Annotated in this window: 207 protein-coding genes and 4 tRNA genes (2 of these 211 cut by a window edge); 80 read left to right on the forward strand and 131 right to left on the reverse strand. The window is 71.8% G+C overall.

The window, feature by feature from the left end:
• From fusA to OG403_RS15740, 4 genes are all read right to left on the reverse strand, one after another.
• Positions 1–959, reverse strand: partial view of an elongation factor G gene (gene fusA, locus OG403_RS15725; protein WP_329564866.1) — the beginning only. Its footprint begins 1,147 nt before the window's first position; the window shows 959 of its 2,106 coding nt (coding positions 1–959); its start codon is at positions 957–959; the stop codon falls past the left edge of the window.
• A gap of 39 nt (positions 960–998) precedes the next feature.
• Positions 999–1,469, reverse strand: a complete 471-nt coding sequence (gene rpsG, locus OG403_RS15730) for a 30S ribosomal protein S7 (protein ID WP_035848142.1) — start codon at positions 1,467–1,469, stop codon at positions 999–1,001.
• 2 nt (positions 1,470–1,471) lie between these two features.
• Positions 1,472–1,843 carry a 30S ribosomal protein S12 gene (rpsL, locus tag OG403_RS15735; RefSeq protein ID WP_014144289.1) on the reverse strand — a complete coding sequence of 124 codons (372 nt, stop codon included), beginning with the start codon at positions 1,841–1,843 and terminating at the stop codon, positions 1,472–1,474.
• Positions 1,844–2,224: 381 nt separating this feature from the next.
• The gene (locus OG403_RS15740; RefSeq protein WP_329564867.1) at positions 2,225–2,818 is read right to left on the reverse strand and encodes a DUF1707 and DUF4190 domain-containing protein; all 594 of its coding nucleotides are present in this window, start codon (positions 2,816–2,818) and stop codon (positions 2,225–2,227) included.
• A gap of 103 nt (positions 2,819–2,921) precedes the next feature.
• Between OG403_RS15740 and OG403_RS15745 the strand changes: the two genes are divergently transcribed.
• Positions 2,922–4,211: a DUF2786 domain-containing protein gene (locus OG403_RS15745; RefSeq protein ID WP_329564868.1), complete on the forward strand. Its 1,290-nt coding sequence runs from the start codon at positions 2,922–2,924 to the stop codon at positions 4,209–4,211.
• A gap of 13 nt (positions 4,212–4,224) precedes the next feature.
• On the opposite strand, the gene OG403_RS15750 is transcribed toward OG403_RS15745, so the two are convergent.
• The 18 genes from OG403_RS15750 to OG403_RS15835 all read right to left on the reverse strand — a co-directional run bounded on the left by OG403_RS15750 (position 4,225) and on the right by OG403_RS15835 (position 26,556).
• The gene (locus OG403_RS15750; protein ID WP_329564869.1) at positions 4,225–5,214 is read right to left on the reverse strand and encodes an ADP-ribosylglycohydrolase family protein; all 990 of its coding nucleotides are present in this window, start codon (positions 5,212–5,214) and stop codon (positions 4,225–4,227) included.
• Positions 5,211–6,416, reverse strand: coding sequence for a cytochrome P450 (locus tag OG403_RS15755; RefSeq protein ID WP_329564870.1), 1,206 nt, complete (start codon positions 6,414–6,416; stop codon positions 5,211–5,213). The genes OG403_RS15750 and OG403_RS15755 overlap by 4 nt, the downstream gene beginning before the upstream one ends.
• Before the next feature lie 95 nt (positions 6,417–6,511).
• Positions 6,512–7,531: a UDP-glucose 4-epimerase GalE gene (gene galE, locus OG403_RS15760; protein WP_329564871.1), complete on the reverse strand. Its 1,020-nt coding sequence runs from the start codon at positions 7,529–7,531 to the stop codon at positions 6,512–6,514.
• A 340-nt stretch (positions 7,532–7,871) separates the two neighbouring features.
• The gene (locus OG403_RS15765) at positions 7,872–8,552 is read right to left on the reverse strand and encodes a response regulator transcription factor (protein ID WP_329564872.1); all 681 of its coding nucleotides are present in this window, start codon (positions 8,550–8,552) and stop codon (positions 7,872–7,874) included.
• Positions 8,553–8,569: 17 nt separating this feature from the next.
• Positions 8,570–9,769, reverse strand: coding sequence for a sensor histidine kinase (locus OG403_RS15770; RefSeq protein WP_329564873.1), 1,200 nt, complete (start codon positions 9,767–9,769; stop codon positions 8,570–8,572).
• A 76-nt stretch (positions 9,770–9,845) separates the two neighbouring features.
• Entirely contained in the window at positions 9,846–10,529 is a 684-nt protein-coding gene (locus OG403_RS15775) for a DUF4097 family beta strand repeat-containing protein (RefSeq protein WP_329564874.1), read from the reverse strand.
• A 188-nt stretch (positions 10,530–10,717) separates the two neighbouring features.
• Positions 10,718–14,623 carry a DNA-directed RNA polymerase subunit beta' gene (locus OG403_RS15780; RefSeq protein WP_329564875.1) on the reverse strand — a complete coding sequence of 1,302 codons (3,906 nt, stop codon included), beginning with the start codon at positions 14,621–14,623 and terminating at the stop codon, positions 10,718–10,720.
• Positions 14,624–14,724: 101 nt separating this feature from the next.
• Complete coding sequence (rpoB, locus tag OG403_RS15785) at positions 14,725–18,198, reverse strand: DNA-directed RNA polymerase subunit beta (protein ID WP_329564876.1); 3,474 nt, start codon at positions 18,196–18,198, stop codon at positions 14,725–14,727.
• A gap of 654 nt (positions 18,199–18,852) precedes the next feature.
• On the reverse strand, positions 18,853–19,236 hold the full coding sequence (gene rplL / locus OG403_RS15790) for a 50S ribosomal protein L7/L12 (RefSeq protein ID WP_329564877.1): 384 nt from the start codon (positions 19,234–19,236) through the stop codon (positions 18,853–18,855).
• A gap of 91 nt (positions 19,237–19,327) precedes the next feature.
• A complete protein-coding gene (rplJ, locus tag OG403_RS15795) occupies positions 19,328–19,891 on the reverse strand; it encodes a 50S ribosomal protein L10 (RefSeq protein WP_329564878.1) in 564 nt (187 codons plus the stop codon).
• A gap of 403 nt (positions 19,892–20,294) precedes the next feature.
• Entirely contained in the window at positions 20,295–21,155 is an 861-nt protein-coding gene (locus OG403_RS15800) for a hypothetical protein (protein ID WP_329564879.1), read from the reverse strand.
• Between the two features lie 66 nt (positions 21,156–21,221).
• Complete coding sequence (locus OG403_RS15805) at positions 21,222–22,160, reverse strand: hypothetical protein (RefSeq protein ID WP_329564880.1); 939 nt, start codon at positions 22,158–22,160, stop codon at positions 21,222–21,224.
• Between the two features lie 20 nt (positions 22,161–22,180).
• Positions 22,181–23,056 (reverse strand): hypothetical protein, encoded by an 876-nt coding sequence (locus tag OG403_RS15810; protein WP_329564881.1) that lies wholly within the window; start codon positions 23,054–23,056, stop codon positions 22,181–22,183.
• A 276-nt stretch (positions 23,057–23,332) separates the two neighbouring features.
• Positions 23,333–24,055, reverse strand: a complete 723-nt coding sequence (gene rplA / locus OG403_RS15815; protein ID WP_329564882.1) for a 50S ribosomal protein L1 — start codon at positions 24,053–24,055, stop codon at positions 23,333–23,335.
• A gap of 73 nt (positions 24,056–24,128) precedes the next feature.
• Positions 24,129–24,563, reverse strand: a complete 435-nt coding sequence (rplK, locus tag OG403_RS15820) for a 50S ribosomal protein L11 (protein WP_266296769.1) — start codon at positions 24,561–24,563, stop codon at positions 24,129–24,131.
• A gap of 157 nt (positions 24,564–24,720) precedes the next feature.
• Positions 24,721–25,695 (reverse strand): transcription termination/antitermination protein NusG, encoded by a 975-nt coding sequence (gene nusG, locus OG403_RS15825; RefSeq protein ID WP_329564883.1) that lies wholly within the window; start codon positions 25,693–25,695, stop codon positions 24,721–24,723.
• A gap of 224 nt (positions 25,696–25,919) precedes the next feature.
• On the reverse strand, positions 25,920–26,207 hold the full coding sequence (gene secE / locus OG403_RS15830) for a preprotein translocase subunit SecE (RefSeq protein ID WP_442911069.1): 288 nt from the start codon (positions 26,205–26,207) through the stop codon (positions 25,920–25,922).
• 276 nt (positions 26,208–26,483) lie between these two features.
• Positions 26,484–26,556, reverse strand: a tRNA-Trp gene (locus OG403_RS15835).
• Between the two features lie 216 nt (positions 26,557–26,772).
• On the opposite strand from OG403_RS15835, the gene OG403_RS15840 reads away from it, so the two are divergent.
• The 3 genes from OG403_RS15840 (at position 26,773) to OG403_RS15850 (ending at position 29,376) form a co-directional block, all read left to right on the forward strand.
• On the forward strand, positions 26,773–28,011 hold the full coding sequence (locus tag OG403_RS15840; protein ID WP_329564884.1) for a pyridoxal phosphate-dependent aminotransferase: 1,239 nt from the start codon (positions 26,773–26,775) through the stop codon (positions 28,009–28,011).
• Positions 28,012–28,095: 84 nt separating this feature from the next.
• Positions 28,096–29,166: an adenosine deaminase gene (locus tag OG403_RS15845; RefSeq protein WP_329564885.1), complete on the forward strand. Its 1,071-nt coding sequence runs from the start codon at positions 28,096–28,098 to the stop codon at positions 29,164–29,166.
• A 6-nt stretch (positions 29,167–29,172) separates the two neighbouring features.
• A complete protein-coding gene (locus tag OG403_RS15850; protein WP_329564886.1) occupies positions 29,173–29,376 on the forward strand; it encodes a hypothetical protein in 204 nt (67 codons plus the stop codon).
• Between the two features lie 18 nt (positions 29,377–29,394).
• Here the strand turns inward: OG403_RS15850 and OG403_RS15855 are convergent, their stop codons facing one another.
• From OG403_RS15855 to OG403_RS15880, 6 genes are all read right to left on the reverse strand, one after another.
• A complete protein-coding gene (locus OG403_RS15855; protein ID WP_442910919.1) occupies positions 29,395–30,441 on the reverse strand; it encodes a UDP-N-acetylmuramate dehydrogenase in 1,047 nt (348 codons plus the stop codon).
• A gap of 69 nt (positions 30,442–30,510) precedes the next feature.
• On the reverse strand, positions 30,511–30,933 hold the full coding sequence (locus OG403_RS15860; protein ID WP_329564888.1) for a MaoC family dehydratase: 423 nt from the start codon (positions 30,931–30,933) through the stop codon (positions 30,511–30,513).
• Between the two features lie 4 nt (positions 30,934–30,937).
• Complete coding sequence (locus tag OG403_RS15865) at positions 30,938–31,399, reverse strand: MaoC family dehydratase N-terminal domain-containing protein (protein WP_329564889.1); 462 nt, start codon at positions 31,397–31,399, stop codon at positions 30,938–30,940.
• 114 nt (positions 31,400–31,513) lie between these two features.
• Positions 31,514–31,678 carry a 50S ribosomal protein L33 gene (gene rpmG, locus OG403_RS15870; RefSeq protein ID WP_006604855.1) on the reverse strand — a complete coding sequence of 55 codons (165 nt, stop codon included), beginning with the start codon at positions 31,676–31,678 and terminating at the stop codon, positions 31,514–31,516.
• An 87-nt stretch (positions 31,679–31,765) separates the two neighbouring features.
• A tRNA-Met gene (locus OG403_RS15875) sits at positions 31,766–31,838 on the reverse strand.
• Positions 31,839–31,878: 40 nt separating this feature from the next.
• Positions 31,879–31,951, reverse strand: a tRNA-Thr gene (locus OG403_RS15880).
• Between the two features lie 231 nt (positions 31,952–32,182).
• Here OG403_RS15880 and OG403_RS15885 point away from each other — a divergent pair.
• A complete protein-coding gene (locus tag OG403_RS15885; RefSeq protein WP_329564890.1) occupies positions 32,183–33,457 on the forward strand; it encodes a hydrolase in 1,275 nt (424 codons plus the stop codon).
• 37 nt (positions 33,458–33,494) lie between these two features.
• Here the strand turns inward: OG403_RS15885 and OG403_RS15890 are convergent, their stop codons facing one another.
• From OG403_RS15890 to OG403_RS15945, 12 genes are all read right to left on the reverse strand, one after another.
• Positions 33,495–34,988 (reverse strand): hypothetical protein, encoded by a 1,494-nt coding sequence (locus OG403_RS15890; protein ID WP_329564891.1) that lies wholly within the window; start codon positions 34,986–34,988, stop codon positions 33,495–33,497.
• 291 nt (positions 34,989–35,279) lie between these two features.
• Positions 35,280–35,990: a response regulator gene (locus OG403_RS15895; RefSeq protein WP_329564892.1), complete on the reverse strand. Its 711-nt coding sequence runs from the start codon at positions 35,988–35,990 to the stop codon at positions 35,280–35,282.
• A gap of 73 nt (positions 35,991–36,063) precedes the next feature.
• Positions 36,064–38,619: a sensor histidine kinase KdpD gene (locus OG403_RS15900; RefSeq protein ID WP_329564893.1), complete on the reverse strand. Its 2,556-nt coding sequence runs from the start codon at positions 38,617–38,619 to the stop codon at positions 36,064–36,066.
• 108 nt (positions 38,620–38,727) lie between these two features.
• Positions 38,728–39,366 (reverse strand): K(+)-transporting ATPase subunit C, encoded by a 639-nt coding sequence (kdpC, locus tag OG403_RS15905; RefSeq protein WP_329564894.1) that lies wholly within the window; start codon positions 39,364–39,366, stop codon positions 38,728–38,730.
• A 20-nt stretch (positions 39,367–39,386) separates the two neighbouring features.
• On the reverse strand, positions 39,387–41,501 hold the full coding sequence (gene kdpB, locus OG403_RS15910) for a potassium-transporting ATPase subunit KdpB (RefSeq protein ID WP_329564895.1): 2,115 nt from the start codon (positions 41,499–41,501) through the stop codon (positions 39,387–39,389).
• The gene (kdpA, locus tag OG403_RS15915; protein ID WP_329564896.1) at positions 41,501–43,162 is read right to left on the reverse strand and encodes a potassium-transporting ATPase subunit KdpA; all 1,662 of its coding nucleotides are present in this window, start codon (positions 43,160–43,162) and stop codon (positions 41,501–41,503) included. The genes kdpB and kdpA overlap by 1 nt, the downstream gene beginning before the upstream one ends.
• A gap of 1 nt (position 43,163) precedes the next feature.
• Positions 43,164–43,253 (reverse strand): K(+)-transporting ATPase subunit F, encoded by a 90-nt coding sequence (gene kdpF, locus OG403_RS15920; protein WP_184937114.1) that lies wholly within the window; start codon positions 43,251–43,253, stop codon positions 43,164–43,166.
• Positions 43,250–43,462 (reverse strand): hypothetical protein, encoded by a 213-nt coding sequence (locus OG403_RS15925; protein WP_329564897.1) that lies wholly within the window; start codon positions 43,460–43,462, stop codon positions 43,250–43,252. Before OG403_RS15925 ends, kdpF begins: the two co-directional genes overlap by 4 nt.
• A gap of 190 nt (positions 43,463–43,652) precedes the next feature.
• Entirely contained in the window at positions 43,653–45,653 is a 2,001-nt protein-coding gene (locus OG403_RS15930; protein WP_442911070.1) for an APC family permease, read from the reverse strand.
• Between the two features lie 331 nt (positions 45,654–45,984).
• Complete coding sequence (locus tag OG403_RS15935) at positions 45,985–47,892, reverse strand: APC family permease (protein ID WP_329564899.1); 1,908 nt, start codon at positions 47,890–47,892, stop codon at positions 45,985–45,987.
• Between the two features lie 151 nt (positions 47,893–48,043).
• The gene (locus OG403_RS15940; protein WP_329564900.1) at positions 48,044–48,571 is read right to left on the reverse strand and encodes a universal stress protein; all 528 of its coding nucleotides are present in this window, start codon (positions 48,569–48,571) and stop codon (positions 48,044–48,046) included.
• Between the two features lie 248 nt (positions 48,572–48,819).
• A tRNA-Tyr gene (locus OG403_RS15945) sits at positions 48,820–48,900 on the reverse strand.
• A gap of 193 nt (positions 48,901–49,093) precedes the next feature.
• Here OG403_RS15945 and OG403_RS15950 point away from each other — a divergent pair.
• Positions 49,094–49,582: a YajQ family cyclic di-GMP-binding protein gene (locus OG403_RS15950; protein ID WP_329564901.1), complete on the forward strand. Its 489-nt coding sequence runs from the start codon at positions 49,094–49,096 to the stop codon at positions 49,580–49,582.
• Positions 49,583–49,792: 210 nt separating this feature from the next.
• On the opposite strand, the gene OG403_RS15955 is transcribed toward OG403_RS15950, so the two are convergent.
• Positions 49,793–51,040, reverse strand: a complete 1,248-nt coding sequence (locus OG403_RS15955; protein ID WP_329564902.1) for a Mu transposase domain-containing protein — start codon at positions 51,038–51,040, stop codon at positions 49,793–49,795.
• Between the two features lie 944 nt (positions 51,041–51,984).
• Between OG403_RS15955 and OG403_RS15960 the strand changes: the two genes are divergently transcribed.
• The 6 genes from OG403_RS15960 to OG403_RS15985 all read left to right on the forward strand — a co-directional run bounded on the left by OG403_RS15960 (position 51,985) and on the right by OG403_RS15985 (position 57,622).
• Positions 51,985–52,224: a hypothetical protein gene (locus OG403_RS15960; protein WP_329564903.1), complete on the forward strand. Its 240-nt coding sequence runs from the start codon at positions 51,985–51,987 to the stop codon at positions 52,222–52,224.
• Between the two features lie 67 nt (positions 52,225–52,291).
• The gene (locus OG403_RS15965; RefSeq protein WP_329564904.1) at positions 52,292–52,960 is read left to right on the forward strand and encodes a DUF2637 domain-containing protein; all 669 of its coding nucleotides are present in this window, start codon (positions 52,292–52,294) and stop codon (positions 52,958–52,960) included.
• Positions 52,961–53,344: 384 nt separating this feature from the next.
• Complete coding sequence (locus OG403_RS15970) at positions 53,345–54,598, forward strand: phosphatase PAP2 family protein (protein ID WP_329564905.1); 1,254 nt, start codon at positions 53,345–53,347, stop codon at positions 54,596–54,598.
• Positions 54,599–54,643: 45 nt separating this feature from the next.
• A complete protein-coding gene (gene mug, locus OG403_RS15975; protein ID WP_329564906.1) occupies positions 54,644–55,222 on the forward strand; it encodes a G/U mismatch-specific DNA glycosylase in 579 nt (192 codons plus the stop codon).
• Positions 55,223–55,364: 142 nt separating this feature from the next.
• A complete protein-coding gene (locus OG403_RS15980; protein WP_329564907.1) occupies positions 55,365–56,486 on the forward strand; it encodes an aminopeptidase P family protein in 1,122 nt (373 codons plus the stop codon).
• 134 nt (positions 56,487–56,620) lie between these two features.
• Positions 56,621–57,622, forward strand: a complete 1,002-nt coding sequence (locus OG403_RS15985) for an NADP-dependent oxidoreductase (protein ID WP_329564908.1) — start codon at positions 56,621–56,623, stop codon at positions 57,620–57,622.
• A gap of 22 nt (positions 57,623–57,644) precedes the next feature.
• On the opposite strand, the gene OG403_RS15990 is transcribed toward OG403_RS15985, so the two are convergent.
• Entirely contained in the window at positions 57,645–58,883 is a 1,239-nt protein-coding gene (locus OG403_RS15990; protein ID WP_329564909.1) for a citrate synthase, read from the reverse strand.
• A gap of 124 nt (positions 58,884–59,007) precedes the next feature.
• Here OG403_RS15990 and OG403_RS15995 point away from each other — a divergent pair, with 124 nt between their 5' ends.
• Entirely contained in the window at positions 59,008–60,219 is a 1,212-nt protein-coding gene (locus tag OG403_RS15995) for a citrate synthase/methylcitrate synthase (protein WP_329564910.1), read from the forward strand.
• Positions 60,220–60,261: 42 nt separating this feature from the next.
• Here OG403_RS15995 and OG403_RS16000 read toward each other — a convergent pair whose 3' ends face one another.
• Positions 60,262–60,663, reverse strand: coding sequence for a YccF domain-containing protein (locus OG403_RS16000; protein ID WP_329564911.1), 402 nt, complete (start codon positions 60,661–60,663; stop codon positions 60,262–60,264).
• Positions 60,664–60,926: 263 nt separating this feature from the next.
• Here OG403_RS16000 and OG403_RS16005 point away from each other — a divergent pair, with 263 nt between their 5' ends.
• The 6 genes from OG403_RS16005 (at position 60,927) to OG403_RS16030 (ending at position 68,119) form a co-directional block, all read left to right on the forward strand.
• Positions 60,927–62,603, forward strand: coding sequence for an ABC transporter permease (locus OG403_RS16005; RefSeq protein ID WP_329564912.1), 1,677 nt, complete (start codon positions 60,927–60,929; stop codon positions 62,601–62,603).
• An 11-nt stretch (positions 62,604–62,614) separates the two neighbouring features.
• A complete protein-coding gene (locus OG403_RS16010; RefSeq protein ID WP_329564913.1) occupies positions 62,615–63,937 on the forward strand; it encodes an ABC transporter ATP-binding protein in 1,323 nt (440 codons plus the stop codon).
• A 108-nt stretch (positions 63,938–64,045) separates the two neighbouring features.
• Positions 64,046–64,510: a DUF6542 domain-containing protein gene (locus OG403_RS16015; RefSeq protein ID WP_329564914.1), complete on the forward strand. Its 465-nt coding sequence runs from the start codon at positions 64,046–64,048 to the stop codon at positions 64,508–64,510.
• Positions 64,503–66,137 (forward strand): LCP family protein, encoded by a 1,635-nt coding sequence (locus OG403_RS16020; RefSeq protein WP_329564915.1) that lies wholly within the window; start codon positions 64,503–64,505, stop codon positions 66,135–66,137. The genes OG403_RS16015 and OG403_RS16020 overlap by 8 nt, the downstream gene beginning before the upstream one ends.
• An 86-nt stretch (positions 66,138–66,223) precedes the next feature.
• Positions 66,224–67,057, forward strand: coding sequence for a PP2C family protein-serine/threonine phosphatase (locus OG403_RS16025; RefSeq protein WP_329564916.1), 834 nt, complete (start codon positions 66,224–66,226; stop codon positions 67,055–67,057).
• Between the two features lie 48 nt (positions 67,058–67,105).
• Positions 67,106–68,119 (forward strand): MASE1 domain-containing protein, encoded by a 1,014-nt coding sequence (locus OG403_RS16030; RefSeq protein WP_329564917.1) that lies wholly within the window; start codon positions 67,106–67,108, stop codon positions 68,117–68,119.
• 20 nt (positions 68,120–68,139) lie between these two features.
• Here the strand turns inward: OG403_RS16030 and OG403_RS16035 are convergent, their stop codons facing one another.
• From OG403_RS16035 to OG403_RS16095, 13 genes are all read right to left on the reverse strand, one after another.
• Positions 68,140–69,720, reverse strand: a complete 1,581-nt coding sequence (locus OG403_RS16035) for a CehA/McbA family metallohydrolase (RefSeq protein ID WP_442910920.1) — start codon at positions 69,718–69,720, stop codon at positions 68,140–68,142.
• Positions 69,721–69,847: 127 nt separating this feature from the next.
• Positions 69,848–70,144, reverse strand: a complete 297-nt coding sequence (locus tag OG403_RS16040; protein WP_329564918.1) for a YciI family protein — start codon at positions 70,142–70,144, stop codon at positions 69,848–69,850.
• Between the two features lie 50 nt (positions 70,145–70,194).
• The gene (gene htpX, locus OG403_RS16045) at positions 70,195–71,052 is read right to left on the reverse strand and encodes a zinc metalloprotease HtpX (protein WP_329564919.1); all 858 of its coding nucleotides are present in this window, start codon (positions 71,050–71,052) and stop codon (positions 70,195–70,197) included.
• 139 nt (positions 71,053–71,191) lie between these two features.
• On the reverse strand, positions 71,192–72,751 hold the full coding sequence (locus OG403_RS16050; RefSeq protein WP_329564920.1) for an NADH-quinone oxidoreductase subunit N: 1,560 nt from the start codon (positions 72,749–72,751) through the stop codon (positions 71,192–71,194).
• A 3-nt stretch (positions 72,752–72,754) separates the two neighbouring features.
• Positions 72,755–74,314, reverse strand: a complete 1,560-nt coding sequence (locus OG403_RS16055) for a complex I subunit 4 family protein (RefSeq protein WP_329564921.1) — start codon at positions 74,312–74,314, stop codon at positions 72,755–72,757.
• 58 nt (positions 74,315–74,372) lie between these two features.
• Positions 74,373–76,367, reverse strand: a complete 1,995-nt coding sequence (locus OG403_RS16060) for an NADH-quinone oxidoreductase subunit 5 family protein (RefSeq protein ID WP_329564922.1) — start codon at positions 76,365–76,367, stop codon at positions 74,373–74,375.
• Positions 76,364–76,741, reverse strand: coding sequence for an NADH-quinone oxidoreductase subunit NuoK (gene nuoK, locus OG403_RS16065; RefSeq protein WP_329564923.1), 378 nt, complete (start codon positions 76,739–76,741; stop codon positions 76,364–76,366). Before nuoK ends, OG403_RS16060 begins: the two co-directional genes overlap by 4 nt.
• A 6-nt stretch (positions 76,742–76,747) precedes the next feature.
• Positions 76,748–77,392: an NADH-quinone oxidoreductase subunit J family protein gene (locus tag OG403_RS16070; protein WP_329564924.1), complete on the reverse strand. Its 645-nt coding sequence runs from the start codon at positions 77,390–77,392 to the stop codon at positions 76,748–76,750.
• Positions 77,389–77,874 (reverse strand): 4Fe-4S binding protein, encoded by a 486-nt coding sequence (locus tag OG403_RS16075; protein WP_329572327.1) that lies wholly within the window; start codon positions 77,872–77,874, stop codon positions 77,389–77,391. The genes OG403_RS16070 and OG403_RS16075 overlap by 4 nt, the downstream gene beginning before the upstream one ends.
• 50 nt (positions 77,875–77,924) lie before the next feature.
• On the reverse strand, positions 77,925–78,881 hold the full coding sequence (locus tag OG403_RS16080) for a complex I subunit 1/NuoH family protein (protein WP_329572329.1): 957 nt from the start codon (positions 78,879–78,881) through the stop codon (positions 77,925–77,927).
• 2 nt (positions 78,882–78,883) lie between these two features.
• Positions 78,884–79,858, reverse strand: coding sequence for an NADH-quinone oxidoreductase subunit C (locus tag OG403_RS16085; protein ID WP_329564925.1), 975 nt, complete (start codon positions 79,856–79,858; stop codon positions 78,884–78,886).
• Complete coding sequence (locus OG403_RS16090; protein WP_329564926.1) at positions 79,855–80,481, reverse strand: NADH-quinone oxidoreductase subunit B; 627 nt, start codon at positions 80,479–80,481, stop codon at positions 79,855–79,857. The genes OG403_RS16085 and OG403_RS16090 overlap by 4 nt, the downstream gene beginning before the upstream one ends.
• The gene (locus OG403_RS16095) at positions 80,472–80,888 is read right to left on the reverse strand and encodes an NADH-quinone oxidoreductase subunit A (protein WP_329564927.1); all 417 of its coding nucleotides are present in this window, start codon (positions 80,886–80,888) and stop codon (positions 80,472–80,474) included. The genes OG403_RS16090 and OG403_RS16095 overlap by 10 nt, the downstream gene beginning before the upstream one ends.
• Positions 80,889–81,117: 229 nt before the next feature.
• On the opposite strand from OG403_RS16095, the gene OG403_RS16100 reads away from it, so the two are divergent.
• Entirely contained in the window at positions 81,118–82,329 is a 1,212-nt protein-coding gene (locus OG403_RS16100; RefSeq protein WP_329564928.1) for a sensor histidine kinase, read from the forward strand.
• A gap of 30 nt (positions 82,330–82,359) precedes the next feature.
• Here OG403_RS16100 and OG403_RS16105 read toward each other — a convergent pair whose 3' ends face one another.
• Together OG403_RS16105 and OG403_RS16110 are read right to left on the reverse strand one after the other, a co-directional pair.
• Complete coding sequence (locus tag OG403_RS16105) at positions 82,360–83,484, reverse strand: S1C family serine protease (RefSeq protein WP_329564929.1); 1,125 nt, start codon at positions 83,482–83,484, stop codon at positions 82,360–82,362.
• A 161-nt stretch (positions 83,485–83,645) separates the two neighbouring features.
• Complete coding sequence (locus OG403_RS16110; RefSeq protein ID WP_329564930.1) at positions 83,646–86,192, reverse strand: serine/threonine-protein kinase; 2,547 nt, start codon at positions 86,190–86,192, stop codon at positions 83,646–83,648.
• Positions 86,193–86,592: 400 nt separating this feature from the next.
• On the opposite strand from OG403_RS16110, the gene OG403_RS16115 reads away from it, so the two are divergent.
• Positions 86,593–87,240 carry a TetR family transcriptional regulator gene (locus tag OG403_RS16115; protein ID WP_184937043.1) on the forward strand — a complete coding sequence of 216 codons (648 nt, stop codon included), beginning with the start codon at positions 86,593–86,595 and terminating at the stop codon, positions 87,238–87,240.
• A 186-nt stretch (positions 87,241–87,426) separates the two neighbouring features.
• Here the strand turns inward: OG403_RS16115 and OG403_RS16120 are convergent, their stop codons facing one another.
• The 6 genes from OG403_RS16120 to OG403_RS16145 form a co-directional block, all read right to left on the reverse strand.
• Positions 87,427–88,371, reverse strand: coding sequence for a beta-ketoacyl-ACP synthase III (locus tag OG403_RS16120; RefSeq protein ID WP_329564931.1), 945 nt, complete (start codon positions 88,369–88,371; stop codon positions 87,427–87,429).
• Positions 88,372–88,579: 208 nt separating this feature from the next.
• Positions 88,580–89,539: a L,D-transpeptidase family protein gene (locus tag OG403_RS16125; RefSeq protein ID WP_329564932.1), complete on the reverse strand. Its 960-nt coding sequence runs from the start codon at positions 89,537–89,539 to the stop codon at positions 88,580–88,582.
• A gap of 107 nt (positions 89,540–89,646) precedes the next feature.
• A complete protein-coding gene (gene mqnE, locus OG403_RS16130; protein ID WP_329564933.1) occupies positions 89,647–90,810 on the reverse strand; it encodes an aminofutalosine synthase MqnE in 1,164 nt (387 codons plus the stop codon).
• A 211-nt stretch (positions 90,811–91,021) separates the two neighbouring features.
• A complete protein-coding gene (locus OG403_RS16135) occupies positions 91,022–91,981 on the reverse strand; it encodes a threonine ammonia-lyase (protein WP_329564934.1) in 960 nt (319 codons plus the stop codon).
• 62 nt (positions 91,982–92,043) lie between these two features.
• Positions 92,044–92,502, reverse strand: a complete 459-nt coding sequence (locus tag OG403_RS16140; RefSeq protein ID WP_329564935.1) for an Lrp/AsnC family transcriptional regulator — start codon at positions 92,500–92,502, stop codon at positions 92,044–92,046.
• A 150-nt stretch (positions 92,503–92,652) separates the two neighbouring features.
• Positions 92,653–93,312, reverse strand: a complete 660-nt coding sequence (locus OG403_RS16145) for a UbiX family flavin prenyltransferase (RefSeq protein ID WP_329564936.1) — start codon at positions 93,310–93,312, stop codon at positions 92,653–92,655.
• Between the two features lie 41 nt (positions 93,313–93,353).
• Here OG403_RS16145 and OG403_RS16150 point away from each other — a divergent pair, with 41 nt between their 5' ends.
• From OG403_RS16150 to OG403_RS16160, 3 genes are all read left to right on the forward strand, one after another.
• The gene (locus OG403_RS16150) at positions 93,354–94,100 is read left to right on the forward strand and encodes a cyclase family protein (RefSeq protein WP_329564937.1); all 747 of its coding nucleotides are present in this window, start codon (positions 93,354–93,356) and stop codon (positions 94,098–94,100) included.
• Positions 94,101–94,120: 20 nt separating this feature from the next.
• A complete protein-coding gene (locus OG403_RS16155; protein WP_329564938.1) occupies positions 94,121–94,564 on the forward strand; it encodes a PH domain-containing protein in 444 nt (147 codons plus the stop codon).
• Between the two features lie 132 nt (positions 94,565–94,696).
• Positions 94,697–95,407 carry an MOSC domain-containing protein gene (locus tag OG403_RS16160; RefSeq protein ID WP_329564939.1) on the forward strand — a complete coding sequence of 237 codons (711 nt, stop codon included), beginning with the start codon at positions 94,697–94,699 and terminating at the stop codon, positions 95,405–95,407.
• A gap of 40 nt (positions 95,408–95,447) precedes the next feature.
• On the opposite strand, the gene OG403_RS16165 is transcribed toward OG403_RS16160, so the two are convergent.
• From OG403_RS16165 to OG403_RS16175, 3 genes are all read right to left on the reverse strand, one after another.
• Positions 95,448–95,816, reverse strand: coding sequence for a VOC family protein (locus tag OG403_RS16165; RefSeq protein WP_329564940.1), 369 nt, complete (start codon positions 95,814–95,816; stop codon positions 95,448–95,450).
• Positions 95,817–95,916: 100 nt separating this feature from the next.
• Positions 95,917–96,828, reverse strand: coding sequence for a menaquinone biosynthesis prenyltransferase MqnP (gene mqnP / locus OG403_RS16170; RefSeq protein WP_329564941.1), 912 nt, complete (start codon positions 96,826–96,828; stop codon positions 95,917–95,919).
• Positions 96,825–98,282, reverse strand: coding sequence for a menaquinone biosynthesis decarboxylase (locus OG403_RS16175; protein WP_329564942.1), 1,458 nt, complete (start codon positions 98,280–98,282; stop codon positions 96,825–96,827). Before OG403_RS16175 ends, mqnP begins: the two co-directional genes overlap by 4 nt.
• Here OG403_RS16175 and OG403_RS16180 point away from each other — a divergent pair.
• From OG403_RS16180 to OG403_RS16190, 3 genes are all read left to right on the forward strand, one after another.
• Positions 98,281–98,724: a PLD nuclease N-terminal domain-containing protein gene (locus OG403_RS16180; protein WP_329564943.1), complete on the forward strand. Its 444-nt coding sequence runs from the start codon at positions 98,281–98,283 to the stop codon at positions 98,722–98,724. The two genes, OG403_RS16175 and OG403_RS16180, sit on opposite strands and share 2 nt — an antisense overlap.
• A gap of 429 nt (positions 98,725–99,153) precedes the next feature.
• A complete protein-coding gene (locus OG403_RS16185; RefSeq protein ID WP_329564944.1) occupies positions 99,154–100,740 on the forward strand; it encodes an acyl-CoA carboxylase subunit beta in 1,587 nt (528 codons plus the stop codon).
• Between the two features lie 67 nt (positions 100,741–100,807).
• Positions 100,808–101,017, forward strand: a complete 210-nt coding sequence (locus OG403_RS16190) for an acyl-CoA carboxylase epsilon subunit (protein WP_329564945.1) — start codon at positions 100,808–100,810, stop codon at positions 101,015–101,017.
• Here the strand turns inward: OG403_RS16190 and OG403_RS16195 are convergent.
• From OG403_RS16195 to hemL, 8 genes are all read right to left on the reverse strand, one after another.
• Positions 100,995–101,510, reverse strand: a complete 516-nt coding sequence (locus tag OG403_RS16195) for a GNAT family N-acetyltransferase (protein ID WP_329564946.1) — start codon at positions 101,508–101,510, stop codon at positions 100,995–100,997. The genes OG403_RS16190 and OG403_RS16195 overlap by 23 nt on opposite strands.
• 41 nt (positions 101,511–101,551) lie before the next feature.
• The gene (locus tag OG403_RS16200) at positions 101,552–101,956 is read right to left on the reverse strand and encodes a hypothetical protein (RefSeq protein ID WP_329564947.1); all 405 of its coding nucleotides are present in this window, start codon (positions 101,954–101,956) and stop codon (positions 101,552–101,554) included.
• Positions 101,957–102,162: 206 nt separating this feature from the next.
• The gene (ccsB, locus tag OG403_RS16205; RefSeq protein ID WP_329564948.1) at positions 102,163–103,326 is read right to left on the reverse strand and encodes a c-type cytochrome biogenesis protein CcsB; all 1,164 of its coding nucleotides are present in this window, start codon (positions 103,324–103,326) and stop codon (positions 102,163–102,165) included.
• 3 nt (positions 103,327–103,329) lie between these two features.
• Positions 103,330–105,150 (reverse strand): cytochrome c biogenesis protein ResB, encoded by a 1,821-nt coding sequence (gene resB / locus OG403_RS16210; RefSeq protein WP_329564949.1) that lies wholly within the window; start codon positions 105,148–105,150, stop codon positions 103,330–103,332.
• Between the two features lie 2 nt (positions 105,151–105,152).
• Positions 105,153–105,929 (reverse strand): cytochrome c biogenesis CcdA family protein, encoded by a 777-nt coding sequence (locus OG403_RS16215; protein WP_329564950.1) that lies wholly within the window; start codon positions 105,927–105,929, stop codon positions 105,153–105,155.
• Entirely contained in the window at positions 105,926–106,528 is a 603-nt protein-coding gene (locus OG403_RS16220) for a TlpA family protein disulfide reductase (RefSeq protein ID WP_329564951.1), read from the reverse strand. Before OG403_RS16220 ends, OG403_RS16215 begins: the two co-directional genes overlap by 4 nt.
• 116 nt (positions 106,529–106,644) lie before the next feature.
• Positions 106,645–107,346, reverse strand: coding sequence for a histidine phosphatase family protein (locus tag OG403_RS16225; protein ID WP_329564953.1), 702 nt, complete (start codon positions 107,344–107,346; stop codon positions 106,645–106,647).
• On the reverse strand, positions 107,343–108,677 hold the full coding sequence (hemL, locus tag OG403_RS16230; RefSeq protein WP_329564955.1) for a glutamate-1-semialdehyde 2,1-aminomutase: 1,335 nt from the start codon (positions 108,675–108,677) through the stop codon (positions 107,343–107,345). Before hemL ends, OG403_RS16225 begins: the two co-directional genes overlap by 4 nt.
• Positions 108,678–108,981: 304 nt before the next feature.
• Between hemL and OG403_RS16235 the strand changes: the two genes are divergently transcribed.
• Positions 108,982–109,569 carry a hypothetical protein gene (locus OG403_RS16235; protein ID WP_442910921.1) on the forward strand — a complete coding sequence of 196 codons (588 nt, stop codon included), beginning with the start codon at positions 108,982–108,984 and terminating at the stop codon, positions 109,567–109,569.
• A gap of 30 nt (positions 109,570–109,599) precedes the next feature.
• On the opposite strand, the gene OG403_RS16240 is transcribed toward OG403_RS16235, so the two are convergent.
• From OG403_RS16240 to OG403_RS16255, 4 genes are all read right to left on the reverse strand, one after another.
• The gene (locus tag OG403_RS16240; protein WP_329564959.1) at positions 109,600–110,046 is read right to left on the reverse strand and encodes a luciferase domain-containing protein; all 447 of its coding nucleotides are present in this window, start codon (positions 110,044–110,046) and stop codon (positions 109,600–109,602) included.
• Between the two features lie 120 nt (positions 110,047–110,166).
• Positions 110,167–114,009, reverse strand: a complete 3,843-nt coding sequence (locus OG403_RS16245; protein WP_329564961.1) for an amino acid adenylation domain-containing protein — start codon at positions 114,007–114,009, stop codon at positions 110,167–110,169.
• A gap of 431 nt (positions 114,010–114,440) precedes the next feature.
• The gene (locus OG403_RS16250) at positions 114,441–116,084 is read right to left on the reverse strand and encodes an RICIN domain-containing protein (protein WP_329564963.1); all 1,644 of its coding nucleotides are present in this window, start codon (positions 116,082–116,084) and stop codon (positions 114,441–114,443) included.
• Positions 116,085–116,268: 184 nt separating this feature from the next.
• Positions 116,269–116,508: a chaplin gene (locus tag OG403_RS16255; RefSeq protein ID WP_329564965.1), complete on the reverse strand. Its 240-nt coding sequence runs from the start codon at positions 116,506–116,508 to the stop codon at positions 116,269–116,271.
• A gap of 252 nt (positions 116,509–116,760) precedes the next feature.
• Between OG403_RS16255 and OG403_RS16260 the strand changes: the two genes are divergently transcribed.
• The 4 genes from OG403_RS16260 (at position 116,761) to OG403_RS16275 (ending at position 118,184) form a co-directional block, all read left to right on the forward strand.
• On the forward strand, positions 116,761–117,000 hold the full coding sequence (locus tag OG403_RS16260; protein ID WP_329564967.1) for a chaplin: 240 nt from the start codon (positions 116,761–116,763) through the stop codon (positions 116,998–117,000).
• 166 nt (positions 117,001–117,166) lie between these two features.
• Positions 117,167–117,409, forward strand: coding sequence for a chaplin (locus OG403_RS16265; protein WP_329564969.1), 243 nt, complete (start codon positions 117,167–117,169; stop codon positions 117,407–117,409).
• 32 nt (positions 117,410–117,441) lie between these two features.
• The gene (locus OG403_RS16270; RefSeq protein ID WP_329564971.1) at positions 117,442–117,708 is read left to right on the forward strand and encodes a chaplin; all 267 of its coding nucleotides are present in this window, start codon (positions 117,442–117,444) and stop codon (positions 117,706–117,708) included.
• A 98-nt stretch (positions 117,709–117,806) separates the two neighbouring features.
• Entirely contained in the window at positions 117,807–118,184 is a 378-nt protein-coding gene (locus tag OG403_RS16275; protein ID WP_329564973.1) for a hypothetical protein, read from the forward strand.
• 84 nt (positions 118,185–118,268) lie between these two features.
• On the opposite strand, the gene OG403_RS16280 is transcribed toward OG403_RS16275, so the two are convergent.
• Positions 118,269–118,949 carry a hypothetical protein gene (locus OG403_RS16280; protein ID WP_329564975.1) on the reverse strand — a complete coding sequence of 227 codons (681 nt, stop codon included), beginning with the start codon at positions 118,947–118,949 and terminating at the stop codon, positions 118,269–118,271.
• A 423-nt stretch (positions 118,950–119,372) separates the two neighbouring features.
• Between OG403_RS16280 and OG403_RS16285 the strand changes: the two genes are divergently transcribed.
• From OG403_RS16285 to OG403_RS16295, 3 genes are all read left to right on the forward strand, one after another.
• On the forward strand, positions 119,373–119,711 hold the full coding sequence (locus tag OG403_RS16285) for a rodlet layer protein (RefSeq protein WP_329564977.1): 339 nt from the start codon (positions 119,373–119,375) through the stop codon (positions 119,709–119,711).
• Positions 119,712–119,806: 95 nt separating this feature from the next.
• Positions 119,807–120,145, forward strand: a complete 339-nt coding sequence (locus OG403_RS16290) for a rodlet layer protein (RefSeq protein ID WP_329564979.1) — start codon at positions 119,807–119,809, stop codon at positions 120,143–120,145.
• A 210-nt stretch (positions 120,146–120,355) separates the two neighbouring features.
• On the forward strand, positions 120,356–120,628 hold the full coding sequence (locus OG403_RS16295) for a hypothetical protein (protein ID WP_329564982.1): 273 nt from the start codon (positions 120,356–120,358) through the stop codon (positions 120,626–120,628).
• Positions 120,629–120,689: 61 nt separating this feature from the next.
• Here OG403_RS16295 and hemB read toward each other — a convergent pair whose 3' ends face one another.
• The 6 genes from hemB to OG403_RS16325 form a co-directional block, all read right to left on the reverse strand.
• Complete coding sequence (hemB, locus tag OG403_RS16300; RefSeq protein WP_442910922.1) at positions 120,690–121,661, reverse strand: porphobilinogen synthase; 972 nt, start codon at positions 121,659–121,661, stop codon at positions 120,690–120,692.
• Positions 121,662–121,676: 15 nt separating this feature from the next.
• A complete protein-coding gene (locus tag OG403_RS16305) occupies positions 121,677–123,320 on the reverse strand; it encodes a bifunctional uroporphyrinogen-III C-methyltransferase/uroporphyrinogen-III synthase (protein WP_329564985.1) in 1,644 nt (547 codons plus the stop codon).
• Positions 123,320–124,327: a hydroxymethylbilane synthase gene (gene hemC / locus OG403_RS16310; RefSeq protein WP_329564987.1), complete on the reverse strand. Its 1,008-nt coding sequence runs from the start codon at positions 124,325–124,327 to the stop codon at positions 123,320–123,322. The genes OG403_RS16305 and hemC overlap by 1 nt, the downstream gene beginning before the upstream one ends.
• Positions 124,328–124,368: 41 nt before the next feature.
• Positions 124,369–125,715 carry a glutamyl-tRNA reductase gene (locus tag OG403_RS16315; RefSeq protein WP_329564989.1) on the reverse strand — a complete coding sequence of 449 codons (1,347 nt, stop codon included), beginning with the start codon at positions 125,713–125,715 and terminating at the stop codon, positions 124,369–124,371.
• Between the two features lie 70 nt (positions 125,716–125,785).
• Positions 125,786–126,625, reverse strand: coding sequence for a redox-sensing transcriptional repressor Rex (locus OG403_RS16320; RefSeq protein WP_329564991.1), 840 nt, complete (start codon positions 126,623–126,625; stop codon positions 125,786–125,788).
• 251 nt (positions 126,626–126,876) lie between these two features.
• Positions 126,877–127,149 (reverse strand): glutaredoxin family protein, encoded by a 273-nt coding sequence (locus tag OG403_RS16325; RefSeq protein ID WP_329564993.1) that lies wholly within the window; start codon positions 127,147–127,149, stop codon positions 126,877–126,879.
• 74 nt (positions 127,150–127,223) lie between these two features.
• Here OG403_RS16325 and OG403_RS16330 point away from each other — a divergent pair, with 74 nt between their 5' ends.
• The 3 genes from OG403_RS16330 to OG403_RS16340 all read left to right on the forward strand — a co-directional run bounded on the left by OG403_RS16330 (position 127,224) and on the right by OG403_RS16340 (position 131,014).
• Positions 127,224–128,153 (forward strand): HAD family hydrolase, encoded by a 930-nt coding sequence (locus OG403_RS16330; protein ID WP_329564995.1) that lies wholly within the window; start codon positions 127,224–127,226, stop codon positions 128,151–128,153.
• A gap of 521 nt (positions 128,154–128,674) precedes the next feature.
• Positions 128,675–129,481 (forward strand): ECF subfamily RNA polymerase sigma factor, BldN family, encoded by an 807-nt coding sequence (locus OG403_RS16335; protein ID WP_329564997.1) that lies wholly within the window; start codon positions 128,675–128,677, stop codon positions 129,479–129,481.
• 261 nt (positions 129,482–129,742) lie between these two features.
• Positions 129,743–131,014 (forward strand): DUF5667 domain-containing protein, encoded by a 1,272-nt coding sequence (locus OG403_RS16340; RefSeq protein ID WP_329564998.1) that lies wholly within the window; start codon positions 129,743–129,745, stop codon positions 131,012–131,014.
• Positions 131,015–131,085: 71 nt separating this feature from the next.
• On the opposite strand, the gene OG403_RS16345 is transcribed toward OG403_RS16340, so the two are convergent.
• The 8 genes from OG403_RS16345 to proC form a co-directional block, all read right to left on the reverse strand.
• On the reverse strand, positions 131,086–132,108 hold the full coding sequence (locus OG403_RS16345; protein ID WP_329565000.1) for a lysophospholipid acyltransferase family protein: 1,023 nt from the start codon (positions 132,106–132,108) through the stop codon (positions 131,086–131,088).
• Positions 132,109–132,114: 6 nt separating this feature from the next.
• Positions 132,115–133,227, reverse strand: coding sequence for an NAD-dependent epimerase/dehydratase family protein (locus OG403_RS16350; RefSeq protein WP_329565002.1), 1,113 nt, complete (start codon positions 133,225–133,227; stop codon positions 132,115–132,117).
• A gap of 139 nt (positions 133,228–133,366) precedes the next feature.
• Positions 133,367–133,483 carry a 30S ribosomal protein bS22 gene (locus tag OG403_RS16355; protein WP_425311139.1) on the reverse strand — a complete coding sequence of 39 codons (117 nt, stop codon included), beginning with the start codon at positions 133,481–133,483 and terminating at the stop codon, positions 133,367–133,369.
• Between the two features lie 103 nt (positions 133,484–133,586).
• Complete coding sequence (locus OG403_RS16360) at positions 133,587–133,796, reverse strand: helix-turn-helix domain-containing protein (protein WP_035847941.1); 210 nt, start codon at positions 133,794–133,796, stop codon at positions 133,587–133,589.
• Positions 133,797–134,021: 225 nt separating this feature from the next.
• The gene (locus tag OG403_RS16365; protein ID WP_329565008.1) at positions 134,022–135,224 is read right to left on the reverse strand and encodes an acetoin utilization protein AcuC; all 1,203 of its coding nucleotides are present in this window, start codon (positions 135,222–135,224) and stop codon (positions 134,022–134,024) included.
• Entirely contained in the window at positions 135,205–136,419 is a 1,215-nt protein-coding gene (locus OG403_RS16370; protein ID WP_329565010.1) for an MFS transporter, read from the reverse strand. The genes OG403_RS16365 and OG403_RS16370 overlap by 20 nt, the downstream gene beginning before the upstream one ends.
• 122 nt (positions 136,420–136,541) lie before the next feature.
• Positions 136,542–137,195 carry an HAD family hydrolase gene (locus OG403_RS16375; RefSeq protein WP_329565012.1) on the reverse strand — a complete coding sequence of 218 codons (654 nt, stop codon included), beginning with the start codon at positions 137,193–137,195 and terminating at the stop codon, positions 136,542–136,544.
• A 5-nt stretch (positions 137,196–137,200) separates the two neighbouring features.
• Positions 137,201–138,028, reverse strand: a complete 828-nt coding sequence (proC, locus tag OG403_RS16380) for a pyrroline-5-carboxylate reductase (protein WP_329565014.1) — start codon at positions 138,026–138,028, stop codon at positions 137,201–137,203.
• 492 nt (positions 138,029–138,520) lie between these two features.
• Between proC and OG403_RS16385 the strand changes: the two genes are divergently transcribed.
• Positions 138,521–139,909: a cation:proton antiporter gene (locus tag OG403_RS16385; protein WP_329565016.1), complete on the forward strand. Its 1,389-nt coding sequence runs from the start codon at positions 138,521–138,523 to the stop codon at positions 139,907–139,909.
• A 17-nt stretch (positions 139,910–139,926) separates the two neighbouring features.
• On the opposite strand, the gene glgA is transcribed toward OG403_RS16385, so the two are convergent.
• Complete coding sequence (gene glgA, locus OG403_RS16390) at positions 139,927–141,111, reverse strand: glycogen synthase (protein WP_329565018.1); 1,185 nt, start codon at positions 141,109–141,111, stop codon at positions 139,927–139,929.
• A 39-nt stretch (positions 141,112–141,150) separates the two neighbouring features.
• Entirely contained in the window at positions 141,151–141,312 is a 162-nt protein-coding gene (locus tag OG403_RS16395) for a hypothetical protein (RefSeq protein WP_329565020.1), read from the reverse strand.
• A gap of 277 nt (positions 141,313–141,589) precedes the next feature.
• Between OG403_RS16395 and OG403_RS16400 the strand changes: the two genes are divergently transcribed.
• Entirely contained in the window at positions 141,590–142,936 is a 1,347-nt protein-coding gene (locus tag OG403_RS16400) for a helix-turn-helix domain-containing protein (protein WP_329565022.1), read from the forward strand.
• A gap of 75 nt (positions 142,937–143,011) precedes the next feature.
• Here the strand turns inward: OG403_RS16400 and glgB are convergent, their stop codons facing one another.
• From glgB to OG403_RS16440, 8 genes are all read right to left on the reverse strand, one after another.
• Entirely contained in the window at positions 143,012–145,324 is a 2,313-nt protein-coding gene (glgB, locus tag OG403_RS16405) for a 1,4-alpha-glucan branching protein GlgB (protein ID WP_329565025.1), read from the reverse strand.
• An 87-nt stretch (positions 145,325–145,411) separates the two neighbouring features.
• Positions 145,412–146,941 carry a maltokinase N-terminal cap-like domain-containing protein gene (locus OG403_RS16410; protein ID WP_329565027.1) on the reverse strand — a complete coding sequence of 510 codons (1,530 nt, stop codon included), beginning with the start codon at positions 146,939–146,941 and terminating at the stop codon, positions 145,412–145,414.
• 1 nt (position 146,942) lies between these two features.
• On the reverse strand, positions 146,943–148,967 hold the full coding sequence (locus OG403_RS16415) for an alpha-1,4-glucan--maltose-1-phosphate maltosyltransferase (RefSeq protein ID WP_329565030.1): 2,025 nt from the start codon (positions 148,965–148,967) through the stop codon (positions 146,943–146,945).
• Between the two features lie 24 nt (positions 148,968–148,991).
• Positions 148,992–149,588, reverse strand: a complete 597-nt coding sequence (locus OG403_RS16420) for a DJ-1/PfpI family protein (protein WP_329565032.1) — start codon at positions 149,586–149,588, stop codon at positions 148,992–148,994.
• A gap of 32 nt (positions 149,589–149,620) precedes the next feature.
• Entirely contained in the window at positions 149,621–151,297 is a 1,677-nt protein-coding gene (locus OG403_RS16425) for a thiamine pyrophosphate-binding protein (protein WP_329565034.1), read from the reverse strand.
• 105 nt (positions 151,298–151,402) lie between these two features.
• On the reverse strand, positions 151,403–152,245 hold the full coding sequence (locus OG403_RS16430) for a type 1 glutamine amidotransferase domain-containing protein (protein ID WP_329565036.1): 843 nt from the start codon (positions 152,243–152,245) through the stop codon (positions 151,403–151,405).
• 162 nt (positions 152,246–152,407) lie between these two features.
• Positions 152,408–152,878, reverse strand: coding sequence for a nuclear transport factor 2 family protein (locus OG403_RS16435; RefSeq protein ID WP_329565038.1), 471 nt, complete (start codon positions 152,876–152,878; stop codon positions 152,408–152,410).
• A 127-nt stretch (positions 152,879–153,005) separates the two neighbouring features.
• Positions 153,006–154,499 carry an MFS transporter gene (locus OG403_RS16440; protein ID WP_329565040.1) on the reverse strand — a complete coding sequence of 498 codons (1,494 nt, stop codon included), beginning with the start codon at positions 154,497–154,499 and terminating at the stop codon, positions 153,006–153,008.
• A gap of 343 nt (positions 154,500–154,842) precedes the next feature.
• Between OG403_RS16440 and OG403_RS16445 the strand changes: the two genes are divergently transcribed.
• The 6 genes from OG403_RS16445 (at position 154,843) to OG403_RS16470 (ending at position 159,590) form a co-directional block, all read left to right on the forward strand.
• A complete protein-coding gene (locus OG403_RS16445; RefSeq protein WP_329565042.1) occupies positions 154,843–155,535 on the forward strand; it encodes an SDR family oxidoreductase in 693 nt (230 codons plus the stop codon).
• Positions 155,532–155,963, forward strand: coding sequence for a VOC family protein (locus OG403_RS16450; protein ID WP_329565044.1), 432 nt, complete (start codon positions 155,532–155,534; stop codon positions 155,961–155,963). Before OG403_RS16445 ends, OG403_RS16450 begins: the two co-directional genes overlap by 4 nt.
• A gap of 20 nt (positions 155,964–155,983) precedes the next feature.
• Complete coding sequence (locus OG403_RS16455; protein WP_329565046.1) at positions 155,984–157,459, forward strand: ankyrin repeat domain-containing protein; 1,476 nt, start codon at positions 155,984–155,986, stop codon at positions 157,457–157,459.
• 74 nt (positions 157,460–157,533) lie between these two features.
• Positions 157,534–157,842 (forward strand): muconolactone Delta-isomerase, encoded by a 309-nt coding sequence (locus OG403_RS16460; protein WP_329565048.1) that lies wholly within the window; start codon positions 157,534–157,536, stop codon positions 157,840–157,842.
• 32 nt (positions 157,843–157,874) lie between these two features.
• Positions 157,875–158,561, forward strand: a complete 687-nt coding sequence (locus tag OG403_RS16465) for an EthD domain-containing protein (RefSeq protein ID WP_329565050.1) — start codon at positions 157,875–157,877, stop codon at positions 158,559–158,561.
• A 96-nt stretch (positions 158,562–158,657) separates the two neighbouring features.
• Positions 158,658–159,590, forward strand: a complete 933-nt coding sequence (locus OG403_RS16470) for a TMEM175 family protein (RefSeq protein ID WP_329565053.1) — start codon at positions 158,658–158,660, stop codon at positions 159,588–159,590.
• A gap of 71 nt (positions 159,591–159,661) precedes the next feature.
• Here OG403_RS16470 and OG403_RS16475 read toward each other — a convergent pair whose 3' ends face one another.
• The 5 genes from OG403_RS16475 to OG403_RS16495 all read right to left on the reverse strand — a co-directional run bounded on the left by OG403_RS16475 (position 159,662) and on the right by OG403_RS16495 (position 167,642).
• Complete coding sequence (locus OG403_RS16475) at positions 159,662–160,999, reverse strand: IS701 family transposase (RefSeq protein ID WP_329565055.1); 1,338 nt, start codon at positions 160,997–160,999, stop codon at positions 159,662–159,664.
• A 77-nt stretch (positions 161,000–161,076) separates the two neighbouring features.
• Positions 161,077–163,239 carry an AGE family epimerase/isomerase gene (locus OG403_RS16480; protein WP_329565056.1) on the reverse strand — a complete coding sequence of 721 codons (2,163 nt, stop codon included), beginning with the start codon at positions 163,237–163,239 and terminating at the stop codon, positions 161,077–161,079.
• The gene (gene glgX / locus OG403_RS16485) at positions 163,236–165,323 is read right to left on the reverse strand and encodes a glycogen debranching protein GlgX (RefSeq protein WP_329565058.1); all 2,088 of its coding nucleotides are present in this window, start codon (positions 165,321–165,323) and stop codon (positions 163,236–163,238) included. The genes OG403_RS16480 and glgX overlap by 4 nt, the downstream gene beginning before the upstream one ends.
• A 226-nt stretch (positions 165,324–165,549) precedes the next feature.
• Positions 165,550–166,242 carry an NAD(P)H-binding protein gene (locus OG403_RS16490; RefSeq protein WP_329565060.1) on the reverse strand — a complete coding sequence of 231 codons (693 nt, stop codon included), beginning with the start codon at positions 166,240–166,242 and terminating at the stop codon, positions 165,550–165,552.
• Positions 166,243–166,313: 71 nt separating this feature from the next.
• Entirely contained in the window at positions 166,314–167,642 is a 1,329-nt protein-coding gene (locus OG403_RS16495; protein WP_329565062.1) for an NDP-sugar synthase, read from the reverse strand.
• Between the two features lie 455 nt (positions 167,643–168,097).
• On the opposite strand from OG403_RS16495, the gene OG403_RS16500 reads away from it, so the two are divergent.
• The 3 genes from OG403_RS16500 (at position 168,098) to OG403_RS16510 (ending at position 170,475) form a co-directional block, all read left to right on the forward strand.
• Positions 168,098–168,571, forward strand: a complete 474-nt coding sequence (locus OG403_RS16500) for a hypothetical protein (RefSeq protein WP_329565064.1) — start codon at positions 168,098–168,100, stop codon at positions 168,569–168,571.
• Between the two features lie 59 nt (positions 168,572–168,630).
• Positions 168,631–169,080 carry a hypothetical protein gene (locus tag OG403_RS16505; RefSeq protein WP_329565066.1) on the forward strand — a complete coding sequence of 150 codons (450 nt, stop codon included), beginning with the start codon at positions 168,631–168,633 and terminating at the stop codon, positions 169,078–169,080.
• 111 nt (positions 169,081–169,191) lie between these two features.
• Positions 169,192–170,475, forward strand: coding sequence for an SCO2583/SCO2584 N-terminal domain-containing protein (locus tag OG403_RS16510; protein ID WP_329565068.1), 1,284 nt, complete (start codon positions 169,192–169,194; stop codon positions 170,473–170,475).
• Between the two features lie 3 nt (positions 170,476–170,478).
• On the opposite strand, the gene OG403_RS16515 is transcribed toward OG403_RS16510, so the two are convergent.
• The 5 genes from OG403_RS16515 to OG403_RS16535 form a co-directional block, all read right to left on the reverse strand.
• Complete coding sequence (locus tag OG403_RS16515; protein ID WP_329565070.1) at positions 170,479–170,967, reverse strand: hypothetical protein; 489 nt, start codon at positions 170,965–170,967, stop codon at positions 170,479–170,481.
• A gap of 50 nt (positions 170,968–171,017) precedes the next feature.
• Positions 171,018–172,862 (reverse strand): dihydroxy-acid dehydratase, encoded by a 1,845-nt coding sequence (gene ilvD / locus OG403_RS16520; RefSeq protein ID WP_329565071.1) that lies wholly within the window; start codon positions 172,860–172,862, stop codon positions 171,018–171,020.
• A gap of 82 nt (positions 172,863–172,944) precedes the next feature.
• On the reverse strand, positions 172,945–173,709 hold the full coding sequence (locus OG403_RS16525) for a class I SAM-dependent methyltransferase (RefSeq protein WP_329565072.1): 765 nt from the start codon (positions 173,707–173,709) through the stop codon (positions 172,945–172,947).
• 31 nt (positions 173,710–173,740) lie between these two features.
• Positions 173,741–174,544: a sugar phosphate isomerase/epimerase family protein gene (locus OG403_RS16530; protein WP_329572333.1), complete on the reverse strand. Its 804-nt coding sequence runs from the start codon at positions 174,542–174,544 to the stop codon at positions 173,741–173,743.
• A 220-nt stretch (positions 174,545–174,764) separates the two neighbouring features.
• On the reverse strand, positions 174,765–175,727 hold the full coding sequence (locus OG403_RS16535; RefSeq protein ID WP_329565074.1) for a Ppx/GppA phosphatase family protein: 963 nt from the start codon (positions 175,725–175,727) through the stop codon (positions 174,765–174,767).
• A 131-nt stretch (positions 175,728–175,858) separates the two neighbouring features.
• Here OG403_RS16535 and OG403_RS16540 point away from each other — a divergent pair, with 131 nt between their 5' ends.
• Both OG403_RS16540 and OG403_RS16545 read left to right on the forward strand, forming a co-directional pair.
• A complete protein-coding gene (locus OG403_RS16540) occupies positions 175,859–176,614 on the forward strand; it encodes an alpha/beta fold hydrolase (protein WP_329565076.1) in 756 nt (251 codons plus the stop codon).
• Between the two features lie 5 nt (positions 176,615–176,619).
• Positions 176,620–177,471, forward strand: coding sequence for a hypothetical protein (locus OG403_RS16545; RefSeq protein WP_442910923.1), 852 nt, complete (start codon positions 176,620–176,622; stop codon positions 177,469–177,471).
• A 10-nt stretch (positions 177,472–177,481) separates the two neighbouring features.
• On the opposite strand, the gene OG403_RS16550 is transcribed toward OG403_RS16545, so the two are convergent.
• Together OG403_RS16550 and OG403_RS16555 are read right to left on the reverse strand one after the other, a co-directional pair.
• On the reverse strand, positions 177,482–178,630 hold the full coding sequence (locus tag OG403_RS16550; protein ID WP_329572335.1) for an NADH-quinone oxidoreductase subunit D: 1,149 nt from the start codon (positions 178,628–178,630) through the stop codon (positions 177,482–177,484).
• A gap of 5 nt (positions 178,631–178,635) precedes the next feature.
• A complete protein-coding gene (locus tag OG403_RS16555; RefSeq protein ID WP_329565080.1) occupies positions 178,636–179,643 on the reverse strand; it encodes an SAM-dependent methyltransferase in 1,008 nt (335 codons plus the stop codon).
• Between the two features lie 94 nt (positions 179,644–179,737).
• On the opposite strand from OG403_RS16555, the gene OG403_RS16560 reads away from it, so the two are divergent.
• The 16 genes from OG403_RS16560 to OG403_RS16635 all read left to right on the forward strand — a co-directional run bounded on the left by OG403_RS16560 (position 179,738) and on the right by OG403_RS16635 (position 196,790).
• Positions 179,738–180,940: a sensor histidine kinase gene (locus OG403_RS16560; protein ID WP_329565082.1), complete on the forward strand. Its 1,203-nt coding sequence runs from the start codon at positions 179,738–179,740 to the stop codon at positions 180,938–180,940.
• Between the two features lie 42 nt (positions 180,941–180,982).
• Positions 180,983–181,672 carry a response regulator transcription factor gene (locus OG403_RS16565; protein ID WP_329565084.1) on the forward strand — a complete coding sequence of 230 codons (690 nt, stop codon included), beginning with the start codon at positions 180,983–180,985 and terminating at the stop codon, positions 181,670–181,672.
• Between the two features lie 119 nt (positions 181,673–181,791).
• A complete protein-coding gene (locus tag OG403_RS16570; RefSeq protein WP_442910924.1) occupies positions 181,792–182,715 on the forward strand; it encodes a Rossmann-like and DUF2520 domain-containing protein in 924 nt (307 codons plus the stop codon).
• Positions 182,715–183,611 carry a pantoate--beta-alanine ligase gene (gene panC / locus OG403_RS16575; RefSeq protein WP_329565086.1) on the forward strand — a complete coding sequence of 299 codons (897 nt, stop codon included), beginning with the start codon at positions 182,715–182,717 and terminating at the stop codon, positions 183,609–183,611. The genes OG403_RS16570 and panC overlap by 1 nt, the downstream gene beginning before the upstream one ends.
• 76 nt (positions 183,612–183,687) lie before the next feature.
• On the forward strand, positions 183,688–184,104 hold the full coding sequence (panD, locus tag OG403_RS16580; protein ID WP_329565088.1) for an aspartate 1-decarboxylase: 417 nt from the start codon (positions 183,688–183,690) through the stop codon (positions 184,102–184,104).
• A 23-nt stretch (positions 184,105–184,127) separates the two neighbouring features.
• Positions 184,128–185,795: an L-aspartate oxidase gene (locus OG403_RS16585; RefSeq protein ID WP_329565090.1), complete on the forward strand. Its 1,668-nt coding sequence runs from the start codon at positions 184,128–184,130 to the stop codon at positions 185,793–185,795.
• A 2-nt stretch (positions 185,796–185,797) separates the two neighbouring features.
• Positions 185,798–186,781, forward strand: a complete 984-nt coding sequence (gene nadC / locus OG403_RS16590) for a carboxylating nicotinate-nucleotide diphosphorylase (protein ID WP_329565092.1) — start codon at positions 185,798–185,800, stop codon at positions 186,779–186,781.
• A gap of 26 nt (positions 186,782–186,807) precedes the next feature.
• Positions 186,808–187,599: a type III pantothenate kinase gene (locus OG403_RS16595; protein WP_329565094.1), complete on the forward strand. Its 792-nt coding sequence runs from the start codon at positions 186,808–186,810 to the stop codon at positions 187,597–187,599.
• A gap of 79 nt (positions 187,600–187,678) precedes the next feature.
• A complete protein-coding gene (locus tag OG403_RS16600) occupies positions 187,679–188,392 on the forward strand; it encodes a hypothetical protein (protein ID WP_329565097.1) in 714 nt (237 codons plus the stop codon).
• 205 nt (positions 188,393–188,597) lie between these two features.
• Positions 188,598–190,241, forward strand: coding sequence for a hypothetical protein (locus tag OG403_RS16605; RefSeq protein WP_329565099.1), 1,644 nt, complete (start codon positions 188,598–188,600; stop codon positions 190,239–190,241).
• 77 nt (positions 190,242–190,318) lie between these two features.
• Entirely contained in the window at positions 190,319–191,890 is a 1,572-nt protein-coding gene (lysX, locus tag OG403_RS16610; RefSeq protein ID WP_442910925.1) for a bifunctional lysylphosphatidylglycerol synthetase/lysine--tRNA ligase LysX, read from the forward strand.
• A gap of 4 nt (positions 191,891–191,894) precedes the next feature.
• Positions 191,895–192,059 carry a hypothetical protein gene (locus OG403_RS16615; RefSeq protein ID WP_329565101.1) on the forward strand — a complete coding sequence of 55 codons (165 nt, stop codon included), beginning with the start codon at positions 191,895–191,897 and terminating at the stop codon, positions 192,057–192,059.
• Between the two features lie 80 nt (positions 192,060–192,139).
• Positions 192,140–192,544, forward strand: coding sequence for a BlaI/MecI/CopY family transcriptional regulator (locus OG403_RS16620; protein WP_329565103.1), 405 nt, complete (start codon positions 192,140–192,142; stop codon positions 192,542–192,544).
• Between the two features lie 10 nt (positions 192,545–192,554).
• Positions 192,555–193,082 (forward strand): amino-acid N-acetyltransferase, encoded by a 528-nt coding sequence (locus OG403_RS16625; protein ID WP_329565105.1) that lies wholly within the window; start codon positions 192,555–192,557, stop codon positions 193,080–193,082.
• A 163-nt stretch (positions 193,083–193,245) separates the two neighbouring features.
• Positions 193,246–193,596, forward strand: a complete 351-nt coding sequence (locus OG403_RS16630) for a histone-like nucleoid-structuring protein Lsr2 (RefSeq protein WP_329565107.1) — start codon at positions 193,246–193,248, stop codon at positions 193,594–193,596.
• A 677-nt stretch (positions 193,597–194,273) separates the two neighbouring features.
• Positions 194,274–196,790, forward strand: coding sequence for an ATP-dependent Clp protease ATP-binding subunit (locus OG403_RS16635; RefSeq protein ID WP_329565109.1), 2,517 nt, complete (start codon positions 194,274–194,276; stop codon positions 196,788–196,790).
• A gap of 237 nt (positions 196,791–197,027) precedes the next feature.
• Here the strand turns inward: OG403_RS16635 and OG403_RS16640 are convergent, their stop codons facing one another.
• Positions 197,028–197,465: an ATP-binding protein gene (locus OG403_RS16640; RefSeq protein ID WP_329565111.1), complete on the reverse strand. Its 438-nt coding sequence runs from the start codon at positions 197,463–197,465 to the stop codon at positions 197,028–197,030.
• A 121-nt stretch (positions 197,466–197,586) separates the two neighbouring features.
• Here OG403_RS16640 and OG403_RS16645 point away from each other — a divergent pair, with 121 nt between their 5' ends.
• Together OG403_RS16645 and OG403_RS16650 are read left to right on the forward strand one after the other, a co-directional pair.
• Positions 197,587–198,417: a helix-turn-helix domain-containing protein gene (locus tag OG403_RS16645; protein ID WP_329565113.1), complete on the forward strand. Its 831-nt coding sequence runs from the start codon at positions 197,587–197,589 to the stop codon at positions 198,415–198,417.
• Positions 198,407–198,607: a DUF397 domain-containing protein gene (locus tag OG403_RS16650; protein ID WP_329565115.1), complete on the forward strand. Its 201-nt coding sequence runs from the start codon at positions 198,407–198,409 to the stop codon at positions 198,605–198,607. The genes OG403_RS16645 and OG403_RS16650 overlap by 11 nt, the downstream gene beginning before the upstream one ends.
• Here the strand turns inward: OG403_RS16650 and OG403_RS36710 are convergent.
• From OG403_RS36710 to OG403_RS16665, 3 genes are all read right to left on the reverse strand, one after another.
• Complete coding sequence (locus tag OG403_RS36710; RefSeq protein ID WP_442910926.1) at positions 198,604–199,059, reverse strand: transposase; 456 nt, start codon at positions 199,057–199,059, stop codon at positions 198,604–198,606. The genes OG403_RS16650 and OG403_RS36710 overlap by 4 nt on opposite strands.
• 137 nt (positions 199,060–199,196) lie before the next feature.
• Entirely contained in the window at positions 199,197–199,538 is a 342-nt protein-coding gene (locus OG403_RS16660; RefSeq protein ID WP_329565117.1) for a YrdB family protein, read from the reverse strand.
• On the reverse strand, positions 199,523–199,870 hold the full coding sequence (locus OG403_RS16665) for a hypothetical protein (protein ID WP_329565119.1): 348 nt from the start codon (positions 199,868–199,870) through the stop codon (positions 199,523–199,525). Before OG403_RS16665 ends, OG403_RS16660 begins: the two co-directional genes overlap by 16 nt.
• A 59-nt stretch (positions 199,871–199,929) precedes the next feature.
• Between OG403_RS16665 and OG403_RS16670 the strand changes: the two genes are divergently transcribed.
• The 4 genes from OG403_RS16670 to OG403_RS16685 all read left to right on the forward strand — a co-directional run bounded on the left by OG403_RS16670 (position 199,930) and on the right by OG403_RS16685 (position 206,643).
• Complete coding sequence (locus OG403_RS16670) at positions 199,930–200,106, forward strand: hypothetical protein (protein WP_329565121.1); 177 nt, start codon at positions 199,930–199,932, stop codon at positions 200,104–200,106.
• A gap of 360 nt (positions 200,107–200,466) precedes the next feature.
• On the forward strand, positions 200,467–203,907 hold the full coding sequence (locus OG403_RS16675; protein ID WP_329565123.1) for an AfsR/SARP family transcriptional regulator: 3,441 nt from the start codon (positions 200,467–200,469) through the stop codon (positions 203,905–203,907).
• A gap of 51 nt (positions 203,908–203,958) precedes the next feature.
• Complete coding sequence (locus tag OG403_RS16680; RefSeq protein WP_329565125.1) at positions 203,959–204,777, forward strand: alpha/beta fold hydrolase; 819 nt, start codon at positions 203,959–203,961, stop codon at positions 204,775–204,777.
• 303 nt (positions 204,778–205,080) lie between these two features.
• Positions 205,081–206,643, forward strand: a complete 1,563-nt coding sequence (locus OG403_RS16685) for an APC family permease (protein ID WP_329565127.1) — start codon at positions 205,081–205,083, stop codon at positions 206,641–206,643.
• A 43-nt stretch (positions 206,644–206,686) separates the two neighbouring features.
• Here the strand turns inward: OG403_RS16685 and OG403_RS16690 are convergent, their stop codons facing one another.
• Complete coding sequence (locus OG403_RS16690) at positions 206,687–207,316, reverse strand: helix-turn-helix domain-containing protein (RefSeq protein ID WP_329565129.1); 630 nt, start codon at positions 207,314–207,316, stop codon at positions 206,687–206,689.
• Positions 207,317–207,411: 95 nt separating this feature from the next.
• On the opposite strand from OG403_RS16690, the gene OG403_RS16695 reads away from it, so the two are divergent.
• Positions 207,412–208,866 (forward strand): aminopeptidase P family protein, encoded by a 1,455-nt coding sequence (locus OG403_RS16695; protein ID WP_329565131.1) that lies wholly within the window; start codon positions 207,412–207,414, stop codon positions 208,864–208,866.
• Between the two features lies 1 nt (position 208,867).
• Here OG403_RS16695 and OG403_RS16700 read toward each other — a convergent pair whose 3' ends face one another.
• Both OG403_RS16700 and OG403_RS16705 read right to left on the reverse strand, forming a co-directional pair.
• Positions 208,868–209,554, reverse strand: a complete 687-nt coding sequence (locus tag OG403_RS16700; RefSeq protein WP_329565133.1) for a Clp protease N-terminal domain-containing protein — start codon at positions 209,552–209,554, stop codon at positions 208,868–208,870.
• 48 nt (positions 209,555–209,602) lie between these two features.
• Positions 209,603–209,830: a hypothetical protein gene (locus OG403_RS16705; protein ID WP_329565135.1), complete on the reverse strand. Its 228-nt coding sequence runs from the start codon at positions 209,828–209,830 to the stop codon at positions 209,603–209,605.
• Between the two features lie 171 nt (positions 209,831–210,001).
• On the opposite strand from OG403_RS16705, the gene OG403_RS16710 reads away from it, so the two are divergent.
• Entirely contained in the window at positions 210,002–211,054 is a 1,053-nt protein-coding gene (locus OG403_RS16710; protein ID WP_329565137.1) for a hypothetical protein, read from the forward strand.
• 5 nt (positions 211,055–211,059) lie between these two features.
• On the opposite strand, the gene OG403_RS16715 is transcribed toward OG403_RS16710, so the two are convergent.
• The 3 genes from OG403_RS16715 to OG403_RS16725 all read right to left on the reverse strand — a co-directional run bounded on the left by OG403_RS16715 (position 211,060) and on the right by OG403_RS16725 (position 216,320).
• The gene (locus tag OG403_RS16715; protein WP_329565139.1) at positions 211,060–214,716 is read right to left on the reverse strand and encodes a tetratricopeptide repeat protein; all 3,657 of its coding nucleotides are present in this window, start codon (positions 214,714–214,716) and stop codon (positions 211,060–211,062) included.
• Complete coding sequence (locus OG403_RS16720) at positions 214,713–215,039, reverse strand: trypco2 family protein (RefSeq protein WP_329565141.1); 327 nt, start codon at positions 215,037–215,039, stop codon at positions 214,713–214,715. Before OG403_RS16720 ends, OG403_RS16715 begins: the two co-directional genes overlap by 4 nt.
• A 120-nt stretch (positions 215,040–215,159) precedes the next feature.
• Positions 215,160–216,320: a threonine aldolase family protein gene (locus OG403_RS16725; protein ID WP_329565143.1), complete on the reverse strand. Its 1,161-nt coding sequence runs from the start codon at positions 216,318–216,320 to the stop codon at positions 215,160–215,162.
• Between the two features lie 425 nt (positions 216,321–216,745).
• Between OG403_RS16725 and OG403_RS16730 the strand changes: the two genes are divergently transcribed.
• Complete coding sequence (locus OG403_RS16730; protein WP_329565145.1) at positions 216,746–217,666, forward strand: M23 family metallopeptidase; 921 nt, start codon at positions 216,746–216,748, stop codon at positions 217,664–217,666.
• A 37-nt stretch (positions 217,667–217,703) separates the two neighbouring features.
• On the opposite strand, the gene OG403_RS16735 is transcribed toward OG403_RS16730, so the two are convergent.
• Positions 217,704–218,333, reverse strand: coding sequence for a TetR/AcrR family transcriptional regulator (locus OG403_RS16735; protein WP_329565147.1), 630 nt, complete (start codon positions 218,331–218,333; stop codon positions 217,704–217,706).
• 284 nt (positions 218,334–218,617) lie between these two features.
• Here OG403_RS16735 and OG403_RS16740 point away from each other — a divergent pair, with 284 nt between their 5' ends.
• On the forward strand, positions 218,618–220,219 hold the full coding sequence (locus OG403_RS16740) for an MDR family MFS transporter (protein WP_329565149.1): 1,602 nt from the start codon (positions 218,618–218,620) through the stop codon (positions 220,217–220,219).
• A 171-nt stretch (positions 220,220–220,390) separates the two neighbouring features.
• On the opposite strand, the gene OG403_RS16745 is transcribed toward OG403_RS16740, so the two are convergent.
• The gene (locus OG403_RS16745) at positions 220,391–221,284 is read right to left on the reverse strand and encodes an A/G-specific adenine glycosylase (RefSeq protein WP_329565151.1); all 894 of its coding nucleotides are present in this window, start codon (positions 221,282–221,284) and stop codon (positions 220,391–220,393) included.
• Between the two features lie 243 nt (positions 221,285–221,527).
• On the opposite strand from OG403_RS16745, the gene OG403_RS16750 reads away from it, so the two are divergent.
• Positions 221,528–222,400 carry a hypothetical protein gene (locus OG403_RS16750; RefSeq protein WP_329565153.1) on the forward strand — a complete coding sequence of 291 codons (873 nt, stop codon included), beginning with the start codon at positions 221,528–221,530 and terminating at the stop codon, positions 222,398–222,400.
• Positions 222,401–222,464: 64 nt separating this feature from the next.
• On the opposite strand, the gene disA is transcribed toward OG403_RS16750, so the two are convergent.
• Together disA and radA are read right to left on the reverse strand one after the other, a co-directional pair.
• Positions 222,465–223,571, reverse strand: coding sequence for a DNA integrity scanning diadenylate cyclase DisA (gene disA / locus OG403_RS16755; protein WP_329565155.1), 1,107 nt, complete (start codon positions 223,569–223,571; stop codon positions 222,465–222,467).
• Between the two features lie 121 nt (positions 223,572–223,692).
• The gene (gene radA, locus OG403_RS16760; RefSeq protein WP_329565157.1) at positions 223,693–225,198 is read right to left on the reverse strand and encodes a DNA repair protein RadA; all 1,506 of its coding nucleotides are present in this window, start codon (positions 225,196–225,198) and stop codon (positions 223,693–223,695) included.
• 126 nt (positions 225,199–225,324) lie between these two features.
• Here radA and OG403_RS16765 point away from each other — a divergent pair, with 126 nt between their 5' ends.
• A complete protein-coding gene (locus OG403_RS16765; RefSeq protein ID WP_329565159.1) occupies positions 225,325–227,196 on the forward strand; it encodes a BACON domain-containing protein in 1,872 nt (623 codons plus the stop codon).
• 229 nt (positions 227,197–227,425) lie between these two features.
• Entirely contained in the window at positions 227,426–228,454 is a 1,029-nt protein-coding gene (locus tag OG403_RS16770; RefSeq protein ID WP_329565161.1) for an NAD-dependent epimerase/dehydratase family protein, read from the forward strand.
• Positions 228,455–228,516: 62 nt separating this feature from the next.
• Here OG403_RS16770 and OG403_RS16775 read toward each other — a convergent pair whose 3' ends face one another.
• A protein-coding gene (locus tag OG403_RS16775; protein WP_329565163.1) for a bestrophin-like domain crosses the window boundary here: on the reverse strand, positions 228,517–229,028 show its 3' portion. The gene runs 247 nt beyond the window's last position; the window shows 512 of its 759 coding nt (coding positions 248–759); the start codon falls outside the window, past its right edge; it ends in the stop codon at positions 228,517–228,519.

Consider the following 229,028-nt stretch of genomic DNA (forward strand, 5'->3'; position numbering starts at 1 on the left):
GCGAGCGCGGCGAGCGGCTCGTCGTCCGAGGCCTTGCGGATGATCTTCGTCTCGGGGTCGTTCGGCTTCGTGCCCTCGATGCCCGTGATGTCGAGCGGCGACGGCAGGTACTTGACGACCGCGTCGAGCAGGGGCTGGACGCCCTTGTTCTTGAACGCGGAGCCGCAGAAGATCGGCGTGAAGTCCGAGTTCAGCGTGCCCTTGCGGATCGCGGCGACCAGCAGCTCCTCGGGGATGTCCTCGCCCTCGAGGGCGAGCTCCATCACCTCGTCGCTGGTGTTCGACACGGTGTCGAGCAGGGCCTCGCGGTACTCGGCAGCCTTCTCGACCAGGTCGGCCGGGATGTCGACGGTGTCGTACATCTCGCCCTTGGGCGCGTCCGCGGACCAGACCAGGGCCTTCATCTTCACCAGGTCGACGACACCGGCGAAGTCGCCCTCGGCGCCGATCGGCAGCTGCATGACCAGCGGGGTGGCGCCGAGGCGGTCCACGATGGTCTGCACGCAGAAGTAGAAGTCGGCGCCCGTGCGGTCCAGCTTGTTGATGAAGCAGATGCGCGGGACGCCGTAGCGGTCAGCCTGCCGCCACACGGTCTCGGACTGGGGCTCGACACCGGCGACGCCGTCGAACACCGTCACGCCACCGTCGAGCACGCGCAGCGAACGCTCCACCTCGACGGTGAAGTCGACGTGGCCCGGGGTGTCGATGATGTTGATGGTGTGGTCGGAGTCGTCAAGCGTCCAGTGACAGGTCGTCGCGGCGGACGTGATCGTGATGCCGCGCTCCTGCTCCTGCTCCATCCAGTCCATGGTGGCAGCGCCATCGTGGACCTCACCGATCTTGTACGAGACACCGGTGTAGAACAGGATCCGCTCGGTGGTGGTGGTCTTGCCCGCGTCGATGTGCGCCATGATCCCGATGTTGCGGACCTTGGCGAGGTCAAGGGAGGTTGCAGCCATGGTGGCTCGTTCTCTCTCTGTCTAGTGACGGGGTTCGGACTACCAGCGGTAGTGCGCGAAGGCCTTGTTGGACTCGGCCATCTTGTGGGTGTCCTCGCGACGCTTCACGGAAGCGCCCAGGCCGTTGGAGGCGTCGAGGATCTCGTTCATCAGACGCTCGGTCATGGTCTTCTCGCGACGGGCGCGGGAGTAGCCGACCATCCAGCGCAGCGCCAGGGTGCTGGCACGGCCCGGACGGACCTCGACCGGCACCTGGTAGGTGGCGCCACCGACGCGGCGGGACTTGACCTCGAGGGCCGGCTTGACGTTCTCCAGCGCGCGCTTCAGCGTCACGACGGGGTCCGAGCCGGTCTTCTCACGGACGCCCTCGAGGGCGCCGTACACGATCCGCTCGGCGGTGGAGCGCTTGCCGTGCAGCAGGATCTTGTTGACCAGCGAGGTCACCAGCGGGGAGCCGTAAACCGGGTCGATGATGACCGGGCGCTTCGGGGCGGGGCCCTTACGAGGCATTCTTACTTCTCCTTCTTGGCGCCGTAGCGGCTGCGGGCCTGCTTGCGGTTCTTGACACCCTGGGTGTCGAGCGAGCCGCGGATGATCTTGTAGCGGACACCAGGAAGGTCCTTCACACGACCGCCGCGCACGAGCACGATGGAGTGCTCCTGCAGGTTGTGGCCCTCGCCGGGGATGTAAGCGGTGACCTCGATCCCGCTGGTGAGGCGCACACGGGCGACCTTACGAAGCGCCGAGTTCGGCTTCTTCGGGGTGGTCGTGTACACACGCGTGCAGACACCGCGACGCTGGGGGGAGCCCTTCAGCGCGGGCGTCTTGTTCTTCTCGACCTTGTCCTGCCGGCCCTTTCGGACCAGCTGCTGGATCGTAGGCACCGTTTCTCCGTTTTCTGTGTGCCAAGGCTGGGTGAAACTAACCTGCGGTGTTCCCAGCTCACTCCGACCCACGAGGTCGGGTGTGTTGGGCTACTTCCGGCTCGCTCGGCGAGTTGAGGAAGATCGCGGAATCCATGGTGCTCTGTGCAGCGGCGGCGCCGGTACGCGAGTGGCGCGGCGGCCGGTGTGCTTGCACGCACAAGGACCCGGGGACACCCCAGGCACAAGGTCAGAGCGTACCTAGCGCATCGGGCGCGGTCAAAACAAATGGGACTTGGCTGGTCGTGGCGCGAACGGCGGCGTCCGCCGGACCCCTCAGGACCGCCTCCCACCGCTATAGCACAGCCCCGGGCCGCCCGCGACCGGGGCCCGGCGGGCCGGTCAGTAGTGCGTGACGAGGCTCAGCAGCACGAGGAAGAACGCCAGGCTCCAGCCGGCCAGCGAGAGGTACCCCATCACCAGGCCGAAGGTCGCCATCCCGTCGCCGCCCTCCTGGGTGCGGCGGATCTGCCGGCGGGCCAGGTGGCCGGTCACCAGGGCCGGGACGGCCAGGGTGCCGAGCGAGGGCACGCAGAGCAGGCCGAGCACCAGGGAGGCGATGGCCGCGCCGTTGTTGTTCGCCGGGCGGGCCGGCGCCAGGAAGGTCGACGGCACCGGCGGGCCGGGCGGAACCGGGGACAGGCCGGGCATCGGCCCCGGCATCGGCCCGGACGGCAGGTCGGCGACCAGCTGGGCCAGCTGGCCGTACGTCTGGGCCTGGTTCGCCAGGTCGAAGCGCGCGGAGTACTCGGCGGCGCTCAGCCGGCCCTCGGCGTAGGCGGCCTTCAGCACATCGACGGTGCGGTCCCGGTCGGTGTGGGCGGCCCGCATCGTCGCGTACCCGGGGTTCTGCTGCGCGGGCTGCCAGCCGCCCTGCGGCCGGCCGGGCCGGTCCTGCGCCGACGGCCATGGCTGCATGTCGCCCACGTCACCCATCCGGCTCTCCTCCCGCGATGCTCTCCCCACCCTGTGGACGATCCGGGCCGCCCGAGGGTTCCACTCATCATCGCGCCTTGCGGCTCTGCGGCATCATGGCTCGGTGGACGAAGAGCGAAAGAGCATCGACGAGTTGCTGGACCAGGCGCTCGCGACGGTGCTGGGCGCGCCCGACCGGCGGCTGGACGAGGCGGTGGACGGCGCGGCCTCGCTGCTGGCCGCCTCGGTGGAACGCTGGCCGGCGGTGAGCCGGAGCCTGCTGGTGCTCTGCGACCGCTCGCTCGGCGGACTCTGGGCGCGCGGCTGGCGGCCGGCCGACCTGGCCCGGCTGGTCCGCCGGGAGCTGGCCCCGGTCCACCAGGCGCTGCTGATCGACCTGATCGCCGCCGAGGCGCGCCGCTACTCCCCCGCCGCGCTGGACCGGCGCTGGCAGGAGCAGTTGCGCGAGCTGGCAGCCGCCGTCTGGTGGGCGGGCGACGAGCGCTTCCTGCCCGAGTTCGCCGAGCGGCACCGGCTGGACCGGTTCGCGCTGGCCACCGCCGCGCTCGAACTGCTGCGCCTGCTCGGCCGGCTGCCGGTGCTCGCGCCGGTCGGTCCGGTGCCCGGCTCCCGGCCGGTGGAGCACCGGGCGTCCGTCCCGGTGCCGGGTGAGCCGCGGATGCTGGGGCGGATCCGGGCGCTGCTGGCCAAGGCGGAGTCCACCGAGTACCCGCAGGAGGCCGAGGCGCTGACCGAGAAGGCGCAGCAGCTGATGGCCCAGCACAGCATCGACGAGGCGCTGCTCGCCGCCGGCCAGGCCCACGGCGACCACCCCGGCGCGGTGCGGATCGGGGTGGAGAACCCGTACGAGGGGCCGAAGGCGATGCTGCTGGACGCGGTGGCGGCGGCCAACCGCTGCCGGGTGGTCTGGGCGAAGGAGTTCGGCTTCTGCACGGTGATCGGCTTCGACGCCGACCTGGACGCCGTCGAGCTGCTCTACACCTCGCTGCTGGTCCAGGCGACCGCCGCGATGAACCAATCGGGCAGCAAGCAGCACCTGGGCGGGGCCTCGCGCACCCGGGCGTTCCGGCAGTCCTTCCTGGTCTCCTACGCGGCGCGGATCCGCGAGCGGCTGACCGAGGCCACCGCGCGGACCACCCGGGAGGCCGCCGCCGGGCGGCACCTGCGCGAGGACGGCACCGCCGAGCAGCTGGTACCCGACGAGCGGCTGCTGCCCGCGCTGGCCGCGCGTGAGGAGGCCGTGGACTCCGCCACCGACCGGATGTTCCCCAAGCTCACCTCGCAGCGGGTGCGGGTGAGCGACGGCGAGGGCTGGGCCGCCGGCCGCGCCGCGGCGGACCGGGCCGCGCTGCACGGGCGGGGCCGGGTGGAGCGCGGGCGCGGCAAGCGGTAGGGCGGGGCGGGCGTCAGTCCCAGAAGGCGCCGAGGGCCAGCAGTTCGTCGCGGTGCTCGATCCGGTGCACCCAGTCGGCCGGCCAGGCGTCCGCGCCGGCGTGGGCGCCCGCGAAGGCGCCGGCCAGGCAGGCGAGCGAGTCGGAGTCGCCGGAGGAGTAGGCGGCCCGGCGCACCGCAGTGACCGGGTCGTCGGGGAAGAGCAGGAAGCAGAGCAGGCCGGTGGCCAGCGCCTCCTCGGCGATCCAGCCCGCGCCGGTGGCCAGGCACGGGTCGGCCTCCCGGTCGGGAGCCGCCAGCGCGGCGTCCAGCCGGTCGAGCACACCGAGGCACTCGTCCCAGCCGCGTGCCAGGTACAGCTCCGGCTCGCTGATGCCCGCGTGCGCCGCGAGGTCGTCCAGCCAGTACGCGTCATAGTGGGTGCGCTGGGCCTGGGCGTGCGCGCGCAGCAGGGCGGGGAGCTCGGCCGGTGCGACACCGTCGAGCAGCAGCCGGACGGTGCGCGCGGTGAGGTCGCTGGCAGCGAGCGCGGTCGGGTGGCCATGGGTCAGCGCCGACTGGAGTTGCGCCGCACCGGAGAGCTGGCGTTCGGTCAGCCCGGGGACCAGGCCCAGTGGGGCCACCCGCATGTTCGCGCCGCAGCCCTTGGAACCCAGCTGGCTGGCCTCCTGCCACGGGCGTTCGGGCCGGCCGAGCAGCGCGCAGGCGGTCAGGCAGGTCCTGCCCGGCGCGCGGTTGTTCTCCGGGGAGCGCGCCCAGACGACGAACTCGTCGCGCAGCGGCGGAACCAGGCTCTGCGGGGTCAGCTCGCCGGCCCGCCGGACCGCGCGGGCGAGGGCCAGCGTCATCTGGGTGTCGTCGGTGATCAGCGCCGGCACGGGGAGCGGCAGTTGCCGCCAGTCGGGGTGGCGCCGGGCGATCTGCCCGATCTCCTCGAACTCGGTCGGGTAGCCCATGGCATCCCCGATCGCCAGGCCGAGCAGGGCTCCAGTGGCTCGCTTCACGTGGTCACCAGCAATTCGTTCAGGCCGCGGATCACGTATCCGGGCTGCCAGGTGGGTTCGCGCACCAGCGCCAGACCGGGCGCGCGGCGCAGCAACGCGCCGTAGGACTCGGTGAGTTCCAGCCGGGCCAGCGGGGCGCCGAGGCAGAAGTGGATGCCGGCGCCGAAGGTGATGTGCGGGTTGTCGGTCCGGGTCACGTCGAGGCGCTCGGGCTCGGCGAAGCGCTCGGGGTCGCGGTTGGCCGAACCGAACAGCAGGGCCAGTTCGGCGCCGCGCGGGATCCGGACGCCGTGCAGCTCGATGTCCTCCAGGACCCATCGCCCGAACATCTGCAGCGGGGTGTCGAAGCGCATCAACTCCTCGATGGCGGTGGGGAGGTGACGATCGACATCAGAGCGCAGCAGGGCCAGCTGCGCGGGGTCGCGCAGCAGTGCCCACCAGCCGTTGCCGGTGGTGTTGACGGTCGCCTCGTGGCCGGCGTTCAGCAGCAGCACGCAGGTGGAGACCATCTCCTGCTCGCTCAGCCGGTCGCCCTCCTCCTGCGCCGCGATCAGGGCGGAGATCAGGTCGTCGCCGGGAGCGCTGCGCCGCTCGCGGATCAGCGCGCGCAGGTAGTCGGAGAACTCGACGCTGGCGGCCACCGCGCGGCGGGCCGTCTCAGGCGTCGGGTCGAGCTCGAACATCCCGGTGATCGCGGCCGACCAGGGCCGCAGCAGCCCCCGGTCGGCCACCGGCACACCGAGCATCTCGGCGATCACCGCGACCGGCAGCGGCTCGGCGACGGCGGAGATCAGGTCACCGCCGCCCTCCCGCAGCAGGCCCGACACCAGCTCGTCGGCGAGCGCGGCCACCGTGGGCCGCAGCGCCTCGACCATCCGCGGCGTGAACGCCTTGGCGACCAGCCGCCGGATCCGGGTGTGGTCGGGCGCCTCCAGGTCGAGCAGCCCGTTGTCGTTGAGCGTGTGGAACGGCTCGTGCGCCGGGTCGGGCGGCCGCTGCCCGAACTCCTGGTGGCTGAACCGGTGGGTGTACGTGCGGCCCAGCCGGCGGTCCCGGAGCAGCGCGCTGACGTCCTGGTGACGGGAGACCAGCCACTGCCCGGTCGGCTCGTGGAACACCACCGGCGAGGTCCGGCGCAGCCGCGCGTACACGTCGTACGGGTGCGCGATGAACTCCGGCGACCGGGGATCGAAATGTGTCACTCGGTCAGCCTACTGATCGGGGTCCGCCGTGACGCGGGCCGTCGAGGCGGCCGGGGAGCGTGAACACCCGGCCCGCCACGGACGTTGACCGGATATCAGGCCTCCGGGAAGCCCTCCGGGTTCTGCGACTGCCAGCGCCAGGTGTCCGCGCACATGTCGTCGATGGTGCGGGTGGCCACCCAGCCCAGCTCGGCCTGGGCCTTGGCCGGGTCCGCGTAGGAGTCCGCGATGTCGCCGGGGCGGCGGGGCGCGTCGACGGTCGGGATCTCCCGGCCACTGGCCTTGGCGAACGCCGCCACCATCTCGAGGACCGAGGTCGGGGTCCCGGTGCCCAGGTTCCAGGTCGAGACCGGCTCCCGCGTCTCGCCCAGCTTGTCCAGGGCGGCGACGTGGCCGGCGGCCAGGTCCTCGACGTGCAGGTAGTCGCGTCGTGCGGTGCCGTCGGGCGTGGGGTAGTCGTTGCCGTAGACCTGGAGGCTGTCGCGCCGCCCGACGGCGACCTGGGCGATCAGCGGCATCAGGTTGTTCGGCACGCCGTGCGGGTCCTCGCCGATCGTCCCGGACTTGTGGGCGCCGACCGGGTTGAAGTAGCGGAGCAGCGCGATCCGCATCTCCGGGTCGGCCACGCCGAGGTCGCGCAGCATCTGCTCCTGCATCACCTTGGTCCAGCCGTAGGGGTTGGTCGCCGAGGTCGGGAAGGGCTCCTGCATCGGCGCCGGCGCGTCCTCGCCGTAGACGGTGGCCGAGGAGGAGAACACCAGCTTCTTGACGCCGTGCGCGCGCATCGCGTCCAGCAGCGAGAGGGTCGAGCCGAGGTTGTTCGCGTAGTACTCGAGCGGCATCGCGACGGACTCCCCGACCGCCTTCAGCCCGGCGAAGTGGATGACCGCGTCGAACGCCTCCTGGGCGAACAGCCGGCTGGTCGCCTCCCGGTCGGTGAGGTCGATGACGTGGTGCTTGATCGCCGTGCCGGACAGCGCCTCGAGGCGACCGAGGACGGACGGCTTGCTCCTGCTGAAGTTGTCGGCGATCACGACCTCGTGGCCCGCTGCGATGAGCTGGAGCGTGGTGTGAGAGCCGATGTAGCCGCTGCCGCCGGTGACCAAGATTCGCATGGCGGCACCCTACCAAGAGGGGCGTGCGCGGCGGCCCGCCCCTCGTCGGCGGCTCGGCCGGCTCCGCGGCCCGCGGTTCGGGCAACGGCTGCTTGAAGAGCCTGGCCGGCCGGCCCGGGGCCGACCTGGGCTCGTGGACCAGCGCTGACCGAGGCGCTGCGCACCGCGGACCCGCTGCCGGTGCTCAGTCGCCGGCTCCGCACGATGGCCGAACTCCGCTGGCACAAACACCGGTTGGTCCGGCTGTCGCCGGCCTCGGCGGCGCTCGGCGGCCTGCTGGTGACGCTGGCCGCACTGCTCTGGGCGGCGCCCACCGCCCGGGTCCACGCACCGGCCGGTGTCAGCCCTCGCCGGCCACCACCGCACCCGCCTCGTAGGCGAAGACCACCGCGTGCACCCGGTCGCGCAGCTGCAACTTGCTCAGCACGTTGCTGACATGGGTCTTCACGGTATGCTCGCTGACCACCAGTTCGGCGGCGATCTCGGCGTTGGACAGCCCCCGGGCGATCAGCCGCAGGGTCTCCTGCTCGCGGATGGTCAGCTGCTCCAGCAGTCTGGCCGGCGCGCGCAGGGCGGCGCCCGGGCCGGTCGGCCGGCGCGCGGAGAACTCGCTGATCAGCCGCTTGGTGACGGAGGGCGCCAGCAACGCCTCGCCGGAGGCCACCAGCCGCACGCCGTGCGCGAGGTCGTCGCGGCGCACGTCCTTGAGCAGGAAGCCGCTGGCGCCCGCGTAGAGCGCGTCGTAGACGTAGTCGTCGATGTCGAAGGTGGTGAGCATGATCACCTTGGTGTCCGGGTGCTCGGCGCAGACCCGGCGGGCGGCCTCCAGGCCGTCCATCACCGGCATCCGCACGTCCAGCAGGAGGACGTCCGGCCGGTGCTCGGCCACCGCCTCCAGCGCCTGCGCCCCGTTCGCCGCCTCGGCCACCACCTCGATGTCCGGCTGGGCGTCCAGGATCATGCCGAACCCGGCCCTGACCAGCTCCTGGTCATCGGCCACCACCACGCGTATCACGGACATCCCGCTCCCCTGCTCGTTCACAGACTCTCGGCCGCCAGCGGCAGCCGGGCCGTCACCACGAACCCGCGACCGTCCGGTCCGGGTCCGGCCGCCGCCCTGCCACCGCAGGCCGCGGCGCGCTCGCGGATACCGACCAGGCCGCGCCCGCCGGACCAGCCGGAGACGGCGCCCGCGGCCGCGCCCATGCCGCGCCCGTTGTCGCTCACGGTCAGCTCCAGGACCTGGCCGCAGCCGGTGATCCGCACCTCGGCGGCGTTCGCGCCGGAGTGCTTGACGATGTTGGTCAGCGCCTCCTGGACGATCCGGTAGGCCGCCGTCTCCACGTCGGCCGGCAGCACCAGGGCCGGCTCGGGCAGCGTCAGTTCGACCGCGACGCCCGCCTCGCGGACCCGCCCGGCGACCGCCGACAGCTCGGGCAGCCTGGGCTGCGGGGCCAGCACCGGCGCGGCGCCGTCCTCCTTCAGCACGCCCAGCACCCGGCGCAACTGCACCATGGCGTCGCGCCCGGAGTCGGCGATGGTGTCGAACGCCTTGATCGCCCGGTCCGGGTCGCTGCGCACCACCACCGGGCCGGCCTCGGCCTGGATCACCATCAGCGAGACGGCGTGCGCCCGGATGTCGTGCATCTCCCGGGCGATCCGGCCGCGCTCCTGGGCCACCGCGCGGGCCGCGTCACTGGCCGCCCGCAGCCCGGTCTCCCGGGCCCGCTCGGCCTCCACCTGGGCGAGCCGGCGCAGCTCGCGCACCGCGGTGCCCAGGGCGAACGAGCCGATCGTGGTGACCTCACTGAAGATCATCCCGTTCAGCGAGCGGGTGCCCAGGAAGTTGGCGGGCACCAGGATCGCCATCATCAGCCAGCGCTGCCAGTTCTTGCCCAGGTCGGCCAGGTTGTAGATGAGCACGATCCCGCAGACCGCGATCTGCGGCTGCGCGGAGTGGGCGAGGAGGCCGAGCGCGCCCGAGAAGAGGCAGCCGACCAGGAAGACCGTGAACGGCGCCCGGCGGCGCCAGAGCAGCGGCAGGCAGCAGCAGGCGGCCAGCAGGTAGGTCCAGAGCGGCCAGTGGTGGTCGTCGTTGTAGACCGACCAGAGCGAGACCGCCAGCGAGGCCAGCGTGATCACGCTGTCCACCAGGTACGGGTTGATCCGGGCGAACCGCCCGCGCGCCAACCGCCCCCGTTCGGCCAGCCAGGCCCGCCCGCGCGCCATGGTGTCCATGTCCGCCCCTCCCCCGTCCGCGGGGAGCCTATCGCCCGAGGTCAGCAGGTCGTAGGCGGGCTGGGGACGGGGATGATCAGGCATGCGTGACGGTGACGTTGCCGGTGTCCGACTCCGCGTCGATCGCGTGCCCCGAAGCGGCGTCCTGCGGGACCGCCACCGTGACGCTGCCCGTGTCGGCCTCGGCCTTGACCGCGTAACCACCGGCCGGGAGCACCACCTTGACGTTGCCGGTCGCGGTCTTGGCGGTGACCGAGGTCGGCACGCCGGTGAAGCTCGCGGTGACGTCCCCGGTGTCCGAGCTGAGGTCCGCGTCGGCACTGCCCAGCGCGATCCCCTCGACCTGGCCGCTGCCGGTGCTGGCCCGCACCCGCGCGGTCAGTCCGGACAGGTGCACGTTGCCGGTGCCGGTGCTGACCTCGACCACAGTGTCGGCCGGCACGTCGACCTGGTAGTCGATCCCGCAGTCACGGGAGCAGGTGTAGGTCAGCGTGAGCGTGCCGTCGGCCACCACGTGGGTGCTGGCGGGTGCCGCGTCGGAGTAGTTCTGGTGCTCCGAGACGTGCACCCCGCCGCCGGCCCCGACCACCCGGATGTCGCCGGTCTTCCCCTGGAGCACCAGGGTGTGCACGGGCTGGTCGATGCCGTAGTTCACGTCGCGGTGCTGCTGGTCCGCGCCGTAGAAGCAGCCGGACATACCGAACGTGACGAAGCCGGTGATCAGGGTGTAGCCGATCAGCCGGGAAAAGCGGTGGTTCATCCGGGGCCCCCTCGTACGTCGGCCCGGCCACTCCGGCCCGACACCCCACAGCCTGCCCGCCGGACCCGGGCGCCCGGATCACTCCCCCGAGCGGTTTGCCCGCCTCCCCCGTGGGAGCGAGCCGCGACCAGAAACGCCGCAGGGCGGCCACCCCGATGGGGTGACCGCCCTGCGGTTCAACAACCGACTCAGCCGGTGTACGGGCCGTAGTCGTAGTCGTCCAGCGGGACCGCCTGGCCGGAGCCGGCGCCGAAGGGCGACAGGTCGTAGTCGTCGTAGCCGACGGCCGAGTACATCGCGGCCTTGGCCTCCTCGGTCGGCTCGACCCGGATGTTGCGGTAGCGGGGCAGACCCGTACCGGCCGGGATGAGCTTACCGAGGATGACGTTCTCCTTGAGGCCCAGCAGCGGGTCCGACTTGGCGTGGATCGCCGCGTCGGTGAGCACCCGGGTCGTCTCCTGGAAGGAGGCGGCCGACAGCCAGGACTCGGTGGCCAGCGAGGCCTTGGTGATACCCATCAGCTGCGGACGACCGGAGGCGGGGTGGCCGCCCTCGGAGACCACCCGACGGTTCTCCTGCTCGAACCGGCCGCGCTCGACCAGCTCGCCCGGCAGCAGCTCGGCGTCGCCCGACTCGATGATCGTCACGCGGCGCAGCATCTGCCGGATGATGATCTCGATGTGCTTGTCGTGGATCGACACACCCTGCGAGTTGTAGACCTTCTGGACCTCGGCGACCAGGTGGATCTGGACGGCACGCTGGCCCATGATACGCAGCACGTCGTGCGGGTTGGTGGCACCCTGGGTCAGCTTCTGGCCGACCTCGACCGCCTCGCCCTCGCTGACGAGCAGCTTCACACGCTTGGAGACCGGGTAGGCGATCTCCTCGGTGCCGTCGTCCGGGGTGACGACGATCTTGCGGGTCTTCTCGGTGTCCTCGATCCGGACCCGGCCGGAGGCCTCCGAGATCGGGGCCACACCCTTGGGGGTACGGGCCTCGAAGAGCTCGACGACACGCGGCAGACCCTGGGTGATGTCGTCACCGGCCACACCACCGGTGTGGAAGGTACGCATGGTCAGCTGGGTACCGGGCTCACCGATGGACTGGGCGGCGATGATGCCGACCGCCTCACCGATGTCGACCAGCTTGCCGGTGGCCAGCGAACGGCCGTAGCAGAAGGCACAGGTGCCGACGGCCGACTCGCAGGTCAGGATCGAGCGGGTCTTGACCTCGCCGATGCCGTGCCGGATCAGCTCGTCGATCAGCACGTCACCGAGGTCGGTGTTGGCGGTCGCGACGAGCTTGCCGTCGACGGTGATGTCCTCGGCCAGCATCCGGGCGTAGACGCTGGTCTCGACGTCGTCCGTCTTGCGCAGCACGCCGTCCTCGCCGACCGTGCCGATCGCCAGCTTGAGGCCGCGCTCGGTGCCGCAGTCCTCCTCGCGGATGATCACGTCCTGCGAGACGTCCACCAGACGACGGGTCAGGTAACCCGAGTCGGCGGTACGCAGCGCGGTGTCGGCCAGACCCTTACGGGCACCGTGGGTGGAGATGAAGTACTCCAGCACGGACAGGCCCTCACGGAACGAGGCCTTGATCGGGCGCGGGATGGTCTCGTTCTTGGCGTTCGACACCAGACCACGCATACCGGCGATCTGACGCATCTGCATCATGTTTCCGCGAGCACCCGAGTCGACCATCATGAAGATGGGGTTGGTCTTCGGGAAGTTCGCGTTCATGGCCTCGGCAACCTCGTTGGTCGCCTTGGTCCAGATGTTGACCATTTCCTGCTTGCGCTCGTCGTTGGTCATCAGACCGCGCTCGTAGTTCTTCTGGACCTTCTCGGCCTGCGCCTCGTAGCCCTCGAGAATCTGCGGCTTGCTCGGCGGCACGACGACGTCCGAGATCGAGACGGTGACGCCCGAACGGGTCGACCAGTGGAAGCCGGCCGCCTTCAGGTTGTCCAGGGTCGCCGCGACGATGACCTTGGGGTAGCGCTCCGCCAGGTCGTTGACGATCGCGGAGAGCTGCTTCTTGCCCACCTCGTAGTCGACGAACGGGTAGTCCTCGGGCAGCAGCTCGTTGAAGAGCGCGCGGCCCAGGGTGGTGGTGAGGCGGAACGGCTCGCCCTCGGTCCAGGCCGGGGTCTGGCCGTCGGTCCACTCCGGGTCCACCGGCGGGGTCCAGCCGCGGGGCGGCACGGTGCCGATCGGCAGACGCAGCTCGATCGGGGCCTGGACGTCCAGCTCGCGGGCGTCGAAGGCCATGATCGCCTCGGCGGTGGAGGAGAAGGAGCGACCCTTGCCCTTCACCTCCTCGCGGTCCGAGGTGAGGAAGAACAGACCGAGCACCATGTCCTGGGTCGGCATGGTGACGGGGCGACCGTCGGCCGGCTTCAGGATGTTGTTCGAGGACAGCATCAGGATGCGGGCCTCGGCCTGCGCCTCCGCGGAGAGCGGCAGGTGGACGGCCATCTGGTCACCGTCGAAGTCCGCGTTGAACGCGGTGCAGACGAGCGGGTGGATCTGGATGGCCTTGCCCTCGACCAGCTGCGGCTCGAAGGCCTGGATGCCGAGGCGGTGCAGGGTGGGCGCACGGTTCAGCAGCACCGGGTGCTCGGCGATGACCTCTTCGAGGACGTCCCACACCACCGGGCGCGCGCGCTCGACCATGCGCTTGGCCGACTTGATGTTCTGCGCGTGGTTCAGGTCGACCAGGCGCTTCATCACGAACGGCTTGAAGAGCTCCAGCGCCATCGCCTTGGGCAGACCGCACTGGTGCAGCTTGAGCTGCGGGCCGACGACGATGACCGAACGGGCCGAGTAGTCGACGCGCTTGCCGAGCAGGTTCTGACGGAAACGACCCTGCTTACCCTTCAGCATGTCGCTGAGGGACTTCAGCGGACGGTTGCCGGGGCCCGTCACCGGGCGACCGCGACGGCCGTTGTCGAAGAGGGCGTCGACCGCCTCCTGGAGCATCCGCTTCTCGTTGTTCACGATGATCTCGGGCGCGCCGAGGTCGAGCAGTCGCTTCAGGCGGTTGTTGCGGTTGATCACGCGGCGGTACAGGTCGTTCAGGTCGGAGGTCGCGAAGCGGCCACCGTCCAGCTGCACCATCGGACGCAGGTCCGGCGGGATCACCGGGACGCAGTCCAGCACCATGCCGTTGGGCTTGTTGGTGGTCTGCAGGAAGGCGGAGACGACCTTGAGGCGCTTGAGCGCACGGGTCTTCTTCTGGCCCTTGCCGGTGCGGATGATCTCGCGCAGCCGCTCGGACTCCTCGGCCAGGTCGAAGGTCTCCAGGCGGTCCTTGAGGGCCGCCGCGCCCATCGAGCCGGAGAAGTAGGTGCCGAACCGGTCGCGCAGCTCGCGGTAGAGCAGCTCGTCACCCTCGAGGTCCTGGACCTTGAGGTTCTTGAACCGGGCCCACACCTCGTCCAGGCGGTCGATCTCGCGCTGCGCGCGGTCGCGCAGCTGCTTCATCTCACGCTCGGCACCCTCGCGCACCTTGCGGCGCACGTCGGCCTTGGCACCCTCGGCCTCCAGCTCGGCCAGGTCGGTCTCGGCCTTCTTGGCCCGCGCCTCGAGGTCCGCGTCACGGCGGTTCTCGATCTGCTGGCGCTCCACCGAGACGTGCGCCTCCAGGGAGGGCAGGTCGCGCTGGCGACGCTCGTCGTCGACCCAGGTGATCATGTAGGCGGCGAAGTAGATGACCTTCTCGAGGTCCTTCGGCGCCAGGTCGAGCAGGTAGCCGAGGCGGCTGGGGACACCCTTGAAGTACCAGATGTGGGTGACCGGGGCGGCCAGCTCGATGTGGCCCATCCGCTCACGACGCACCTTGGCGCGGGTCACCTCGACGCCGCAGCGCTCGCAGATGATGCCCTTGAAGCGGACACGCTTGTACTTACCGCAGTAGCACTCCCAGTCCCGGGTGGGACCGAAGATCTTCTCGCAGAAAAGGCCGTCCTTTTCCGGCTTCAGCGTGCGGTAGTTGATGGTCTCCGGCTTCTTGACCTCGCCGTGCGACCACTGGCGGATGTCGTCGGCGGTCGCGAGGCCGATGCGGAGCTCGTCGAAGAAGTTGACGTCAAGCACTGGTCGTCAAGCCCTCTTTCGTAAGTCGAAAGTCGTTCATCTGGTCTGAGGGGGGCCTGGGGGCGGGCCGGCTGCGGATCGCGCAGCCGGCCCAACCTCCGTCAGACCTCTTCGACGCTGCTCGGCTCGCGCCGGGACAGGTCAATACCGAGCTCCTCGGCGGCGCGGAAGACATCCTCGTCGGAGTCCCGCAGCTCGATGTTGGAACCGTCCGAGGACAGCACCTCCACGTTGAGGCAGAGCGACTGCATTTCCTTGATGAGGACCTTGAAGGACTCGGGAATGCCCGGCTCGGGGATGTTCTCGCCCTTGACGATCGCCTCGTAGACCTTCACGCGGCCCAGGACGTCGTCGGACTTGATGGTGAGCAGCTCCTGGAGGGCGTACGCCGCGCCATAAGCCTCAAGTGCCCACACCTCCATCTCACCGAAGCGCTGACCACCGAACTGCGCCTTACCACCCAGCGGCTGCTGGGTGATCATCGAGTACGGACCGGTCGAACGCGCGTGCAGCTTGTCGTCGACCAGGTGGTGCAGCTTGAGGATGTACATGTAGCCGACCGAGACCGGCATCGGGAACGGCTCGCCGGAGCGACCGTCGAACAGCCGGGCCTTACCGGTGGAGTTCACCAGGCGCTCGCCGTCGCGGGTGAGCGTGGTGTGGTCCAGCAGGCCGGTGATCTCGTCCTCGCGGGCGCCGTCGAAGACGGGGGTGGCGAGGTTGGTGCCGCCCTCGACCTTGTCGGCGCCGATCGCCTGCAGGCGGCGGGCCCACTCGTCGGCCAGACCGGAGACGTCCCAGCCCTGCTTGGAGAGCCACCCGAGGTGGATCTCCAGGACCTGTCCCGGGTTCATTCGGGACGGGACACCCAGCGGGTTGAGGATGATGTCGACCGGGGTGCCGTCCTCGAGGAACGGCATGTCCTCGACCGGCAGGATCTTGGAGATGACACCCTTGTTGCCGTGACGGCCGGCCAGCTTGTCACCGTTGGTGATCTTGCGCTTCTGGGCCACGTAGACCCGGACCAGCTGGTTGACGCCCGGGGGCAGCTCGTCGCCCTCTTCGCGGTCGAAGACGCGCACGCCGATGACCTTGCCGGACTCACCGTGCGGCACCTTCAGCGAGGTGTCGCGGACCTCACGGGCCTTCTCGCCGAAGATCGCGCGGAGCAGGCGCTCCTCCGGGGTCAGCTCGGTCTCACCCTTGGGCGTGACCTTGCCGACCAGGATGTCGCCGGTGACGACGTCCGCGCCGATCCGGATGATGCCGCGCTCGTCGAGGTCGGCGAGGACCTCCTCGGAGACGTTCGGGATGTCCCGGGTGATCTCCTCGGGGCCCAGCTTGGTGTCACGGGCGTCGACCTCGTGCTCCTCGATGTGGATCGAGGAGAGGACGTCGTCCTGCACGAGGCGCTGCGACAGGATGATCGCGTCCTCGTAGTTGTGACCCTCCCAGGACATGAAGGCGACGAGCAGGTTCTTGCCCAGCGCCATCTCGCCCTCGTCGGTGCACGGGCCGTCGGCCAGCACCTGGCCGGCCTCGACCCGGGCGCCCTCGTCCACGAGCACCTTCTGGTTGAAGGCGGTGCCCTGGTTGGAGCGGGTGAACTTGGCCGCGCGGTACGTGTTGTACGTGCCGTCGTCGTTGGCCACGGTGACGTAGTCGGCCGAGACCTCCTGGACCACACCGGGCTTCTCGGCGGTGATGACGTCCTGGGCGTCGACGGCGCAGCGGTACTCCATGCCGGTGCCGACCAGCGGAGCCTCGCTCTTCAGCAGCGGCACCGCCTGACGCATCATGTTCGAGCCCATCAGCGCGCGGTTGGCGTCGTCGTGCTCGAGGAAGGGGATCATGGCGGTCGCGACCGACACCATCTGGCGCGGCGAGACGTCCATGTAGTCGATCTCGGTGCCGGGGATGTAGTCGATCTCGCCGCCACGGCGACGCACCAGCACGCGGGGCTCGGCGAAGTGCAGGTCCTCGGTCAGCGGCGCGTTGGCCTGCGCGATGACGTAGCGGTCCTCCTCGTCAGCGGTCAGGTAGTCCACCTGCTCGGTGACGATGCCCTCGACGACCTTGCGGTACGGGGTCTCGATGAAGCCGAAGGCGTTCACCCGGCCGTACGAGGCCAGCGACCCGATCAGACCGATGTTCGGGCCTTCGGGGGTCTCGATCGGACACATGCGGCCATAGTGCGAGGGGTGCACGTCACGGACCTCGAAGCCGGCCCGCTCACGGGACAGACCACCGGGGCCCAGCGCGGACAGACGACGCTTGTGGGTCAGGCCCGACAGCGGGTTCGTCTGGTCCATGAACTGGGACAGCTGGCTGGTGCCGAAGAACTCCTTGATGGAGGCGACGACCGGCCGGATGTTGATCAGGGTCTGCGGCGTGATCGCCTCGACGTCCTGGGTGGTCATCCGCTCGCGCACGACGCGCTCCATCCGGGCCAGGCCGGTACGGACCTGGTTCTGGATGAGCTCGCCGACGTTGCGCAGACGGCGGTTGCCGAAGTGGTCGATGTCGTCGACCTCGACCACGATGTCGCGGCCCGCGTCGTCACGCCACTCGGTCTCGCCCGCGTGCAGCTTCACCAGGTACTTGATCGCACCGATGATGTCGGGCTCGGTGAGCACGCCGGAGTCCAGCGACTCGGCGTTGCCCAGCTTGCGGTTGACCTTGTAGCGGCCGACCTTCGCGAGGTCGTAGCGCTTCGGGTTGAAGTAGAGGTTCTCGAGCAGGGTCTGCGCGGCCTCACGGGTCGGCGGCTCGCCCGGGCGCAGCTTGCGGTAGATGTCGAGCAGCGCGTCGTCCTGGCCCTGGGTGTGATCCTTCTCCAGGGTGGCCCGCATCGACTCGTACTCGCCGAACTCCTCGAGAATCATCTCGTTGGTCCAGCCGAGGGCCTTGAGCAGCACGGTGACCGACTGCTTGCGCTTGCGGTCGATGCGGACACCGACCATGTCGCGCTTGTCGATCTCCATCTCCAGCCAGGCACCACGCGAGGGGATGACCTTGCAGGAGTAGATGTCCTTGTCGGACACCTTGTCCAGGGTGGAGTCGAAGTAGACGCCCGGCGAGCGGACGAGCTGGGAGACGACGACACGCTCGGTGCCGTTGATCACGAACGTGCCCTTGTGGGTCATGAGCGGGAAGTCGCCCATGAAGACCGTCTGAGACTTGATCTCACCGGTCTCGTTGTTCGTGAACTCGGCGGTGACGAAGAGCGGGGCCGCGAAGGTGAAGTCGCGGTCCTTGCACTCGTCAATGGAGTTCTTCGGCGGCTCGAAACGGTGGTCGCGGAAGGTCAGCGACATCGACCCGCTGAAGTCCTCGATCGGGGAGATCTCTTCGAAGATCTCCTCCAGACCGGACTTCGTGGGGACGTCCTGACCACTCTCCAGGGCCGCCTCGACCCGGGACTTCCAGGCCGCATTGCCGAGCAGCCAGTCAAAGCTCTCGGTCTGCAGGGCCAGGAGGTTCGGGACCTCGAGGGGCTCCTTGATCTTCGCGAAGGAGACGCGGAGCGGGGCGGTGGAATTGGCGTTGTTCGAGGCGTTGCGCGGCGCGGCCAAGAGGGGGGTCCTTCCGAGGGCTCGGAGCTCACTGCGCGCGTACCGGCCGGGCCTTGCCGAGGGGGGAAACCCCAGGTCAGGGCAGCGCACACTCCGGGCGACGAGTCACGGAGCAGCTAACAGGCAGCGCAAAGGGACAGTGTAGCCAAAGGCGACACTGCTGTCCAGCCCTGATTCGGAGACCGAATCGGACACTCCCTACTGCTCGTCCTGCCACTGCCCACTACTGCCACTACCACTGCTGTCACCGGCACCGCCTGCTGACAGCCACTGCGCACTGCAGCGGTGCCCAACCTCGCCTGAGGCAGGCACCGCGACCCACGAGGAGTCATTTCCCGCCGCACCCGTGGTTTATGCATCCCACAGGCACTGAACCTAACGGCCGACCGCCCTCGCGGTGTCGGCACGCGCCTCGAGAATCGCGCGCCGCGTGCCGTTCGTCAAGGCCCCACCGAAGCGTGGACCTCGCACTCTCCATCGCTCCGCAGGCCCGGAGCGTTACAGTCGACCCGGCACCAAGGCCGCTGGGGCCGCTGCCGCGGCGGACCGGCGGAACATGATCACTCTACCCGGCGGCACCGACAGAAAAGGCCGGGCCGGCCACCCGCTAGGGGTGGCCGGCCCGGCCCGAAGTGCTCACTCAGGAGCGAGAAGTCACTTGACGGTGACCTTGGCGCCAGCGGCCTCGAGGGCAGCCTTGGCCTTCTCGGCAACGTCCTTCGCGACCTTCTCCAGCACCTTGGCGCCGGCGGTGTCAACGAGGTCCTTGGCCTCCTTCAGGCCGAGGGAGGTCAGGGTGCGCACCTCCTTGATGACCTGGATCTTCTTGTCGCCGGCACCCTCGAGGATGACGTCGAACTCGTCCTGCTCCTCGACGGCCTCGGCCGGGGCACCAGCGGCGCCGGCGGCGGCGATGGCAACCGGGGCGGCGGCGGTGACGTCGAACTTCTCCTCGAACGCCTTCACGAACTCGGAGAGCTCGATGAGGGTCATCTCCTCGAACTGCGCGAGCAGGTCGTCCTGGGACAGCTTCGCCATGATGGCGTCCTTCCACTAAATCGGCAGGTGGTGCCGGATGTACGGGATTGGCGGGCGCGGGCCCGCTGCGAGGGCGTCAGCCCGTCGCCGATTACTCGGCGGCGGCGTCCTCGGCGGGAGCCGGCGTACCGGCACCGCCCTGCTCGGCCTTCTTCTCGCGCAGCGCGTCCACCGTGCGGACGAGCTTCGAGGGCAGGGCCTGGAAGACCGCGGCAGCCTGCGAGGGCTTGGCCTTCATGGCACCCGCCAGCTTGGCGAGCAGCACCTCGCGGGACTCGAGGTCCGCGAGCTTCTTGATGTCATCGGCGGTCAGCGCCTTACCATCAAGGACACCGCCCTTGATGACGAGCGCGGGGTTCTCCTTGGCGAAGTCACGCAGAGCCTTCGCCGACTCCACCGGGTCACCGGTGACGAAGGCGACAGCCGTCGGACCGGTGAACTGGTCGTCGAGCTCCGTGATCCCGGCCTCATTGGCCGCAATCTTGGTCAGCGTGTTCTTCACCACGGCGTACTGGGCGTTCCCACCCAGCGAGCGACGCAGAGTCTTGACCTGCTTCACCGTCAGACCGCGGTACTCGGTCAGCACGGCCGCGTTGGAGGAACGGAACTTGTCCGCGATCTCCGCGACGGCAGCAGCCTTGTCGGGCCTTGCCATAGGCTTACGCCTCCTTCCGTGATGTCGAGGTCGGCCGACCTGGACAAGTCGACCTTCGGTGCCTCGGACCACGGTGGGGAAGGAAACCCCTGCGAAGGCGAGCCTGCGCGGAGAACGAGCCCCGGCGGAGAGCGAACTCCGAGCGGAGAACGAACCCCGACGGAGAACGAAAGAAGCCCCGGTGCGCAGTCGCACGGGGGCTCATGAAGACCTCGACGGATCACACGGAAAACCATGCGGACCGGAAGTCCAAGCTCCAGACACTCCTGCGCGGGCTGCCTGCGACGAAGCGCAGATCCTTCGGTCGGGCGTCTCCTTGCGGACACACCTCGACAACCAGCGGTCTTTGGCAGAGACCAACATACGGGTCAACGGGCGGGTGCGGCAAATCGGGCCACGCCGGTCAGCTGCCGCCCAGGTCCTGGGTGTCGTCCTCGGCCGGCGCGGTGACGGCGAGCTGGCCGCCGAACTCGCTGTACTGCACCAGCTGCACCAGCTCGTCCTTGCTGCCGGTGCCCGAACGCTGGAGCTGGATCAGCTGGTCCTTGTCGTTGAGCCACAGGTCCAGGGTCAGGGTGCTCACCCCGCCCTGGCCGAGCGTGGTCGCCAGCTGGGCGCGGCGGTCGGCGGTCAGCAGGTTCTGCTGGGCGGCGGCGTAGTCGGCGACCGTGACGGTGGCGGTGTAGTGCTCCGCGGTCTGGTCGCCCACCTTCTCCTCCCCCAGCTTCTCCAGGTCACCGGCGCCGGCGGCGGCGGTGACCGCCTGCAGCGGGTTCAGCTGGTCGACCAGGGCCGCGAACGGCGTCTCGGGGCGGCCGTCCGGCCCGTAGACCTCGGCGGTCTTCTGCCAGTGCTTGCCACCCAGCCGGGCCGCCGTGGCCGCGTCGCCACCCTGGTAGGCGACGGTGTCCATGACGATCAGCTGATCGGTGGCGCCCGGATTGGTCTTGGTCAGCTGCATGATCGTCCGCGGCGCCCAGTAGAGCACCCCGAAGGCGCTGTCGCTGGTGCCGTCCGGACTGTCGAAGCGGTAGCTGACCTTGGCCCGGCGGGCGCTCTCCAGCACCTGCTCGGCCGAGAGCAGCACGCCCTGCGGGGAGCGGTCGGCCGGCTTGGACGCCGAGGCGGACGGGGAGGCGGTGGACGGGACGGCTGTGGCGCCGGCCGCCGGCCGGCCGCCGCTGCCCCCGCCACAGGCCGCCAGGGCAGCGGTCAGCGCGACGGCGACCACCGCCGCGCCCGCTGCCCTGCGCGCTCCCGCCACACTCGCCTCCCGATCAGGTCCTGTCAGCCCAGGGTGCCATGCGTTCGTTGACCACTCCCTGGGGGGTCAGTTGCCGCCGCTCTGGCCCTGCTGCGCCCGCGCGATCAGCTGGGCGGCGTCCACGGTGTCGTCCGCGGCCGGCGGGGTGACCGTGACCTGCGTGCCGTAGTCCGTATAGGTCGCGGAGACGTCGATCTGGCCGTTCGCGGTCTGTGACTTCGCCTCCTGCTTGAGCAGCAGGCCCTGGCCGTCCACCCAGACGTCGAAGTGCGCCTTGGTGACGCCCTGCGACTGCAGCTGCTGGCGGAGCGCCGAGACCTGGTCCTGGGTGAGCGAGGTGCCCGCGCCGGACATCTGGCCCAGGTTCAGGTCGGCGGCGTAGTGGGTGGCCGGGGTCCCGTTGACGGAGTCCTTGCCGACCTCGGTCACCTGGCCGGAGGCGATCATGCTCTGCACCGCGGTCACCGGGTCGGCGTTCTTCAGGCTGTTCTCGAAGCTGGTGCCGGCCGCGCCCATCAGCTTGGCGAGATCGGCGTAGTCGTACTTGAACCAGTGCTTGCCGCCCAGCTGGGCCAGCGCGGCCTGCGACATGTGCAGGTTCACGTACATCGCGTCGCTCTGGTAGATCACGTCCGCCGGCCCGCCGCTGCCGACCTTGCTCGTCACCGCGGTCGGCAGCTGCATGGTGAGGCTGCCGAGCAGGCCGTCGCCCCAGGAGATCGGGCCCTGGGCGGTGACCTCGCCGCTGGGGGTCTTGATGTCCTCGGAGACCTTCGCGGACTTCTGCCCGCCGGTCTTCTGGGCCACCTGCTGCAGGAACGCGGCCGGGGTGACGGCGAGCGGCGACTGGGCGGCCGTCGGCGCGGCGCTCGCGGACGAGCCCGCCGCGGCGCCCGCGGCCTTCGAGGAGCCGGCGGACTTGTCGCCGCCGCAGGCCGCGGTGCCGGTGGCCAGGGCCACCACCAAGGCCGCGGCGGCGAGGGCGCGGGTACGGGTGCTGGTCATGCGGATCCCCTCCCTGGGGTTCAGTTGAGGCTGCTGAGCAGCTTGGCGGCGTCGGCCGGATCGGCCTGGTCGCTCGCGGCCGGCGCGCTGACGCCGACCTTCACACCGAGGTTGGAGTACGCGATGGTGCTGGCGTTGGCGGCGCTGCCGTCACTGCTCGGCGAGGAACCGTCGGTGTTCTGCTCCCGCATCTGGAGCAGTTGGTGCTTGCCGTCCACCCAGAAGTCGGTGATCAGTGTGGCGCCGCCGTCGGTGGCCACCTGCATCGCGGCCTTGCGCTGCGCGTCGGTGAGGTTGGGCAGCTGGTCGACCAGGTCCTGGGCCGGCATCGAGCTGCGGTAGTGGGTGGTGCTGCTGCCCGCCACCTGCTCCGCGCCGACCTTGCTGAGCGTGCCGTGCTGCGCGGCGACGGTGAGCTCGGCGGTCGGGTCCATCAGCACGGCCAGCGCGGTGAACGGATCGCCGATACCGCCCGCCGCCGTGCTGAGGTCGATCCAGTGCTTGCCACCCAGCGCGGCGGCCTGCGTGTTGTCCACCCCGAGATAGGAACTGCCGCCCGCCATACGGAACTTGATCGCCTTGCCGGACTGCTGCTCGGAGAGGTCCAGGACCGGCTTGGCACCCCAGGCGTAGACGCCGCTGCCGCTGCCCGAGGAGCCGTCCGGGGAGCTGATGCTGATGTCGGCGCTGCCCGCCTGCTGCATCACGGCGGCCGCCGCGACCAGCTCGCCCTTCGGCCCGAGGTCCGGCAGCGCGGGCGCGCCCGCACCGCCACCGCCGGTGGCGGCGGCGCCCGCGGCACCGGCCGCCGACTTGGCGCTGCTCCCGCAGGCCGCCAGCGACCCGATCAGCAGGGCCGGCACGGCCAGCGTCACTGCGATCCGCGTGATGCGCACGACGATTCCCCCTTTTGTGCTTTTCTCCGATGAGCTGCGGACTCTAGCCGACCATGAAGACAGGATGAAAAGGGGTTTCGGTTCCCGGGGCGAAAACGCGTCAGGGCCCGTGCTCCTTGCGGAGCACGGGCCCTGATGGTGCATCAGACCAAGCTGGTTGGACCACTGGATCAGACCAGGTGATCAGACCGGACAGGTCGGATCAGATGGGTCAGATCAGACCGACGCTGTGCGGGTGAGCTGGTCCTGCCACCTCACTCGCAAGCTCGCTCGGTGTCAGACCGACGCCGGGTCTTCCTCGGTGAGGAGGTTCCGGGTGCGGTTCGGGTCGACCTGGATGCCGGGGCCGATCGTGGTGGAGATCGCGGTCTTCTTGATGTAGCGACCCTTGGCGGCGGACGGCTTGGCCCGCAGGACCTCGTCCAGCGCCGCGGCGTAGTTCTCGACCAGCTGCTCGTCGGTGAAGGAGGCCTTCCCGATGATGAAGTGCAGGTTCGAGTGCTTGTCCACGCGGAACTCGATCTTGCCACCCTTGATGTCGGTGACAGCCTTCGCCACGTCCGGGGTGACGGTGCCGGTCTTCGGGTTCGGCATCAGACCACGGGGACCGAGCACGCGGCCCAGGCGGCCGACCTTGCCCATCAGGTCCGGGGTGGCGACGACGGCGTCGAAGTCCAGACGACCCTTGGCAACCTCGTCGATCAGCTCGTCGGAGCCGACGATGTCGGCGCCCGCAGCCTCCGCAGCCGCGGCACGGTCACCGGTCGCGAAGACCAGGACCCGGGCGGTCTTACCGGTACCGTGCGGCAGGTTGACGGTGCTGCGGACCATCTGGTCGGCCTTGCGCGGGTCGACACCCAGACGCATGGCAACCTCGACGGTCGCGTCGAACTTGCTGGTGGAGGTCTCCCGGGCGAGGCGGATGGCCTCGAGCGGGGCGTACAGGCGGTCGCTGTCGACCTTGAGGTCCGCGGCCTTGAGAGCCTTGCTGCGCTTCACTGCTGCTCCTGAGTTGTGGAGTCGTGGTGTGCGGGCCGCGCGGGCCCTACCACTGAACGACGAAAGAAGGGGTTCAGCCCTCGACCGTGATGCCCATGGACCGGGCGGTACCCGCGATGATCTTCTCCGCGGCGTCCAGGTCGTTGGCGTTCAGGTCGGGGAGCTTGGTGGTGGCGATCTCGCGCACCTGGGCCGAGGTCAGCTTGGCGACCTTGGTCTTGTGCGGCTCGCCGGAGCCCTTCTCCACGCCCGCGGCCTTCAGGATGAGGCGAGCGGCCGGCGGAGTCTTGGTGATGAAGGTGAAGCTGCGGTCGTCGTAGACCGTGATCTCCACCGGCACGACCATGCCACGCTGCGACTCGGTCGCGGCGTTGTAGGCCTTGCAGAACTCCATGATGTTGACGCCGTGCTGACCCAGCGCGGGGCCGACCGGCGGGGCCGGGTTGGCCGCACCGGCGTTGATCTGGAGCTTGATAAGCCCCGTGACCTTCTTCTTCTTGGGAGGCATGTCTCTCCGGGTCCTTCCTTCGATGGACGTGCGCACGGCTCCGGGGCGACACCCGGGTATGCGTACACACAGCGGACCAGGCTAACGCGGATGCGCCGCCCGGCCAAAACGGGATCGGGGGCGAGGCCTGGGCCCCGCCCCCGACAAGCGTGTGAGGTCAGTTCTTCTGGATCTGGTCGAACGACAGCTCGACCGGGGTCTCGCGACCGAAGATCTCGACCAGGCCCTTGACCTTCTTCGAGTCCGGGTTGATCTCGTTGATGGTCGCCTGCAGGGTGGCGAACGGACCGTCGGTGACGGTGACCGAGTCGCCCACCTCGAAGTCGAGCACCTGGATCTCGGCCGGGCGGACCGGCGAGGGCTTGCCGGCCTCCTTGGCGGCGGCGCGCTCGACGTCGGGGGCGAGCATCTTGACGACCTCGTCCAGGGTCAGCGGGTACGGGTCGTAGGCGTTGCCGACGAAGCCGGTGACGCCCGGGGTGTTGCGCACCACGCCCCAGGACTCGGCGGTCAGGTCGAGGCGGACCAGCACGTAGCCGGGGAGCTTGTTCTGCCGGATCGTCTTGCGGTCGCCGTTCTTGATCTGGACGACCTCCTCCTGCGGCACCTCGGCCTGGAAGATGTACTCCTCGACGTTCAGCGAGACGGCGCGCTGCTCCAGGTTCTGCTTCACCCGGTTCTCGTAGCCGGCGTAGGTGTGGATCACGTACCACTCGCCGGGCAGGGTGCGCAGCTCCTCGCGGAACTTGGCGACCGGGTCGACCTCCTCGGCCGGCTCCTCGACGGCCTCAGCGGCCTCCTCGGCGTCCTCGACGGCCTCAGCCGCCTCGACCGACCCGAGGGCCTGCGCGAAGGCCTCGTCCTCGTCCACCTCGTGCAGCGCGGCCTCCTCGGCGGGCCGGCCGGCCTCGGCCTCGTCCGCCTGCTCGACCTCGTCCTCGTCGCTGTCCGCGGCGTCGACGATCTGCTCGGCGTCCTCGGAGAAGTCCTCGTCCTCGACGGCCTCGGCGGCCTCGGCGACCTCAGCGGCCTCGGCGTCGGCAGCCTCAGCCGCATCCAGCTCGGCGGCGACATCCGCCTCATCCGCCTCGCGGACGGGCTCGTCGGCGTCGTACAGGGGGGACTCAGACACGGTGGCTGCTTCTTTCCTGGAGGGGTGGAGATGGTACGGCTCCGGGTCAGGCCGGTCGCTGGCCCGATGCGCGGGCGCGGGGCGGCGGTGACTCGAAGTCCCAACAGTACCGACTCAACGGTAGCGGGCTCGTCCGCGCGGCGGCGACAGCTCGACCCGGGCGGTCCCCCGTTGGTGCTCTCGAGGGGCCGACCCGGGTCGGGGGTGAAGCTGTGGCGGCTGGATCAGCCGAAGATCCAGAAACTGGCCTTGGCGAAGCCCCAGTCGAGGGTCGCGACCAGACCGATCATGACGGCCACGAAGACCACCACGACGCTGGTGTAGTTCATCAGTTCGCTCTTGGTCGGCCAGACGACCTTGCGCAGCTCGGCGATGATCTGCCGGTAGTACAGGCCCATGCGGGCGAAGGGGCCCTGCTTGGCACGCTTGCCGGGGCTCTTGGTGCCGTCGCCGCCCGCCGCCCTGTTGGCGCGCTTGCGGGCACGGCGGGAGAGAGCCTTGTCATCCTCGATCGCAGCGCCCTCGACGGCGTCCTCGATCGACGCCGCGTCCTCGGCACCCTCGGGGTTGCCGCTCTCAGGCGTTGCGGTGGAGCCCGTGGTCTCCGTCACTCGTCCTCACCTGAATCCGGGTCCTGCCGAAGGTCACTGACGTGCCATGGAAGCACGGGCGATCCGGCGCAGTGCTGGCAAAAACTACCGAAAAACCTAGCGAAAAAACATGGCGCCTTCTCCGCATCAAGCCCGCTCGCTCCGATGGAGCGAACGGGCTGGACGAGGATCTAGCAGCAGGGCACGAGGGACTTGAACCCCCAACCGCCGGTTTTGGAGACCGGTGCTCTACCAATTGAGCTAGTACCCTTCGGCACCTGGCGGTGCCGGAGACGACGCCTAACCTACCGCATCCCGGAGCCCGCGTGGTGAACGCTTCGGATCCTTGAGGTGGCGGGTGTTGCCGTCGATCAGTGAGTGTACGGGTTCGGCGGCGTTTGGTCGAACCTTTCACCAGGCGGACGTGACGCGTACGGATCGTGAAACGCCACACCACCGGCCGGGCGGCTTCTGCGACGATGCAGGTATGAGCGACTCCACCCCCGCCAACGTCCGCCCGTCCGACCGCCGGGTCTCCGCCCGGGTCGGCGCCATCGCCGAGTCCGCCACCCTCGCCGTCGATGCCAAGGCCAAGGCCCTCAAGGCGGCCGGCCGCCCGGTGATCGGCTTCGGGGCCGGTGAGCCGGACTTCCCGACCCCGGGCTACATCGTCGAGGCCGCCGTCGAGGCCTGCCGGGACCCGAAGAACCACCGGTACACCCCCGCCGGCGGCCTGCCCGAGCTCAAGGCGGCGATCGCGGCGAAGACCCTGCGGGACTCCGGCTACCAGGTCGACGCCTCCCAGGTGCTGGTGACCAACGGCGGCAAGCAGGCCATCTACGAGGCCTTCGCCGCGATCCTGGACCCGGGTGACGAGGTCATCGTCCCCGCTCCGTACTGGACCACCTACCCCGAGTCGATCCAGCTGGCCGGCGGCGTGCCCGTCGAGGTGGTGGCCGACGAGACCACCGACTACAAGGTCTCGGTGGCGCAGCTGGAGGCCGCCCGGACCGAGAACACCAAGGTGGTGCTCTTCGTCTCGCCGTCCAACCCGACCGGCTCGGTCTACACCGAGGCCGAGGCCGAGGCGATCGGCCGCTGGGCGCTGGAGCACGGGCTGTGGGTGCTGACCGACGAGATCTACCAGCACCTGGTCTACGGCGACGCCACCTTCACCTCGCTGCCCGCGCTGCTGCCGGGGCTGGCCGACAAGTGCATCGTGGTCAACGGGGTGGCCAAGACCTACGCGATGACCGGCTGGCGGGTGGGCTGGCTGATCGGTCCCAAGGACGTGGTGGCCGCCGCCGCCAACCTGCAGTCGCACGCCACCTCCAACGTCAGCAACGTCGCCCAGCGGGCCGCGCTGGCCGCGGTCAGCGGTGACCTGACGGCCGTCGAGGAGATGAAGGTCGCCTTCGACCGGCGCCGGCAGACCATCGTGCGGATGCTCAACGAGATCGAGGGCGTGCTGTGCCCCGAGCCGCTGGGCGCCTTCTACGTCTACCCGTCGGTGAAGGGCCTGCTCGGCAAGGAGATCCGCGGCAAGCGCCCGCAGACCTCCGCCGAGCTGGCCGCGCTGATCCTGGACGAGGCCGAGGTCGCGGTGGTCCCGGGCGAGGCCTTCGGCACCCCCGGCTACCTGCGGCTCTCCTACGCGCTGGGCGACGCGGACCTGGCCGAGGGCGTCAGCCGGATGCAGAAGCTGCTGGGCGAGGCGCAGGACTGACCGGACGTCCGATCAGCTTGGGGCCCACCGCCCCTGTCACTCCTTCGAGGGATGTGACAGGGGCGGTTCCCGTATCCGGGGTGGATGCGGCAGGATTCGCCAATGGAACAGCATGCAGTGGAACAGCGAGACGTCCGGGCGCTGCCGAAGGCCCATCTCCACCTGCACTTCACCGGTTCGATGCGACCGGCCACGCTGCTGGAGCTGGCCGACCGGCACCGGGTCCGGCTGCCTGAGGCGCTCAGTTCTGCCGCCCCGCCCAGCTTGCGCGCCACCGACGAGCGCGGCTGGTTCCGGTTCCAGCGCCTCTACGACACCGCCCGCTCGGTGCTCCGCGACGAGCAGGACATCCGGCGCCTGGTCCGGGAGACCGCCGAGGACGAGGTGGCGGACGGCTCGCGCTGGCTGGAGATCCAGGTCGACCCGACCTCCTACGCGCCGCGGCTCGGCGGGCTGATCCCGGCGCTGGAGCTGATCCTGGACGCGGTCCGGGAGGCCTCGGCGGCCACCGGCGTGGGGATCCGGGTGCTGGTCGCCGCGAACCGGATGAAGTCGCCGATGGACGCCCGCACGCTGGCCCGGCTCGCGGTGCGCTACGCCGACGACGGCGTGGTCGGCTTCGGGCTCTCCAACGACGAGCGGCGCGGGCTGGCCAGGGACTTCGACCGGGCCTTCGCGATCGCCCGCAAGGCCGGCCTGCTGGCCGCCCCGCACGGCGGGGAGCTGGCCGGGCCCGACTCGGTGCGGGACTGCCTGGACGACCTGGGCGCGGGCCGGATCGGCCACGGGGTGCGGGCCGCCGAGGATCCGCGGCTGCTGCAGCGGCTGGCGGACCGTCAGATCACCTGCGAGGTCTGCCCGGCCTCCAACGTCGCGCTCGGGGTCTACGAGCGGGCCGCCGCCGTGCCGCTGCGGGCGCTCTTCGAGGCCGGGGTGCCGCTGGCGCTCGGCGCCGACGACCCGCTGCTGTTCGGTTCCCGGCTGGCCGCCCAGTACGAGCTGGCCCGTACCGTGCACGGTTTCTCGGACGCCGAGCTGGCCGAACTGGCCCGCCAGTCGATCCGCGGCTCGCGCGCGCCGGAGGGCGTGCGCAAGGAACTGCTCGCGGAGGTCGACACCTGGCTCACCAAGCCGGTGACGCGCATGGAAAGCTGACGCCCCATGAGCTCGCATCGCACCAGCAGCCACACGACGCACACCGTGCGCACCACCTCGACCACGCACCGCATCGTGGTGCACCACGTCACCGTGGTCCGCCACAGCTACTACTACCGGAGCACCCACGGGGCCGGGCTGGGCCTGACCCTGTTCGTGCTCCTGCTGCTGGTCCTGGTGGTGTGGCTGGTGGCGCGCCGGGCGCGCTGAGCCGGCCGGCGCCGCCGGTCAGAGCCGGACGCCGACCATCACCGGCTCGTTGACCAGCCGGACCCCGAACACCGCGTGCACGCCGTCGCGGACCTCGCGGGCCAGCGCGAGCAGGTCCTCGGTGGTGGCCCGGCCGCGGTTGGTCAGGGCCAGGGTGTGCTTGGTGGAGAGGGTGGCCGGACCGCTGCCGTAACCCTTGGTGAAACCGGCCTTGTCGATCAGCCAGGCGGCGGAGGTCTTGGTGTGGCCGTCCGGCGCCGGGTAGGCGGGGGCGGTCATCGAGCGCTCGGCCAGCCGCTCCTGGAAGTCCTGGTACTGCTCGGGCGTCAGCACCGGGTTGGTGAAGAAGGAGCCGGCCGACCAGGTGTCGTGGTCCGCCGGGTCCAGCACCATGCCCTTGCCGGCCCGCAGCCCGAGCACCGTCCGGTACGCGGTGCCCAGCGGCACCCGCTCGCCGGCCTCGACGCCCAGGGTCCTGGCCACCTCGGCGTACCGCACCGGGCTGGACGCGCCGTCGGCGGCCTCCAGCGCGAACCGGACCCGGAGCACCACATAGCGCTCGGGGTCGGCCTTGAAGCGGCTGTGCCGGTAGGAGAAGGCGCAGTCGGCGGCGGGCAGGGTGACCGTCTCGCGGGCCTGCCGGTCGTAGGCGACCACCTCGGTGATGGTCTGCGCGACCTCCTGGCCGTAGGCGCCGACGTTCTGCACCGGCGTGGCACCGGCCGAGCCGGGGATGCCGGCCAGGAACTCGATGCCCGCCAGGCCCGCCTCGACCGTGCGGGCCACCGCCTCGGCCCAGACCTCGCCGGCCGCCAGCTCCAGCGCGGTGCCGGTCAGCTCGAAGCCGGTGGTGGCGATCCGCAGCACGGTGCCGGGGAAGCCGGCGTCGCCGATCACCAGGTTGCTGCCGCCGCCGATCACCAGCAGCGGCTCGCCCGCCGCGTCGGCGGCCCGGACGGCGGCGACCACCTCAGCGTCGGTGCGCGCGGTCACCAGACGACGGGCGGGGCCGCCGAGCCGCAGCGTGGTCAGCGGGGCGAGGGGGGCGTTCTCGGTCACGTGCACGCGCTCCACGGTAGTGGATGACCGCCCGCGCTCCCCGGCCCGGCCGGGCGGCGCGGTGAGCGCGGCCGGTCAGGCCAGCTGGACCACGGCGCGGGACATCCCGAGCACCTTCTGGCCGGCGCTGGTGGCCAGCAGGTCCACCCGCACCTGGCGGTTCTCCAGCAGCTTGGCCACCGTGCCGGTGACCTCGATCACCGCGCCCCGGTCGTCGTCGGGCACCACCACGGGCTTGGTGAACCGCACGCCGTACTCCAGCACCGCGCCGGGATCGCCGGTCCAGTCGGTGACCACCCGCAGCGCCTCGGCCATGGTGAACATGCCGTGCGCGATGACGTCGGGCAGGCCGACCTCGCGGGCGAACCGCTCGTTCCAGTGGATCGGGTTGAAGTCGCCGGAGGCGCCGGCGTAGCGGACCAGCGTGGCGCGGGTCACCTCAAAGGACTGGGCGGGCAGCGCGGTCCCGACCTCGACCTCGTCGAAGCTGACAGCCATCGTGCTACTCCCCTGCCGTGTCGTCGGCCGCCCGGGCGACCAGGGTCATGACGGACGTCACCACGTGCTCGCCGCTCTCGTCGGCGATCTCGCCCTTCACCGTGAGCACATCGTTGCCGGCCAGCGACTTGATGTTGTCGATGCTGATCGACACCCGCACCCGGTCACCGGCCCGCAGCGGGCGGGTGTAGAGGAACTTCTGGTCCCCGTGCACCACCCGGCTGAAGTCCAGCCCCAGCTCCGGGTCGGCCACCACCTGCGCGGCGGCCGCGTAGCTGAGCACGAACGGGAAGGTCAGCGGAGCGATCACGTCCGGGTGCCCGAGTGCCTTGGCGGCCTGCGGATCTGTGTACACCGGGTTGGCGTCACCGATCGCGGCGGCGAACTCCCGGATCTTCTCCCGGCCCACCTCGTACGGCTCGGTGGGCGGGTAGGACCGCCCGATGAAGGAGGGGTCGAGCGCCATGGACTACTCCTCAAGTCGACGTGTGCGAAAACGACTTCAGGCCGCACCCCGAGGGGGTGCGGCCTGAAGCCAAGAGACCTGTGTCACTACCAGGCCCGGCGACGCCCTACGGGGTCAGCGGGTCTCGCGGTGAGCGGTGTGCGAGTTGCAGCGGGGGCAGTGCTTCTTCATCTCAAGACGGTCCGGGTCGTTACGCCGGTTCTTCTTGGTGATGTAGTTCCGCTCCTTGCACTCCACGCAGGCCAGCGTGATCTTCGGGCGGACGTCGGTGGCAGCCACGGGAGTGCCTTCCTTGGACAACAATGGGGTGATGACACAACAAGAGTAGCCGATCGGGAGTGCGATCTCCCGACCGACTACGCGGGGTAGCGGTGACCGGACTTGAACCGGTGACACAGCGATTATGAGCCGCTTGCTCTACCAACTGAGCTACACCGCTTTGGTGATCAGAATCCGACGAGCGGAAATCTGTTCACCAGAGCCCCCATGCGGAATCGAACCGCAGACCTTCTCCTTACCATGGAGACGCTCTACCGACTGAGCTATAGGGGCGAACCGGCTGAACGAGGAAGAGATTACACGGTTCGGGGCCAGAGGTGAAATCCGTATGCCGAGCGCAAGATCGCAGGTCGGCGGCTCGCACGGACTGACGGGCCGGGACCTGCCGTTCGGCGATCCGCCGTTCGACACCCGGCGGTGCGCGCCGCGAGCCTCCCCGCCCCGGGCACGCGCTGACCATAGGCTCGGCCGCCAGTGATCTTCCGGACTGGGAGGAGCCGACCGATGAGTCCGGAGGGCGGCTGCAACCCGCTCGGCCACGGCCCGGTGCTGCTGCTCAGCGGCGCCCGGCTGGTCGACGGCCGGGTGGTCGACGTGCGGATCAGCGGCGACCGGATCCAGGCCGTCGGCACCACCGGGAGCCTGGGCCCGCTGCCGCAGTCGGCGCTGCCGGCCGGCGCGTCCATCGGCTCCGAGCCGGCCGTCATCGCGGGGGCCCGGATCGATCTGACGGGCTACCTGCTGCTGCCGGCCCCCGCCGAGCCGCACGCCCACCACGACACCGCGTTCACCGGCCGGCCGACCGAGGTGCCGGCCGGCTCCGCCGAGCGGGCCGAGGCGCCCGTCGAGCTCATCCGCCGGGTCACCGAGGCCGCCCTCACCTCCCTCGGCTACGGCGCCACCGCCCAGCGCACCCACGTGCGGATCGGCGGCCCGGACCGGCTCGGCCGACTGGAGGCCGTGCTCACCGCGCGCCAGGCGCTGCGCGGGCTGGTGGGACTCCAGGCGGTGGCGGCGCCCCGGCTGCTCACCGGGGCGGCGGGGGCGGACGGGCGGGCCCAGCTGCGCGAGGCGCTGCGGATGGGCGCGGACGCCGTGGGCGGCTCCCCCGAGCTGGACCCGGACCCGGTCGGCTACGTGCAGGCCGTGGTGTCGGCGGCGACCGACTTCGACTGCCCCGTCGACCTGCACCTGCGCGGCGCCGAACCGGACCGACTGGCCCGCATCACGGCCGTGTTGGCGCCGCTGCGCCCCCGGGTGGCGGTGGGCCCGTGCGACCGGCTGGCGCCGGGCGGCGCGGCGGGACTGCGGGCGGCCGGGCTGCGGGTGGTCTGCCTGCCGCAGAGCGGTGCCTGCGGCGCGCTGGACGGGCCGCCCGATGGCCTGAGCCCGGTGATCGTACGGGAGTTGATGAACCATCAACTCCCGCTGGCGGCCGGCAGCGGCGCGCTGCGGGACGCGGTCAACCCGGTCGGTCGGGCCGACCCGCTGGAGGCCGCCTACCTGCTCGCGGCCGGCGGCGCGCTGAGCGTGACCGAGGCCTACGAGGCGGTCAGCGGGCAGGCCAGGCTGCTGATGGGACTGCCCTCGGTCCGGGTGGACGCCGGATTCCCGGCCGAGCTGCTCGCGGTGCGCGGGGACAGCCTGGCGGGCGCGCTGTCCGGCGGCCACAGCCGGCTGGTGGTGCACAGCGGCCGGGTGGTCTCCCGCACCAGCGCGGTACGGGAGTTCGCGGACACCGTGGCGCCCGCCCTGCCGCGGCAGAGCGGGCACCCGTGAGGGGCCTCTCGGCGCCCTGGTGACGCGACCGGCCGGGTCAGCGGTACTCGCGCAGCCGCGGGCGGACCGCCAGGACGGTGAGGGCCAGCGCGCCGGCCAGCAGCAGCGCGCAGGAGACGGCCGCGCCGACGCCGAGCGCCGAATCGCTCTGCTGGATCGAGGAGTCGAAGGCCTGCTGGTTGATCGCCACCACCTTGTCGAAGGCGTCGCTCAACTGGCTGAAGTCCCCGTCCGACTGCCCCGCCGCAGTGCCGGTGTCGAAGGCGATGGCGTCCGCGAGGTGGCCCTGCTGGGCGAGTTGGCGGATCTTGCGGTCGTCCTGCTGGTAGGTCCGGAAGTCGGCCAGCACCTGGTCGGCGGCCTGCTGCTCGCCGGGGAAGGTGATGTTGCGCTCCTCGTCGCCGAGGTAGCCGCCGAAGGTCACGTCGGCCGCCGAGGCCTGGTGGGCGGCGATCGCCTTGTCCAGTGCGGCGTTGTACGTGCCGAGGGTGGTGTTGTCCAGCTTGACGATCTGCTGGGTCTTGTCGAAGAAGCTCTGCTGGTAGGTGTCGGCCCGGCTCGGGTCGCTCAGCCAGCGGCTCTCGTCGGCGTTGCTGTCGTAGGCCACCGCCTTGGCCCGGCTCAGCGCGATCACCGAGTCGTAGGCGTTGGCCTTGGCGTTGTGCAGCCGGTCCTCGGTGCCGGAGACCAGCGAGAGGCCGTAGCCGAGGCCGATCACCGTCACCAGCAGGGCCGCGACCAGCGGCGGGCTGATCAGCCGGCGGTAGCGGACCGTCAGGGTGCGCTGCAGGGCGCCGAGGGCGGCCAGCGCGAGCAGGCCGGTGACCAGCAGCCACCACCAGCCGGAGTCGAGGTCGGCCCGCTGGCTCGTGTAGGTCCCGCCGACCTTGGCCGCGTTGGCGTTGGCCACCAGGTCGGCGTTCGGCAGCAGCTGGCTGCGCAGCAGGTCGGTGGCCTGCTGGTAGGAGCTGAGCGCGTCGGGCGAGGGCTTGCCCGGCAGCGACTCGGCGTTGCTCTCCTGCAGGTCGGAGCGGGCCACCAGGGCCTCGTACTGGCCCAGGCCGTCCAACTCGGCCTGGACGGCCTGGCGGCCCGCCGGGTCGCCGGAGAGCGCCTCGGTGGCCTGCTCCAGGTCGGCGTCGGCCTGCGACCGGCGCTGGTCGTAGGTGTCCTGGATGGCCTTGCGCTTGGCGAAGTCGGCCTCGTCGGCGCCGACCAGCAGCAGGTTGGCCGCCTGGGCGTCCAGGTCGCTGAGCGCGAAGTACAGGTCCGAGGCCCGCTCGGCCTGCGGGGCGGAGTGGTGGCCGATCGCGTCCACGCTGTCCCGGGCGCCGCTGAGCACCGTGAAGGCCACGCCGGCGAAGAGCAGCACGGCGGCCAGCGCGGCCGCCGTCAGGGCCCGGACCCGGCGCGGGGTGGTCCAGTAGGCCCGGGTGCGGAGCCGGCCGAACCCGGTCGGCGCCGGCCGCGCGGGTGAGGTGCGCGAGGCGGAAGCCCCCTTGGTGGCCACCGAACTCGTCCGCTCGGACAAGCTCTCCCCCGGTGGTCTTGCTCCCACTGCCATGACCGCGCGTCCCTCCCCGTTGCCTGGTCGGCGCCGACCGGTGGCCCCGCACGGGGCCGCCGGTGTCCGGCGCGATCCAGCTCCTGTCCCGGCGTCAGGCCGGGCCCCCAGGAGCGGAGCGGAACCGTTTCCGCACGGTGACGCCAGCTCCTGGGCCAGATGATTCTGCTCCGCTCCGAGGTTCCCTTGGCACTCGGGGTGCCCGTCTTGACGGATCATTAGCGCCCCCTTGCGCCCAGCGCGGGCCGGACCCGGCCGTCACGGCTCGTAGCGGTACCCGATGCCCGGCTCGGTGATCAGGTGCCGGGGCCTGGCCGGGTCGCGCTCCAGCTTGCGGCGCAGGCCCGCGAAGTAGACCCGCAGGTAGTTGCCGCGCTCCTCGTGCCCCGGGCCCCAGACCGCGCGCAGGATCTGCCGGCCGGGCAGCAGCCGGCCCGGGTTGGCCAGCAGCATGGTGAGGATCTTCCACTCGGTCGGGGTCAGCCGCAGGTGCCGCGCGCTGTCGCCGGTCCGGTGCACGATGCCGGCCGTCAGGTCGATCGCCCAGTCCCCCAGCACCGCCGTGTCGGCGGCGGTGCTGGCCACCGGACGGCGCAGCACGGCGCGCAGCCGGGCGAAGAGCTCGTCCATCAGGAAGGGCTTGGTGACGTAGTCGTCGGCACCGGCGTCCAGCGCCTGGATCTTGTCGTCCGCGCCGCTGCGCCCGGAGAGCACGATGATCGGCACCGGGCCGCGCCCGCGCAGCCGGTGGATCACCTCGACCCCGTCCAGGTCCGGCAGGCCGAGGTCGAGCAGCACCGCGTCGATCGGGGTCTCCCCGGCCGAGGGCTGCGGCAGGGTGCGCTCGTAGGCCTCCAGCGCGGCGACGGCGGTGGCGGCGGTGGCCACCTGGTACTGGCGGGCCCGCAGGTTGATCCGCAGCGCGCGCAGCAGCTGCGGCTCGTCGTCCACGATCAGGATGTTGCTCATCCGCGCACCTCGCCGACGCCCGGCAGGGCATGCGCCGGCCCGCGCCGGTCGATGGCGCGCTCGCTGTGCTCGCTCACAGGGCCAACTCCTCCTCGGCCGCGGTCGGCAGGGTGAGCAGCATGGTGGTGCCGCCGCCCGGGGTGTCCTCGACCTCCAAGGTGCCGCCCATCGCCTCGGCCAGCCCCCTGGAGAGCGCCAGGCCCAGGCCCACGCCGGTGGTGTTGTCGGTGTCGCCCAGCCGCTGGAAGGGCAGGAAGACCCGGTCCCGGTCGGCGGCCGGAATGCCCGGACCACGGTCGGCGATCCGGATCTGCACCTGGTCCCGGTGGGTGCTGGCGCTGACCAGCACCGGCGCACCGGGCGCGTTGTAGCGCAGCGCGTTGGTGATCACGTTGGCCAGCACCCGCTCCAGCAGCGGGCCGTCGGCCAGCACGGCGGGCACCAGCTCCAGGTCGAGCGGCTGCACCGGGGCGTCCTGGTCGGCGAGCGAGTCCAGCGCGCGGGGCAGCACCTCGTCGATGTGCACCGGGCCCAGGTGCAGGGTGAGCGCGCCGGCCTGCAGGCGGCTCATGTCGAGCAGGTTGTCGACCAGGCGGTTCAGCCGGATCAGCGACTCGTCGGCGGTGGCCAGCAGTTCGGCCTGGTCCTCCGGCGAGAACTCGACGTCGGGGCTGCGCAGCGAGCCGACCGAGGCCAGCGCCGCCGCCAGCGGGGTGCGCAGGTCGTGGCTGACCGCGGCGAGCAGCGCGGTGCGCATCTTGTCGGCGGCCTTGATCGGCTCGACCTCGGCCGCGACCGCGGCCAGCCGGTCGCGCTCCAGCGCGGCGGCCACGTGCGCGGAGAAGGCGGTGAGCAGCCGCAGCTGATCGGCCGGCAGCCGGCGCCCGGTCATGATCAGCAGCGCGTCCGAGCCGACCGGCACCTCGGTGCTCTCGGCGTCCGCGGCCACCTCCCCGGCGGAGTCGCTGCGGGCGAGCACCTCACCGGTCTCCCGGGAGAGCAGCGCGACCGAGTCCAGGCCGAAGGTGTTGCGGGAGTGCTCCAGCAGGGTCGGGATCGCCGAACCGGCCCCCTGGCCGGTGTCCTGGCTACGCAGCACGGTGCCGGCCAGCGCGGAGAGCGTCTCGGCCTCGGCGGTCGCTCTGGCCGCCCGCCCGGTCAGCCGGGTGGCCCGGTCCACCACGGTGGAGACGGTGAGCGCGACGACCGCGAAGACCAGCAGCGCGATCACGTTGTTGGGCTCGCCGATGGTGAAGGTGTGCACCGGCGGGATGAAGTAGTAGTTGACCAGCAGCGAGGCGATCAGCGAGGCGACCAGCGCCGACATCGAGCCGCCGAGCAGCGCGACCGCCACCACGCCGAGCTGGAAGAGCAGCGCGTCGGTGGTCAGGTTGAGGGTGTGGTGCAGCTGGGAGAGCACGCCGGTGAGCGCGAACGGCAGCACCAGGCCTGAGGTGAAGCCCGCCACGGTGCGCCGCTTGGAGTGCCGCCGGCCGAGCTGCGGCAGCCGGCCGCGTCCGGTGAACTCGTGGGTCACCATGTGGACGTCGATGTCCTCGGACGCGTCGACGGTGGTCTCGCCGATCCCCGGGCCGGTCAGGAAGCGGTTGATCCGGCCGCGCCGGCTGGTGCCGAGCACCAGCTGGGTGGCGTCGTTGGCGCGGGCGAAGCCGAGCAGCGCGGTGGGGATGTCGTCGCCGACCACCACGTGGTAGCTGCCGCCGAGGGTCTCCACCAGGCGCCGCTGGTTGGCCAGTGCCCCCGGGGAGGCGCCGGCCAGGCCGTCGCTGCGGGTGACGTGCACGGCCAGCACCTGGCCGGCCGCGGTGCGGTCGGCGATCCGGGCGGCCCGCCGGATCAGCGTCTCGCCCTCCGGACCGCCGGTGAGCGCCACCACCACCCGCTCGCGGGTCTCCCAGACCCGGTCGATGTTGTGCTCGGCCCGGTAGTCGCGCAGTCCCTCGTCGACCCGCCCGGCCACCCAGAGCAGGGCGAGCTCGCGAAGCGCCGTCAGGTTGCCGACCCGGAAGTAGTTGGTGAGCGCGGCGTCCACCTTCTCGGCCTTGTAGACGTTGCCATGGGCCATCCGGCGGCGCAGCGCCTGCGGGGCCATGTCGACGAGTTCGATCTGGTCGGCCCGGCGCACCACCTCGTCCGGGATGGTCTCCCGCTGGGGCGTGCCGGTGATCTTCTGGACGACGTCGTTGAGGCTCTCCAGGTGCTGGATGTTCACCGTGGTGATCACGTCCAGGCCGGCCGCCAGCAGGTCCTCGACGTCCTGCCAGCGCTTGGCGTTCTTGCCGCCGGGGATGTTGGTGTGCGCCAGCTCGTCGACCAGCACCACGGACGGGCGGCGCTCCAGCACCGCCGCGACGTCCATCTCGGTGAACTCGGTGCCCCGGTAGGTCCGGTGCAGCCGGGGCATGATGTCCAGGCCCTGCAGCATGGTCTCGGTGTGCTTGCGGCCGTGGCACTCGATGTAGCCCACCACCACGTCCGCCCCGCGCTCCTGTCTGCGCCGGGCCTCGTCCAGCATCCGGTAGGTCTTTCCGACGCCGGGGGCCGAGCCGAGGTACACCCGCAGCCGGCCGCGCCGTGGCGGGGCGGCGGAGGCGAGATCGCGAGCCATGGGGGGCTTCTTCTCTCTTCGCGAAAGGTGGGCAGAGACAGGCCGGACCGGCCCGTGCGGGGCGTTCCCCGCGCGGGCCGGTCCGGTTTCACTCGATCTGACGGTACGTCACTTCAACTCGTTCAGTGCGCTGTTGAGCAGCAGGACATTGACACCGGGGTTGCCGAGGAAGCCCACCGAGCGGGCCTCGGTGTACTTGCCGACCAGCGCGTTGACCTGGTCCACCGACAGGTTACGGGCCTTGGCGACCCGGTTGACCTGCTCGTCGGCGTAGGCCACCGAGATCTCCGGGTCCAGGCCGGAGCCGGAGGAGGTGACCGCGTCGGCCGGCACGCTGGCCGGGTCGACACCGTCGAACGCGGCGATCGAAGCCCGGGCGCTCTGCACCGACTTCAGCAGCACGTCGCTGTTCGGGCCGAGGTTGGTGCCGGACGAGGAGGTCGGGTCGTAACCCGTACCAGCGGCGGAGGGCCGCGGCTGGAAGTACTTCGGGTCCGGCTGGGCCTGCTCGTTGGGGTCGTTCGGGTTCTTCTTCGGCAGGTTGAAGTTCTGACCGATCAGGCTGGAGCCGATCTCCTTGCCGTCGGCCGACTTCACGATCGAGCCGTTGGCCTTCTGGCTGAAGGCGACCTGGCTGATCCCGGTGACCAGCAGCGGATAGGCGATCCCGAGGACCACCGTCATCAGCAGCAGGAACCGCAGGGCGGTGAAGTGGGTACGGACGGAGGTGGGCAGTGGCTTGGACATGAGAGCTTTTCCTCCGTTTCTCAGCGCAGGCCGGGGATGAACTGGACGACCAGGTCGATCAACTTGATCCCGACGAACGGGACGATCAGACCGCCGAAGCCGTAGATCCCGATGTTCCGGCGGAGCAGCGAACTGGCGTCGGAAGGACGGTACTTCACGCCGCGCAGGGCGAGCGGGATGAGGCCGATGATGACCAGGGCGTTGAAGATGATCGCCGAGGTGATCGCGGACTTCGGGCTGTGCAGGTCCATGATGTTGAGGTGACCCAGGCCCGGGTACACGCTGGCGAACATCGCCGGGATGATCGCGAAGTACTTCGCGACGTCGTTGGCGATCGAGAAGGTGGTCAGCGCGCCACGGGTGATCAGGAGCTGCTTGCCGATCTCGACGATCTCGATCAGCTTGGTGGGGTTGGAGTCCAGGTCCACCATGTTGCCGGCCTCCTTGGCCGCCATGGTGCCGGTGTTCATCGCCACACCCACGTCGGCCTGGGCCAGAGCCGGAGCGTCGTTGGTGCCGTCACCGGTCATCGCGACCAGCTTGCCACCCTCCTGCTCCTTCTTGATCAGGGCCATCTTGTCCTCGGGGGTGGCCTCGGCGAGGAAGTCGTCCACGCCGGCCTCCTCCGCGATCGCCTTGGCGGTCAGCGGGTTGTCACCGGTGATCATGATGGTCTTGATGCCCATCCGGCGGAGCTCGTCGAAGCGCTCCTTCATGCCCTCCTTGACCACGTCCTTGAGGTAGATCACCCCGAGGGCGCGAGCAGGCGCGCTGCCGATCCTGCTGGCCACCACCAGCGGGGTACCACCCGCGGCGGAGATGCCGTCGACCAGCTGGGCGACGTCGTCACCGACGGTGCCGTCGTTCTCGATGACCCAGCGGGTGATCGAGCCGGCCGCGCCCTTGCGGACCTGGTGCAGGCCGTCGGCCTCGTCCAGGTCGACACCCGACATCCGGGTCTGGGCGGTGAACGGAACCCAGGTGGCGTGCTCCAACTCGCCCTGGGCGCGGGCCCGCAGGCCGTACTCGGTCTTCGCCAGGACGACGATCGAGCGGCCCTCGGGCGTCTCGTCGGCCAGCGAGGAGAGCTGTGCGGCGTCGGCCAGCTCGCCGGTGTCCACGCCCTGGGCGGGCAGGAACTCGGCGGCCTGGCGGTTGCCCAGGGTGATGGTGCCGGTCTTGTCCAGCAGCAGGGTGTTGACGTCACCGGCGGCCTCGACCGCGCGGCCCGACATGGCCAGCACGTTGCGCTGCACCAGGCGGTCCATACCGGCGATGCCGATCGCGGAGAGCAGCGCGCCGATCGTGGTCGGGATCAGCGCGACGACCAGCGAGACCAGGACGATCAGGGTCTGCGGGGCGCCGGCGAAGGCGGCCATCGGCTGCAGTGCGGCGACCGTGACCAGGAAGACGATGGTCAGCGAGGCCAGCAGGATGTTGAGCGCGATCTCGTTCGGCGTCTTCTGCCGGGAGGCGCCCTCGACCAGGGCGATCATCCGGTCGATGAAGGACTTGCCGGGCTCGGAGGCGATCTTCACCACGATCCGGTCGGAGAGCACCTTGGTGCCACCGGTGACCGCCGAGCGGTCACCACCGGACTCGCGGATCACCGGAGCGGACTCACCGGTGATCGCCGACTCGTCGACGCTGGCCACGCCCTCGACGACGTCGCCGTCGCCGGGGATGATCTGGCCGGCCTCGATGACCACGTGGTCACCGAGCCGCAGCTCGGTGCCGGCCACCTCCTCCTCGGCCTGCGAGGAGGGCCAGTTGACCAGCCGTCGGGCCATGGTCTCGGTCTTGGTGCGGCGCAGCGTCTCGGCCTGCGCCTTGCCGCGGCCCTCGGCGACGGCCTCCGCCAGGTTGGCGAAGATCACGGTGAGCCAGAGCCAGACGGTGATCGCCCAGGCGAAGACCGAGGGCTTGGCGATCGCGTCGATGGTGGTGACCACCGAACCGACCTCGACCACGAACATGACCGGGTTCTTGATCATGACCCGCGGGTCGAGCTTCTTGCACGCGTCCGGGAGGGAGGCGACGATCAGCTTCGGGTCGAGCAGTCCGGACTTCACGCGGTGCGGCTGCTCGGCGGCCTCCGTCTGCTCGACGGGGGCGGGGGTAAGGGTGGACGACATCAGTGCAGACCTTCCGCGATCGGCCCGAGAGCCAGGGCCGGGAAGTAGGTGAGGCCAACCACGATCAGGACGACGCCCGACAGCAGCCCCACGAAAAGCGGCTTGTGAGTGGGCAGGGTGCCCTTGGTGGCGGGGACCGGCTGCTGCTGGGCGAGCGAGCCCGCCAGCGCCAGCACGAAGATGATCGGCAGGAAGCGGCCGAAGACCATCGCGAGGCCGAGTGCGGTGTCCCACCAGGGCGAGGTCACCGTCAGACCGCCGAAGGCGGAGCCGTTGTTGTTCGCCGCGGAGGTGAAGGCGTAGAGGATCTCGGAGAAGCCGTGCGCCCCGGAGTTGAGCATGTTGGCGCGCTCACCGCCCAGCGCCATCGCGACACCGGTGCCGATCAGCACGATCAGCGGGGTGGTCAGGATGTAGAGGGAGGCGAACTTCATCTCCCGGCCGCCGAGCTTCTTGCCCAGGTACTCGGGCGTGCGGCCGACCATCAGACCGGCCACGAAGACCGCCACGATGGCCAGCACCAGCATGCCGTAGAGGCCGGAGCCGGTACCGCCGGGCGCGATCTCACCGAGCATCATGTCGAACATCGCGACACCGCCACCGCCCGGGGTGAGCGAGTCGTGCATGCCGTTGACCGCACCGGTCGAGGTCAGCGTGGTGGAGGTGGCGAAGAGGCTGGTGCCCCAGAGGCCGAAGCGGACCTCCTTGCCCTCCATCGCGCCGCCCGCCGCCTTGAGCGCCACACCCGCCGGGTGGGTCTCGAAGAAGGTCATCAGCGCGGCCGAGGCCACCCAGAAGCTGGCCATGACCGAGACGATCGCGTAGCCCTGGCGGTTGTCGCCGACCATCTTGCCGAAGGTGCGGGGCAGCGAGAAGGAGATCACCAGCAGCAGGAAGATCTCCAGCCAGTTGGTGAAGCCGGTCGGGTTCTCGAACGGGTGGGCCGAGTTGGCGTTGAAGAAGCCACCACCGTTGGTGCCCAGCTCCTTGATGACCTCCTGCGAGGCCACCGGGCCGCCGGGGATCGACTGGGTGTCGCCGGTGAGGGTGGTGATCTCGTGGAAGCCGTGGAAGTTCTGGATCGCACCGTTGGCCACCAGGACCAGCGCGAAGACGATCGAGAGCGGCAGCAGCAGGCGGAAGCTGAGCCGGGTCATGTCGACCCAGAAGTTGCCGACCCGGTCGGTCTTGCTGCGCGTGAAGCCCCGGATCAGGGTCGCCACGACCGCGATGCCGACGGCGGCGGAGAGGAAGTTCTGCACCGCCAGGCCGGCCATCTGGGTCACGTGGCCCATGGTCGACTCGCCGCTGTAGTCCTGCCAGTTCGTGTTGGTCACGAAGGAGATCGCGGTGTTCCAGGCACCGTGCGGGTTCACGGCCTTGAAGCCGAGGCTGAGCATCAGGTGGTTCTGGATGCGCTGCAGCAGGTAGAGGAAGAGCACGCTGATGCCCGAGAAGGCCAGCAGCGAGCGGAGGTAGGACGGCCAGCGCTGGTCGGCGTCACCGTCGACCCCGATGGCCTTGTAGAAGCCGCGCTCCACCGTGAGGTGCTTGGCGGTGGTGAGCAGCTTGGCGATGTAGTCGCCCAGCGGCCGGTAGCAGAGAGCGAGCGCGCCCACCAGGGCGAGGGCCTGCAGCCAGCCCGCGAGAGTGGAGCTCATGTCAGAACTTCTCCGGGTAGATCAACGCCACGACGAGGTAGCCGACGAGGACGACAGCGACGATGAGACCTGCGAGATTCTCGACGCTCACAGCTTCTCCACCCCCCGAGCGATCAGAGCGAGGACGGCGAACACGAGGACCGTGATGCCGACGAAGACGAGATCGAGCATGAGCTCCACCAGTTGCTTCAAGGACCTGGCCGTGGGCGGCCACAGGGCTTCGCACGACACCGGTGGCAGACCGGCTGGAGTAGCAAATCGTGTGTTCGAGCCGTACCCGCCGTTCTTGACGTCCTCCATACGGGGACGGGAGCCCTGTTGACGGCCTCCATACGGCGTGTCGAGGCCCGGTCACGGGGCGATAACACGGCGGCAACGGGCGGTGTGGGCCCAGGGGCGGCAACGGCGTGGGCCCCGGGCGGACGATCCACCCGGGGCCCACACCTCGATGACGGCGCTCGGTCAGCTCATCGAGGCTCTCCGACGGCGCTCAGACGTTCTCGGGCGCCTTGATCGCCTCGCGCTTCGTGCCGTCGCCGCCGCTCGGCTCGCCGCGCCGGACCGAACCGGGGCCCCGGCGGGCCGGGTGGTCGGCGCGCGGGGCCGAGGAGAGCTGCCACGGCACGCTGATCACCATCACGCCGGGGGTGAAGAGCAGCCGGCTCTTCAGCCAGAGCGCGGACTGGTTGTGCAGCACGTGCTCCCACCAGTGGCCGACCACGTACTCCGGAATGAAGACCGCGACGGCGTCCCGGGGGCTGGTGCGGCGCACCGAGCGGACGTAGGCCACCACCGGCTTGGTGATCTCGCGGTAGGGCGAGTCCAGCACCTTGAGCGGCACCCGGATGTCGAACTCGTTCCACCGCCGCCTGAGTTCCTCGACATCGTCCTTCTCCACGGCGACGCTGACCGCCTCCAGCGAGTCCGGGCGGAACGCCTCGGCGTACCCCAGTGCGCGCAGGGTGGGCTTGTGCACCTTGGAGACCAGCACGATGCCGCGCACCTTGGACGGGCGCACCGCCTCCGCGTGCGGATCCTCCACCGCCAGCTCCGCGGCGACCGCGTCGTAGTGCTTGCGGATGCCGCGCATCATCGTGAAGAGCACGATCGCGGCGAGCACCGCGAGCCAGGCTCCCTCCAGGAACTTGGTGGCCATGACGATCACGAAGACCAGACCGGTGGTGCAGGCGCCGAACGCGTTGATCACCCGGGAGCGCTGGGCACGCGCCCGCACCGCGGGATCGCTCTCGCTGCCCAGCACCTCGTTCCAGTGCCGGACCATGCCGATCTGGGAGAGCGTGAAGGAGGTGAACACGCCCAGGATGTAGAGGTGGATCAGGTTGGAGACGTTCGCCTTGTAGCCCCACAGGAGCAGGATGTTCACCACGGCCAGCGCGATGATGCCGTTGGAGAAGGCGAGTCGGTCGCCGCGGGTGTGGAACTGCCGTGGCAGGTAGCTGTGCTGGGCCAGGATCGAGGCGAGCAGCGGGAACCCGTTGAAAGCGGTGTTCGCGGCCAGGATCAGCACCAGGGCGGTGACGGCCTGGATGAAGTAGAAGAGAAAGCTGTGGTCGCCGCCGAAGATCGAGGCGGCCAGCTGCGCGATGACGGTCGGCTGGGAGGCCGTGTGGCAGTCGCCCGGGTAGCCGACCAACTGGCAGGTGTCGGCGGTCTTGTGCACCTTGGTGACGAGCGCCAGGGCGGTGATGCCGACGAACATCACCACGGCGGTGCTGCCCATGACGGCCAGCGTGGTGGCCGCGTTCTTCGACTTGGGCTTTCGGAAGGCCGGCACACCGTTGGAGATCGCCTCGACACCGGTCAGCGCGGTACAGCCGGAGGCGAAGGCCTTCAGGCCCAGGAAGACCAGCGCGATCCCGGTCAGCGTGCCGTTGTGGTCGGTCGGCGTGATCGCGTACTGGGCGCTGGAGGCCACCGGCGTGTGCCCGAAGGCCATCTTGATGAAGCCGGTGATCACCATCAGCATGATGCCGAAGATGAACAGGTACGTCGGCGCCGCGAAGGCCTTGCCCGACTCGCGGACCCCGCGCAGGTTCACCGCGGCCAGCAACGCGACGAAGATGCAGGCCATCGGGACCCGGAAACCGCCGATGCCCGGGAACGCCGAGATGATGTTGTCCACTCCTGAGGCGACCGAGACCGCGACGGTCATCACGTAGTCGACCATCAGCGAGGCGGCCACCACCAGGCCGGCCCGGTCGCCGAGGTTCTGCGTCACCACCTCGTACGAGCCGCCGCCGCCCGGGTAAGCGTGCACGACCTGCCGGTAGGAGAGGACCACGACCGCCATCAGGACCACCACCGCGGCCGCGATCCACGGCGTCAGGTAGAGGAAAGCGGTGCCGCCGACGGTGAGCACCAGCAGGATCTCCTCGGTGGCGTAGGCCACCGAGGAGAGCGGGTCGGACGCGAAGATCGGCAGCGCCAGCCGCTTGGGCAGCAGCGTCTCGCCCAGCTCCTCGCTGCGCATGGCCTGACCGATCACGAGGCGCTTGAGCGCCGAAGGCAGGTTGAACACAAGCGCGAGCGTATGCGTCCCATGCGTATTGGCGATGGGCGACTCGCGGGCGGTGAATTACCTTCGTACGGCCGTTCGGTCTCGCGTTTGCGCAGGTCAGCGAGGTAGAGGGCAATCCGGATACGCCACCCGAACGCATCGGGAGATGGCATGAACGGCGCATCGAATGCCTGGCTGATATCACACAGACAGGCTAGTTGTGCTATTTCGGCTGCATTCGTCTTCCGCTGAATTCGTCGTGCCGAGTCGTGCCGATGAGATGTTCCCGGTCGGCCGCTCCGCGCTACATCCGCAGCCGCAGCCGGCAGACCACCGCGTCGGTGCCACGGCGCAGCGCCCGGTCGATCAGCACCCCGCGCTGGTTCTGCAGCGCCCGCTGCCAGAAGTGCACCGGCTCGACCTCGGCGATCAGCACCGTGATCCGGTCGAAGCCGCCGTCCTCAGCGCGCGGCTGCTGGGCCAGTCCGTTGACGAAGCCGACCAGCGGCCGGCCGAGCCGCCGGTGCGCGTCCTTCACCTGGACCAGCGGCACGCCCGGCTGCCACAACTCCCAGTCCCGGCGCAACGCTTCGGCCGTCTGCTGGTCCTCGACGTCCGGCTCGGTCGGCACCACGGTCACCGCGAGCACCTCGTCGCCGAGCGAGAGGGCGGCGGAGAGCGCCTCGCGGGTCATCCGGGTGAGCGAGTGGACCGGCACCACGACCAGCGAGCGCTGCGGGGTCAGCGGCCCGGGGATCCGGCCCAGTTCCAGCCGCTCCCCGATCCGCCCGTACGCCCGGTGCACCAGCTCGAAGAGCAGCACCATCAGCGGCAGCGCGACCACGATGCCCCAGGCGCCCTCGGTGAACTTGGTACCGGTGACCACCAGGGTGGCCACCCCGGTCAGCAGCGCGCCGAAGCCGTTCAGCGCCGCCTTGCCGCGCCAACCGGCGCAGCGGCTCAGCCACCAGTGCTTGACCATGCCGATCTGACAGATCGTGAAGCCGACGAAGACGCCGATCGAGAAGAGCGGCACCAGGCTGTTCACGTCCCCGCCGGAGGCCACCAGCAGGCCCGCCGAGACCACGGCCAGGAAGAGCACGCCGTGCCGGTGCACCTGGTGGTCGGCCCGCAGCGCGAAGACATGCGGCAGGTGGTTGTCCCGGGCCAGCAGGCGCATCAGCACCGGCAGCCCGCCGAAGGAGGTGTTGGCGGCCAGCGCCAGCAGGATCACGGTGGCGAACTGGACCAGGTAGAAGCCGAATCCGTGACCGAGCGAGGCGTCGGCCAACTGGGCGAGCACGGTGACGCCCTCCACCGGCTGCAGGTGGAAGCGGCCGATCAGCACGGCCAGTCCGATCAGCATCACGCCGAGCACCCCGCCGAGGGCGACCTCGGTGTGCTGGGCGCGCTTGACCCGGGGAGCCCGGAAGGAGGGCACCGCGTTGGCCACCGCCTCCACCCCGGTCAGCGCCGAGCAGCCGGAGGCGAAGGCCTTGAGCAGCAGCAGCGCGCCCACCGAGGTCGCGTTGGCGGCCAGCGTGGAGGCGTGCCCGGCCGCTGCCGCCGTGCTGGCGGGAGCGGAGCGGAACAGGCCGATCACGATGATCGCCATGATCGAGAGCACGAAGACCGCGGTCGGCAGCATGAACCAGCGGGCCGACTCGGCGATGCCGCGCAGGTTCACCCCCGTGACCAGGACCAGCACCCCCAGGCAGAGCCAGACCCGGTCCGGGTAGAGGGAGGGGAAGGCGGAGGTCAGCGCGGCCACACCGGCGGTCACCGAGACCGCGACGTTGAGGATGTAGTCGACCACCAGGGAGGCGGCGGCGGTCAGCGCGGTGCGCCGGCCCAGGTGGGTCTTGGCCACCGCGTAGGAGCCACCGCCGTCCGGGAAGGCCGCGATCACCTGCCGGTAGGAGGCGGTGAGCACCGCGAGCAGCAGCGCGATGGCGGCGGTGACCGGCAGGGTGAAGCCCAGGCCGTAGCTGCCGGCGGCGGCGAGCACCAGGACGATCGACTCGGGCCCGTACGCGACCGAGGCCATCGCGTCCAACGAGAGCGCGGCCAGGCCGCCGAGTGCGGTCAGCTTGTCGCGGTCGTGCGCGCGGTCGGCGGCGGCGGTGGCGGAGGCACCGCTACCGGATATGCCGGGCTCGACCGCCCCGGTATGCGGGGGCTCGGCCTGGACGGCGTCAGGGGTGATGGGCATCGGATGGCTCCTGTACTCGGCTGCGCTTCGCATCGTCCCCGGACAAGCGGCGAACCACCCGCGCCCTATACGCGTTCCTAACGGCGCTTCCGGCGAATCTGACACCCCGTTGATGCTCGTCACCCATGGCTCGCACCGCATCGCCTCACCGTCAGCCGACCAGCTCCAGCGGAAGGTGGTACGCGTTGCGCCGCTCGATCTCCGCGAGATCCCGCTGCAACTGCGGCCGAGGCACCGTCAGCACCGGGCACCCGGCCCGCCGCACGCAGTAGCCGCTCACCGACGGACGCAGCCGCCGCCACCACCGCCCCTCGCCCGCGCCGACGATCAGCACGTCGTCCGGCCCGTCGGCCACCGCGACCAGCGACGCCCCCGGCTCACCGCGCACCGCGAGCCCGCTCAGCGGCAGCTGTGCCACCCCGGCCGGGAACGCCTCGGCCAGCGCCGTCGTCAGCCGCTCCACGGCAGCCTCCCGGCAGGCCGACAGCAGCGGCGGGCAGGGTGCGCGGCGGAAGCCGTACTCCCCGCCCGGCGGCGTCCAGACCAGCACCGCGAGCAACTCCGCCCCGGTCCGCCGCGCCTCCTCGGCCCCCCGGTGCAACGCCGCCAGACTCCCCAGCGACCCACTGACCCCCACCACAACCCGCCGCCGCTCCACCACGCCTACCCCTTCTCCCACCGGGCCCGCCTCACCCCAGCAAACGGGACCCACCCGGCCGGCTCCAGCCCCCTGACACATCCCTGACGACGCCACGCCCCATCCCAACGCCCCCCTGACGACCCGCCGCCCGACGCCCGGTCAGCGGTGCACCGGCCCCTGGTCCGCACCTGGTCCGCACACGTCGGCTGGGCCTCGGCTCCGGGCGCACAAAACGAGACAGCCCCCGATCCGCGTTTCCGCAGATCGGGGGCTGTCTCTCTATCCTGTGGCTGGTGCAGGGTTCGAACCTGCGTAGCTTGCGCGACAGATTTACAGTCTGCTCCCTTTGGCCGCTCGGGCAACCAGCCAGGATGTTCGTCTCGCGGGGCTGCGCCCCGTTCGACTGGATAAACCTTACCTGATGGCAGGGGGTGCTCCGCCACTTGATTGGTCACGTGATGATCAAGGGGGTCGGGCGCAGCGTCGCTGGATAGGCTGGGGGCGTGAGGGCCCCGCTCCGGTTGGGGCTGTACTGCCGACATCGCAAGGAGACCACCACAGATGGCCGACTCCAGTTTCGACATCGTCTCGAAGGTCGAGAAGCAGGAGGTCGACAACGCGATCAACCAGACCTCTCGTGAGATCGCCAACCGTTACGACTTCAAGAACGTCGGCGCGAGCATCGGCTGGACCGGCGAGCGGATCGAGCTGAAGGCTGACGGCGAGGAGCGGGTGAAGGCCATCCTCGACGTGCTGCAGAGCAAGCTGATCGCACGCAAGATCTCGCTGAAGGCGCTGGACGCCGGCGAGCCGCAGCTGTCCGGCAAGGAGTACAAGATCTTCGCGACGATCAAGGAGGGCATCTCCCAGGAGAACGCCAAGAAGATCTCCAAGATCATCCGCGACGAGGGCCCGAAGGGCGTCAAGGCGCAGGTGCAGGGCGAGGAGCTGCGGGTCTCCTCCAAGAGCCGGGACGACCTGCAGGCCGTTCAGACCCTGCTCAAGGGCAAGGACCTGGACTTCGCGATCCAGTACGTGAACTACCGCTAGCGCAGGGCTCCGTCCTGCGGAGTCACTGCCGGTAGGCCTGGGAGGGCACAGTGAGGGCACCGCGCTGAAGATCGCTTCGCGCGCCGCCCTCGCTGTGCCCTCCTCGTCCGTCCGCAGGTGCGTGCAGGTGGTGAGCGCGATCGGCCCGACGCCCGAGCACGCCGGGCGTGGCGCCGAGGCCCTCGGACCTGGTACTCGGCGGCCTCGGACTCAGCGACTCGGCACCGCGGTCCCGTGCAGGGCGTCGGCCTCGGCCTGGGCCGCTGGGGAGAGCGGGCGGTGGCCCTTGCCGCGCTGGCAGGGCGGGACCTCGGCACGGGTCGGGCGGGCGGGGCGGTCCAGCACGATGGCTCCGCCGCGGTCGACCATCCTCAGCCCCGCTCCTTGCGGCGCCAGTGCGTGGCGGGCGATGACCGCTCCGCTCGCGGTGGTGATCGACAGGAACGACTCCCCGAGGCGTCGCTGGACCTGCACGGCCGCGCCGGCCAGATCGGGCGGAACCGCGTAGAAGTTGCCGCGGTAGGCGACCAGGCCTTGCGGCAGGACGGTACGGCCGAGGCAGCTCCGCAGCGGGTACGGGGTGGCCGGCAGGTCCAGCAGCGCCGTCGCGGGAGTCGGCTGGGTCGGGTCGCCGACCGGGTGGCGGCGGCCGTCGAGGCCGGACGCGAACCGGTCGAGGCTGTCCTGCGCGGCCCAGAGGGAGCCGCCGTCCGCCACGGTGCGCCACCAGCTGCGGGCCGCCACCTGGTGGGCCGCGTCCGCGGCGCCGACCCGGTCGGATCGGCAGACCTTGACCGTCACGCCGTAGTACTTCGCCACCTGCGCGAAGGCCGGCGAGACCCGACCGGTCTCGGGGCACCACACGGCCGGCACCCGGCGGAACCGCCAGCGCCCGGTGGTGCCGCCCAGCCGCCGCAGCACCTGGTCGATGGCTTCGACAAGCTGCGGGAACTCCTCGCCTTCGGTGATCACCGCGCGCCAGCGATCCGGCCGGACCAGCGAACCCAGCAGCAGGCGAGCCGGGCTCCCGCCGTCCCACTGCGCGGGCGGATCGGTCAGCTCCAGCCACTCGAACCGGATCTTCTCGTCCGCCGGACGTGGGGCGGCGTCGCCTCCGCCGGGCCCGACGGAGCAGCAGAACGCGCAGGCAGGCCGGGCCTGGTGCTTGCGCAGGGCCCGGGTGAAGGTCGAATACCGACCTGGATAGCCCAATGCCCCGACTTCGTCGAACAGCGCGGATGCCGGCAGGTGCGGGTCGTCCGAGAGTCGCTGCCGGCAGTACGGCAGGAACCGGGAGAACTCGTCCCGGGCCGGACTGCGGGTCCCCACGGCCCGCTCTCCGCTGAGGTAGGACCTCACCGTCTTGCGGTCGTGCCCCAGCTGCCGGGCGATCGCCGAGATGGACCACCCCTGCCGCTGCAGTTCCCGCACATCCTCGTATTCCTCCTTGGTGAGCATACACAGCTCCTTACAAGCCGGACTTCCCTCCGCAGGCACGGCCCTGAATTCTGGACGGACCCCGTGCGGCCGTAAATGCTACACGATCACGGCGGAACAAATTGAGGAAAGCTCGAGCGCCGGGCGTGCGCCCTGGGGATTTTCAGGGAGCACGGGCGCCGGGAAGAATTGCGCCAGCCCTCGCGCCACTGGGGAGATCCGGCGAGCATCGCCGGAAACTCATATGGAACGACGCCCATATTCCACGGACAACGGACAGCGGCCGGCGCGCGCCGCCGGATCATTCGCCGGCCGCGGAGCGGGCGACGGTCAGGAATTGCCGACAACGCCTCCTCGCTCCTGGCACCGACAACAGCGTGCGGGCCGCCTCGTCGGCTGTGACGACTTGGCCGTTCGAGCCCGCCGAGCCCACTCGGGCGTTTCGACAACTCGACCGGGGAGCTCGTGGCAAATGCCGACGGCAAATATCGCTGGCAAAGGCCACCCGAACGGCCCAGGGACGACGGTTATCAGAACCTTGAAGGATGCTTGACCGGAGAACAGGTCATCGAAAGAAGTATCATCGTAAATTCTGCCGCACCCTCAGGCGCCCACCGGGGCAACGGCCGCGCCGCGCCATGGCCATCGCCCGCCGAGCCATCCCCTGAATGACCCGAAAATCACCCAGCGCTACCATGTCCACGGCGCGGCGGGCAAGTGGAAAAGTATCCCGGCGACCGACGGTATGACCCTGGTGAATTTCGACGAGCAGCTACGGTGTCGATTCCCGAAATTCCCCATGTATCCGATAGTCTGCGGTGGATCAACAAAAACAGCGACACCCCGGACCCACCGGGTAATTTCGGCGAGCAAGCGGAATGCTGAATATGGAACGACGCCCGGATGCCGGACACGTGTCCCGGAAGCCGCTTCGTTGATGGGGTATGAGTTCAATGCGCCAGCTAATGGCTCCACCGCATCATCTGCCGCAGGAGCGGGCAACCCGCCTCGGAAAGTGGCTCTTCGTCCCGGACCGGCGCAACCCGGCGGGTGACGTGCGGACCGGCTACCTGTCATGCAACGGCGAACGGGTCGTGCTGCGGCACTGCTCCCGCCACCTGGCCGACTTCCTGCGGACGATCCGTCAGCTCGAGGAGGACTTCGCCAGTCGCTGCGGCGCGCAGACGGTCCTGGCCGGCGCATGACGGCCGGGGTGCGCGCCGCGCGGGCCACCGCCGCCCGGCGATTGGGGCAAGAGCTACGGAGGGTGCCATGTACGACCCGAGGCGCGAGTTCCTCTCCCCGCACGGGGGTACCGTGCAGTTCGACCCGGACGACCTGTGCCCCTTCCCGATCAGCGAGGCAGCGGACGCCTGGGACCCCGAGAACCTCTTCGTTCCGCATCCCCGCGCTCCCGTCGACGATCCCGGGCTGTCCCGCGCCGGCGCGGCCGGCCGCGCGCTGCCCCGGCACCGCCGGCGCGCACACCTGTTCACCACCACCTGGTCGCAGGTCCTCGGCTCGCTGTTCGGAGTACTCACTGCCGTAACCGTCATCGCGGTGTGCCTGCTGGGCTGGACGTTCTCCTACGACCCGCTGCGCGACCTGGCGCTCACCCGGGTGCCGCAGGGGCTGTCGCAGCTGTGGCCGCTGATCATCTACGGGCCGTGGCTGGTGGGCTGCCTGTCGGTGCTGCGCGCCGCCCTGGACGGACGCCGCCCCGTGCACTCCTGGGTCGTGGTGGTGGTCTTCTCCAGCATGGCGACCGGCCTGTGCGTCGCCGATGTCTCGCGCACCGTCCCCGACGTGATCGTCGCGGGCCTGCCGCCGATCACCGCCGTGGTCTCGCTGCACCAGCTGGTCCGTCAACTCCTCGCGGGCAAGGCCACGCACCGCCCCGTCTCCCACAAGGCCGGCCCGATGAAGGGAGTACGACGGTGACCCCGTGACAGCCGTGACGGGGTCACCGCACCCCACCGAGGACGTCCCCGGCCGCTGTCGGCCGTGGTGAACGTCGAGGGGCTCCGCGCAAGCGGGGCCCCTCGGGTGCTTCCGGGGACTCCTGGCGGGCGTTCAGGTCGCGGCCGGGGAAGTTTCCTGAGAATTTGATGTATGCCCGCTGGATGTTGTGATACCCCGCAAAGGGGTGGAAACCGGTCCAGTCCAGGCCTGGCGGCACCCGAGGGGTATGCGTGATGCCATGCGCCGGGGCAGGATCGGGGGCGCACGGGCCACGGGCCCGCGCCCGGGCTCAGTAATTCTTAAAAGTCGGGCATTACGGTGACCCGGCTTGCCCCACCAGCTCTCTCGAAGGGGACGCCACCGGTGACCAGCCCGCTCCACCTCGTCCGTCCCGCCGCCGACACGAGCCGTTCGGCGCCGGTCCGTACCCCGTCGACCACCCAGAGTCCGAACGCGAGCCAGACCCTAGACCCGAGCGAGACCGAGGGTGTGGGCGCGGAGGCGGACGCGGACGGGGGCACCGACGGGAGTTCGGGCCCGCGCGGCTCCTCAGGGCTCGGTGGGAGGAACCAGAAGCCGCGGAGCGGCTGGCGGGAGCGGCTCGCCACGATCTGGGACGGGACGGCGGAGGTCCGGCACAAAGCCCGGTTCCTGCGGCTGCTGGCCTGGCCGCTGTACTTCGTCGCGCTCTGGCGGTACATCGCGGACAACGGGCTGCCGTACCAGAACGACGTGGTCTTCTGCTGGCTGATAGGGGCGCTGATAGCTGCCGCCGTGCAGAGCGGGCACCGGTTCGGCTGGCTGCGGGTGCTGCGCGACTGGCTGCCCGTGATGGGCGCGGTCTACCTGTACTCGCTGCTGCGGGGCTACGGCGCGCACACGCCGTGGGCGGTGCACTGGCGGCCGCAGCTGGACATCGACAAGGTCTTCGGGTTCGGGCAGGTCTGGAGCGTGCGGCTGCAGCAGTGGCTGTACACGCCGGGACACCCGCACTGGTACGACTACCTGTTCACCACGGTGTACATGTCGCACTTCTTCGCGATCTTCATCGTGCTGGCCGCGCTCTGGCAGCGGCGGCACGACCGCTTCACCCGGCTGCTGGCGCTCTACCTGGCGCTCACCCTGGCGGGCTTCGCGACCTACATCCTCTACCCGGCCGATCCGCCGTGGCTGGCCGCGCAGAACGGGCACCTGCCGCACCTGACCCGGGTCGTCTCGGACGTGCTGACCCAGAGCAAACTGCCGGAGGCCGGGTCGATCTTCGAGAACGGCAGCCAGTTCGACAACGACGTGGCGGCGATGCCCTCGCTGCACGCCTCCTACCCGATGCTGCTGGCGCTCTTCTTCTGGCCGACCGCCGGGCGCAAGACGCGGGTGCTGCTGGCCGCCTATCCGCTGCTGATGGCCTTCACCCTGGTCTACGGTGCCGAGCACTTCGTGATCGACGTGCTGATGGGATGGCTGTACACCGCCGTCATCTACTTCGGACTCACCCGGGTGCTGGACCGGCGGGCCGCGAAGCGGGCGACCAGGCTGGCCGACCAGGAGCTGGCACGCGGGCCGCTGCCGGATTCGGAACCCGCGCCGGCCGGTGCCACCGCGATGACGACCGCGTAGCAGCGAGGGACGCGCGGGGCGCCGGAAGGACGGCAGACTGTTCCGGTGCCGAACTCCTTCCCCGCCCCCACTCCGTTCCGCCCGAACGCCGCACAGCTCGCCGCGGCCCAGGACGTGACCATCCCCGATGTGTCAGGCCCTGGGCTGCGGGTGTTGTTCTGCGGGATCAACCCCGGGCTCTGGTCCGGCGCCACCGGCCACCACTTCGCCCGGCCGGGCAACCGGTTCTGGCCGGCCCTGCACCGCTCCGGCTTCACGTCCCGGCTGCTGCGCCCGGACGAGCAGGACGAGCTGCCGGCGCTGGGCCTGGGGATCACCAACGTGGTCGCCCGGGCCAGCGCGAAAGCCGACGAGCTGACCCGGGTGGAGCTGAAGGAGGGCGGCGCGGCCCTGGTCGAACGGGTGGACCGGCTGCGTCCCCGGGCCCTGGCGGTGCTCGGGATCGGCGCCTACCGCACCGCGTTCGGACACCCGCGCGCCGCGATCGGGCGGCAGCCCGAGGGGCTGGGCGGGACCGAGGTCTGGGTGCTGCCCAATCCGAGCGGCCTCAACGCGCACTACTCGCTGGACGCGCTGGCGACGGAGTTCCGGGCCCTGCGTGAGGCCGTGGACCGACTGGACTGAACCGCACCGGAGCGAGCCGCACCGGAGCGAGCCGCATCCGGCCGAGCCGGATCCCGCGTGAATCCCTGGACCGACCAAGGATCAGCCGCACTACGCTCGGTTCACCAGCGTGCGGTAACTCCCGGAAGCAGGTGGCCCCCTCATGTCCCGTCCGTTCACCAGCGAGCAGTACGCGGCCCGGATGGCCCAGGCAGTCGAGGCGGCCACCGCCGCCGGGCTGGCCGGGCTGGTGATCGCGCCCGGCCCCGACCTGGTGCACCTGTGCGGCTACCGTCCGCCGGCCGCCACCGAACGGCTCACCGCGCTGGTGCTGGCGCCCGGCCGTGAGCCGGCCCTGGTGGTTCCCCGCCTGGAGCGCCCGGACGCCGCGGCGGCGCCCGGGGCGAGCGCGCTGCGGATGGTGGACTGGGTGGACGGCACGGACCCGTACGCCCTCACCGCGCCACTGCTGGGCCCGGCCGACGGGCGGTACGGGATCTCCGACGCCGCCTGGGCGATGCACCTGCTGGGTCTTCAACAGGCCCTGCCGGGTGCCGCCTTCGGCTCGCTGACCGGGTTGCTGCCGATGCTGCGCGGGGTCAAGGACGCCGAGGAGCTGGCCCGGCTGGCCGCGGCCGGGGCGGCGGCCGACGCCACGTACCAGGAGATCCTCAAGGTCCCCTTCGCCGGTCGCCGGGAGCGCGAGGTGGCCGCCGACCTGGCCGCGCTGTTGCGGGCGCACGGACACGAGCAGGTCGACTTCACCGTGGTCGGCTCCGGGCCGAACGGCGCCAACCCGCACCACGAGGCGGGTGAGCGGACGATCGAGGCCGGCGACACGGTGGTGCTGGACTTCGGCGGTCTCAAGGACGGCTACGGCTCGGACACCACCCGCACCGTGCACGTCGGACCGTCAGTGCCGGACGAGGTGCGCGAGGTGCACGAGGTGGTGCGACGGGCGCAGCAGGCGGCCTTCGAGGCGGTCCGGCCGGGCGTGGCCTGCCAGGAGATCGACCGGGTGGCCCGCCGGGTGATCACCGAGGCGGGGTACGGCGAGTACTTCATCCACCGCACCGGCCACGGGATCGGCACCACCACCCACGAGCCGCCGTACCTGATCGAGGGTGAGGAGCTCCCGCTGGTGCCCGGGATGTGCTTCTCGATCGAGCCGGGGATCTACCTGCCGGGGCGGTTCGGGGTGCGGATCGAGGACATCGTCACGGTGACGGGGACGGGCGGCGAGCGGTTCAACACCACCTCGCGCGAGCTGGCGACGGTGGCGTAGGCGCAGCCGACCGCGGGTGGTCCATGAACGGCATTCATGGACCACCCCTGTTCCATCGACCGAACCCTCTGCTTCCGGCGCGGCCGGCCTCCTAGCGTGATCATCACCGCCACCGATCACACCAGGAGCAGTCGATGTCCCGTACGTACCAGGCCGTCCACCAGGTGTCCCGCCCCATCGGACCCGCCCGGGCCGAGAACTTCGCGTTCGTCGAGGACGAACTCCCGCCGCTCACCGCCGGCACCGTGCTGGTCGAGAACGTCTACCTCTCGGTCGACCCCTACATGCGGGAGGCGATGGACGAGGGGCACTGGGAGCTGAACACGCCGCTGGAGGGCCGCGCGATCGGGCGGGTGATCGAGTCCCGGACGCCCGAACTCGCGGTCGGCGACCTGGTGTTCCACCGCCGCGCCTGGCGCACCCACGCGGTGCTCACCCCGGCGCAGCTGCGGCCGCTGCCGGCCATCGAGGGGGTACCGGTGAGCACCCACCTGAGCCTGCTCGGCGGCACCGGCCTGAGCGCCTACGTCGGCCTGACCCGGGTGCTGCGGCTGCAGCCCGGCGAGTCGGTCTTCATCTCGGCCGCGGCCGGCGGAGTCGGCACCGCGGCCGGGCAGTTCGCCCGACTGCTCGGCGCCGGGCGGATCGTCGGCAGCGCCGGCTCGGCGGCCAAGGTCGCGCACCTCACCGAGCGGGCCGGCTTCGACGCCGCCTTCGACTACCACGACGGGCCGGTGGCCGAACTGCTGCGCGCGGCCGCACCGGAGGGGATCGACACCTTCTTCGACAACGTCGGCGGCGACCACCTCGAAGGCGCCCTGGAGGTGCTGCGCGACCACGGCCGGATCGCCTGGTGCGGCGCGGTCGCCCAGTACAGCACCGAGCCGCCGGCCGCCCCGCGCAACCTCTACGACGTGGTGGGCAAGTCGCTGCGACTGGAGGGCTTTCTGGTGCGCGAACACCTGGATGCGCAGCAGGAGTTGACCGATTTCCTGGTGCCGCACCTGCGGTCCGGCCGGGTGCGCGCCCACGAGACGGTGGTGGCCGGCTTCGAGAACGTGGTGACGGCGTTCCTCAGCATGCTGGGCGGCGCGAACATCGGCAAGATGCTCGTCCAGACCGCCGATCTCGGCTGAACGAGCCCGACTTGACGCTCCGTCAGTCCTCCGGCCGCAGACCGATGTAGTCGGCGCGGGCCCGCATCCGCAGCGGCGCCTCGCGGTACTCCTCCATCGCGTGAGCGAGCCAACCCGCGGTCCGGGCAACCGAGAAGACCACCTCGCCGGCCTCGGCGGGCAGTTGGCCCAGGTGCGCGAACGCGGCCAGCGCCAGGTCCACGTTGGCCGCCTCGGCAGCCGGCGCGTGGTGGCCGCCGGCCGCCCGGACCACCGCGTCGACGGCCGCCAACACCGACTCGGCGCCCGGCAGTTGCCCGAGTGCGGCGAGCAGCGAGGCGCCCCGCGGATCACCTTGCGGGTAGAGCCGGTGCCCCAGGCCCGGGATCGGCCGGCCGGTGCGCAGATACTCGGAGACCACCGGCACGGCGTCCCCGGCGGCCAGCACCTCGGCGAGCATCCGGTGCGCGAACGCGCTGGCGGCGCCGTGCAGCGGGCCGTCGGACGCGCCGAGGCCGGCCGAGACCACGGCGTACGGGTGAGCCCGGGCCGAGGCGGCGACCCGGGCGGCGACGGTGGAGACCGCCAGCTCGTGGTCGGCGAGCAGCACCAGCGCGCGGTCCAGGCAGGCCACCGCGCCCGGAGGCGGCGGTGCGGGCGACAGCCGGGTCCACAGCCGGGCGGCGAGCGAGGCGTCCGCCGGGGTCGGCGGGCCCGGCAGCGCCTCCACCAGGGCGGCGATCAGCGCCGCGCCGGCGGCCCGCACGGTCGACTCGCGCAGGTCGAAGCGGAGCGGGTCCAGCGAGGCGGCGACCGCCGCCGAGACCCGCAGCCGGTCGGGCAGCCGGGTCGCGGCGGGCAGCGTCGCCGCGCTGCGGCGCAGCCCGGCGACCAGGTCGGCGGGCGCGCGCAGCTCGACTCCGGGCTCGATGCCGACGCCCCAGAGCCAGCCGACCGCCGACTCGAAGCCGTACCGCTCGGCGAGTTCGACGGCGTCCCGGCCGCGGTAGTAGAGCCGGCCGTCCTCGATCAGGGTGAGCTCGGTGCTGATGATGACCGGCTCGATCGGGGGCAGGCCCGGGACGGGCGACGGAGCGCGGGGCGAACGGCGGCGCTGCCCGACCGACAGCGCCGCCACCTCGCGGGCGTCGAAGGTGCTGCCCTTGCCACCGGGCACCCGTTCACTGCTCAGCAGGCCCCGGCTGGCGTACGCGTAGACGGTCTCCACCTTGACCCCGAGCACCTCGGCGACCTGCCGTGTGGTCAACCTGCCATCGCTCATCCCACGACCTCCTGTGGCCTCGTGCCGCCTCGTCGGCAGTATCTCACATTGATTCCAATCAACGTTGACAACATGGATCAATGCTCGGAGAGTACTGGCTGTGAGCCCTTCCGAGGAGGTAGTCATGTCGACCACGACAGATCCGGCCCAGGCCCCCACCGCCGCACCCGCGCCGTCAGCACAGGCAGCGCAGCCGGCGGACATCGAGGTCCCGCGCGGCCTCAAGGGCGTCGTCGTCACCGAGACCGCGCTGAGCGACGTACGCGGGCTCGAGGGCTTCTACCACTACCGGCAGTACTCGGCGATCGAGCTGGCCGAGCGGCGGAGCCTGGAGGACGTATGGCACCTGCTGCTGCTCGGCGAGCTGCCGGACGCCGCCGCCCGGGCCGCCTTCCACGCCCGCACCGCACCGCTGCGCCGACTGCCCGAGGCGCTGCGCCCGCTGCTGCCCGCGCTCGCGGCCGCCACCAAGGAGGCCGGGCCGCTGGCCGCCCTGGGGCCCGCGCTCTCCATAGCGGCCGCCGACCGCGGCATCCGCCCGCTCTACGACACCGCGCCCGAGCAGCGGATCGAGGACGCGCTCTTCGCCACCGCGCTGGTGCCCACCATCCTCACCGCGCTGCACCGCCTGCAGCACGGCGAGCAGCCCGTCGAGCCGCGCGAGGACCTGCCGTACGCCGCCAACTACCTCTACATGCTGACCGGCCGGGAGCCGGCACCCGCCGAGGCCAGGGCGATCGAGCGCTACCTGATCGCCACCGTCGACCACGGCTTCAACGCCTCCACCTTCACCGCCCGGGTGATCGCCTCCACCGGCGCCGACCTGGTCGCCTGCCTGGTCGGCGGCCTCGGCGCGCTCTCCGGTCCGCTGCACGGCGGCGCCCCGAGCCGGGCCCTGGACACCCTGGAGGCGATCGGCACCCCCGACCGGATCGACCCCTGGATCCGCGAACGGGTGCTGGCCGGCGAGCGGATCATGGGCTTCGGCCACCCCGTCTACCGCACCGACGACCCGCGCTCGCGGATGCTGCGCGGCGTCGCCGAGGGCTTCGGCGGCGACCTGGTCGACTTCGCCGTCGAGGTGGAGCGCCAGGTGCTGGCGATCCTCGCCGAGCTCAAGCCCGGCCGCGAGCTGCACACCAACGTCGAGTTCTACGCGGGCGTGGTGATGCACCTGTGCGGCCTGCCGAGCGAGATGTTCACCCCCACCTTCGCCGCCGCCCGCGCCATCGGCTGGAGCGCCAACATCCTGGAGCAGGCGGCCGACAGCAAGATCATCCGCCCCGCCGCCCGCTACGTCGGACCGCCGGTCCCGCAGCCCGTGCCGAGCCGCTGAACCGGCCGGGGCCCTGACGCCGCAGCCCGGACCCGCCGGACCTCACCAACCGGCGAACCGCTGGTCCGTCGAAACCACCTCGCGCCCCAACGGCATCAGCGAGATCGGGATCATCTTCAGGTTCGCCCAGCCGAACGGAATCCCGATGATCGAGACGAACAGCGGAATACTCGTCGCGATGTGCGCCAGCGCCAACCACCAGCCCGCGAACACCAGCCAGATCACGTTGCCCACGCAGGACGCGGCCCCCGCGTCCGGACGCTCCACCGTGGTGCGGCCGAACGGCCACAGGACGTAGCCGGCAATCCGAAACGAGGCGATACCGAATGGAATGGTAATGATCAGCACGCAGCAAACGATTCCGGCAATGACATAGCCAATAGCCATCCAAATGCCGCAGAAGACCAGCCAGAGCACGTTGAGGACGAAGCTGAGCACCTTCATACGTCAAGCTTTGCACGCCCATGGCCGGACTACGACACGGGCCGGTGCGACCCCCCGCTCCACCTGACACCCGCCGGCCGGGTGCGTTGGGCCGTGCCGGTGAGTGTTCCGAACACGACCATCCCGGCACGGTGTCCCGGCGCGGCGCTGGTGGTTGAGTGGCCCGGTGACCGAGGAGTGGCGCGCGGCGAGCGGTGGTGCGGGTGGCGGGTAACGGCGGCTTTCCGTCCCGAGGGGTGTGGCGCCGACCGCCGCTGCGATGGGTGGACGTGCTCGTCGCGGCGGCACTGCTGGCACTGCTGTACGGGCTGCTGGAGCTGGCGCCGGGGCTGAACGCGCCGTTCCTGCCGAACCAGGCGCCGGCGACGGTCTCCACCGATCCGGCCAACCTGCCGTACTACGCGGTGCGTTCGCTGCTGCGGATGTTCCTGGCACTGATCGCCTCGGTGATCTTCACCTTCGTCTACGCCACCGCGGCGGCCCGGGTGAAGCGGCTGGAGAAGCTGCTGCTGCCGGTGCTCGACATCCTGCAGTCGGTGCCGGTGCTCGGCTTCCTGTCGGTCACCGTGACGGCGTTCATCGCGCTCTTCCCGGGTTCCACGCTGGGCCTGGAGTGCGCCTCGATCTTCGCCATCTTCACCGCGATGGCCTGGAACATGACCTTCGCCTTCTACGCCTCGCTAAGCAGCCAGCCGCGCGAGCTGGACGAGGCGGCCCGGGTGATGCGGCTGACCAAGTGGCAGCGGTTCTGGCGGCTGGACGTGCCCAGCGGGATGATCCCGCTGGTCTGGAACGGGATGATGAGCTTCGGCGGCGCCTGGTTCTTCCTGGCCGCCTCGGAGTCGATCAGCGTGCTCAACCACCACTACGCGCTGCCCGGCATGGGGTCCTACGCCGCCGCGGCGATCGCCGACGGCAACCTCGGCCAGGTGGGCATCGCGATCGCCGTCATGGTGGTCATGGTGATCGGCGTCAACGTGGTCTTCTGGCGGCCGATGACGGCCTGGTCGGAGCGGTTCCGGGTGGAGGATTCGGAGTCCGCCGACCGGCCGCGCAGCCTGGTCCTCGACCTGCTGCGCCGCTCCAGCGTGCCGGCCCGGCTGGGCCGCCCGCTGCGCCCGGTCGGGAACGCGCTGGACCGGGGGACGCGGGTCTTCGGGCTGGCCGAGCACCCGCTGGCGACGCCGGCGGTCCGGGAGCGCACCGGGGACGTGTTCTTCGCCGGGGCGGTGAGCGCGGTCTCGCTGTTCGGCGCCTGGCGGGCCTTCGACTACGTGCGCACCACCGTGGGGCTCAGCGAGTTCGCGCACGCCTTCTACTTCGGGGCCGCCACCTTCGCGCGGGTGGTGGTGCTGCTGGTGCTCGCGACCGTGGTCTGGGTGCCGATCGGGGTCTGGATCGGGATGAACCCGAAGGTCCTGCGGTTCGCCCAGCCGGTGGTGCAGGTGCTGGCCAGCTTCCCGGCGAACTTCGTCTTCCCGTTCGCCACCGCCGCCTTCATCGCGCTCGGCATCTCGCTGAACATCGGCGCCGTGCTGCTGATGGCGCTGGGCGCGCAGTGGTACATCCTGTTCAACGTGATCGCCGGGGCCTCGGCCATCCCGTCCGACCTGCGCGAGGCGATGACCGGGTTCCAGGTGGGCGGCCGGCTGCGCTGGCGGGCGTTCATCCTGCCGGCGGTCTTCCCGTACTACGTGACCGGCGGGATCACGGCGGCCGGCGGGGCGTGGAACGCCTCGATCGTCGCGGAGGTGGTCAGCTACGGCCCGCACACCCTGACCGCCTTCGGCCTCGGCTCCTACATCGCGAACGCCACCGGGACCGGGGACTTCCCGAAGATCCTGGTCGGGGTCTCGGTGATGAGCGTCTACGTGGTCGCGCTGAACCGGTTGCTGTGGCGGCGCCTGTACCGCCTCGCCGAGACCCGCTACGCACTCTGACGGAGACCCTGATGACCACCCCCCGGACCACCATCGTCGAGGCCGACGGCGTCACCAAGACCTTCAGCACCCCCGATGGCCGCGCACTGCCGGTCCTGGACGACATCAGCCTGCGGCTGGTGGAGGGCGAGATCGTCGCCCTGCTCGGCAAGTCCGGCTCCGGCAAGTCCACCCTGCTGCGCTGCCTGGCCGGGCTGATCGCGCCGTCCTCGGGCACCGTCGCCTACCGCGACACCCCGCTGCTCGCTGCCAACCCCGGGGTGGCGATGGTCTTCCAGTCCTTCGCGCTGCTGCCCTGGCTGACCGTGCAGCAGAACGTCGAACTGAGCCTGCAGGCCCGCGGCGTCGGCGAGGCGGAGCGGCGGGAGCGGGCGCTGAAGGCGATCGACCTGATCGGCCTGGACGGCTTCGAGGGCGCCTACCCCAAGGAGCTCTCCGGCGGCATGCGCCAGCGGGTCGGCTTCGCCCGCGCCCTGGTGGTCGAGCCGGACGCGCTCTTCATGGACGAGCCGTTCTCCGCACTGGACGTGCTGACGGCCGAGAACCTGCGCTCCGAGCTGGTGGGCCTGTGGGAGGGCCACGAGGCGCCGGTGAAGTCGATCCTGATCGTCACCCACAACATCGAGGAGGCGGTGCTGCTGGCCGACCGGATCCTGGTGCTCTCCTCCAACCCGGGCCGGATCAGGGCCGAGCTGACCGTCGACCTGTCGCGCCCCCGGGACCGCCGCACCCCGCAGTTCGAGGCCCTGGTGGACACCGTCTACGGGATCCTGACCGGCCGCGAGGAGCGCGAGGCGGCCGCGGCCACCGAGGCGGCGGCCCGGCCGCCCGCGACCCCGATCACCACCCCGCTGCCGGTGGCCAGCGTCGGCGGGCTGGCCGGTCTGCTGGAGATCCTGCAGACCATGGGCGGCGAGGAGGGGCTGGCGGAGATCGCGGACGAGCTGAACTTCGAGGTCGACGACCTGCTGCCACTGGTCGACGCCGCCGTCCTGCTCGGCCTGGCCGACACCGCCCACGCCCGGATCGCGATCACCGAGGCCGGCCGCGAGTTCACCGCCGCCGACATCCTCACCAGCAAGCTGCTCTTCGCCCGCAACGCGGCCCGCCGGGCCCCGCTGGTGCGCGCCGTGGTGCAGTCGCTGGCCGCCACCGAGGAGCACAAGCTGCGCGAGGACTTCTTCCTCGACCTGCTGCGCCGCGGCTTCGACGCAGAGGACGCCAGGCGCCAGCTGGGCATCGCGATCGACTGGGGCCGGTACGGCGAGCTGTACGACTACGACGCCGACGACGGCGAGTTCACCCTGGAGCCCGGCGCGGAGGCGGCGCTGTGACCCACCGTTAGACCTCCCCCGCCCCGCTGTCGGGTAGCCCCCGGCACAGCCTCCAGAAACACTTGCTAGATTGCGCAACCAAGCAAGTAGCGAGGGAGTGCGAAGCAGGTGGCAGAGCAGTGGGCCGAGCGGCCCGACGATGACATAGCGGCGTCACCGCGAGCACGCCGACGCCGCGCGCAATCCGCTCCGGCGGTCCGGCACAGCGGCGCCGTCGCCCTGCTGCTCACTGCCCTGCCGCTGGCGGGCGCGCTGGGGGACGAGGCCGCCGGCCCGGGTCTGGGCCTGGTCTTCGCGCTCTGCGCCGTACTCGGCACGGCGGCGGCCGCCGCCCTGGCCACCCGGGCGGGCTGGTGGTGGGTGCTGGCGGCCCCGCCGCCGGTGGTGCTGGCCGCCTGGGCCGGCGGCGAACTGCTCGGCGACTCCGCCAAGTACCAGGGGTCCAAGGCACTGGCCACCGGAGCGGTGCGCTGGCTGGTGCACGGCTTCCCGGTGATGGCCGAGTCGATCGGCGCCGCCCTGCTGGTCATCGTGGTCCGGATCGTGTTGGAGAAGAGGAACCGTCGTGGCTGACCACTCCCCCGCCGGCCCGGGCCGCGCCGCCCGCCGCCAGGCCGCCGCGCCGGCCAAGCGCAAGCGCACCTCGCCCCTGGTCATCGCCGGCCGCACGGTCGCCTGCGCCACCTCGCTCGCGGTGCTCTGCGGCAGCGGCTTCTCCTGGTACGCCTACACCTCGCTGACCACCGGGCTGACCACCTCCACCGCGCTGAGCGCCGTCAAGAAGTCCGCGCCGCCGCACCTGGACAACTCGGTCAACATCCTGCTGATCGGCCTGGACAGCCGCAAGGACATGAACGGCAACGACCTGCCCAAGCAGTTCGTCCAGGACGAGCTGAACGCCGGCTCCAGCGACATCGGCGGCTACAACACCAACACCCTGATCGTGCTGCACATACCCGCGAACGGGGGCAAGGTCACCGCACTGTCCATCCCCCGTGACGACTACGTGATGGACTACAACGGCGACGGGTCCCAGCAGGGCATGCACAAGATCAAGGAGGCCTACGGGCGGGCCAAGGCGGTCGCCGACCAGAAGCTCGCGAACAAGGGGCTCAGCAAGGCGCAGGAGGAGCAGCAGAGCCGCGAGGTGGGCCGGGAGGCGACGCTGGCCACCGTGCAGAAGTTCCTCGGGATCCCGATCGACCACTTCGCCGAGGTCAACCTGCTCGGCTTCTACGACATCGCGCAGCAGGTCGGCCCGGTCCAGGTCTGCCTGAACCACGCCACCAGCGACCCGGCCGAGACCGGTCAGGGCTCCGGCTTCTCGGGCCAGGCCGGCATCAACACGCTGAACGCCTCGCAGGCCCTCGCCTTCGTCCGCCAGCGCCACAACCTGCCGAACGGCGACCTGGACCGCACCCACCGCCAGCAGGCCTTCATCTCCTCGGTGGAGTACAAGCTCAAGCAGGAGGGCGTCTTCGGCGACCTCGGCAAGATGCAGGGCCTGTTCAACGTCGTGAAGAAGGACGTGGTGATCGACGACCAGTGGAACATCCTGGACTTCGCCCAGCAGGCACCCAACCTGACCGGCGGCAACGTCGAGTTCAACACGCTGCCGATCGCCGGCTTCGCGACCATCGGCGGCGAGGACGTGAACAAGGTCAACCCGGTGGAGATCCAGCAGATCGTCCAGACCCTGTTCGGCCATGACCCGGCGCCCGCGCCCACCGACAGCTCCTCGGCCGCGCCCGCCTCGGCGCCGGCGGCCCCGGCGGCCCCGAGCTCGGCGCCCGCGGCCCAGGCGAGCGGGACGGCGGACGTGTACAACGCCTCCACGGTGAGCGGGGCCGCCGCGAACGAGTCCAAGGCGCTGGCCGGCATGGGCCTGAAGGCCGGCCGGGTCACCGAGGCGAGCAGCCACCCCAAGACCACCCAGGTCACCTACGGCGCCGGCGAGAAGGACAGCGCGGACGCGGTGGCCGCCCGGTACGGGGTGAGCGCGGCGCCCTCCTCGGCGGTGGCGGCCGGGCACATCCAGGTGATCCTGGGCACCGGGTACACCCCGCCGGGCGGGGCGGCGACGGCCGGCGGAGCCGCCGGCAGCCCGGCCGCCGCCGGCGGCGCGAGTTCCGACCCGGCGGCGAGCCTGCCGATGCAGGGGCCCCCGGTGAAGATGGGCGGCATTCCCTGCGTGAACTGAGCCAGCTGGGCGGGGCGGAAATAGGATGAGCTTGCCTATACCCGCCCCGCCCCCGCCGGGGCCCGACGCAGCACCTCGGAGGGTCGATGACCCGACGCCGCCCCGCCCGCCACGCGAGCGCCGATGAGCTGCTGACCGAACTCGGCCGGCTCACCGAGCAGGTGCTGGAGCGTGCCGAGTTGCAGCAGGCGCGGGTCGAGCTGGCCGAGGCGCTGCAGCGCGAACTGCTGCCCGCCGCCCTGCCCGAGCTGCCGGGACTGCGCGCCGCCGCCCGCTACGCCCCCGCCCGGCACGGCCTGAACATCGGCGGCGACTGGTACGACGGCTTCCCGCTGCCGGACGGCTCGCTCGCCTTCTCGATCGGCGACGTGCAGGGCCACGACGTGGAGGCGGCAGCCTTCATGGGCCAGGTCAGAGTGGGGCTGCGGGCGGTGGCGGCGACCGCGGCCGACCCGGGCGAGGTGCTCAGCCGGGCCAACGACCTGCTGCTCTCGATGGACACCCGGCTCTTCGCCACCTGCAGCTTCCTGCGCTTCGACCCCGTCACCCGGGAGCTGGCGCACGCCCGGGCCGGCCATGTGCCCTGGGTCTGGGCCACCCCCGACGGCCGCTGGGGCCTCACCGAGGACGAGGGCGGCCTGCCGCTCGGCGTGCTGCCGGCCGAGCGCTACCCGGTCACCCGCCGCCGGCTGCCGCCGGTGGGCGCGTTCGTGCTGGTCACCGACGGGGTGATCGAGGGCCCGGCGTTCCCGATCGAGGCCGGTCTGGAGCAGGTGGCCCGGGTGACCCGGGCGGGGGTCCGGTCCGACCCGGCCGAGCTGGCCGCCGAGGTGATCAAGGTGGCCGACCTCACCGGACACGCCGACGACGCCGCCGTCCTGGTGCTGCGGCACGACGAGCCACCGACCGGCGGACGGTAGCCCCGTCCGCGCGTGTCACCGCCGCGCCCGCCGCTCCGGCGTTGTCTGATGGCTGCTGTGGTGCGAAACGCGGGGCGGCTGCCCTGGGACCCGAGGCGTTCGGCCGCCGCGGCCCTGTGGATCCTCGCCGTCGCGGCGGCCTATTTCGTGTCCGGGCGACTCGGCCTGCGGCAGCAGATCGTGGTCGCGGGCGCCAAGGTCACCCCGCTCTGGCCGCCCACCGGCATCGCGCTGACCTGCCTGCTGCTGCTCGGCCTGCGCATCTGGCCGGGCATCGCGCTCGGCGCCTTCCTGGTCATCGCCTCGCTCGGCCCGCTGCACCCCGCCTCCTTCGGGATCGTCGCGGGCAACACGCTGGCCCCGATCGCCTCCTACCTGATGCTGCGCGCGGTCGGGTTCCGGCTGGAGCTGGACCGGCTGCGCGACGGCCTGGCCCTGGTCTTCCTCGGCGCGCTGGCCGGGATGCTGGTCAGCTCCACCGTGGGCAGCGGCGTGCTCTGGCTGAGCGGCTCGGTGCCCGGCCACGAGTTCCTGGCGAGCTGGTCGGCCTGGTGGACCGGGGACGCGATGGGCGTGCTGGTGATCACCCCGCTGCTGCTGGCGCTGCGCGCCTTCCGGCTGCCCGAGGACCGCGGGCCGTTCGACTGGGTGGAACCGCTGGCCCTGCTGGCCGGCACGGTGGCGGTCACCCTGGTCGCCACGATCAGCTCGCTGGGCCTGCTCTTCCTGGTCTTCCCGCTGCTGATCTGGGCGGCACTGCGCTTCCAGCTGATCGGCGCCACGCCCTGCGTGCTGGTGGTCTCGGTGCTCACCATCGGCGCCGCCGTCGACCACCGCGGCCCGTTCGCCCACCACGGCGTGCTCGCGACCATGACGATCCTGCAGGCGCTGAACGGCTCGGCCGCGCTGACCGGGCTGCTGCTCTCCGCCATCATCACCGAGCAGCGGGCGATGTACCGCCGGATCGAGCAGGCCTGCATCGGGCTGACCCGGGTGGTGGCCCGGCTGGCGCCCGGTGAGAACGGCACGCACTGGCCGCCGCCCGAGGACGGCGGCCAGTAGGACGCGGGCAGCAGGCGCGGTCAGCCGATCGACAGCAGGATCGGGTTGGTCAGCGCGGCCATCGGCCCCCAGGGCAGCGCGGGGCCCATCGTGTTGCCCTGGCCCGCCGTTCCGTCCGCCAGCGGGTGGCGCACCTCGGCCCGGACGTAGCAGGCGAGCGAGGCGGTGGTGCGCCAGACCACGGTGCCGGAGCCGCCGGCGGGCAGCGACTCCTGGTGGAGCTGCCCCTCGTCGGTGATCAGCCGCACGGTGCCGTGCGGCACTCCGGCGACGGTCACCGTGACGTCCACCGGAGCGTCGGCCGGGACGGTCAGCCGCTCGCCGATGCCGACCTGCCGCCCGTGCCCGGTGGCGGTGAAGTCGAGCCGCACGTCGGCGGACTCGGCCAGCCAGCTGCGGCCGGCCTTCAGCCCGGCGAGGATCTGGTCCCGGGTCAGGTCCTCGGCCAGCACCACGTTGTGCGGCGAGCCGATCACCTGCGGCACGCTGTGCGCGTCGCTGTTGCCCATGGCCGGCAGCCAGGGCCGGCCGGCCCGCAGGTCCTCGGCCAGCCGGGAGTCCCAGGTGTCGACGGACGACTCGTCGTCGTAGGTCCACGGCCCGTTCCACACCTCGACCGCGTCCGCGCCCTGGTAGCCGAACTTGAACTGGCAGGCCACGTACGGGCAGTACGGGTGCGCGGGCACCACCAGGCCGCCCGAGCCGCGCACTTGGCGGACGAACCGGCCGTAGGCGTTGTCCCGGGAGCGGTAGCGCCAGTCGATCCACTCCCCGGGCGGCAGGCCGAGCGCGAGCCAGTGGCCGTTGCGGGTGGTGACCTCCTCGCCGGTGATGATCAGCAGGTCGGGGCCGGCCAGCGGGCCCCAGATCCCGTGCGAGGCGGGCGTGTTGTGGTCGGTGCTGACCATGAAGTCCAGCCCGGCCGCACGGGCTCCGGCCGCCACCTCCGCGGGCAGCCGGCGCCCGTCGGAGTACACCGTGTGCAGGTGGCAGTCCCCGCGGTACCAGGCCCGGCCCCGCCCGTCGGCCCGGTCGGCCGGGTACCGGGGGGTGAAGGCGGGACCGGGCTCGCCGTAGCTCAGCGTCACCTGGACGGAGTAGTCGAGCCCCTGCGGCGCCACCTGGTACGGGCCGAGCACCACGTGCCAGGTCCCCGCCCCGACAGGCCCCGGCAGGTAGCCGGGGGTCGCCTCGCCGTTGCTGATCGCGAAGGAGCTGCGGAACCCGCCGGACCAGCCGCGGAAACCCGGTCCGCCCAGGTCGGTGCCGCGCTGGTCGAAGATCCCGATGTCGCAGGAGTTGCCCGGCACACCGGCCGGCACGCTCGGCCGGTCGTAGCTGTAGCTGACGGCGATCTGCCGCACGCCGTGCGGCACCTCGACCGGCAGGTAGACGAAGTCGGCGGCGCCGGTGTCGAGGTGGCCGCTGATGCTCTGGACGGCGGTGCCGTCGTCCGACGGTTCGGCGGCGGCGAAGGAGATCGGTGCCAGGGTCAGCGCGGTGGCCGCCCCGGCGATCAGGCCGGTCCGCAGCAGGGCGCGGCGGTCGGGTCCCGGCTCGTCATCGGCGGTGTGGTGCCGGCAGCTCTCGTCGTTGCACACGGTGGGTCCTCCCTTGACGGGTCCTTGCCATCCGCGTTCCCCCGACCGGTTAAGCCGCGACGAGCGGCAAGCGGCCGACGGGGAACCGACGGGCAATCAGTCGGCGCCCACCACCGCCGACCCGCCGTCAGCTCGGGAGCACCAGCAGCGACTCCAGCGCGGGCGCCGTCTTGGTCGGCAGGAACTCCACCACCTGGTACTGGGCCGCCCCGGCCTTGTTGAACGGGTCCTCGGCCAGCACCGCGTGCAGCGCCGCCGGGCTGGCCGCCTGGGCGAGGATCACGCCGCCGGTGCGCGGCTCCCGGCGGCCGGAGGCGAGGAAGGTGCCGGCCGCGTAGTTCCGGTCCAGCCACTCCACGTGCGCCGGGATCAGCTCGTCGATCCGCTCCAGCGGGACGGTGTAGGTCAGCGTGATGACGAACATGAGCGGGGCTCCTGTGGCTCGCACGGTGCGGTCTGGCGTCTGTCCCCACGCTACCGCCCCGCCATCCGCTCCAGCCGGGCGATCCGCTCGCCCATCGGGGGGTGGGTGGCGAAGAGCCGGGTGCCGGAGTCGCCGCGCCGGAACGGGCTGGCGATCATCATGTGGCTGGCGGTCTGCAGCTGCGGCTCGGGGGGCAGCGGCAGGCGCTGGGTGCCGGTCTCCAGCTTGCGCAGCGCGCCGGCCAGGGCCAGCGGGTCACCGGTGATCCGGGCGCCGTCCGCGTCGGCCTGGTATTCGCGGGAACGGCTGACGGCCAGTTGGATCATGGTCGCGGCGAGCGGGCCCAGGATCATGATGGCGAGCACGCCCAGCAGCCCGGGTCCGTCCTCCTCCTCACCGCGGCCGAACGGGATCAGCCAGGCGAAGTTCACCAGGAACATGATCACCGAGGCCAGCGCGCCGGCCACCGAGGAGATCAGGATGTCGCGGTTGTGGACGTGGCTGAGCTCATGGCCGATCACCCCGCGCAGCTCGCGTTCGTCCAGCAGGCGCAGGATGCCGTCGGTGCAGCAGACCGCGGCGTTGCGCGGGTTGCGGCCGGTGGCGAAGGCGTTGGGGGCCTCGGTCGGCGAGATGTAGAGGCGCGGCATCGGTTGGCGGGCGGCGGTGGAGAGCTCGCGGACGATCCGGTACAGGCCGGGGGCCTCGATCTCGCTGACCGGACGGGCCCGCATCGCGCGCAGCGCGAGCTTGTCGCTGTTCCAGTAGGCGTAGCCGTTGGTGGCGAGGGCGACCAGCAGGCCGATGATCAGGCCGGTCCGCCCGAAGAAGCTGCCGATCACCACGATGAGTGCCGACAGTCCACCGAGGAGGACGGCCGTCCTCAGTCCGTTGTGCGGGCGGTGCACGGCAGCCCCTCCAAATGGTGCGGTGGGAAGCCCTCTGTTCACATCCCTCTGTGCCTGGTCAACGGTGGACGTCGGGGCCCTGGTTCCCTTCCTCGCACGGCGGCGGACCGTGCGCATCCCGACGACCTGGTACGGGGCCTCAGAAGAGGGTGCCCGAGACCACCTGGAGCACCAGCTGGGGAGCCACCGAGAGCAGCACGGCCACCGCCGCGGTCAGCCCGAGGGTGGCGGCCAGCGGGCGGGGCACCCGGGCCGCGGGGACGGCCTGCGGGCCGGGCGTGAAGAGCTTCGCCAGCCAGAGCAGGTAGTAGTACAGGGCGATCACCACATTGACCGCCATCAGCACCGCGAGCCAGCCCAGACCCGCGTTCACCGCGGCCTGGAAGACCACCACCTTGCCGAACAGCCCGACCACGCCCGGCGGCAGACCGGCCAGGCAGAGCAGGAAGAAGGCCAGCGCCAGCGCGGCCCAGCGGTTGCGGGCGAACAGGCCCTGGTAGTCGTCCAGCCGGTTGGCGGGGCTGGTCCTGGCCACCACCGCGGCCACCCCGAAGGCGCCGAGGTTGACCAGGCCGTAGATCAGCGCGTAGGCGACCGTGGCACCCAGCGGGTGGGCCGTCCCCGCGTAGCCGGCGGCGGCCAGCGGGACCAGCAGGTAGCCCGCCTGGGCCACCGAGGACCAGGCCAGCAGGCGCACCGCACCCTGCGCCGAGTCGGCGCGCTGGCGCAGCGCGGCCACGTTGCCCGCCGTCATGGTGACGGCGGCGACCACCGCGAGCAGCAGGCCCCAGGTGTGGCCGTAGGGGCGGAAGGCGAGGTTGGTGACCAGCGCCAGGCCCGCGAAACCGGCCGCCTTGCCGACCACCGAGAGGTAGCCGGCCACCGGCAGCGGGGCGCCGGCGTAGGTGTCGGGCACCCAGAAGTGGAACGGGACGGCGGCCACCTTGAAGGCGAAGCCGACCAGGGTCAGCGCGGCGCCCGCCTCGGCCAGCGGCTTCAGCTGCGCGGGGACGTGCGCCAGGCCCTCGCCGATCGCGGCCAGGTGCAGGCTGCCGGTGGCGGCGTAGACGAAGCTGACGCCGAGCAGCATCACGGCCGTCGCGGTGACCGAGGAGAGGAAGAACTTCAACGCGGCCTCGCCCCCGCGCCCGTCGCGCTTGAAGGCGACCAGCGCGAAGGAGGGCAGCGAGACCACCTCGAGGGCGATCACCAGGGTGGCCAGGTCACGCGAGGCGGGCAGCAGCGCGGCCCCGGCGGCGCTGCTCAGCAGCAGGAACCAGTACTCGCCGGCCGGCAGCTTCTCCTCGTCCACGGTGTGCAGCGACAGCAGCGCGGCGATCAGCGCGCCGCCCAGCGCGAGCAGTTGGAAGGCCAGCGCGAAGTGGTCGGCCACGTAGGAGCAGTTGCCCGCGCCGCCCGGCAGGCAGAAGGTCGACCGGGCCGCGCCGCCGGTCAGCGGCAGCAGCGCGAGCAGCGCCAGCGCCAGACCGCCGACGGCGAGCGGGCCGAGCAGCCGCTTGCGGGACTCGGGCAGCAGCAGGTCGGCGAGCAGCACCAGCAGCGCGGCCAGCGCGGCGATCAGCGGCGGGGCGATCGCCACCCAGTCGATGGACTGGATCAGCGCGCCGGGGTGGGCGACGGCGAGCAGCGAGGTCGGGTTCACGGCGGCGGGCCCCAGGGGGTGAAGGATGCTGGTCATCGGTCAGCCACCGGCCAGCAGCTGCTTGACGGCCGGATCGAAGAGCCCGAGCAGCAGCGCCGGCCAGAGCCCGGCCAGCAGCGTCAGCGCCGCCAGCGGGGTCCAGCTGACCGCCTCGTACGGGCGCAGTTCGGCCGGCTCGGCGAGAGCGGGCTGCGCCGGGTCGCCCATGCAGACCCGGCGGACGACGGTCAGCAGGTAGCCGGCGGTCAGCAGGGTGCCCAGGCCCGCCAGCACCATGTAGGTGACGAAGGCCGGCCGGGACAGGCCCGCCGCCGGGTCGAAGGCGCCGAACATCGCCAGCACCTCGCCCCAGAAGCCCGCCAGCCCCGGCAGGCCGAGGCTGGCCACGGCGGCGAAGGCGAGCAGCGCGCCCAGCCGCGGCGCCCGCCCGTAGAGCGCGGCCCCGGTGGTCCCGGACAGCGTGTCCAGGTCCGCCGTCCCGTACCGGTCCTTGAGCCCGCCGACCACGAAGAAGAGCAGGCCGGTGACCAGGCCGTGGGCGATGTTGGCGAAGAGCGCGCCGTTCACCCCCACCGGGGTGAGCGAGGCGATGCCCAGCAGCACGAAGCCCATGTGGCCCACCGACGAGAAGGCGATCAGGCGCTTCAGGTCCCCCTTGCGGCCCGGCCGGGCGAGCGCGAGGCAGGCCAGCGAGCCGTAGACGATGCCGACGGCGGCCAGCGCCCCGAGGTAGGGGGCCAGCGTGTGGGCGCCGTCCGGCACCACCGGCAGCAGCACCCGGACCAGGCCGTAGGTGCCCATCTTGAGCAGCACGCCGGCCAGCAGCACCGAGCCGACGGTGGGCGCCGAGGTGTGCGCGTCGGGCAGCCAGCTGTGCAGCGGCCAGGCCGGCGCCTTGACCAGCAGACCCAGGCCGATCGCCAGGGCGGCGAGCACCTGGGTGGTGTGCGACAGCCCGTGGCCGTGCGCGGCGGCCAGCGCCGTCATGTCGAAGGTGCCCGCCTTGAGGCCGACCAGCAGGAAGCCGAGCAGCATCACCGCGGAGCCGAGCAGGGTGTACAGGATGAACCGGTTGGCCGAGGCCGTCCGGGCACCGCTGCCCCAGCGCGCGATCAGGAAGAACATCGGGATCAGCACGATCTCGAAGGCGACGAAGAAGAGCAGCAGGTCCAGCACCAGGAAGGTGGCCAGCATGCCCACTTCGAGCAGCAGGAAGAGCCCGGTGAAGGCCCGCGCCGACGGCGTGCCCTCCCCGTTCGGCAGCCTCCTGGTGGAGTAGAGCGCGCAGAGGAAGGTGAGCAGCGCGGTCAGCACCACCAGCGGCAGCGAGATGCCGTCCACCCCGAGGTGGAAGCGCACCCCGAGGGCCGGGATCCAGGCGACGTTCACCGTGCCCTGCATCCGGCTCGGGTGCGCGTGGTCGAAGGCGGCGGTCAGGGCCACGGCCAGCGCCAGCACCAGGCCGGTCACCACCGCGTTGAACCGCAGCGCGCGGCGGTCCTGGGTCTCGGTGTCCGGGCCGAAGAGGCCGGCCGGGGCCAGCGTGACGGCGGCGCCGAGCAGCGGTAGCACCAGGAGGGCGATGAGGAGCACGTTCATCGGGGACTCCCTGAGCGGGCCGGGGCGGACGGGTGACGGGTGATCAGCTGGACCTGCCTCATGTGCCGACCGCCACGAAGACCGCGATCAGCACCGCGCCGGCCAGCAGCGCGCTCAGGTAGGTCTGCGCGTTGCCGGTCTGGCTGCGCCGCACCACCCAGCCGAGCAGCTTGGCCGCCCCGCCGGAGCCCTGCACGTAGCCCTCGATGACCTCGCGGTCCAGGAACTTGACCAGCTCGGCCGCGGCCACCGTCGGGCGCACGAAGAGCAGGCTGTAGAGCCGGTCGAGGTGGAAGCCGTGCTGGGCCGGGCCGTGCAGCGGGCCGAGCAGCTCGCGTCCCGGGTCGGCCAGGGGTGCGGCCGGCTCGGTCCCGGCCTTGGCCGCGGCGGTCCGCCAGGCCGCGTAGCTGACCAGCACACCCGCCACGGCCAGTCCGGTGCCGAGCACCGCGGTGACCACGCTCGGGCGCAGCGAGCCGCCGTCCAGCAGCGCGGGCAGCCAGTCGGTGCGCAGTCCGGCGACGCCGAAGCCGATCGAGGGCACCGCCAGCACCCAGAGCGGCCAGCGCATCGCCGCCGGTTCGCGCTGCCCCGGGTCGACCTCGTCCGCCTCCGGCGAGTAGGGCGCGCCGGGCTCGGCGGCGAGCGGACCGGCGGCCTGCGCCGCCTGGGCCGCCTGGGCCGCCCGCCCGACCGGGAAGGCCAGCAGCCAGAGCCGGGTCGCGTAGGCGGCGGTGAGCAGTGCGGTGACCAGGCCGGCGATCAGCACGATCCAGCCGGCCGCGTGCGGCACCGCGGCGGCCGGGCCGACCCCGTTGGTCAGCGCGTCCCCGCTGGCCGCGTGCTCGGCGGCGGTCAGCACCGACTCCTTGCTGAAGAAGCCGGAGAACGGCGGCAGGCCGACCAGCGAGACCAGGCCGATGCCCAGCGTCCAGCGGGCGTCCGGCACCCGGTCGCGCAGCCCGGGCAGCCGGGACATCGCGGAGAGCGAGTTGGTGTGCGCGGCGTGGATCAGCACGCCGGCGGAGAGGAACAGCAGCGCCTTGAAGGCACCGTGGCTGACCAGCTGGAAGACGGCCGCCTCACGGTCACCGCTGGCCAGCGCGCCGGCCATGTAGCCGAGCTGGCCGATGGTGGAGTAGGCGAGCACCCGCTTGATGTCGTCCTGGGCCAGCGCGCAGAGCGCCGAGCCGACCATGGTGACGGCGGCCATCACCGCGAGCACCACCAGCGCGGCGCCGGAGAGCAGGAAGACCGGCAGCAGCCGGGCCACCAGGTAGATGCCGGCCGCGACCATGGTGGCCGCGTGGATCAGCGCGGAGACCGGGGTGGGGCCGGCCATCGCGTCCGGGAGCCAGGTGTGCAGCGGGAACTGCGCGCTCTTGCCGGCCACACCGGCCAGCAGCAGCAGCGCGATCAGCGTGGGGTGGTGCAGCTGCCCGTGCGCGGCCGCGGCCAGCACGCCCTGGATCCGGAAGGTCCCGGCGTCGGCGCCGAGCAGGAAGAGGCCGAACAGGAACGGCACGTCGCCGAGCTTGGTGACCAGGAAGGCCTTGAGCGAGGCGGCCCGGGCGTCCGCGGTCTCCCAGTGGTGGCCGATCAGGAAGTACGAGCAGATGCCCATGAGCTCCCAGCCGACCAGCAGCAGGATCAGGTCGCCCGAGTAGACCACCAGGAACATCGCGGCGGTGAAGAGCGAGACCAGCGCGGCGTAGGACGGGTAGCGCGGGTCGGTGCGCAGATAGGCCGTGGAGTAGACCTGGACGCAGGTGGCGACCACCCCGACCAGCACCGAGATCAGCGAGGTGTAGCCGTCCAGGTGGAAGGCCAGCCAGATCTCGGGGCCGCCGGTGGGGGTGAGCCGGGTGGCGACGTCCAGCGTGGCGCCGGTGCCCAGTTGCAGGGCGGTGACCAGGGCCAGCACCGCGGCGGCGGCCACCGGCAGGATCGCCAGCGGCCGGGCCAGGCCGGGGGCCCGCTTGCCGGTGGCGAACAGGGCGGCCGCGCCGAGCGCGGGCAGCGTCGGGACGAGCGTGGGGAGGGCGATGTTCACTTGACGGCCTGACCCTTCGACACGTCCTCGGTTGCCGCGCCGTCGAACTGGGCCGGCACCTCGGCGGCGCGGTCGCCGAGCGCCCTCAGCCGGTCCACGTCGGCGGTGCCGCGGGTCCGGAAGACCAGCAGCACGATGGCCAGCCCGAGGCCGATCTCGGCGGCGGCGACGGTGATGGCGAAGAGGGTGAGCGCCTGCCCGGCGTGCAGCGCGTCGCGCAGCCAGGCGTCGAAGGCGATCAGGTTGAGGTTGACGGCGTTGAGCATCAGCTCGACCGACATCAGCACCAGGATGGCGTTGCGCCGGGCGAGCAGGCCGTAGACGCCGATGCTGAAGAGCAGCGCGGCGAGAACGGCGGGGTAGGCGAGATGCATCGGCTCTCAGCGCTCCTGCTGCTGGGGGGCGGCGGAGGCGTCGACGGGGCGCCGGGTGCGCAGCTTGCCGGGTCGGGGCCTGGCCCCGCTGTCCTTGCCGGTCCGGGAGATGACGATGGCACCGACCAGCGCGGCCAGCAGCAGCACCGAGAGCGCCTCGAACGGCAGCACCCAGTACCGGAACAGGCTGGCGCCGGTCGCGGCGGTGCTGCCGCCGCCCGCGCTCAGGTCGATCCAGGAGGTCCGGAAGGCGTCGACCACCAGGGTCACCAGGGTGCCGGCGGCGGCCAGCGCGACGCCCAGGGCGATCCACCGGTTGCCCGAGTCGGCGTCCGGCGAGCGGCCGATCGGCGCCCGGGTGAGCATCAGGCCGAAGAGCACCAGGACGACCACCGAGCCCAGGTAGATCAGCACCTGCACCCAGGCCACGAACTCGGCGGTGAGCAGCAGGAACTCGATCGCCAGGCCGCCGAGCGCGACGACCAGCCAGAGCGCGGCGTGCACCAGCTGCTTGGTGGTCACCGAGATCAGCGCGGCGCCGAGCACGGCGAGGCCGACCAGCACGAAGACGATCTCCACGCCGGTGGGCGAGAGGAAACCGCGGGCCGCGGGGCTCAGCGAGCCGGTCGCGGCGAGCAGGGCGGTGGTCATGCGGAGTCACCCCCGGCGGCGGCCGCCAGCTTCTCGGCGGCCTTGCGGGCGCCGGCGATCTCCTTGGGCTCCTCGGCGCCCGGGTCCAGCGCAGGCGGGGCCGGCACGGTCCACATCCACTCGCGCAACTTCTCGCGCTCGTGGGTCAGCTCGTGGATGTCGGTCTCCGCGTACTCGAACTCGGGCGACCAGAAGAGCGCGTCGAACGGGCAGACCTCGATGCAGATCCCGCAGTACATGCAGAGCGAGAAGTCGATGGCGAAGCGGTCCAGCACGTTGCGGGTGCGGGCCCGCGCGTTCGGCTCGACGGCCGGCAGGGTCTCCTTGTGCGAGTCGATGTAGATGCACCAGTCCGGGCACTCACGGGCGCAGAGCATGCAGACCGTGCAGTTCTCCTCGAGCAGCCCGATCACGCCCCGGCTGCGCGGCGGCAGCTGCGGTTGCACCTCGGGGTACTGCGCGGTGACGGACTTGCGGGTCATCGTCCGCAGGGTGACGGCGAGGCCCTTGGCCAGGCCGGAGCCGGGAAGGTTCACTGGGAGATCGCCACCTTGATGATGCCGGTGAGGGCGAGCTGGAGGAGTGCGAGCGGGATCAGCACGGTCCAGGCGAAGCGCATCAGCTGGTCCTCGCGCAGCCGGGGGAAGGTCACCCGGGCCCAGATCACCACGAAGGCGAGCGCGAAGGTCTTCAGCAGCGTCCAGAGCCAGCCGAGGCTGTCCGGCAGCGGGCCGTGCCAGCCGCCGAGGAAGAGCACCGCGGTCAGCGCGCAGAGCACCAGGATGCCGGCGAACTCGGAGAGCAGGAAGAGCGCGAAGCGCAGCCCGGTGTACTCGGTGTAGGCGCCGAAGATGATCTCGGAGTCGGCCACCGGCATGTCGAAGGGCGGGCGCTGCAGCTCGGCCAGGCCGGCGGTGAAGAAGACGAAGGCGCCGATCGCCTGCCACGGGATCCACCACCAGTGGAACTGGTCCAGGATCCCGGGCAGCGAGACGGTGCCCGCCGCCATCGCCACCGAGGCTCCGGCCAGCAGCATCGGCAGCTCGTAGGACATCAGCTGGGCCGCCGAGCGCAGGCCGCCGAGCAGCGAGAACTTGTTCGCCGAGGCCCAGCCGGCCATCAGCGAGCCGAGCACCCCGATGCCCATGACGGCGAGCACGAAGAAGATGCCCGCGTCGATCGCCTCCCCGACGAAGCCGTTCGGACCGACCGGGATCGCCAGCAGCACCAGCAGGTACGGCAGCAGCGCGACGGCCGGGGCCAGTTGGAAGACCCGCCGGTCGGCGCCGGCCGGGACGATCTCCTCCTTCTGCGCGAACTTGACGCCGTCGGCGACCAGCTGGGCCCAGCCGTGGAAGCCGCCGGCGTACATCGGGCCGAGCCGGCCCTGCATGTGGGCCATCACCTTGTGCTCGGTCTGACCGATGATCAGCGGGAAGGTGAGCAGGACCACCAGCGCGGCGAGGCAGCGCAGCAGCGTGTCGAGCAGGTTCACTCGCGCTCTCCGTTCCGGCTTTCCGAGGTCTCGGCCGAGGGGTCGTCGGACGTCGGCTCGGCCGACTTCTCGGGTACGGCAGGTGGCTCGGGCTCGGCCGGCTTCGCGGGCTCCGGGTCGTGCGCGGGCACCGGGGAGTGCCAGGGCGCGTCCGAGCTCCGGGTGCGCGCGGGGCCCTCGGGTGCGGGGCCCTCGGGTGCGGGGCCCTCGGGTGCGGGGCCCTCGGGTGCGGCAGCCTCAGGTGCGGCGGGCGCGGACTGGCTGGCCGAGCCCTCGGTGATGCTGCGGGTGCGGCGCGGCCGGTCGGCGCGCACCGCCGGCGCGCCCTCCGCCGCCGCTGCCGCCGCCCGGGGGCCGCGGGCCGCGCGGGCCGGACGCTCCGCCACCGGGGGCAGGGTGCCCTTGAGCGGCCCCCACTCGTTGGGATCCGGCACGCCGGGCGGCTGCATCTTGCGCCGGGCCGGCCCCGCGTGGTCGTGGTCGCTCTCGCCCGGCTCCTTGGCGCCCGGCCAGGCCTTGGCGACCCGGGCGGCGAGCACGAACTCCTTGCGCAGCGGGTGCCCCTCGAAGCCCTCCGGCAGCAGCAGCGGCACCAGGTGCGGGTGGCCGGTGAAGTCGATCCCGAACATCTCGTGCGTCTCGCGCTCGTGCCAGCCGGCCCCCGGGTAGACGCCGGCGGCGGTCGGCAGCGCGGCGCCGGCCCGCGGCACCCGGGTGCGCAGCAGCAGCTGCCGCACCGCGCCGGCCTCGCCGACGGCGGCCAGGTGGACGCAGACCGAGAAGCCCTCGGCGAGCTCGTCCACCGCGCTCAGCCAGTCGAAGAAGCGCAGGCCCAACCCGTCCCGGGCGGTGGTCAGCGCCTCGATCCAGTGCTCGGCGGGGACGTCCACGGTGAGCAGCTGGTAAGCCGCGGCGGCGCTCGCCCAGGGGCCGATCGCGGCGGCGGTCTCGTTCGGATCCACCGCGGTCACTGGGCACCTCCGGGACCAGGCACCAGCGGGCGGCGCAGCGCGCCGGCCGAGGGACCGGTGTAGCGCTCCGGCAGCGACTCTGCGGCGATCTTCTCCTGAAGCTTGAGGATGCCCTGCAGCAGCGCCTCGGGGCGCGGCGGGCAGCCCGGCACGTAGACGTCGACCGGGATGATCTGGTCCACGCCCTTGGTGACCGAGTAGGAGTCCCAGTAGGGCCCGCCCGAGTTGGAGCAGGCGCCGAAGGAGATGACGTACTTGGGCTCCGGCATCTGCTCGTAGAGCCGCCGCACGGCCGGTGCCATCTTGTCCGTCACCGTGCCCGAAACGATCATCAGATCGGCCTGGCGCGGCCCGGGGGCGAACGGGATGACTCCCATCCGGATGAAGTCGTGCTTGGCCATCGAGGCCGCGATGAACTCGATCGCGCAGCAGGCCAGGCCGAAGTTGAAGCACCACAGGCTGTAACGGCGGCCCCAGTTGAGCACCACCTTGACCGGGTCCGGGGCGAGCCGGGCCAGCGGGCCGAGCCGGCGCTGTTCCAGCGCCCCCGGACCGGGGTTGGCGGGGTCGGGCAGGCCGAGCTGGACCGGTCCGCCGGAGCCGTGGCTGTGGGTCACGTCCATTCCAGGACCCCCTTCTTCCAGGCGTAGAGCAGCCCGATCGCGAGGAAGCCGAGGAAGATGAACATCTCCACCAGCGTCGCCATGCCGTACCCCGCGGCGGCGAACACCGTCGCCCACGGGAAGAGGTAGATCGCGTCGACCGCGAAGATCACATAGAGGAATGCGTAGATGTAGTACCGGATCTGGGTCTGGGCCCAGCCCTCACCGACCGGGTCGACCCCGCACTCGTAGGTGAGCAGCTTCTCCGGCGACCAGACGGCCGGGCGCAGCAGGCGGTTGGCCGTGAAACCGACGGCCAGGAAGAGCACGCCGAGAATCGCGAGCAGGCCGACGGCCGCGTACGCGTCGAAGTAGCCGCTGCCCATCGCGGGGTCGGCCGCGAGGGCGGTGGCCCGGGGGCCCTGCATGCGTTCGCCTCCAGCGGTCTTTACACGTCCATAACCTCGTTATGGCGTGAGTCTATGGCCACCGCTGTGCGACCCAGGCACCCCGCCCGACCCTTAAGACGACTCGTGGACAGCGGAAGGTGGGGTTAACCCCCGCAAGGAACTCGTCCTGACCCCCGTGCGCCGAGCCCCTCCCACCCGCCAAGCTGTACCCGCACCACCCTGACGACGAACGGAACGGACTCATCCGATGAAGCTGCGCGGCTCCCGCCGGTCCGAGGCCCGACCGCTGTACGGCGCCCAGATGTGGCGCGAGGCCCGCCACCACCTGGTCGGCCTGCCCTTCGGCATCGTGGTCTTCGTCGCCACCGTGGTCCTGCTCGCGGTCGGTGTGGGACTGAGCGTGACGGTGATCGGGCTGCCGGTGCTCGGGCTCGGGCTGCGCCTCGCCCGCTGGTTCGGTGCGCTGGCCCGCAGCCGGGCCAGGGCCAGCCTCGGCGCCCAGGTCGGGGAGCCGGGGCCGCTGCCGGCCGGCCGGCCGGGGGCGATGGGCCGGGCGCTGGCCCCGCTCGCCGACGGGCTCTGCTGGCGCTCGGCGCTTTACTGCCTGCTGATGCTGCCGTGGGGCGTCATCACCTTCGCGCTGACCCTGGTCTTCCTGGTCGCCGGCTGGCCGCTGCTGCCCTTCGTGGTGCGGTACCTGGCCGTCGCGCACCGGGTGCTGGTGGAGTCGCTGCTCGGTCCGGGCGAGCTCACCGAGCGGGTGCGCGAGCTGGAGGAGGACCGCGGCGCGGTGGTCGACACCGCCGCCGCCGACCTGCGCCGGATCGAGCGCGACCTGCACGACGGCGCCCAGGCCCGGCTGGTCGCCCTGGCGATGGACCTCGGCCTGGCCAAGGAGAAGCTGCTGGACACCGAGCTGACGCAGGAGCAGGCCTCGGCCGCCCGGATGGTCGAGGTGGCGCACGGCGAGGTGAAGGTGGCCCTGCAGGAGCTGCGCGATCTGGCCCGGGGCATCCACCCCGCCGTGCTCACCGACCGCGGCCTGGACGCGGCGCTCTCCTCGGTCGCCGCCCGCTGCACCGTCCCCGGCGGAGTGCGGGTCAACGTGGACCTGGCCGGGCCGGACGGCGTCCAGGAGCGCCCGGACTCGGCGGTCGAGGGCATCGCCTACTTCACCGTCAGCGAGCTGCTCACCAACACCTCGAAGCACGCCGGGGCGCGCAGCGCCAGCGTGGACGTCTGGCGCTCGGCGGACCGGCTGATGCTCCAGGTCGGCGACGACGGACAGGGCGGGGCCGGCCGGCCCGGTGACGGCTTCCGCGCGGCCGGCGGCCTGGCCGGCCTGGCCGAGCGGATCGGCGCGGTCGACGGCGTCTTCCTGGTGGAGAGCCCGGCCGGCGGCCCGACCACGGTCACCATAGAACTCCCCTGGCGCACCCGGGCCGCGCGGCCGGTGTGACGCCGGGGGCGAGCCGGACCGCCCGCCCGGTCAGGAGCCGAGCGTCCCCAGCGTCACGTCGGCCGTCTTGGTCGCCCCGGCGCGGGTGTAGGTCACGGTGACCTTGTTGCCCGGTGAGAGCGAGGCGAGCGCCGTGGTCAGCGAGTTGACCGTGGTGATCTGGGTGCTGCCGACCTGGGTGATCACATCGCCCGCCTGCAGCCCGGCCGAGGCCGCCGGACCGCCGGAGGTCGTGCTGACGATGACCACACCGGCCGGCTGGTAGTCGCTGCTGAAGTAGGGGCGCACCGTGACGCCGAGCGCGGCCTTGCCCGAGTTGGTGACCTTGCCACTGGCGATCAGCTGGTCGGCGATGTTGGTGATGGTGGCGCTCGGGATGGCGAAGCCGATCCCGGTGGCGGCGCTGCCGTTCAGCTCGGGGTCGACGGCGGCCAGCGTGTTGATGCCGATCACCTGGCTGGAGAGGTTGACCAGCGCGCCACCGCTGTTGCCGGGGTTGATCGCGGCCGAGGTCTGCACCATGTTGGCGATGGTCGCGCCCGGCGAACCGCCGCCCTGGGGCTCGGTGACGGTCCGCCCGGTGGCCGAGACGATGCCCTGGGTCACGCTGCTGGAGAGCCCCAGCGGGCTGCCCATCGCCAGCGTGATCTGCCCGACCTCCACCTTCCCGCTGTCCCCGAAGACCACCGGCTTCAGGCCGCTGGGCGGGCTGCTGAGCTTGATCACCGCGAGGTCGTCGTCGGGGTAGCTGCCGACCAGGGTGGCGTTCATCTGGTTGGTGCTGTTGGCCAGGCTCACCTGGAAGCTGGTCGCGGTGCCCACCACGTGGGCGTTGGTGACGATGTCGCCCTTGTCGTCGTAGACGATCCCCGAGCCCAGCCCGGAGGCCGTGGTGATCTGCACCACCGAGGGCAGCACGTTCGAGATCACCTGCTGGTACTCGTCCTGCAGCTGGTTGGTCACCGAGGGCGCCGCGGTCGGGCTGCCGGTGCTCGCGGCGGTGGCCGAGGAGGACTTCGTGCCGCTGCTGGTGCAGCCGCCGAGCGCCAGTGCGGCACCGAGCACCACCGCTCCCGGCCCGGCCAGCCGGGCGGCCACGGCCTTGGGCCCGGTGGGTCGCGGGCCGGACGGGCTCGGGCGGGTGTGATCCTTCATGGGGTGCACCTGGGCGTCCTCCGGTTCCGTGCATGCGGGGCTGCTGACCGGCTTTCGCCGGGCTTGTCAGCATTCCACCGCTATGTCCGAATCACCGTCACCGGCGCGCCGCGCCCAGGGCCCGGTGGCCCGGCGCCCGCCGGGCCACCGGACCACCCCGGCTACCGCTGCTCGGGCACCGCCGTCCCGAAGACCGCGTCCAGCGCGTAGACGCAGCGGTCCTTGCTGCTCACGAAGACCCGGCCGCCCGCCGCCACCGGAGAGCCCGTCAGCTCGCCCTTGGTGCCCAGCTCCCAGCGCAGCCGCCCACTGGCCAGCTCCAGGGTGTGCAGCGAGTGGTCCCGGCTGCCCAGGTGGACCAGCCCGTCGGCCGCCGCCGGGGCGCCGACGATCTCGCCGCGCGCCGCGTACCGCCACAGCTCCTGGCCGCTCGCGGTGTCGAAGGCGAAGAGCGTGTCCCCGCTGGCGATCAGCGCGCTGCGCCCGGCCAGCACCACCGGCTCGGCGCCCTGCCGGCTCGCGGTGCGGCCCTGCCAGCGCACCCGGCCGCTCGCGCCGTCCAGCGCGTAGAGGGTGCCCAGGTAGTCGGCCACGTAGACGGCCGGGGTGGCCGAATCGTCCAGGGTCGGCGGGGTGAAGAGCACCACCGGCGCCTCGAACCGCCAGCGCTGCGCCCCGCTGGCCGCGTCCAGCGCGTACACCGAGGTGCCGGCCGTCACGTAGACCGTCCCGCCGCGCACCGCGGGCCGGGACGGCACGTCCTCGCCGACCGGGAAGGCCCAGCGCGGCAGCCCGCCCCGGGCGTCCACGCAGCGCAGCCGCCCGCCGCCGTAGTAGTAGACGGAGCCGGCCAGCAGGGCCGGCCCGGACTGCGGGTTCTCGTAGTCCTGCTGGGCGTCCTCGGCCCGCCACAGCTCCGCGCCGTTGGCACTCGAGCGCACCTGCACCCCGCCGCCGCGCAGCCCGCAGCAGAGCACCCCGTCCGCGGCGTCCAGCGAGTAGACCCAGCCGTCCAGCGAGGTGCGCCAGCGCTCGGTGCCGTCGGCCACGTCCACGGTGTAGAGGTGCGGACCGTCGGCGGCGTGCAGCCGGCCCGCGTCCACCGCGACCGCCCAGGCCACGTCACGGGTCTTGTAGCGGCGCCGGCCCGAGGCGATGTCCAGGGCGTGCACCTCGAAGCTGGAGATGAACAGGGTGCCCTCGGCGACCACCGGCGTGCCCCACACGTCGTTGGACATCCGGAACCGCCACGGCCGCCACCGGCCCTGCTCGGCGGGCGAGACGGGCGAGGCGGGCGAGACGGTCGGCCCCGCCACCGGTGCGGTGGTCTGGCCCGAGCGGCGCACCCACTCGGTCTCGGCGGGCGTGGGCCCGGTGGCCGGCCGCTCCTGCTCGGTGCCGTGCGCCTGCGGCCCCGGCCCTATCCGCACCGAGGCGCCGGACAGCTGGATCTCCTGGGCCGGCTCGCGCCGGTGCCGGCGGGCCGGACCCAGCTTGGCGGTGCTCGCCTCGGCCTGCCCCCCGGTCGTGGCGGGGAGCTGACCGACCGCCGACCGGCCGGCGGCCTGCGCGACCGCCGCCTGCCCCAGCGGGCCGAGCGCGCCGGTGCGCGGGTCCACCGCGTCGGGCCGGCTCGGCCCGCTGGTGGGCGGCAGCGGCGGCGCGGGCGGCGGGCCCCAGTGCCCCTCGGGTACGGCGGGACCGCCTTGGCGGGCCGCCAGGTAGGGCGCGGGCTGCGGCGGTCCCACCGGCACCGGCGGGACCACCGGCGCGACGGGCGGCTGCGCCGGTGCCGCGGTCCGGGACCCGGGCAGGTTGCGCCGGCCCCGCTTGCGCTCGATCAGCTCCAGCGCGTTCGGCGGCAGCCAGTCCCCGCCCTCCTCCCCCGCGTCGTCCCGGGAGAAGAGGTGCGGCGCCAGCTCCGCCTGGATCTGCGCGGGGGTCGGCCGGTGCTCCGGCGCCGGCCGCATGCAGGCCCGCACCAGGTCGACCAGCTCCACCGGCAGCCCGGACAGGTCCGGCTGCTCGCGCAGCAGCTTGAAGACCGTCTCCACCGGATTGCCGCCCGAGTAGGGGGCGTGCCCGGTGGCGCAGAAGACCAGCAGCGAACCGAGCGAGAAGACGTCGCTCGCCCCGGTGACGCTGCGGCTGTCCTTGGCCTGCTCCGGCGACATGTAGGCGGGCGTGCCCACCGCCACGTTGGTCATGGTGAGCCGGGTGTGCGAGACCCCGGCGGCGATCCCGAAGTCGATCACCCGCGGGCCGTCCTCGACCACCAGGACGTTGGACGGCTTCAGGTCACGGTGCACCAGCCCGGCGGCATGGATGGACTGCAGCGCCTCGGCGATCCCGGCGATCAGCCAGCGCACCGCGTCCACCGGCAGCGGCCCGCACTCGTCGACCAGGTCCTCCAGCGAGGGCGCCGGCACGTACGCGGTGGCCAGCCACGGCACCCGGGCGTCCGCGTCGGCGTCGACCACCGCCGCGGTGTAGAAACCACCGACCGTCTTGGCCGCCGCGATCTCCCGGGCGAAGCGCACCCGGAACAGCTCGTCCTCGGCGAGTTCGCCGCGCACCGTCTTGATCGCCACCCGCCGGCCGGAGGTCGACCGTGCCAGGTACACCAGCCCCATCCCACCGGCGCCGAGCCGTCCGAGCACCTCGAAGGGCCCGATCCGTCTCGGATCCTGCGCCGTCAGCTGGTCCACTCGGCTGCCACCTCCCCGTCCGCACGCCCACCCGTTCGCGGGCCGGAGTTGATTCTCCAATGCGCCCGCCCCCTGAGCCAATCTCCCCCCACCTGAGCCCGGCGCCCGTGTCGCGCCGCACCGGCGGCTTCCGGCCGCCCCGGCCCCCGCCGAGCCCGACGGCCCGTCGAATCCGCGCTCGGCCAGCAGTTCTGACGCCGACTCGGAAGTCACCGCATTCATGCGCAAGGCTACGCAGAGCGACCCGAGAGGCCTTCAGCCCACTGGCCGTCACTCTGTGCCGTCATCAGCACACGGGGGGGCTCCGAATATCGCTATCCCGGCCCTCAATACCCGCCCGTGCGGACTAATAGTCGCATCACCGAATCGCGCCATGATCGGTGCGCGGTAAGCTGACGGCATGACAGGACAAGTTCGCACCGTCGACGGTCGCGTCGCCGGGCGACGCGGACAGGAGACGCGGCAGAAGCTGCTCGACTGCCTCCGCGAGATGCTCAGCACGTCGCCGTACCGGGACGTCAAGGTCATCGACGTCGCCCGTATGGCGGGTACCTCCCCCGCGACCTTCTACCAGTACTTCCCGGATGTCGAGGGCGCTGTCCTCGAGATCGCCGAGGAAATGGCCAAGGACTCCGTCGAGCTCAAAGAGCTGATCGACGGAAAGTCCTGGGCAGGAAAGTCCGGCGCCACCACGTCCGAAGAACTGGTGGACGGATTCCTCGCCTTCTGGCGCAAGAACGACGCCATTCTGCGCGTGGTCACGCTGGGTGCCGCAGAAGGGGACAAGCGGTTCTTCAAGATCCGCATGACTGTCCTCAACTCGGTGGCCAAGCCGCTCGCGGATGCCGTCAAGGACCTTCAGGCCAAGGGCCAGGCCGACAAGGCGCAGGACGCCGCCGCGGTGGCCGGCTCGCTGATCTCGCTGCTCGCCTCGGCAGCGGAGCATCAGAAGGCCTTCACCTCCTGGGGGGTCAAGGTCAAGGATCTGAAGCCCACCCTCGCCCCCCTGGTGTACCTGGGCGTCACCGGCAAGAAACCGCCCAGGTAGACCGTCCTTCCACCCAAGTCTCCATATCGTGTGCTCGCGCGTGGCCCCGGCCTCCTGTCCGGTGGACGTCGGGCGGCGGCCGTGTCCTCGGGGGAGGTTCGCCGACGTACCGCAGCGCGCTGGCCGGCAACATGACGGTGGGCGGGATCCCGATCGGGATCCCGCCCACCGTCATGTCCAGGCCGCTCAGGGGCAGCGGACCACCTGGCCGGCGTAGGCCAGCCCGCCGCCGAAGCCGAAGAGCAGCACCGGATCGCCGCTGGAGAGCTCGCCGCGCTCGACCAGCTTGCTGAGCGCGAGCGGGATCGAGGCCGCCGAGGTGTTGCCGGAGTCGACCACGTCGCGGGCGATGACGGCGCCGGTCGCACCGAGCTTGCCGGCGATCGCGTCGATGATCCGCAGGTTCGCCTGATGGGCGACGAAGCCCTTGAGCTCGCTCGGGTCGATCCCGGCCCGCTCGCAGGTCTGCCGGGCCAGCGGGGCGATCTGCGTGGTGGCCCAGCGGAAGACCGCCTGGCCCTGCTGGCTGATCACCGGCTTCCAGCCGGTGATGGTCACCGCGTCGGTCTTCTCCGGTTCCGAGCCCCAGACCACCGGGCCGATGCCGGGCTCGGCATCGGCCGGCTGGGCCTCGACCACGGCCGCCCCGGCACCGTCGGCGAAGATCACGCAGGTGGAGCGGTCGGTCCAGTCGATGGTGTCCGACATCCGCTCGGCGCCGATCACCAGCGCCCGGCTCGCCGCGCCGGCCCGGATCGCGTGGTCGGCGGTGGCCAGCGCGTAGGAGAAGCCGGAGCAGACGGTGTTGATGTCGTAGGCGGCGGGGCTGGGGATGCCGAGCCGGGCCGCGACCGCGCAGGCGGTGTTGGGGCTGCGCTCGATCGCCGTACAGGTGGCCACCACCACGAGGTCGATGTCCTGGGGCGCCAGGCCGCTGTTGGCCAGCGCCTTCTGCGCCGCCTCGGTGGCGAGGTCGACGAGCGTCTCGTCCTCGGCGATGTGCCGCTGCCGGATGCCCACCCGGCTGCGGATCCACTCGTCGTCCGTGTCGACCAGCGCGCTCAGGTCGTCGTTGGTGAGGACCCTGGTGGGCTGGTAGTGGCCGAGCGCCACAATGCGGGAACCGGTCATGTTGCCACTCAACCCGGTTACCGGCGCGTCAACTGCTCACGGCCGATAACAGGATCCGGCCTCCGAAGCTGTAGGAGGCGAACAACAGCCCTTGCGGCACAACGGGGATCGGGCGCCATTTGGTGACATGAAGAGAAATCTCAGGTTGACGAATGTTCGTTCGGGCGATGCTCGGCCGGTCCTCGGGACCGGTTCTCCGGGCCCGCCCTCAGGTGGCCAGCGAGGCCGCGTCGCCCATCACGATCACCGGATGGGCGGCCGGGTCCAGGGTGCGGATCAGGGTGGCCATGTCGTCCTCGGGGACCGAGACGCAGGCGTGGGTCGGCCCGCCGTGGTCGACGTGCAGCCAGATGCCGCCGCCCTTGGCCTCGCCGAGCGGCTCGCGGGGGTCCAGCGGCGAGCTGCCGACCACCCGGTTGTAGTCGATCGCCACCACGTAGTCGAAGGAGCCGGCCAGCGGCTCACCGTTGAAGCCGGTACCGCTCGCCGTGAAACCGCTGTCCTGGTGGTAGGGCAGCTTGCTGCCCGGGTCCGGCTTGAGGCCGCCCGCGTCGCTGAGCGTGAAGACGCCGATCGGGCTGCGCAGGTCCCCGGAGGTGTGGTCGGTGGTCCAGCCCGCGTTCCCGTTGTGCCCGGTCCAACTGGCGCCCGGCCGCCAGCGGCCGTCGGCGGTGCGGCTCCACAGGGTGACGGTGGCGTTGGCGGAGTCCTTGGCGGCGCCGCTGGCCAGCACCACCTGGTCGGCGTCGGCCGGTATCCGGGCGGCGAAGCCGGTGCCGAGCCCCGGTATCGCGGGGTAGCTGCCGTCCGCCCGGTCCGAGCGGTCGGCGCTGGGCGCATCGGTGTGCCCGGCGGCCGCGCCCGGCGCGGCCGTACCGGACGGCGTGGCCACACCGGCGGGCAGCGGGACGATGTCCTGGCTCAGCGCCGTGCCGGTGCCGCGGTGCGCGGCGAACGTGCCACCGGGCCCGAGGCCGAGCCAGCCGACCGCCGCGACCAGCAGCAGCGCCGCGCCCGCGGTGACCGCCTGGCGGCGCCGGCGCTGCCTGCGCCGGCGGCCCCGACGGGCCTGCGCCCGGGAACCCGGGGCGGCCCGTCCGCCGGTCGGCTGCGCGGCGGACGGCCGCGTCGGTTGCTTTCGGACGGCGGCCCGATGGGATCCGGACATGCGGTCGATCCTGCCAAAGACCGCCACGGAGGGTGAACCCGGGCCACCCTAAATCGGTATGAAGAGGATCCGGGGCTGGTGGGAGGGGTGTGGACGACCGGCGGCGGTCAGAGCCGCATCGCCTGCGGGGTCTCCCGGCGCAGCAGGTCCGGGCCGTCGTACTCGCGGATGACCTCGTAGCGGGTGTTGCGCTCGACCGGCCGGAAACCGGCGTCCCGGATCAGGTCGAGCAGGTCCTCGCGGCCGAGCTTGTTCGGGGTGCCGAAGTTGTCCGCGTCGTGGGTGATCTTGTACTCGACCACCGAGCCGTCCATGTCGTCCGCGCCGTGGCTGAGCGCCAGCTGGGCGGTGGTGACGCCGTGCATCACCCAGAAGACCTTGACGTGCGGGACGTTGTCGAAGAGCAGCCGGGAGACCGCGAAGGTCTTCAGCGCCTCGGCGCCGGTGGCCATCTCGGTGCGGGCCATCAGCCGGTTGCGGACCACGCCGTCCTTGGAGTCGTGGAAGTCGTGCTGGTAGCGCAGCGGGATGAAGACCTGGAAGCCGCCGGTCTCGTCCTGCAGCTCACGCAGCCGCAGCACGTGGTCGACCCGGTGCCGGGGCTCCTCGATGTGCCCGTACAGCATGGTGCACGGGGTCTTCAGGCCCTTCTCGTGCGCCAGGCGGTGGATCCGCGACCAGTCCTCCCAGTGGGTCTCGTGGTCGACGATGTGCTGGCGGACCTCCCAGTCGAAGATCTCCGCGCCGCCGCCGGTGAGCGACTCCAGGCCGGCGTCGATCAGCTCGTCCAGGATCTCCGAGGCACTGAGCCCGCTGATCTTCTCGAACCAGTGGATCTCGGTGGCGGTGAAGGCCTTCAGCGAGACGTTCGGCAGCGCGGCCTTCAGCTCGCGCAGCGAGCGCGGGTAGTAGCGCCAGGGCAGCGTCGGGTGCAGGCCGTTGACGATGTGCAGCTCGGTGAGCGAGTCCGACTCCATCGCCTTCGCGAGCCGCACCGCCTCCTCGATCCGCATGGTGTACGCGTCCTTCTCGCCCGGCTTGCGCTGGAACGAGCAGTAGGCGCAGGAGGCGGCGCAGACGTTGGTCATGTTCAGGTGGCGGTTCACGTTGAAGTGGACGACGTCGCCGTTCTTCTTCGTCCGCACGTGGTGCGCCAGGCCGCCCAGCCAGGCCAGGTCGTCGCTCTCGTAGAGCGCGATGCCGTCCTCGCGGGTGAGCCGCTCACCCGCGTAGACCTTCGCCTCCAGCTCCCGCTTCAGCCCTGCGTCCATGCGGTGAACCGCCTCCTACGTCTTCGATCCAATGGCCGTTTCGCGCCGGAACCGAGACTACGCCCTAGGACCGACCGGCAGATGATGGGTGGGTGCAGGAGCGGCGTCCGGGCCGAGTCTGGGCGGCTCCGACGATGGGGGTACCTCCCGGCCGAAGGCCGGGGGAGAGAGTCCGGGCGTCGCGACGCCGCCCATCATCTGCCGGTCGGTCCTAAGACGTCAGCAGCTCGGACAGCAGCTTCGGTTCCAGGTTGCCGCCGCTCAGCACCGCTGCGAAGACCCGGCCGCGCAGCTCACCGGCGCGGTGCAGGTACGCCGCGGTGGCCACCGCGCCCGAGGGTTCGGCGACCAGCCGGCCGCGCCGGGCCAGCACCGCCACGGTGTCGCGGATCTCCGCCTCGCTGACCGTCACGATGTCGTCCACGTAGGCCTGCAGGTGCTCGAAGTTCAGCACCCCGACCGGGCTGCGCAGGCCGTCCGCGATGGTCCGGTACCGCTCGGCCACCGACCACGGGCGCAGTTCGCCGGAGTGCAGGCTGTCCCGCGCGTCGGCGGCCAGTTCGGGCTCGACGCCGATCACCCGCACGCCCGGAGTGGTCAGCTTGATCGCCGCCGCGGTGCCGCTGATCAGCCCGCCGCCGCTGACCGGCACCAGCACGGTGTCCAGCTCGTCCGGGGCGTCCTCGCCGATCTCCAGACCCACCGTGCCCTGCCCGGCGATGACGGACGGATCGTCGTACGGCGGCACCCAGACGTAGCCGTGCCGCTGCGCCAGCTCGGCCGGGCGGGTGTCGCGCTGGTCGGCCGGCACCAGCAGCACCTCGGCGCCGTAGGAGCGGGTGGCGGCCACCTTCATCGCGGGCGAGGTGTCCGGCATCACGATCACGGCCCTGATGCCCAGTTGGCGGGCCGCGTAGGCGACCGCCTGGGCGTGGTTGCCGCTGGACTGGGCGACCACGCCGCGGGCCCGCTCCTCGGCGCTCAGCTGGGCCAGCCGGTTGTGGGCGCCGCGGATCTTGAAGGCGCCGGTCGGCTGGAGGTTCTCCGGCTTGAGCCAGAGCCGGCGGTTGCCGTCCTCGGCCCAGGGAGCCGGCAGCAGCGGCGTCCGCACCGCCACCCCGGCTATCCGGCGTTGGGCGGCGCGCAGCTCGTCCAGTCCGACCAGTGGCATGTCCTACTCCCCCACGGTGTTCGACGGTCGCTCGGTGATCCGTTGCTGGGCCGCGTCGCGACTCATTCGCTCGGCAGCGGCAGATCGCTGACCCGGTTCTCCCACTTGGTGGAGAGCACGACCGTGGTCCGGGTCCGGGCCACGCCCTTGGTCCCCGACAGCCGCTTCACCACCGACTCCAGGCCCTCCACGTCGGAGACCCGGACCTTGAGCATGTACGAGTCGTCACCCGCGATGAACCAGCAGTCCTCGACCTCGCCGAGGTCCTTCAACCGGTGTGCCACGTCCTCGTGGTCGGCCGCGTCGGTGAGCTGAAGGCCGATCAGCGCGGTGACCCCGAAGCCGAGCGAGGCCGGGTTGACGGTGGCCCGGTAGCCGGTGATCACCCCGGCCTGTTCCAGCCGGTTGATCCGGTCCGTGACGCTCGGACCCGACAGGCCCACCAGCCGGCCCAGTTCCGCGTAGGAGGCGCGGCCGTTCTCCCGAAGCGCCTGGATGAGCTGCCTGTCCACCGTGTCCATGTACCGTCCGCGTCCTTCCGAACCGAGCCAGACCTCGAGAGCATTATCCGCAGTTCCAAGGTCACGCATGCCGCGCAACCCGGAAATCGCAGACGTCAGATGTCGGCTGCCAGATATCGCAGAGAACATACTCTCCCGGGGCGGCCCTTCTTACGCCCCCTCGGCGGCACGGGCCGCGCCCAGCTCGCCCGCCCAGCGGCGATAGAGCCCGTGCGGCACCCCGACGGCGTCCAGCACCCGGCCGGCGACGAAGTCCACCAACTCCTGCGCGGTGGAGCCGCCCGCGTAGAAACCGGGCGAGGCGGGCAGCACCACGGCGCCGGCCGCGTCCAGCTCCACCAGATGACGCAGCGTCACCCCCTCGAGCGGTGTCTCGCGGACGCAGACCACCAGCGGGCGGCGCTCCTTGAGGGTGACGGCGGCGGCGCGCTGGATCAGGTCCTTGCTCAGGCCGAGCGCGATCCCGGCCACCGCCCCGGTGGTGGCCGGGACCACCAGCATCCCCTTGGCCGGGTAGGAGCCGCTGGAGGGGCCGGCCGCGAAGTCGCCCGCCGTCCAGTACCGGACCTCCGCCAGGCCGTCCGCCGTCCCCAGCCAGGCGGCCAGGTCGGTGCGCCACTGCGCGTCCCGGAAGGAGATCCCGGTCTCGTCCAGGATGGTCAGCCGGGCCGCCCGGCTGACCACCAGGTCGACCGCCTCGCCGGCGGCCAGCAGGGCGCGGATCACCGAGGCCGCGTACGGGGTGCCCGAGGCGCCCGTCACCCCGACCACCCAGGGCCGCCGTACCGTCGGCTGTTGTTCGTTGCGCATACCTCGCACCCTAGGGCGTGCGACGCGGGAGGATGGTCGGCATGGCGCCGACCCTGATCGACCTCACCCACCAGGTCACCACCGGCATGCCCGTCTACCCCGGCGACCCCGAGGTGGCGCTGCGCCCCGCGCTGACCACCGACACCGCCGGGGTGAACGTCCTCTCGGTGCACCTGGGCTCGCAGTCGGGCACCCACCTGGACGCGCCTTACCACGTGGACGTCACCTGGCCGACCCTGGACGGGCTGCCGCTGGAGCGGTTCACCGGCCCCGCCGTGGTCGCCGACCTGCGCGCGCTGCCCGCCCGCAGCCCGGTGACGCCCGACCAGCTGGCCCCCGCGCTGGCCCGGCTGACCCCGGGCGCGGTGCTGCTGCTGGCCACCGGCTGGCCCCGGTTCTGGGGCACCGAGCGGTACCTGGCGCACCCCTACCTGACGCCGGCGGCGGCCACCGCGATCGTCGCCGCCGGGGTGCGCACCGTCGGGGTGGACGCGCTGAGCGTGGACCCCACCCCGGACCCGGGGCCGGGGGACCCGGCGGTGGCGGCGCTGCTGGCCGGTCTGAGCGACGAGCACGACGGCGAGCCGGCGGCCGCGGCGCCGGAGCTGGCCGCGCACCGGATCCTGCTCGGCGCCGAGGGCGGGGGCGTGATCGCGGAGAACCTGACCGACCTGACCGCGCTGCTGGAGGCGCAGGCCCGGGAGAAGCCGATCAGCGTGAGCCTCTTCCCGCTGCGGCTGGCGGCGGCCGACGGGGCGCCGGTGCGCGCGGTGGCGCGGGTGGGGTAGCGGGAAGGTACTGTCCGCAGGTGGAAAATCTGACCTTCAGCCCGTCGAGACGCCAGCTCTCGAACTACCTGGCCCGCCTGGTCCTGCTGCTGGCCGTGGTCTGCGGCATCACCGTCCTGGTCACGCACAACGCCGCGACCACCGGGATCGGCGCCGTCGTGGTCCTGGTGCCGCTCGCCCTGGGCGCCGCGCGCGGTCGCACCACGCTGAGCGGCACCGGCATCGAGATCCGCCGCCCGCTGGGCCCGCGGCAGTCGGTCGAGTGGAAGCAGGTCAAGGAGATCCGCGAGGAGGTGCGGGGCGGCACCCAGCTGCTGCGGGTCGAGCTGACCAGCGGCCGCAGCTTCCCGCTGCCCGCCCCCGCGCACACCGTGCTGTCGCCCAACCCCGACTACGCAGCCGAGCGGGACCGGGTGCTCGCCTACCGCAAGCAGCGCTCCGGCCGGCGCCCGAACCGGCGATAGGGCCCGCAGCAGGGCTTGCGGGCAGCGCTCGTGACACGGCTCGTGACAGGGCCGGCGGCGGTCGGGCGGGCCCGGTCGGCCACCCTGCCTTGGTCTAGACCATCCCGGTTGCCCCCGATAGGCTGACCGGCCATGGCAGAGATCGTCGGTGTGGTCGAGCGACTCTGGCGCTACCCCGTGAAGTCCACCGCCGGGGAGCGCCTGACCCAGGTCCCCGTCGACGATCGCGGCCTGGCCGGGGACCGGCTCTACGCCGTCCGGGACGGGGAGGGGAAGCTCGGCTCGGGCAAGAACACCAGGCGGTTCCGGCGGATGGACGGGCTGCTGCGGCTCGGCTCGCGGCTCGGGAACCTGCTGGACGGCCCCGAACTGCTCGACCCGCTCGGCCGGGCCGTCGCCGACCCCGTCGCCTTCCTGCGCGCCTACCTGCAGCGCGACGACGTCACGCTGGCCCGCGAGGACACCGTCTCGCACTTCGACCAGCTCCCGGTCAGCCTGCTGACCACCGCCACCCTGGACTGGGTCCGCGAGGCCGTCCCGACCGTGCTGGTCGACGAGCGGCGGTTCCGCCCCAACATCCTGCTCCGCACCCCGCCGGGCACCCGGCCGTTCGTCGAGGACGACTGGTTCGGCCGGGAGGGCGAGCTGAAGTCCGGCGCCCGGCTGGCCTTCATCCGGTCCAGCGAGCGCTGCGTGATGGCCACCGCGGCCCAGCCGGGGCTGCCGCACGCCCCCGAGATCCTGCGGGTGCTGGCGCGGGCGCACGCCAACCGGCTGGACGCGCTCGCGACGGTGAGCGGGCCGGGACTGCTGCGGGTCGGCGACCGGCTGCGACTGCTGTGACCGGGCGCTTCACGAGCACGCGTCGGCCGGTGACCGGATGTCAGCCGGTGACCAGGCAGAACGGGTGCCCCGCCGGGTCCGCGTAGATCGCCCAGCTGCCCTGGTGGCGCAGCAGCGCCGCGCCGTGCGCCGTCACCTCGCGCTCGGCGGCGGCCAGCTCCGCCACCTCGACGTCCAGGTGGACCTGCTGCGGATGCAGCGGGTCGGGCCACTGCGGCGGGTGGAAGTCCTCGACCCGCTGGAAGGCCAGCACCAAGCCGCCCGGCGTGTGCAGGGTGGACCACTCCTCGTCCAGCGACCAGCGCGGGTCGGGGCGGTCCACCTCGCCGCCGAGCAGCACCGCGTAGAAGCGGGCCAGCGCGGCCGGGTAGTGGCAGTCCAGGACCACGCACTGCAGGGTGCCGAGCATCGCCGCCTCCTTCGGGCCGTCTCCGGTCCTCCGATCATCCCGCACCGGCCGCGCGCCGCGCCCGGTGTGGCGCGCGGCGGCACGGCTCAGCCGGTGCGGCTCAGCTGAAGTGCAGGCCGCGCAGGATCAGGTCGAGCAGCGCGAACCCGAAGAGCGAGACGCCGACGAAGCCGTTGGTGGTGAAGAAGGCCCGGTTGAGGCGGGAGAGGTCGCGCGGCTTGACGATGCTGTGCTCGTAGCCGAAGGCGGCGATCACCAGCACCAGGCCGACGTAGAAGGCCGGACCGGCGTGGGTGAGGACGCCGTACCAGGCCAGCAGGCCGGTGGTGATCAGGTGGCAGACCCGGGCGCCGTAGAGCGCGCGGGCGATGCCGAACCGGGCCGGCACCGAGCGCACCCCCTCGGCGCGGTCGGCGGCCACGTCCTGGCAGCCGAAGATCAGGTCGAAGCCGCCGATCCAGATGCCGACCGCCAGGCCCAGCACCACGGCGTCCCAGGACCAGCTGCCGGTGACCGCCAGCCAGGCGCCGATCGGCCCCATCGCCTGGGCCAGCCCGAGGATCGCGTGCGGGAAGTCGGTGAACCTCTTGCCGTACGGATAGACCACCATCGGCACCACGGCGATGGGGGCGAGCACCAGGCAGAGCGTGTTCAGCGAGGCCGCGGCGCCGAGGAAGACCAGCAGCGCGATCGCCGAGCCGATGTACGCGGTGCGCAGCGAGACCGCGCCGGTGACCAGCTCGCGGCCCGCCGTGCGCGGGTTGCGGGCGTCCAGTTCGCGGTCGATGATCCGGTTCGCCGCCATCGCGAAGGTGCGCAGGCCCACCATGGCGATGGTGACGACCAGCAGCTGGCCCCAGTGCACCCGCTTGTCGGCCAGGAACATCGCGGTGAGGCTGGCGATGTAGGCGAAGGGGAGGGCGAAGACCGAGTGCTCGATCATGACCAGGCGCAGGAAGGCCTTGATCCTGTTCGGGGGCGGCGCCTCGAACAGGTCGGCAGCGGTCGTCACAGCCCGTATTCCTTCCAGCGACGCGTCACCTGTTCGGCGGTGGCCGGGTCCGAGGTGATCATCTCGGGCCACCCGCCGTCCCGGGTGTAGCCCTCCTCCGGGAGCTTACGGGTCGCGTCGATGCCCGCCTTGCCGCCCCAGAACTTCTGGTAGGAGGCGTGGTCGAGGTGGTCCACCGGGCCCTCGACCACGCTCAGGTCGCGGCTGTAGTCGGTGTTGCCCAGGGCCCGCCAGGCGACCTCCTGGTAGTCGTGCACGTCGCAGTCGGCGTCCACCACGATGATCAGCTTGGTCAGCGACATCATGTGGGCGCCCCAGATGGCGTGCATCACCTTCTGGGCGTGCTTGGGGTACTTCTTGTCGATCGAGACGATCACGCAGTTGTGGAAGCCGCCGGCCTCGGGCAGGTCGTAGTCGACGATGTCCGGCACGATCACCTTGAGCAGCGGCAGGAAGAAGCGCTCGGTGAACTTGCCCAGCGGGCCGTCCTCGGTCGGCGGGCGGCCGACCACGATGGACTGGAGCAGCGGGCGCCGACGCATCGTCAGGCAGTCGATGGTGAGCGCCGGGAAGAGCTCCTGCGGGGTGTAGAAGCCGGTGTGGTCGCCGAACGGGCCCTCCGGGAGCAGCTGGTCGGGCTCCAGCCAGCCCTCCAGCACCACCTCGGCGTCGGCCGGGACCTGCAGCGGGACGGTCTTGCAGTCGACCATCCTGACCCGCTCCCCGGCCACGAAGCCCGCGAACAGGTACTCGTCGATGTCCCCGGGCAGCGGGGCGGTGGCGGCGTAGGTGACCACCGGGGGGCAGCCGAAGGCGATCGCCACCGGCAGCCGCTCGCCGCGCCGGGCGGCCACCGCGGCGTGGTTGCGGCTGTCCTTGTGGATCTGCCAGTGCATGCCGATGGTCCGCTTGTCGTGCCGCTGCAGGCGGTACAGGCCCAGGTTGCGCACCCCGGAGTCGGGGTCCTTGGTGTGGGTCAGGCCCAGGTTGAAGAAGGAGCCGCCGTCCTTGGGCCAGGTGAAGAGCGCGGGGAGCTTCTCCAGGTCGACCTCGTCACCGGTGAGCACCACCTCCTGCACCGGAGCCTCGGTCGGCTTGACCTTGCGCGGCGGCACGTGGGCCATCGAGGCGAGCTTGCCGAAGGCGTCCCGGACGCCGGTGAAGCCGTGCGGCAGCTCCGGCTTGAGCAGGCCGGAGATCTTCTCGGCGATGTCCTCGGGCGACTTGAGGCCCAGCGACTTGGCCAGTCGGCGCTCGGTGCCGAAGACGTTCATCGCCAGCGGCATCGCGGAGCCCTTGACGTTCTCGAAGAGCAGGGCCGGGCCCTTGGCCTTCTGCACCCGGTCGACGATCTCGCCGATCTCCAGATGGGGGTCGACCTCGACCTTGATGCGCTTGAGGTCGCCTTCTCGTTCGAGGGCCCGCAGAAACGAGCGGAGATCGTCGTATGCCATGCCTGTCAGTATCGGCTACCCGATAGCCTGGCTCGGTCAACAGGGCCCGCCGCAGCCCGCTCGGCGCCGGCCCGGCCGCCGCCCGGCCTTGGGGGAGATCGCCACCGTGCTGGATATCGTGCCCGTTCTTCTCGTCCTGGTGCTCTGGATCTGGGCGTTCATCGACTGTCTGACCACGCCGGACCACGAGGTCCGCCACCTGCCGAAGCTGGTCTGGATCGTGCTCATCCTGCTCTTCGGCGAAGTGCTGCTCGGACCGCTGGCCTGGCTGCTGGTCGGACGGCGCCGCAGCGTGCTGGCGCTCGGCGCCGCGCGGGCCGCCGCCGAGCCCGGGACCCGGCATCGGCAGGTGGCACCGGACGACGACCCCGAGTTCCTGGCCGCGCTCGGCCGGGAGATGGAGCGGCGCCGGCGCGAGGAGCCGGAGGACGGATCCGCCTGACCGGGATCCGGGATCGGCCCGAGCTCCGCGCCACCACCTGCCGTTTTGGTGCATCCCTACGACTGACGGTACGTGGTCGGTACCCCTCGCCCACCTGCGAAGACCCCCTGGAACCCCGCTTTCCACCCCCTGCCCGCACCCCGATAGAACCGCTCTGAGCTGGGAAGTCGTCCCATCGAACAGTCGGCCGCCGATCTTGGCGTGCACTGGGCAAGAGCGCCTGCCGGAGGCGTCCGAGCTGCGGCCCGAACCGGCCTCTGAGCTGATTTTCTGTCCAGCCTCGACAGGTAAAGCCCTAGGACCTTGTACGGAACCAACGCCGAAACGGAGCGGTCCGGCCTCGTAGTGTCGTAGGGGGAGCAGGAAATCGCAGCCGGAGCCCACAGCCGACACCGACTGCTCGGTCGCTCATATATCTGGGAGTTCGAGATGACGGTGTTGCAGCAGGCCGCCGCGGGGGAACCCGCCGACGCGCGCGGCCGGGTGGCCGAGCTGCACGAGCTGCGCGAGCAGGTGCTGCGCGGTCCGAGCGACAAGGCGACCGAGGCCCAGCACGCCAAGGGCAAGCTGACGGCGCGTGAGCGGATCGAGCTACTGCTGGACGCGGGCTCCTTCCACGAGGTGGAGCCGCTGCGCCGGCACCGCGCGCAGGGCTTCGGCCTGGAGGCCAAGAAGCCGCACACCGACGGTGTGATCGTCGGCTGGGGCACCGTGCACGGGCGGACCGTCTTCACCTACGCGCACGACTTCCGGATCTTCGGTGGCGCGCTCGGCGAGGCCCACGCGCAGAAGATCCACAAGATCATGGACATGGCCATCGCGGCCGGTGCCCCGCTGGTCTCGCTCAACGACGGCGCCGGCGCCCGGATCCAGGAGGGCGTCACCGCGCTGGCCGGCTACGGCGGCATCTTCCAGCGCAACACCCGCGCCTCCGGCGTCATCCCGCAGATCTCCGTGATGCTCGGCCCCTGCGCCGGCGGCGCCGCGTACTCCCCCGCGCTGACCGACTTCGTCTTCATGGTCCGCGAGACCTCGCAGATGTTCATCACCGGCCCCGACGTGGTGCAGGCCGTCACCGGCGAGAAGATCAGCCAGAACGGCCTGGGCGGCGCCGACGTCCACTCCGCCGTCTCCGGCGTCTCCCACTTCGCCTACGACGACGAGCAGTCCTGCATCGAGGAGGTCCGCTTCCTGCTCTCGCTGCTGCCGCAGAACAACCGCGAGATGCCGCCGGCCACGCCGAGCGACGACCCGGTGGAGCGCCGCAACGAGTCGCTGCTCGACCTGGTGCCCGCCGACGGCAACCGCCCGTACGACATGCGCAAGGTGATCGAGGAGATCGTCGACCACGGCGAGTACCTGGAGATCCACGAGCGCTGGGCGACCAACGTGATCGTGGCGCTGGCCCGGATCGACGGACACGTGGTGGGCCTGATCGCCAACCAGCCGCAGTCGCTGGCCGGCGTCCTCGACATCAACGCCTCCGAGAAGGCCGCCCGCTTCGTGCAGATGTGCGACGCCTTCAACATCCCGCTGGTCACCATGCTGGACGTGCCCGGCTTCCTGCCCGGCGTCGACCAGGAGCACGACGGCATCATCCGGCACGGCGCCAAGCTGCTGTACGCCTACTGCAACGCCACCGTCCCGCGGATCCAGCTGATCCTGCGCAAGGCCTACGGCGGCGCCTACATCGTGATGGACTCCCGCTCGATCGGCGCCGACCTCTCCTACGCCTGGCCCACCAACGAGATCGCCGTGATGGGCGCCGAGGGTGCGGCCAACGTGATCTTCCGCCGCGACATCAACGGGGCCGAGGACCCGGAGGCGATGCGCGCGCAGAAGATCAAGGAGTACAAGAGCGAGCTGATGCACCCGTACTACGCGGCCGAGCGCGGCCTGGTGGACGACGTCATCGACCCCGCCGAGACCCGCTCCGTGCTCGCCCACGCGCTCGCCATGCTCCGCACGAAGCACGCCGACCTGCCCTCCCGCAAGCACGGCAACCCGCCGATGTAGCGGCTGCGCGCAGTCGGCAGTCACCTGACCACTCGTCATCCGCAGCTTCCGGGGAGAGAACCCGATCATGACCGTGTCCACCGAACCGCTCGTCCGCGTCACCCGCGGCTCCCTGTCCGACGAGGAACTGGCCGCGCTCACCGCCGTCCTGCTGGCCCGGGCCGCCGCCCAGCAGGCCACCGCGGCGCTGCCGGCCGTCGAGCCGCTCGCCCGCTGGCAGCGCCTGGAGCGCCGCCCGGTCTACTACTCGCCGGTCAGCTGGCAGTGGGCGGCGTAGTCGGCGACAGGCTCCGCACGGCCGCCGGCAGGCTCTTCTCGAACCAGTGGGACGCGTACTCGCTGTCGTTGTAGCGGGGGATCTCGCGGTAGCCCTGCCGGGCGTACAGCACCCGCGCCTCCACCAGGTCGGCGCGGGTGTCCAGGCGCAGCGTGGCCAGCCCCAGCTCGGCGGCCGCCGCCTCGATCGCGGTGATCAACCTGGCGCCGCCGCCCTGGCCGCGGGCCCGCGGGTCCAGATAGACCTTGGTCAGCTCGCCCAGCCCGGCGTCCAGTCGGCGCAGCCCCACGCAGCCCACCGGCGCACCGTCCCGGCGGGCGACCAGGAAGGCGGCGAGGCAGGTGTCGGGTTCCTCCGCATCGAGCTGGTCGACCTCCGCCTCGGTGGCCGGGCGCCGGTAGTAGCGGCTGATCAGCTCGGCCCGGTACGCCCGGAGCAGGGCGACGGCGTCCGGGTGGTCGGTCGGGGTGTGCTCGAAGGTCCAGGCGGTCATCCGGCCATGATGGCCCGGCCCGCCGCGGCGGGCACCCGGTTTTACGCGGCCACCAGGGCCGTGGAGCGGCCCGCGTGCATCAGGTCCAGGTGGGCGGCCAGCAGCTGCGGGTCCTGGGCCAGCCAGAGCCGCAGCGCGGCCCCGAGCATCGCGCAGCCCGAGCCGAGCCGCACCCCGGTCACCCGCGCCACCTGCTCGGCGGCGGGCACCAGCAGGTCGGCCAGCGGCGCCGGCAGCCACACGGTCAGCGCGCAGGGGGCCGGCTCGGCCAGTGCGGCCAGCAGCCGGTAGGCGCGCGCGGCGCCGTGCAGGGTCGGCAGGATGTCGAGCAGCCCGTCGGCGACCACCTCGGAGAGGTCACTGCGGTGCCCCTGGGCGAGGCGCCTCAGCAGGGCGCGCTCGGCGACCGTGATGCGGACCGTCAGCATGAGCTCATCGCTGTCCATATCGCGGCCTCCTCGCCTCCGGCATACCGGCTTTGGTCCCGGTACGTCCTACTTTGTCACAGCCACTCATCCGCTCTGACATCTGCCCACTGCGCGGGCCATGACACCTCGCCAGGCACCTGACCGAGACGACGTCAGGTCGGATTTCACTGCTTCGCAGGTCGGGCCGCCGCCGGTGGCACCCGGCGGCGGCCCGACCGGGCGGGCTATCCCACGCCGGCGTACGAGTGCTTGCCGGTGATGAAGATGTTGACGCCGTAGTAGTTGAAGAGGAAGCAGGCGAACGCCAGCAGCGCCAGGTACCCCGCCTTGCGGCCGCGCCAGCCGGCGGTGGCCCGGGCGTGCAGGTAGCAGGCGTAGACCACCCAGGTGATGAAGGACCAGGTCTCCTTCGGGTCCCACTCCCAGTACTTGCCCCAGGCCGACTCGGCCCAGATCGCGCCCGCGATGATGGTGAAGGTCCAGAGCGGGAAGACCAGGGCGTTGATCCGGTAGGAGAGCTTGTCCAGGGTGGCGGTGGCGGGCAGCCGCTCCCAGACCGAGGCCGCGGTCTTGAACGGACCGCCCGGCAGGCCGGCCGCCACCCGCTTGTCGTAGGCCTCGCGGCCCAGGTACAGCGCGGTGGAGGCGAAGGCCGCGTAGAAGGCGCCGCCGCAGATGATCGCGGTGGTGACGTGGATCCCCAGCCAGTACGAGTGCAGCGCCGGGACCAACTGCTCGTCAGCGGTGTAGAGCACCGTGGTGGCCAGGCCCAGGGTCAGGGTGGCGGCGACCACCGCCGGCAGGCCCATCCAGCGCACCGGCTTGCCGAGCACGAGCAGCAGCAGGTAGGTGCCGATCATGGTGACGCCGAAGGCGCAGGAGAACTCGTACATGTTCCCCCACGGGAACCGCATCACCGACAGGCCGCGGAAGAGCACCCCCGCCGCGTTGCAGACGAAGCCGAGCACGGTGAGCGAGATGGCGATCCGGCCGGCCAGGTCGCCCTTCTCGCTGGTGCCGGCCGCGCCCACGCCGTCGATGGCCTGCTCGTCGCCGCGGCCGCTGGTCACCACGATGGCGCCCTCACCGGCCAGCGCGGTACGGGTCAGCGTGGTGGTGCCGCCGTTGGCCGAGGCGACCGTGACGGTCACCTTCTTGGCCGCCTTCGCCTCCTTGGCCGCCCGCATCTGCCCGGCGACGTCGGAGGCCGCCGCCGCGGCGGCCAGCGAGGCCTGCTCGGCGGAGCGGCGGGCGACCCCGCCCTTGCTGCCGAAGGTCCACTCAAACATGTGCGCGAACATGGCCAGTGCGTAGACGAACATGGCCGAGTAGATCAACTTGTCGGACAGGCCCGACAGCTGGGTATTGACCCCGATGGCGAGATTCACCGTCTACTCCTTGGTTTCCGGGGCGGATGGGGTGGCGTCTGCTGGGGCGTCAGGCGCGATGGACGCTGACGGGTCGTCGGGGTCGCTCAGGTCGTCGGGGTCGTCGGGGTCGCTCAGGCTCTCGGGGTCCTCGGGGTCCTCGGGGTCGTCCGGGTCGTCCGGGTCGTCCGGGTCGTCGAGGGCCGGCGCGTCGTCCTGCAGGTCGACCGCGAGTTCGGCCAGCTCCTCGGCGATCTTCGCCGACTCACTGCGGGCCAGGCCCGCCAGCTCCACCAGGGTCCGGCCGTCCGGCGTGGTGACCGCGCGCACCCAGATCCGGCGGCGCTGCACCATCAGCGAGCCGATCAGGCCGAGGATCGCCAGCACCGCGCCGGTCAGCGCGACCGAGTTGCCGGGGCGGTGCGAGACGCTGAAGCTGGCCCACTGCTTGTAGCCCTCGAAGGTGATCGAGCCGTAGTTGTCCGGCAGCGTCCAGCCCTGGCCCGGGGTCAGCTTGACCCTGGCCGGCTGCCCGTCCTGCTGCAGCTGGGTCAGGTGGCTCAGGTCGAGCTGGTAGACGTTCTGCGGGACGCCGGAGTCGGTGCCGAGGTCGCCCTCGTACGAGGTGAGCACCAGCGCCGGGTTGGCGTCACCGGGGAAGAGCGAGCGCGGCCCCATGTTCGCGGAGAAGCTGTCCGGGGCGGTCGGCAGGAAGAAGCCGGAGAAGCCGAGCTGGACCTTCTTGCCGTTCAGCTGTCCGTAGTCGCCGACCTTGACCACACCGGTGGAGGTCAGGTTGGCGTCCTGCGGCAGGAACGGCACCGCGTCGTGGTAGACCACCTTGCCGCTGCCGTTCCTGACCGTGACCACCGGCGCGTAGCCGTGGCCGATCAGGAAGACCTTGCTGCCGCCGATCTCCAGCGGGTGGTTGACCGAGATGACGCCGGCCTTGGTCTTGGTCGGGTCGGAGCCCGTCCAGTAGTGGACGTTCGCGTTGAACGTGCGCGGCTGGCCCATCTGGTCACCGGTCAGCTGGTAGGTCGCGGTGAAGTCGTCCAGGTGGAAGCCGAACGGGTCCAGGTCGTTCGGCCCGTAGAAGGCCGACCCGCTGAAGTCGTCCATCTGGGTCAGCGTGTTGGTGTAGCCGTCGCCTTCGACCACCAGCTTGCCGCCGGTGCCGCTGGCCAGGCTCGCCCACGCGAAGCCGGCCAGCAGGGCGAAGAGCGAGAGGTGGAAGAGCAGGTTGCCGACCTCGCGCAGGTAGCCCTTCTCCCCCGCCACCGCGCCGCCCGAGATGTGCGAGCGGAACCGGCGCCTGCGCAGCAGCCGCTGGGCCGCCGCCACCGCGGTCTGCGGGTCGGCGTCGGTGTGCCAGGCCGCGTAGACCGGCATCCGGGTCAGGTTGGCGGGCGCGGCCGGCGGCTTGGCCCGCAGCACGCCGACGAACTGCCAGGTGCGCGGGATGATGCAGCCGGCCAGCGAGATGAAGAGCAGGATGTAGATCGCCGAGAACCAGACCGAGCTGTAGACGTTGAACAGCTGCAGCTTCTGGTAGATCGGGGTCAGGTCCTTGTGCGCGGCCTGCCAGGTCTGCGTCTGGAACGCGTTCTCGCTGGTCTGCGGGATCAGCGAGCCCGGGATCGCGGCGAGCGAGAGCAGGAAGAGCAGGATCAGCGCGACCCGCATCGAGGTCAGCTGGCGCCAGGTCCAGCGCAACCAGCCGAACACCCCTATGCCGGTCGGCGCGTCGGACTCGACCGGAGCGGTACTGAGCCTCCCGGCTGACGCCTCGTCGGCCGGCAGCTGCTCGCTGCCGGGTGTGGCCTTGAGGTCGGTGTCGCTCACGGTCAGATTCCGATCGAGAAGTTGCCGGTCAGGTACTGCAGCTGATTGACCAGGTAGGTCCAGCCACCGGTGATCAGCAGCACGCCGACGGCGACCAGCATGCCGCCACCGATCCGCATCACCCACTGGTAGTGCCGCTTGATGAAGCCGAAGGCGCCCAGCGCCCGGCGGAAGGCCAGCGCCGCCACCACGAACGGTATGCCGAGTCCGCAGCAGTACACGGCCATCAGGAACGCGCCGCGCCCGGCACTCGCCTGGGTGAAGGAGAGCGCCTGCAGCGAGCCCATGGTCGGCCCGATGCACGGCGTCCAGCCGACCCCGAAGACCACGCCCAGCGCCGGGGCGCCGAGCAGCCCGACCACCGGGCGGCGGTGCGAGCGGATCTCCCGGGTGCTGAAGCCCGGCAGCAGGCCCATGAAGGCCAGGCCCATCAGCACGGTCAGCGCGCCGAGCACCTCGCTGATGCCGCGGCTGTGCTCCTGCAGGGTGTTGCCGAAGTAGCCGAAGAGCGCACCGCCGGAGATGAAGACGGCGGAGAAGCCGAGGATGAAGAGCAGCGAGCCGGCCAGGATCCGCCCGCGCCGCCGGCCCTGGGCGTCCGCCAGGTCGGCGGCGGAGAAGCCGGTGACGTACGAGAGGTAGCCCGGCACCAGCGGCAGCACGCACGGCGAGAAGAAGGAGAGCAGCCCGGCCGCGACGGCCACCGGGACGGCGAGCAGCAGCGGGCCGCTCTGCACCGTCTGGTTGTTCTCCCCGAAAGCGAGCAGCGCGCTGGTCACGAGTGCTGCTCCGCCAGCAGCGGCGTGAGCATGGCGTCCAGGTCGTAGGTCGACAGCGGCTTCATCGCGCGGGCGGCCAGCCGGCCCTGGCGGTCGACCACCATCGTGGTCGGCACGGACTGCGGGTTGAGGGCGCCCTTGGGGAACTTGAGGATCTGGGTGCCGTCCGGGTCGTAGATGCTCGGGTAGCTGATGCCCTGGTTCAGCTCGAACTGGCGGGCGTTGGTGGGGTCGGTGTCCCGGGTGTTGATGCCGAGGAACTGCACGCCCTGGTCCTTGTACTTCTCGTAGGACTGCTCCAGGCCCTTGGCCTCCTCCCGGCACGGTGAGCACCAGGAGCCCCAGATGTTGATCACGACGATCTTGCCCGCGTAGTCGGAGAGCGCCTGCTGCTTGCCCTCCAGGTCGGTCCCCGAGATCGCCGGAGCCGGCTTGCGGGCGGCCACCGGCACGGTGTCGAGCCCGCCGCTGCCGGAGACGAACCCGGCCTGCGCGTCACCGCTGCCGCCCGACCCCGTCGAGCTGCATCCGGCAAGGGCGAGGACGGCTGCCGCAGCGGTGAGGAGCGCGGCCATGCGGAAGCGGGGCGTACCAGACATGTGAAAAGTTTCGCATGGCAGTTCAGAGGCTTTGAGGGGGGTCGGCAGTTGCGTGTCGACCCCCCGCTGAACTGGCCTTGTAAAGATCCTTTAAGCGCTGAATGAGAGCGGAAAAGTTAGGCCCCGAAGCTCTTTCCGACCGGCTTGTCGCCCTTCTTGCCCTGACCCACCAGGTGGGCCGGCAGCAGGTCGCGGGCCGGCTCGCTGTAGCCGACCGAGACCAGCTTGTCGCCCTCGTAGGTGAAGCTGGTCACCGAGGCGAGCGAGCACTGCCGCTTGCGCGGGTCGTGCCAGAGCCGGCGCTTCTCGGCGAACGAGCGGGCCGTCCAGACCGGCAGCTGGTGGCTGACCGCCACCGCCTCGTGCCCGCGCGCCGCGTCCCGGGCGGCGGCCAGCGCGCCCATCATCCGCACCGCGATCTCGACGTACGGCTCGCCCCAGGAGGGGCGGAACGGGTTGGTCAGGTGCTTCCAGTAGCGCGGGTTGCGCAGCGAGCCGTCGCCGACCCCGAAGGTCTTGCCCTCGAAGACGTTGTCCGCCTCGATCAGCCGGTCGTCCGCGGCGACGGTCAGCCCGTGCGTCTTGGCGGTCGGCTCGGCGGTCTCCTGGGCGCGCTCCAGCGGCGAGGCGACCACGTAGGTGATGTCCCGGCCGGCCAGGTGCTCGGCGACCCGGTCGGCCATCTGCCGGCCCAGCTCGGAGAGGTGGAAGTCGGGCAGCCGCCCGTAGAGCACGCCCTGCGGGTTGTGCACCTCGCCGTGCCGCACCAGGTGGACGACGGTGATCTCGGGGGTGGCCCCCGGGGTGTTCGTGCTCATCGCAGCTCCTCCGTGGGCTTGGCCAGCGCGGCGGCGCGGGCGGCGGCCGGCAGCGCCGCCGCGATCTTCTCGAGCGCGCGCTCGTCGTGCGCGGCCGAGACGAACCAGGACTCGAAGGCGGACGGCGGCAGGTAGACCCCGTCGGCCAGCAGGCTGTGGAAGAAGTCGGTGAAGCGGAAGGCCTCCTGGCGCTTCGCCGAGGCGTAGTCGGTGACCGGCTCGTCGGTGAAGAAGACCGAGAACATGGTGCCCGCCTTCTGCAGCCGGTGCGCCACGCCCTCCTTGGTCAGCGCCTCGCCCACCAGGCCGGAGACGGTCTCGGCGACCCGGCCGAGGGTGGCGTACACCTCGTCGGTGCAGGCGCGCAACTGGGCCAGGCCCGCCGCGGTGGCGACCGGGTTCCCGGACAGGGTGCCCGCCTGGTAGACCGGGCCGGCCGGCGCCAGGTGGGCCATCACGTCGGCCCGCCCGCCGAAGGCCGCCGCCGGGAAGCCGCCGCCCATCACCTTGCCGAAGGTCAGCAGGTCCGGGGCCCAGCCCTCGTGCGCCGCCTCCAGGCCGTACCAGCCCGCCTTGGAGACCCGGAAGCCGGTCATCACCTCGTCGGAGACGAAGAGCGCGCCGTTCTCCCGGCAGAGCCTGGCCAGGCCCGCGTTGAAGCCGGGCGCCGGCGGCACCACGCCCATGTTGCCGGGCGCCGCCTCGGTGATCACGCAGGCGATCTCGCCGCTGTGCAGCTTGAAGGCCTCCTCGACCGCCGCCAGGTCGTTGTACGGCAGCACGATGGTGTCGCCGGCCTGAGCCCCCGTCACCCCCGGGGTGTCCGGCAGCGCGAAGGTGGCCACGCCGGACCCGGCGGCGGCCAGCAGCGCGTCCACGTGGCCGTGGTAGCAGCCGGCGAACTTGACTACCTTGGCCCGGCCGGTGAAGCCGCGGGCCAGTCGGATAGCGGACATGGTGGCCTCGGTGCCGGAGGAGACCAGCCGGACCTGCTCGACCGGAGCCACCCGGGCGACGATCTCCTCGGCCAGCTCCACCTCGCCCTGCCCCGGGGTGCCGAACGAGGTGCCGCGGCTGACGGCCTCCCGGACCGCCTCCAGGACGGCCGGGTACGCGTGGCCGAGGATCATCGGGCCCCAGGAGCAGACCAGGTCGACGTACTCACGGCCGTCGGCGTCGGTCAGGTACGGGCCGGTGCCCGAGACCATGAAGCGCGGGGTGCCGCCCACCGCGCGGAAGGCGCGCACCGGCGAGTTCACGCCGCCGGGGGTGACGACCGAGGCGCGCTCGAAGAGCGACTGGGACTGGGGTGCTTCATAGGGGTAGCTCACGAGACCACATCCTCTCAAACGGCTCGAACAGCTCCGCTCTCAAATCGTGTCCTTTACCTAGGCATGTCGGACCCGATCATCTGGAACGATGATCCTTGTGCGGTTACGGGTCTGTTCATCCCGCACACTGGAGAGCGCGCGGTTCGCGCCCCGGTGCGGGTGCGGACCCGGGCTCAAGCTGACGTGATTCGGTCGAGCCTGGCCGATTGCGACCGTACAGCGGGTGACAAAACGGGAGAACAGGGACATCCGGCGGGACACCGGATGTCCGGGGGTCTGTCGATTCCGGCGAATTCCGGTGAGGATGGTCCGAGTGTCCGAGGAGCAGGACGGCTTCGAGGAGGCCACGGGGGCCGGCCGCAAGGCCGCCCGCGCGGGAAGGGGAAGGCGGGGTGAAGGACGCGTGGGGGTGACGTACAAGTACTTCGGCGCACCCGACCGCGCGACCGCCGCCAGAGTCCCCACCGCTCTCGGTCCCGGCGGTCTTGGCCTGGACGCCGGGGAGCTCGGCTCGCTCGGCCGCCTCGGCGACCTGATGGAGACCAGCGGCTCCCCCACCGGCCACCTCTCCACCAAGATCAAGCCCGAGACCATGAGCGCCATGGTCCTCACCGGCATCGAGGGCGTCCCCCTGCACCAGGTCCCCCCGCTGGAGCTGGTGGTCCTGCACCCCGACTACGCGGTCGTCCAGCTCCCCCACACGGTGGTCGAACCCCTGCGCAAGGCCGACGACACCGAACTGGGCGCGGCGGCCTTCATCTGGTCCACGGTGCCGGACCGGCGCGGGCCGCGGGACGCGTTCGTGATCTACACGATGCTGCACGAGTGGCAGGACTTCGCCAACCGGCTGCACGACGCGGGGCACCAGCTGTACTGCCTGGTGTGGCCGTGAGCCGGCGGCCGGCGAGGTCCTGAGGGCTGGTCAGCGCAGGTCGCCCATGGCGTAGGCGAAGGAGAACTGCACCAGCTGCCAGACGATCTCGAGTTCGCCGCGGCTGCGCGGGCCGTAGATCAGGATCGCGTTCTGCTCGGGGTGGCGGACGCCCCAGCCGGCCTGCTCCACGTCGTCCTTGGCGGGCTCGGGCAGGGTCAGGTGGAGGCTGCTGTCGTGGTGGGGGTGGAGGTGGGCCCACTCACGGCCCTTCTGGAAGGCGGCCGTCGGGCCGGCGCCGATGCCCTCGGGGATGAAGAGCGAGCGGGCGTGCGGGACGGAGACCAGGGTGGGCGCCAGGTAGACGTACGGCAGGGCGCGCATCCGCTCCCAGAGTTCCTCCTGCAGCATCACCGGGGAGGTCTGGGAGCGCTGGCCGTGCGGGGCGGGGCCGATGACGTCCGGGGCCGGGCCGGGGCGGCCGGGGAGTTCGAGCATGGTGGCAGTCCTTCGTTCAGGGGGTAGGACGGTGGTGGCGGGGGAGCGGGGGAAGGCCAACGGCCATGGTTCTGGGGCAACCCGACCCAGCGGGCTGCCCCAGAACCATGGCGCGGAGCGTTACGGAAGCAGGCGGGCCCGGATCGCCGTCACCAGTTCGGCGATGCCGCTCTCCTTTAGCACGCTGTAGTGGTCGCCCTCCAGCGTCACCACGGTCGGCGGGTTGGCGGAGTAGCCGGAGCTGCCCTCGATGAACGAGTAGTCGTCACCGGTGGCCTTGAACATGGTCACCGGTGCGGTCAGCCGCCGCTCGGCCAACTCGCGGAAGCTGTACTCGAACTCGTAGGTCTCCTGCACGATCCGGGTGATCCGGCGGATCATCGGCTCGCCGAGGGTGGGCAGCAGGCCGTGCACGAAGGCCACGAAGCTGTCCTCGTCCCGCGTCACCTCGAGGCAGCGCTGCAGCTCGGGGCCCTTGATGGAGCCGGCGAACACCGAGAAGAGGATCGTCACGTAGGCCGGGTTGCGGTACGAGGACTCGCGGCCGAACTGCTCGCCGTCGGCCTGGCGGACCTTCGGGTTGCCGGGGCAGATCAGCAGCAGGTTCTCCACCCGCTCGCCCAACTGCTCCAGCTGCCAGGCCGCCTCGAACGCGACCCGGGCGCCGAAGGAGTAGCCCCACAGCAGGTACGGGCCGTCGGGCTGCACCCGCCGGATCTCCGCCACGTCCGCGGCGGCCATCTCCCGGATGGTCGGGTAGGGGACCTCGTCGGCGTTGATGCCGTAGGCCTGGACTCCGTAGAAGGGCCGGTTCAGGCCCACCTCGCTGCCGAGCAGCCGCAGGTTCATCGGGTAGCCGCCCAGGCCCGGCCAGGTGAACACCGGCCGGTCGGCGCCGCCGTTGTGCAGCAGGACCAGCCGCGAGGCCGGCTCGCCACCGCCGCCGCCCTCGATCCTGGCCGCCAGGTCGACCAGCTTGGGGGCCTCGAAGAGTACCTGGAGGGGCAGCTTGGTGCCCTTCTCCTTGTTGATCCGGTTGACCAGCGAGACGGCGATCAGCGAGTTGCCGCCGGAGGCGAAGAACTCGTCCTCCACCGACACGTCCTCGTACTTGAGCGCCTTGCCCCACGCCTCGGCGAGCCACCGCTCGGTCGGCGTGCTGGGGGCGACGAAGGTGCTGCCCGTGTTCGCCGAGCGGACCTGCTCGGAGGCGGCCAGCGCCTTGGTGTCGACCTTCCCGTTGGCGGTCAGCGGCAGCGAGTCGAAGACCAGCACCCGGTTGGGGATCATGTAGTCGGGCAGCAGCTGGGCCAGTTCGTCCCTGACGATCTCGGCGGGGCCCTTCATGTGGACCGCGTCCTCGTACATGCCCTCGCTGCGGATCTGCTCCTCGCTGACCTTGCCGCCGAGGAAGAAGTACGACGGACCGGTGGCGATCCCCCGGGAGGCCAGGATGTCGTCGATGCACCGCGCGGCCGGCAGCGGGTGGCCGCTCTTGGAGCTGTAGCCCGAGGACATGAAGCCGAACCCGAGCCCGTTGCGCTGCAGTTGGTGCAGCCTGCGGCCCAGCGAGATGTACTCGAGCCACTCCTCGCCGGCCCGGCTGATCGCGCTGATCCCGAAACTCGCCCGGTCGTAGACCTGCTGGTTGATCGCGATCACGTGCTTGGCCTGCAGCAGGTCGGGCGCGATGGGCGCCAACTCGCCTTCGGCGTAGCGGTACAGACCGGCGGACAGGCCTTCCACCCGGCCCGGGTGGGCCTGCAGGTAGAGCTCGGTCGGGTCCGGCCTGGGGCTGCCGTCGTTGGTGTAGATCTCGAACGTGCCCAGGTAGTAGTCCTCGTCGGCGACGCCGAGGCTGCTCTTGACGGTCGGGTGGTAGGCCGAGGGACGGATGTTGAGTCCGTACTCCGGCAGCACCTCCTCGAAGACACCCAGCATGTGGCCGGTCTCGAACTCCAGCACTTCCTGGATGTTGTTCTTGTACACCGGCTCGATCGCGCGCTTCTTGCCGGCGAAGTGCACCTCGAGATACCGGCCGGCGCCGGCCGTGGCCGGGCCGATCCGCACCAGGCTGTGGTCCAGCGGGTGGTAGTAGTACACCCCCGCCTCCAGGCCGGCGATACCGCCGGTCTCCAGGTACAGCTGCGTCGCGTACAGCGCGCCGGGTGAGGCGTAGGAGTACTTGGGCAGCAGCCGCTCGTCGCTGTGGAACTGGCCGAACCAGCGCAGCAGCTCACCGAGTTCGGCCGAGGTCAGCTCGTCCAGGCCGCGGGAGAGGCTGCCGGTCGGCTGGGGGGCGAGCAGCTCCAGCAGCTCGGCCCGGCTGACCTGGCCGCCGTCGTAGTAGCGGTAGGTCTTGCGGGCGAAGGTCTCGCGCCGCTGCCGCTCGGACTCCTGCCTGCCCGCCAGCTCCACCACCGGCAGGCCGGCCAGTTCCTCGGGTTCACGCAGGCCGGGGTTGGACAACTGTGCCTTCACCTGGAGCTTGCTCGCCTTCGACTGGTGGTGGCCGCCGGCGTTCCCCTGATCCATCAGCGCCGCCTCCTTCGAGTTCAGCTCGATGCAGGCCACCAGGTTCTGGAATCCGGTCCGCGGGTCGTCCACGACGATCGCCGCCGCGCGCCTGGCCCAGTGGTGCTCCTCGATCGCCAGCGCGATCTCGTCCAGCTCCACCCGGTACCCGCGCAGCTTGATCTGGTTGTCCACCCGGCCGGCGAACTGGATCGAGCCGTCCGGGTTCCACTGCGCGAGGTCGCCGGTCCGGTACAGCCGCTCGGTCGGGACGAAGGGCGAGGGGACGAACCGCTCGAGCGTCTGGTCCTCCCGGTGCATGTAGCCGCGGGCGAGCTGAACACCTCCGATGTACAGCTCGCCGGTCTCCTCGATGCCCACCGGCGCCCGGTTCTCGTCGAGGATGTAGCACTGGGTGTTGTCGACCGGAACGCCGATCGGGATGCTGCCGGGGCCCTGTTCGATCGCGTCGGGGTCGACCAGGTACGCGGTCGCGTTGATGGTGCACTCGGTCGGCCCGTAGAGGTTGACCAGGGACACCCACGGCAGCTCGTCCAGCAGGGCCCGCGCGAGCTGCCGCGAGAGCGCCTCACCGCCGGAGAAGACGCGCGTGAGCGTGTCGCAGCGGCGGAACTCCTCGGTGTCCAGCATCGCCTGCAGCAGCGTGGGAACGCACTGGAGCGTGGTGACCTCGTGCTTGACGATCGTCTGGATCAGGGCTTCCGGGTCCCGGAAGATGCCGGGCGCGCCCATCACGACCCGGCCGCCCAGGGCCGGGGCGAGGATCTCCCACTGCGCCGCGTCGAAGCTCATCGGCGTCTTCTGGAGCACCGTCGTGCCGACGCCGAGGTGCCCGCAGTCCTGCATCCAGCGCATCTGGGACATGATGCTGCGGTGCTCGATCATCACACCCTTCGGCCGGCCCGTGCTGCCCGAGGTGTAGATGACGTAGGCCAGCGCGTCCGGCCGGACCGGCTGCGGTTCCACCTCGTCGCAGCCGCCCTCGACGCAGGTGTGCGAGTTGGCCAGGGTGACGATGCGGGTGCCCTGCGGGGCGAGTTCGGTGAGCCGGGAGACCAGGTGGTCGTGGGTGACCACGACCCGGGTGCGGCTGTCCTCCAGCATGTAGCGCAGCCGGTCCTCGGGGTACTCCGGGGACAACGGCAGGTAGGCGGCGCCCGCCTGCATGATGCCCCAGGCGCCGATCATCAGGTCCAGGGACGGTTCGACGTAGAGGCCGACGCAGTCGTCGGTCCCGACGCCCTGCCGGTGCAGGTAGCAGGCGAGGCGGCTACTGGCCTGCTCGAGCCCCCGGTAGGTGAGGTCCTGGTCCTCGAAGCTGACCGCGATGTCTTCGGGCTGTAGCTCTGCCCGCTGCTTGAGCAGATCGGGCAGGCATCTGCCCAGGTGGGTGTCCTGTATTCGCGGGCTGAACTGTGCGGTGTTCAAGGTGCCCTCCTTCGCTGACTGAGGCATGGTCGTGACGCGTTGGTGACGGGACTTCTTTCAGCCGGGCCGGGAGACGTGGGGATGAATGGATTGCTGACTGATTGTCAACTCTTGAGTAAGATATAGGGCCACCCTCGGGGCGGCCGCCGCCAGATGGTCCCCGCGGCACTCACGCAGCTGACACGACCCCCCGCTCCAGATGACGCTCAGCGGCAGCCCCGCCGCAGTCGACCTGACGGGCGACTACCCGTCTCCTCAGCGTTTCTCATTCGACTGGCCATCTTTCAACCAGTCAAGCACTGTGTCAATCAATTGAGATGGGTGACCCCGTAGAGGGGGAAGTCGGCATGCCGACCAACGCCACATGGGAAGTCGACGAGGTCGACTTCCCATGTGGGTTGGGCAGAGTGGCGGTTGGCCCGAGGAACTGATCAGCCGTGCAGGTAGACGATGCCGAGCTTGGTCAGCTGCCAGAGCTGGGCCGAGGCGCCGGTGTCGGCGGCCAGCTCGACGATCGGGTTGTTCTGGCTGTCGTGGTCGGCGCCGACGGTGGCGATCATGCCGGTGTTCTGCGAGTCGGCGAGCTTGTACCGCCCGTTGCCGGCCGGCTCGAAGATCCAGTGCTGGTTGCCGCCGCCGTTGCAGCTCCACTGCTCCAGCTGGGTGCCTGGGGTGGTGACGGCGCCGGTGGCGTCCAGGCACATGCTCCGGTTGCCGCTGAAGTCCATCTGGTAGCTGCCGCCCGGCTTGGCCTCCAGCACGAAGGACTGGTTGAGGCCGCCGTCCGCCGGATAGTTGATGGCGAGCCGGCCGTCGGTGCTGTCGCCGTAGGTGCCGCCGCCCGACAGGTCGAGCACCTGCCCGGTGGCCGCGTTGGTCAGCTGGTACCAGGCGCCGTCCTCCGGCACGTCACCGAAGGGCTGACCCGCGGTCAGCGGCATGATCGTGGTGCCGTCGGACTGGTCGAGGGTGCAGTAGGCCTCCTGCTGGGACGGGTCGTTGTAGAACTCGCCCAGGCAGTTCCCCTCCCCCTGGTAGCCGGCCACCCGCAGGTGGTAGGACTGCCGGATCTCGTTCTCGCAGAGCGAGAGGATGCCGATCGAGTAGTCGCAGCCGTTGCGGGTGTTCTCCGAGAGGTCGATCACGTCGCCGTTGGTGTACTCGTACGGCGAGGTGGTCCACTCGGCGCAGACCTCGTGGCCGTAGGAGACCCGGCGCTGGTCCAGGAAGCGCACCCCCGGCACCGCTTCGGCGGCCTGGCGCAGCGCGTCGTCGAAGGTCGGCACCACCCAGTTGTGGCCCCAGGCCAGGTCCTCCGGGAAGGCGGGGCAGCCCTGGGCGACCTTGGTCGCGTAGTCGTTGGCGCGGATGTCGGGGGTGATCGGGGTGAAGTACGACTGGAAGACCAGCTGGTACGACCCGTCCGCGTAGCCCGCGGTGCGCATGGTGTCGCGGATGTCGGTGATCGCGGCGGTCACCTTGGGGATCACCTTGGCGGCCCGCTGGGTGATCGTGGCGCTGCCGATGGTGTCCCGGCAGCCGGTGGACTGCGGGATCGGGAAGTACTGCCCGAGGCAGCTCTCCATGATCCCGCTGAAGTCGAAGTCGTCGTTGGCGCCGATCGTCACGACCACCATCTTGACGTCGTACTTGGCGGCGGTCTGCGCGAGTTGGGCGTCCTGCTTGGGCTCGCCGTAGTCGCCGCTGCCGCCGCCGGTGATCTGCGCCAGGGTCGGGTCGCTGACCAGGTCGCCGGTCTGGGCGCCGGAGCAGGCCAGGTCGACGGCGGTCAGGCCGGACAGGCCGGTGTCGAAGATCTCCGACTGGGGGTGCCGGTGGCAGTAGTCCTTGGGCCCGTCGGTGCCCGGGAAGTAGCCGTCGTTGGTGTCGGTGCCGGCGCCCTCGCCGGAGATGGCGCTGTCGCCGAGCGAGACGATCGCACCCGGCAGCGCGGCCCGCGGGCTCGCGGTGTCGGCGTGCGCCTGCGGGGCACCGGCGGCCAGGCCCAGGGTGGCGACCAGCGCGGCCACGGCCAGCAGCACGGTGGGGGGACCTGAGGTGAATCTCCTGATCACGCATGACTCCTAGAGGGGGTGGCGGAGTGGTGCGGTGAGCGGGTTCACATCGTAGGTACTGACAACTAGTCCAACAAGGCTCGTGACAGTGGAACTTGAGTCACCCTCATGTCCGGGCACGCCAAAACCGCCACCCACCGCCCCAGGAGGGGAGGCGACGGGCGACGGCTTCGCGCAGCCTGGATCAGCCCGCGTTGGCGCAGGTGTTGCCGAACGCCGGGTTCAGCAGGCCGACCACGTCGATGCTGTTGCCGCAGAGGTTGACCGGGATGTGGATCGGCACCTGGATGGCGTTGCCAGAGATCACACCGGGGGAACCGGCCGCGACACCCTCGGCGCCGGAGCTGGCCAGGGCGGTCCCGGCACCCGCGGCCACGATGCCGACCACGGCGGCGCCGACAGCGGCAGCCTTCTTGACGCTCATATTGAGTCTCCTTGTTGCTGAGCACGATGCGTGCATGATCAGCAACGACCCCTTTGCCACCCGGTTGCGGCTATCGGCCGCGAATCACCCGTTCGTACGCATGCGGCGGCGCCGACCACCCCCCGCCACCGGCGGCCGCCAGGCGATCGGGTGATCCCGCCGGGCGCCCGTTTCCGCCCGTGCCGCCGGTCGTTCTAGCTCGGGAAGCCGCTTCACACCGTCAGCGTCCTTAGGCAGAAAGAGAATTCCGTCATGCGCAAGCTCGTCCACGGCGCGTTCGGCGCGGCCGCCGCCGCTGCCCTGATCCTCGGTGGCGCCTCCATCGCCTCCGCCGACGCTGGTGCCCAGGGTGTCGCGGCCGGCTCCCCCGGTGTGCTCTCGGGCAACCTGATCCAGGTCCCGGTGCACGTTCCGGTCAACCTCTGCGGCAACAGCATCGGCCTGGTCACCGTGCTGAACCCGGCGTTCGGCAACACCTGCGTCAACGCCTGAAGTACCGCCTGAAGTACCGACCCGGCGGACTCGTCCGGGTCGGTCGGCCTTCGCCCGGCGGAGTGATTCCGGGCAGTCGGCCAGAACCTTCCGATCGCCATTCCTGTTTCGCCGGGTGCCCCGGGATGTTCAGAACCGGCCCCGAGAAATCAACGGAGGATTACCCATGCGCAAGTTCTCGAAGACCCTCGTCCTGACCACCGCCGCCGCCGGCCTGGTGCTCGGCGGTGCCGGCCTGGCCGCCGCCAGCTCGGGCGCCGAGGGCGCTGCGGTCGGCTCGCCCGGCGTGCTCTCCGGCAACCTGATCCAGGTCCCGGTGCACGTTCCGGTCAACCTCTGCGGCAACACCATCGACGTGATCGGCCTGCTGAACCCGGCGTTCGGCAACACCTGCGTCAACAACGGCTGACCGTTCCCGCTGCAGCTGAACAGGAGCTCCTCATGCAGACCAAGAAGATCGCCGTACTGACCACCGTGGCCGCCGGCCTGGTGCTCGGTGCCGCGGGCGCCGCCAACGCCAGCGCGGGTGCGGAAGGCGTCGCCGCCCACTCCCCCGGTGTCGCCTCCGGCAACGCCATCCAGGTGCCGGTGCACATCCCGGTCAACCTCTGCGGCAACACGGTCGACGTGATCGGCGTGCTGAACCCGGCGTTCGGCAACACCTGCGCCAACGTCGAGCCCCAGCACCACCACGACGACGACTGCTGAGCAGCGGAAGTCGCGTGAGTGTCGGCCCCCGGACCTCCCCGTCCGGGGGCCGACGCCTTTCCCGCAACCGCACCGGTTCTCGACCGAGAAGGACCCCCATGAGCCTCACCACCACCAGCGGCGCACTGGCCGCGCTCGGGGCCGCGCTGCTGCTCACCCCGGCTGCCGCCGGCAGCGCCGCGGCGGCCGCCCCCAAGGAGCCCACCGCCCGGCTGCAGCCGACCCAGGTCGGCCCGGCCCTCGGCGCCCTGGGCAGCACCACCGGCTACGTCACCGGGCCGGTGAAGGACCTGCGGCTGGACCCGTTCGCCCAGTCCACCGCAGACCCGCTGAACAACGCGGTCGCCGTCAAGCCCGACAACCCCGGCATGCGGCCGGTCAGCTCCTCGGCCGTCACCGGCGCGCTCAGCGACGGCGGCGGCGCCAAGGACCTGCCGGTGCTGAAGCTGCTGATGGGCGCGGTGCCGGGCAACTGAGTGCGAGCCGGATCACGGCGGACGGCGCAAGGCCCGGTGCAAGGTACGCACCGGGCCTGAGCGCTTCGTGGACCGCGCCCCGCTTCAGCTCTGCGAGCCGTTCCCCAACGCCTCGTCGGAGGTGGCCATGGTGGTGGTGAGCAGGTCCTGCGCCGTCTGGGTCAGCGAGGAGTGCCGGTCGGGGCCGCCCAGGCTGGCCTTGGCCCCCGGCACCGCCGAGACCGCGCCGGGCAGGATCCGCGGGTCCAGGTCGCCGGTCGACAGCGCGCCGTCCTTCAGCTGGCCGTCGGCGCCCGCCACGAAGCCCAGCGGGTGCCCGATGCCCACCGCCGGGCCGACCGCCTTCAGCGGCGCCTCGGGCGCGGTCAGGTCCAGGTTGCCCGGCCGCACCCCGTCGGCCAGGGCCGGCACCGGCACGTTGGAGTCCAGGCTCGGCCCGACCTTGCTGAAGTTGAGCGCCGGGACCACCTTGTCCGGCACCAGCTGGTGCCTGTCCTGCGCGGCCGGCACCGGGGGCAGCACCGGCGAGGCGGGCAGCGTGCCGGTCACGTCGCCGCCCAGGCCGCCGAGCATCGGCGCGTGCTCGGTGACGGTCTCCAGCGGGACCCGCAGCGGCACGCTCTTCGTCGCCAGCCCGTTCTCCAGCGAGGAGACCTGGTCCGGCGTCATCGTCTGGGGGCCGGCCGCGGCCGCCACCCCCTGGCCCGCGATCGCCGAGGCGCCAACCGCCAGCAGCAGTACACCGGTCCGCTTGGAGAGCTTCATCGTCTTCCCTGATCCGATCTCGTGAGGCAGTGGGGTTCATCGGCCCCGCGCCCGTGCCGGCGGACCGGCGAAAGAGAACCGGGGTCGATCTGTTTCAACGACCCGACCGCACAGGAGTGGGCGCGGCTTAACCGGAACGGCGTATTAATCAGATCGACACGCCGTGGCATCCGGTCGTACCGAATTTTTCCCGGCACGCCTCGCGTAACTTTCCCGGCCGCCGTTCTTTGATACCGGTGTCACCGCAGGACGAGCACCACAACGGCCGGATCGGATGCCCGATCGCTCCGCAGCCGGAGAACTGCCGGACGTGATCGCATTCCTGAATACGCCGCACAAGTCATGGTGACCGCAGACCAGGTCAATTCGTTGAACGGATTGCACCCAGACGCAGCGGACGAAGCAATCCAGAGAGGAATTCCCATGATCAAGAAGACCCTGGCCTCCGTCGGCCTGGTGGCCGCCGCCATGGCCGCCGGCGTGACCCCCGCGATGGCGATCGGCGACTCGGACGGTTCCGGTGCTTCGGTGCAGGGCAACGGCGGCACCAACGCCACCGGCACCTGGGGCAACCACAGCCCCAACTTCCACTTCCTGGACAACCCGAACATCTGCCTGCCGGAGATCCACCACGTCCAGGTCGGCCTCGTTCCGATCCAGGCGGACATCCCGGTCGGCAACCAGCAGCTGCACCAGGTCTGCAACGTCGGCCAGCCCACCCAGGCGAACGGCGACGGCGCCGTCTCGCACCTGATCGGCTGACGAGCCCTCGGCTCCCTCCGGTTCCCCCTGCTCCACCTGTTCCACCCGCTCCACCCCGTCTGAAGTCCCAACCCAGTAGCAAGAGAGAGCACCCCATGCTGAAGAAGGTTCTCGCCACCGCCGGTCTGGCCACCGCCGCCATCGCGATGTCCGCCGCCCCCTCGATGGCGATCGGCGACGCCGACGGCTCGGCCGCCTCGGTCCAGGGCAACGGCGGCACCAACGCCACCGGCACCCACGGCGACCACAGCCCGAACTTCCACACCCTGGACAACCCGAACATCTGCCTGCCGGAGATCCACCACGTCCAGGTCGGCCTCATCCCGGTCCAGGTCGACGTGCCGGTCCTCAACCAGCAGCAGCACCAGATCTGCAACGTCGGCCAGACCACCCAGTCCAACGGCGACGCCCCGCTGTCGCACCTGATCGGCTGATCAAGCCCCCAGCACGGGCGGGCCGGCCGGCCCCGACCGGTCCGCCACGCACGACCTGACCCTCCGGAGCAGTACCTGACCCTCCAGAGCACGACCGGCGGGGCCTGGGGAGCACACGTCCCCCCGGGCCCCGCAGCCATGTGAGTGACACAGAGTCAATTCCAGGCGGCCGCTCCCCCGGGCGTCCGCGTCAGACAGAGAGGACCGACCATGCAGAGGATGCTGGGCAGGGCCGCCGCCGTCGCGGCCGGCGCGCTGATGATCGCCGGTATCGCCGCTCCGGCCTACGCCCATGTCACCGCCGGTGGCAGCGGTGGCGGCGTGGTCAGCGCCGACCCGGTGTTCGCGGCCGGCTGGCACGCCGGATGGGCGGGCACCGACCACGTGCACACCGGCTTCGCGGGCGCCCACTGGGCGACCGACGACGCGGCCGGCGGCGAGGGTGGCTACCAGTCCGAGATCGACGGCTGGCACCACCACTGAACCGGATAACACCGAGGGGGCGTCAGCAACGGCTGACGCCCCCTCGGTCATGTGCTCGGCCCTACAGCATCCGGGCCGCCTCGACGGCCCAGTAGGTCAGGATCTGCTCGGCCCCGGCGCGGCGGATCGAGGTGAGGGTCTCCAGGATGGTCCGCTCACGGTCGATCCAGCCGTTCGCCGCGGCGGCCTCGACCATCGCGTACTCACCGGAGATCTGGTAGGCCGCCACCGGCACCGGCGAGCGGTCGGCCACCTGGCGCAGGATGTCCAGGCAGGGCATGGCCGGCTTGACCATCACCAGGTCGGCCCCCTCGGCGAGGTCCAGTTCCAGCTCGCGCAGCGCCTCCCGGGAGTTGGCCAGGTCCTGCTGGTAGGTCTTGCGGTCGCCCTTGAGCGAGGAGCTGACCGCCTCCCGGAACGGGCCGTAGAGCGCCGAGGCGTACTTGGCGGTGTAGGCGAGCACGGCGACGTCCTGGTGGCCCGCCGCGTCCAGCGCCCGGCGGACCACGCCGACCTGACCGTCCATCATCCCGGACGGGCCGACCATGTGGACCCCGGCCTCGGCCTGCACCACGGCCATCTCGGCGTAGCGCTCCAGGGTCGCGTCGTTGTCCACCGAGCCGTCGGCGGCCAGCACCCCGCAGTGGCCGTGGTCGGTGAACTCGTCCAGGCACAGGTCCGACATCACGACCAGCTGGTCACCGACCTCGGCGACCACGTCGCGGATCGCCAGCTGCAGGATGCCGTTCGGATCCGTGCCCGCCGAGCCCACCGCGTCCTTGGTCAGCGGCACGCCGAAGAGCATGATCCCGCCGAGGCCGGCCTCGGCCGCCTCCACCGCCGCCTTGCGCAGCGTGTCGCGGGTGTGCTGCACCACACCCGGCATCGAACTCACCGGCACCGGCTCGTCGATGCCCTCGCGGACGAAGACCGGCAGGATGAACTCGGCCGGGTGCAGCCGGGTCTCCGCGACCAGGCGGCGCACCGCCGGGGTCGAGCGGAGCCGGCGGGGCCGATTGGCAGGGAAAGACAAGACTTCCTCCAGTGGTCAGCGCGCCTTGCGACGGGAGCCGGGACGGCGCTCGCTGGGCCGGTAGACCGGCTCACCGGCCGAGGTGGCGGCGTCCCGACGGCCCGCACCGAACTCTGCCAGCGCCTGGGCCAGCGCGGAGGCGGACGGCGCCGGCGCCATCACGTCGACCCGCAGGCCGTGCTCCTCGGCGGTCTTGGCGGTGGCGGGGCCGATACAGGCGATGATCGTGACGTTGTGCGGCTTGCCGGCGATGCCGACCAGGTTGCGCACGGTCGAGGACGAGGTGAAGAGCACCGCGTCGAAGCCGCCGCCCTTGATCGCCTCGCGGGTCTCGGCCGGCGGCGGCGAGGCGCGCACGGTCCGGTAGGCCGTCACGTCGTCCACCTCCCAGCCGAGTTCGACCAGGCCGGCCACCAGGGTCTCGGTGGCGATGTCGGCGCGCGGCAGCAGCACCCGGTCGATCGGGTCGAAGACCGGGTCGAACGGCGGCCAGTCCTCCAGCAGGCCGGCCGCGGACTGCTCGCCGCTGGGCACCAGGTCGGGCTTCACCCCGAAGTCCACCAGCGCCTGGCCGGTGGTCTCGCCGACCGCCGCGACCTTGATCCCGGCGAAGGCGCGGGCGTCCAGGCCGTACTCCTCGAACTTCTCGCGCACCGCGCGCACCGCGTTGACCGAGGTGAAGGCGATCCACTCGTAGCGGCCGGTCACCAGGCCCTTGATCGCGCGCTCCATCTGCTGCGGGGTGCGCGGCGGCTCGACCGCGATGGTCGGCACCTCCTGCGGCACCGCGCCGTAGGAGCGCAGCTGCTCGGACAGGCCGGTGGCCTGCTCCTTGGTCCGCGGCACCAGCACGTTCCAGCCGAACAGCGGCTTGGTCTCGAACCAGGAGTGCGAGTCGCGGTGCGCGACCTGGTCACCGACCACGGCTATCACCGAGGTGGCCGGGTCCACCGGGGCGGAGACCGGCGAGGGCAGCACCCGGGCCGCCTTCAGGTCGGCCGCGATGGTGGCCAGCGTGGAGGTGAAGGTGCGCTGGCGGGTGGTGGTGCCCGAGAGCGTGGCGCAGAGCGCGGCGTCCGGCTTGCGGCCGTTGGCGATCAGCGCGTTGGCGGTCACCGGCAGCTGCCCCAGGGTGGTGCGCACCACCAGGGTGGTCTCCGGGGCGCCGAGGTCCAGCACGGCGCCGGCCAGCAGCGCGGAGCCGTCCACGAAGCGCACGTCGGCGCCGTTGCTGCCGCGCAGCGGGACGCCCGCGTAGGCCGGGACGCCGACCGACTGGGCCACGCCCGGGATCACCTCGAAGGCGGTGCCGGCCTTGGCGCAGAGCAGCATCTCCTCGGCCGCCCGGCCGTCCAGGCCCGGGTCGCCGTCGACGGTGCGGACCACGTGCTTGCCGGCCGCGACCGCGTCCGCGATCAGCCGGGAGAGCGAGGCGGCGTCGAACTCGGCGCTCTCGCCGTCCAGCGGACCGGGCGAGTGCACCTGGACACTCGACGGGCAGTGGCTGCGCACCGCGCCCGCGGTCAGCGGGTCGGCGATCAGCAGGTCGGCGCCGGCCAGCACCTCGACCGCGCGCAGCGTGAGCAGACCGGGGTCGCCAGGGCCGGCACCGAGGAAGGTGCAGCGTCCGGAGCGGTCGGCGGTGTTGGTGGGGCTCATCAGACTCGCTCCCCCATCAGACCGGCCGCTCCGCCGTCGAGCAGCCGGGCGGCCAGCGCGTGGCCCAGGGCCCGCGCCTGCCGCTCGGCCGTCTCGTCGAACGCGAGCGGACCAGTGGTGGACATCGTCAGCAGGGTGGCGCCGTCGACAGTGCCGACGACGCCTTCCAGCCGCAGTTCGTTCTCGCCGCTCAGCCGGGCCAGCGCGGCCACCGGGGCGGAGCAGCCGGCTTCCAGCGCGGCCAGCAGGGCGCGCTCCGCGACGACGGCGGTGCGGGTGGCGGGGTGGTCGAGCCGACCGAGGGCGGCGACCAGTTCGGGGGCGTCGGCCCGGCACTCGAGCGCCAGGGCGCCCTGACCGGGGGCCGGGAGCATCAGCTCGGGCGCCAGGTGCTCGCTGATCTCGGCGGCCCGGCCCAGCCGGTTGAGGCCGGCGGTGGCGAGCACCACGGCGTCCAGCTCGCCGCTGTCGACGAAGCCGATCCGGGTGTCGACGTTGCCGCGGATCGGCACCGTCTCGATCTCGACGCCCTGGGCGGCGGCCCAGGCGTTCAGCTGGGCCATCCGGCGCGGGGAGCCGGTGCCGATCCGGGCGGCGCGCCCGGCGCACTTCTCGACCAGGGCTTCCAGGCCGAGCCCCTCACGGGCCACCAGGGCGTCCCGGGCGTCCTCGCGCTCGGGCACGGCGGCCAGCACCAGGCCCTCGGGGGCGGCGGTCGGCAGGTCCTTGAGCGAGTGCACGGCGAAGTCGATCCGGCCCGCGAGCAGCGCGTCGCGCAGCGCGGAGACGAAGACTCCGGTGCCGCCGATCTGCGCGAGCTGCTCGCGGGAGGTGTCGCCGTACGTGGTGATCTCCACCAGTTCGACCTCGCGGCCGGTCAGCCGGCTGACCTCGCGAGCGACCATCCCCGACTGGGCCATGGCCAGCGCGCTGCGCCGGGTGCCGAGCCGCAGCGGTATCGTTTCGGCATCCAACTGGCCCTGCTGCGTGCTCAGTTGACCATTCATAGCGTGATCATCCCGGTCGTGCTGGTGGTCGAGAAGGTGGGTCATCGGGCCGCTCCGCCCGCGAGACTACCGCTGCTGGGCTGCGCTTGCGGGCCCACCGGCGTACCGGACACGGCGTGCACCGCGCCCGGGTCGAGGTCGAACAGCTCGCGCAGCGCCTCCGCGTAGGAGGCACCGCCCGGCTCGGCGGCCAGCTGCTTGACCCGCACCGTCGGTGCGTGCAGCAGCTTGTCGACCACCCGGCGGACGGTCTGCGCCACCTCGGCGCGCGAACGTTCGTCCAGGTCGGGCAGTCGGGACTCGAGGCGGGCCAGCTCGGCGCCGACCACCTCGGAGGCCATCGCGCGCAGCGCCACCACGGTCGGCGCGATCCGCGCGGCCCGCTGGGCGGCGCCGAAGGCGGCCACCTCGTCGGCGACGATGCCGGTGACGGCGGCCACGTCGCCCGCGCCGGGCAGCGCGGCGTCGACCTGGGAGAGCGACTCCAGGTCGATCAGCAGCGCACCGGGCAGCTCGTGGACCGCGTGGTCCACGTCGCGCGGCATCGCCAGGTCGAGGAAGGCCAGCGGCGCGGACGCGGTCCGCACCGCCACGGCGGCGGCCACGTCGGCACCCTGGATCACCACGCCGGCCGAGCCGGTGCAGGAGATCACCAGGTCCACATCGGCCAGCGCCTGCGGCACCTTGGCGAAGTCCACGGTGCGGGCGCCCAGCGTGGCGGCCAGCCGCTCGGCGCGCTCGGGCGTGCGGTTGGCGATCATCAGGTCGCCGACCCCGGCCCGGGCCAGGGTCGCGGCGGCCAGCGAGCTCATCGAGCCCGCGCCGACCACCAGGGCCCGCTTGCCGGCGATCTCACCGGCACCGGCGGCGATCTGGTCGAGACCGAAGGTGACCAGCGACTGGCCGGCCCGGTCGATCCCGGTCTCGCTGTGCGCCCGCTTGCCGACCCGCAGGGCCTGCTGGAACAGCTCGTTGAGGCCGCGCCCGGCGGTGTGCTCCTCCTGGGCGCGGGCCAGCGCGTCGCGTAGCTGGCCGAGGATCTGGCCCTCGCCGACCACCATCGACTCCAGCCCGCAGGCCACCGAGAAGAGGTGGTGCACGGCGCGGTCCTCGTAGTGGACGTAGAGGTGCGCGGTGAGCTCCTCCAGGTCCACCCCGCTGTGCTCGGCGAGCAGCAGCGAGAGCTCGGCCACACCGGCGTGGAACTTGTCCACGTCCGCGTAGAGCTCGATCCGGTTGCAGGTGTTGAGCAGCGCCGCTTCCGAGACGGTGGCGGTGGCCGCCGCGTCGTGCAGCAGCCGGGTGGGTGCCTCCCCGGTCAGCGCGGCGCGCTCCAGGACCGTGACGGGGGCGGTGCGGTGACTCAGTCCGACGACGAGCAGACTCACCAGCCCACCTCGCTGCGCTCGGCAGCCGGCAAGCCGGACGCACTGCTGATGATTCGCTCGCTTCGCTCGCTCATGCCGGCATCACCGCGGGCCGCTCGTTCTCGGCGTTCTTCGCCTTCTCACTCTTCTCCTGCTTCGCCTCGGGCTTGGCGGTGCCACCGGCCGCGCGGCGCAGCTTGGCCGCGGCGGCGCGCACCGGGTTGGCGGCGCGACTGGGGGTCGGCTCCTCCTCGCGCTCGTCCTCCGGCTCCTCGCCGGCCTTGCGCTGCTCGTGGAAGGCCAGGATCTGCAGCTCTATCGAGAGGTCCACCTTGCGCACGTCCACGCCGTCCGGAACCGTCAGCACGGTCGGCGCGAAGTTCAGGATGCTGGTGACGCCCGCCTCGACCAGCCGGTCGCAGACCTGCTGGGCGGCGCCCGGCGGAGTGGTGATCACACCGATGGAGACCTGCTGGCTCTCCACGATGGACTCCAGTTCGTCCATGTGCCGCACCGGAAGGCCCGCCGCGCTGCTGCCGACCACGGACGGGTCGGCGTCCAGCAGGGCCGCCACCCGGAAGCCGCGGGAGGCGAAGCCCCCGTAGTTGGCCAGCGCGTGCCCCAGGTTCCCGATCCCGACGATCACGACCGGCCAGTCCTGGGTGAGACCGAGCTCACGGGAGATCTGGTACACGAGGTACTCGACGTCGTAGCCGACGCCCCGGGTGCCGTAGGAGCCGAGGTAGGAGAAGTCCTTGCGCAGCTTGGCCGAGTTGACCCCGGCCGCGGCGGCCAGTTCCTCGGATGAGACGGTGGGCACCGAGCGCTCGGAGAGCGCGGTCAGTGCGCGCAGGTACAGCGGCAGTCGGGCCACGGTGGCCTCGGGGATGCCGCGGGCACGGGTCTGACGTCCCACAGGGGTGCGGCGCATGGAGCCTCCGTCGGCAGTGCTGGGGGGCGAGGATTTGGGGGTTGATCGGCCGATTGCCACGGTGCTCCTGTGGGTGAAGCTGGGCTTTGGCTGCCAGGCTATGCGTTTGTGAACGTGTGCACAAAGATGGTGTCCGTTTTGTCCCGCCACAGTGACGCGCATCACGCCGCACGCCGCCCCGGCGGCACCATCGTCGCCCACCGGGGCGCGTCCGACCAGAAGTTCGAACCGAAACGGGGCGCACTCGCCCGTCAGCGGGTGAGCGCGGTGCGCAGCCTGGTCTCGTCGACCCGCCAGAAGTCGTGCTGGCGGCCGTCCACCAGGGTCACCGGGATCTGCTCCCAGTACTTGCGGTAGAGCTCCTCGTCCTGGGTGATGTCCCGCTCCTCGAAACCGGCCCCGAGCTCACCGGTGACCCGCACGATCACCTCCCGGGCCTGCTCGCAGAGATGGCAGTCGGGCTTGCCGATCAGCGTCACGGTCCGGTCGGCGGGGTTCTTGGCACGGCGCAGGAGTGGAGTCACCGACCCATTGTGCGACGCCCGCGCGTCACCGCCCGGCGCGTCCGGCGTCACCTCGGCTGACTATGCTCGGTGCCATGGCCGCGCTTCGAAGGCTCACCAAGGTAAGGCGTTCCCCCTCCGAGCGGGCTGCCCTGGCGGGCGAGGCCGCCGCCGACGCCGCCGAGCAGGCGCTGCGCGAGGCCGCGCCGCTGCCGCCGGCCGCCGAGCAGGAGCAGGCCGGGCCACCGGTGGACCACCCGCAGGGCGCCGCCTTCTTCGACTGCGACAACACGATCCTGCAGGGCGCGGCGGTCTTCTACCTCGGCGTGGGGCTCTACCGGCGCAACTTCTTCAGCCGCCGCGACGTGGCCAAGTTCGCCTGGCAGCAGGCCTGGTTCCGGCTGCACGGCACCGAGGACCCCGGGCACATCGCCGACGCCCAGCACACCGCGCTCTCGCTGGTGGCCGGCAAGCGGACCGCCGACCTGGAGGCGATCTGCGAGGAGATCTTCGAGGAGATCGTCGCCGCCAAGGTCTGGCCGGGCACCCGGGCCCTGGTGCAGATGCACCTGGACGCCGGGCAGCGGGTCTGGCTGGTCACCGCCGCGCCGCAGGAGGTGGCCCGGGTGATCGCCCGCCGGCTCGGCATGACCGGCGCGCTCGGCACGGTGGCCGAGGCGGTGGACGGCCGCTACACCGGGCGGCTGGTCGGCGAGATGCTGCACGGCCCGGCCAAGGCGGCGGCGGTGCGGGCGCTGGCCCGGCGCGAGCAGCTGGACCTCGGCCGGTGCGCCGCGTACAGCGACTCGGCCAACGACATCCCGATGCTCTCGCTGGTCGGGCACCCCTTCGTGGTCAACCCCGACGGACGGCTGCGCAAGTACGCGCGGGCGCACGGCTGGCGGGTGCGGGACTTCCGCACCGGCCGCAAGGCGGCCCGGATCGGCGTGCCCGCGGCGGTGCTGCTCGGCGCCGCGGCCGGCGCCACGGTCGCCACCATCGCGCTGCGCCGCAAGCGGCGCTGACGGCCGGTCAGGTCCGACTCGAAGTCCACTGAAGGACCGTCAGCGGTTTCCGAAACGCCGTCAGCCGACCGGTCGCCGGTGGATGTCGGGTCGGCGTCGGCACGGCGCGCCAAGTGACCGGTTCTGATCGTTCGAACACCCCGGAAAGTCTGGGATTGGCAGCCGCAACGACGGGGAACTCGCCCGCCCGACCTCGGAATCGGTCACACTCCGCCGCTAAGTGCTCACCAGCAGCGTGCGGTTCGGCGCTCCGAACGGTCGGTTTCGGCTCACATACCACGCGAAGTGGATCCGAAACGACCACTTCCGCCACAGGGTGTAGCTGTCATTGCACAAAGCGTTATTCTCTCCTGGATGCACGCCCACCCCAGGTGTCTCCCCCGGCGGGGTGACGGGGAGTGTGCTCTCCGCGCAGGCGGAGGTGATCCGTCCACAGTTCTGCCTCTGGGAGTCCCGTGTACCCACCCGTCCGGAACGACGCGCCTGCTCCCTCCCGCCCGTCGCCCCCCGTCACCAGGACCGTGCCCCGTGCGGCCGAGCGCAACCTGCGCCTGCTGCGCTCGCTGCTGCGCACCCAGCTGGCCTTGCTGCCCGAACTCCTCGGCGCCGAACTCCTCGGTCCGGAACTGGTGCCGGCCAGCGGCGCGTTCGCGCCCGCCCCGGCCCCCGGCGCCGGACTGGCCCTGCGCTCGACCGCCGCCGGCCCGGCCGGCACCCGCAGCCGCGGCGTCGGCCTGCGCGGTCGCGCCGGGACGCTGCCGCAGCAGGGCACCGAGACCGAGCAGAACCCGATCATGGAGCTGGTCGAGCGGGCCCAGGCCGGCGAGAGCGAGGCCTTCGGCCGGCTCTACGACCACTACTGCGACACGGTCTACCGCTACATCTACTACCGGGTCGGCAGCCGGGCCACGGCCGAGGACCTGACCAGCGAGACCTTCCTGCGCGCGCTGCGCCGGATCGGCACGTTCACCTGGCAGGGCCGGGACTTCGGTGCCTGGCTGGTGACCATCGCGCGCAACCTGGTCGCCGACCACTTCAAGTCCAGCCGGTTCCGGCTGGAGGTGACCACCGGGGAGATGCTCGACTCCAACGAGTGCGAGCGCAGCCCGGAGGACTCGGTCCTCGAGTCGCTCTCCAACGCCGCTCTGCTGGACGCGGTCCGCCGGCTCAACCCGCAGCAGCAGGAGTGCGTCACGCTCCGCTTCCTCCAGGGCCTCTCGGTCGCCGAGACGGCGCGGATCATGGGCAAGAACGAGGGTGCGATCAAGACCCTGCAGTACCGGGCCGTCCGCACGCTGGCCCGGCTGCTGCCGCCGGATGCCCGCTGATCCGGCCCGCTCGCCCTCGATGAACATAGCTGACGCCGGGTCACCCGGCGGACGGTTCCCACACGTCCGGGTGAGAATGCGGTCACATGATCAGTCGTCCGTAACCGACCGCCCGCACCGCTCGTTGCCCAGCGTGCAAACCCCCTCGGGAGCCGTGGTCAAGCCAAGCCGCGAACAGTCACCCGAAGGAGTGGATTTGGCCCGCCGTGGCAACCGTCCGGCAGGCCGGGGAGTCGACAACGACGAAGGGAGGTGTGGCCCGTGACGGCAAACGTGCTGGAGCACCGGCGGGCGAAGGCCTTCGCCGAGGCGCTGGAGGCCCACCGGACGGGACAACCGGCGAACAGAGCGGTCCTGGGGCAACTCCTCGACACAGCGGAGGCGTTGACCGCCACCGCCGCGCCCGCCATGGACGCCGAGGTCAGGACCGTCCAACGAGCCAGACTGCTGGCCGCGTTCGAGCAGCAGGCCGCCGGCGGCCTGCCCGCTGTGCCGCACCAGCGGCGCCACCGGGCCGAGCGGATCGGCCAGCGGCGGCGCTGGGGACGGCGGTTCGCGATCACCGGCCTGGTCGCCGGGGTCACCGTCGGCAGCTTCGCCGGGGTGGCCGCCGCCAGTTCGGGCGCGCTGCCCGGGGACCCGCTGTACGGCATGAAGCGCGGTCTGGAGGGTCTGCGGCTGGACCTGGCGGGATCGGACGCCGAGCGCGGCGCGCTGCTGCTCGACCAGGCCTCCACCCGGCTGGCCGAGGCCCGTTCGCTGGTCGGCCGGGGCGGCGGTCCGGGCGGGCTCAGTCCGAGCACGGTGGAGCGGCTCAACACCGCGCTGCGCGACATGCACGCGGAGGCGGCCAAGGGCAGCGATCTGCTGCGCGCGGTCTACCAGGCGAACGGCTCGCTCGCGCCGATGCGCAGGCTGGCCGACTTCACCGAGGCGCAGGACGGCCACTGGAGCACCCTGCAGCCCAAGCTCCCGGCGCAGTTGACGCCGGTGGCCGGCCAGGTGGACCAGCTCTTCGGCGACCTGAACCAGGAGGTCGCGCCGCTGCACCTGGACCCGGGTCAGGGCAGTGGGGCGGCACCCGCCGCCTCGGGCTCCCCGGCGAGCGGCAGCCGGTCGGGCGCGAGCCTGCCCGCGGCCGGTGCCCCGAGCGGCGACGGCGGTGCGTCGGCCGGTCAGGCGCCCAGCGGCGGCGGCCGGGCGAGCAGCGGCCAGCCCTCGGCGGGCGGCGCGGCGGCACCGGGCAGCGGCGCCAAGTCCGGTGCCACGCCGGCCGGGCCGCTCGGTGGCGGCAACCCGGTGAGCGGTCTGGTCAACGGTCTGACCGGTCCGCTGACCGGCACCGGGGCCACCCCCGCCGCACCGGCGACCCCGGGGAGCCCCGGCCTCGCCCCGCTCCCGGGCACCACGCCCGCCGCGGGCACCGCCGTGGGCACGCCCGGCCAGGGCGGCACCCCGGCCGGGGAGCAGGGCCTCAACCTGCCCCCGCTGATCCCCGGGCTGCTCCCGGGGCTCGGCCTGGACGGGAACTGACGGCCCAACGGCCCGAAACGTTGGGGGCGGAGCGCAACGCGCCCCGCCCCCAACGCCGTTCTTCGGCCCGATCAGAAGAAGACGCTGCGGCGGTCCACCAGCAGCCGGTACAGGGTGTGCTGGATGGTCTCCCGCACCTCGTCGGTGAGGTTGAAGACCAGCATCGGGTCCTCGGCCGCCTCCGGCGGATAGCCGTCCGTCCGGATCGGCTCGCCGAACTGGATCGTCCACTTGGTCGGCAGCGGCAGCGCCCCCAGCGGGCCGAGCCACGGGAAGGTCGGGGTGATCGGCAGGTAGGGCAGCCCCAGCAGCCGGGCCAGGCTCTTCATGTTGCCCAGCATCGGGTAGGTCTCCTCGGCGCCGACGATCGAGCACGGCACGATCGGCACGCCGGCCCGCAGTGCGGAGGCGACGAAGCCGCCCCGGCCGAACCGCTGCAGCTTGTAGCGGTCGGCGAACGGCTTGCCGATCCCCTTGAAGCCCTCCGGCCAGACGCCCACCACCTCGCCGCGCTCCAGCAGCGCCTGGGCGTCCTCGTTGCAGGCCAGCGTGTGCCCGGCCTTGCGGGCCAGTTCGCCGACCAGCGGCAGCACGAAGACCAGGTCGGCGGCGAGCATCCGCAGGTGCCGCCGGGCCGGGTGGTGGTCGTGGATGGCGACCTGGGTCATCAGCGCGTCCAGCGGGACCACCCCGGAGTGGTTGGCCACCACCAGCGCGCCGCCCTGGGCCGGGATGTGCTCGATGCCGCGGACCTCGACCCGGAAGTACTTCTCGGCCAGCGGGCGCAGCGCGGAGAGGAAGACCTCCTCGGTCAGTTCGCGGTCGAAGCCGAACTCGTCCACCTCGTAGTCACCGGTGATCCGGCGCCGCAGGAAGGCCAGGCCGTTCGCCGCCCGGCTCTCCCAGCCCTTGCCCAGCACCGACTCGGCCGCCGGGCCGAGCCGGTCGGCCAGCAGATCGCCGAGGCCGTCGGCCAGCCGGGCGGCGACGGCGGCGAGGTCGGCCGCCGGGTCGGGCGCGGGCGACCAGCTCGGCGCGGACTCGATCGGGATCACCTTGGCCTCGCCGGGCAGCTCCTGGTGGGCGGCGCTCATCGGGCCTCAGCTCCTGTCGTCCGGGGTGGGCGGGTCGTCCGGGCGGATCGCCGCGGGGGTGCGCAGCAGCGCGGTCAGCCGGTCGGTGACGGCGGTCAGCCGCTCGGGGGGCAGCAGGCCGGCCCGCCGCCCGGCGGCGAAGTCGGCGAAGGCCTCGGGGGTGCTGAACCTCGGGCGGTAGCCGAAGACCTCGCGCAGCGCGGTGGTGTCCACCACCCGGCCGTGCGCCAGCAGGCCGATCTGCTCGGTGGAGAAGTCCGACACCCGGCTGCGCTTGGCCAGCGCGGCCACCCAGCCGAGCGCGGGCAGCAGCACCGGCACGGTGGGGCGGCCCAGCCGCCGGGCGCACTGCGAGAGCAGCAGCACACCCTCCCCCGCGACGTTGAAGGTGCCGGTGCGGCGCAGCTCCCCCGCGTCCGGGTCCAGCGCGGCCAGCCGCAGCACCTCGACGGCGTCGTCCTCGTGCACGAACTGCAGGCGCGGGTCGTGGCCGAGCGCGGTGGGCAGCACCGGCAGCGCGAAGTACTCCGCGAGCGGGGTGTCGGCCCCCGGGCCGACCAGGTTGGCGAACCGCAGCACGCTGACCGCGACGTCGGGGCGGCGCCGGGCGAAGCCGCGCACATAGCCCTCGACCTCGGCCGCGTCCTTGGCGAAGCCGCCGGTCGGCAGGGTCTTGGGCTGGGTCCGCTCGGTGAAGACGGCCGGGTCGCGCGGGGTCGCGCCGTAGACACCGGTGGTCGACTTCACCACCAGGCGGCGGATCAGCGCGGACTGCTGGCAGGCACCGAGCAGCTGCATGCTGCCGATGACGTTGATCTCCTTGACCGTGGCCCGCGCCGAGGTGCCCGGATTGGTGGCGCTGACGTTGAGGTGCACCACGGTGTCCACCGCGTACTCGGCCAGCACCCGGGCGATCGCGGGGCGGCGCAGGTCGGCGTGGGCGTAGACGACGTCGGCCGACCCGCGGTGGTCCACCGGCCCGGCGACACCGACCGGACGGCGCGGCGGCTCGGTGTCCACCCCGACCACCAGGTCCACTCCGGGCTCGCGGCGGATCCGCTCGACGAAGCGGGCGCCGAGTTGCCGGGCCACACCGGTGACCAGCACGACCTTGCCCACGTCCTCGCCGCCCTCCCTGCCGCCGGCCCGCTGCGCACGGGTGCCTGCACGGTACCGCGTCAGGTCGGGTAAACGGACGTTGCCCGCCCCGGCAAGCCGGGACGGGCAACGGTTGCACCTGGAGCGCGCTCCGCAGGTGTTACTTCTTGTTGCGACGCTGCACGCGGGTCCGCTTCAGAAGCTTGCGGTGCTTCTTCTTGGCCATACGCTTGCGACGCTTCTTGATGACAGAGCCCACGGAACAACCCTCGCTCACTGAGACTCCCGCCCGTGAGAGACGGAGTCCATACGACTGACGGAGGGCCTAGCCTACCGTTTGCGCGGCCAGCCCCGTAATCGGGACCGATCGCCCCCGGTGGTCAGGCACTCTGCCGGCCCACATAGGAGTCCTTGAGGTAGTCGTGGACCGCCTGTTCGGGCACCCGGAAGGAGCGGCCGACCCGGATGGCGGGCAGCTCTCCGCTGTGCACCAGCCGGTAGACCGTCATCTTGGAGACCCTCATGACCGAGGCGACTTCCGCCACGGTCAGGAAGTTGACCTCTTGCAAAGGGCGTTCGCCGGAACTCATGACCTCACCCGACCCTTTTCCGTGTGCAAGGCACCGGCTTCCCCTCCGGTGACTCCACCGACACACGCGTATCCCCAGAGTAGTTGCGGGTGATACGTGTGGGAAGAGGGGGATGCGGAGTCCTTGTACGGTCAGAGATCCCCCTGTTGCAGTACGTAGCCGGTCAATTGTCCGGCCCAGTCGTCCTCACGTCCAGGGAGCGGGCAGAAGTGGTCGACGACTACCTCAGGGCAGCAGGCCGTGCTGTGGGAAGACCGCGCGGCGAGTGGCCAGGATCGCCTGGTCGAGGCGGTCGCCGGGGTCGTAGCCGGTCTCGGCGAAGTCGCGGAAGTGCGCGTCGGCGCCGTCCGTCATCCGCGACGGGGCCGGGCGCCGGGTTCGCCGGTAGACCTCGGCGCGCCAGGCCTCGGGGGTCTCGGTGGCCGGGTCGATCGGGTGGCCCGCGGCGGTGGCCACCAGGTGGGTCCAGGTCCGCGGCACCACGTCCACCACCGCGTAGCCGCCCCCGCCGAGCGCCACCCAGCGCCCCTGGCAGTGCTGGTGGGCCAGCTCGTGCAGGGCGCCCGCGACCGCGCGCTGGGCGTCCACGGTGACCGCGAGGTGGGCCAGCGGGTCCTCCAGGTGGGTGTCCGCGCCGTGCTGGCTGACGATCACCTCGGGCCGGAAGCCGGCGATCAGCTCGGGGACCACGGCGTGGAAGGCGCGCAGCCAGCCCGCGTCGCCGGTGCCGGCCGGCAGCGGCAGGTTGGCGGCCGAGCCCGGCGCCTGCTGCTCGCTGCCCGTCTCGGTCGCCCAGCCGGTCTGCGGGAAGAGCGTGCTGGGGTGCTCGTGCAGCGAGATGGTGAGCACCCGCGGATCGTCCCAGAAGGCCTGCTGCACGCCGTCCCCGTGGTGCACGTCCACGTCCACGTAGACGACCCGCTCGGCACCCAGCTCCAGCAACCGGGCGATCGCGAGGGCGGCGTCGTTGTAGACGCAGAAGCCGGAGGCCCGGCCCGGCATCGCGTGGTGCAGCCCGCCGGCGAAGTTGACGGCGTGCCGGGCCCGGCCGTGCCAGACCGCCTCGGCGGCGGCCACCGACTGGCCGGCGATCAGCGCGGAGGCGGTGTGGATGGCCGGGAAGACCGGGTTGTCCTCGGTGCCCAGGCCGTGCCGCTCGTCCAGGGTGTCGGGGTTGCCCGCGGCCTTTCGGACCGCCTCGATGTAGTCCAGCCGGTGGACCAGGTGCAGGGTCGACTCCCCCGCCGGCGGGGCGGCGGCCACCGTCACCCCGGGCAGCGCCGGCAGCCCGAAGGCCTCGACCAGCCGCATGGTGAGCGCCAGCCGGGTCGGGTCCATCGGGTGGGTCGGGCTGAAGTTGTAGGCGGTGACCCCCTCGTCCCAGAAGAGGCTCAGGCGGCAGGGCTGGTCAGACTCGGCTGCTGGCATGGTCCAAAGCTAGTGGCTGCCGTTCGGCCGGTGCGAAGTGCCCGGCCAGCGGGACCACCGCGAGCACCAGCAGCATCGGGGCCAGCAGCGCCCAGCGGAACGAGCTGACCGCGGCGATCGCCCCGACCAGCGGGGAACCGACCAGGAAACCCACGTAGTTGAAGAGGTTGAGCCGGGCCACCGCGGCGTCCGAGTCGTCGGGGAAGAGCCGGCCGCCGGCCGCGAAGACCTGCGGGATGACCGCGCAGATCCCGATCCCGAGCACCGTGAAGCCGGCGATCGCGACCCACGGCGCGGGCGCCAGCGCCGCGATGCCGAAGCCGAGCGCGGCCACCGCGGCGCCGCAGGCCACCACCAGGACGGCGCCGAAGCGCTGCACCCAGCGGTCGCCGACGGTGCGCCCGATCAGCAGCGCGACCATGTAGCCGGCGTAGCCGAGCGCGCCCACCCGGTCGCCGCTGTGCAGCGTCTCGGTCAGGTACTTGGCGCTCCAGTTGGAGACCGTGGAGTCGGCGATGTAGGCGACGGCCATCGCGGCGCAGAGCGGCAGCAGCGGCTTCCACGGGATCGACCGGGCGGCGGCGGCCACCGCCTCCTCGACCGCGTGGCCCAGCTCGCTCGGCCCGGCGAGGAAGTGCCCGGTGATCAGCGCCGCCGGGACCAGCACAGCGACGCAGGAGCCGAAGAGGGCGATCAGCGACAGGTGCGCCCCGCCGCTGGCGAGCAGCGCGCCGATGATCCCGCCGGCGCTGAAGGCGGCGTGGAAGCCGAGCATGATCGAGCGGCCGTAGCGGTGCTGCAGGCCCACCCCGAGCATGTTCATCGAGGCGTCCAGCGCGCCGACCAGCAGTCCGAAGGCGGCCAGCGCCAGGGCCAGGGCCCAGAGCGAGTGGCCCAGGCCGACCCCGACCAGGGTCAGGCAGACGGCCGGCTGGACGATCCGCAGCACGCTGCGCGGGGTGGTCCGCTTGACGATCTGCTCGGAGCTGATCGAGCCGACGCCGGCCAGGATCGGCACGGCGGCCAGGAAGATCGTCAGGCTGCCGTCGGACAGCCCGTACTGCCGCTGGATGCCCGGGATCCGGGTGACCAGCAGGGCGAAGGTGACGCCCTGCAGCAGGAAGCTGACCAGCAGGGCGGTACGGGCCTGGCGCAGCCGAGGGGAAATCTCGGCGCCTGCGGCCTGCGTCGTCATCCGGACCTCGCTCACCACCGGCCCAGCGGCTACTGGCCGGTACGACGATATTGGCGCGAGCGTAGGGGGTGGGCGCCGGTTTGGGGAGGGGACCGACGGCAACGATCGGGCGACGGCGGCGATCAGGCGTCCAGCAGCTCCAGCACCTCGGCGAGGCTGCCGATCAGGCCGTCGGCACCGGCCTCGGTGAGCCGCGCGGCCGGGGTCAGCGCCGGGTAGCCGTGGACGTCCATCCCGGCCGCCCGCGCGGCCAGCACGCCCATCGGACTGTCCTCGATCACCAGGCAGCGCCCCGGCTCCACCCCCAGGGTACGGGCGGCGTGCTGGAACAGGTCGGGGGCGGGCTTGCCGACCCCGACGTCCTGGGCGCTGAAGATCCGCTCCTCGGGGAGGAAGCCGCGCAGCCCGGTGAGGTCGAGCGCGGCGCGGATCCAGGCGTGCGCGGCCGAGGAGGCCAGGCAGTACGGCAGGCCGCGCCGCCGCAGCTCGGTCAGGAGTTCGGCGGCGCCGGGCACCGGGGTCAGCTCGGTCGCGAAGGCGGCGAACACCCGCTCGTGGAAGGCCTTGGGGAACTCGGCGGGCAGTTCGGCGCCGAACCGCTCGGCGACCAGCTCGTGCACCGCGTGGGTGGCCCGGCCCATCAGCTCGCGGTAGGAGTCCTCGATGGTGATCGGGAAGCCGAGGCCGGTGAGGTACTCGGCGAGCACCCGGTTGGATATCGGCTCGCTGTCGACCAGCACGCCGTCGTTGTCGAAGATGACCAGGTCGTAGCCCACCCTCGTCACTTCCCGCCGGAGGCGAGCTCGCGCGAGCGGTCGCGGGCCGCTTCCAGGGCGCTGAGCAGGGCGGCCCGCACCCCGTGGTTCTCCAGCTCGCGGATGGCCGAGATGGTGGTGCCGGCCGGTGAGGTGACCGCCTCGCGCAGCTTGACCGGGTGCTCGCCGGAGTCGCGCAGCATCACCGAGGCGCCGATCGCGGACTGCACGATCAGGTCGTGCGCCACCTGCCGGGGCAGCCCGAGCAGGATGCCCGCGTCGGTCATCGCCTCGACCAGGTAGTAGAAGTAGGCCGGGCCCGAGCCGGAGAGCGCGGTGGCGGCGTCCTGCTGGGACTCCGGCAGCCGCAGCGCCTTGCCGACCGACTGGAAGATCTCCTCGGCCCGCCGCAGGTGCTCCTCGGCCGCGTGCGAGCCGCCGGAGATGACGCTCATCCCCTCGTCCACCAGGACGGGCGTGTTGGGCATCACCCGCACCACGGGGGTGCCGGCCGGCAGCCGGGCCTCGAACCAGCGGGTCGGGATGCCGGCGGCGGCCGAGATGACCAGCCGGTCGTTGCCGACGTGCGGGCCGAGCTCCTCCATCAGCGTCCCCATGTCCTGCGGCTTGACCGCCAGGATCAGGGTGTCGGCCAGCTTGGCGGCCTCCCGGTTGGAGCAGGCCGCGACCCCGTACCTCCGGGCCAGTTCGGCGGCCCGCTCGGGACGGCGGGCGGTGACCCAGACCTCGGACGGGCGCTTGCCGGCCCGCAGCAGACCGGAGAGCAGGGCTTCGCCGATCTTGCCGGTGCCCAGGAAGGCGATCCGCTGGGGATGGACGGCGCTGCTGGTCATGGCGTGGCTCCTTGATCACCGCGACAGTACTGCGGCCCATCCTCGCACTCGGCCCGGCAGCGGCGGGGCTGCCGTCCACCGGGCGGACGCCCGGGTCGGGGCGGTCGGCGGGTGGTGTCGGGGACGGCGGTGCCGGGGCGGCGGCGAGGCGGTGTCGAGGCGGTGGGCGGCCGGGCGCGCCGGGTCGAGCGGCGCTCGAGGCGCGGTCGAACGGCGGGACCGGAGCCCGGGAAGTCCCCGGGGCATTCGGGTGCCGGGACCCGGCCGCGACCTTGGACAGTACGCACCGATCGGCGCGCACCGGCGATGAACAGGGAGTCACAAGTTATATTTCTCGTTGTCAATTTTAGAGTAAAGCTCGCCACGGTCGCCGCGCCGGATAACGGCGAAGCCTGGGAGGTCCACCATGACTGCCCCGTCAGAGAGCCTCCGGCCGCCGGCCCGGGGCGCCACCGGACCCACCACTCAGGGTGGCTGTCGCGGAGGCGGCCGATGACCTCCCTCGACCTCACCACCCGCCTGCTGGCGGGCCTCGCCGTGCTGCTCGGGCTCAGTCGCGGCGCCGGAAAGCTCGCCACCCGGCTGGGGCAGCCGGCCGTGCTGGCCGAGATCGCGGTGGGCGTGGCGCTCGGACCCTCGGTGCTGGGCCGGCTGCTGCCGCAGGTGCACCAGCAGCTCTTCGGCCGTGACGTGCAGTCGGTGCTGAACGGGCTGGCCCAGCTGGCGGTGGCGCTGTACGCCTTCGAGATCGGGCGGCACCTGGGCGACCGGAAGCGGTACGCCGGCACCGGTGCGGCCGGCCCGGGCGGGGCAGGCCGGCGAGCGCCGCTGACGCTGGCCGCGGTCTCGCTGCTCGCGCCGGCCGCCGCCGGGCTGGCGCTGGCTCCGGTGCTGTACGCCCACCGGCTGGCCGGTCCGGGCATCGACCTGGGCGCCTTCGCGCTCTTCCTGGCCTGCTCGCTCGGGGTGACCGCGGTCCCGGTGCTGGCCCGGATCCTGCAGGACCGGGGTCTGGCGGAGAGCACCGTGGGACGGCTGAGCCTGCTGGCCGCCTCGGCCGGGGACGCGGGCTGCTGGTGCCTGCTGGGCCTGGCCCTCTTCCTGGCCGGCCGGATGGGGTGGCCGCAGTTGCTGGCCGCCCTGCTCGGCGCGGGCCTGGCGGCGCTGTTCGCCGGCTACCGCGCCCGCCGGCCGTCGCGCCGGGCCACCGGGCGGGAGGCGGGTCCGGTCGCGGTGACCGGCGCGATCTGCCTGGCCGCCGCGGTCTCCTCCGCGCTGGGGCTGCATCCGCTGTTCGGCGGGCTGATGCTCGGCCTCGCCTGGCCGGCGGGCGCCTCGGCCATCAGTTCACTGACCGTCGGCCCGGTGACCGCCAGTTCTCTGACAAGCGATACGACAACTGTCAAATCCAACTCCGAGGATTCGTCAACCCGGCCGCCGCGCCCAGGACCGGCGGTCGGCCAGCTCGCCGCCGTCCTGCTGCCGTGCTTCTTCCTCGGCACCGGTCAGCAGGTCGACCTGGGCGCCGGCCTGCTGGACGGCGGCTTCCTGCTGCTGGTGGCGGTGCTGCTGGTGGTCGCCACCGCCTCCAAGTTCGTCGCCTGCGCGCTGGTCGGCGCCCGCTACGGCTACCCGCCCCGGGACGCGCTGCGCCTGGGCGTGCTGATGAACACCCGGGGACTGACCGAGATCGTCGTGCTGACCACCGGCTACCAGGCCGGGCTGATCGGCCACCGGCTCTTCGAGGCCCTGCTATTGGTCGCCCTGCTGGCCACCGCCGTGGCCGGGCCCGCGCTCTCGCTGCTGGCCCCGCGCCCGGTGGTGGCGGCGGCCCGGCCGGCCGACCGCCGCCGGGAGGCCCCGGCTGCCGGCCGGCCCTGACCGGTCGGCAGCCGGCCTCAGGCGGTGAGCTTCTCGTAGATCCGCAGCGTGCGCTCGGCCACGCCGGTCCAGGAGAACTGCTCCACCGCCCGGCGCCGTCCGGCGGCACCGAAGGCCTCGGCCAGCTCGGCGTCGTCGAGCAGCCGGTTGATCGCGGTGGCCAGGCCCCGCGCCAGCTGCTCCGGCTCGGCCGGCTCGCCGGTCCCGTCGGACTTGGCCAGGTAGTCGACCAGCAGCCCGGTGCGGCCGTCCTCGACCACCTCGGGGATCCCGCCCACGGCGGTGGCCACCACCGCCGTCCCGCAGGCCATCGCCTCCAGGTTGACGATGCCCATCGGCTCGTAGAGCGAGGGGCAGACGAAGACCCGGGCGTGGGTGAGCAGCTGGCGCAGGCTGCGGCCGTCGAGCATGCCGTCGATCCGCACCACGCCCGCCCGCCGGCTGCTCAACTCGGTCACCAGATCCGCCACTTCGGCAGCGATCTCCGGGGTGTCGGGCTGACCGCAGCAGAGCACCAGCTGAGCTTCCGGGCGCAGCTCGAAGGCGGCGCGCAGCAGCTGTGACAGGCCCTTCTGCCGGGTCACCCGACCGACGAAGAGCACGATCGGGCGCTGCGGGTCGATGCCGAACCTGACCAGCGCGTCGGTGCGCGCGTCGGGTTGGTAGACCTCGGTGTCAATGCCGTTGTGGATCACGTGCACCCGGTCGGGTTCGAGCTCCGGGTAGGCGGCGAGGACGTCCTCGCGCATCGCCCCCGAGACCGCGATCAGCGCGTCGGCGGCGAGCGCGGCCGAGCGTTCGAGCCAGCTGGACAGCGCGTATCCGCCGCCGAGCTGCTCGGCCTTCCAGGGGCGCATCGGCTCCAGGCTGTGCAGCGTCATCACGTGCGGGATGCCGTGCAGCAGCCGGGCCAGATGCCCCGCGGCGTTGGCGTACCAGGTGTGGCTGTGCACCAGGTCGGCCCCGGCGCAGTCGGCGGCGATCCGCAGGTCGGCACCGAGGAAGCGCAGTGCCGGGTTGGCGTCGTCGAGGTCACCGGGCAGCGGGTATGCCAGCGTGTCCGGCTCGCTGCGCGGGGCGCCCAGGCAGCGGACGTTGACCTTGGCCAGTCGTCGCAGCGCCCTGGTGAGTTCGGCCGCGTGCACACCGGCGCCGCCGTAGACCTCCGGCGGATATTCCCTGGTGAGCAGGTCGACCCGCATGTTGGTTCCCTTCTGGTGTCGGGCGCGGGGCGGGGCCGGTCAGCAGCAACCGTTGGTGTTGCCGGCAGGGCTCGCGGTCGCGACCGGAACCGTCGGCGGCTGGGTGCCGGTCCCGGTGTCGGCGCTCGCGTGGACCGGGGGGAGCAGGAATCCGCAGGCTGCGAGCAACCCGGCGGCGAGGAGCGGAAGGATCTTGCGCATGGCGACTTACCTTTCGCTGAGCCAGTTCGTTGACATGCAGAGTCAATCTGAGTTGACTCGGACTGTCAATCACTAACTTTTCAGCCGTTCCGACGCTACGGAGAGTGTCCGCCGGGGCATGGGGAAGACGAGGCTGGGCCCGGAGCGTTCAACCGAGCGACCCTGCCGAAGGACCGATAGCCTTGGCGACTGTCACCTGGGGGTGTAAATAATGGAGTCAAATGGGCATCCCCGAGGGACGGCTCGAACAGCTGACCTCCCCGTTGACCGGAGAACCATGGACCAATCACAGAGCGGTACGAATGGCATCGGCCAGCGGCTGCGCGAGCTGCGTCAGAAGCGCGGCCTGAATCAGCAGGACCTCGCCTCGGCCGACATCTCGGTCAGCTACGTGTCCCTGATCGAGACCGGCAAGCGCGTCCCCTCGGAGGCCGTCCTCAAGGCACTCGCCGAGCGGGTCGGATGCACCGTCGACTACCTGCGCACCGGACGGGACGACGTCCGGGTCAAGGAGCTCGAACTCAAAGTGGCGTTCGGCGACATGGCGCTGCGCAACGGCGCCAACGGAGAGGCGCTGCAGTCCTACAGCGAGGCGCTGGCGAACGCCCCGCTGCTCGGCGAGGCGATGGTCCGCCGGGCCCGGCTCGGCCAGGCACTGGCCTTCGAGAAGCTGGGCCGGCTGGAGGCCGCCATCCAGCTGTTCAACGTGCTCTACGACGATCCCGAGACGATCCCCGGCTCCGCCGAGTGGGCCCAGCTGGCGGTGGCTCTCTGCCGCGCCTATCGGGACTCCGGCGACCAGGTGATGTCCATCGAGGTCGGCGAGCGTGCCATGAAGCAGCTCGACCGACTCGGCCTGGACGTCACCGACGACCACATCCAGCTCGGCTCCACCCTGATGGGCTGCTACTACCACCGGGGCGACCTGACCCAGGCCCAGCTGCTGAGCAACCGGCTGACCCAGATCGCCGAGGAGAAGGGCTCGCGGGTCGCTCGTGGTTCGGTCTACTGGAACGCCGCACTGGTGGCCGCCTCGAAGGGCGACTTGAAGGAGTCACTGGCACTTGCCGAGCGCGCCCTGGTGCTGATGGCCGAGACCGACAACGTCCGGCACATCGGCCTGCTCAAGTCCAACTGCGCCGCTTACATGCTCGAGCTCGACGGCAGCGACCTGGAGCGGGCCGAGGGCCTGCTGGAGGAGGCGCAGGAGGCGATGCTGGAGGTGGGCACCGCAGCCGAGCAGTCGAACGTGGAGACCTCCCGCGCCCGGCTGGCCCTGCGTCAGGGCGATCCCGAGGCCGCCATGGAGCGCGCCAGCCGGGCGCTCGGCCTGCTGCGCAACGAGGCCCGCTGGGAGTCCGCCGCCACCCGGGTGGTGCTGGCCCAGGCCCAGTTCGAGCGCGGCGACAGCACGGGCGGCGCACAGACCCTGCGTGCCGTGGAGCGTCAGCTCGGCCAGATCCCGGTGAACCGCAACACCGCCCTGGTCTGGCGCCAGGCGGGCGACGTCTGGCAGCTCTACGGCCACCCGGCCGAGGCGCTGACGATGTACCAGCACGCCATGTCCGGAGTCGGCCTGGTACCGCTGAAAGGGGCCGCCAGAGTCGCCGCCCCGCTGAGTTGAGCACGTGGCGCCGGCCGCGGTCGGCCGCCGCCCGCCACCGCGCGGGCGGCGGCCGACGAGCCCGACCGGCTCCGCTCAGCCCGCCTCGGGGGCCGGCCCGGCAGACCGGGCCGCGGTCAGCGGCAGCTCCGGCCCCTGCGGGCAGAGCCACACCGTGGCCAGCGGCGGCAGGGTGAGCTCGGCGCTGAACGGCTGCCCCTGCCAAGGGAGTTCCGCGGCCTGGTACGGGCCGCCCTGGCCGGCGTCGGCGCCGCCGTAGCGGGAGTGGTCGGTGTCCAGGACGACGTGCCACCGCCCGGCCGCCGGCAGTCCGATCCGGTAGTCGGCGCGCACGTTCGGCGACAGGTTGCAGACCGCGACCAGGGTGCGCCCCGCCGTGTCCCGGCGGACGAAGGAGTAGACGTTGTCCTGCGCCGCGTCGGCGTCCAGCCAGTGGAAACCGGCCGGGTCCGCGTCGAGCTGCCAGAGCGGCGGGTAGTCCTGGTAGAGCTGGTTCAGGTCGGCCAGCAGCCGCCGCACACCGCGGTGGTCCTCGGCGGCCGGCCAGCCCTCCTCCAGCAGCCACCACTGCGGGCCCTGCTCGTGGTCCCACTCCGCGCCCTGGGCGAACTCCTGTCCCATGAAGAGCAGTTGCTTGCCCGGGTGGGCCCACATGAAGCCGAGGTAGGCGCGGTGGTTGGCCCGCTGCTGCCACCAGTCGCCCGGCATCTTGGCGACCAGCGACCCCTTGCCGTGCACCACCTCGTCGTGCGAGATCGGCAGCACGTAGTTCTCGGCGTAGGCGTACACCATCGAGAAGGTCAACTCGTGGTGGTGGTACTGGCGGTGGATCGGCTCCCGGGCGAAGTACCGCAGCGAGTCGTGCATCCAGCCCATGTTCCACTTCAGGCCGAAGCCCAGGCCGCCCGCGCCGCTCTGCCCCAGCGCGTCGGTGGGGCGGGTGACGCCGTCCCAGGCGGTGGACTCCTCGGCGATGGTGACCACGCCGGGGCAGCGGCGGTAGACGGTGGCGTTCATCTCCTGGAGGAAGGCGACCGCGTCCAGGTTCTCCCGGCCGCCGAACTGGTTGGGGGCCCACTGCCCGTCCTCGCGGGAGTAGTCGAGGTAGAGCATCGAGGCGACCGCGTCCACCCGCAGGCCGTCGATGTGGAACTCCTCGCACCAGTAGACCGCGTTGGCCACCAGGAAGTTGCGCACCTCGGTACGGCCGTAGTCGAAGGTCAGGGTGCCCCAGTCCGGGTGCTCGGCGCGGCGCGGGTCGGCCGGCTCGTAGAGCGGCTCGCCGTCGAACCGGGCCAGCGCGAACTCGTCCTTGGGGAAGTGCGCCGGCACCCAGTCCATGATCACCCCGATCCCGGCCCGGTGCAGCGCGTCGACCAGGAACCGGAAGTCGTCCGGCGAGCCCAGCCGCGCGGTCGGCGCGTAGAACCCCGACACCTGGTAGCCCCAGGAACCACCGAACGGATGCTCCAGCACCGGCATGAACTCCACATGCGTGAAGTTCAACCCCCGCAGATACCCCGGCAGCTCCGCCGCCAGCTGACGGTACGTCAAGCCGGGCCGCCAGGAACCCAGATGCAACTCGTAGATCGACATCGCGCCGTCCTGGACGGGCCGCGCGGACCGGTGCCGCAGCCAGCGCTCGTCGCCCCAGACGTAACTCGACTCGTGCACCACCGAGGCGGTGGCGGGCGGGCCCTCGGTGCGGCGGGCCAGCGGGTCGGCCTTCTGCAGCAGGCGGCCGTCCCGGGTGGCGATCTCGTACTTGTAGACGGCCCCTTCGCCGAGGCCTGGTACGAACAACTCCCAGACGCCGCTGGCACCCAGCGAGCGCATCGGCAGCCCGGTGCCGTCCCAGAAGTTGAAGTCGCCCACCAGGCGCACCCCGACCGCGTTCGGTGCCCACACCGCGAACGCCACCCCGGCCACCCCGTCCACCACCCGCAGGTGCGACCCCAGCACCCGCCAGAGCTGCTCGTGCCGCCCCTCCCGGATCAGGTGCAGGTCCAACTCACCCAGCGTGGGCGCGAACCGGTAGCCGTCCTCCTGGGCGGGCGACTCGCCGTCGGCATCGATGACCCGCAGCCGGTAGTCGGCCTGCCAGCCCGAGGGCAGCAGACCGGTGAAGAGCCCGTCCTCGGCCGGGGACAGCGCCATCCGGCCGACCTCGGTCTCCAGCAGCACCGTGTCGGCCCCGGGCCGCAGCACCCGCACCGCGACGCCGGACTTGCCGGGGTGGGCGCCCAGCAGGGCGTGCGGATCGTGGTGACGGCCGGCCAGCAGGCGGGCGGTCTCCTCCGGGGCGGGCCGCGCCGGTGAGAGCTGCAGGACCGGGGGATCCAGTTCGAGGGCGAGGCGCGGAGTCACGGGTGCGGGTCCTGTCGTCATGGAGAACAGCGTGGGCGTCCCTGGGCCGGCGGCCTGGGGGTCCCGCCGCCGAAGGCCGGGGGAAGGGGGAGGGCGTCGCGCGGGCGGTCAGCGGCCGAAGACCAGGCGTTGGATCGCCGCCATCGGGATCGGCAGCCAGGTCGGCCGGTGCTGGGCCTCGTAGACCGCCTCGTAGACGGCCTTCTCGGCCTCGAAGGCCCGCAGCACCACCGGGTGGCAGTGCGGATCGACGCCCCCGGCCGCCGCGTAACCGGCTGTGAAAGCACGGCGGTTGCGCACCGCCCAGGCATAGGCGCGGCGGCTGCGGCGCAGCCGGGCGGTGGCCTGCTCGGCGGACTCACCGGCCGGCGAGTCGCCCTGGCCGACGATCCGGGGCAGCGGTCCCAGCCCGGCCAGCGCCTGCTGACCGGCGTACTCGAAGGAGCGCAGCATGCCCGCCACATCCTTGAGCACCGGCTGCGGCAGCACGCGTTCGGCCACCGGGCGGGCCGGCTCGCCCTCGAAGTCGATCACCTTCCAGCCGCCCTCGGTGCGCAGCACCTGGCCCAGATGCAGGTCACCGTGGACCCGCTGGGCGCGCAGACCCCGCCCGCGCAGCGCGAGCTTGCCGAAGTCCTCGTACAGGCTGCCCAACCGTCCGGCGTAGGGCTCCAGTTCGGGCACCTCGCGGACGGCGGCACGCAGCTCGCGGTGCAGCCCGTCGACCAGCGCGACGATCTCCGCGGGCCCGAGTTCCACCTGGCCGAAGGCCTCGGCGAGCGAGGCGTGCACCTCGGCCACCGCCGCGCCCAGGGCGCGCGCCTCGTCGGTGAAACCGTCCACGGCGGGCACCGTGGGGCAGGAGCCGGTGATGCAGTCGCCGGCCTGCTCGACCGCCAGCTGCCAGCCGTCGCCGCGGGCCGGCAGGAACTCCTCCAGGATCCCGAGCACCATGGACTGCTGCGGCTCACCGTCGGTGTGCAGCCAGCCGGCCAGGCCGGGGATGCGCTCGCAGCGCACCTGGGTGAGGCCGCGCAGTGCCTCGGTCTCCGGGTGGAGTCCGGGCTCGGGCTGGCGGAAGATCTTGAAGAGCAGGCGGTCGCCGTAGACCACCGTGCTGTTGCTCTGCTCCACCGCCAGCGCCCGGGCGCTCAACCCGCGCGGCAGCGGCTCGGCGCCGGTCAGCGACATCCGCAGCTCGCCGACGCCGGCCGCCGAGCCGGCCGTGCGATCCAGCAGTCGCTCCATCAACTCGTGGTCGGCGGTGGCCTCGTAGAGCGACCAGCCGTCCCAGCGGCCGCCCTGCGCGGTGCCGATCCCGGCCGGGGCCAGCGCCTCGGGCAGGCTGGGGCGCAGCCCGACCAGCAGTTGGTAGTGGCGCGAGCCGGTGGTCCCGTGCCGGGCGTCGAGCAGCGAGTGCAGCAGCACCGGGGCGTCCGGGTCGCCGGGGCGCGGGCCGTCCAGCACCGAGGCGCTGACCGGGGCCAACTGCTCCAGGTGGCCGTGCTCGTGGGTGAACCAGCGGCGGGTCACCAGCCAGGGCAGCAGGTCGCGCAGCAGCGGGCGCAGCAGCTCGTCGGCCTGCAGTTCGGCGCCGCGCTCCGCGCCCAGGCAGGTGGCACAGAGGATCGCTGACATTTCAGTCCTCCTGACGGACCGTCAGAATATGCGCCGGGCCCTGCTCGGGGTCGAGCCGGACGTAGTTGCGGTGCTGCCAGCGGTGGTCGCCGCCGGAGAGTTCGCAGTGCACGGAGAGCGGGCCGACGACCCCGGGGAGGGTGACGGTGGCTTCCTGCACGCCGGTCGGGTCCAGGTTGACCACGACGATCACCTGGTCGGCGCCGGTCCGCTTGGTGTAGGCGATGATCCGGTCGTTGTCGGTGGGCAGGAAGCTGAGGTTGCGCAGCTCCTGGAGGGCGGGGTGCTCGCGGCGCAGCCGGTTGAGGGTGGTGAGCAGCGGGGCGAGGGTGTCGGTGCGGGTCCAGTCGCGCGGGCGCAGCTGGTACTTCTCGCTGTCCAGGTACTCCTCGCCGTCGTCCAGCGGGGCGTTCTCGCCCAACTCGAAGCCGGCGTAGACGCCGTAGCTGGGCGAGAGGGTGGCGGCCAGCACCGCGCGCACCGCGAAGGCGCTCAAGCCCTGGCCCTGGAGCGAGCGCGGCAGGATGTCGGGGGTGCTGACGAAGAAGTTGGGTCGCAGGTAGGCACCGGTCTCCTCGGTCAACTCGGTGAGGTACTCGGTGAGTTCCTGCTTGCTGTCGCGCCAGGTGAAGTAGGTGTACGACTGCTGGAAGCCGATCTTCGCCAGGGTCCGCAGCATCGCCGGCCGGGTGAAGGCCTCGGCCAGGAAGACCACGTCCGGGTCGGTCCGGTTGATCTCGCCGATGACCTTCTCCCAGAAGTGCACCGGCTTGGTGTGCGGGTTGTCGACCCGGAAGATCCGCACGCCGTGGCCCATCCAGTGGCGCAGCAGGCGTAACGTTTCTTCGACCAGGCCGTCGAAGTCCTGGTCGAAGTTGATCGGGTAGATGTCCTGGTACTTCTTCGGCGGGTTCTCGGCGTAGGCGATGGTCCCGTCGATCCGGTGGCTGAACCACTCGGGGTGCTTGTCGACCCAGGGGTGGTCGGGGGAGGCCTGCAGCGCGAAGTCGAGCGCGATCTCCAGCCCCAGCTCGGTGGCCCGGGCGACGAAGGCGTCGAAGTCCTCGATGGTGCCCAGGTCCGGGTGGATCGCGTCGTGGCCGCCCTCCGGCGAGCCGATCGCCCACGGCGAGCCGACGTCCTCGGGCCCCGGGGTCAGCGTGTTGTTGGGGCCCTTGCGGTAGGCCAGGCCGATCGGATGCACCGGCGGCAGGTAGAGCACGTCGAAACCCATCGCCGCGATCGCCGGCAGCCGCTGCGCCGCCGTGCGGAAGGTGCCCGAGCGCGTGGGCCCCTCCTGCCCGGTGCCGGGCAAGGAGGGAGGCTCCAGGGTGGCACCCTCGGAGCGCGGGAAGAACTCGTACCAGGACCCGTACAGCGCCCGCCGCCGCTCGACCTGGAGCGGCAGCGTCGCCGAGGAGGTGACCAGCTCGCGCAGCGGGTAGCGCTCCAGCACCGCCGTCACGCCCGGCAGCAGCGCGGCCGCCAGCCGGGTCAGCGCGGCGTGGCGGTGATCGCGCAGCGCCGCCACCGCGTTCAGCACGGTGCTGCGCGCGCTCCCCCGCGGCACCCCGGCGGCCACCCGCTCCAGCAGCAGCGCGCCCTCCTCCAGGGTGAGTTCGACGTCCTGGCCGGCCGGGAGCTTGATCTCGGCCCGGTCCAGCCAGCTGCTCACCGGGTCGCTCCAGGCCTCCACCGTGTAGCTCCAGTGGCCCGTCCCGGTCGCGGCGACCTCAACACCCCAGCGGTCGGTGCCGGGCGCCAGCTCGCGCATCGGGAGCCACGGTCCGGGCCGCCCGTCGGGGTCGCGCAGCAGCACGTTGGCGCCGAGCTTGCCGTGGCCCTCGCGGAAGACCGTGGCACTGATCAGAAAGGTCTCGCCCAGCACCGCCTTGGCGGGGCGGCGGCCGCCCTCCACCACCGGGCTGAGGTCGAGCACGGGTATCCGGCCCACCAGTGCCGGGGCCGATGTCCCGGCGGACGGCTCCTCGCGCGCCGGCGCGGCGCGCGTGACCAGGTCTGTCATCTGCGGTCTCCCCCTGTCGGACCGTCAGGACAGCTCGGCGTGCTGCCGGCTGCTCCGCTTGGCGAGCTCTTCGATGATCTGCCGGGCGAACAGGTGGCAGTGGTTCCCGGTCCGTGCCGTGACCAGGTCCTCGTCCACCACCACGTCCTCGTCGACGTAGACCCCGCCCATGTTCTTCAGGTCGCCGAGCAGGTTGTTGTGCACCACCGCGCGCCGCCCGCGGATCACCGCCGGGACCGGGGCGGCCAGCCACATGCCGTGGCAGATGATCCCCTTGACGATCGCCGGATCGGCGAAGGCGCGGCGCAGCAGCACGGCGGCGGGCGGCAGTTGGTCGGGCTGCTCGGTGTAGCGCAGTCGGTCGGCGACGATGCCCGAGGGGACGATCAACGCCGCGTACTCCTTGAGCCCGTACTCGTCGAGGTCCTCGAAGGACTCCGACACCTCGAAGGGCATCCGATGCTCGTGGCCGCGGAAGACCAGCCGGTCGCTGCCCCAGAGCCGGGTGAGGAAGTGCACCTCGCCGCCCTCCTCGGCGAACCGGCGCTGGTAGTAGAGGATCTCCGGTTCGTAGAAGTCGCTCTCCATCAGGACCGCGATCTTCTGGCCGTTCAGCACCACAGCGCACACTCCTTCACTGCTGATTGATTCGGTCAGGAGGAACGGCCGACGACGAGGTCGATGAGGAACGGACCGCGGTGCGCCAGGGCCTCGTGGATGGCGGGCGCGACCTGCTCGGGCTTCTCCACCCGCACCGCGCGCACGCCCAGCGACTCGGCGAGCTTGACGAAGTTGATCGCCGGTTGGTCCAGGTCGAACGGGCCGGGGAACTCGTGGTGCTCGACGCCGACCGTCTTCCAGTACTCCTCGATGTTCAGGTCGAGCAGCCGGTAGCGGCCGTTGTTGCAGATCACGAACTTGGCGGCGATGTCGTAGCGGGCCGCCGTCCACAGCGCCTGCACGGTGTACATGCTGCCGCCGTCGCCGGTGAAGCCGACCACGGTGCGCTCGGGGTGGGCCAGCTTGGCGCCGATCGCGCCGGGGATGCCGACGCCCAGCGAACCGCCGCGGGTCTGGTGCCACTGCCCGGGCACACTGGCCGGCAGGTGCCGGAAGAGGCCGGGCGAGCTGGTCAGCGCCTCGTCGAAGAGCACCGCGTCGGCGGGCAGCTGCTTGGCCAGCTCGAAGCCGAACAGCTCGGCGGAGAGCGGGTCCTGGCCCACGCCCGCCACGTCGATGGCGTTCACCTCGAGCGCGGCGACCTTCTTCGCCAGCTGCGCCTTGGTCAGCCGGGCCAGCGCGTCGGCCTTCTGCTCGCCGGTCTGCCGGCGACGCAGCGCCTCGGTGAGCCGGGGCAGGGTGTGCTTCGGGTCGGCCAGCAGGCCGAGGTCCACCGGGAAGTTCTTGGCGATCGCGCCGCTGTCCAGGTCCAGGTGGACCACCTTGGTGCCGGGCGAGAAGACCCCGTCGAGCAGCGGGTAGACCTCGTTGAGCGTGTAGGTGCCGGTGATCAGCACGGCGTCGGCCGGGTTGATCACCTTGGCGCTCGCCTCGCCGAACATGTGGCCCAACTGGCCGCCGAAGAGCGGGTGTTCGGCCGGCAGGTTGACCTCGGACCAGTCCGCGCCCCAGACCGTGGCGCCCCAGGCCTCGGCGAACTCGGCCAACTCCGCCTGGGCACCGGCGAAGTGGACGCCGTCACCGGCCAGGATCAGCGGGTGGCGGGCGCCGGCCAGCAGACCGGCGGCCTGCTCGACGGAGGCGGCGTCGGGGATGCTGGTGGTGGTCAGGTAGGAGGTGGGGACCGCGTCCTCGGTGGTCTCCTGGTCCATCACGTCGGCCGGCAGCACCACCAGGACCGGCCCGTAGGGCGGGGTGGCGGCCACCTTGAAGGCCCGCCGCAGCACCCGCAGGGTGGACTGCGGATCCACCACCCGGGTCGCCCACTTGGTCACCGGCTTGGCCATGCCGACCAGGTCGGCGGCCATCTGGGCGTCCATGCTGTCGTAGGCCAGGCCGGACTCGCCGACCACGCAGACCAGCGGGGCATGGCCGCGCATCGCCTGGTAGAGCATGCCGATGCCGTTGCCCAGGCCCACGCCGGAGTGCAGTTGGAGCAGCGTCGGCTTGCGGGTGGCCCGGGCGTAGCCGTCGGCGATGCCGACCACCACGGCCTCCTGGAGGGCCAGGACGTACTCCAGTTCGGGAAAGGAGCGCAGCTCGTCCAGGAAGCCCTGTTCCACGGTTCCGGGGTTGCCGAACATGTAGCGCACCCCGTCGGCCTTGAACTGTTCGAGCATCGCCACCCGGGCGGGCCTGCTGCCGGCCATCTCAGCCTCATCTCTGCAACGTCGTGGTCTGGAGCGGGAAACGGGCGGGCGGTCGCGCGGTGCGCGCCGGATGCGACCACCCGCCCGGTCTTGGGGCGCCGGGGCTCAGCTGTTGACGGTGAAGCCCCACTGGCGCAGTCCGTGCTCCAGCACCTCGACGACCTTCTGGCCGGTGAGGTAGGAGTCCGGGGTGGAACGGCCGGTGACGAACGGGAAGTCCACGATCACCGAGGTGTCGTGGCCGAAGTTGCCGTGGTAGGCACCGTTCGGCGCGGTGGCGTCGCGCAGGATGTACTCCAGCGGGTACGGCGGCGGGCCGATCACGAAGTCGGTACCCATGAAGCCGGTGCCGTCCTTGTAGTCGTACTCGATGCAGTGCCCGGTGACGTGCTTGTTGCGGATGATGCTGACCCGGTCGTCCATCTCCCGGGCGAAGGCCAGGCAGGCGACGCCGTAGCACTCGGCGGCCACCACCAGGCCCAGGTCGCGGAAGGCCAGGATCAGGTCGTGCACCCGCCAGTTGTTGGCCAGGTCGACGATCGGCCCGGAGCCGCCGACGATCAGCAGCGCGTCGTAGCGCTCGGCGATCTGCGCCTTCACGTGCTCGCGGCGGTCGTGGTAGGCCTCGAACGCGCGCAGGAAGTCGGGCCGGCTGCGGTAGGGCCGGTCCGGCAGCCAGGAGGCGATGTCCAGCGGGTTGTCCAGCCGGTCCGAGGTGTCGACCGCCTTGACCTTCGCGGCCATCTCACCGCTGGTCACCGACTTGCCCAGCGGCGGGTCGATGTACTCGGGGTCGTAGCTCGGCGGCAGGGCGACCGGCCGCTTGCCGGTCGGCGTCGCGAAGGTGACCTCGTAACCGGCCTTGTCGAAGGTCTCCAGCGGGCCGACGAGTTCCTCGCCCCAGTAGCCGTACTCGGAGAGCACGATGAGGATCCGTTTCTTCGCCATGTTCGATGGCCTCCTTTGGTGGCGGTGTGCGTGGGCGACTCCTTGGCCCGGGCATCCCCACTTCAGGTGTATCAGCGGGGATCGGGGCCAGGTAGGCCCGGCCGAAGTGGACTCGGCTCGTCGTCAGATCGATCTGCGCACTGTCCCGAGTCGCGGTACGGATCAGTCCGCATAGCTCAGCGCGGCCCTGGTGATCAGGCCGCCGGACAGGTCGAAGGCGTAGTCGGCGCGGAAGCCGCCGACGCCGCCGGGGGCGAAGACCACCAGCATGGTGGTCCCGCCCGGGCGCGGGGTGGCGCGCAGCACGGTCAGCCGGCCGCCGATCACCTCGCGGCCGGCCCACTGCCGGATCGCGTCCCGGCCGCGGATCTCACGGCCGACGTCGATCACCACCCCGGCCGGGTCGAAGGCGGCGACCAGGCCGTCCAGGTCCTTCGCCGCCACCGCGTCCACGTAGGCGCGGGCGGGCGCGGGCAGTTGGGCCAGGGTGCTCGGGCTGGTCGTGGCGGGGTCGTCGCGCACCGCCTCGGTCAGCTGGGCCCGGACCGGGTCCAGGCCGAACGTGACGGCGCCGGCGGCGGCCAGCGCCGCCAGCGCGATCCCGACGCCCCACCGGCGTCCTCGCACGGTCATCGGTTCACCCTCCGCTCCTCCCCCGCGGGAGGACGGCCCGCAGGGAGCCGGCCCGCGGCGGAACGGCCCGGGCGCCGACCGACCCGCGAACGGACCGGTCGGCGCCCGGACACGGCACCCGCAGCACTCAGTTGGCCGCCGCGGTGGTCGGAGCCGCCGCCGTGGCGGTCTGGCTCCCGCTGCCGCCGCCGACCGCGGTCGAGGCGGACCTGGGACGGATCCCGAAGAGCGCGACCAGCACGCCGACCGCCGAGAAGACCACCGCCACCATGAAGGCCCAGCGGTAGTTGGTCACCCCGACGCCCGGTCCGGTGGTCGTGGCGGTGGCGGTCAGCACGGCCGCCAGCACCGCGACACCGATACCGGCGCCGATCTGGTACGCGGCGGTGATCAGGCCGGAGGCCACACCCTGGCGCTCGTCCGCCACGCCGCTGACGCCCGCGATGTTGACGGTCGGGTAGACCAGGCCGTTGCCGATGCCGTGGATCAGGATGGCCGGCAGCAGCACCGTCGCGAAGTCGCTGTGGTGGCCGATCCGCAGGAAGAGCAGCACGCCCAGGCCCTGGAGCAGCATGCCCGCGGTGGCCACCGCGCGGACGCCGAAGCGCCCGACCAGCGCGCCGGAGGCGTACTTGGCGGTCACCACGATCACCAGGCCGAGCGGCAGGAAGGCGAACGCGGTCTGCAGCGCGCTGTAGCCCAGCGTCTCCTGCACGTAGAGGCTGGCCACGAACTGCCAGCCGATGGTGGAGCAGGCCCAGACCACGGACACCAGGTTGGCGCTGCTCAGGGTCCTGGAACGGAAGATGGACAGCGGCACCAGCGGCGCCCGGTGCCGGGACTCGATCAGTACGAAGCCGATCAGCAGCACCACGGCGCCGGCCAGCGTGCCGATCGCCGACGGTGAGCCCCAGCCCCAGGCGGGCGCCTGGACCAGGCCGTAGACCAGCAGCATCACGCCGACCGTGGCACTGATCGCGCCACCCAGGTCGAAGCCGCCCCGGCTGCGGGGGGTGGCGTCGGCGCGGTCACCGACGATCAGCGGGCTGGCGATCAGCACGCCGAGGGCGATCAGGGCCGGCACGAAGAAGACCAGCCGCCAGTTGATCTCGGTCAGCACGCCGGAGAGCACCAGGCCGAAGCTGTAGCCGCCGGCACCGGTCATCGCGAAGATGCCCAGCGCGCGGTTGCGCTCGGAGCCCTCCCGGAAGGTGGTGGTGATCAGCGACATCGCCGCGGGGGCGGTGAAGCCGGCCGCGATGCCCTTGAGCACCCGGGTAGCCACCAGCAGCGAGCCGTCGGTGAAGACGCCACCGAGCAGGCTCGCGATGATGAAGACCACGGTGGCGACCATGAAGGTTCGCTTGCGGCCCCAGAGGTCGGCGACCCGGCCGCCGAGCAGCAGGAAGCCGCCGTAGCCGACGGTGTAGCCGGAGACCAGCCACTGGAGCGAACCGTCGGTCAGGTTCAGGGCGTGCTTGATGCTCGGCAGCGACACGCCGAGTACCGAGTTGTCGAGCGAGTCGAGGAAGACCGCGGCGCACAGGATCAGCAACGAGATCTGCTTACGGCGGGCGGTCAACTCCCCGGGCGCCGATGCGGTGCGTTGGAGATTGCTCATGAGGTTTCAGGCTCCTCGCTGTTCCGTGGGAAGCGGAGTTGAGACGCGTGCCCCAGCGGGCGGCGAGGCGGCTTGCTGGCCGAGGCGCCTGAGGCTCCATCCGGCATGACGGACCTGTCCAGGGCACAAAACGAGCTTAACCAGCCGCCTCCCCCGCCAGTCAAGCTATCTGTAAATTCATCGTCACATCGGGTGGCCAGTGACGTTCTAAGCTCGGCAAATGAACGCAATGAGCGGTGACTTCACTAGCAAAACCGGAGTTGACTAGATTTCACCATACTAGTGACATCGACTGTGGTGGCACCGACTGCGACGGGCACTCGGTGGCTCGACTGGAGGATTCATGGACAGTCCGATTGCGGTGATCGGGGGCAACGGCCGGGTCGGCCGCCTGGTTGTCGAGAAGCTGCTGGCCCGCGGCGAGCGGGTGCGGGTGCTGGGCCGCAGCGAGCGCGGGTCCCGGCACCGGAGCGAGGCGGAGTTCTTCCGCGCCGACGTCCGCGAGCCGGCCACCCTGACCGCGCCGCTGGCCGGCTGCTCGGCGGTGGTCTACTCGGTCGAGCCCGGCACCTCCGACTCCGGCTCCGACAGCCCGCGCGCCACCATGTACCAGGGCGTGCTCAATGCCCTGGAGGCCGCCACGGCCGGCGGCGCCCGGCCGCACTTCGCGCTGGTCAGCCAGATCTACGTGACCCGGCCCGAGAACTCGATGAACTCCTACGGCCGGCTGCTGGACTGGCGCCTGGCCGGCGAGGACGCGGTGCGCGCGGCCGGACTGCCGCACACGGTGGTCCGACCCAGCTGGCTGACCGACCGTCATGCGGCCGGCAGCGCGGTCCGGCTGGAGCAGGGCGACACCGGCGACGGCAAGATCTGCCGCGACGACGTGGCCGAGGCCATCGTGAACGCCCTCTACCTGCCCGCGGGCGCCGGCATCACCTTCGAGATCTACAACGGGTCGGGCAGCGCCGGCACCGACTGGTCGCGGCTGTTCGGCGGGTTGCGCCGGGACGAGGCCCCGGCGGCCGCCAGATGACCGGGACCACCGAACCGCTGCCGGTGCTGCGGCTGTCCGCCTGCCTGTCGGTGGCCGACCTCAAGGCCACCGCCGACTGGTACCGCGAGACCCTCGGCTTCACCCTGATCCGCGGCCTGGAGTTCCCGCAGTTCGACGCCGAGGTGGCCTATCTCGGCAACGGCACCCAGGTGCTGGAGCTGATGCGGGTGGCCAACGGCACCGACGTCCACCGCCCGCTGCCGCCCAACCACGGCGCTCTGCGGGGACTGAGCCAACTCACCTTCTACGTAGCGGACCTGGCCGAGACAGCCACGCAACTCAAGTCTCGCGGAGCCGAGTTGGTCACCGATGTGGCCGATGTTCCGGCACTCGGCGTCAAGGCGCTGTTCGTCCGCGACCCGGAGGGGCACTACCTCGAGTTCATCCAGGCCGACTGGCTCCACTGAGCCATGAAAGGAGCACCGACATGACCGACTCCGAGCAGACCGCGACCACCCGCGCGGTGGCCGAGCGCTGGTTCACCTCGCTCACCTCGGGCGACTTCGCGACCGCGCTGGACTGCCTGGCGGACGACGTGGAGTGGATCAACTACGCGCCGGTCCCCGGCTACAACGACGACATGGCGTGGATCGGCACGGTCCACGGCAGGCAGGCCGTGCTGGACAGCCTGGGCGTCTTCACCGGCGTCGCCGAGGTGGGCAAGGAGGCGCTGGTCCGGATCTCGGTGGACGGCGAGAACGCCGCCGGCGTGATCCAGGAAGAGTCGACCATCAAGGCGACCGGCCTCCCCTTCGAGATCGAGTTCGTCCAGTGGCTGACCGTGCGCGAGGGCAAGATCGTGCGCTGGAAGTCCTACACCGACCCGTCCCAGATCATCCGGGCGATCCGCGGCGACGACGACCCGCGCAGCCGGCACACCAGCAGCGCGCTGCTGGACGCGGTGCAGGCCCGGGACACCGAGCTGGTCGGCACCCTGCTGACCCGGGGCGCCGACGCCAACACCCGGGACCAGGAGACCGGCCTGACCGCGCTGATGGTCGCCGCCGGCCAGGCCGACCCGGCGACCGTGCGGGTGCTGCTCTCGCACGGCGCCGACCCGCTCACCGCGGACACCCGGGCCGGCGCCACCCCGCTGCACAAGGCCTGCCAGGGCGGCAGCGTGGAGGTGGCCCGGGCGCTGGTCGAAGCCGGCGCCTTCGTGGACGCGGTGGCACCCACCACCGGCCACACCCCGCTGATGGACGCGCTCTGGTACAAGTACCCGGAGCTGGTGGAGTACCTGCTGGCGCAGGGCGCCAGCCTGGAGGTCTACACCCACTACGGCTTCTCGCTCAAGCAGCACTTCGAGTACGAGCTCAACGTCAACACCCGCGGCAAGGACCTGCTGCTCCAGGCCGAGCAGCACCTCAACGCCCGGCGCGCCTCCGACAGCGCCGCGGTGGACGCCCAGCGGCTGATGGCCGCGGTGGCGGCCGGCGACACCGCGCAGGTGCCCGGCCTGCTGGCGGCCGGCGCCCAGGTGGACGCGGTCTACCCGCGGCTGAACGGCTTCAACGACGGCCACACCCCGCTGCACGTGGCCGCCCGCGACGGGCACACCGAGATCGTCTCGCTGCTGCTGGAGGCCGGCGCCGACGTCAACGCGGTGGAACCCTGCTTCGGCGCCGTGCCGCTGCACAAGGCGGTCTACAACGGGCACGCCGAGATCACCGGCCTGCTGGTCGCCCGCCCCGGGATCAACCTGGACTTCCAGGGCGCGACCAACGGCTACTCCCCGCTGCACGACGCACTCTGGCACGGCTACGAGGAGTGCGCGCGGATCCTGCTGGCCGCCGGCGCCCGCCGGGACCTGGTGGGCCACGACGGCAAGACGCCGCACGACGTCGCCCTCGACACGTTCGGCGCCGACCACCCGCTCGTCGTCGAACTCGCCTCCAGCTGACGGCAGTCGGAGCGGCGCGACCGAGCAGCAGCACAGCCAGTCCCGGCACCAGCACCCAACCCGAGGAGCACACCATGCTGTTCTACGTCCAGATGAAGTGGAAGCACGAGGGCCGGATCACCCTCGACGAGCTGTGGGAGGTCGAGCAGGAGGAGGCCGAGCACGCCGTCGAGACCATCAACTCCGGCTTCTGCGTGGGTATCTGGAAGGTGGCGGCGCAGAAGCGGGTGATCGCCATCATCGACTCCCCCGACGCCGAGGAGCTCGACCGGACCGCGCTCGGCCGGCTGCCGATGCGCGAGTACCTGGAGTTCGAGGAGGTCTGGCCGCTGCGCGACTACCTCGGCTTCGCCGAGGACGTCAAGAAGCGCTACCAGGTCTGACCCAGACCTCAGCCATCCACCAAGGAGAACTGATGATCCACCAGCTCATTTTCGCCCACCCCAAGCCGGGGATGAGCGAGCAGGAGTTCCAGCGATACTGGCTGGAGGTGCACGCCCCGAACTTCGCCTCGAAGATCCCGCAGATCCGCAAGTACGCCGTGGACACCCGGATCCCGCTCGGCGAGGAGCCGGCCGATCCGCTGTGGAGCGGCATCGCGGAGATCTGGCTGGAGAACGACGAGGACCAGATCGCCTCGCTGCAGACCCCCGAGTTCCTCCAGGGCGCCCGGCTGGACGAGCCCAACTGGGCCGCCTTCTGGCGCACCGTGGTGCTCGACACCGACGCCAACCTGGTGCTCCCCGGCCCGGGTTCGGCGGTGCCGCACCCGGTGAAGCTGGTGCTGCTGGTCAAGCGGACCAACGGCACCACCGTGGAGGAGTTCCGCGCCCGCAGCCTGGGCCAGCACGCCAAGGTGGCCCTGCAGTTGCCCGGACTGGTGCGCTACAGTCAGAACTTCACTCGGGACGGCTGGTACGGGCTCGGCGAGACCCTGCTGGACGGGGCCTACCTGTTCAACTTCGAGACCGAGGAGGCGCTGCGCGCCGCCTACGACTCCCCGGAGTTCGCCGCCCTCCTCGCCGACCTGCACGAGTTCGTCGAGCCGCGTTACATCCACCAGATGGCGGCGGTCGAGCACTGGGTCATCGGGACCGAGTGAGACCGCCCGCAACGACATATCCCTGGTAGTGGTCGGCCCGGGACAGCCTTGGCGGGCTGTCCCGGGCCGCCGCCTTGCCCCCGGGAGGCATCCACCGTGAAACCGATCCACCATCGAGAGCACCAGGACGAGGTGAGCGTCCCCGAGTCCTTCGAGATCAGCACCGGCCGGCTGGAGGCGTTCAGTGACGGCGTCTTCGCGATCGCCATCACGCTGCTCGTCCTGGACATCAACCTCCCCAACGGGAACGGCCCGCTGATCGACCGGCTGGCGCACCAGTGGCCGGCCCTCGGCGCCTACGCGGTCAGTTTCCTGATCATCGGCATGGTCTGGATGAACCACCACTCCATGCTCTTCTTCATCCGCCGGGTCGACCGCCCGCTGATGCTCTTCAACCTGCTGCTGCTGATGAACGTCTCGTTCATCCCGTTCCCCACCCACGTGCTGGCCGAGGCGATGAGCACCGGCCACGGGGAGCGGACGGCGGCGGTCTTCTACGGCCTGACCCTCACCCTCGGGGGGATCCCGTTCAACGCGGTCTGGATCTACGCCTCATCCGGCCATCGCCACCTAGGCCGGACGATCACCCCGGCCCAGGCCGCGGTGATGCGCAGGCACTTCCTGATGGGTCCGATCATGTACCTCGGCGCCACCCTGGTGGGGCTGGCCAGCGCGATCGCGAGCCTGACCATCTTCGGGGTGCTGCTGCTCTTCTACATGGTCGAGGTGCTGGGCGGCACCAGCGAGAACCGCCACCAGGACCATCCGCGGTCACCGGTGGAGCGGCTGTCCGGGGTCGCCGAGCCACTGGCCGAGTCGCCGGACCACGCCGGGCCCGCACCGGTACCGATACCCGAGCCGGCACCCGCACCTGTCCCCGCACCCGCACCCGCACAGACCCAAGTACACGCAGACGCACGAACCCCCGCACCCGCGAGCAGCGGCACCGGCGAGGGCCGGGGCCACGCCCACGTCCACTGCCCCACCTGCGGCCGGATGGACCGGGTCGAACTCTCGTTCCAGCAGTGATCGCTGACCGCACAGCAGGGCCGGTATCCCGATCGGGATACCGGCCCTGACTGCTCCCGGGCGAGGGCGGATCAGCGCGTGCGAAGCTCCTGCGGAACCTCCTGCGCCAGGTCCTCCTCCAGGCCTTCCTCGAGTTCGGCCTCGAGTTCGGCCTCCAGCTCGGCCTCGAACTGCTCGTCGTCCAGTTCGGAGGCCACCAACTCCTCCACCTCCCCGAGCTCCTGCAGGGTGTGGAAGCCGAGCGCCGCCGAGGCGAGCGTCACGTGGTGGTGCCAGCCGCGGAAGGAGCGGCCCTCGAAGTCGCCCAGTCCGTAGTTCTGTCGCAGCCGGTCGTGGCTGAGTGCGACGTGGTGCCGCAGCTCGGCCAGCGCGACGGTGTCGGCCAGCCGGTCGGCGGGCAGGTTGGTCAGCCAGTAGGTCCGCGGCCGGGGGCGGCCGAACGGCCACTCCACCACGAGCTGGCGCTGCACCCGGTAGCCGCCGGCCCGGCGCGGACGCAGCGGCTGGCGGCCGATCGCCCCGATCGGGCCGACCGGGCCGGCCCCGAGCGGCACCACCATGAACTGCGAGTGCCGGGTGCGCGCCGCCGCGCTGTCCTGCCAGGACAGCGCCACCCGCTCGGCCCGGCTCCCCAGCGCGACGGCGACATCCACCGCCGGGTTGCGCTGACCCGGTGCCCGGCCGGAGAGTTGACGCACCGGCAGCAGCGTGCTGGGCCCCACCTCGACCAGGTAGCCGACGTTGCGGTCCTCCAGCCCGACCAGCAGCGCCTCGATGTCCGGCTCGTAGGTCCAGTCGGCCAGCACCGGGGCCGGCGGCACGTTCCACTCCAGGACCTCGTCGAGCGACTCCAGCACGTAGCTCCAGCGCGGCCGGTGTCGCTCCTCGACCGGGACGTGCGCCTGGCTGCGCAGCTCGTCGTCCTCGTCCCAGTGCCGGGGCAGCATCAGGTGCCAGTTGATCGGCAGGCTGCCGCCCTGGTGGACCAGTGAAGTGGCCAGCGCTAATTGGCAGTTGACCACCCGTCCGGCCGAGCCGACGAACTGCCGGCCGACCCCGGCCGAGCGGGTGCCGTTCTTCGGGAAGACCACCTCGTCGACGGCCCAGGCCTTGGGCGCCGCCGCACCGGCCACCCGCTCCGCCAGGTAGCGGCGGACGGCGTGCGAGGCCCAGGTGCTCTGGTTGACGAACTGTTGGATGGGCTGGACCGCTCGGCGGCCGAGCACGTTCTCGGTGATGTTGGCCGGGGTCCGCCGTCCGGGGGCATGCAGCAGCCCTCGCAGGTAGACCTCACCCCAACGGCGTTGATCGGAGCGGGCGAAGCAGGAGAAGAGGTCTCGGCAGTACTCGGAGATTCCGTCCTGCCGATCCCCCGCATACGGATGACGGAGGTGCGAAACCGTGGTCACAGCTGGTCCTTCGGCGTTCGGGCCGCACGGCCCGCCCCGCCCGGTGAGGGCAGGGGCGGACCAGCGCGGCGCAGGGTTCACTCGTCGGTGCAGACGCGGTCGGGGTCGAGCACGAAGGCATCGGTCGCGATGAGCATCTGAGCGATCTCGGGTTCGGCGGAGCCGACGATGACGAAGTCCACGTCCGCTCCGATCTTGGTCCGCTGGAACAGCAGCTCGTTGATGATCGGGCGGCTGATCTCGGTGACCTTGCAGAGGTGGAACTCCACCCGGCGCGGGTTGACCGACAGGGCCTCGCCGAAGCCGCGGCGGAAGTTGTCCAGTTCCTGGAGGTCGAGGACCCCCTCCAGGTGGACGTGCGCGGTCTCGCCGTCGAACTCGCTGGAGATCCGCAGCCGCAGGTCGGCCGGCTCGACCACCACCCGCACCCGCAGCGGCTCGCTGCTCTGCGGCAGGTTGACGGTCATCGCCTTGGCGTCGAAGTCCTGGTAGGGCTCGTCGTTGATCCAGACCTGGTCGATCTGCACCGAGCCCTCCGGCAGCAGGTCGGGAGCCACCCGCAGCACCCGGTCCGGGAACGCGTCGGGACGCGGCCGGAAGTGCAGGGTGAGCGGCTGCGAGGTGCCCAGCAGGTTGGTGTAGGTCGCCGCCAGGTAGCAGAGCTCCAGCGCGTGGTAGCCGGCCATCGAGTGGCTGCCCTTGAGCCGCTCGGTGCCGAGCAGGTAGGGGATGCCGTTGGCGAGCACGTTGAAGTAGACGCCGCCGTCGTCGTAGTCGAGGAAGAAGGCGTTGTAGAACGCCGCCGCCTCGCGACCCAGCCGCTTGTGCTCCGGGTCCCCGGTGACCCCCGCCAGGATCATGTAGGCGAGGATCGACTGCTCCTGCTGCCACCAGGCCTTGCGGTCGTGCCAGACCAGGCGGTGGGCACCGCTGTCCGGGTCGGGGATCCGCTCGACCACGTCGTACCAGCCGCCGCGCTGCTGGTCGCTGCCGACCGGCGGCATGATCGCGGCGATCCGCTCGGCGAGTTCGCTGTACTCCGGCTTGTCCCGCAGCGCCCGGATCCGGGTGAGGTTCCAGGCGATCTTGAGGTTGTGGCCGACCACCGCGCGGTCCTGCTGCCAGCCCCAGGCGCGGTCGGGGCTCCAGTCCTCGTGGAAGCGCTCCTGCACGAACGGGCTGTTGGGCTCGTCCGGGAAGTACTTGGCGATGGTGTCGGCGGTCTGCTCCAGCAGCTCCGCGAAGTCCGCCCGTCCGGTGGCCAGGTAGGCGTTGATCAGGTACGCCGGGGCGTGGTCGCCGACCGAGTTCCAGTTCTTCCTGGCCCGGTTCTGGCCCAGCGAGTCGGAGCGCGGATCCATCGTGATCGGATCCAGGTGGGAGAAGAAGCCGCCGCGCTCGTCGTCCTTGAAGTACTTGTGGAACAGCGCGACCGTGCGGTCGATGTCGTCCAGGATCCGCGGGTCGCCGGTGATCCGGTAGGTCTGGGTCGGACCGGCCAGCGCGTAGATCTGCTCGTACATCGGGATCGCGTTGTAGTCGTCGCCGAACTCCGAGGCGAAGACCTTGCGCTGGGCATCGGGGGTGATGTCGATGGCGTGGTACCAGTAGACGACGCCCGCCTGCTCGTCCGAGACCCGCATGTGCTCGCGCAGGTACTCGGTGCCCGACTCGGCCGCCTCCAGGAAGCGCTCCTCACCGGTCAGCATGAAGGCGGTGGCCAGCCCGTAGACCAGCCGGGAGATGGTGTCGGTCTCCTGGCGCAGGTCCTGCTCGATGTGGTCGGCGACGTGGGTGCCGTGCAGCGTCAGCCGGGTGCGGAAGCCGCGCCAGTCGTAGACGCCGTCGGGGAAGTGGCCGCGCAGGTAGAAGTCGGCTATCTCGGCCGCCTGCTGGACCCACCAGTTGGGCTTCTCGAAGACGTAGGCGCCGCGGCGCTCCTCCGGGAAGATGATCTGGCGGGCGTCGATCCGCTCGCCGCCCACCCACTGGTGGAAGAGGCCGTAGACGAAGACGTAGCGGCCCTCGGCCAGCAGGTCGCGGGTGGCACCGCTGGTGTCCCGACGGTCCTTGTCGCCGAGGTTGCGGACGATCTCGGAGCCGAGCAGGCCATCCAGGTGGATGGTGAACTCCCGCCCGTCGCTGGTCCGCAGACCGAAGCGGTCATTGCTCGGGTCGTAGGAGGTGATGTATCCGGCGATGCTGTCCGAGTAGGTCCGTCGGACGTCGGGTGCGCTCATCGATTGGTGCCTCCGTTGTCGGGCAGCGCCACCAGGACGACGACGCTGCGACCGTGGGCGTGGAAGAGGTGGCCCTCGATGGCCTCCTCCGCACCGGGCGACAGCACGTCAGCCCCCGCGCCGCGGGCGGTGTCGACCGTTCGGTGCCATTGGTGCCCCGCGATGTGGGGGAGCTCGAAGTCCAGACCGAGGTGGTACATGTTGAGGATCACGTGCAGGTCCGGATCGCCGTCGAAGCCACCCAGCGTGAAGGAGAGGACCCGGGCGTCGGTGTCCTCCCAACCGGGCTGGTTCAGCTTGGTGCCGTGCCAGCCGACCTCGGCCACCTCACGCTCGTTCTGCCGCCCGCTGAAGAAGTGCGGCTGGCGCAGCGTCGCGTACCGCTTGCGCAACGCGATCATGGAGCGGAAGAAGTCCTGGACCTCGGTCTCCTTCTCCGCCTGCTCCCAGTCCAGCCAGGAGATCTCGTTGTCCTGGCAGTACGCGTTGTTGTTGCCGCCCTGGCTGTTGCGGAACTCGTCGCCCGCCAGGATCATCGGCACGCCGCGGGAGAGCATCAGGATCGCGGTGAGGTTCTTGATCTGCCGCACCCGCAGCCGCTCGATCTCCTCCGCGTCGCTGGCGCCCTCGACCCCGCAGTTCCAGCTGAAGTTCTCGTGGCTGCCGTCCGCGTTGGCCTCGCCGTTGGCGTGGTTGTGCTTGCCGTTGTAGCTCACCAGGTCGTTCAGCGTGAAGCCGTCGTGGCAGGTGATGAAGTTGACGCTGTTGGTGGGCAGTTCACCCTGCCGACTGAACAGGTCGCGGGAGCCGCCGATCCGGGTGGCCACCGTGCCCACCAGCCCCGCGTCACCGCGCACGAAGCGCCGGATGTCGTCGCGGAACGGCCCGTTCCACTGCGCCCAGCGCTTTCCGGGGAAGCGGCCGACCTGGTAGAGGCCGCCACCGTCCCAGGGCTCGGCGATGATCTTCGTCTCGGAGAGCACCCCGGACAGCTCGATGCCCCAGAGCACCGGCGGGGTCTCCATCTCGTAGCCCTCGGCGCCGCGGGAGAGTTCGGAGGCGAGGTCGAAGCGGAAGCCGTCCACGTGGTGCTCGGTGACCCAGTACTCCAGGCACTCGATGATGAACTTGGCCACCGCCGGGTGGTTGGCGTTGATCGCGTTGCCGCAGCCGGTGAAGTCCATGTAGTGCCGGCGGTCCTGCGACCACAGGTGGTAGTAGACCTCGTTGGCCTGGCCTCGGAAGCTGATCATCGGGCCGTGCTCGTTGCCCTCCGAGGTGTGGTTGAACACCACGTCCAGGATGACCTCGATGCCGGCCTTGTGCAGCGCCTTGACCATGTTCCGGAAGTCTTCGATGTGCACGCAGCCGCACGGGTCGGAGCTGTACGCGCTGTGCGGGGCGAAGAAGCCGAACGAGTCGTAGCCCCAGTAGTTGGGCAGCGGCGTGCCGTTCGGGCCGATCCGCAGCACCTGGCGCTCGTCGAAGTCGAAGACCGGCAGCAACTCGACCGCGGTCACGCCGAGTTCCTTGAGATACGGGATCTTCTCGATCACGGCGGTGAAGGTGCCGGGGTGGGTCACCCGGGCGGTGGGCGAAGCGGTCAGGCCGCCCACGTGCATCTCGTAGATGACCGTGTCGGCCATCGGCCGGCGCAGCGGCTCGTCGCCCTCCCAGTCGTAGCAGTCCAGGTCCACCACCATGCTGCGCATCGCGTAGGCGCAGTTGTCCTCGTGGCCCACCGCGCGGGACCGGTCCCAGAGCGTGTTGATGTTCGACCGCGAGTAGGGGTCGAGCAGGACCTTGCGGTGGTTGAACCTGGTCCCGGTCTCCTTGGTCTGCTGCGGACCGTCCATTCGGTACGCGTAGACCTGTCCCTCCTTCAGACCGGCGACGTGGCAGTGCCAGAAGTGATAGCTGTGATTCCGTTCCCGATCGAGCGTGATGACCCGCGCCGGCTGAGGTGCGCTGAAACCGTCGAACAGCAGCAGGTCGACCCTCGTGGCCCGTTCGGAGAAGACCGAGAAGTTCACCCCGGCCTCGTCCACCGTGGCACCCAGCGGCTGCGGATGCCCAGCGGTCACTTCGGCCGCCAGCAGCTTTTCGGGCGGGACTTCAGTCGTTACCCGAGGCTTAGTCATATCGTCTGTCAACTCCCTACCCCATGTTGCACCCGGAATTGTGGATTCCGCCTCGCCTCTCCCCCGCTGGGGAAAAGACCGGGCGTGTTCTCCGCTTCGCCGACGCGCGCACGGGTGCGGGCGGAGATCGGTGGACTCGACGCCGAACGCGCCGCGGCCACCGGAGGGTTCAGGCCACCGGCGTCCGGTCCCAGGCGAGCGAGCCGTAGGCCTCGCTCCAGGACGGGAACGGTGCCCCTGGCTCGTTGAACATCTCGAAGGTCACGCCCCGGGCGGCCGGCGTGTACAGGGCCTGCACGCAGGCCTCCGCCACGTCCTGCCGGGCCACCTGGCCGGTGTTCTGGTCACCCTGGTCCAGCCGGACCCGGTGCCCCGCCTTGCGGTCGTCGATCAGCCAGCCGGGCCGCACCACGGTGTACGGCAGCCCGGACTCGCGCACCGCCTCCTCGCCCGCGAAGCGCCACGACAGCAGCCGTCCATAGGCGTTCAGCGGATGCCCCTGGTGGGTCGCGTGCAACTGGCTGATCAGCACCATGTGCGGCCGGTTGCCGCCGGCGGTGGCAGCCTCCAGGACGTTGCGCACCCCGTGGCAGGCGGTGGTCTCCGGCCGGTCGGGACCGCTCTTGGCGGTGCCCGGCTCGACGCAGTAGACCACCGCCGAGCACCCGGTCAGCCCGCTCTCCAGGCTCTGCGGGACGCGGACATCCCCTTGTCTGAACACCGCACCGGGTGCCAGGTGCCGTAGCGCCTGCGGCACGCTGCGACCGATGACGCGCACGCTCTCCCGGCGCTCCAGCAGCCGCTGCACGACGACCCGGCCGACTCGCCCGGCGCCGCCGACCACCACCACCGAATTCTCCATCGCCGTTCTCTCCTCTGCTCAGCCGTCAGGTGACGGGTCGTCGGGTGTCGCGCCGATCACAGCAGGGCGGATCAGATCCACCGAAGGATGTCGTCCGAGTTGGTCAGCCTGGTGCCCGAAGGGAGGTTCGCGATCGTCGGCACCCTCAGGCGCGGATAGACGCTGACCCCGGAGAGCCGGGAGCCCCGCCAGAGCTGGGCACCGTCCCCGATGGCCGAGAAGCCCTCCAGTCGGACCGGGTTCGCCCGGTCCGACTGGATCTCCACCATGGGGCCGACATAGCTGTCGCTGATGTCCGCGTACTGGCCGATCACCGAGGCGTCGCCGCAGGAGCTGCGGCTGAGCCTGGCGCCCGCGCGCAGTTCGACGCCGTCGCCGACATCCGCGTACTCCAGGCGCACGTCGCTGCCCACCGCGACGTGCCGGCCTATTCGCACGCCAGGGCCGATCACCACGCTGCCGTCCTCGATCTTGTCGGCCAGCGTGGTTCCGGTGATGTCGTCCCGGGTGGCCAGCGAGCTCTCGTGGATCCAGTACCGCGGGCTGTCACTGGCCGGCTCGGCCATCAGCTCGTTCATCAGCGGGTAGTCGCCGGCCAGCACGTCCTTGAGGGTGATCAGGTAGTCCTCGACGTTGCCGAGGTCGCCGAGCCGGTTGATCCGGTGTGCGGCCACCGGCAGCCCCCGCTCCACCAGGGTGGGCAGCAGGTCGCCGCCCCAGTCGAGCCGCTGCTGCGCCTGGCGCATCAGCTCCGGCTCCCGGGCGGCCTCCCGCAGTCGCGCGCAGTCCACCAGGTACATCCCGGCGTTCGTGGGGAGCAGCGCGTCGGCGTCCTGGCGCACCTCGGGGAAGAGCTCGTCGATCCGCTCCAGCGACGGCTTCTCCACGAAGCCGGCGACCAGGCCGCGGGCGTCGGTGCGCATCGCGCCGTACTTGCCCGCCACCTCCTGCGGAGTGCGGGCCACCGCGGCCACCGTCACCACCGCGTCGGCGGCCCGGTGGCTGGCCTCCAGTTCCGCGAGCGAGAAGTCGAAGATCGAGTCCACCGGGAGCACCAGGGCCTGCTCGGTGAGGTCCCACTCCTCCAGGTTGTGCAGCGTGGCCGCGCCGGAGCCGACGTTGTAGCGGTCGAAGCTCGGCCGCGAGTAGCGCACCTCGACGCCGTAGCGCTCGCCGTGGCCCAGCAGCAGCATGATCTGGCTGCGGTTCTCCAGGCCCTGGGCCACCACGTAGAAGCGGCGGATGCCCTGCTCGCGACAGGCGTCCACCACCCATTCGATGAGTCGGCGGCCGACGAAGGGGATCAGCGCCTTGCTCCGGATGTAGTCGGCGGACTCCAGCGTGATCGGCTTGGCACGTTCGCCCCGCCCACCGGCCAGGATGATCCCCACGGTTGCCATGTCTTCGCCACCCATCTCGCACCCCACGTTGGTGACCCTTGTCAGAAAGACTCAACAGCAAGAGTCACATGGTGTCAACAAGCGAGTCAAGCCAGTAACCCGGCACCCCCGGCGTCGTCAGGTCAGCCGACCGGATTCCGGCGATTTGTCATGGCCGCGCCATGACCTTTCGGGCATTCCTCCGAAACTCGTTCCTATCCGCCGAACGCCGCCGCACGCCGCCGCACGACGATCGAGGGCCGTCCGTCGACCGGCACGACTGGGGTGATACGGCAGTCGAGGGATCCCCCCTGACACTCCGTCACCCAGGCTCCCGACCGCCCGGGAAACTCGTGACCTTCAGTAGCCGTAAATAAAACAGTGCCCGCTCCTTCACAACCCGCCGAAAGGAAGGGATATCTTCGGCTACGCACGTCATGTCACTCGCAGTGGCAGGGATCAAAATGGGGGAACCGATGCGTGCCGCATTCTTCGATCTGGGGAGCAGACACCGCTCCCCCCACTTCAGCAGGACCCTTCGCGAAGCAGCGGCCCGCCACCGCTCGGACGGCGATCTGGTGGTGCTGGTGCTCTCCTGCGAGCGGCCCCGCGGCCGGCCCGGCGACCGGCCCGAGGCGGTGAGCCTGGACACCCTGGGCGTCGGCGCGGACCTGGTCCTGCTGCCCGATCCGCTCGGCCCGCCCGCCGCGCCCGGCGACCACCCGCCGGTGACCGTGGTCGAGGCGATCACCCTGCTCGGCATGGACCCGGCCAGCTGCTTCGGCTACGTCGACCACTGCGACGGCCTGCGCACCCTCAGTGTCGTCGGCAATCCCCGCGTGGTCGGCGTGGACCCGGAGCTGACCGCGCACGCCGACTCGCACGGCTGGCCGGTCCTGAAGGAGACCCAGGAGCCGGCCGGCCGGGCCGGACCCCCAAGCTCCCAGTAGGGGAAAACTCAGGGCTGCGGGTACTGGCCCCCGGGCGCCGCGAGGAGCACCGTGGAGGCATGGAACACGGAGATCTGTCGCGACGCGAGAACCGTCAACTGGCCGTCGCCTCCGCCACCCTCGGACCGTGGCGTGCCGCCGCGGCCGTGGGTGCGGTGGTCGGCGGGGCAGCGCTGGCCGTGGACGTGGTGACCGGGCACTGGTCCACGAGCATCCTGGCCGGGCCGCTCGGCCTGGCCCTGTTCTTCTTCTTTCTGGTCGGCGGCCTCGGCGGGCGACTGCGCAAGGACACCGGCGACCGCCGGCTGCGGCGCTGGGCCGACGCCAACCCGTGGCAGTCGGCGCTGCCGCTCAGCGGCGCCCTGCTGGTGCTGAACACGCTGGCCCTGTCACTGCTCGGCGGCTGGGGCATCTTCGGCGCGTTCTTCACCTCGCTGCTCCCGGCCGGCCTGCTGCTGGTGGTGCTCGGCGTGGTCGGCTCGGTCAAGGGCGCCCGCCGGTCCGGCTGAGCGACCGGGCGGCGGTCAAGAGCGGAGATACCAGCACAGAACGCACACCGGGCGTCCGCACGTCGGCCGCCCGGTGTGCGAACTGTCGCTCGCCCTCTGCATACTGACCGCGTGTCGATCACCGAAGACCCACCGCAGCCCCCCGGCGAGGAGCCGGACCCGTTCGCCGACCTCGTCCTCGACGAGGAGTTCGTCAAGGGCGCCGCCGTCAAGGAGCAGTCCGGCCGCGCCCGGATGCTGGCCGCCAAGTGGCGCCACCAGCCCCCGCAGCAGGAGGAGGCCTGGCGCCCACCGACCGAGATCCGCCGCAGGTGGTACCAGCGGCGGGCGAAGCCGGTGGACCCCTGGGGCAACGTGCGCCGCACCAAGCGCAACTGGCAGGCCCCGGTCTTCGTGCTGCTCGCGATAGCCGTGGTGGCCGCCGGGCTGAACGTCAACGGGCTGCACACCTGGTACCTGAACCACTTCGGCGGCGGCTCCTCGGACTCGGCGGTGGCCGCGGCCCCCACCCCGGTGGCCACCGAGGCACCGGAGAGCGCCCAGCCCACCGCCGCACCGCCCACCCAGGCACCGCAGGATCCCACCGTGGCGCAGCCCTGGGCGGGCTCCCCGGCCGACGGCTGGCCGGCCGGGCCCGACGCCATCGTGCTGCCGCAGGCGCAGGCCACCGGGATGTTCGGCGCGGACCAGGTGGCGGCGCAGCTGAAGCTGGTCAAGGACTACCTGGTCGCGGCGAACCTGGACCCGGCGGTGCTCGCGGGCGGGAACCCGCAGCAGGTGGTGGACATGCTGGACGGGAAGAGCCGCGAGCTGCTCCAGCAGGCGCTCGCCCACCCGACCCCGACGACCAACCCGACCAGCTGGATCAGCCGGTTCAACCCGAAGACCGCGGTTCCCGCGGGGAACGTGGTCAAGCTCCAGGGCCGGATCACCTTCGAGGGCGACACCGACAAGGACGACCGGAAGGGCGTGGTGGTGCACACCGACTTCACCTTCGTCTACGCCTTGGTGCCGGGTCCCGAGCAGTTCGATCCGTCCAGCGTCCCCAGTGCCCCGCCGACCCAGGGCGGCACCACGCAGTCCGTGGCCCTGCTCTCGCTCGATCCCGGCACCGCGGTCACCCGCGAGATCGTCCGCCGGGTGCAGGACTTCGTCTTCCCCGACCCGGCCGTCTACCAGGTCTCGGCCGGCAAGCTGAACCTCGGCGAGGGGCAGAGCAGCATGGGCAACAACTACTGCGAGACGGGGGACGGCTGGCTGGAGCCGACCTTCCCGCAGTACAGCCTGCCCGGCTACAACCCCAGCGGCGGTCCGAGCGGCCCGACCTCCGACCCCTACGACCGCAGCAAGCCGCTGCCCGACGACGACAAGTGCCGCACCGACTCCCGCAGCTGACCGCTACCGCTTCTTCCGCTTGTCCGGCCGCCCGGCCCGCGAGGCCTTGCGCTTCTCGTGCCGGGCGGCCTCGCGCTCCCAGGCGGCCCGCTTGACGCCCTCCCCCGGCGCCTCGACCAGGCTCCGGACGAAGTACGCCGCCACCGCGCCCACGCAGCCGATCAGCCAGACCGCGCCGAGCGACTTGTCCTCGGCCATCCAGCCGTCCAGCGAGTCGCGGCCCTCGGTGAGGACCTTCCAGCTGCGCAGCGCCGCCAGGCAGGAGCAGACCGCGATGGCGGCCAGCAGCAGCCAGTTGACGAACCCGCCCGCCTTGGACATCTGCACCCCGCCGACCGCGAAGCGCAGCACCAGGACGCCGGCCACCGTGGTGACCAGCGCGCCGAGCGAGACCGCGACCCGGCGCAGCCAGTAGTCGGCGCCGCGCTCCACCCAGCTGGTGCCGAAGTAGCGGATGGGCTCGGGGGCGGGCGCGGTGCGGTCGTCGGTCACGCCTCAAGTATCCCCGAGCCCCTGCCGGCCGGCCGGGGCAGCCCGACTGGTCAACCCAGCTTGCTGACGTCCCGCACCGCGCCCCGGTCGGCCGAGGTGGCCATCGCCGCGTACGCCTTCAGCGCCGCGCTGACCGGGCGGTCGCGGTGGGCGGGCTGGTAGCCGCCGTTCTCCTCCAGGCGCAGCCGCCGCTCGTGCAGCTCCTCGAAGGAGACCTCCAGCCGCACCGAGCGGCCCGGGATGTCGATCGAGATGACGTCGCCGTCCTGGACCAGCGCGATGGTGCCGCCGGAGGCCGCCTCCGGGGAGGCGTGCCCGATCGACAGCCCGGAGGTGCCGCCGGAGAACCGCCCGTCGGTGATCAGCGCGCAGGCCTTGCCCAGGCCCCGGCCCTTCAGGAAGGAGGTGGGGTAGAGCATCTCCTGCATGCCGGGGCCGCCCTTGGGGCCCTCGTAGCGGATGACCACCACGTCGCCCGGCTTGACCCGCTTGGTCAGGATCGCGTCCACCGCGTCCTCCTGGGACTCCAGCACCACGGCGGGCCCGGAGAAGGTCCAGATCGACTCGTCGACACCGGCCGTCTTGACGATGCAGCCGTCCTCGGCCAGGTTGCCGTAGAGCACGGCCAGGCCGCCCTCCACCGAGTACGCGTGCTCGACGCTGCGGATGCAGCCGCCGGCCGCGTCGGTGTCCAGCGTCCCCCAGCGCTCGGACTGGGAGAAGGCAGTGGCCGAGCGGACGCAGCCGGGGGCCGCGTGGAACAGCTCGACGGCGGTCGGCGAGGGGGAGCCGCCGCGGATGTCCCAGGTCTTCAGCCACTCGTCGAGCGAGTCGCTGTGCACCGTGCGCACGTCCTCGTTGAGCAGCCCGCCCCGGTACAGCTCGCCGAGGATCGCCGGGATGCCGCCGGCCCGGTGCACGTCCTCCATGTAGTACGAGCCGTTCGGCGCGACCTTGGACAGGCAGGGCACCTTGCGCGAGATCTGGTCGATCGCCCGCATGTCGAAGTCGAGTTCGGCCTCCTGGGCGGCGGCCAGCAGGTGCAGGATGGTGTTGGTCGAGCCGCCCATCGCGATGTCCAGCGCCATCGCGTTCTCGAAGGCCGCGCGGGTGGCGATGGAGCGCGGCAGCACCGAGTAGTCGTCGCCGTCGTAGTGCCGCTTGGTGATCTCGACGACGGTGCGCCCGGCGTCCTCGTACAGCGCCTTGCGGGCGGTGTGAGTGGCCAGCGTGGAGCCGTTGCCGGGCAGCGAGAGGCCGATCGCCTCGGTCAGGCAGTTCATCGAGTTGGCGGTGAACATGCCGGAACAGGAGCCGCAGGTCGGGCAGGCGTTCTCCTCGATGATCGCGATGTCCTCGTCCGAGACGTTCTCGTTGACGGCGTCGGAGATCGCGTTCACCAGGTCGAGCTTGCGCACCGTGCCGTCGACCAGCACCGCCTTGCCGGCCTCCATCGGGCCGCCGGAGACGAAGACGGTGGGGATGTTGAGGCGCAGCGCGGCCATCAGCATGCCGGGGGTGATCTTGTCGCAGTTGGAGATGCAGATCAGCGCGTCCGCGCAGTGCGCGTTGACCATGTACTCCACGCTGTCCGCGATCAGGTCGCGCGAGGGCAGCGAGTAGAGCATCCCGTGGTGGCCCATCGCGATGCCGTCGTCCACCGCGATGGTGTTGAACTCGCGCGGGATGCCGCCGGCGGCGGCGATGGCCTCGGAGACGATCCGGCCCACCGGCTGCAGGTGGGTGTGCCCAGGCACGAACTCGGTGAAGGAGTTGGCCACCGCGATGATCGGCTTGCCGAAGTCCTCCCGGGCTACACCGGCCGCCCGGAGGAGGGCGCGGGCGCCTGCCATGTTGCGACCGTGGGTGACCGTACGGGACTTCAGCTCGGGCACGGGATCTCTCCATTCCCAGGGGTAGGTAACTGCCGAGCCTACGCCCCGGTCCCGCCCATCGGACGAACCGTCCGAATCGCGGTCAGAGCGGCTTGATCCCCAGCGTCAGCTCCACCCGGTACTCCTCGACGACCTGGCCGTCCGGGAAGTCGGCCAGCAGCGCCGCCCGCTCGGCGGCCAGCACCGGAGCCTTGACCGCCTCGTCCAGCACCGCGAAGTAGGACTTGGAGCGCAGGTCGGTGATCACGTCCTCGACGGCGATCCGGCGCTCCCAGCGCAGCTCGCGGGTGCGCACGTCGGCGAGGTGGGCGTCCAGCTCGCCGGTGATCACGTTCATGTCGCCGTAGTAGTGGAAGTTCGGCAGCGCGGCGGCCAGGCGCGCCTCCTGCTCGCCCAGCCACGGCACCGAGCGGTCCTTGAGGTTCCAGACCAGCGCCAGCGCGCCGCCCGGACGCAGCACCCGCAGCGCCTCGGGCACCGAGCGGTGCGGGTCGGTCCAGTGGAAGGCCTGGAAGTAGCTGACCAGGTCGGCGGTGGCGTCGTGGCACGGCAGGTCGTTGCCGTCGCCCTTGATCAGCGGGATCTCCGGCGTGACCCGGTGCAGTTGGGCCGCCATCCCGGGGCTCGGCTCCACCGCGATCACCCGGGCGCCGCGCCCGTGCAGCAGCCGGGTGGCGATGCCGGTGCCGGCGCCGACGTCCAGGACATCCGCGCCCTTCAGCGGGCGGCCGGTCAACTCCTCGATCGCGTCGAACAGTTCACCGGGGTAGGAGGGCCTGGCCCGGTCGTACTCAGCGGCCACCGAGCCGAAACTGGACGCGTGCGCCTGGTGCTGATCGACGGTCATGGTCGGTCCCTCCCGCAGTTCGTTCGTACCGTCAGGGTACGCGCGAGCCGGTGGCCAGATGCAGCCGGGTGAAGGCCAGCGCCTCGGCCAGATCCGCCTCCCGCTCGGCGGGCGAACCCGAGCGCCGGGTGTTGACCTCCAGCACCACATGCCCGTCGAAACCGGTGCGGGCCAGCCGCTCCAGCAGCTCCGCGCAGGGCTGCTTGCCGCGCCCGGGGATCAGGTGCTCGTCCTTGCCGGAGCCGGTGCCGTCGGCCAGGTGCACGTGGGCCAGCCGGTCCCCCATCCGGTCGACCATGGCGAAGGCGTCGATCCGCGAGGTGGCCACGTGCGAGAGGTCCACGGTGAAGTGCCGGTAGGCCTCCTCGGTGACGTCCCAGCCGGGGGCGTAGGCGAGCACCTCGCGGTCCTTGTAGCGCCACGGGTACATGTTCTCCACCGCGAACCGCACCGCCGTCTCGCCCGCCATCCGGTCGATGCCCCGGACGAAGTCGCGGGCGTAGCCGCGCTGCCAGCGGAACGGCGGGTGCACCACCACGGTGTCCGCGCCCAGGGTCTCGGCCGCCGCCCTGGCCCGCTTGAGCTTGGTCCACGGGTCGGTGGTCCAGACCCGCTGGGTGATCAGCAGGCAGGGCGCGTGCACCGCCAGGATCGGCATCCGGTACTGCTCGGAGAGTGCCCGCAGCGCGTCCAGGTCCTGGCTGACCGGGTCGTTCCAGACCATCACCTCCACGCCGTCGTAGCCGAGCCGGGCGGCCAGCTCGAAGGCGATCGCGGTGTTGTCGGGGTAGACCGAGGCGGTGGAGAGCGCGATCTTGGTCTCCGGGATGTGCAGCGCGGGGTGCGGCGGCAGCACCAGCCGGTCGGTGGTGCGCAGCAGCGGGTCGCGGCGCGGGGCGGCCGGCTTGCGGCGCGGCACCTTGGGCAGCCGGGGCTGGGCCGCACCGGCGGTCTTCGCGGTGCGCCGCCGCGGGCGGGCGTCGGCCCGCTCGGCCCCGGCCCGCTCCTGAGGCTGCTCGTCCGCCACCACAGGCTCGTCCTCCACGGGAGACAGGTTATGCGGAGCGCGCCGGGATCGGCGTGCCACCGGGCTGGACCATGCTGTCCAGTCGGCGCAGGATGATGCCCTCGCGCAGCGCCCAGGGGCAGATGTCCAGCTCCTCCAGGCCGAACAGGTCCATCGCCGCGTCCGCCACCAGTGCCCCGGCCAGCAGCTGGCGGGCCCGGCCCTCGGAGACCCCGGGGATCTTGGCCCGCTCGGCCGTCGTCATCGCGGCGAGCCTGGGCAGCCAGGCGGCCAGGCCGCTGCGGCTGAGCTTGCGCGGCACTCGCGGACCGGCGACCTCGGGCGCGGCGCCGGTCATCCGGGCCAGCTGCTTGAAGGTCTTGGAGGTGGCCACCGCATGGTCCGGCGGCCCGAGTCTGGCCACCTCGGCGACCACCCCGGCGATCTCCGCCCGGATGTGCCGGCGCAGCTCGCGCACCGCGTCGGGGTCGGCCACGTCGCCCGGCAGCCAGCCGGCGGTCAGCCGGCCCGCGCCCAGCGGCAGCGAGACGGCGGTGTCCGGCTGCTCGTCGATCCCGCAGGCGATCTCCAGCGAGCCGCCGCCGATGTCCAGGTCGAGCAGCCGCCCGGAGGACCAGCCGAACCAGCGGCGCACCGCGAGGAAGGTCAGCCGCGCCTCGTCCTGCCCGGAGAGCACGGTCAGCTCCACCCCGGTCTTCTCCTCGACCTGGCGCAGCACCTCCTCGCCGTTGGCCGCCTCGCGCACCGCCGAGGTGGCGAACGGCAGCAGGTCGACCACGCCCTTGTCCTCGGCGACCCGCAGCGAGGAGGCGATGTGGTCGATCAGCCGGTGGACGCCGTCCGTCCGGATCGCCCCGCGCTCGTCGAGCAGTTCCGCCAGCCGCAGCTCCGCCTTGTGCGAGTACGCGGGCAGCGGGGCGGCACCGGGGTGAGCGTCCACCACGAGGAAGTGGACGGTGTTGGAACCTACGTCGAGCACACCGAGTCGCATAATTCACCACGCTACGCCACGGCACCTGCGGAAATCCCGCCTGTTCGATTGCCGACCGGCACCGGTCCAGGCCAGCCTGGCAGCTGACATCCCCTCGGAACCGTCCCTCGACTACCTGGGAGCCATGCTTTATGACGATCAGTCACCGCCGCCTGGGCGCCGGCGAGCACAAGGTCATCGTCCTGCACGACTGGTTCGGCACTACGGCGGGCTGGGGCCCGTTCCTCGACTACCTGGACAAGTCCGCGTTCGGCTACGCCTTCCTGGACTACCGCGGCTACGGCGACCGGGTCGACGAGCCCGGCGACTACACGCTGGCCGAGATCGCGGCCGACACCCTGGCCCTGGCCGACGAGCTGGGCTGGGAGCGGTTCTCGCTGGTCGGCCACTCGATGGGCGGCAAGGCGGCGCAGCGGGTGCTGCTGGAGGCACCGCACCGGGTGCGCAAGCTGGCCGGCATCACGCCGGTGCCGGCCGCGGCCTACCAGCTGGACGAGGAGGGCCACGAGCTGTTCCACGCCGCCGCGCAGAACTTCACCGCCCGCCGGATGATCCTGGACCTGGCCACCGGGCAGCGCTCCAACCCGGTCTGGCTGGACCGGATGGTGGCCCGCTCCACCGCCACCAGCCGCACCGACGCCTTCCACACCTACATGACCGACTGGACCACCCAGGACTTCGCCGCCAAGCTCGCCGGACTCGAACTGCCGGTCAAGGTCTTCATCGGCGAGCACGACCTGGCGCTCACCGCGGAGACCTTCCGGGCCGGCTGGCAGCCGCTCTACCCGAACGCCGAGCTGGAGGTGCTGCCGGCCAGCGGGCACTACCCGATGTACGAGACGCCGGTCGCCTTCGCCAGCGCGCTGGAGGCGTTCCTGCGGGCCTGACCCGGATGGCGGCTACCCTTGGCCGGGTGGCCGCCATCGACATCCCCGCTCCGACCAGCAAGAAGCCTCTCCCCGAGGTCGGGCTGGACTTCCCCCGCGCCTGGGTCGAGTTCGCCGACCCCGCCGACCCCGAGCAGGTCTTCCGCTGCGACCTGACCTGGCTGACCTCCCGCTGGGGCTGCATCTTCGGCCAGGGCTGCCACGGCATCCGCCCCGGACGCGGTGAGTCCGACGGCTGCTGCACGCTGGGCGCGCACTACTCGGACGAGGACGACGAGCAGCGCGTGATCGGGCACGCCAAGCGGCTCACCCCGGAGACCTGGCAGTACTTCGAGCAGGGCACCGACAAGAAGGGCCGGCTCAAGCTCGACGGCGGCATCACCATGCTGGACGAGGACGGCGACCGGCAGACCCGCCGGGTGGACGGCGCCTGCATCTTCCTCAACCGCCCGGGGTTCGCCGGCGGCCAGGGCTGCGCGCTGCACACGCTGGCCCTCAAGGAGGGCAAGGAGCCGCTGGAGACCAAGCCGGACGTCTGCTGGCAGCTGCCGATCCGCCGCACCTACGACTGGATCGACCGGCCGGACGACACCCGCTACCTGCAGGTGTCGATCGGCGAGTACGACCGGCGCGGCTGGGGTCCGGGCGGCCACGACCTGCACTGGTGGTGCACCAGCAGCCCCGAGGCCCACCAGGGGCCGGACCCGGTCTACGTCAGCTACCGTCCCGAGCTCACCGAGCTGATGGGCGCCGAGGCCTACGCGGTGCTGGCCGGGCTGTGCGAGCAGCGGATCAAGGCCAGGGGCGACCGGAAGCTTGCGCCCCATCCGGCGGACCCCAAGCGGCCCAAGAAGTAACCGGGCGCGGCTACTTGTCGATGTCGCCGACCACGAAGAACATCGACCCCAGGATCGCGACCATGTCGGCCACCAGGGTGCCGGGCAGCAGCTCGGTCAGCGCCTGGATGTTGTTGAAGGACGCCGAGCGGAGCTTGAGCCGCCACGGCGTCTTGTCGCCGCGCGAGACCAGGTAGTAGCCGTTGACGCCGAGCGGGTTCTCGGTCCACGCGTAGGTCTCGCCCTCGGGCGCCTTGAGCACCTTGGGCAGCCGCAGGTTGACCGGCCCGGCCGGCAGCCGCTCCAGCCGGTCCAGGCAGGCGTCGGCCAGGTCGAGCGAGTTGCCGGCCTGCTCCACCAGGCACTCGAACCGGGCCAGGCAGTCGCCCTCCTCGCGCAGCACCACGCGCAGCACGTCCTGGAGTTCGCCGTAGGCCAGGTAGGGCTGGTCGCGGCGCAGGTCGAAGTCGACGCCGCTGGCCCGCGCGATCGGCCCGGTGATGCCGTAGGCGTGCACGTGCTCGGGGGCCAGTACCCCGACGCCCGCCGTCCTGGCCCGGAAGATCTCGTTGCCGAGCACCAGGTCCTGGTAGACCGGCAGCTGGGCGCGGACGGCGGCGATCGCCGCCCGGACCCGGCCGAGCCAGCCGGCCGGCAGGTCCTCCTTGAGGCCGCCGACCCGGTTGAACATGTAGTGCATCCGCCCGCCGCTGGCCTCCTCCAGCACCTGCTGGAGCTCCTCGCGGCTGTGGAAGGCGTAGAAGACGGGGGTGATGCCGCCCAGCTCCAGCGGGTAGGAGCCGATGAACATCAGGTGGTTGAGCACCCGGTTGAGCTCGGCGAGCAGGGTGCGGGTCCACACCGCGCGCTCGGGGACCTCCATGCCGAGCATCCGCTCGACGGCGAGCACCACGCCCAGCTCGTTGGCGAAGGCGGAGAGCCAGTCGTGCCGGTTGGCCAGCATGATGATCTGCCGGTAGTCCCGGGCCTCGAAGAGCTTCTCGGCGCCGCGGTGCATGTAGCCGATGATCGGCTCGGCCGAGACGATCCGCTCGCCCTCCAGCACCAGCTTGAGGCGGAGCACGCCGTGGGTGGCCGGGTGCTGCGGGCCGATGTTCAGCACCATGTCGGTCGCGGTGTTCTCGGCACCGGCACCGATGCCGACCGTGGTCTCCCTCAAGCTGCTCATGCCTCCAGAGTGTGCCATCCCGGCAGCCCCGCGAAGCTGGGCGGTACCGGCATCCGGACGGCCTGCAGCAGCCAGCCGAAGCCGCCGAGCCCGGCGCTCGCGGTCAGCTCCGCCGCCTCCCCGGCGGCGGCCAGCGCCCGCAGGTACCCCGCCGGGTCGCTCGACGCCTGCGCGAGCGGCGGCCGGGTACCGGCCACCCCGAGCGCGTGCAGCGCGGCCCGCTGGGTTGTCCACAGGCTGTGGACACCCGGCACGGCCACCGAGTCCAGCGCCACATGGGCCGTCAGGTCGCAGCTGCCGTCCGGCACCGGCGGCACCTCGCGCCCGTCCCGGAACCCGGTCAGGGTCCCGAAGACCGGCCGGTCCGACCTCCGGTGCGCGTAGTCCACCGCCACCGCGAGCCCCCGCTCCAGCGCACCGACCGCCGCCGCCCACGCCTCGTCCCGCGGCCCGCCCAGCTCGACCCGCTCCCCCGCGCCGCTGTCGCCCTGCGGCCACCAGCGCCGGCACCAGGCCGCGTCCGCCGCCGTCAACGGCGCCCCGAGCCGCTCCTCCCCCGTCCCGGTGACCTCGACGTAGCGCAGCACCCCCGACTCGTCCCACTCGGCGATCTCCAGCGGCACGTTGTCCAGCCACTCGTTGGCGAAGAGCAGCCCCACCGCCCCCTCGGGCACCCGCTCGGTCCACCGCACCTCGGCGGGCAGGCCCTCGGGGCGCGCGGCCAGCTCCACCCCGTAGGCCCGCAGCCGACCCGGCAGCAGGTCGCAGAGCGCGCCGACCAGCTCGCCGCGCCCGGCCCCGACGTCGATCAGGGCGATCTCGGGCGGGTGGCCGAGCGCCTCGTCCACCTCCAGCAGCAGCCGGCCCACCGCCGACGCGTACTGGGGCGAGGCGTGCACCGAGGTCCGGAAGTGCCCCGCCGGACCCTCCGGCCTGCGGAAGAAGCCGCCGTCCGCCCCGTACAGGGCCCGTTCCATGGCGGGGCGCCAGCGCATCCAGGTCATGCCCGCGACCGTACCGGGCTCCGACCTGCGGACGATGCGGGGATCGCTCTTGTGGCGGACGGGAGCGGCCCCCGCACCTGCCTAGGCTTGTCACGTGCATCGTCTCTACGCCTGGCTTCGCGGACACCCCATGGTGGTCGATGGCGCCTGGGCGTCCATCGTGCTCCTCCTCGCGCTGCTGTCGGACATGCCCGACCAGGGCTGGCACCGCACTGCCCGCATCGTCATCGCGGTGCTGATCTTCGCCCTGATGCTGGTGCGCCGCCGCTGGCCGAACGTGGCGGTGACCGCCGGACTGCTGCTGGGTCTGGTCCAGGCGCTCGCCCAGATCGAGCCGGACGCCTCCTCGATCGGCTACCTGGTCTTCGTCTACACCGGCGCCGCCTTCGGCGTCCCGTGGATCTCCCGCTTCGCGCTGACCGGCGCCCTGCTCGCCGGGCCGCTGGCGGTCGGCATGCTGCACAAGACCGCGGACGACGGCCCGCCCGGTCACGGCTTCCTGCAGCAGGCCTTCATCGCCGCGCTGCTCTCCACCCCGTTCATCCTCTGCTGGGCCTGGGGCCGGCTGACCCGGGTCCGCGGCGCCTACCTGACCGAGCTGGAGGACCGCGCGAACCGGCTGGAGCGCGAGCGGGACGCCCAGGCCAAGGTGGCGGTGGCCGCCGAGCGGGCCCGGATCGCCCGCGAGCTGCACGACGTGGTCGCGCACAACGTCTCGGTGATGATCGTGCAGGCCGACGGCGCGGCCTACGTGATGGACAACTCGCCGCAGCAGGCCAAGGAGGCGCTGGCCACCATCGCCTCCACCGGGCGCCAGGCACTGGTCGAGATGCGCCGCCTGCTGGGCGTGCTGCGCACCGCCGACGCCGCCGAGGAGTACGTGCCGCAGCCCAGCGTCGAGGAGCTGCCCGAACTGCTCGACCAGGTGCGCACCGCCGGACTGCCGGTCGAGTTCTCCACCTCCGGCGAGGTCCGCGAGCTGCCCCGCGGGGTCGAGCTGACGGTCTACCGGATCGTCCAGGAGGCACTGACCAACGTGCGCAAGCACGGCGGCCCCAACGTCAGCGCCCGGGTCGCGGTGGACTTCGGCGACCGCGACCTGAACGTGCTGATCGAGGACGACGGACGCGGCAGCACCGACGAGCAGCTCGCCCGGGGCGGCCTGGACGGGCAGGGCCACGGCCTGATCGGCATGCGTGAGCGGATCGGCATGGTCAGCGGCAGCCTGGACGCCGGTCCGCGGCCGGGCGGCGGGTTCCGGATCCGCGCCGTCCTCCCCCTCAAGACCGCCCGCTAGCCGGCCTCCGCCGGCCGTCCCGACAGAAGGAGAGCCCCCCAGGTGACCATCCGCGTGATGCTCGTCGACGACCAGGAACTGCTGCGCACCGGCTTTCGGATGGTCCTCCAGTCCCAGCCCGACATCGAGATCGTCGCCGAGGCCGGTGACGGCGCCCGGGCCCTGGAGGTGCTGGCCGGCACCTCGGTGGACGTGATCCTGATGGACGTCCGGATGCCCCGGCTGGACGGCGTCCAGGCCACCCGGCGGATCTGCCTGGACGCCGAGGGCGTGCCGCTCCCGCAGGCGCCCCGGGTGCTCATCCTGACCACCTTCGACCTGGACGAGTACGCCTTCGCCGCGCTCAAGGCCGGGGCCAGCGGCTTCCTGCTCAAGGACGTGCCGCCCACCGAGCTGGTCTCCGCGATCCGCGCGGTGCACGCGGGCGACGCGGTGGTCGCCCCGACCACCACCCGCCGGATGATCGACCAGTTCGCCGAGGTGCTCCCGGTCCCCCAAGCGCAGCACGGCCCGCCCGCCCTGAAGGCGCTGACCGACCGCGAGCGGGAGGTCTTCCTGCTGGTCGCCCAGGGTCTGTCGAACGGCGAGATCGCCGCCGAGCTGACCCTCTCGGAGGCCACCGTGAAGACCCATGTCGGGCGGATCCTGGCCAAGCTCAGCCTGCGCGACCGGGTCCAGGCCGTGGTGCTCGCCTACGAGGCCGGGCTGGTCCGGGCGGGCGGCCAGGGCTAGGGGCCGGCGGCGGATACGGACAGCCGCACACAGCGCCGGGTACCGGGCCTGAGCCGGGCCGGGCGGGCCGTAGGATGGGACGGACCGTCTGGTACCCGTAGAGGACTGGAACGCAGAACGTGAGTACCTCCGACCTGTTCGACCTCCCCGACCCGGACGACCCGGCGGGCCGTCCGGCGCGCCTGGCCGTGGGCGTCGTCGGCACCGGACGGGTCGGCACCGCGCTCGGCGCCGCCCTGCAGCTGGCCGGCCACCAGGTGGTGGCCGCCTCCGGCGTCTCCACCGCCTCCCGCCGCCGCGCCGAGGCGCTGCTGCCCGGGGTGCGCCTGGTGGCGCCGCCCCAGGTGCTGGCCGCCGCCGACCTGGTGCTGCTGACCGTCCCCGACGACGCGCTGGCCGACCTGGTCGCGGGCCTGGCCGCCACCGGCGCGATCCGCCCCGGCCAGCTGCTGGTGCACGCCTCGGGCGCGCACGGCGTCGGCATCCTGACCCCCGCCACCCAGGTCGGCGCGCTGCCACTGGCGCTGCACCCGGCGATGACCTTCACCGGCACCTCGGTCGACGTGGCCCGGCTGGCCGGCTGCCCCTTCGGGGTGACCGCCCCCGAGGAGCTGCGCCCGGTGGCCGAGGCCCTGGTGGTGGAGATGGGCGGCGAGCCCGAGTGGGTGCCCGAGCAGGTCCGCCCGCTCTACCACACCGCCCTCGCGCACGGCGCGAACCACCTGGTCACCCTGGTCGCGCAAGCCATCGAGCTGCTGCGCGAGGCCGGGGTGGCCGAGCCGGGCCGGCTGCTCGCCCCGCTGCTCGGCGCCGCGCTGGACAACAGCCTGCGGGCCGGCGACGCGGCACTGACCGGTCCGGTGGCCCGCGGCGACGCGGGCACCGTGCGCCGCCACCTGGCACAGCTGACTACCGTGTCCCCGGACATCCCGGCGGCCTACCGGGCGATGGCGAAGGCCACCGCGCAGCGGGCGCTGGCGCACGGGACGCTGACGGACGAAGCGGCGGCCTCGCTGCTGGACGTACTCAACGAGGAGATCTGATGGCCCGCCCCAAGCCCGCCGCCAAGGGCCCCAAGGTCCGCAAGACCCAGCTGACCCACACCGTCTCCGACTTCGAGGCGGCCTTCTGGCCGGACGAGAGCCCGGTGGACAACGCGGTCGTGATGACCATGGGCGCGCTGCACGAGGGCCACGCCGCACTGATCCGGGCCGCCCGCAAGGAGGTCGGACCGGACGGCCGGGTGGCCGTGACGGTCTTCGTCAACCCGCTGCAGTTCGGCCCGAGCGAGGACCTGGACCGCTACCCGCGCACGCTGGCCGCCGACGTCCGGCTCGCCGAGGAGCACGGCGCCGACGTGGTCTTCGCCCCGCTGCCCGAGGAGGTCTACCCGAACGGCACCCCGCAGGTGCGGCTGGCGGCCGGCCCGATGGGCGAGCGGTTCGAGGGCACCACCCGGCCCGGCCACTTCGACGGCATGCTGACCGTGGTGGCCAAGCTGCTGCACATCACCGACCCGGACTTCGCCTTCTTCGGCGAGAAGGACGCCCAGCAGCTGGCGATCGTCCAGCGGATGGTGGCCGACCTGGACTTCGACGTCGAGGTGATCGGCGTGCCGACCGTCCGGGAGGCGGACGGCCTGGCGCTCTCCTCGCGCAACCACTTCCTCTCCGAGACCGAGCGCGAGCAGGCGCTGGCGCTCTCCCGCGCCCTGTTCGCCGGGCGGGACGCCGCCGCGCGCGGCCCCAAGGCCGTGCGTGAGGCGGCCGCCCAGGTGCTGGACGACGCCTCGGGCGTCGACCTCGACTACCTCGCCCTGATCGACCCGCACGACTTCGTCGAGGCACCGGACGACTTCCAGGGCGAGGCGGTACTGGCCGTGGCGGCGAAGGTGGGGTCCACCCGCCTGATCGACAATGTTCGCCTCCAGGTCAGGTAGCTCAGACAACCCTTCGGCATGCACTCTCCCTCCCGGCCTGACAGCCGGGCGGCCCCAACTGGAGGCGTGACCCGCGATGCTTCGCACCATGTTCAAGTCCAAGATCCACCGTGCCACCGTCACCCAGGCCGACCTGCACTACGTCGGGTCGGTGACGGTGGACCAGGACCTGCTGGACGCCGCCGACATCCTGCCCGGCGAGCTGGTCCACATCGTTGACATCAACAACGGGGCCCGCCTGGAGACCTACACCATCGCCGGACCGCGCGGCACCGGCGTGATCGGCATCAACGGCGCCGCCGCGCGGCTGGTCCACCCCGGCGACCTGGTGATCCTGATCGCCTACGGGCAGATGGACACCGCCGAGGCGAAGGCCTACCAGCCCAAGGTCGTCTTCGTGGACGCCGAGAACAAGATCACCGGCACCGGGGCGGACGCCGCCGAGGCCCCGCCCGGGACGGACACCCTGCGGGGCGACGCCGTTCACGTGTAACACCAGCCGACGGGAGCTCCACCATGCCTGTGACCCACCGCCTCACCGCCCCCACCCCGGGCTGGACCGCCACCACCGATGTCGTGGTGGTCGGCTCCGGCGTGGCGGGACTCACCGCCGCGCTCGGCATCCGCCAGGCCGGCCTGCGGGTGACGGTGGTCACCAAGGCGATGCTGGACGACGGCTCCACCCGCTGGGCCCAGGGCGGCATAGCCGCCGCGCTGGGCGAGGGGGACACCCCCGAGCAGCACCTGGCCGACACCCTGGTGGCCGGGGCCGGGGTCTGCGACGAGCAGGCCGTCCGGCTCCTGGTCACCGAGGGCCCGGGGGCGGTGCGCCGGCTGATCGCGGTCGGCGCCGCCTTCGACACCGACGCCGAGGGCGAGATCCTGCTCACCCGCGAGGGCGGCCACCACCGGCGCCGGATCGCGCACGCGGGCGGGGACGCCACCGGCGCGGAGATATCGCGAGCCCTGGTCACCGCCGTGCGCGACGACCCAGGGCTCGAACTGATCGAGCACGCGCTGGTGCTGGACCTGCTCACCGACGAGAGCGGCCACGCGGCCGGCCTGACCCTGCACGTGATGGGCGAGGGCCAGCGCGACGGGGTGGGCGCGCTGCGGGCCAAGGCCGTGGTGCTGGCCACCGGCGGCATGGGCCAGGTCTTCTCGGCCACCACCAACCCGCCGGTCTCCACCGGCGACGGCGTGGCGCTCGCGCTGCGGGCCGGCGCCGAGGTGGCCGACCTGGAGTTCGTCCAGTTCCACCCGACCGTGCTCTGGCTCGGCCCCGAGGCGCACGGCCAGCAGCCGCTGATCTCCGAGGCGGTCCGCGGCGAGGGCGCCTACCTGGTGGACGCCGCCGGCACCCGCTTCATGCTGGGGCGGCACGAGCTCAACGAGCTGGCCCCGCGCGACATCGTGGCCAAGGCGATCACCCGGCAGATGCAGGCGCAGGACGCCGACCACATGTACCTGGACGGGCGGCACTTCGGCGCCGCCATGTGGGCCGAGCGGTTCCCGACCATCCTGGCCTCCTGCCGCTCGCACGGGATCGACCCGGTCACCGAGCTGATCCCGATCGCCCCGGCCGCGCACTACGCCTCCGGCGGGGTCCGCACCGACCTGCGCGGGCGCACCTCGGTGCCCGGCCTGTACGCCTGCGGCGAGGTGGCCTGCACCGGGGTGCACGGCGCCAACCGGCTGGCCTCCAACTCGCTGCTGGAAGGCCTGGTCTTCGCCGAGCGGATCGCCGCCGAGCTGACCGAGCGGCACCGGGCCGGCGAGCTGCCCGAGCGCGTGGTGGACGTGCCCGCCGCGCGGGCCGCCCGGCCCGTCGCGCTGCCCGCACCCGAGGCCCGGGCCCAGGTCCAGCAGCTGATGTCGCGCGGCACCGGCGTGCTGCGCTCGGCCGCCAGCATGGCCGCCACCGCCGAGGGCCTGGCCGCGCTGGCCGAGGGCGCCGCCGCGCACGTCGCCGAGGAGAAGCCGGCCGACCCCCGGGTGGAGACCTGGGAGGCGGCCAACCTGCTGCTGGTCGCCACCGCCCTGGTGACCGCCGCGGCCCGCCGCGCCGAGACCCGCGGCTGCCACTGGCGCGAGGACTTCCCCGAGCGGGACGACGCCCACTGGCAGCGCCACCTGATCACCACCCTGACCGCGGACGGCCTGCGGGTCACTGAGGAGCACTGACGATGACGCACGACCACCAGACCCACGAGCACGAAGAACTGCCGCTGGCCGACCAGGAAGGCTGCGGCGCCGGCTGCGGCTGCGCCGACGGCGAGGGCTACGAGACCGGCCTGGACCCGGCGCTGGCCGAGCTGCTGGAGCAGGCGGGCCTGGACCCGGTCGAGGTCGAGGACATCGCCACCCTGGCACTGGCCGAGGACCTGGCCGGCGGCGAGGACGTCACCTCGGTGGCCACCGTCCCCGAGGACGCGGTCGCCACCGCCGACTTCACCGCCCGCCAGGCGGGCGTGGTGGCCGGCCTGCGGATCGCCGAGGCCGTGGTCTCGCTGATCTGCGAGGAGGAGTTCGAGGTCGAGCGGCACGTCGAGGACGGCGACCGGGTCGAGGCCGGCCAGGTGCTGCTCTCGGTCCGCAGCCGCACCCGCGACCTGCTCACCGCCGAGCGCAGCGCGCTCAACCTGCTCTGCCACCTGTCCGGCATCGCCACCGCCACCCGCGCCTGGGCCGACGCCCTGGCGGGCACCGGCGCCGCGGTGCGCGACACCCGCAAGACCCACCCCGGCCTGCGCGCGCTGCAGAAGTACGCGGTGCGCTGCGGCGGCGGCGTCAACCACCGGATGGCGCTCTCCGACGCCGCGCTGATCAAGGACAACCACGTGGTCGCCGCGGGCGGCGTGGCCGAGGCCTTCCGGGCCGTCCGGGCCGCCTACCCCGAGCTGGACGTGGAGGTCGAGGTGGACCGGATCGAGCAGATCCCGCCGGTCCTGGAGGCCGGGGCCGACCTGATCCTGCTGGACAACTTCACCGTCGCCGAGCTCAAGGAGGCGGTCCAGCTGGTCGCCGGCCGGGCCAAGCTGGAGGCTTCCGGCGGTCTGACCCTGGCCACCGCCCGCGCGGTCGCCGAGACTGGGGTCGACTACCTGGCGGTCGGCGCGCTGACCCACTCCGCACCGGTCCTGGACATCGGCCTGGACCTCCGTTCCTGACCCTGCTCCCCCCAAGAAAGCGGCCCATGCTCCTCGCCATCGACGTCGGCAACACCCAGACCACGCTCGGCCTGTTCGACGGCGAGGAGGTGGTGGACCACTGGCGGATCTCCACCGACCCGCGCCGCACCGCCGACGAACTGGCGGTGCTGATGCAGGGACTGATGGGGCATCGGGCCGGCGGGCCGGGCGCCGACCCGGTGGACGGGCTGGCGATCTGCTCCTCGGTACCGGCCGTGCTGCACGAGCTGCGCGAGGTGACCCGCCGTTACTACGGCGACGTGCCCGCGGTGTTGGTGGCGCCGGGGGTGAAGACCGGGGTGCACGTCCTGATGGACAACCCCAAGGAGGTCGGCGCGGACCGGATCGTCAACGCGCTGGCCGCCAACCACCTGTACGGGGGACCGTGCATCGTGGTCGACTTCGGCACCGCCACCACCTTCGACGCGATCAACGAGCGCGGCGACTACGTGGGCGGCGCGATCGCCCCCGGCATCGAGATCTCGGTCGAGGCGCTGGGGGTGCGCGGCGCCCAGCTGCGCAAGATCGAGCTGGCCAGGCCGCGCAACGTGATCGGCAAGAACACCGTGGAGGGCATGCAGTCCGGCGTGCTCTACGGCTTCGCCGGCCAGGTGGACGGGCTGGTCACCCGGATGGCCAAGGAGCTCTCCCCCAAGGACCCGGAGGACGTCCAGGTGATCGCCACCGGCGGCCTGGCACCCCTGGTGCTCGGCGAGGCGAGCACCATCGACGTGCACGAGCCCTGGCTGACGCTGATCGGGCTGCGGCTGGTCTACGAGCGCAACACGGCCGCCTGAGGCGAGTTGTACTGGGCCGTCCGAGCGAGGCGACGCGAGGCTTCCGACAAATCGGATATTCCTCACGTAGTGTCAACTCATGCCCACGCCCCACGGATCCCGCGGCGGCATGGCCTTCAGCGCCGACGAAGTGCGCGTGCTGCGCCGTGCTCTCGCCCAAGCTCTCCACCCCACCGTTCCCGCGCAGCTGCCGCTCGGCGCCGCGCTCTGGGCGGAGGACGTCCAAGAGGCGCTCCGCCTGACCGAGGCGATCGACGAGGCCGCCCGCGAGGGCGGCCGGCTGCGCCTCTTCCTGCTCGCCGAACTGGTCCGCTACCGCGGCGCGTTGCCCGGCAGTGCCACCGGCTACCTGGAACGCCTGGAAGAGGCCGTCGCCACCGGCTACCTGCCCGAGCCGGACGACCTCTCGGCCCTGCGCGCCCTGACCCGCCAGCCCTGCGGCCCCGGCGAACACACCCGCCGCTCCCGGCTGGCCGTCCGCTGCCACGCCCTGGCCGAGGCCGCCGTCCGCGAACGCCTCGCACACGCGCCCGGCCTGCCGCGCCCCGCCATCGGGTCGGGCCAGGCCCCCACGCGCCACCTGGCGGCCGTGCCCAGCCCCCTCACCGACCGAGCCGGAGGACCGATCCTGATGAGCAGCCAGCCCCAGCAGCCCGCCGCCTCACCCCAGCGCCCCAGCCGGATCCCGACTCCCGCCGAGCTGTTCGCCCGCCGGCCCGCCCCGCTGGTCGTACCGGTACCGGTCCCCGCGCGGGAGGACGAGGACGAGGAGCTCGCGACCGGGACGGGCTGAACCCGCGTCAGCACTGCGCGCCATCGCCCCTGGGGGCGGTGGCGCGCAGCGCTTTGTCGATAATGTGGGCGTCTTGTGGCTGATGGATGGTCACAGTTGTACAAAGTCTTAAACGTTTACGCACCACTGTCCGCATCTGACCGATTCGTACCTCCACCATCCCCCTTAAGGTCCGCTGGGAACAGTCAGCAACCAGGGGGATCTTGTGCTCTCAGCCCGCACCCGCCGCGCCACCGCGGCCGGCACCACCGCACTCACCGCACTCCTCACCGCCGGCCTGACGGCCCTGCCGGCGCACGCCGCCACCGGCACGCTGACCGCGCAGGCGATGTCCTCCTTGGCGCTGCCGACCGACGGCCAGTCGACCGACCTTGAGGTGTTCGTCGGCGAGCAGGGCACCAGTTCGGGAACGACGATCACCGTCACCGCCGACCTCGACGCGTTGGCCGGTGTCGCCGAGTTCGGCGATCCGCAGTCCGGCTGCACCACGCAGGGGCACCTGATGACCTGCACCCAGGGCGTCGGGCCGACTACCGTCAGCTTGCGAACCATGCCGTTCAAGGCCGCCCCGGGGGCCAAGCTCGGTGCCTCGGGCGTGCTGCACGGGACGGTCACCGCCGCGGACGGAGCCACCAAGACCTTCGACAGCACCCTGATGGTCGGCGGCAGCAAGCTGCAACTGGCCCACACCTCGGACCAGAACGACGTCAAGCCCGGCTCGACGGTGACCAAGGGCTTCACGATCACCAACAGCGGCCAACTGGCCACCCAGCAGACGGTTCTGGTCGTCAACCCGAGCGTAGGGCTGCAGTTCCAGCAGCACTTCGCCAACTGCGAGTACGGCACCGTCGACACGTCGAACAGCATGGAGGGCATCGTCCCGACGATGGCGATCTGCACGATCGACTCCGGCATCGCGCCCGGCGAGACCGCGCACGTCGACCCGATGACGTTCGGGGTCAGCTCCTCGGCGCTCTACGAGTTCGCGGGCGTCCAGGTCTTCCCGGGGCGGCAGAACCTCGACCTCGCGCAGGCGACCCAGCACTACACCTTCGTGCAGGGCAGCGGCCCGCGGCTGACGCTGGGCAAGCCGGAATCCGGCGCACCCAGCGGCGCACCCGTGGCCGATCTGTCCCGCAACGCCTTCGACCAGTTCTACGTCAAGGCCCAGAACACCGCGGACTTCGTCGCGCTGGGCGGCTGGAAGCCGCAGGCCGGCGGCAAGGAGGGCACCCTGGAGGTCGGGCTGCGCAACGACGGCCCCGCCTCGGTCTGGATGCAGAGCGGCGACTCCGCCGCCGACGTCCAGGTCGCCCTGCCGGTCGGCGTCACCGTGGCCAAGGCACCCGCTGCCTGCCTGGTGCAGAACGTGGCCGACTCCGGCGGTGTCACCGTCTACAGCTGCGGCACCGGCCCGCAGCAGGTGACCGGCGCGAAGCTGGTCTTCGACTTCACCCTGCGGGTGGACGACCCGACGGCCGTGCGGACCGCCAAGGTGACCTTCCGTGACGACAACACCCCGGCGAGCCTGACCTCCTCGGCCACCCTCAAGTTCGACCCGAACCCGGCCAACAATGCGGCCGACGTCGCCCTCGGCCTCCAGCCGGCCTCCCCGTCCCCCAGGGCGAGCACCGCTCCCGCCGCTGCCGCGTCACCTGCCACCGCCACCACCCCCACGCCCGCGACGCCCGCGCCCGCCAAGGCCGCCGGTGCCACCCAGGACCTCGCCTTCACCGGCGGCGGCTCCGACTCCGGCACCATCGCCGCCGCCGGTGCCGGCGTGATCGTCCTCGGCGCGGGTGCGCTCCTCTACGCGAACCGTCGCCGCAAGGCCGCCGCGCACCACTGAGTGACCTGCGTCGCCTCGCCCCGCCACCCCCGTCAGCCGGTGGCGGGGCGAGCTGTTTGTCTCGCTACCCTGATGAGGTGAGCGATCAGAACAGCCTTCCCGCGACCGACGACCTTCCCGAGCAGATGCGCGTCAGGCGCGAGAAGCTCGACCGGCTCCGCGCCGCGGGGATCGACCCCTACCCGGTGGGTTTCCCCCGCACCACCACCATCGCTGACCTGCGCGCCAAGCACCCGGACCTGCCGGTCGACACCGCGACCGGCGAGCGGGCGGGCGTCACCGGCCGGGTCATCCTGGCCCGCACCGGCGGCAAGCTCTGCTTCGCGACGCTGCGTGACGGCTCGGGCGACCTGCAGGTGATGCTGTCGCTGGACAAGCTCGGCGAGGAGCGGCTGGCGGCCTGGAAGAGCGACATCGACCTGGGCGACCAGGTGGGCGTCGAGGGCGAGGTGATCACCTCCAAGCGCGGTGAGCTGAGCGTCATGGTGGACAGCTGGGCGCTGACCGCCAAGTGCCTGCGCCCGCTGCCCGACAAGCACAAGGGCCTGACCGACCCGGAGGCCCGGGTCCGGCAGCGGTACGTGGACCTGATCGTCAACCCCGAGGCGCGCGAGATCCTGCAGCTGCGCACCAAGGTGGTCCGCTCGATCCGCCGCACCTACGAGGAGCGCGGCTACCTCGAGGTCGAGACCCCGATGCTGCAGCCGATCCACGGCGGCGCCAACGCCCGCCCGTTCGTCACCCACAGCAACGCCTACGACGTCGACCTCTACCTGCGGATCGCCACCGAGCTGTACCTGAAGCGGCTGGTGGTCGGCGGCGCCGAGAAGGTCTTCGAGATCAACCGGAACTTCCGCAACGAGGGCGCCGACGCGACCCACAACCCGGAGTTCACCGCGCTGGAGTCCTACGAGGCGTACGGCGACTACGACACCCAGGCCGAGCTGATCCGGGCGATCGTGATCAACGCGGCCCAGGACGCGCTGGGCACCACCGTGGTGCGCGGCACCGACCCGCACGGCGTCGAGCACGAGATCGACCTGGCCGAGCCCTGGGAGCAGGTCAGCGTCTACCCGGGGATCTCCGCCCAGCTGGGCACCGAGGTGACCCCGCAGACCTCGGTCGAGGAGCTGCGCCGGCTCGCCGACGCGGCCGGTGTGCCCTACGAGAAGGAGTGGGGCCACGGGCAGATCGTCCTGGAGATGATCGAGCGGCTGCTGGAGGAGAACGCGATCCGGCCGACCTTCATCCGGGACTACCCGACCGAGGTCTCCCCGCTCACCCGCCAGCACCGCTCCATCCCGGGCGTGGCCGAGAAATGGGACCTGGTTATCCTCGGCACCGAGCTGGGCACCGCCTACTCCGAGCTGATCGACCCCGTCGAGCAGCGCGCCCGGCTCACCGCCCAGTCGCTGCTGGCGGCCGGCGGCGACGTCGAGGCGATGCAGCTGGACGAGGACTTCCTGCGCGCCCTGGAGTACGCGATGCCGCCCACCGGTGGCCTCGGCCTGGGCGTCGACCGCCTGATCATGCTGCTGACCGGCAAGAACATCCGCGAGACGGTGCTCTTCCCGCTGGTGAAGCCGGAGTCCAAGCAGCAGAGCACCGCCGGGAGCACCGAAACCGCTGAGCAGACCGAGGGAGAGTGACCTGATGGAGTACGTCAGTGCGATCGTGCCGCCGCTGGTGATGGCGATCGGCTTCGGGTTCCTGGTGCGGGCCATCATCCGCAGCCAGGGTGGTAACCAGAAGGGCAAGGAGGACCTCGCCGCCGAGGCACTGGTGCGGGCCTCCGCCGCCCAGCAGTCGGCGGAGTAACTCCCCCGTCGGAAGCCGCTTCCCCACGCGGGGGGAGCGGCTTTCGCGATTAACCGGACAAAAGTCCTTAAAGTGGTCGTATGGTGCGGCAGCTCGGCGAACTGGAGAACGCCGTCATGACCCGGGTGTGGCGATGGAACCGCCCGGTGACGGTTCGCGAGGTGCTGCTCGATCTGCGCACGGAACGCGAAATCGCGTACACCACGGTGATGACCGTGCTGGACAAGCTGTACCGAAAGGGCTGGCTGCGCCGCGAGCGCGCGGGCCGGGCCTATCTATATGCGCCGGTGGCGACGCGTGAGGCGTACACGGCATCGCTGATGAACGAGGCCTGGAGCACCAGTGACAATCCGGCCGCCGCACTGGTGCACTTCTTCGGCATGATGTCGGCCGAGCAACGGGCCGCGCTGCGCGACGCGCTTCGGGTGGCCGGCCCCGATCTGCCGTCCGGAACCGAGGAGACCCCTCCCCCCGGGACGCGATAACGTCCCGCCCATGGAGGTCACCATCCGCCGGGCGCGGACCACTGATGTGCGGGCCGTGCGCCGCCTCATCGACAGCTACTCGCGCGACGGCATTCTGCTCGACAAGCCCACCGTCGCGCTGTTCGAATCCGTCCAGGAGTTCTGGGTGGCGGAACGGGACGAGGACGGCACGGTGGTCGCCTGCGGCGCGCTGCACGTGATGTGGGAGGACCTCGCCGAGGTCCGCACCCTGGCCGTCGATCCGATCTGCCGAGGTCACGGCATCGGACACCGGCTGCTGGGGCGGCTGCTGGAGACCGCCCGCTGGCTCGGCGTCCGTCGGATTTTCTGCTTGACGTTCGAGGTGGCCTTCTTCGCGAAACACGGCTTCGTCGAGATCGGGGAAACCGATGATGGTACGACAGACCCGGCCGTCATCGCTACGGAAGTGTATGAAGAACTCCTTCGCTCCTACGACGAAGGAGTGGCGGAGTTCCTCGATCTGGAGCGCGTGAAGCCCAACACCCTGGGCAACTCCCGCATGCTGCTGCACCTGTGAACCGCCGGTCGGCGGGTTGCCGGACTGATGGCCTCGGTGTTGACCCGCGACTTGCCGCAGAGCGCTAGGCACGCCCCGGCGAACAGACCGGGGTTTGTGTTTTCCGAGAAAAGGCGGTTTCCTTTCCCTAAGGCATTGGGTCGTTAAGAGGAAAGGGAGTCCCGTGGCACAGAGGGTGCAGGTCATTCTTGAAGACGATCTCGACGGCGGTTCGGCGGACGAGACGGTGACGTTCGCCCTCGACGGCGTTGCCTACGAGATCGACCTGAAGTCCGACAACGCGGAGAAGCTGCGCGGCCTGCTGGCTCCGTACGTCGAAAAGGGCCGCAAGCAGAGCGGCCGGCTCACCAGTGCGCGTCGCACCGGTGGCCGTGGCACCGCCCGCCCGGCGGCCAGCAGCGCGGACACCGCGAAGATCCGCACGTGGGCCAAGGACAACGGCTTCCCGGTGAACGACCGGGGCCGGGTGCCGAGCAACGTCCGCGAGGCGTACGAGGCCGCGAACGCGTCCTGACGCACTCCTGGGCGCCGCCCGGCGTCCACGGGCGCAGGCGCCACCCACGACGGGGCGCGGAGGCCCGCCCTCCGCGCGCCGTGGCCCTCACCAGCTCCCGGCACACTCACGGAATGTGCAACGCTGGAACGACGACGCGGTCACGACGCCCGCCCCGTTCGGCCCTACCCGGGCCGTAGCAGCACCAGCCCCTGGTCCACCACCCCTGGTCTTGACGGGGCAGTCCACCGGGTGCGCCCCGGTGAACCCCTGTCATCCGGGGCCCGCGGGGCGGACTTCTCCCCGGGCGAACAACGCCACCCGGGAAACTGCGCGAGTACGGCCGGAATTTCCGGTATGAATGCAGGTGGGGCGGGCGCCGGCGGAGTCACCGGCTTCCGGAGCCCACCCCGGAGGCAAGCCGCGAAGCAGACAAACGAGGCGGGTGCGCACTGTTCCCAATCGGGGAGCTGAGCGTGTTCGCCGTTGGCGTAGCGGCAACATGTGCATCGGGCCGACTGGCGGGAACACCGTTCCCCAGCATCAGGTTGGGAAGGGTGTCGGCTGGTCGCGCAGCATGATTTCCTCGCAGTCGCGAGGGAACACCGTAGGCCGCGCCGCTGAGCGGGACTAGCATGCGGAAGGACAGGGCGGGGACAGTCCCCGAACTGCCCGACCGCTCTGAGGAGCGATTAACGATGTTCGAGAGGTTCACCGACCGCGCGCGGCGGGTTGTCGTCCTGGCTCAGGAAGAAGCCCGGATGCTCAACCACAACTACATCGGCACCGAGCACATCCTCCTGGGCCTGATCCACGAGGGTGAGGGTGTCGCCGCTAAGGCCCTGGAGAGCCTCGGGATCTCTCTTGAGGCGGTCCGACAGCAGGTTGAGGAGATCATCGGCCAGGGTCAGCAGGCCCCGTCCGGTCACATCCCGTTCACCCCCCGGGCCAAGAAGGTCCTGGAGCTGTCGCTCCGCGAGGCTCTTCAGCTCGGCCACAACTACATCGGCACCGAGCACATCCTGCTCGGGCTGATCCGCGAGGGCGAGGGCGTCGCCGCCCAGGTCCTCGTGAAGCTGGGCGCCGACCTCAACCGGGTGCGCCAGCAGGTCATCCAGCTGCTCTCCGGTTACCAGGGCGGCGGCAAGGAGTCGGCCACCGCCGGCGGCCCCGCCGAGGGCACCCCGTCGACCTCGCTGGTCCTGGACCAGTTCGGCCGCAACCTGACCCAGGCCGCCCGCGAGGCCAAGCTCGACCCGGTGATCGGGCGCGAGAAGGAGATCGAGCGGGTCATGCAGGTGCTGTCCCGCCGCACCAAGAACAACCCGGTGCTGATCGGCGAGCCCGGCGTCGGCAAGACCGCCGTGGTCGAGGGCCTGGCCCAGGCGATCGTCAAGGGCGAGGTCCCCGAGACGCTGAAGGACAAGCAGCTCTACACGCTGGACCTCGGCGCCCTGGTGGCCGGCTCGCGCTACCGCGGTGACTTCGAGGAGCGCCTGAAGAAGGTGCTCAAGGAGATCCGCACCCGCGGCGACATCATCCTCTTCATCGACGAGCTGCACACCCTGGTCGGCGCGGGCGCCGCCGAGGGTGCGATCGACGCGGCCTCGATCCTGAAGCCGATGCTGGCCCGTGGCGAGCTGCAGACGATCGGCGCCACCACGCTGGACGAGTACCGCAAGCACCTGGAGAAGGACGCCGCGCTGGAGCGCCGCTTCCAGCCGATCCAGGTCGCCGAGCCCTCGCTCCCGCACACCATCGAGATCCTCAAGGGTCTGCGCGACCGGTACGAGGCGCACCACCGGGTCTCGATCACCGACGCCGCCCTGGTCGCCGCCGCCACCCTGGCCGACCGGTACATCTCGGACCGCTTCCTGCCGGACAAGGCGATCGACCTGATCGACGAGGCCGGCTCCCGGATGCGCATCCGCCGGATGACCGCGCCGCCGGACCTGCGCGAGTTCGACGAGAAGATCGCCGAGGTCCGCCGCGAGAAGGAGAGCGCGATCGACGCGCAGGACTTCGAGAAGGCCGCCTCGCTGCGTGACGACGAGAAGCAGCTCCTGAACGCGAAGTCCAAGCGCGAGAAGGAGTGGAAGGCCGGCGACATGGATGTCGTCGCGGAGGTCGACGAGGAGCTGATCGCCGAGGTCCTCGCCACCGCCACCGGCATCCCGGTCTTCAAGCTGACCGAGGAGGAGTCCTCCCGCCTGCTGCGCATGGAGGACGAGCTGCACAAGCGCGTCATCGGCCAGAAGGACGCCATCAAGGCGCTCTCCCAGGCCATCCGGCGTACGCGTGCGGGCCTCAAGGACCCGAAGCGTCCTGGCGGATCGTTCATCTTCGCCGGCCCCTCGGGTGTCGGTAAGACCGAGCTGTCCAAGACGCTGGCCGAGTTCCTGTTCGGCGACGAGGACGCGCTGATCTCCCTCGACATGTCGGAGTTCAGCGAGAAGCACACCGTCTCGCGGCTGTTCGGCTCCCCGCCCGGCTACGTCGGGTACGAGGAGGGCGGCCAGCTCACCGAGAAGGTGCGCCGCAAGCCGTTCTCGGTCGTCCTGTTCGACGAGGTCGAGAAGGCCCACCCGGACATCTTCAACTCGCTGCTGCAGATCCTGGAGGACGGTCGCCTGACCGACTCCCAGGGCCGCGTGGTGGACTTCAAGAACACCGTCATCATCATGACCACCAACCTGGGCACCCGGGACATCTCCAAGGGCTTCGGGCTGGGCTTCGCGGCCAGCGGCGACACCGCCACTGGCTACGAGCGGATGAAGGCCAAGGTCGGCGAGGAGCTCAAGCAGCACTTCCGCCCCGAGTTCCTCAACCGTGTCGATGACATCGTGGTCTTCCACCAGCTGTCCGAGGAGGACATCATCCAGATCGTCGACCTCATGGTCGACAAGGTGGATGCCCGCCTCAAGGACCGCGACATGGGCCTGGAGCTGAGCATCGAGGCCAAGAAGCTGCTGGCGAAGCGCGGTTACGACCCGCTGCTGGGTGCCCGTCCGCTGCGGCGCACGATCCAGCGCGAGATCGAGGACCACCTGTCGGAGAAGATCCTCTTCGGCGAGCTGCGGGCCGGCCACATCGTGGTCGTCGGCGTGGAGGGTGAGGGCAAGGAAGCCAAGTTCACCTTCCGCGGCGAGGAGAAGTCGGCTGTTGCCGACACCCCGGCCGCGGTCGCGGCCGCGGGTCCCGACCTGACGAAGTAACAGCTCGCCTCTGGTGAGTTGGGCCGTGGGCCCCTACGAAGAAATTCGTAGGGGCCCACGGCCGTTTCCGGGCGTGCATTGTTGACGACCCGTCCGACGTGGACCTCCGGTTCGGCGCGCTCCCGGCGTCTTCCGGCTGGGCGAGTCCCTCGCCGCGCTCGCCGCAGCGGTGCTGCTCGCGGCCGGGCTGTCGATCGGCGTCCTGGTCGCCTGGCTGGAAGCGCTGCAGCGCCGCAGCTACGGCTGATCGTCGGCGGGCGGGATCTCGCACCAGACGAACTTGCCGAACCCCAGCACGCGCGGACAGCAACCCCAGCGGCTGGAGAGTGACTTGACCAGGAGCAGACCCCGGCCCGACTCCGCCTCGGTGCCGACCTGACGGGGCATCGGACGACCGGCGCCGATGTCGTGCACCTCGATGCGCAGCGGGCCGTCCTCGGCGAGGCTGACGATCACTCGGATCAGCGTGCCCCGATCGGCGCCGTAGACCACGGCGTTGGTGACCAGCTCGCTGAGGAGCAGTTCGCCGCTGTCGGCGTAGCGCTCACCGCCCTTGGCGCCGGCGAGCAGCTCGCGCAGAAACGCCCGTGCACGGAAGGGACTTCTGTTGCTCTTGGGGAACCAGCGGTCGGCCTCGACAACCCACGCGGGTGGTTTGGCAACGGATTCGGACATGCGGGGGCCTCCCATGGGGCACGGTGGCCGATAGTGGTCGCTTCCAGCGTGGTGGGCGGTGAGGGCGGCCCGCCAGGGGGGCAATGGCAGCAAGAGGACTGTGGGAAAGGGGAGTTCGAACATGGGTGCGGAGCGGTTCAACCAGAAGATCGGGTGGAAGTACTTCGGCTCCGAACTGAAGATCGCCCGGGAAGAGAAGGGGCTCTCGCAGCAGCAGTTGGGGGCACTCATCTTCGTATCAGGGTCGTATGTCGGGCAGTTCGAGTCGGCAACCCGGAAGCCGCAGCCGGACGTCGCCGAGCGGATCGATGAAGTGCTGGGCACCAATGGGCGCTTCACCCGGATGTGCAACGAGCTGATCGACAGCTCGCTGTTCGAACACTACTTCGCCGTCATCGCCGAGCTTGAGCTGCAGGCGCTGAGCATCTGCGAGTACGGGGGCCAACTGTTCCCCGGTCTACTGCAGATCGAGGCCTATACGCGGGCCATTTACCTCGCCTGCCAGCCACTGATCCCTGTAGAGGAACTCGATCAGCTGGTGACCGCCCGCCTGGCACGGGCCAAGCTGTTGGAAGGGCCAACACGGCCGGTGTACTGGGTGATCATCGATGAGTCGGCGATCCGACGGCCACTGGGCGGCCCCGCGGCCATGGCTGAACAGCTTCGCCACGTCACGGAACTGGCCGAGAGCGGGGCCATCATTCTGCAAGTGGTCCCGCTCTCGGCCGGCGGCCACGCTCTCCAGGAGGGCTCGATGCGGCTCATGACCTTCGCCGACGCGCCACCGGTGGCCTATGTGGAGGGCCCGCTGGTCGGCCAACTGCTCGACGATCCAATCGCGGTGGGCAAGTGCGAGATGCTCTACGATCTCGTCAGAGCGTCCGCGCTGTCGCGCGAGGCCTCTCTGGCACGGATCAGATCGGCTGCAGAGGAATACGCACGTGAGCAATGACCGCGCACTCTCGTGGCGCAAGTCCAGCTACAGCGGCGGCAGCGCTGGCAACAACTGCGTCGAGGTGGCCGACGGCCTCACCGGCGTCCTCCCGGTTCGCGACTCCAAGGACCCCCACGGCCCCGCCCTCGCCTTCACCCCTGACGCCTGGGCGGACTTCATCGACGCCCTCAAGGCAGGCACCGTCTAGAACGCTCCTGAAAAATCTTGGTGGGTGCACCGTTCCTTGGGCGGGCAGGTGGCGCAGAGCTTCTTGAACTGGGCCTGTCGGGAGCTGTTCGCCAGGGTCCGGCCGAGCGGGACGGTGTGTCCGGCGGGGCAGGTGACCTGGCCCTGTTCGGTGTCGGCGGTGAAGTCGTCGGTGGTGAACCCGCCGGGGACTGCCGGTTTGAGCGGCGGTGGCTTCAGAACCGGGTCGTGGCCTTGGGCCTGGAGGTGTTCGCGCAGGTCGCCGGTGCCGTAGGCGGCGTCCCCGAGCACAGTGACTGGTGAGTCCTCCTCGGCCAGGAGGTCGCGGGCGACAGCGGCCTCGTGGTTGTCGGCCCCGCTGCCCGCGGTCAGCGCGACATCGGTGAACAGCCCGATCTCGGTTCGACTTCGGGAACAGCACCTCGCGGTGCTCGGCCAGGAACGCGAACACACTCCCCGCCGGGATCAACTCCCGGCAGGTCTCCCACACGTCCTCGCCGACGCTCTCCCTGCCCCAATCCCCCTGCATACAACCCGGTCTGGCCCAGCGTCAGCGCACACAGGCCAGAACCGAGACCTTCGGGGATCTCCTAGGCGGAGGCGAGAACCAGCACCGTGGACAGCAGCCACGCCCCGGCGAACCACGCTGCGGCCCACCGGCCCTTCGTCGCCGCCCAGGCCGCCGTCCCGGCACCGAACCAGCAGAGTTCCAGGACCGCCCTCGCCGCGCCATGGAGGGGATACACGGCCGAGGGCGCGCCGAACAGCCCCCAGACGACGGCGAAGAGGACCACCAGGGCCGAGGCGAGCAGCAGACGCAGCACCAGCGGTGCGCGCCGGGTGAAGCCCCACCAGCCCGCCGCCGTATAGACACCAAGCTCCAGCAGGAACGCCAGGACGGCGTTGGCCGCGCCCATCAGGCGAGCCAGCATGCGGACGCGAGGTGCAGCACGGCGAAGGCGCCGGCGCCGAACCCCATGCCAGGGTTCCGCCGCTGGGCCCCGATCGCCGAGTCACCGGCCTGGGCCAGTCCGGCGACCACCAGCATCGGCCAGGCAGCGGCGTGGCCGCCGACCAGCAGCACCGCCGCGGTTGCGATGCCCAGCGGGACGGCCCGGGCCGCGTAGGCCCGGGCGTAAAGGTCGGCGCCGGCGGTCACCGGCTCGCCCGGGGCGAGGGCGAGTCCGGGGCGCAGCGCGCCGGCGATGCTCGATCCCGCACTGACTAACGCGGCGACCGCGTTGGCGACGAGCAGCACATCCATTGCGTCTCCCGTAGAAGCATTCGAGCTATGAACGATATAGAGAAGGTATCATTCCTTTCGTGAGTGATGTCAAGGGAGCGGCAGGCCTCCGCGCGACCGTCGTCTTCAACCTGGGCAACCTCGGCGCCCTCGCCGCCGACCGCTTCGCCGCGCAGGTCGAGGCGCTCGGCCTCAAGCCCGAACACGCAGGTCTACTGGCCGCGTTGGACACAGGGGCGGCGTCGCGCCCAGCCTGATCGTCGCCCTCGCGGACCAACCACAGGAGCTGGGCGCGCTGGAACGGGAGCGCGACCCGGAGGACCGGCGGCGCCAGGTCCTCCGCCTCACCGCCGAGGGCCGTCGGCTGCTCTCCGGCTGCGTGACCGCCGCCCAGTCCCTGGACGAGGAGCCGGCCTAGTACGTGCTGACCGCCGGCCGGCAGGGGCATCCCCGTCCAGGTCGGACCAACCCCGCACCAAGATTTTCAGGAGCGTTCCAGCCGCGGGCATCCGCGGCAACAAGCGCCCTGCTGTGCCGAGGGACGGCCCCACCGGAGTCCTCGCGCTCCGTGCCTCCAGGCCTCAAGACCTGTGACCAGCGCCTGTACCATCCCGGCCATGAGCAGACCGCAGCAGGCGTCGGAGCCCCACTCGATACCGGCCCCGTTCCAGGGAGCGGCGCCGAGATTCGGCGTGCTGGGACCGCTGCTGCTGCGCAACGCGGACGGGACGGCCGTCGAGCCGGGGACGCCGAAGCTGCGCACCGTGCTGGCGCTGCTGCTGCTGGACGCGAACCAGGTGGTCTCCCGGGATCGGCTGCGGGCCGCGCTGTGGGGCGAGAACGAGCCGGCCACGGCGGCCACCGCGCTCAACAACCAGGTGGTTCAGCTGCGTCGGCTGCTCGGTGACGGCGCCCGGCTGAGCACGATCGCGCCCGGTTACCAGCTGCGGGTCGAGGCCGGGGAGCTGGACTCCGAGCTGTTCACCCGGCACCTGGCCGAAGCCCAGAGCGCGCGTCAGCAGCAGGACTGGCACCAGGTCAGCGAGCTGGCGGGGGCCGCGCTCGCGCTCTGGCGCGGGACACCGCTGAGCGACCTGCCGGGCCTGCTGGAAGAGGTGGCGCCGCAGGTGCAGCAGCTCTGCCAGGCCCGGGTGCAGGCCCTGGAGTGGCTGTTCGACGCGGAGCTGCGGCTGGGACGCCACCAGGGACTGGTGCCCGAACTCATCCGGATCGCTGCCGAGCACCCGCTGCGCGAGGCGTTCCACGGGCAGCTGATGGTCGCCCTGCACCGGATCGGCAGCCAGGCGGAGGCGCTGGGCGTCTACCAGCGCCTGCGCGCCACCCTGGTCGAGGAGCTGGGCATCGAGCCGGGCGGCACCGTGCAGGCGATCCACCGGGAGATCCTGGCAGCGGCCGAGCACACCGACCAGGCCGCGCAGACCGACCAGGCCGCGCAGGCCGCGAGCGCCGAGCCCGGCGATCCGCCCCAGCCCCCGGCCGCCGGCCCGGTCGGGATGGGCCTGCCCTGGGACATCACCTCGTTCACCGGTCGCCGCACCGAGGTCGACCAGCTGCTCGCCGCCTGCCGCAGCGCCGCGCGCGGGGGTGGCGGGGTACTGGGGATCCACGCCGTGGACGGCATGCCGGGCGTGGGCAAGAGCGCGCTGGCGGTGCACGTGGCCCACCGGCTGACCGCCGAGTTCCCCGACGGCCAGATCTTCCTGCCGCTGCACGCGCACACTCCCGGCACCGCCCCGGTCGACCCCGGCGACGCCCTGCTCACGTTGCTGCACACGATGGGCGTGTCGCCGCAGCAGATCCCGCCGGGGCTGGACGCCCGAGCCGGCCTCTGGCGCACCCGGCTGGCGGGCAAGCGGATCCTGGTGCTGCTGGACGACGCCCGCAGTACCGAGCAGGTCGCCCCGCTGCTGCCGGGCTGTGCGGGCACCGTGGTGCTGGTCACCAGCAGGCGTCGACTGGCGGCGTTGGAGGGCGCCCGGCCGATCAGTCTGGCCGCGCTGCCCGAGCACGAGGCGATCGCCCTCTTCACCGCCCGGACCGGTCGGGCCGATGTGACGGCCGCCGACCCCGCTGTCGTCGAACTGGTGAGGCTCTGCGGGCAGTTGCCGCTGGCCCTGCAGCTGACGGCGGCCCGGCTGCGGCACCACCCGGTCTGGACCCCGGCGGATCTGGTGGCCGATCTGACGGCGGCCACCGGACGGCTGGACGCGCTGCGGGCCGAGAACGTGTCGGTCTCCGCCGCGTTCGACCTCTCCTACCGCGATCTGACCACAGCTCAGCGGCTGCTGTTCGGGCGGCTGGGACTCGTGCCGGGCGACGAGGTCGACGCCACGGCCGCCGCCGCGCTGGCCGGGATCGAGGCGGCCGAGGCCGGCCGGCTGCTGGAGGAGCTCGCGGACCATCACCTGCTCGAGGAGTCGGCACGGGGCCGCTACCGGATGCACGACCTGGTCCGCGAGTACGCCCGCAGCCTGGCGGCCGACGACCAGGAGGCGGGCGAGGAGCCGCTGGACCGGTTGCTCGACCACTACCTCCGGTCGGCGGCCGCCGCCGACCGGCGGATCTCCCGGCAGTCGTTCACCGTGGCGGACCGGGTCGACCTGCCGCTCTGCTTCGCCCCCGAGCCGGTGACCGAGCAGCAGGCGATCGACTGGCTGCGCGGCGAGCGCGGCAACCTGCGGGCAGCTGTGGAGTACGCGGCCGGGCACGACCGGCCCGCACACGCGATCGCCCTCTCCGCCGTCCTGCACGAGTTCCTGCGCCTCGGGGACCACTGGCACGAGGCACGGCAGCTGCACGAGATCGCGCTGGCGGCGGCGGACGCGACCGGGGATCTGCTCGGGCAGGCCCAAGCACGCACCCAGTTGGGTGTCTTCCTCCAGCTCGGCGGGTCGTACCAGGAGGCGATCGACCAGAACCGGCAGGCCCTGGCCCTGCTCGACGAGTTGGACGGGCAGGCCGGAGCGACCGATGGGGAGGACGGCCAGCGGGCTCGGCACACCGCCCTGCTGCGGGTCACCGTGCTGACCAATCTGGGTGAGTGCCAGCAGCTCGGCAACTTCTTCGAGGAGGCCGAGGCGACCAACCGGCAGGCGCTGGAGCTGGCCCTGACGCTGGGCGACCGGCTCGGTGAGGCCAACGCGCTCACCTACCTGGGCCGGGTCCAGCAGCGGGTCACCGGCTTCGCGGACGCGGTCGCCAACCACGAGCGGGCGCTGGAGATCTTCCGCGCGATGGACCGGACGATCGGCCTGATGAAGGTGCACACCGACCTGGGCATGGCCCTGGCGGAGAACGGCCAGTACCCGCAGGCCATCGTCAACCAGCGGGAGGCGCTGCGGCTGGCCCGTGGCCGGGGCCTGAAGAACGAGGGCAACGCGCTGACCAACCTCGCCATCGCGCTCTACGCGACGGGTGAGTTCCTGGCCGCCGAGGAGCTGCTCGAACAGGCGCGCGGCCACTTCACCGCGCTGGAGGACCGCCGGGGCCTGCAGAACGTCTTCGCCTTCCTCGGCATGTCACAGCAGGCGCGCGGTGAGTACCAGCAGGCGGCCGACTGCCTCCGGCAGGCCCTGGAGGTGGGCAGCTCGCTCGGCACCCGGCTCGGCAGCGGCCGGCTGCACGCGCTGCTGGGTGACATCCTGCGCGAGGGCGGGGATCTGACCGGTGCCACGGAGAACCTGGTCACGGCGCTGGCGGTGGCCCGCGAGGTGGGGGACCTGGGCGGCGAGAGCGGGGCACTGATCCGGCTGGGCCGGGTCCTGCTGCTGACCGGGCCGCCGGACGAGGCGCTGGCGCACTTCAGCGCGGCGCTGGAGATCGCCGAGGAGGTGAAGTCGCCGCTGTACCGGGCGTTCTCGCGCGAGGGCATCGGCAACGCCCGCTGCCAGAGCGGCGACACCGAGGCGGGCCTCGACCTGCTGCGGCAGGCACTGGCGATCCTGCGCCCGCTGGGCGCACCCGACGTCCGGCGGGTCGAGGCCGCCATCGAGGCCTGGGAGTCGGGACGACCTGCGGTCGGGGCTCCCCCTGTCTGACCGCGCGTCGTGGGAGACCATCCGGCCCCGGGACGCCGATAGGGTCACCCGATGACGAACCATCAGATCATCGACCTCCCCGGCCAACAGCTCGCCTACCGCCAGAGCGCCGGCCAGGGCCGACCGGTCATCCTGGTGCACGGCAACTCCGGCTCCTCCCGCACCTGGCAGCTGCTGCTGGACGGCCCGTTCGGCCGCTGCTACCGCTGCCTGGCGCCGGACCTGCCCGGCCACGGCAACTCCGCCCGCGCCACCGACGGTTACTCGATAGCGCGCTACACCCGCACCCTGGCGGCGTTCGCCCACGCCACCGAGGCGCAGGGCGCGCTGGTCGTGGGGTGGAGCCTGGGCGGACACATCGCGCTCGAAGCGGCGCCCGAACTGCCCGGCGCCGCCGGTTTCGCGCTCTTGGGCACCCCGCCGCTGGCCGGTCCCGAGTCGATGGGTGAGGCGTTCCTGCCGCATCCCGCGCTCGGCGTGGGCTTCAGCGCCGAGGTCGGCCCGCAGGAGGCGCGTGCCTACGCGCTGAGCCAGCTCGCCCCTGACTCGCCGCTCTCCCCCGCAGCGGCCGCCGCCGACATCCTGGCCACCGATCCGGCCGCCCGCGCCGACCTCGCGGTCTCCCTCGCCTCGGGCGCGTTCGCCGACGAACTCGCCATCGCCCGCTCGCTCCGGCAGCCGCTGGCCCTGCTGCAGGGGTCTGCGGAGCAGCTGGTCAGCCTCCCGTACCTGCGGTCCATCGCGCCGTCGCTGCCCACCCTGTGGCGCGGCGAGGTGCAGCTGATCCCCGGCGCCGGGCACTCCCCGCAGGAGGAGACGCCGGAGGCGTTCGCGGCACTGCTGACGGAGTTCGAGGCCGACCTGCCCTGACGGCCCGAGTCACTGACGGTCCGCGTCGCTGACGGCCCGCGTCGGCGGCGACCCCGCGTCGGCGGCGTGTGCCCGCGCCCGCAGGTGCGCGGCACACGCCGTCGTGCGCCCGCGCCCGCTGCGGACCCGCACCGACCAAGCCGCCCTTCCAGCCTGGCAGCGAACAATCGCAAGAGCTTTGCAACAGCGCATATCCAGCAGTAATGTCACGCGGGCGCTGCCGCCGGGCTCGACGGCGCCGTGGTCCACGGACCCGTCTCCGCAGGTGCGGCCGGGTGATCGAACAGGGGGTGCCGGGTGTCGGTGTCGAGACGCGTCCGCTCCGCAGGCGGCGGCACGGGGCAGCCGGTCGGCCCGGTCGGCCAACAGGCCAGGGCCGAGGCCGAGGCCGCCGAGCACGGGCTGGCGCAGGTCTACCACGTCCGCGACCTGGTGGCGCTGTCGGTGTCCAGCGTCGGACCGCTGTTCAGCATCGCCGCCACCGGCGGGGTGATGGCCGGACTGGCCGGCTGGTGGACCCTGCCGTCCATCCTGGTGATCGCGGTGCCGTTCGTCATCGCCGCGTTCGTCTTCCGGCTGCTCAACCGGCACTTCCCGCACGCCGGGGCGTCCTACCACTGGTCGCGCCGGGTGATGGGGCCCACCGCGTCCCGGTTCCAGGCCTGGGTCCTGATCCTGGCGTACTTCACCTCGATCCCCCCGATCATCATCCCGGCGGCGACCTACACCATCGCGCTGGTCGACCCCGCCGCGCACCCCTCGGCGCTGCTCCAACTCGCGGTCAGCGCCGGGTGGGTCGGCTTCGCGCTGATCCCGCTGCTGGGCGGGGCCCGCCCGACCGCGCGGATCACCCAGTCCTTCCTCGCGCTGGAACTCCTCGCGGTCCTCGCGCTCGCGGTGATCGGCGCCCTGCGCTGGCCGGCGCTGCACGTGCCGGTGCACTTCGGCGCCCCGCCGATCGGCGCCATGGTCACCGTGGCCGTGGTCGCGGCCACCATCCTGGACGGCTGGGAGATCGACAGCTTCGCCTCCGAGGAGAGCCGCCGGCCCAGCACCGACCCCGGCACCGGCGGCATCATCGGCGCGTTCTTCGCGCTCGGCTTCTACGCCCTGCTCTACCCGCTGATGTTCGCCGAGACGCCGTTGAAGGACCTGGCCGGGGCCGACAACCCGATGGCCGTGTGGGGCGACCGCCTGGTGCCGGGTGCGCCGTGGCTGATGCTGATACCCGTGCTCGCCTCGACCGCCGGCGGTCTCTGGCTGACCACCTACATCCTCAGCCGCGCCCTGTACTCGATGGGCCGCGAGGGGCTGCTGCCCCGGCCGCTGGGGCGGGTCAACGCCCGCAAGGTGCCGCAGACCGCCACCCTCTGCGCGCTGGGTGCGGCCCTCGCGGTGGTCGCCGCCCAACTGCTCTTCCCCTCGGTCTCCTCCTTCTTCGGGCTGGTGCTCTCCGCCGCCGGCTTCTTCCTGGTCGCGGAGTTCTTCCTGGACTCCCTCACCGCGACGGTCTTCCTGCGCCGGGTGCACCAGGGCCGCCACGGCCACAGTCACAGCCACGGACCGAACGCGGTACCGGACGCATCGCCGGACACGCCACCGCACCGGCACCGCTCGCTGCTGATCGCCTCCGCCGTGGCCACCACGATGTTCGGCGCCTCGCTCGTCGGGTTCTTCGTCTACGGTCCCGCCGCGATCGGCTCGTCGATCGACTACGTGCTGCTCGCGCTGATCGGCCTCGGCGTGCTGTTCACCGTGCTGACCCGCCGGCACAGCGAGACCCACCACTTCAGCGGCCTCGACGTGGGCGGGGCGGCCGTCCCGCAGAGCGGTCAGAGCGCGCCACGGACTCCGGCCGCCCCCTGAGCACCCGCCGTCCGCGTTCCGTGCACCGAACCCACGCCGTTCGTCAAACCGAACCCTGGGTGGCGGCGAACTCGGGGTCGGTCAGGTGCAGCCGCTGCTCGGTGCGGTGGTGCAGCAGCAGCACCGAGTGCACCGGGCCGTCCAGCGCGGTGTAGCTGTGCGGCAGCGCGGCGTCGAACCCCACGTAGTCGCCGGGCCCCAGCTCCACCTCGTGGCCGTCCACCCGCACGCCGAGCCGGCCGGACTGGACCACGGTGTGCTCGCTGCCGACGTGGCCGAGCGAGTCCTGCCGGCAACCGGCCCGCACCTGCTGGTCGTAGATCTCGAAGACCGACTCGCCCGCCTCGATCCGGCGCAGCGGGCGCAGGTCGACGCCCTCGCCGCGCAGCACGTCGACCTCGGCGCCGCGCACCACGGTCAGCGGCCCGGTCGGCCGGCCGTCCACCAGGTCGGAGATCGGCACCTCCAGGACCCGCGAGAGGCTGAAGACCGTCTCGATGGTGGGGTTGCCGGTGCCCGACTCCAGCTGCGACAGGGTCGCCTTGCCGATCTTCGAGCGGCGGGCCAGCTCGGAGATCGACAGGCCGCGCTGGGTCCGCACCCGCTTCAGGTTGGCACCCAGCACCTCCCGGACCGACCCCTCGGGGACCTCGGAGACCTCGGAGACGCTCACGCGCTGCCCCTTTCGTTCCGCCAGCGTTCGGTATACCGTACGAGCTTGCCAGCCGACGTGTTCATTATGCCGATCGCTCCATCCAGGAGGCAGTCGTGACCGAGCAGCCCGTGAACCACCCCGCCGAGCAGCCCGTCAAGCAGCGCAAGAACGGTCTGGGCCGGGGCGTGAGCGAGGAACTCGCCGCGAACATGCAGCAGGGCTGGGCCGACACCGAGCAGTACGACCTCGACCCCCTCCCCCAGGCGGCGCACACCGCCCGCCGCCGCGCCGACCTGTCCGCCCGCTTCCCCGGCGAGCGCCTGGTGGTCCCGGCCGGCAACCGCAAGGTCCGCGCCAACGACACCGACCACCCGTTCCGCCCCTCCTCCGACTACGCGTATCTGACGGGCGATCAGTCCGAGGACGGCGTCCTGGTCCTGGAGCCGGCAGCGGACGGCGGTCACCTGGCCACCGCCTACCTGCTGCCCCGATCCGACCGGGAGAACGGCGAGTTCTGGCTCGACAGCCACGGCGAACTGTGGGACGGCCGGCGCAACAGCCTCACTGAGAACGAACGACTGCTCGGCCTGCCCTGCCAGGACGTGCGCCAACTGGCCGACACGCTCGGGCAGTCCACCGGTCCGGTCCGCCTGCTGCGCGGCTACGACGCCGGTCTCGAGGCCGCCCTGCGGGACAAGGTGACCGCCGAGCGGGACGAGGAGTTCCGTGTCTTCCTCTCCGAACTACGCCTGATAAAGGACGAGTTCGAGATCGCCGAGCTGCGCTTCGCCTGCGAGTCCACCGCGCGCGGCTTCGAGGACACCTTCCGGGTGCTGGACAAGGCGCAGCAGACCTCGGAGCGCTACCTGGAGGGCACCTTCTTCCTGCGGGCCCGGGTCGAGGGCAACGCGGTGGGCTACAGCACGATCTGCGCCGCCGGGCCGCACGCCACGATCATGCACTGGGTGCGCAACGACGGCCCGGTCCGCCCCGGCGAACTGCTGCTGCTCGACGCCGGGGTGGAGACCCGCCACCTCTACACCGCCGACATCACCCGCACCGTCCCGATCAACGGCCGATTCACCCCGCTGCAGCGCAAGATCTACGACGCGGTCTACGCGGCGCAGGAGGCCGGCATCGCCGCCGTGAAGCCCGGCGCCGCCTACCGCGACTTCCACGACGCCGCCCAGCGGGTGATGACCGAACACCTGGTCTCCTGGGGCGTGCTCGGTGACGTCTCAGTGGACCAGGCCTTCGAACTCGGCCTGCAGCGCCGCTTCACCCTGGCCGGCACCGGCCACATGCTCGGCATGGACGTGCACGACTGCGCCGTGGCCCGCACCGAGCTGTACGTCGACGGCACGCTCGCGCCCGGCATGGTGCTCACCGTCGAGCCGGGGATCTACTTCCAGGCCGACGACCTGACCGTGCCCGCCGAATACCGTGGCATCGGCGTCCGGATCGAGGACGACATCCTGGTCACCGAGAGCGGCAACGAGAACCTGTCGGCCGCAATGCCCCGGCAGGCGGACGCGGTCGAGGCCTGGATGGCGGAGCTGCTCGGCTGAGTCAGGCCTGCAGCGTCCCCTCCACGGCCGCCTTGGTGAGGCCCAGGCCGCTCAACGCACCCTCACCGTGCTCGAATTCGAGCAGCGCGAGCAGGATGTGCTCGGTGCCGACGTAGTTGTGGGACAGTCGGATCGCCTCCCGGAAGGTCAGCTCCAGCACCTTGCGGGCACCCGCGTCGTACGGGATCAGGTCGGGCACCTCGGCCGCCGCACCGGGCAGCGCGGCACTCACGGCGGCCCGGACCGCGTCCGGGGTGAGGCGCTGGGCGGCCAGCGCCTTGCCACCGAGACCCTCTGGCTCGTGCAGCAGTCCGAGGGCGAGGTGGCCGGCCCCGATCTCGTCGTTGCCGGCCGCCCGCGCCTCCTCCTGCGCGGCCATCACCACATGGCGCGCGCGGTCGGTGAACCGGCCGAAGCCCTGGCTTGGATCGAGGTCGGTGGGCTCCCCCGGATCCTTGGGCACGAACCGCTTCTGCGCCGCCTGCCGGGTCACCCCCATGCTGCGCCCGATGTCGCTCCAGGATGCGCCGGAGCGGCGGGCCTGGTCCACGAAGTGGCCGATCAGGTGGTCGGCCACTTCGCCGAGGTGGTCGGCGGCGATGACCGCGCTGGAGAGCTGCTCCAGAACGTCACCGTTGGTCTGCTTGATGCCGTGGATGAGGTCATCCAGGCGAACGGGATGCGTCATGCGTCAACCGTAGGTTGACACTTGACGTCCGTCAACCCTGGGTTGACACTACTGACCGCCGAGCAGCCCTTCGGTCGCCGTGGTGGCGTTCGGGGCGGCGGCGGCAGGACCATGGTGGTTGCCGAGCAGGGAGTCGACGAGCGGGTTGTTGCCCGCCAGGTTCGGCCTGGTGCCGTCACCGATCACGGTTTCGGCGTGGGCGGCACTGGGCGCCACCAGGGAGGCCGCGAAGCCGACGGCGAGGGAGGCGACGGCCAGCATGCTGCGCTTCTTCATGCGCTGGATAACGAGGCGGCGGGCGCGGGGTTTCGCCACTCACACAGGTGACTTTCCGCGATCTGATGATGGCTCAGATCATGGTCGGTGCTAACGTCCGCCGCATAGAAACGATTTGGCCCCGACGGTGCTACCAACACCTCGGGGCCCGGCACGAGAGATCACTTCCCGATGCACATCCACTTTAGCGCGCCCGAGCGCTATCTCCGGGCAGACCACGCCATTATCCGCCACCCGCGACTGAACGGGACGGCGAAGACCCTGCTCCTCTGGTCGCTCTCCATGCGACAGGGCCACCTGGACACCATCCTGACGATCGGTCAGCGAATGCCGGAGGGCCGGCAGGCGGTCAGCACCGCACGCGCCCAACTGGTGGCCGAGGGCTACCTGCACGTGCGCCGGTTCCAGCACCCCACCAAGGGCACCTGGCACACCGACGTGATGGTCAGCAGCGTTCCGCTGACAGCGCCGGAGGAGATCGCCGCAGCGTGGGCGGCGGCGAGACGTGAGGCCGAGCAGGCGTCGCCGACTCACCAGGGCCCGACAGTCGGTGGCACAGCGGTTCGGGGAGTCGGCAGTTCCCCCCTTAGTGATAACCCCATCGGGGAGAACCACCCTCCCGGCGAGCCCGATCCGGAACTGGAAACGGAACTGGAAACGGTTCCAGATCCGGAAGAACCGGAACCGGAACCGGCAGAGTCCGCCGGCCTGATCGCGGCAGCGGGCCGGGTGCTCTCCCGACTGCTCGCCCGGGAGGCCCGGTTGGCGCTCGGCGTGGGCGAGATCCTCTCGCTGGCCCCGCTGGCCGCCGAGTGGCTCGCCCGCGACCGCAGCGAGGCCCGGTTGGGGCGCGCGCTGCTGGACGGCCTGCCCAGGGGGCGGATCTTCGCGCCGGTGGCGTTCCTGCGCGGGCGGCTGGAACGGAAGATGCCGTTTCCCCGCGAGGACACGCCGCCCCCGCTGCCGCTGCGGGAGTGCGCTGACTGCCAGGGTCCGGTGCGCGACGGCGAGGCGTGTGGCGCGTGCGCTGCGCAGGCGGGGCGGGTTGACCCGCAGGCGGCGGAGCGCACCCGGCGCGGGGCTGCGGCCGCGCGGGCGGCGATGGCCGGTGTGCGGGACGGTCGGCTTGGCGGCGGCGGTCGGCTCGGTAGCGGTAGGCTCGGCGGCGGCGGTCGGCTCGGCGCTGCTCGGGGCCCGGTGACGGTCGGTGCGCTGTGCGGCTGAGCCCGTCAGCTCCCGAGGCTGGCCCGGACCGCCGCCGTCAGCGGATGCGCCTCGCTCAGGTAGGTCAGGCACAGCGCCAGGGTCCGGCCCGCGAGTTGGGCCGCCTCCACCGACTCGCCCGCCGCCCAGTGCGCCTTGGCCAGCTGGTGGCGGGTGCGCAGGGTGTCCGGGTGGCGTTCGCCGAGCAGCGCCCAGCGGTCGCTGAGTACCGCCCGCAGTAGGTTGACCGCGCGGGCCGGATCGCCCGAGCGCCGGGTCGCGACGCCCAACTCGTAGCGCAGCGCCAGTGATTCGGGATGTTCGTCGCCGACCGAGCGTCTGGCCCGTTCCAGCGTGGTGTGCAGCAGGTCGAAGGCGGCGGCGCGCTCGCCCAGGCCCAGGTAGGCCACCGCCAGGTGGCGCCGGGCGGCGAAGGTGGCGGGGTGGGCCTGGCCGTAGACCCGGGTGCGGGCGACCTCGATGGCCTCCAGCAGCGGTACCGCGCGCAGTTGGTCGCCGGCGGCGATGTAGGCGGCGGCCAGCCGCAGGCCGGCGGTGAGGGTCGCCGGGTAGTCCTCGCCGAGGGCCCGCACGGTGTCGGCGTGGACCTGTTCCAGGGCGGGGACGGCGCGGGCGAGGTCGCCGAGTTCGACCAGTGCGGTGGCGAAGTCGGTGCGGATCGCCAGGGTGACCGGATCGTCCGCGCCGAGGATCCGTTCGGCGTCCGGCAGTAGCCATTCGAAGGCGGCGATCGCCTTGGTCAGCGCGCCGTTGTCGCGCAGCGCGGTGGCGTGGTTGCCCCGGGCCTCCAGGGCCAACCGGCTCTCGGGGCCGTGCAGTTCCTCGGTCTGCGCCTTGAGCTGCTCGAACAGCGGGACGGCCCGGTCGGTGGCCCCGGCCGTCAGGTAGGCGGTGGCCAGCCGGCTGCGGATGTGCAGCCGGTCGGCCGCGGCGGCCGTCGATTCGGCATCGGCGAGCAGCTGCTGGTAGCGGGTCAGCGCGCCGCTGAGCCGGCCGCAGTCCAGGTAGGCGTCGGCCAGCCGCAGTCGCGGGGCGAAGGTGTCGGGGTGTCCGGCGCCGTAGACCGCCTCGGAGAGGGTGACCAGCTGCTCCAGCACCGGGATCGCCTGCCCCAGGTCGCCGGCCTCCTGGTAGGCGCGGGCCAGCAGCTCCCGGGAGGCGAGGGCGTCCCGCTCGCTCTGCTCGGCCGCGATCCGGGCGTTGACGGCGACCAGTCTGGTCAACGCCTCCTCGCGGCCCATCCGTTCGAGCAGCCGGCAGACCAGCCAGAGCGGCAGGTCGGTGTCCGGGCCGAGCAGCGGCAGCAGTTCCTCGCCGATCGCGAACAGGCCCTGCCACTCGCGCTGTTCGAAGGCGGCCTGCTGCTCCACCGGATACAGCCGCAGCAGCGGCAGCAGGGTGGCCAGCACCGCGGCGCGGGTCTCCTCGTCCAGCACCGAGGCGTACGGCAGGCAGCTGGCGGCGACCAGCCGCAGCCAGCGGGCCTCGCGCGGCTCCGCCCGGCCGTCGGCCTCCGCCAGCAGCCCGTGCAGCAGGCGGACCCGGTCCGGGGGCGGGCAGTGGCCGACGGCCATCCGGATCACGTCGGCCCAGCGCTCGTCGGTGGCCATGCCGGCCAGCAGGCCGAAGTCCCGGTTCTGGGCGAACTCCCGTCCGGCGAGGTAGTCCTGGAAGGTGCGATGGACGAACTCGAAGGTGTCGACGCTGGTCTCGGTGAGCAGCCCGGTGCGCTCCACCAGGTGGCGCAGCATCTGTTCGGCGTCGATGCCGGCCCGCGCGGCGGGCAGGCTGGGCAGCACCTGGTCGATCTGGCGCAGCGCGTCGCTCCGGTCGCCCTCGTGCTGGCCGTTGAGCACCAGCCAGCGTGCCATCCGCTGCAGCGGGGCGAGTTGCTCCTCGCGGCCGAACTGGTGGCCGAGCGGCTCGACCACCACCCGGCGCTGCTTGTCGCGGCGCAACAGCAGCATGTCCAGGGCGAGTTCGTACAGTTCCATCTTGCGCCGGGGCAGGGCGCCCTCCCACTCGCTGTGCAGGGCGCAGATCATCGCGCAGAGCAGCGGGCTGTCGGTGAGCAGTTCCAGCTCGGGCGACTGGCCCAGGGTGCGCCGCAGGGCGTGCTTGCGGGCGCGGAACTCCTCTTCCAGTGCTTCGAGTTCGGTGTCGGTCAGTTGCTCGGGGGCGGTCGCCTCGGTGGTGGCGCGTTCGGCGGCCAGGGCGGCCTGGTGCCAGCGGTCGATGAAGCGGTTGCGGTCCCACTCGTCCATCGGGCAGAGCAGCAGTTCCTCGAAGCGCAGGTGTTCGAGCCAGCGGGCGGGCACGCCGGAGGGGCGCACGGTGACCAGGGTGAAGCAGTTCGGATAGGAGGCGAGCAGTTCGGCCAGCCATTCGCCGGCCTCGTCGCGCTCGCTCTGCGGGATCTCGTCCAGGCCGTCGACCAGCAGGATCGCCCGCCCGGCGGCGAAGACCCGGTCGGCCCAGCCGGGTGGCTGGCCGTCCGCGACCGGGCTGCGGTCCATGGCGAGGAACTCGGCGGGGACCGGCTGCAGGTTGCGCAGCTGGAACATGGTGCGCAGCCGCAGCACGAACGGGACGCGGTAGTTGAGTTCGGCCAGCTCACCGACCAGGGTGCCGGCCACGGCGTTGACGGCGAGCCACTGCAGCAGGGTGGTCTTGCCGGAGCCGGCCTGGCCGCGCAGCAGGACCCGGCGGCGGTGCTTGAGCATGCCCTCGACCCGGCCGCGCCGGTCGGGCGGACCGAGCAGGCTGTCGCTGCCGGGTACCGCGTCGCTCTGCCGGTCGCGCCAGGTGACGGGGCGCACGGCGATCCGCTGCGGGCCGGAGAGTTGGACGGCCTGCAGGCTGAGATAGGCGGTGCCGAGGTCCCAGGGCAGCGACTGCGGCAGGCCGAAGATCTTCAGCCTGCCGTGCTCCTTGCCGATGCTGCGGGCATAGCGCTCCTCGAAGGCGGCGTCCCGGCGTTCGGCCGGCGAGATGCCGAGCACCCGGACGGGGGCGGGCAGGTGGCGGGCCAGCAGTTCGGCCAGGCCGGGCGCGCCGAGCAGCGGGACCAGCGGGACCAGGCCGAGCTGGGAGTGGCTCCAGACCTCGGGGGCGAGATCGGCGGTGGCCAGGCCGAGCAGCAGGCCGTTGAAGACCACCGGTGCGCCCGACATGCCCGCCCAGGGCGAGTCGGCGCCGGGCACCGGGTTCGGTGGCCGGTGCTGGGTGCTGAGGGTGTGCCGTCCGGTGCCGATCCCGGTGCCGGGGGCCAGCGTGCCGACCAGTTGGTGGCTGCGCAGCACCGCGCCGTCCTCCCGGCCCGCGGCGGGGTAGCCGATCGCGTGGCAGAGCGGCAGCGGCTCCAGGCCTTCGATCCGGCCCCAGGGCAACGGGCGGAAGGTGGCGGCGAATTCGGGGCGGACCAGGTCCCGGGTGGCCAGCAGCAGGGCGAGGTCCGAGCTGCCGTCGGGGGTGCGCCAGAGCACCGAGCAGCGCACCCAGCCCACCCCGCCGCCCGGGACGGCGGCCTCGATCCGGACGGGGGCCGCCGCCGCGGGCGGCAGCACGTGGGCGACGGTGAGGATCAGCCGTCCGGTGAGCAGCAGCCCGCTGCCCTGCCCGGCCGCCCGGACGGCCGCGACCCGCTGGGCCGTCAGGCTCAATGGAAGCCCTCACGGCTGCCCAGGTCGGGATTGCCGACCAGGACGCTGCCGCCGGTGACCAGGTCCTTGGGGGTGAGCGAGACAGTGATCTTGTGTGTCCGGGTGCGGCCCGCGCCGGCCTCGGCGTCCGCCCGCACCACCCAGGCCTTGACGCCGCCCTTGACGGTCACGTCGCGGCGCAGTTCCACGGCGAGTTCCAGTTCCACCGGGCCGACCTCGAACTGGAACCGCTCGCCGGCCGCGCGGTCGGCCGCTGCCGCGAGTTGTCGTCGAATGGCCTCGATCGCCTCCGCGAGTTCGATGTCCGCGAATCCGTCGTTCACGTCGCCCCCACCTGCCCGGTCATCGGCCGAGTCGGCCGAATCGGTCTGCTGTATCGAACCGCGTCGTTTGACCGGTTCACGACCGATCGCTCATCAGCGTTGACGATAGGCGACTTTGCGTCAACCCCGAGTCTGGTCCGCCAGCTTGAGGAAATCGGCGAAGGACTCCTTGACCTGCGCGGCCGTCCAGGCGAGGGCCGGGGTCAGGGCGGTCACCTCGGTCAGCGCCAGGTCCGGTTGGCTGGACTGCGTCCAGGTGCCGAAGAGCGCGTCGCCGGTCAGCTGGGCGTGCCGCAGGTTCGCCTCGGTGAGCCGCTCGGGCGAGTACGGCAGCAGCAGCTGGAACTGGTGGGTGTGCGGCGGGTCGGGGTACAGCCGGCCGCCGGGCACCTGGTCCAGCGCCTGGCGCAGCCCGTCCGCGACGATCCGGGCCTGCGCCAGATAGCTTGGCAGCCGGGGCAGTTCACGGTTCAGTGCGGCGAGCGCGGAGAGCGCGGCGGGCCACTGCTGGTAGACCAGCCCGCCGTAGCGGTGCCGCCAGCCGCGGGCCTCCTGGATCAGCTCCAGGTCGCCGGCCAGTGCGGCGCCGCTGATCCCGCCCAGCGCCTTGTAGAAGGAGACGTATACCGAGTCGCCCAGCGCGGCCAGCCGCGGCAGCGGCCGGTTGTAGGACGCGGCCGCCTCCCAGAGCCGGGCGCCGTCCAGGTGCACCGCGGCCCCGCGCTCGCGGGCGGCGGCCACCAGCTCGGTCAGCGCGGTCCACTCGGGCAGCAGGAAGCCGGCTGCCCGCAGCGGCAGTTCGAGCATCAGGGTGCCGAACGGCTCGTCGAAGTCACGCAGTTCGGCGGCGGTGGCCAGCCGCGCGGCGGCGGTGGGCCAGACCGAGTCCAGCCCGGTGAGCCGCCGGTGGGCGTGGCGCTCGTGGGTCTCCAGGTGGAAGAGCGGATGGGTGGCCACCACCGAGTCGCCGCGCCGTCTGGCCCAGCAGCGCAGCGCGACCTGCTGGGCCATGGTCCCGGTGGGGAAGAAGAGCGCGGCGGGCTTGCCGAGCAGTTCGGCGACCCGCTGCTCCAGCTCGGCGACCACGCCGTCGCCGTAGACGTCGGGCCGCTCCATCGGCCCGACGGCGGTGCGGGCGTCGGCGCCCAGCTCGGCCAGGCGTTCGTGCAGGGTGACCGGGCGCGGCCCGGAGAGGATTCGCTGGGCGGCCCGCCAGAGGGCGAACCGGCGGTCTGCCGTGCTGGGTGTCGATCCCGTTCGGCTGTGCGACTCGTAGGCCATCCCTCGATGGTCCAACAGGCGGGCGACGGGCGGAAGGCCGCGACGGGTTCGGCGGTGGCGGGCGCGGCGGTGGCGCTTCTCACAGCGCGAACGGCCGATACGACCGCGGATAGTAGACCCGCCGATGATCCGATTACTGGACCAATCCGCCGATCGCCTGAAAATCTGAGACGCCTTGAACTACACGCCGTCGTAGCTGATCGGATTTCGCTACCACCTCACCGACGGTTACATCTGTAGGGTCCCCCGCCGAGCGCCCCCCTTGGGTCGGCTCCGCGCTGTCCCCGAGCCGCTGCGAGGTCGAGTCCACGTTGTCCGCCGAACCCACTGGCGCCGCCAGGGGCCTTGAGGCCCTCAAAACCCTCAGGACCCGCCAGGCCCTGCAGGCTCTGAAGGCCCTGAAGCCGCCGCAGGCCCTGAAGGCCGTGAAGGCCGTGCAGGCCCTTGAGCCCGCCAAGGCCCTGCAGACCTTCGGCGAGACCTGCGAGGAGACCTTCGAGGCCGCCAAGGCCCGCTGCACCACCCTGCGCGTGCGCCTGGGCCGCGGGCGCCACGCCCGGCCGCGCCTGGTCCGCCGCCTCGCCCTGCCGGAGGTGGCCCTGCCGGACGTCGACCTCTACGCCGTCTTCCGCGGGCCGCACCGGCGCACGGCGATCACCTCGGCGCTCGCGGGGGCGGCACTCCTCGGGGTGGCGCTCTCGGCGGTGCCGGGCAGCGCGGTGGCGCAGACGGTGCACCCGACGACTCCCGGCAGCTCCGAATTCAGCCTGGCGCACGGCCGGGTGCCGTTCGACAACCTGGTGCAGGTGGCCGACCCGAGCGCGTACCAGCTGCCGCACGGGGCGCCGTCCTCGCAGCAGGCGGTCGCGGTGGCGGGCAACCTGGCCGGCCCGGCCGAGCCGGAGCACCCCGCGCCCCCCGCGCCGCCGGCCCGGCCCGACTGGTCGGCCCCCGCGCCCGGCGCACCGATCAGCAACGGCTACGGCCACCCCGACCCCGGCTACGCGGCCGGCTACCACACCGGCGTGGACTTCGCGGTCAACGAGGGCACCCCGCTGCTCGCGGTCGGCAAGGGCAGCGTGGTCTCGTCCGGGCGGGCCGGCGCCTACGGCAACCAGGTGGTGCTGAAGCTGGCCGACGGCCGCTTCGCGCAGTACGCGCACCTGTCCCGGCTGGACGTCAGCGCCGGCGACCAGGTGACGGCCGGTCAGCAGATCGGCGCCGCCGGCAGCACCGGCAACGCCACCGGCCCGCACCTGCACTTCGAGATCCGCACCGCCAACACCTACGGCGCGGTGATCGACCCGGTGGCCTACCTGCGGGCGCACGGGGTCACCGGGCTCTGACCGCCCGGCGGGGCCCCGGGCTCCCGCCCGGACCCGCCTACCGGGTCTCGCTCACCCGGGGCTCGATCCGGCCGGCGTTCTCCAGCGCGACGGTGAGCGCGGCGGCCACCGCCTCGTCCACCGTCGCGGTCTGCCCGACCTCCGCCGGGATGCCGCCGGCCGGCTCCTGCTCGAGGTCGTTCTTCAGCAGGAAGAACGCCGAGTTCACCGAGAAGAGCGCCATGGTGGCGCGCAGCCGGTCGTCGAACGAGGCTCCCGGGCCGTGCACCAGGCGGACCATCTTGACCATCCGGCTCTTGAACTCCAGCCCGGCCGGCGACTCGCGCAGCGCCGGCTGGTTGTCGTGGAAGAACCGCAGCAGCGGGGCCCGCTCGGCCACCCCTTCGGCGAACCGGCGGACCAACTCGTCGCGCACCGCCGGGGACCAGGTCTGCTGCTCGCCCCACGCGATGGTCTCGTCGATCGGCGCGACCATCGACTCCACGATGCCGTGGACGATGTCGTCCTTGGTCTTGAAGTGGTAGTACAGCGCGGCTTTCGTGACTCCGAGCCGGTCGGCGATCTCCCGCAGCGAGGTCTTCTCGTAGCCATGCTCCGAGAAGAGCTCCAGCGCGACCGAGATGATCCGGGCGCGGGTGCCACCGCGGGGGCTCTGCAACGTACTCATGGCTTCGTGGCCTGCCTAGCTAGCTGCGGGGGTGGGGAGTGTCGGTCGAGCCGCACCCGCCCACGTCATGCGGACATTCTCGCCGTCCGCACGGCCGTGGCCGAATTCAGCTTGACGCCTGGCTTATCCAGACCTTACCGTGCCAGCGGACCAATAACTAGCCGGTCGGCAAGTAAGCCCAGCGGGCACCAGAGTGAAGCACCGTACGCAGCCGACGACAAGAGGACCGTGAACCGCGCGAACCACGCGGCCAGCGGTCCGAACGCGCTTTCAGGAGAGGCACCATGGCACAGCAGCAGGTCGACGCGAAGGCGGAGAACCCGCCGGACGGCGTCGCGGGGGAGGCCGGCGAGCAGCGGCCCGTCCGTTCGGCGCGAGAGATCCGCCTGGTGATGATCGGGCTGGTCATCACCATGATGCTCGCGATGCTCGACAACCTGATCGTCGGCACCGCGATGCCCACCATCGTCGGTGACCTGCACGGGGCCAACCACCTGTCCTGGGTGGTCACCTCGTACACCCTGGCCACCGCCGCCGCCACCCCGGTCTGGGGCAAACTGGGCGACCTCTACGGCCGCAAGGGCACCTTCCTCACCTCGATCGTGATCTTCCTGATCGGCTCGGCGCTGGCCGGCCTGTCGCAGAACATGAACGAGATGATCGCCTTCCGCGCCCTGCAGGGCCTGGGCGCCGGCGGTCTGATGGTCGGCGTGATGTCGATCATGGGCGCGCTGGTCTCGCCCCGCGAGCGCGGCAAGTACCAGGGCATGTTCGCCGCCGTCATGGCGATCGCCACGGTCGGCGGCCCGCTGCTGGGCGGCTTCATCACCGACCACTTCAGCTGGCACTGGATCTTCTACATCAACCTGCCGCTGGGCCTGATCGCCCTCGCCGTGGTGACGATCACCCTGCACCTGCCCAAGGTCCGGTCCACCGCGAAGGTCGACTACCTCGGCGCGCTGCTGCTGACCATCGGCATCACCTCGCTGGTGCTCATCACCACTTGGGGCGGCACCCAGTACGCCTGGGGCTCCAAGCACATCATCGGCCTGATCGTGCTGGCCGCCGCCTCGCTGATCGGCTTCTGCTACGTCGAGCAGCGGGCCCAGGAGCCGATGCTCCCGCTGGGCATGTTCCGCAACCGCGACTTCACCGTGGTCTCGGTCATCGGCTTCATCGTCGGTTTCCAGATGTTCGGTGGCGTCACCTTCCTGCCGCAGTACCAGCAGATCGTCCAGGGCGCCTCGGCCACCAACTCCGGCCTGCTGCTGATGCCGATGATGTTCGGCATGCTGGTGGTCTCGCTGGTGGTCGGTCAGGTGGTCACCAAGACCGGCAAGTACCGGATCTTCCCGATCGTCGGCACCGTGGTGATGGGCGTCGGCTCGCTGCTGCTCTCCACCATGGGCGTCGGCACCACCCGCCTGACCTCCAGCATCTTCATGGCAGTGCTCGGCGCCGGCATGGGCTTCCTGATGCAGATCACCATGCTGGTCTCGCAGAACAGCGTGGAGCTCAAGGACATGGGCGTGGCCAGCTCGACCGCCACCCTGTTCCGCACCATCGGCGGCTCCTTCGGTGTGGCGCTGTTCGGCTCGATCTTCACCAACCGGATCACCGACAACCTCAAGAGCCTGCCGTCGGCCGGCCAGGGCGGCGGCCTCGACCAGATCACGCCGGAGAAGCTGCGCACCCTGCCGCCGCACTACCAGGACGCGATCCACCACGCCTTCAGCAACGGCAACCACGCGGTCTTCGTCTGGGCCGCGGGGATCAGCGTGATCTCGATCGTGGCCGCCCTCTTCCTGAAGGGCACCCCGCTGCGGGGCGCCGGCAAGGGCGCTGAGAAGCCCGAGGGCAGCGACATGGCGGCGATGGCGCACTGACCCGCGCATCCGCCTGACAAGCCGACGGCGGGTGGGCCCGGAGGGATCCCGGGCCCACCCGCCGTCTGTCTTTCGCGGCGGCTCTCCCGCCAGGCTTTACCGGCGGCTCTCCCACCAGGCTCTCCCACCAGGCTTTCCCGCCAGGCTTCCCGGCGGCTTTCCCGCCGGCCGTCACACCGGCAGGCGGAAACGTCCCTCGCCCACCGGTTCGACCAGGCCGTCGATGATCAGGCCGTCCAGCGCCCGGGAACGCTGCACGGGGTCGGGCCAGACGGCGTCCAGGCGCTGCCGGGGGACCTCGCCGTGCGCCTCGCGGAGCACCGCGAGCAGCTTGCCGCGCACCTGGCGGTCGGTGCCCTCGTAGGTCTGGCCGCGCCGGGCCGGGCCCTGGTACGGCGGTCGGCCCGCCCGGTCCCAGGCGCAGTGCGGGCGCAGCGGGCAGGCGCCGCACTCGGGGCCGCGGGCGGTGCAGACCAGCGCGCCCAGCTCCATCACGCCCACCGCCCAGCTGGCGGCCACCTCGGGGTGGTCGGGGAGCAGCTCGGTGGCGGTGCGGCGCTCGGCCGCGGTGGTGGCCTGGGCGGGGTACTCCTCGCCGGTCACCGCGCGGGCGAGGACCCGGCGGACGTTGGTGTCCAGCACCGCGTGCCGCTGGCGGAAGGCGAAGGAGGCGACGGCCGCCGCCGTGTACTCGCCGACGCCGGGCAGCGCGAGCAGGTCGGCGTGCTCGGCCGGCACCTCGCCGCCGTGCCGCTCGACGATCGCGGTGGCAGCCGCGTGCAGCCGCAGGGCCCGGCGCGGGTAGCCGAGCCGGCCCCACATCCGCACCGCCTCACCAGGGGCGTCGGCGGCCAGCGCGGCCGGGGTGGGCCAGCGCTCCAACCAGGCGGCGTAGGCGGGCAGCACCCGCTTGACCGGCGTCTGCTGGAGCATGAACTCACTCACCATCACCGCCCACGGCGAGGCGTCGGGCGTGCGCCACGGCAGGTCGCGGGCATGCTCCCGGTACCAGTCGAGCACGATGCTGTGCAGCAGCGGGGCGGGGGTCACAGAGGTCGTTGCCATAGCGTCTCCGATCCTCGCACACGGCGCGGAGCACCGGGGCGGGGTCCGGAGCGGGGTCCGGAGCGGGGCCGGCCCGGTTCCGGGGTACCGCCGTTCGATCACCGCCGAGTGGCCCTGGGGACGCCACCGAGTGGCCGTCGAATCGTCGCTCGAACGGCGGAAATACCGGATCATCTGAAAGATCGGGGTTCGAGACCGGTGTTGGTGCGACGAGCGGTGCTCCGGCTCTCGTAGAGTTTGATCGTGCCTTCACTGCGTCAGCCCGTCGGACCGCTGCCCGCCTCGATCTACTGGCGGCGGCGGGTTGTTGTGCTCGCCGCCCTCGCGGTGGTGGTGGCCGTGGCGGCGTGGCTGACGCTGGGTCAGGGCGGTGGGGGCGGCGACAAGGAGAAGACCGCGCAGCCCGCGCCGGCCCGCAGCACGTCGCCCTCCCCCGGCTCGATCACGCCGGGCGCCACCCCGACCGGCCCCGCGATCAACTCCTACCCCGGCGGCACGAGCGGCGGCACCGGCAGCGGTTCCGGCGCTGCCGACGGCGGCAGCGGCAGCGGCGCGAGCGGGGCCACGAGCGGCGGCACCGGCGGCGGTTCGGCCGGCGGCGGCAGTGGCAGTGGCAGCAGCACGGGCGGCGGCACGGGCGGCAGCGGCACTGGCGGCGACAGCGGTGGCGCGCCGCCGATCAACACCGGCGGCGTGCTGGCCCTGCCCACCTGCACCGCCTCCCAGCTCACCCTCCAGCTGGCCGGCACCCAGGACGCCTACCAGGCCGCGGAGAAGCCGACCTTCGAGCTGAAGATCCACAACGTCTCGACCACCAACTGCCGGGTCGACCTGGGCCAGAGTGCCGCCGCGATCACGGTCAGCTCGGCCAGCGGCGAGCGGATCTGGTCCTCGGGCGACTGCCCGACCGACAAGCAGAGCCGCTGGGTGCAGGTCTCCCCGGCCAACGTGCTGACCGAGACCTTCGTCTGGGACCGCTCGCACAGCCAGCCGCAGTGCGCGACGCCGACCGACACCTCCCCGGCCCCGGTGGGCAAGTACTCGGTGCAGGCGGAGCTGACCGGCCCCAGCGGCGGACCGGTCAAGGCCCTGGTCTCCACCCGCCTGGACGGCTGACGGAACGTCAGAACCCGGGGCTGCCCCGAGGCCGAGGGGTCAGCCCCGCAAGGACCGGGTGGTCTTAGACGTACCGCTCCAGGATCGAGGACTCCGCCAGCCGCGACAGCCCCTCGCGCACCGAGCGGGCCCGGGTCTCGCCGACGCCCTCGACGGCCTGAAGGTCGTCGATGCTGGCCGCGAGCAGCTTCTGCAGCCCGCCGAAGTGCTCGACCAGCCGCTCGATGACGGTGTTCGGCAGCCGCGGGATCTTCGCCAGCAGCCGGTAGCCGCGCGGTGAGACGGCGGCGTCCAGCGACTCGGGCGAGCCGGAGTAGCCGATCGCCTTGGCCACGGTCTGCAGGTCGAGCAGTTCGGCGTGGGTCAGCGCCTCCAGGTCGGCCAGCACCTCGGGCACGGTGCGCCCGCGCTTGGCGGCCCGCTCCGGGAAGTAGTCCCGGGCGACCAGCTCGCGCTCCGGCTCGACGCCCGCGATCAGCTCGTCCAGCTGGAGCGAGAGCAGCCGGCCGTCGGTGCCGAGCTCCAGCACGTAACCGGCGATCTCGGCCGCGATCAGCCGGACCATCTCCAGCCGCTGCGCCACCGCGGTGACGTCCCGGACCGTGACCAGGTCCTCGATCTCCAGCGCGGAGAGGGTGCCGGCCACCTCGTCCAGGCGCAGCTTGTAGCGCTCCAGGGTGGCCAGCGCCTGGTTGGCCCGGGAGAGCACGGTGGTCGAGTCCTCCAGCACCCGGCGGGTGCCGTTGACGTACATCGCGATCAGCCGCATCGAGTGCGAGACGGCGACCACCGGGAAGCCGGTCTGCTTGTTGACCCGCTCGGCGGTGCGGTGGCGGGTGCCGGTCTCGTCGGTGGGGATCGAGGCGTCCGGCATCAGGTGCACCCCGGCCCGGACGATCTTGGTGATGTCCTTGTCGAGCACCACCGCACCGTCCAGCTTGCACAGCTCGCGCAGCCGGGTGGCGGTGAACTCGACGTCCAGCACGAAGCCGCCGGTGCAGAGCGACTCGACGGTCTTGTCCAGGCCGAGCACGATCAGTCCGCCGGTGTTGGCCCGCAGCACCCGCTCCAGGCCGTCGCGCAGCGGCGTGCCGGGCGCGATCGCCTGCAGCGAGGAGCGCAGCAGGGCCTCCTCGCGGGGGGACTTCTCCACCCGGTCGCTCGCTGCCACGTGACTCCTTAGGCCGGCCGGTTCCGCGCCACCCGGTGGCCCCGGTCCCTCGTTCGCTACTGCCCGTTCTGGTGCTGGACAGGGCAAAGTCTACGGTGCGGGCGCGCTGACGGAGCCTCGGTCAGGCCAGTTCGTCCGAATCGACCGGTTCCCAGCCCGCCATCACCTCGTCCGGCCAGGCGGCCGGCGGCGGGACCACCGGAGCGGTGCCGGCCTGCGCGCGCTGCTCCGTACGGGGTTTGGCGGCGGCCCGGCGGCGGCCGGGGATCGCCCGCAGCGCCTCTCCGATGTCCGCCACCTCGACCACCTTCATGCCGGGCGGCACCTTGCCCGGGTCCGGCGGAACCAGGGCGTGGGTGAAGCCGAGCCGGTGCGCCTCGGCCAGTCGGCGCTGCACGCCGGTCACCCGGCGGACCTCGCCGGCCAGGCCCACCTCGCCGATCGCCACCAGGTTGCTGGGCAGCGGGGTGTCGGTGGAGGAGCTGGCCACCGCCAGCGCCACCGCCAGGTCGGCGGAGGGCTCGGTGAGCTTCACGCCGCCGACGGTGGCGGTGTAGATGTCCTGCTTGCCGAGCTTGACGCCGCCGTGCCGCTCGACCACGGCCAGGATCATCGCGATCCGGGGCGACTCCAGACCCGAGGTGGTGCGGCGCGGGGAGGGGATCTGGGAGTCCACCATCAGCGCCTGCACCTCGGCGACCAGCGGGCGCTTGCCCTCCAGCGTCACCGTCAGACAGGTTCCGGGGACCGGCTTGTCACGGCGGGTCAGGAAGAGGCCGGAGGGGTCGGCGAGGCCGACGATGCCCTCGTCGTGCAGCTCGAAGCAGCCGACCTCGTCGGTGGCGCCGTAGCGGTTCTTGACGCCGCGGATGATCCGCAGCCGGGCGTGCCGGTCGCCCTCGAAGGAGAGCACCACGTCGACCAGGTGCTCCAGCAGGCGGGGGCCGGCGATCTGGCCGTCCTTGGTGACGTGGCCGACCAGCAGGGTGGCCATGCCGCGGTCCTTGGAGGCCCGGATCAGCGCCCCGGCCACCTCGCGCACCTGGGCCGGGCCGCCGGGCGCGCCGTCCAGCTCGGCGGAGGCGATGGTCTGCACCGAGTCGAGGATCAGCAGGCCGGGGTTGACCTGCTCGATGTGGCCGAGCACCGCGCCCAGGTCCTGCTCGGCGGCCAGGTAGAGGTGGTCGGAGAGGGCATCGATCCGGTCGGCGCGCAGCCGGACCTGACCGGCCGACTCCTCACCGGTGACGTAGAGGGTGCGGTGCTGGGAGGTGGCGGCCTTGGCGGCGACGTCCAGCAGCAGGGTGGACTTGCCGACCCCGGGCTCGCCGGCCAGCAGCACCACGGCGCCCGGCACCAGACCGCCGCCGAGCACCCGGTCCAGCTCCGGCACGCCGGTGGAGCGGGCGGTGGCGACCTGCCCGTCGACCTGGCCGATCGGACGGGCCGGCGCACTGACCGGGCCGGCCGCGGTGGTGCGGATCGGGACGGCGCCGTACTCCTCGACCGTGCCCCAGGCGTTGCACTCGGGGCAGCGGCCGACCCATTTGGGCAGCTGGTTGCCGCACTCCGTGCAGCGGTAGGCCGGGCGGGGCTTGGCGGTGGTCTTCGAGGTGCGGGCTGCCATGGGGGCCACCGTAGCGGGTCGGACCGACAACGGGTTGTCAGCCGCTGTGCGGTGCTGTTACCCGAAAGAAGGACAAACGGGCCGACTTTCCGGGCCGCCGGGCGACGGGTCCCTACCGTCGGGAGGATGAACCCCCGTCTGGACCCCGCCGCGGCCTTCGACCAGCTGCTGGACGGCCTGTACACCTACTGCCTCTCGGTGCTGTGCGACCGGCGGGCCGCCCTCGCGGCGCTGGACGAGACCCGGCAGCTGGCCCTCGCCAACGCGGACCGGCTGGCCGACCCCGGGCTGCACCGCGCCTGGCTGTACTCGCTGGCGCGCTACGTGTGCGTGCGGCGGCTGGGCGCGGGTGACCCGCCGCCGGCGGACGGTGACGGCCCCGGCGGGGACGGCGATGCCCCGGAACGGCTGGGCGAGCTGGCCTGGCCGGAGGCGGCCGGGACCACCGCCGAGCAGCGCGAGGCGCTGGAGCTGTCGCTGCGCCACCGGCTCACCCCGCTGGAGGTGGCGGCGGTGCTCGGGGTGGAGGCGCAGGCGGCGCGGCGGTTGCTGGCAGCGGGGACCGCCGAGGTGGAGCGGACCAGGTTGGCGCTGCTGGTACTGGGGGTCGGCAGCTGTCCCGAGCTGGGCCGGCTCGGCGGGGCCGGTGCGGACCACTGGCGCTCCTGGGTGCTCGGCCCGGCGCTGCGTCGCGAGCTGGTGGGGCACGTGGCAGGCTGCCCGACCTGCCGGGGCACCGCCGAGCGGGTCGGCGCGACGCTCGCGGAAGCGGGCGGCGGGCCGGCCGGGCTGCCGCTGCTGGCCGCGCCGGACGTCGACCAGGCCGACGTTCCGTGCCCGCCCCGGCCCCGCCGTCCGGCTCAGCCCGCCCCGACCGCCCGGCCTGCCCGGCCCACCCGGTTCGACCAGCGCGGCTTTCCCCGGCACCGGGCGCCCGGCCTGCTGGAGCGCCACCGCCCCGGCGGCGATCTGCACGAGCGGGCCGTCCTGGTGCGCCAGCGGGCGCTCACCACCGGGGTGCTCGCCGCCGTCCTCAGCGCGCCGCTGACCGCGCTCTGGGTGGCCCACCGGGACGGGTCGGCCGCGACCGGCACGGCGGCGGTCTCCTCGGTCCGGGTCGCGGACGGGACCCCTGACCCCGATGGCTGGGCGCAGCCCGGCGCGGCCCCCGCCGGGCCCACCCCCGCCCCGGCGCCGGTGGCGGGCGGCGGGGCGGCGCCGGTCAGCGCGCTCGCCGCCGCGGTGGTGCACCCGCCCGCCCCGGCCGCCCCGGCGGCGGGGGCGTGGGCGGGCGCCCCGGTGGGCGCAGAAACGTTGCTGCCGGCCGTGCAAGGCGTCGCCGTACCGGTCCCCGCCGCAGGCGCCGTGGCGCTGAGCGACCCCGGCCTGCGCGGCGTCCCGGTCCCCACCGCGCAGCTCACCGTCGAGGCCGGTGCCTACGGCAGCCGCACCGTGCTCACCCTGACCAACACCGGCGACCTGCCGATCGACTGGCGCGCCGTGCCCGACTGCGCCTGGCTACGCCTCAGCCGCGACGCGGGCACCCTGGCCCCCGGTCAGCGGATCACGGTGACCGTCACCGTGGACGAGCAGCTCGCGCCGAGCGGTCACTGGGCGGCCACGATCTCGCTGCCGCCGTCGCAGGCCGTGGTCAGTCTGACCGGCGACAGCGCCGGGACACCCTCGCCGACGCCCAGCCCCTCGGCCTCCTCCCCCGCCTCGACCCCCAGCGCCAGCGCGAACCCCAGCGGCGTGGCGAGCCCGAGCCCCTCGGTGACGCCCAGCGCGGGCAGCAGCGCGAGCACCGCGCCGAGCAGCAGCGACAGCCCGAGCGCGAACCCCACGTCGGGCCCGTCGGTCACGCCGAGTTCGTCCGTCCGTCCGAGCAGCCCGCCGAGCGCCGCGCCGACGCCCTCGCCGAATCCGTCGGGCAACGCGCCCAGCCCTGTCCCGAGTCCCGCTCCGACCTCCGCCACGTCCAACTCCTCACCCTCGTGACCCGCACGCTGAACCCCCGGAATCGCCCGGTGATTCCTAGGACTCCCCAGCACGGGTAGTTGTTGCACGGGCGGATGAGAAAGCAATGGGGATGTGGCCGAAGCGAGACACAACGCCGCCTCAGAATCGCCCTGACGGTCGATCAACCGGGCCTGTGCTCAGCCCTGGGCGGATCCGCCGTCCGCGAACGCATCGCTGTGAGCGGGTCCGGGTGGAGAGGATCGGCCGCATGAGAATCCTGATACTCGGCGGATCGGTCTTCCTCGGCCGCGCCTTCGTGACCGAGGCCCTGGCCAGGGGCCACCAGGTGACCACCTTCAACCGCGGCCGGTCCGGCCCCGACCTGCCGGGCACCGAGGCGGTCCGCGGTGACCGCGACAGCGACCAGGACCTGGCCGCGCTGGTCGCCCGGGCCCCGGGCGCCGAGCGGTCCTGGGATCTGGTGATCGACACCAGCGGCCAGCAGCCGCACACCGTGGCGCGCGCGGCCCGGGCGCTGCGCGGGCATGCCGGGCGCTACCTCTTCGTCTCCTCCGTGCACGCCTTCGCCGACTGGCCCGCCGCGCCGGTCGACGAGGACTCCCCGCTGCACGACTGCCCGGCCGACTCGCCGCCCGACCTGCCGTTCAGCACCGGACTCAAGGCGGGGTGCGAGCGGGCGGTGGCGGAGCAGTTCGGCGAGCGCTCGATCATGCTCAACTGCGGTCTGCTGAACGGGCCGTACGAGAACGTCGGCCGGCTGCCCTGGTGGCTGGAGCGGATCGCGCGCGGCGGCCGGGTGCTCGCCCCGGGCCGTCCCGACCTGCCGATCCAGCTGATCGACGCGCGCGACTTCGCCGTCTTCGGCCTCGACCTGGCCGAGCGGGGTGCGAGCGGCAGCTACCTGACCACCGCGCTGCCCGGGTCGAGCAGTTACGGCGAGATGCTGGCCGCCTGTGTGGCCGCGACCGGATCCGACGCCGAGCTGCACTGGGTGGACGACGACCGGCTGCGCGCGGCCGGGGTCGAGGAGTGGACCGAACTGCCGCTCTGGTATGCCGAGTTCGGCGAGGACGGGCGGCCGGCCGGGATCTGGCAGGCGGACAGCCGCAAGGCGCGGGCCGCCGGCCTGCGGTGCCGCCCGCTGAGCGAGACGGTGCGCGACACCTGGGCCTGGATCCAGCAGCGCGGCCCGCGCGAGGGGCCCTACACCCAGGGCGGCGTGCCGCTCGGCATCGACCCGGAGAAGGAGCGGCGGATCCTGGCCGGAGAGCTCTGAGCAACGCGGCGGTGCGGGAAGTCGGCCTGGCCGACTTCCCGCACCGCCAGCACCGCTGGGGCTCAGCGCGGCGGGGGCAGCCGCTGGAGGAAGACCTCGAAGGCGGTCGGCTTGACCGCGGTGACCCCGGTGAACGGGAAGTTCATCTCCTTGATCAGCAGCAGCGAGATCACCACCAGGCCGCCGAGCGAGAGCACCATCAGCGAGTGCGCCAGGGTGTTCGGCAGGCCGAAGAGGAAGGTGAAGCCGACGGTCAGCACCCCGCCCACGATCAGCGCCACCCAGAGCAGCGACGGCACCTCGTCGTCCACCTCGTTCAGCCGGGCCCGGCGCTGCGAGGCGAGGGCCTCGACATGGGTCACCGCGTGCTCGTAGAGCACCTGCTGCTGGGCGTTGGTGGGATTGATCGAGAAGACGCCGCTGCGCATCTGGTACACCAGGTCGGTGGCCTGCGGGCTGCTCTCGTGCTTGGCCATCAGCGGCCACTCGGTGTTCATCACCGTCCGCGCGTAGCTGAGGGTCTGCTGCTCCAGCTGCGGGCCGAGCGGCGCGGGCAGCTCACGGGAGATCCAGT

This window comes from Kitasatospora sp. NBC_01266 (genome assembly GCF_036242395.1).
Lineage (GTDB): Bacteria > Actinomycetota > Actinomycetes > Streptomycetales > Streptomycetaceae > Kitasatospora.

Coding starts and splice junctions, on each gene's coding strand:
- rpsG (WP_035848142.1), bottom strand. CDS start 1,469: ATGCCTCGTAAGGGCCCCGCCCCGAAGCGCCCGGTCATCATCGACCCG.
- OG403_RS15740 (WP_329564867.1), bottom strand. CDS start 2,818: ATGGGTGACGTGGGCGACATGCAGCCATGGCCGTCGGCGCAGGACCGG.
- galE (WP_329564871.1), bottom strand. CDS start 7,531: ATGCGAATCTTGGTCACCGGCGGCAGCGGCTACATCGGCTCTCACACC.
- OG403_RS15765 (WP_329564872.1), bottom strand. CDS start 8,552: ATGTCCGTGATACGCGTGGTGGTGGCCGATGACCAGGAGCTGGTCAGG.
- OG403_RS15770 (WP_329564873.1), bottom strand. CDS start 9,769: ATGGACACCATGGCGCGCGGGCGGGCCTGGCTGGCCGAACGGGGGCGG.
- OG403_RS15775 (WP_329564874.1), bottom strand. CDS start 10,529: ATGAACCACCGCTTTTCCCGGCTGATCGGCTACACCCTGATCACCGGC.
- rplL (WP_329564877.1), bottom strand. CDS start 19,236: ATGGCGAAGCTGTCCCAGGACGACCTGCTCGCGCAGTTCGAGGAGATG.
- rplJ (WP_329564878.1), bottom strand. CDS start 19,891: ATGGCAAGGCCCGACAAGGCTGCTGCCGTCGCGGAGATCGCGGACAAG.
- OG403_RS15805 (WP_329564880.1), bottom strand. CDS start 22,160: ATGACCAGCACCCGTACCCGCGCCCTCGCCGCCGCGGCCTTGGTGGTG.
- rplK (WP_266296769.1), bottom strand. CDS start 24,563: ATGCCTCCCAAGAAGAAGAAGGTCACGGGGCTTATCAAGCTCCAGATC.
- OG403_RS15840 (WP_329564884.1), top strand. CDS start 26,773: ATGAGCGACTCCACCCCCGCCAACGTCCGCCCGTCCGACCGCCGGGTC.
- OG403_RS15845 (WP_329564885.1), top strand. CDS start 28,096: ATGCGGCAGGATTCGCCAATGGAACAGCATGCAGTGGAACAGCGAGAC.
- OG403_RS15850 (WP_329564886.1), top strand. CDS start 29,173: ATGAGCTCGCATCGCACCAGCAGCCACACGACGCACACCGTGCGCACC.
- OG403_RS15860 (WP_329564888.1), bottom strand. CDS start 30,933: ATGGCTGTCAGCTTCGACGAGGTCGAGGTCGGGACCGCGCTGCCCGCC.
- OG403_RS15865 (WP_329564889.1), bottom strand. CDS start 31,399: ATGGCGCTCGACCCCTCCTTCATCGGGCGGTCCTACCCGCCCACCGAG.
- OG403_RS15885 (WP_329564890.1), top strand. CDS start 32,183: ATGAGTCCGGAGGGCGGCTGCAACCCGCTCGGCCACGGCCCGGTGCTG.
- OG403_RS15895 (WP_329564892.1), bottom strand. CDS start 35,990: ATGAGCAACATCCTGATCGTGGACGACGAGCCGCAGCTGCTGCGCGCG.
- OG403_RS15900 (WP_329564893.1), bottom strand. CDS start 38,619: ATGGCTCGCGATCTCGCCTCCGCCGCCCCGCCACGGCGCGGCCGGCTG.
- kdpC (WP_329564894.1), bottom strand. CDS start 39,366: ATGTCCAAGCCACTGCCCACCTCCGTCCGTACCCACTTCACCGCCCTG.
- kdpB (WP_329564895.1), bottom strand. CDS start 41,501: ATGTCGTCCACCCTTACCCCCGCCCCCGTCGAGCAGACGGAGGCCGCC.
- kdpA (WP_329564896.1), bottom strand. CDS start 43,162: ATGAGCTCCACTCTCGCGGGCTGGCTGCAGGCCCTCGCCCTGGTGGGC.
- OG403_RS15925 (WP_329564897.1), bottom strand. CDS start 43,462: ATGGAGGACGTCAAGAACGGCGGGTACGGCTCGAACACACGATTTGCT.
- OG403_RS15930 (WP_442911070.1), bottom strand. CDS start 45,653: ATGCGCAGCGAGGAGCTGGGCGAGACGCTGCTGCCCAAGCGGCTGGCG.
- OG403_RS15935 (WP_329564899.1), bottom strand. CDS start 47,892: ATGCCCATCACCCCTGACGCCGTCCAGGCCGAGCCCCCGCATACCGGG.
- OG403_RS15950 (WP_329564901.1), top strand. CDS start 49,094: ATGGCCGACTCCAGTTTCGACATCGTCTCGAAGGTCGAGAAGCAGGAG.
- OG403_RS15955 (WP_329564902.1), bottom strand. CDS start 51,040: ATGCTCACCAAGGAGGAATACGAGGATGTGCGGGAACTGCAGCGGCAG.
- OG403_RS15960 (WP_329564903.1), top strand. CDS start 51,985: ATGGCTCCACCGCATCATCTGCCGCAGGAGCGGGCAACCCGCCTCGGA.
- OG403_RS15965 (WP_329564904.1), top strand. CDS start 52,292: ATGTACGACCCGAGGCGCGAGTTCCTCTCCCCGCACGGGGGTACCGTG.
- OG403_RS15980 (WP_329564907.1), top strand. CDS start 55,365: ATGTCCCGTCCGTTCACCAGCGAGCAGTACGCGGCCCGGATGGCCCAG.
- OG403_RS15985 (WP_329564908.1), top strand. CDS start 56,621: ATGTCCCGTACGTACCAGGCCGTCCACCAGGTGTCCCGCCCCATCGGA.
- OG403_RS15990 (WP_329564909.1), bottom strand. CDS start 58,883: ATGAGCGATGGCAGGTTGACCACACGGCAGGTCGCCGAGGTGCTCGGG.
- OG403_RS15995 (WP_329564910.1), top strand. CDS start 59,008: ATGTCGACCACGACAGATCCGGCCCAGGCCCCCACCGCCGCACCCGCG.
- OG403_RS16000 (WP_329564911.1), bottom strand. CDS start 60,663: ATGAAGGTGCTCAGCTTCGTCCTCAACGTGCTCTGGCTGGTCTTCTGC.
- OG403_RS16010 (WP_329564913.1), top strand. CDS start 62,615: ATGACCACCCCCCGGACCACCATCGTCGAGGCCGACGGCGTCACCAAG.
- OG403_RS16025 (WP_329564916.1), top strand. CDS start 66,224: ATGACCCGACGCCGCCCCGCCCGCCACGCGAGCGCCGATGAGCTGCTG.
- OG403_RS16030 (WP_329564917.1), top strand. CDS start 67,106: ATGGCTGCTGTGGTGCGAAACGCGGGGCGGCTGCCCTGGGACCCGAGG.
- OG403_RS16040 (WP_329564918.1), bottom strand. CDS start 70,144: ATGTTCGTCATCACGCTGACCTACACCGTCCCGCTGGAGCGGATCGAC.
- OG403_RS16050 (WP_329564920.1), bottom strand. CDS start 72,751: ATGACCAGCATCCTTCACCCCCTGGGGCCCGCCGCCGTGAACCCGACC.
- OG403_RS16055 (WP_329564921.1), bottom strand. CDS start 74,314: ATGAACGTGCTCCTCATCGCCCTCCTGGTGCTACCGCTGCTCGGCGCC.
- nuoK (WP_329564923.1), bottom strand. CDS start 76,741: ATGCATCTCGCCTACCCCGCCGTTCTCGCCGCGCTGCTCTTCAGCATC.
- OG403_RS16070 (WP_329564924.1), bottom strand. CDS start 77,392: ATGACCACCGCCCTGCTCGCCGCGACCGGCTCGCTGAGCCCCGCGGCC.
- OG403_RS16075 (WP_329572327.1), bottom strand. CDS start 77,874: ATGACCCGCAAGTCCGTCACCGCGCAGTACCCCGAGGTGCAACCGCAG.
- OG403_RS16090 (WP_329564926.1), bottom strand. CDS start 80,481: ATGGACGTGACCCACAGCCACGGCTCCGGCGGACCGGTCCAGCTCGGC.
- OG403_RS16095 (WP_329564927.1), bottom strand. CDS start 80,888: ATGCAGGGCCCCCGGGCCACCGCCCTCGCGGCCGACCCCGCGATGGGC.
- OG403_RS16100 (WP_329564928.1), top strand. CDS start 81,118: ATGAAGCTGCGCGGCTCCCGCCGGTCCGAGGCCCGACCGCTGTACGGC.
- OG403_RS16105 (WP_329564929.1), bottom strand. CDS start 83,484: ATGAAGGATCACACCCGCCCGAGCCCGTCCGGCCCGCGACCCACCGGG.
- OG403_RS16115 (WP_184937043.1), top strand. CDS start 86,593: ATGACAGGACAAGTTCGCACCGTCGACGGTCGCGTCGCCGGGCGACGC.
- OG403_RS16120 (WP_329564931.1), bottom strand. CDS start 88,371: ATGACCGGTTCCCGCATTGTGGCGCTCGGCCACTACCAGCCCACCAGG.
- OG403_RS16125 (WP_329564932.1), bottom strand. CDS start 89,539: ATGTCCGGATCCCATCGGGCCGCCGTCCGAAAGCAACCGACGCGGCCG.
- mqnE (WP_329564933.1), bottom strand. CDS start 90,810: ATGGACGCAGGGCTGAAGCGGGAGCTGGAGGCGAAGGTCTACGCGGGT.
- OG403_RS16135 (WP_329564934.1), bottom strand. CDS start 91,981: ATGCCACTGGTCGGACTGGACGAGCTGCGCGCCGCCCAACGCCGGATA.
- OG403_RS16140 (WP_329564935.1), bottom strand. CDS start 92,502: ATGGACACGGTGGACAGGCAGCTCATCCAGGCGCTTCGGGAGAACGGC.
- OG403_RS16145 (WP_329564936.1), bottom strand. CDS start 93,312: ATGCGCAACGAACAACAGCCGACGGTACGGCGGCCCTGGGTGGTCGGG.
- OG403_RS16150 (WP_329564937.1), top strand. CDS start 93,354: ATGGCGCCGACCCTGATCGACCTCACCCACCAGGTCACCACCGGCATG.
- OG403_RS16160 (WP_329564939.1), top strand. CDS start 94,697: ATGGCAGAGATCGTCGGTGTGGTCGAGCGACTCTGGCGCTACCCCGTG.
- OG403_RS16165 (WP_329564940.1), bottom strand. CDS start 95,816: ATGCTCGGCACCCTGCAGTGCGTGGTCCTGGACTGCCACTACCCGGCC.
- OG403_RS16180 (WP_329564943.1), top strand. CDS start 98,281: ATGCCTGTCAGTATCGGCTACCCGATAGCCTGGCTCGGTCAACAGGGC.
- OG403_RS16175 (WP_329564942.1), bottom strand. CDS start 98,282: ATGGCATACGACGATCTCCGCTCGTTTCTGCGGGCCCTCGAACGAGAA.
- OG403_RS16185 (WP_329564944.1), top strand. CDS start 99,154: ATGACGGTGTTGCAGCAGGCCGCCGCGGGGGAACCCGCCGACGCGCGC.
- OG403_RS16190 (WP_329564945.1), top strand. CDS start 100,808: ATGACCGTGTCCACCGAACCGCTCGTCCGCGTCACCCGCGGCTCCCTG.
- OG403_RS16195 (WP_329564946.1), bottom strand. CDS start 101,510: ATGACCGCCTGGACCTTCGAGCACACCCCGACCGACCACCCGGACGCC.
- OG403_RS16200 (WP_329564947.1), bottom strand. CDS start 101,956: ATGGACAGCGATGAGCTCATGCTGACGGTCCGCATCACGGTCGCCGAG.
- OG403_RS16220 (WP_329564951.1), bottom strand. CDS start 106,528: ATGTCTGGTACGCCCCGCTTCCGCATGGCCGCGCTCCTCACCGCTGCG.
- OG403_RS16225 (WP_329564953.1), bottom strand. CDS start 107,346: ATGAGCACGAACACCCCGGGGGCCACCCCCGAGATCACCGTCGTCCAC.
- OG403_RS16235 (WP_442910921.1), top strand. CDS start 108,982: ATGGTCCGAGTGTCCGAGGAGCAGGACGGCTTCGAGGAGGCCACGGGG.
- OG403_RS16240 (WP_329564959.1), bottom strand. CDS start 110,046: ATGCTCGAACTCCCCGGCCGCCCCGGCCCGGCCCCGGACGTCATCGGC.
- OG403_RS16255 (WP_329564965.1), bottom strand. CDS start 116,508: ATGAGCGTCAAGAAGGCTGCCGCTGTCGGCGCCGCCGTGGTCGGCATC.
- OG403_RS16260 (WP_329564967.1), top strand. CDS start 116,761: ATGCGCAAGCTCGTCCACGGCGCGTTCGGCGCGGCCGCCGCCGCTGCC.
- OG403_RS16265 (WP_329564969.1), top strand. CDS start 117,167: ATGCGCAAGTTCTCGAAGACCCTCGTCCTGACCACCGCCGCCGCCGGC.
- OG403_RS16270 (WP_329564971.1), top strand. CDS start 117,442: ATGCAGACCAAGAAGATCGCCGTACTGACCACCGTGGCCGCCGGCCTG.
- OG403_RS16275 (WP_329564973.1), top strand. CDS start 117,807: ATGAGCCTCACCACCACCAGCGGCGCACTGGCCGCGCTCGGGGCCGCG.
- OG403_RS16280 (WP_329564975.1), bottom strand. CDS start 118,949: ATGAAGCTCTCCAAGCGGACCGGTGTACTGCTGCTGGCGGTTGGCGCC.
- OG403_RS16285 (WP_329564977.1), top strand. CDS start 119,373: ATGATCAAGAAGACCCTGGCCTCCGTCGGCCTGGTGGCCGCCGCCATG.
- OG403_RS16290 (WP_329564979.1), top strand. CDS start 119,807: ATGCTGAAGAAGGTTCTCGCCACCGCCGGTCTGGCCACCGCCGCCATC.
- OG403_RS16295 (WP_329564982.1), top strand. CDS start 120,356: ATGCAGAGGATGCTGGGCAGGGCCGCCGCCGTCGCGGCCGGCGCGCTG.
- OG403_RS16305 (WP_329564985.1), bottom strand. CDS start 123,320: ATGAGCCCCACCAACACCGCCGACCGCTCCGGACGCTGCACCTTCCTC.
- hemC (WP_329564987.1), bottom strand. CDS start 124,327: ATGAATGGTCAACTGAGCACGCAGCAGGGCCAGTTGGATGCCGAAACG.
- OG403_RS16320 (WP_329564991.1), bottom strand. CDS start 126,625: ATGCGCCGCACCCCTGTGGGACGTCAGACCCGTGCCCGCGGCATCCCC.
- OG403_RS16330 (WP_329564995.1), top strand. CDS start 127,224: ATGGCCGCGCTTCGAAGGCTCACCAAGGTAAGGCGTTCCCCCTCCGAG.
- OG403_RS16345 (WP_329565000.1), bottom strand. CDS start 132,108: ATGAGCGCCGCCCACCAGGAGCTGCCCGGCGAGGCCAAGGTGATCCCG.
- OG403_RS16360 (WP_035847941.1), bottom strand. CDS start 133,796: ATGAGTTCCGGCGAACGCCCTTTGCAAGAGGTCAACTTCCTGACCGTG.
- OG403_RS16365 (WP_329565008.1), bottom strand. CDS start 135,224: ATGCCAGCAGCCGAGTCTGACCAGCCCTGCCGCCTGAGCCTCTTCTGG.
- OG403_RS16370 (WP_329565010.1), bottom strand. CDS start 136,419: ATGACGACGCAGGCCGCAGGCGCCGAGATTTCCCCTCGGCTGCGCCAG.
- proC (WP_329565014.1), bottom strand. CDS start 138,028: ATGACCAGCAGCGCCGTCCATCCCCAGCGGATCGCCTTCCTGGGCACC.
- OG403_RS16385 (WP_329565016.1), top strand. CDS start 138,521: ATGACCTCCCTCGACCTCACCACCCGCCTGCTGGCGGGCCTCGCCGTG.
- glgA (WP_329565018.1), bottom strand. CDS start 141,111: ATGCGGGTCGACCTGCTCACCAGGGAATATCCGCCGGAGGTCTACGGC.
- OG403_RS16395 (WP_329565020.1), bottom strand. CDS start 141,312: ATGCGCAAGATCCTTCCGCTCCTCGCCGCCGGGTTGCTCGCAGCCTGC.
- OG403_RS16400 (WP_329565022.1), top strand. CDS start 141,590: ATGGACCAATCACAGAGCGGTACGAATGGCATCGGCCAGCGGCTGCGC.
- glgB (WP_329565025.1), bottom strand. CDS start 145,324: ATGACGACAGGACCCGCACCCGTGACTCCGCGCCTCGCCCTCGAACTG.
- OG403_RS16410 (WP_329565027.1), bottom strand. CDS start 146,941: ATGTCAGCGATCCTCTGTGCCACCTGCCTGGGCGCGGAGCGCGGCGCC.
- OG403_RS16415 (WP_329565030.1), bottom strand. CDS start 148,967: ATGACAGACCTGGTCACGCGCGCCGCGCCGGCGCGCGAGGAGCCGTCC.
- OG403_RS16425 (WP_329565034.1), bottom strand. CDS start 151,297: ATGGCCGGCAGCAGGCCCGCCCGGGTGGCGATGCTCGAACAGTTCAAG.
- OG403_RS16430 (WP_329565036.1), bottom strand. CDS start 152,245: ATGGCGAAGAAACGGATCCTCATCGTGCTCTCCGAGTACGGCTACTGG.
- OG403_RS16435 (WP_329565038.1), bottom strand. CDS start 152,878: ATGACCGTGCGAGGACGCCGGTGGGGCGTCGGGATCGCGCTGGCGGCG.
- OG403_RS16440 (WP_329565040.1), bottom strand. CDS start 154,499: ATGAGCAATCTCCAACGCACCGCATCGGCGCCCGGGGAGTTGACCGCC.
- OG403_RS16445 (WP_329565042.1), top strand. CDS start 154,843: ATGGACAGTCCGATTGCGGTGATCGGGGGCAACGGCCGGGTCGGCCGC.
- OG403_RS16450 (WP_329565044.1), top strand. CDS start 155,532: ATGACCGGGACCACCGAACCGCTGCCGGTGCTGCGGCTGTCCGCCTGC.
- OG403_RS16455 (WP_329565046.1), top strand. CDS start 155,984: ATGACCGACTCCGAGCAGACCGCGACCACCCGCGCGGTGGCCGAGCGC.
- OG403_RS16460 (WP_329565048.1), top strand. CDS start 157,534: ATGCTGTTCTACGTCCAGATGAAGTGGAAGCACGAGGGCCGGATCACC.
- OG403_RS16465 (WP_329565050.1), top strand. CDS start 157,875: ATGATCCACCAGCTCATTTTCGCCCACCCCAAGCCGGGGATGAGCGAG.
- OG403_RS16480 (WP_329565056.1), bottom strand. CDS start 163,239: ATGAGCGCACCCGACGTCCGACGGACCTACTCGGACAGCATCGCCGGA.
- OG403_RS16490 (WP_329565060.1), bottom strand. CDS start 166,242: ATGGAGAATTCGGTGGTGGTGGTCGGCGGCGCCGGGCGAGTCGGCCGG.
- OG403_RS16495 (WP_329565062.1), bottom strand. CDS start 167,642: ATGGCAACCGTGGGGATCATCCTGGCCGGTGGGCGGGGCGAACGTGCC.
- OG403_RS16500 (WP_329565064.1), top strand. CDS start 168,098: ATGCGTGCCGCATTCTTCGATCTGGGGAGCAGACACCGCTCCCCCCAC.
- OG403_RS16505 (WP_329565066.1), top strand. CDS start 168,631: ATGGAACACGGAGATCTGTCGCGACGCGAGAACCGTCAACTGGCCGTC.
- OG403_RS16525 (WP_329565072.1), bottom strand. CDS start 173,709: ATGACCGTCGATCAGCACCAGGCGCACGCGTCCAGTTTCGGCTCGGTG.
- OG403_RS16535 (WP_329565074.1), bottom strand. CDS start 175,727: ATGCGACTCGGTGTGCTCGACGTAGGTTCCAACACCGTCCACTTCCTC.
- OG403_RS16540 (WP_329565076.1), top strand. CDS start 175,859: ATGACGATCAGTCACCGCCGCCTGGGCGCCGGCGAGCACAAGGTCATC.
- OG403_RS16545 (WP_442910923.1), top strand. CDS start 176,620: ATGGCGGCTACCCTTGGCCGGGTGGCCGCCATCGACATCCCCGCTCCG.
- OG403_RS16555 (WP_329565080.1), bottom strand. CDS start 179,643: ATGACCTGGATGCGCTGGCGCCCCGCCATGGAACGGGCCCTGTACGGG.
- panC (WP_329565086.1), top strand. CDS start 182,715: ATGGCCCGCCCCAAGCCCGCCGCCAAGGGCCCCAAGGTCCGCAAGACC.
- panD (WP_329565088.1), top strand. CDS start 183,688: ATGCTTCGCACCATGTTCAAGTCCAAGATCCACCGTGCCACCGTCACC.
- OG403_RS16585 (WP_329565090.1), top strand. CDS start 184,128: ATGCCTGTGACCCACCGCCTCACCGCCCCCACCCCGGGCTGGACCGCC.
- nadC (WP_329565092.1), top strand. CDS start 185,798: ATGACGCACGACCACCAGACCCACGAGCACGAAGAACTGCCGCTGGCC.
- OG403_RS16595 (WP_329565094.1), top strand. CDS start 186,808: ATGCTCCTCGCCATCGACGTCGGCAACACCCAGACCACGCTCGGCCTG.
- OG403_RS16600 (WP_329565097.1), top strand. CDS start 187,679: ATGCCCACGCCCCACGGATCCCGCGGCGGCATGGCCTTCAGCGCCGAC.
- OG403_RS16615 (WP_329565101.1), top strand. CDS start 191,895: ATGGAGTACGTCAGTGCGATCGTGCCGCCGCTGGTGATGGCGATCGGC.
- OG403_RS16620 (WP_329565103.1), top strand. CDS start 192,140: ATGGTGCGGCAGCTCGGCGAACTGGAGAACGCCGTCATGACCCGGGTG.
- OG403_RS16625 (WP_329565105.1), top strand. CDS start 192,555: ATGGAGGTCACCATCCGCCGGGCGCGGACCACTGATGTGCGGGCCGTG.
- OG403_RS16635 (WP_329565109.1), top strand. CDS start 194,274: ATGTTCGAGAGGTTCACCGACCGCGCGCGGCGGGTTGTCGTCCTGGCT.
- OG403_RS16640 (WP_329565111.1), bottom strand. CDS start 197,465: ATGTCCGAATCCGTTGCCAAACCACCCGCGTGGGTTGTCGAGGCCGAC.
- OG403_RS16645 (WP_329565113.1), top strand. CDS start 197,587: ATGGGTGCGGAGCGGTTCAACCAGAAGATCGGGTGGAAGTACTTCGGC.
- OG403_RS16660 (WP_329565117.1), bottom strand. CDS start 199,538: ATGCTGGCTCGCCTGATGGGCGCGGCCAACGCCGTCCTGGCGTTCCTG.
- OG403_RS16665 (WP_329565119.1), bottom strand. CDS start 199,870: ATGGATGTGCTGCTCGTCGCCAACGCGGTCGCCGCGTTAGTCAGTGCG.
- OG403_RS16675 (WP_329565123.1), top strand. CDS start 200,467: ATGAGCAGACCGCAGCAGGCGTCGGAGCCCCACTCGATACCGGCCCCG.
- OG403_RS16680 (WP_329565125.1), top strand. CDS start 203,959: ATGACGAACCATCAGATCATCGACCTCCCCGGCCAACAGCTCGCCTAC.
- OG403_RS16700 (WP_329565133.1), bottom strand. CDS start 209,554: ATGACGCATCCCGTTCGCCTGGATGACCTCATCCACGGCATCAAGCAG.
- OG403_RS16705 (WP_329565135.1), bottom strand. CDS start 209,830: ATGAAGAAGCGCAGCATGCTGGCCGTCGCCTCCCTCGCCGTCGGCTTC.
- OG403_RS16710 (WP_329565137.1), top strand. CDS start 210,002: ATGCACATCCACTTTAGCGCGCCCGAGCGCTATCTCCGGGCAGACCAC.
- OG403_RS16725 (WP_329565143.1), bottom strand. CDS start 216,320: ATGGCCTACGAGTCGCACAGCCGAACGGGATCGACACCCAGCACGGCA.
- OG403_RS16735 (WP_329565147.1), bottom strand. CDS start 218,333: ATGAGTACGTTGCAGAGCCCCCGCGGTGGCACCCGCGCCCGGATCATC.
- OG403_RS16740 (WP_329565149.1), top strand. CDS start 218,618: ATGGCACAGCAGCAGGTCGACGCGAAGGCGGAGAACCCGCCGGACGGC.
- OG403_RS16745 (WP_329565151.1), bottom strand. CDS start 221,284: ATGGCAACGACCTCTGTGACCCCCGCCCCGCTGCTGCACAGCATCGTG.
- radA (WP_329565157.1), bottom strand. CDS start 225,198: ATGGCAGCCCGCACCTCGAAGACCACCGCCAAGCCCCGCCCGGCCTAC.
- OG403_RS16765 (WP_329565159.1), top strand. CDS start 225,325: ATGAACCCCCGTCTGGACCCCGCCGCGGCCTTCGACCAGCTGCTGGAC.
- OG403_RS16770 (WP_329565161.1), top strand. CDS start 227,426: ATGAGAATCCTGATACTCGGCGGATCGGTCTTCCTCGGCCGCGCCTTC.